We start from the raw sequence: 178828 nt of genomic DNA on the forward strand, positions 1-178828 counted from the left end.
GGCAAAGAGGTTAGACGACGAAACGATTATGTTATGACAGGAAAGCAACTGCGCTGGGCTATACGTGAATACGTGCGCTTGATACATCTGCTCGGGAGGCCTCAATTATGAGGGGATCCCCCAGCGCACTTCTATGTCACTCCAGTTGAACCTGCCCGAGCAAAGCACACAAGTTTTGGTGTGGATGTCTGGTCTGCGAGTGCGTGTATGGCCTGCGTGTTAGGTACTTTTAAACTCTCCCACCTTGCTGGCCCAATGTTGCAAATGAGTTATTAAATGGTTAGTATCTTTCAATCTCAATTAAAGGTACTGGACAAGTACTCGTTTGAACAGGAATAAGGAACCGTGACTGTGAGGGACAGGCCGCACATGATAACCGGGGACGACTTGAAGAACATGCGTCTTCTGGCAGGAAAAACACAACAACAGATGGCTGACTTAGTGGGTATTTCTAGGGACACATATATCAACTATGAGAAAGAAGTCAGTAAAATCCCACTTGAGTACTTTATTGTCTGGAGCAAGGCATGTAAGATTGATTTTACGTCTATTTTTAGACAGTTAACCGATTGCAAATTTAGTGTAGAAGCAAAGGGTATTTTAAGAGCGAGACAGCGCACTAAGGGAATTGATAATGAAGAAAAATCCTAACCTTACTCTCAGAAAACGTAGCCTAAAAAAATTAACTGATGAGCAATCTAAGTCTATTGCTGGTGGTACCGGAACAGCTAAGCCAGGTGGACCGCACTATGCAAAGATAAGCCCTCCGCCTTTAACTACACAATGCAGTCTTTAAGGTAAAGAAATGAACGCATTTAACTTGCTCGTTGTCATTGTAGCAGCTGTCGCATTCACCGCTATACAGTATTTGGGTGCAAGCACCTATGTCTTGTCTATGCTTTGCTTAACGGCAGGCGTAATGATTATTAAGAAAGATAACGTCAATGTGACGCATGTTTGTGGGATAGTTTTTGCAACCGCTCTACTGGAATATGCGCTCGTTTTTATCGCCCCAATGAAAGGGGATATACCTATGGTATACTGGGGCACTTTCATCTTTGGTACACAAATTCTGATCTGCTACATAGCAATCAGAGTATTAGTTTTAAGAATCTACCTTTCCAGAAAATGGCTTACTAAATTCAATGTTAACAAAGTACATGAAGTGCACTTGACTCATGCTGAAGGTATTATCGCGGGCGTCTACCGTGTTATCACCATCGTAATGTGGCTTGCACTGGCCGAAAATATACTCCGGAATTTGGCACAGCTTGGGGTAGACAAAGAAATAGCCGATATTTTTTATAACTGGACCTTCATTTACTACAACTATGAACTATTTATCTATCCATTGAGAGCCATAATCTGCGGTCTTGTGCTTTCCCTGTTAATAGTTTCAAGTATAGACACTGAACGTTTAGAAAAGAATCAAACGTCTTAATACCTCAAGCGAGTATTGCAAAGATCCTTATAACTTATTGTCACAAGTCTCCACACGCTAGCCAAGCCAGACGATCGGGCTTGGTTAGCTCATAAATATTATTTCAGTTTTATCGGAGGTGCTTAAGGACACTCGCTCCGTAAGCGTGCAGTTAACTACACCTAAAAGCTAACATTCCAAGGCAGTAAACTGTCGATGTCGCGCTGTGGCTTAGCTAATTTATTTAAGCAATGCATCACGTTTTCTTGCAGAACACCCACCCTAAAATTCCACCCTAAAATTGTCGTGCAGATGGGGGGTGTCATACCACCCAAGTGAACAACTATTAATCTAGGGACAATTTTTTCTGAACATATCGTGTACTATGGCAGAGTCACACATGGTGTTGTTAGCTAATTAGCTTTTAGCGTAGTAAATTAAAACAATGCCGTACGTGTCCACCACATGACTTTAAATCTAATTTCTGGGGATACCTCAGAGTGAGGCGCAATGCGCCAGGGAAACAACACATTATGGAAAAAACATTATTCATTGTAGGTGCTTCCATTTTTGGCCTTCTGGGGTTGATCCACCTGATTTATACCTTCTTCTCTAAAAAGTTCGACCCCTACAACCTGGCTGTGAAAGAAGCCATGCTTAATACCTCTCCCAGAATCACAAGACAAACCAATATGTGGCAAGCCTGGGTCGGGTTTAACGCGAGTCATAGCCTTGGTGCGTTGTTATTTTCAGCCTTTTACATTCCTTTGTGTATCAGCCACTTCGATATTATCTCAGGCACAATATGGTTTTCAGTTTTGCCATCGTTTGTGAGTATTAGTTACTTACTACTGGCAGTAAAATACTGGTTTAAAGTACCTTTCACAGGTATTTTAATCGCTTCGGCTTGCTTTGTAGTCGCGGCATGGCTAATCAACACGTAACCAAGTAATGCAAAGGAGGAATACTATGTTTAAAGTCGGAATTGTTTTGTTTGACGATTTCACAGATGTGGACTTCTTTCTTATGTATGACTTGCTTGGCCGAGCAACCGATAGCTGGATGGTCAGCATACTTGGTACCAAGCCTGAGCATCACTCTCACCTTGGTATAAAAGTTGAAACGGACGGACACGTTTCAGAGGTGACGGATCAAGATGCCGTACTTATCACAAGTGGCAAGCGCGGTATCCCAGCTGCCTTGTTGGACACTGAATTAATGTCAGCATTGAATCTTGATCCAAATAAGCAACTCATTGGTTCGATTTGTGCGGGATCATTCATTCTACATGAACTTGGTTTACTAAAGGGCAAGCCTTTGACAACAAACCCAGCAGCTAAGACTGCCCTGCAAAGTTTGGGAGGCAATGTTCAGGACACACCACTCGTAATAGAAGGTAATATAGCAACTGCCGGTGGCTGTCTTTCGTTGATGTATTTAATTGGTTGGCTAACCGAGCGGTTGTTTGACTCAAACAAGCGAAAAGCCATACAAAATCAATTTATACCCGCTGGACAGCTAGCCTTGTTTGAAGCGCTGATAGCCACAACGATTCAATCGGCAGAGCTGGCGAATTCACACAATAACCACACCAAGCTTGTAAGTGAGTTTAGAACAGAGAACATGCAATTTAATTGAGAAAAACACTGAGTAATTACTCACTCAGTGTTTTCAATACCTGCCGTGCCCGGCGTTTTTTGGCCTTAAAAACAGGTAACAGGACAGCCACTACCAGCAAGCCTAACAGGCTATTGGGCAAAAATATCGAGCTCATCGCGTACTGAACCAGAATCAAAAACACAAGTGCCAGCGCAAATAGCAAAGTGGCTTTTATGCTTAGATCCCAGCGCCAGAGCTCCTGTCTGAGCAGCTGCTGATGCGCTTCCAGCGACTGTGAGAGCTGCTGATTTTTTAATATGCGTAAACTGGTCAAGCGACTTCTATTCACCAGTGCATACATGCTCGCGCCCCAAACGCAGCCAAAACCAAGCCAAAGTTGAGTGATTAAAGGTCCACTCTCCTGTAGTGCCTGTACAAACCAAGCGCTCACTAACAACATGATAAGTGTTTCAAGAGCGATACCAAAAAAGAGTCGAAGCTGCTGCTTTTTATGACGCTGAATGCACTTTTCCAATGCTGGTGGTGGGGATGCAGGCGTCGACTGCCAAAGCTGCGCCAAATCCGAAAAATCATGATTATCCATTAGTTTTTCTCCATTAATTGCTCTGTGAGTTGCGCTTTGGCACGATGCAGCCGGATCCCGACGTTAGCTTCGCTGATCCCCAGCACATCACTGATCTCAGCCGTATCAATTCCTTCCAGTTTTAGCATCATCACCTGCCTGTGACTCAAAGGCAGCTGCTGAATAGCCCTTTCCAGCCGCTGTTGTTGTTGCTGTTGCTGCATGTTTACTTCTGGTGAATCAGCGCTATGAGCCTGCACCTCAGCCAATTCATCTTCCTTTTGTCTGCTGTACTTGCGAATATGATCAACCGCTACATTGTGGATCACCCGATACACATAAGTGTTTAACTTACATTGCCCATCAAAGTTACCCAGCGCCCGCCAAAGCGCAAAGGCCATATCCTGAGACAACTCCTCACACAACGCCGAGCGCTGCTCATAACCCTTCGCCGCACGCCTGATCTGCGGCCAAAACGTCTCAACAATGTGCGACCTGTCCAGCTCCTTGATGTGCTCAGTCACTGATACTGCTCCACTCACTATAAACTTACCTATACTAGTCGATATGATCTGACATTTATTACAGCCAGCCGGTTTTTAAAAACAGTACCCTGGCAAACATCAACTCCAATCACTTTACTGAACAGGGCCAGATTGCGAACAGATGTTCCCAGCACACAGTCAGATACAAGGCAAAAAACAGCATTTTAAGACTTTTCATAACGATTCCTGATATTGATTATGCTCTGTTAGTCGGCGCAGGTTTACCTTTATTACAGACAATTCGAATTGTTTTCATTCTCAGCCATTAGAAAACTAGAAGAAAAATTAAAACTACTTAAAAATCATAGTAATAAAAAAAAAGTTCCAGAATAGATAAAACATTTGTAAAAACGACCCGCGTGCTGCGACTAACCCCAACGAAACACAAATTCACTCACATAATATTAAGGAGATACTTATGCTGACCATATTAAAAGCAAATAAAAAACGTGCCTTAATCACCATTTGGACAAGCGTTGCTCTGGGCTGGATAGTGATGCTTTCGGTCCTGTTTATCAGTGATGTCCAAGCAGTCAGGCTCGCAGCGGTGACAAGCGTTGCGTTGGCGACAGAGGCGGCTATCTGGCTGAGTGCCTTATTAATGGGTCTGGCTCTGGCACAAGGCAGAAAGGCCATAGTAAGAAATGTGCTACGACTTATTAAAAAACGCTAATCAGTCATCACAGATGACCTATCAACAGGAAAAAACAATGCAAATACCAGAAAGAATAAATAAAAGCCAAACCCAGCTGCTTGCGATTGTGTGGTTAGTTACCGTACTTTGTCTGATCAATATGGCGCTGATCCTCGCATTTACCCCATTTATGATTTTTAAATTCAGTGCAACATTGTTGGCTGTTGGGGCCACTGAGTTGGCCATAGGCATGACCAAACGTTCAGTCACATCAAAGCGCCTTGACGCCTTTTTGGGTATCTGAATATCAGGTGAGTTAAGGTTGCCTGCTAAACAACAAGTTCACCCCAGATACCGCCAGAAATGCCGCGCATGCCCGGTTGAAACGTTTCACCATGTGCGGCTTAGAAAACCATTGCCTCAGATATAAGCCAAACAGGGCATAGATAGAAATAGCGCATAACTCAAGTACCAGGAAAGCGCAGCCTAAAGAGAACAGCTGCTCTCGTACATTTCATGTATTATCAACAAATTGAGGTAAAAATGCGGTAAAAATCAAAATCGCTTTTGGGTTACCCGCCGCCAGCAGGAACTCTTGTCTTGCCAGTCCAAAGCGACTCTTTTCCCGACTCACTTCAGCCAACGGACTGACTTCTGATCGCCAAAGTGCAACGGCAAGCCAGAGCAAATAAGCGGCCCCCGCCACTTTAATGGTAAAGAACAGGGTTTCAGAAGCATACAAAACCACGGCCAGACCAGACGCCACCAGAGCTATCATGATTGCAAAAGCGGCTATCCGTCCACCACCTGCAATAACCGCTGTTCTGAACCCGTAGCAACGCGCATTATTCATACTCAATAAATTATTAGGGCCTGGCGCCATATTGAGGGCAAAACAGGCAGGAATAAAGAATAGTAGCTGCCACAATGTCATGTTATCTCCTTGATTGGATGTACAGATGGGGGAAGTCTCACCTCTGCCTTTTTGCCTCTGATACCTTCTTTTTAACTGCCAGACGTATCCAATACGCAAGCGCTACATTGATTGTCTGTTATCCATTAAGTGAAGATGTTTCACGATTGTATAAACCAACTTGCATTGTCAGATATAGTGATACACGCCCGACTTAATATTAAGCCAATTTGTATGATTGACCCACGGAAGCCGTGTCCACCCAATCTAAAAAGTGCGCAACCTGTGCACTGCCCTCTGCAGGCGCCCACTGGGCAAAATCACTTGTTACTGAAGGCGTGTATGGACCTTCTTTGACTTCAAAAATAACGGCATGGTCAGTTATTGGGTATACCATATGCCATGTATCGGGCTGGACTTCAATTCCGCTGAGGGCATCGTCCGGGCTCAGTACAAACTTTTCCAGTATTACGCCTTCACTATTGAAGACAACAAACATAACACTGCCTCTGAGTGCCAGTAATAGCTCCCACTTATTGCATTGAGGGTGATGATGTGGACGAACGTAAGTGCCTTTTTTCAATGCAATTGCTAATCTTTGCACAGGCTCATCCAAAGCCTGATGTAAATTATAATGACTGCGTTTTCTGGGGCTTTCATTAGCCTTGAGAATTAATTGTTCACAAAACGCATTATCTAATCTTATACTCATATCTAGTTCTATTTAAATCATAATCTTAAAATGAAATTATGGCGCATTTATATGCCCGTTCGACATAATGAACTGACAGCGACTTGGTCCTTACACCTGGTTACTCGCGATACAAAGTAGTGAGCACTTCATCCACCGAGTGTGCAACCACTGGAATATGCTCTTGTTCATACTCAAGGTAAATGAGATCCAGTTGTGAAAAGTTCGCACGTTCAAGCCAGTAGTCGAATTTACGCACATAAACGACATTGCCTACCCTGCCATTAGCGCCAACCAAAATGGTGCGACTCTTTAATGCCTGACCTAACGCCCGCCTGTCATCAACCAGCTGTGAGGTCAACTCGGTATGTGCCCAGAAACTACCATCAAATGACACATGGCGCTGAAAAAATGGCTGCTGAGGATCATCCATCAGCAAAACCAGACCCACGAATAGCCCTGTATAAGAGTGGCCCATAATAGTCCGATCCGATTGGTTGACTGGATATTGGGTTTCTATATATGGCGCGAGTTCTTTACTAATAAAAGCAAAGTAATCTTCTGCCAGAGGCCACTGTGAGTAGCGTTCGCGATGCTGATAGCCTTCATCGACGTAATTTTCTACACCGACCAGTATCACTTCCATCTCGTTTTTATCCAGGCTATCGGCAATTGTTTCAAAACGCCATTCAGCGTCTAACGAGTAAATGACAGGATACGTTTTGTTCGCGGTACGATTTTGCGGCAGGTAAATTTTTAATGGATACGACACCCCTGTATAGGTCGAGGAAATCGCTTCAAGTTGCAGTCGCTCGCCGGGTGCAAAAGGTTGAGTTACCTGATCAGACTGGTCCTGCGGTGTCACGCCAGAATCCGAGCTGCCGCCACAGGCAACCAAAGCCATTGCCAAACTACAAAGGAAAATACGTATAACAATTTTAAAGTGAGAATACATCAAACAAAGTACCCTGTGTCTAGTTTCTTGCCAGAAAGAATATATAGTATCTCAATCGTGACTGAGTTGCTTTCGCAAAGTTGTACTTAGGCGTGCAGTACATTAACGACGAAGTGTCAGTAAGCCATCGCTAAGCAGGCTTACTGGCTTACTGGTTTACTGGTTTACTGGCAGGCTAAAGCAGCTCTAAAGTGACCTGCATACTACCGCGGTTATTCGACTCATAACCAATAGCACCACATACTAAAGTGCCAACGTAATCCTGCGTTTTGTCGCTTTTTGGCTGCTCGCTACTATCAGTACTCTCGGTACTCTCAGTATTTGCTGAAATGTCTTTGTTTTGTGCAGCAATAGTAATTGCTGGTGTTTTTGTTCCTGTTACGGAAACTTCAATTAACTTCAGTGATTGAATATTGAAAAAGTGATTGCTTGTCATAAAGCCATGTAATGCATACTTTGCGATAGCCGTGTTTTGGCCATAAAAGTCAGCTCCCTCCGAGACGGCAACCGTCACATACGCCCGAATGATTGCAGGGGTGTTTTTAAGCAACATGTGGGATAGACGCAATGCTGTCAGCTCTGTACTTACGTCCCCTACAAAACCTTTCGTAAAAGAGTTACGCCCATTTTGAATAATAAAATCTGGCAAGAATTGCTCAGCATTAAAGTAAGGCACATCCTGGATATTGATCACACCCATGTTATCCGAGCGTGCAAGCTGCTTTATTGGAACCCTGCCCTCCCCTTTGTTTGAAATAGCAACGTTAAGCTGGTCAACCGTCATCCCCTCAGCGGGAATGCTACCGCTGCTATCGTCGAGTACAATCAATGCTTCGTCTCTTTCCAAGTTTGGACCCACCTGATCAATATTGATATCCAGGTCAACATTTTCAAACTTGCCACTTGTGCCTGACCCCCTGTAAAACCGAATCGGTCCGTTAAGTTCGCCGATACTCGCTTTGATGGCAATATTGTTCAATTTCGCCGCGACATCAGGATTGTGGCCTCCAGACAGCATGATATTGCCGCTGGATGGCAGGCACATTTGTGCATGTGCCACAATCCTAACCGTGTCTACACCATACAAAAACGCCAGTCTTCTCACTTTATTGACAGAATAAGAGCCTGAGAATCTATCTCCGTTGTAGCCCAGATTTACCCCATAATAGACATTATCTCCGGTACAGCTGCCTATGAATGAAATATCACATGCTCTGGCATTTTCCGGGTTTGACGAGTGACAGGTCAGCAATGACTGGCCTGAAATGACATGGAATGGACCGATATTATAATTATTGGTATGCTTGTTTACATTCTTGATAAATAGCGGAATGACCCCCCGGGATGTCCCTTCGGCTTCATACGATACGTCTTCAAATATATAGTTTAAAAAACTACCTGAGCAATCTAAAAACTCAAATAAAGCCGTCGAGTTCGACTCTGAACTATACTGCATTCGACATTTTAAACCTGCTCCCTGCCAGTCAATGTGTACGTTCTTGCTAAGGACAATATGGCTTGCATTTAAGCTAAGCTCACCAAACCAGTAACAGGCATTTGGCTTGCCATATATACGAGTCCCTTCAGGTAGTGCCTCTAAAGCAGCAATGATGGCTGCCGTATCATCTGTCGGGTTCGGGTTTACTGCTCCATTTTCCAAATAAAAATCCCCGGCAGCGCCAAAGTCTTCAAAGTACCATATTCCTGCGTTGCCACTAGACTCTGGGAGCGCACCAGCAGCCAGTGAAGAATTAGCCAACAGCCCAGTACCAACACACGCCAGAATGCTGCCTGTCAGGAAGCCACGTCTGCTTGTTTGGTTATTACACTGGTTGGTTTCGTTAAGTAGATTGTTCATTTTATTCGTTGTGTCCATAAAGTTGCGTCCTTTTTAAAGTGGATATTTATTGAAGATCTGCACACCGTGCCGAAAGGTGCCTCGTCGAGAGCGTAAAGCAATTATTTTGTTGTACGCAACGTCTTTCAAGCAGCCAATGGGGAAGTCTTTTCACATTGGCATCATTTTGGCTTGTGACTATCGCCTTTTCCCTTGAAAAAATCGCTTTTTCCCGACATCATAATTTACTTTTAAAATTACCTAAAAAAGAACCATGACAACCTCTACTCCCTTTATGTCGAAACTGACGGCACTCGTTGAAGCCCAATGGTTTCAAAACTTTTTGATTGCAGTCATTTTATTTAATGCCATGACCTTAGGTCTGGAGACCACTCAGTTTGGTAAAGACAATGCCACCATCCTGCATAAAATCGATTTTGTCATTCTGATGATTTTTACCATAGAGCTTGTGCTTAAGCTGGTGGTATATCGCCTTAAATTTTTCAAGTCGGGCTGGAACTGGTTTGACCTGATTATTGTGGCCGTTTCCTGGGTACCCTCCAGTGGCCCGCTATCGGTATTGCGTGCTTTCCGTATTCTGCGGGTTTTGCGGTTGTTTTCTATTGTTCCACAAATGCGGCGGGTTATTGGTGCACTGGGCCACTCACTACCGGGTATGGCGTCGGTCATCGGCGTACTGGGTATCGTGTTCTATGTCTCTGCGGTACTAACGACTAAACTATTTGGCCAGCACCCGGATCCCAATATGCAAGAATGGTTTGGCAGCATCGGCGCATCCGCGTATACCCTGTTCCAGGTCATGACTTTAGAGAGCTGGTCTATGGGCATAGTGCGCCCGACGATGGAGCTGTTTCCGCAATCCTGGTTGTTCTTCGTGCCCTTTATCATTATTACCAGCTTTGCAGTACTGAACCTCTTTATCGGTATCATAGTTGACGCTATGCAAGTGATGCATGAAGAAGAAGGTAAACCAGATCAAGTTTTGGCAACCCGCGAAGACATTGAGCGAGTCGAAGCCAAGTTAGACGCGCTGTTAAAACAGCAAAAGGACTAACCATTTAGACAATTTGCCGCTTTGGTGACATCAACCCATAGCGGCAAGCCATTGCCACTTTTATCGATCTTCCACTCTATCCATACCCATAAAAACCTAGTTTCTGCACGGCAGCAGCTTCATTACGCACTTTAATTTATGGTATGCAACTTGCGTTACCTGAACAGGTAGTACAAGTGCCGGAACACTTGTCGTTAACTCAAACTTTATCAAAGGAGCTGAACATGCAAGTTACATCCAACCCGTATCAGGTGAACAACGCATATCAGAAACCCACTAAAGCGACACAAAATACAGATTATGTACAACAGCAATCCGAGCAACAGCCAGAGCAGGTAAATGCACCAAACAATGGCTTCGATGTACGCGGACAGGTCAACCTGGTCTATTTGCTCAAGCCAGAAGACATTACCAAGCTTTCAGATGAACACAATTTTCTGGCCGATTTTAATATCACTCAAAGAAGCCCGGAAGAACTAGAACAGCAATATACCCAAAAGGGCCTGCAACGAGATGTGGGTACCATTATCTTTGTGGAAGGCAAAGCGGTCGCGTCACAAAACTATGACGGCGCCATATACGGTCAGGGTCCTATGGCCGATATTTTCAAACAGGCCGGTCAAGATCCAGAAAAAATAAAACAACTCGTTGCCCAACACTTCCCCGATGCCCGCGTCGAATTTTACGCCGAGGGCAAAGGACCAACCAATGCCGAAGTGTTTGAGCTACGCTATGGCGAAACCTATGAAGACTTTGTGCGTGAGCAGGTGCAAAGCCATCGTGACCAGTATCTGACGGACCAAATTGCAGCCGAAGAACACTATCGCAGAAAGCTGATGTTTGAACAAACGCCACAGACCAGTGTGTTCAGCGTTGATGGCCAGGTTGTGGCAAGCAGAGATGAAAAAGGCTTTGTCGACGCAGGCCAACCCCTGCTAAACGTAGCGGATACAAGAGGTATAGAAAGAGAAGTACTTAAAGAGCTATTCAGGTACTCGCCTGAACGCTCACCTGAAGACTATCAAGCCCTGTTGCACGAAGTATTTGGTGAAGGGGTTGAACTTACAAGCTATAGTACAGCACAGGCCCCTACCAGAGCAGAAGTGTATAAACTGGCTGAAACAGGCTAAATACCTCCGAACACTTCCGGTTATTAATTACACCGATATCGGACATTTATCACACAACAAATCATATTAACTGTTATGCTTCCTCAGATAAACAGTCCAGATAATACTCACTCCCCTTCTGGTCCTTACTCATTCCCGGACAACAAACGTTCGGGAATCGCCAAAAAACCTTCCCCCTATGGTTAACACATACCAAATGCGACTAGATATGAAAACCTCACTGCTAGCTCGACAAATACAGGCAGCATTGATGCCAGCAGATTTGTTATGTTTTCATGACTCGAAAGTCAGGCAGTGACCTTGCAGACCCGTCCCCGGCCTACTTCTCACTTCCTATCTCTATACGGTACCGAGTATAATTCGACGTAACAGTCTTATATTCATAAAACTTGGAAACTCCATGAAAAAGCTCTCTAAAGTCCAGCAAAAACAGCAGGCGTTGGTGCTCAGCGTTGCCGATGCAATCGAAGAACAAGCGCGTACGCAAATCCCCGGAATGGTGCAGTGCTGGTTTGATGTGGAATATCACTTGTTCCCGGGTTCACTGCTGCTGTGCTTTCAGTTTGAAGAGCAAGCCGCACTGGATGCTGCCAAACCAGACTTATTAAAGTGGCAAAAGCGCCTGAGCGCCGCAATGCTGAAAAAAGGAGTGATCCTCAAAGATATGCGTAAACACTTAACCTTTACTTTAGACGGGCCAGAAGACTAAATTTTGAAGTTATAAAAGGCAGGTTGGAATGACAGGAGCAAGGTCAATGCTTGTCCATGCTCCCTTTTTCAAATTTTATTTTTGTTCGCACTGATCTTGATGACCACCAGTATGACATCCGCGCATTGTTCTGCAATAACCCGTTGCACCTGCCACGTGCAAGGTTTGGTTTTTATCTAGCGCACTATCTTGAGAAAGTTTCTTCAATTTTGATTTGTTAAGTGACAACTTCATAATATTTCCTTTAGTTTAGGTTTGTGAACACTCACACCAATAATGACCCCGTATTAGGTAAATGTCAACTTAGTGCGATTTTTCTTTGTCAGGTCGTAACAAATAAGACCCCGTAGAATATACAAACCGAAGCAATATCAATACTCGATGCAACAGCCATAGAAGTGGCCTAAACTTGGAGAACGGTGGTCTTTTGGAATATGTTGATGCGACTTCCAGCCCTATTACTTTGCCTCCTTTGTACTGGCCAAAATCCTGCTCACACTCAACCACTGCTGATCAATAGCCCTGACTGGCGTCCTTATTTTACTTATGATGATACCGCCACAGGTTATGCCAAAGAGTTACTCAAGTACCTATTAGAAGATAATGGTTACGCCTACCATTTTGTTCCGTTACCCATAAAGCGCGGGAATCAATATATTAAAATGGGCAAACTGGATGTGTCGGTATTGTCGTATCGCCCCGAGCGCGCCCAGTTTGTGAGTTATGCTGATTTTCCTTTGTTTAGTGTTTCACTTAGGTTTGTTTCACGACCGGAACACGCTCACATCCAGCATGTAAACGACATTTCTCCATTGCGATTTGAGTTTGTTCGAGGCGTTTCATACACAAAAGAGATCAGAGAAACAGCCAATGCACTTGAAAGGGATGTGTATACCTCAGTGACCCTAGAACATGCCCTGAAAAAGATCATTGCAAACAGAAGTGATATTACCGCAGCTTCAACACATACCTTGATCTCGGAGTTAAAAGCACTTGGATATCCGGATACGCTCACGATAGGCGCTTATGTCATCCAAGAAAAGGCCTATTATATTACTGTGTCGAAGCAATCTAAGGTGCTTCCCGACCCTGCAACCTTTTTTGAAAAGATGCAAGCGTCACTCAATAAAGCCAGACAAGAAGGCGTAATTGATAGGCTATCAGCCAAGTATGAGCTTAATCTGGATAACTTAAGTCACTGAAAATGCAATACCGACATTAACCACCCACACTGGCTGGCACAAAATCGTCCACATGATACAATCGCCTGCCAGATATTTTGGTAGCTACGCTGCCTGTGTTAAGCGTCCCCGGTAGCCTCGCTGCCGTATATTGAGAGTGAAAAGTATGAGTGAATCGTTTGCCGCGATTGGCCTGGTCAACCCTAAGTCGCCAACTAACGTGGGGGGCGTGTTAAGAGCTGCGGGTTGCTATAATGCACAAGCAGTTTATTTTAACGGTAATCGCTACGCAAAGGCCGCCAAGTACCATACTGACACCAAAAATATCGCCGATAATATTCCAATTCAACAGGTTGATGATCTCACTAGCTTAAAAGTACCAGGCCGCGCGCTTATCTGTATCGAGCTGGTGGAAGGTGCAACACCACTGCCGCAATTTACTCACCCCGATAATGCAATATACGTTTTTGGACCCGAAGATGGTAGCCTGCCACAAGAGATTGTGGATGCCGCTGATGCCGTGGTATATGTGCCAACGACCGGCTGCATGAATCTCGCCGCGACGGTTAATGTGCTGCTTTATGACCGTATGGCAAAACGCGCAACTGAATTTGATGCAGGCCAGATCCTATCCAGTAGGGACACCAATAATCGCCTGGTAGTGGGATAAATTTACCGGCTGACAGATGTGATGTAAGCGGTCTGCATGGATTTTATAACTCTGACGAACTTGACACATGCGAGTACGCTTGGTATCGCCATTATGGGCAGAAAATATAGCAGGCGCTTTCTATTTTGCTGCGAGAGTGGTGAATGTGAGTACTAAAGCCGCTCAGGCTGCGGCTTTACTTGCTGTGGCAGGCCGGGCACGTTGTTGCTGTGTGCCCGCTCTTGAGGTTCCTTTATGCGCACCGCTAATCTTTGTGAAAACCAGAACTGAATAACGAATCAGTATAGTGTTGCTCCCACAATTTATTACTGAAGCGATTGTCTGGGTCTATTTTCTTTTTCAAAGCAAAAAATGCGTTTGCTTTTGGGTAAGCGGCATGAAATTGCTCACTGGTTGCGTGTAATTGATATGGCAGATAATAAGTGCCACCTTCAGAAACAACCGCGTCAATCATTTCTCGGCTCCACGCCCTGACAGCTTGCTTGTCTTGTTCCGACGTACCCTGGCGGTAATACACAACAAATGCAAACACTTCCTCTTTGGCCCATGCTAATAAAGAGCCAGTATCAGGTAGTGCATGACGAATGGAGACATTGAGCACATTTACTTCATGCTTTTTAAATATATCTGCCATTTTCTTGGAAAAATGATCAAATCGTTCAACAGGTACAAAATATTCGCGTAGCACGTACGTAGACTCTGTTCTGCTTTTAGGTTCTAATTCTCTGACGCTATAGCTGGCTTCATAATTTCGCCACTGCACAGCATCGGATGAATACAAAATAGGTTCAAACACATGCTGCCTCACCCATTTCCCAAAGTTTGAATCTGCGACAAACTGAGTTGCTTTGGGTTGCCACCAGTACTCTGTACCTTTGGGAATAAGTCTTTCTGTCACGGTGAGTGGCTTATCGGTTTTGACCCAGTTCACACTATTCACATGAGTGTAATGTGGTGGATAAATATCTGCATTATGAAAAACGATATGTGAATTATCCCTGACGGTGTTTTGAAAAAACGCACTGTACTCGTCAATACGCATATAAGCCGTTTCCCGGGCCACTTTAGTGTTTGGTACAAGATCCAACGTCGCCTCCACAATCACACCTAATCCACCATAACCACCTATTACTCCGTAAAAGATTTCTGAATCTTGTACAGGAGAAGCGGTCACAACTCGCCCGTCAGCCAGCACTAGTTTGAGTGACTTAACCGACCGTATAATGGGCCCTTCTCCCATATAACGACCATGTACATTCACACTCAGCGAGCCCCCAACAGTAAAATTTGAATATGACTGCATAATTTTGATCGAGAGATCTTCAGGGTCAATGATGTCCTGAATGTCACGCCAGCGCATACCGCTTTGAACCGTAATTTCTTTTTGTTCAGGGCTAAATGAGACAACCTGATTAAACTGCCTCATATCAAGGTGCAAATGACCATCAAGCGCGACCTGCCCACCCTGGCTGTACCGTCCTCCACCTATAGATATCTTGCCTTTTGTCGTGCTTATCGCTTTTTGAATATCCTCAATTGATGTAGGCGCAACGACTTTTGATACTTCAATTGGGTTAAGCTGAGTTATGTCGTTCACTATATTGGCACGTTCGGGAGTGCTGTCTTGTTGTGGCGAAAAGTCCAGCAGACTATAGGCTACGAATAATAAAATGGTGCTGAACAGCGCAGATAATATAATTGCACCGTATTTCAAGATGTGCTTTCCTGAGACTTGCATGGGTTCCCTTTTATGATTGTTTATCAACAGGAAGGTTACCACTTTGCAGGCAGCGTACAAAAATAAAAATGTAAGCGCAGATGATATAATTCAGGTGAAAGGCGCTAATAATCAAAGTGTTATACTCAGCATGCTGTGTTCTCAACGCTCTAAGGGAAAACATGTTAAGTGCTTGCTTTCATCGGGCTCAGTTTAAAGTAACCTTAAAAAACAAGGGTAAAGACATGACGGACGATTCAAAGCCAAGTCCCTGACCTTTCTTTTTCACTTTGCAATGAAAGGCGAACAGACAAGGAGCAAACAAATCTCAGGATCTGAGTCGTACAGTCCCCTACTCCCTCGCCAGCTCGCAAAATATAACGTAAAATAGCGTATTACATTTCTGTATTTATCCAGATATAGCTTTACGCTTGATAAGTACACATTCCCTACTCAGGCATGCTATTTTGCCGATTGAGTAATTCCTGCTTGAAGGCAACTATGAAGAAAACATTTGAACTAACTCACCCTAAAATCAAACTTGCACGACGCGTTGACGCTGTAAAGCATGAGCTTAAAAAATACCTCAAGCGCGAGCGTAACAAGACGTTGCCCGCAGGTGCCGATTATTGGGACTTTGACTGCCAGTTTGGTAACACAGAAGCAGAAGCTGAACCCGTGCATGTCTCACAACTGAACAAGTTGATCGACAAGACGCAAGAAGAAAACCTCACTTCTTTCTATGTGGAAATTCTGGCAAAACCAGCCGTCAGACAAGCGCATAATTCGTCTGACGATGAATCAGAGGATTACTAAACCTAGTCTCTGGTTTATCTATACTGATCCAAGGTCTGTCTTGCTGACTCTTCAGCAAGACAGTTCAGCATTAAGCCTTTGCACAATCAAAGACAGCGATTGTGACTATGCTACATACCCGGCCTTTGTCGCATATAAAAACCGGATCCAACCCAAAAGCACTGAGAAGCACGCAAGTTGCTTAGTACCATTCAAAGAGTTGTTTTTGCTTATCACCATTCAAAACGTCTTCACAATGATATGAGCGATACGCCTTGTTATAAAAAATAACATTACGGATCTCCTGGGCTATACAATCAGTCTCATACCCCGTTTTATTATAATTACTAAATACCATCACGGCCTGTTTGCGATCCAGCAATCTTGAAAAACTCGTCACCCAGGAATAAGGGTAATTACCTGAATAACTTACGAACTTTTCATATCCTTTCAGTTTCTTCATATCATCAGGTGAAATAGGCGTATCTGGACAGTCCAATTCCTCTGTATAAGTTTTAGGGATGTAATTAACAAACCAGCCGTAGCCAAAATACTCGCACTGAGACACACTATCAGGTTGTGGATCCTGAGGCTCATCGCCATCCTGAGCAGCCTGACACTCCTTGTCATCCTGAGCTTCATTGTCCGCCTTTTGGTAAGGCGTAAACGCGATATCTTGCTGCTTTCGCTTAAGAATTAAACCGTCGCGCAACCCCTTATCCCAGCGATGCATATCCTTAACAGTGGAATACATGCTGCCCGCAGAATACAACACCATTGGGTTGCTATAAGGGCTTTCTAAGATATCTTGATAAGGTTCTGGTCCGTCAGTGACAGGTAAACGGCCAGCAGCGACAGGCAAGAATTGATTGCCTTTATAAACATAGCCAGTCGTCATTTTTTCATAGACGCCAACCGCATTAAATGTGCCGCTGTCGTGCATTTTCAGTTTGTCTAGTATCTTCCGCTTCAAAATGTTGCCAAAGTAATACTTAGAGGGAATGTCACCTTGCTTTTTAGCGTTGAGCTGCTCAATAATATTACCAAGGAGATAATAATTGCAGTTGCTATATTCAAACTTCGAGCCGGGTGTAAAACTGGGGACGCCCCCTTGTTTTTCACAGGTACAAAAACGATTACTGAACGCCTCAGGTCCATTCAAATTTAGGCCAGGCTCTCCCGGGTAAGGCCGAACTCCCCAGTTCAAATAGACTTCCGGATTATCGCTATAGTTATCTATGCCTGACGACATAGTCAATAAATTGTGAAGCGTCACATCCTTGCATGCATTGTTTGGAAACCAAGATAAATAATCACCGATGGTCTTTGTTTTAATCTTTTTCTGAGAAAGTGCTTTTTGCAACAGCGCCGCCGTAAATTCTTTGGTATTTGAGCCAATGCGATATTTGGTGTCTGACGTATTTAAGCCAACTTGATACTTTGCACCCAAAGTGTTTGGATCAATATTATGCAGCTCTGCAATTTTCTTAAATTGCGTATGGCTTGGAATATTTCTTGGCCCACAATTCGCCTCGTACATAACATCATCACCCGAGGTGACATAGACAGTGCCAAAAAACGACGTATCACAGTAATCTGCCAGTATTTGCTTAAACAAATCCACTTTTTTCGGCCCAATTGTATAGTCCTGGGCAACGCTTTCTTTAAAACACGCACTCAGAAACACACATGAGCAACACAACAGTATGACTCTTAATCGAGGTTGATAGCGCTGATACATTTTATTTCCTTAAAGATGTTTAGATAACTTGCCAACCTCTCAACTACTAACAAAATGAATGGGGAATCACAGCTCACGACGCAGCCTGTAAGTGCCTTCACACTTATTTTATAAGGATATTATTGGTTTCATGGAGGGGCAATTACAGCTGGATTACAGGCAGCCTGCCTCAGGTTGAGATATTTAATGTTACTGTATCAACTGCACGCACACCGTCACTAACAACATCACAAGGGCTCATTGAGAACGACCAAAATCTGAAAGAAAAAACTGGCCCATCCAACGCTAAAAAAACTACATCACGGTAGCCAGTTTATTCAATTCATTCTAATCCTCAGCGCTTAAAATTATGAGCAATACATTTATGCTGGTAACGGCCTGGCCTAACCATGTAATCAAAGAGGAGCTCTCCATGAAATCAGAACTTAAGCTGGCGTTTCAATACGAAATGGCTGCCGCCAAAAAGCTTTATCAGCAAGCCGACTACAGCAAGAGCTTTTATCACTTAGAAAGAGCACACATACTGGGACAATCTTTTACGATCCCTCACACTCAGTCGCACTGGTGGATGCTCAAAATAGGCTATCAGAGAAGTAACCTCAGGGAAGTATTAGGGCAAGTTGCCCGGATCTTTGCCTCAATTATCTTCTCCCGAGTTTGGGTGCCAAAAGGTAATACAGGTGGGACCAATGTAAGCCCCGTTAAGCCAATGCCAATACCTGACGATTTAGCAAAATACTTGAAATAGGTCGAATGAAATGACCAACAGACATAATGCACAATGAAGATTTCGATAGAAACTCCATTTAGTCTGTGGGGAAATATGGCAAGATAGAGTAAATGTGTTGCCTCATATTTGCCGTTTAGGGCACAACAAATTGTCAGGCGCTTTAAGCAGTGCGCCACTCGATAAAAGCAGTTAAGACAATCTCAGAGACTATTTCAGTGATAACGCCCAATGTATGGATAAACACAGGCCTTGTGCTCATTTACGGCTCACAAATAGATGCCGACTATCATGAACATGTTGCGATTCAGGTGATTTGGCCATCCAGGGATTCTGTCTGTGAATTAAATGGAGAGCCTGTCCAAAGTTTAACAGTGATCGCTTCCAGGCAAAGGCATTGTCTTAAGATATCCAAAGGATGGATATTATTAGTCGAACCAAATAGCCAGCTGGGAGAGCAGCTGGAAGCAAAATTACAGGGTCAACCCATTGTTTCTTTTGAGCTTAGTGCTGATAATAAAGCGCACAGCCCCGTTGACAAAAAAAGCGCATTTAAACGCCTTAACCCCCTGTTCGAATCGATGTCTATTGCGCAAACATTGTTAAACTTGAATCAAAGCTCTGTCACTGATGAGCGTATTCAGAAATTACTCAAAGATCTGGATGGGTGTTTTGTAGCTGATTGTATTAAACCAGCGCACTGGCGTGCAGCCGACGTCGCCCAAACACTCAACCTGTCAAAAAGTCGATTTCTTCACCTGTTCAGAGATCAGGTTGGCATAGCGTGGCGCCCTTTTTTGTTATGGCGAAGATTGATTTGTGCACTACAAACACTCATTAGTGGAAGGTCAGCAACAGAAGCAGCATATCTTGCAGGGTTTGCAGATAGCGCACACCTTAGCCGTACTTTTCGCAGCACATTTGGTATGAATATCATGCAAGCAAAAAATCTGCTTAAGTGACCACTGCAAATCTGTTGAATGTTACGGCTGTGACGCCTGTTTGAACGTTTTCACGCCCCCAGTCAAAACTTACAAGTCCGTCATAACAGGGGCCAAAAGTACTGGATGTCCTTTATATCAAACCCAGGCAATGTTGAGTACGCCCCTTCAGTTGCCTGTAAAAAATTGACACTCCTGTTGATGGCCTCCCTTGCGAATGAGAAAGACCCACTAAAAGTCAGTGACTTAAATTAAAATCATGACGACTCATAAATTTGGTTTGAAAAATGCATTGGAAAATTAAATGCAAATTTAAGAACGTCACTAATATGAACAAAAGCGCTAATACAGTTTACGTGTTGAGTGGGTACGCCAAATGCTCGACCACTCAACAGGGCAAGTATAAATTAGGCAACAAGCACTCTATCGGTCTGCTTACAACCGATAAAAATTATCAAGAGAACATCGGTCAGCTCAAGACTTTCATTAAAGACTTAGGCTGGGAATCTGTCATGTTTTGCATGGTTGAAGAGGTCGATGATATTAACACTCTATCTAATGATGTTTTGATATCCAGTTTTCTTCGCGCTCAGAAAAATGGCCAGTCATTGGTGGTTAATGATCACCCTATTAGCGTGCATTAAGGTAAAAAGTGCTTGTTTAGACAGAGGTGGATAATCCGTGCACCAGGAAATGCAGATGCCCTGCCCACAGAACTTACATTGCTATAAGTACCAATGATTTATCTGGAATAACTTCATCAGGCTGAAAACTCAACGGTAATGTGCTTTCTCTTGATGTTATATAAGGCTGTGATATCGTTTGTATGCTTAGGGATGGTATCCAAAATAAAGATCCACCCCTATCGCCTATTAACCCACTAAATCATGAGCGCTCTGTAGTACCCTCAGATTGAACATTGTGGCACGCCTGCAGGCTATTAGTCTCATTCGCAACAACACTTGAAGGATAGTGTATAATCCACTTTCTTAAGTTCTTCAAAATAGTATAGTCACAACTACGTGCTATGACATTGCCACGAATAAACCGAGTTCTATTTCCCGATTTTATTTTAATTGTTTGTTGAACAGACATATTTGCATGAGCACCAACAAGATCATCATGCAGACTCTTAATTGCACGATTTAACATAGCAGACAACTTTGATTTTAGTTGCTGTTGGTTGGCTCCCTGACGAATTTGTCGGATCACCTCATCGCTAAACGGTTCCGCGTGAACTTCGATGATATTCTGATACCGCTTGGCGCCTTTTTTGGTTTTACCTGGGGCATCAATCCACGACACCAGCTTAAGTGAAACGTGCGACAAATCGCCACTGACAAAGAAAATGGGTTTAACATTCACTGAGTTAAAATCACCAACGTCACTGCTGACAACTTTCTCCAAATAGTCAGAGCTAAGTAAATTGCCAATACTGACCTCGCCTATTGTGTCCTTGAAGGGCTGTATTTCTTTATTGGCGGCAGTTTGCTGCTGTGAAAGTTTATTTTCTTGCAATGAACTATTAATTGCTGCATGCGCAAAAACCTGTGCTAAAGCAGAGGCAGGCGTCCCCGCAGCGTATAGCATCGACCCTTGCTCTATAGAACGGTTATTAGAATAACGGCCTCGAATATCTGCGCTCATCTCAGGGTTTAGCAGCAATCTCACATCATGCTTGGCTATATAATTGCCTTTGTTGAGCTCTACCGCCGCTACATAGTCGTCTCGTTTTGCTGACTTACAGCCACTAAGGGCTGTAAGTCCTAGTGCTAAAACGATACAAAGTTTCGCACTATTTTTCATCATAAAAAGATGTTACCAAGACTTAATTTTACCTTTTCAACAGCTTGATAGTATGCGTTTGTCACGCCAGGAAACTGCTGCTTAGGTTCGTCCCATTCTCCTTCAACCAGGACCTTTCTATTAAATCGCTGGAACTGAAGATATTGATTCGTTTCAAGGTCAATGGAGTAGATAACACCCGAGACATAGCCCTGCGGATCGGTTACTGGCACATAAGCGGAGTACATTCTGTGTGCACCATGTGCATGAATATTTAGCATCACAAGAACGTCAATATTAAGTTCACTTTTAAGTGATCGGAAGTCTTTTTTCGCAAAACCAAGTTCACCTTTGAACTTTTTCAGTTTGCTCAGTTTGTCTTTAGAAAGCTCTACAAACTCAACATGTTGCGTCTTTGACTTATAACCATCATAAACAACCTGCTTTGCAGACTCGATATCAGATGTCGGCAGGCTTTCTAAATGGCTGCTCAAAGAAGAGTTCGCAGCTACTGCAACGCCGTAACAAAGCAAGCAGTCTGCACCTTGGATACTGGTCGTAGCTGGCTTAATCTCGTTGATATATATACCAACGCGCATATTTTCATTAAGAAGCTCAGGCTTAAGTCTAACTGCAGGTTGAGGAGTAGATTTACACCCTGCTAAAAATACTGTCAGGAGTACAATTAAAATGGAAAGCTGTTTCATTAATTTCAAACCCATAATTTAGAGAGGCGGCAATATACGAGTTTGAAGGCTAAGATTCAACCACAATTGTAAAAATATGTATAATTTCATATACACATTCTTACACTGCAAGGGACTAAAAAGCTCAAGCTATTCAGGCGCTTAATAAAAGTACGCAATTATGATTATAAGCTTCAGATATTTAGGCTAAATGAAGATGTGTTAAATCAGAGTTTATAAGTAGTTTTAAAGAAGAATATTGATGATGTGTTTTAGGTGTGAGGTAAAGCTAATCTTTATATGAAATGGCGGAGTGGACGGGACTCGAACCCGCGACCCCCGGCGTGACAGGCCGGTATTCTAACCAACTGAACTACCACTCCGCAGTGGTATGACTTTTTATGATTATATCAAATGGCGGAGTGGACGGGACTCGAACCCGCGACCCCCGGCGTGACAGGCCGGTATTCTAACCAACTGAACTACCACTCCGCAGAGATATAATGCAATTTCTTACTCGTTAAAATGTTGGCGGAGTGGACGGGACTCGAACCCGCGACCCCCGGCGTGACAGGCCGGTATTCTAACCAACTGAACTACCACTCCACGAGTAAATAACGATGTTAGTGACGTCGTTTTGTCATAAAGTCAGATTACATTAAATCTGAAAATCCAAACTAAACCCTGGCTATATGGCGGAGTGGACGGGACTCGAACCCGCGACCCCCGGCGTGACAGGCCGGTATTCTAACCAACTGAACTACCACTCCACGGTGGTTTAGCTCGGTGCACTTCTTAAAGATGTTGGCGGAGTGGACGGGACTCGAACCCGCGACCCCCGGCGTGACAGGCCGGTATTCTAACCAACTGAACTACCACTCCAAAGAAGTACTGCACAGAATAAGCGATTGGCGGAGTGGACGGGACTCGAACCCGCGACCCCCGGCGTGACAGGCCGGTATTCTAACCAACTGAACTACCACTCCAGCGTGCGCTTATAAGAGAAAAAGTAAGTGGCGGAGTGGACGGGACTCGAACCCGCGACCCCCGGCGTGACAGGCCGGTATTCTAACCAACTGAACTACCACTCCGCAGCATCTTGTTCTCTCGCTGTTCAGGTGTGCTCCCTGACAGCGGCGTGAATAATACGAATGCCCCCCTTAAGAGTCAACACCTTTTTTGAAAAAATCGGGGATTTTTAGTCATCCGACATCGAAAGGTTCAAAATATCAGCTGATTTATCATTTTTTGAACTCTGTTTGCCCGAGTTTTCTTTATCTTGCTCTAACTCTTCTAAATCTAACTGCTTTTTCTTACCCAAAAACGGCAGGCTTATTTTAAACCTGATGGGCTTTTTCTGTACAAAAATGCGCACAACCAGCCAGCCCAGAAGTAAAATCAATACGTTTCCCACCACCACGATGGCTACGATTGCGCCGGTACTAAGTCCGGGTTCAGGCTCGGGTGGGGTAACGACGCGTTGCGTTGGCCGCTCAGACTCAGGCAATTCAGGGACTTTTTCTATCGGACGTTCTATCTCAAAGTTGTAATCTGGCAGGCGAGCCATAAACTCACGGCCATTAATGTTTTCGCCAAAGGCAGACAATTCCACGCTGTAACGACCCCAATCGTAATTCTTGATAGCCAGCTGTCGATATAGGCGCTCTTCACCATTGAGAGTAAACATTTGCTCTTCCCCATTGGGGTATAAGATCTTGCCCTGAAAAATGACAGTCTCGGGCTTAACCACCTCGGAGGCGAGCCGAACGGTCAGTTGATGTTCGAACTCTTCGGGCCCGGCCAGCATTAAATCAAAGGAAAATGGGGGTTCTGCAATAATGATGGGATCTTTAACGACACGGCGTTTAAGAATGGGGGTCTCTATAAAAAACTCAGGTTGCCACTCGCCGGCAGGGAAGTTCAGCCGGAATTCGCCGGTGAAGATGCCATCGAGCGGACGCTCATCGAATTCTCGGCCATCATCTTTAAACTCGGCCACACTTTGGGTGCCCGCACCAAAATTAGCGTACAGATCGTTATTGGTACTGACAAACTCCACATAGAGGGTGACCACATCGCGGAAATAACCAATGTCGACAGGCTGGCCATCATTGGTGACTTGCCCCTGAATTTTAAGCATTTCTCCACGAAAGATCAGTGGGGGTAAGGGATCGACTTGCAATTCAATGTCACCTAGCACCATCACTCGACTATCCTGACGGACCTGGCCCAACACCTGCCAGGGTCCTGGCATGGGATCTGTGACTATTACCAGGTCATAGCTGATCTCGTCATACCATTCGAGCTTTTCGTCACCAATGGCATGTGTGGCGTAATATTTACTGCCGTCGGGTTTAACCAACACCACGGCCGGCGTGCCGGGCGCACGAAAGAACAGCAAGGTGATTTTCTTTACATTGTGGTCAATGCGAAAGCGGTTATCCAGCAGCGGGATTTCATTGATTTTACCATCTCGCTCAAGCAAGGTTATTTGCGGTGTCTCGGCCATCGTCATCGCGCTGAATAACGCGCTACAAAATAACATCAATCCCGCTAAGCCGATCCGCATGCTCGTTTACCCCATAAAAAGTTAATCTTTCTCTTTGACTATCGATGTCATACCTGACAGCCATTATTGCTGCCACAAACTCTGGCCACTGGCTTTGTTAACCAGCGCCATACGTGCTTCATGGGCATCCAGCTCTTCGGCTGTCGCCAGCACCACTTTTAACGGGGCCCTGTCAGCATTCAGGCGACGTATTCCCCCCCCGCTACCTTGTTGTGCCTGCTCATTATGTTGAGCAAGGTTCAACTTCTTCTGTCCCCCGGTCATGGCCAGGTAAACATCCGATAAGATCTCGGAATCCAGCAATGCGCCGTGCAGTGTTCGTTTTGAGTTATCTATATCATAACGACGACACAAGGCATCAAGGCTATTCTTCTGACCTGGATGCAAATCCCGCGCCATCACCAGCGTATCTAAGACTTCACATACATCGTGAGTTTTTGCATACCCCTGGTTCAGCATAGCAAACTCGTGGTCCATAAAGCCGACGTCGAACGGGGCATTGTGGATCACCAGCTCGGCGCCCTGAATATAGTCGTAAAACTCCTGAGCAACCTGATGGAAAAATGGCTTGTCTCGCAGGAACTCATTGGTGATACCGTGAACGTCTATCGCTTCTTCTTCAATACCACGCTGTGGATTGATATAAACATGAAAATTATTGCCGGTCAGGCGACGATTCACTAACTCCACACAGCCGATCTCAATGATCCTGTGACCTTCTTTTGGGTCTATGCCCGTGGTTTCTGTATCCAGTACTATTTGTCTTTTATGCATATCGTCGATTGCCTAACTTTGCTATGGTTAGCGTCTATTGGAGTATTTTACATAAAAACAGGCAAATTCGTGCAAAAATCCGTAGAGATCTATACTGACGGCTCCTGCTTAGGTAACCCCGGGCCTGGTGGCTATGGTGTGTACCTCAGTTACCAAGGTCATGAAAAAACCCTCAACGCCGGATACCGACTCACCACTAATAACCGTATGGAGATGCTCGCTGCCATTGTTGCACTCGAAACGCTAAAGCGTCCCTGCCAGGTAATTCTGTATACAGACAGCCAGTATGTGAAACAGGGCATAGAGTCCTGGCTGGCAAACTGGAAGAAACGTAACTGGAAAACCGCCGCGAAAAAGCCTGTTAAAAATGTCGACTTATGGCAACGCCTGGATACTGCTGTGCAGCGCCATACGATTGAATGGCGCTGGGTTAAGGGCCATGCAGGCAATAAATACAACGAGCTGGTAGATGATTTAGCCCGGGAAGCCGCTGGCGGGAGTGACCTGTTGGAAGATACCGGCTACCAGAGCGAGTAGCTGCCTACCCTTGCTTTTGATTTCGGCTGTGTTTCAGCCGCGCGCCTTTCACCGCTGGCGTCCATTTGGGCCGTGCGTGCCACTTTGGTTTGATCGGCGTTAAAGGAGCAACCCGCTTGCGAGCCACCAGTAGATACACACTGCCCATAGGCTTCATATAATGTCGGCAAAACCGCCGCCAGGGTGCAAAGCGTGAAAGTCGCGAGCCTCTTGCCAATGAGGCATGGACAAAGCGCTCATCAGCAAGGATTTCAAACCCCAATAGATCCAGCCAGTCTTTAACCCGCGATGGCGTAAAAAAGCGCCCCGACCAGGGCAGTTTTTCTTTGCTAAAAGGTAACAGGTGCGCCAAACCACACAAGCTGAATGGGTTAAACCCACTGATCACAATATACCCGCCCGGGATCAGCGTTCGGTGCGCCTCTCGCAAGATATGATGCGGATCGGAATGATATTCCAGACACTGACTCAGAATACACGAGTCGACACTGTGTTCATAAAAAGGCAGCTCATCAATCTCAGCAAAAACTCCCACGTGCTCTCCTTCTGGCGCAACACAGATTTGATGACTGATCGGGCTTTGTGATGTATCCAGCTGACCACTCAGGCAACCTAGCTTAAGCATATGATAGCCAAACATGCGAGGCAGCCAGTGCGCCATCCGCCGCTCGATCCCTGCACGCACATAATCCCCATGCGGAAAATCCTGCCACTGGTAGGGTTTAGGCCCCTGCTGAAAACTTAGAGCTGGTTTCATTATTCGCACTCGCTATACTAGTTACACCTTCACTTTATAGAGCAATGAGTTATGGCGCAAGTCGCGGTGCAGATCCACCCCATCAAGGCCTTTAACGATAATTATATCTGGGCAATATGTCCGTCTGATAGCAATCTGATGTGGGTTGTTGACCCCGGACAAAGCGAACCTGTCATTGAGTTTGCAACGACCCAACAAAAACAGCTGGTAGGTATATTAGTGACGCACCATCACTGGGATCACACCGATGGTATTGCTCCGTTGCGCACGCACTACGGTGAACTGCCGGTATATGGCCCAAAAAATACGCCTTTTAATGGCATCACACACCCTTTGAATGACGGCGATAAAATAAAAATTGCTGGACTCAACTTTACCATTACTCACACACCCGGACACACACTGGACCATATCTGCTACCTGACACCAGAGCTGGCGTTTACTGGCGATACCTTGTTCAGTGCAGGATGTGGCCGTTTATTTGAGGGCAGCCCGCAGCAAATGTGGCACTCTTTGCAAACTCTGGCGCAGCTCCCGCCTCACTGTGAGATTTATTGCACACATGAATACACTCAGGCTAACCTGGCGTTTGCAGCAGCGGTCGAACCAGAGAATGACGACATTACTCAGTGGCAACAATGGGGTGAGCAGCAACGCGCACAAGCACAGCCGACATTGCCCACCACAATCGCGCGCGAGTTGAGTATCAATCCTTTTATAAGGGCAAACCTGCCACACATGCTAAATACTTTGCCCGCTGACATGCAGACAGAATGTAGTGAAGACTGGCAAAGGTTTGCCGTGCTCAGGCGATGGAAGGATAATTTTTAGCCACTGCTTTAATTCTTACAACTAAACAGTTAACATTGACGGGTTTTAGCTGTGGATTTTTCTGCGGCGCCGTACCCTGACAATGGACCAATGACCGAGTTTTATGAAAAAGCCTCTCTTGCTGCTGGTAGTATCAGCACTGCTGAGCGGTTGTCAAACTACGTTCGACAGCCCGACAATTGAACAAGCCGAACAACTGGATCATGCCAGTCCGGCCGAGATCAGCGACACTCTGATGAGTGCCATCCAGGAACCTGTGGAGGCTGATGAGCCACCACCGGTGTTCGACGACGTCTGGGAGCGGATCCGCTATCAGTTGTCTATTGATGTGCCGCAAAATCGCCCCGTAGTGGCAGAGCGTAACTATTATCAGCGCCATCAGGCCTATCTGGATCGTATTTCAAAACGCGCCGAGCCTTACCTTTACTATATCGTAGAGGAAGTCGAGAAGCGCGAAATGCCGATTGAAATCGCACTGTTACCAATTGTGGAAAGTGCCTTCGATCCATTCGGGTATTCTCATCGCAGCGCATCCGGGATTTGGCAGTTTATGCCACAAACCGGCGAGCGCTTCGACCTTAAACAGAACTGGTGGTATGACGGTCGTCGCGACATCGTCCAGTCAACCCGAGCCGCACTGGATTATCTCACTTACCTGCATAAAACCCTGGAAGGAGACTGGCTCAATGCCATTGCGGCCTATAACTCAGGAGAAGGCCGTCTGCTCAAGGCGATCCGTAAAAATCGCAAAAAGCACCTGCCAACCGATTTCTGGTCCTTGGATCTGCCACGCGAAACCACAGCCTATGTACCTAAATTGCTTGCTCTGTCTGACTTGTTAAAACGCCAGGACGAGTTCAATGTTAAATGGAACAAGATCATCAATGCACAGGTCGTTGATACAGTCGAAGTGGGTTCGCAAATCGATTTAGCACTGGCTGCCGAAATGGCCGATATGTCACTCACTGAACTGTATCGTTTGAACCCGGGGTTTAACCGCTGGGCAACCGATCCAAACGGGCCACATACCTTGTTGCTGCCGGCAGATAAAATCGAAGCTTTCCAGACTCGTCTGGCCAATACTCCAATCAAAGACCGCTTGCGCTGGCAATATTATACGGTCGCCCGGGGTGACAGCCTGTCAGTCATAGCCAAGAAATTTTCAACCAGCACCAGTGCGATTCGTTCCCTGAACAAGCTGGATTCACACATGATCCGGGTTGGTCAGAAACTGTTGGTCCCGCTGAGCGACGGCGAGTTACAAAGTGAGCACTTACCAGATGCCGTGCGCAGCGCTGCGAACAAAGCAACGCGTAATAAAAAAACCCACACGGTCACCAGTGGTGATACCTTATGGGACATTAGCCGCGAATATGACGTTACTGTGGCACAGCTTGCTAAGTGGAATAAACTAAAGGCCAATGCAGTCCTCAAGCTTGGCCAAAAGCTCACCATTTATCAGACTCAAACAGCCACTCAGCCCGTTGCGAACACAACTGAGCGCACCATTACCTATAAGGTTCGTAAGGGAGATTCTCTGGCACGGATCGCGGCTAAGTTTAACCTGACTGTCAGTGAAATCGTGAAGTGGAATAAGCTTGCGGGTCAGAAATATCTCTACCCTGGTCAAAAGCTGAAACTGACCGTTGATGTCAAAAGCTCATAACGTAAAAAGCCGCTGACAACAGCGGCTTTTTTGTCGACTTATACCAGGACACTCGAATCAAAAGTGTTGCAGCCACTTCTGTAGCCAAGGTGAAACCGCTTCATAAGGTTCAAAGTGCTCACATGCATCAACATCCAGACGAGGCTCAGCCACAGTCGCATTCAGCTCCTGAATGAGTACATCGATCTGACGTCCGGCGCCACAAAAGGTGTCCCCATAGCTACTATCACCCAGGGCAATAACTCCGACTGTCTTGCCCGTCAGCATAGGAAACTGACTTTGCATTTGCAAAATCAAAGGTAACAGGTTATCCGGAATATCGCCTTGTCCGGTTGTCGAAGAAATAAACAGCAGGTTTTCTGCTGACTGAACTTGTTGCAAAGTGGGTACTTCGGCAATTGTTGCAGTATGACCTAGCTGTTCAATGTCATTTTTAACCTCAACCGCCAGATTTTCTGCATTGCCAAATACTGAACCGACAAAAAGTGTAATGGATGCCATTATAGGTAGTCCTTTTCTGTACTCGGCCAGCCCAGTTGCCTGCATAAATTCAACATTTCCTCTCCCAGACTGGCGCGAATGATGATGGGTTGTTGACTATAAGGATGCAAAAACTTCAGTTCAGTTGCAAATAACATCAGGCGGCGAATGCCAAAATGATCCTGAAAAAAGTGGTTCTGCTTGTTATCCCCGTGATTTACATCGCCAATAATGGGGTGATTAAGATGGTTGAGGTGGCGACGGATCTGATGTTTGCGACCCGTTTTTGGAAAACACTCGACCAGGGAGTAGCGAATACTGGGGTATTTACCCAGCGGAATATCCAGCGTTGCATGATGTAAGCAGTTGAACTGGGTCTGTGCTTCCTGAGGTGCTTTATCCTGATCGGCAAACTTGTCGGCAATTTTATCTAACTGCTCTTTCAGCGGTTTATCGACATACACGTCTTCAGGAGCAAAGCCACGTACTAAAGCCAGATAACGCTTTTGCACTGTGCCATCGATGAATACCTGATTCATATCCCGTGCCGCTTCGGAACTTAACGCAAACAGCAGAACGCCCGAGGTAGGCCGGTCGAGTCTATGAACTGGAAACACATGCTGCCCAAGCTGGTCACGCAGCATCTGCATTGCAAATTGGGTTTCACGTTTGTCGAGAAACGAGCGGTGAACCAGCAATCCTGAAGGCTTGTTGATAGCCACATAGTGCTCATCCTGATAAATGATTTCTAGCATACTGCGACTACTCCGAAACGGCCAAATCTAGTCGTTGCAATACACTCACTAACACTGCCAATTGAGGATGCTGTGCGAGGCTGACTTCTGCCATCGGAGCAATGGCCATATTGGCGGGTAATGCTGATCCGCTTTGCAATAGCGCACGCATCTTGACGACAAAGACAAACTGTAACCATTGTTCGAAACGTAGCGTATCGCAGCAAAATGGTTGAGTAGAGCGTAACGCCTCAACCGGAACAGGCGTTGCCTGCCAAAGTTCAGCCTGACGCAGCGTATGCTCCAATTCGTCCAGCAGGCGCCATACAGGGTGATCCATAGTGCTTCCTCACACAAATATAAAAGCGATATTATACCTCATCAACCCCGAACGTTTGTATCTTTATAGCTGCTCTTATCAGTCACTGAGAATAAAGCTATAATCGCGCTTCAACGCAATTAAGTGAGATGATAATGACAGCGCAAATTACGACTTTAGGTGAACTACTGACTTCAGCTGGCACGCAATGGCGCGCCTATGATATTGGCCGTCGCATAACCAAAATCGATAAAAAGCAGTTTGCGCAGATCGAAACCACTCAGGTTCCTTACCCCTATCCGCTTGCAGGTCATGCATTGCTGGCAATCCAGTTTTGGGATAACCAGGCAACCCAGGACCCTTATGTGTGGTTTTTAAAACTTCCGTTGGATGAACAAAGTAAGCTGGTTGCCGCCAGCCGCGATCACTTTGCCTCTATGGTGATTGATGCAATAGGCACTCAACTGACCGGTGAAGATGCGCAGGGTAAACTGGATAATAATCCGTATGTCTATGCGCCCAACGCAAATAAGCTCGCCGCATTTAATGCGTTATTGAAAACGGAATTAAAGCGGCCTGCATCGCAATACTATGAGTACGCTGAGCTATACTTTGCTCAGAAGCTGGGGTTAGATCAGTGGCAAAACCTGGCGGTACAGGGCCTGGCAGATTTTGCGATGCGTCTGGATCACGGCAGCAATCAGGACAATTTAAAAGCCAGCTGGTCACAACTTCCTCAAACGGTTCAATCACCTTTAGCAGCGATGTTAGAACATGTAGCCATTGGTGTTGAGCTGACAGAACACTTACTCAGTGGCCTGAAAACAGCTGTGGCTAAAAATGATCTGACAGTCTGTGTAAACCATCTTAGAGCTTTGTCCGGCAGCCACAGCCTGGGGCTTATCGCCGAAGCCGTAGATGCTATTCTGGATTCGCCTTTGGCAGCACACGCCGACCTGCAACTGACCATAACCGGACGTTGCTGGGAAACATTGACCGAGACACACAGGTTAATCAACCTGATGGATCAGGCAGCCCACAACACCGATGTAGAGGGGCTATTTGAAAGCATTTTCGCCGACTTGGTTGCAATTCCGGTTTTGCGCCCACATGTCTTAGCTCTACTTAGAACAGAAAATCGCAGTGAAACACTGTCAAAAGCGATAGGCAGGCTATTTAAACGATGATCACTCTTTGGCTTTTTATTCTTATCGGCGCAATCATTGCGTTCTTTTGGTTTGGCCGCCAAATAGCAGAAGCAGCGCAGCAGCATGCAATTGGTCAGGCTGAAAAACTGAACGTACAGCTACTCAGTGTCGCCTGTGTTAAACGCAGGCTCGCAGTGCTGAGCAATGGAAAACTGGGAATAAAAAGTCAATTTGCTTTTGAGTTCAGTTCAGATCAGCAAAGTGCCTACACTGGCACTATGTACCTGGAAAACCTGCGTCTGAAGAAAATGGACATCCCACCTCATCGCATGATGTAGTAGATGCACTGTGAACTGGTAAGTAGTTGATGAGATAGATCTTTCGATTTGGGGAAAACGTACCTGTTCAATCAGGTATCAGGTGATCGTATTAGCTAACTGCGCAGTCAGGCTAACTGACAAGCATAAAAAAACCAAGGCGTAACCCTTGCGCTACGCCCCAATCTGACGAATTTCCTGGGAGGTATCCGATACCTCTGCTTACAACAAACTAGCAAGCCGCCAAGCTTCATCATCCCCTGAACGGGTATACATCCTGACACACCCGATCTTCTTCCCTGACTTCATCCGATAGGTTACGTCCTGTAGATATCCTTACCGCATCCAAGCACATCCTTTGTCTTACAGTATGACTTTGTTCACACCGTTCGACTCTTCTTCCCTATTCCTTTTATAAACAACATCCTGTTGTGTCCTGAGTCATCCTGACTCTGTCCACTTCGCTTATCCTAAGCGCTCCTAACATCCTTTGTTCAACATCGTCCTGATGTTTCCTGAGCCATCCTGACTCTGTCCACTTCGCTTATCCTAAGCGCTCCTAACATCCTTTGTTCAACATCATCCTGATGTTTCCTGAGTCATCCTGACTCTGTCCACTTCGCTTGTCCTAAGCGCTCCTAACATCCTTTGTTCAACATCGTCCTGATGTTTCCTGAGCCATCCTGACTCTGTCCACTTCGCTTATCCTAAGCGCTCCAAACATCCTTTGTTCAACATCGTCCTGATGTTTCCTGAGCTATCCTGACCCTGTCCACTTCGCTTATCCTAAGCGCTCCTAACATCCTTTGTTCAACATCGTCCTGATGTTTTCTGAATCATCCTGGCTCTGTCCACTTCGCTTGTCCTAAGCGCTCCTAACATCCTTTGTTCAACATCGTCCTGATGTTTTCTGAATCATCCTGGCTCTGTCCACTTCGCTTGTCCTAAGCGCTCCTAACATTCTTTGTTAAACATCGTCCTGATGTTTCCTGAGTCATCCTGACTCTGTCCACTTCACCTCTTCCTGACGCTGATGTCCTTCCGTCCTTGAACACGATTAAGTTTACGCAATCCTGGCTGTCAGAAAAGGCGCTTTTTCTGATAGTTTTTTAAGTCATCAAGTTGAAATAAAAATAAAACCAATAAAAATCAATGCTTTAAAGTTAAATAATGGGTTAAATCAGCAGGTCTAAAACGCCTTGACCTACATCCATGTGAGAAAAGTCTCACAGCGTTTTTTCCATAATGGCCGCTCGAGTTTTAAACAGCAATTCACCCTGTACTGATCTGAAAGTTAAAACCTGATGCTTTTCATATCCATGCTCTTGAAAAAACGCATGTTGGTTAGGTTCTGAGACAAACACCCCAATGCCTGTGGCAAGTGGGTTCTCTTTCACCAATTCGTCCAGCGCGCTAAGCAAATGGTGCCCCAGACCTTGCCCCTGATATTGCGGCTCTACCGCAATAAAAGACAGAAAATAGTAATGCCCCTGCTCAGACAGTGCTTCACGAATGGTTTTCTCTTTATCAATCAGCTGCTGCGTTTGAAGATAGCCGGCACTCATCATGAGTCGCAACCGCCAGTCCCAGCGCCGCGACGCTTGCAATTCGGTTTGCGCTTCAAACACGCAGGCAATCGCAAGCAAAGATTGTCCCTGATATAGTCCAATCAGTGGCTGGGCTGATTGGCCAAAGCAAGACAATTCCTCGCGGATCAATGCACGTAAGCGCGATTCATAGCTTTGCTCATCGGATCCACCCAGAACACCTTTAAACAACTTGTCATCATGGTAGGCTCGATACAACAGACTGGCTGCAACAGTGCTGTCTTCCGGGTGTAAGTGTTTAATTGTCAATTGTGTAACGGATGCTGGGTTAGTCATGGAGTGTCCTTGTTTTTTGTTTTGATTATCCGACGATAATTTACTTGGTCGGTGTCGTAAATCTACTATAGTTATAGCGTACTTTTTAAACAAAAAGAGGGGCGTATGGATACTAGTGTACATAATCTGAAAAACTTGTTTGCACAACTCGGGTTGGATAACAGCGATGCTAAAATTGAGGCCTTTTTCAGTCAACACAGTCTACCCAGTGATATGTTGCTAGCCGAAGCCCCATTTTGGAATGAAGGGCAAAAACATTTTATTGAAGAGTCACTTCAAGAAGATGCCGACTGGAGTGAAGTAATAGACGAGCTGGATGCTCGATTGCGCTGAGCGTGCCTGGACAGTATGCAAGTGTTAAATGAACCTGTGTGCGGCCCGGCATAGGTTCGTATGTTAGTCCGGCGGTTTTTGATGACCCATCAAAACAGCTTAATACAGACTGTTTTACTGGTGATGTTCTGCGGGCTAAGATGTTATAATGCGCTCAGTTTTTGTTTCCAGAGGGTACACTATGCATCCCGCCGTTTTAAACGCCATTGCCACACTCGTTGCACAGGGCAAAACCCCCACTGTTGCCACTACTAAAGCCAAACTGGCGGAGCCTGTGGCTATGCCATTGATCATAGCGGGACTGACCACATACAAGAATAACCCAGAAATACTGTCGACATGCGATGACAAACCCAGCCAGCGTGATAAGTCTGAACAACCCGGTTCAGAGACACAACTTGATCGTATTGAAGCTAAGCTGGATAAGCTGATTGCCCTGCTGGAGTCTCGTTAATATGTTTGTGGTTGATCTTACCTTTGACTGTTATCAGGACACCACCCTTGAAAAAGCAGAGCAGGCAATCAACAGGCTCGTCAATGCACTGCGTTTTAATGGCCAGATCATCGGAGATGAATTTCCTACAGTATTAAAAGAAGGGTTCTTTATCACGCGGGTAATGTGCCCGCTCGAAGATTCGTTGCATCCGCTCCACCACAGCCCCTTTGTGAAACATGCCATTGAGCAGCTGCAGCAAGCAGGATTACTGGCACCCAAAGTCAAAGTGATAGGCCAGGATATTCATGCTAATGGTGCCGACCAGTGTCAATCCCCCTCAAGCTATATCCTCTATACCACCTATGTACACACATGTAGTCCGTTATATTGTGGGGATGACTTCCAGCCAATTCCTTTGTATACCATTCCGGCTATTGCGAATGGCGATTATAAGGCTTTGATTAAATGGCAAGAAGACTGGCAGGCCTGTGACCAGATCCAGATAAACGGGGCAACCCGGTGCGAATTTGCCGCACTCAATGAACTGACAAGCCTCGACAGCGATCTTACCCGACGTGGGCTGGACCTGAGTAAACGTATTCGTTACCTCACCAAAAAACCGGTGTATTATTATTTATACCGGGTTGGCGGAGAAAGCCTCGCTCAGGAAAAAGCACGCACCTGTCCGGGCTGTGACGCTGACTGGGCATTAGAAGCGCCCTGGTTTGGTATTTTTGATTTTAAATGTGATGCCTGCGAACTGGTGTCTAATATATCCTGGGACTTTCAGTAGCAGAAAAGGTGACGTCCTTGCGCGTCACCTCAAACGCCAACATCACACGATTAAAACTGTGCCGATAGTTGACTTAAAAATGCTGTCAGGTTGGGCGCAAGTACTTTGTGCGGCGCTTTACCTACCCGCTCAAGACAAACCTCTCCTGTGCCGAGCTGCACCGTAATCAATACATCTTCCTGTGCAGTCAGGCCAATAAAGACCGTATCTTCTTGCTTGAGACGTCGCTTCATCAACACATGACCCGTGATATTTTGTTGCAAACGCTCAAAGTCTTTTTCATTCCAGGCTTGCAGCAACTCTACTTCTTCACCGTCCAGCGCGACCAATATATTGCCCGCGTAAGCCGCGCCATAAAATTCATTCAGCTCAGAGCTAAACTGGGTTTCCAGCGCATTGGCAAGTGCATTGAAGTCACCACATGGCGTTCTGGGCACCGCCTGCCACGCTATCAGACCATCACCTCTGGGTTCTCCAGTTTCACACGGGCTGGGCCATTGTGCGTCATGCTGGATCAATGGCCAGTGGCCCTGTGATTGCTGTACCGAGTTGGCAAATTTATCATGAAGTTCGAGGATCAAAGTGCTCACGCTCATACTGCTATTCTCGCTCATTATTCGCTATAATCGGGGCCATTGTAACTACTAATGGATCAACATGACAGACTACAATAACGCCCCCGAGTTAAAAGCTTCCGTACTGGGCAAGACCACAGAATACGCCAGTCACTATGACCCAAGTCTGCTTCACCCCATTGCGCGCAAGCTCAATCGTGACCAGATAGCCGTAGACGAGCAGGCGTTACCGTTTTTTGGCGAAGACATCTGGCATGGCTATGAACTGTCCTGGCTGAATCACAAAGGTAAACCACAGGTTGCTATTGCCCGATTTGTCTTTCCCTGTCAGAGCAGTCATATTATCGAATCCAAATCATTTAAGCTGTATCTGAATAGTTTCAATCAGAGCAAGTTTGCCAGCTTTGAAGCGGTGCAAGAGGCATTGCAACAAGACTTATCTGCAGCAGCCCAGTGCGATGTCGGCGTCACCCTGTATGGCCCAGACGACCATGACTGTTTACCCTTTTCTGCCCTACCGGGAGAGTGTATCGATGAGCTGGATATTTCGGTAGATGATTACAGTCCCCGCGATGGTTTGCTGGCGCAAGAGAGTGACATTCAAGTCACTGAAACCTTGCACAGCCACCTGCTTAAGTCTAACTGTCTGATCACCTCGCAGCCAGACTGGGCAAGTATCGTGATCCGATATGAAGGGAAGAAGATTTGCCGGGAGTCTCTGCTGCGTTATTTAATCTCATTTCGGGATCATAATGAGTTTCACGAGCAATGTGTTGAGCGTATTTATTGTGATTTGTTGCGTGCATTTGAACCAGACAAACTCGAAGTCTATGCAAGATACACGCGCCGAGGCGGCCTGGATATAAACCCATTCCGTTCCAGCGAGCAAAATAAGACGACCTTTAACGTCCGGATCAATCGTCAATAAATGCCTTCACCGGCACAGTGATCGCGCACACATCGGTATGATTGGCCTGGTGTAAAAACCAGGCTTCCGGGCGGTTCTGCCGCGCCGCGATCAGCGCCAGAAATGCCTCGCTCTGTGTGTTGAATACCATAAAGCGTTGCTTGTCTTGTGTGTCTGTCAGTACCTCTACAGCCACAATAGGGTTGAAAGCCTGCCCAGCGGTTGGCGTTCTGTGTAGCCGCTGAACGTGCTCCATTCCCGCTAATACGCGGCCAAACACAGTAGTATTTAAATCCAGATAACGCTGTGCAGTTAACGTAAAATAGAATTCACTGCCACCACTGTCTGCACTGTTCTGACGCGCCATTGCAAACGTGCCGGGGCAATGTGTTTGCCACGTACGCTTGCCATCTTCACTCTGTGCCACCGCAAACCCATTTAAAAAGCCAGTTCGGGGGGCATAGCCATCATCCAGCCCCAGCTCTGTGATAGTAAGGGCCTCGCTTGTGGTGTAGAAAAACTCCGCAGCAATGCTTTTTTTCCCATCGACAGGCTGTTTCTTGTCATCCTGGTCGCCACCTTGTGCGACAAAACCCTCGACAAAGCGATACATATTGAGGCCCTGATAGAAGCCCTCCCGTGCCAGTGCTTTAATATTGTCGACATGCCCTGGCGCCAGCAGGGGATTCAGCTCAACGTAAACCGGGCCTGTTGGCAGGGTGATCTTAAGCATGTTATCCGCAGCAACTAATCGCCAGTCATCTTTGCCTGCCTGGGCTATGATGTTAGCCGGTGAGCGCTGCTCTTGTGTTATCGTGATGCTGTCAGTCTGTGTTTGCTTGTCTGTCGACTGGCAAGCAGTGAGCATGAGCATAGCTGCCAGGCCCACCGCTTGATTTGTGTTGTGTGTTATTATTGTCATTGTGTTTTCCTGGTTGATACCACAGTTCGCTGCGTGACAAAGGTGTCTTGGCAGACAAGGTAGGGTTGGGCAGGGTCAGCCGCATCCGCCTGGCTAAATCCAGTTGCTCCAGTTTTTTTGCAAAGTGGCTGCGAAACAACCACTCGAAGCAGCCATCAGCAATGGCCTGCTCCAGACCGGACTCTAACAAAGTATGCAACTGGATATTGTTTTTATCGACAAACAGATAGACGGCAGAAGGATAATTTATCAGCAGATGTGGTTGCACCATGACGTCGGTTCGTGCCGAAAAATCTTCGGCTGCCAGTATATCCAGCGGCACCACATCCAGCCGCCTGTTACTCAGCATGGTCATCGCTTTTTCTGTGTCGTGAAATGCCACCACCTGAAATCCATTACGCTCAAACACTGCTCTGTCAGGCCAGTCATGGCGAAGCCCAAACAGCAGTGGCTTGAGCTGCCCCCAATGCTTGATATCCGAAAACTCAGCAGAGCGGTTGGCATCAATAAACAGAATGCGATACCCCAATAGCCCTTTTACCAACGGAATACGTATCGCCAGTGCTTGTTGCTCTCTTTCCTTACTGGTCACAGACCAAAATACATCAATGCCCGATTGCTTACCAAGCAGGCGTACAGCCCGAGTTTGCGTTGGGATACCGGCAACGGTTTTTAAACTAACTGGTCGCGGCTGATAGGACAACGCCAACTCAATCAGCTGAAGCACATACGGATTAGCACCTGATGTCACTCGAATTTCTAGCGGTGCTCTTACAGTGTACGCCGCGCTCGAAAAGGTGGTGCCAAGTATCAGTGCCAACAAAAAACGGTACATTATTCGTCCCAGTCAAATTTGTACAGCAGATCAATACTTTTATACAAACCACTGGTCGCTTCAATATAAAATTTCGAAAAAATCCGGTAGCGCACCGCGACTTCACTCAGCGATGCAAAAACGCCCACCCGATAACTGACCTGGACGCTGGGAGTTAGATAACCCGACACTTCGACTTGAGTATCATCACCACTGCCCTTAGCCGACAGGTTTACATCCTGTATCCCTATGGTTTCGCCCGCTTTAGCAAAATATCCCTTGCTGCGATCTATACTCTGGGACAACAGAAACTGCGCCAGCATGGTATTGTTATTGCTCTGGCCATCGCCTAACGGCTGACCATTGAGCAGGTAAGCCAGTGCCTGAGCCTGGTCCATCGCAGGTTGTGAATAAATCACCAGCTCAGGACTGCGGATACTGCCTTTGACTTCAACTCCGGCCACAACACCATTGGCCGTTGTCTCAGGGTTACGAATTGCGCGCACATTAATATAAGGCTTGTCCAGTGGGCCATTGAAGCCCAGCTGGCCCGTTTCTATGTTCAGGTCCTGTCCAAATGCTTTGTACTGCCCTTCTCGCAAGTTGATCTCTCCACTGGCCAGCAAGGCCGAAGCGAGCTGCTTTTCCAGAGACAGCTCACCCGTCAGATAAGCGTCCAGACCCAAGGCTTTAATTCTGACATCGTCAAGCAAGCGCACGTCCAGATCGAGCCGATAATCCATCATCTGAGCCGACCGGGTGGGGCTGGCCTTATCAACGATGACCTGATCGTCGCTTACCGCGACCACTCCCTGGGGTAACTCTTCAATTTCTACGCGACCATAAGGCACAGTAAGCACCCCGGTTACCTCTGCATACTCACCGTTGTAACGCAATGACAAGTCTGGCGTTACATTCAGGGTGACACCCGGTTGCGGTGTCAAAGTTAACTGTTCACCACTGAGATTTAACTTTGCCCTCAGAGCGTTGTGCCAATCAACTTCACCGCTGAGCGCGACCTGACCTCGCGGCGCTGTGTTAAGCAGCCCAACCAGCTGAGCCTGCTGGCCATTCAATTGCACATCAAGATCTAAGTCGCTAATGGCCAGAGGAAGCTCACTGGCTTTTAGCTGAATGTCTTGGGCGCTAAGCTGTCCGCTTAACTGCGGCAGTGTCAGCGCACCGTCGATGTTGACCTGGCCCGCAATGACTCCCGCCAGTTCCAGATCTGGCCATAATAACCGGCGTAGCAAAGGCCTGAATTTACCCAACTCTATGCCTGCTATGTTGACAAACCCGCGCACAGATTGAGGCTCAGCCTGCAATGGCATCAGCAGCTCTCCATTAAAATGGCCTAACTTTCTAAGCGCCAGTTGCCAATTGGCTTTTGCCTCTCGGGCATCACTGTTCAGTGCCAGAGAAAAGCGGTCTATTTCTAGCGGCAAGGTCGGTGCGGTCCCCTCCTCGCTATCGTCAAGCTGCTCCGGGGTTGCACCAAATATTGTGACCTGAGCGTCGGCCATAGCCAATTGACCATCCAGTACCTCTAACTGGCCCTGTGACCATTTTGCCTTGGCATTGCCAGAAAATATCCCCTTTAGTTCAGCTAAGTTACTCAGCAACGGATTAAAGTGCGTCAGGTCCAGCTGCTGTAACTCAATGCTCGCCTGACCCCGGGACCCATGCTCTGCCGCTAAGCAGAGCTGTCCGGGTGAGAGTGTCCAGCATTGACGCGCCACGATTATCTGATCCGCTTTCACCGTCAATTCCGCTGGTGACATCAACACCAATTCACTGTTGTCCAAGCGCAACATACCTGCATCCAGCTGGCCAACCCAGGCCTGCTTAGCATACTGTCCACTGAATGTCAGATCGCCACTGCTACGTGAGTTTTCTACCTGTATTGTCAGCTGGTGGTGGTTCTGATCTCCTTGACCCGCCACATTGAGAGCTGTGGCAGGTAAATCCCCCGTAGTCACTGCGGACAAAGACACGTTCAGATCGGTCAACCAATCTTTGGCTATATCCAAAGAGAGTGCCAACTTTCCTCCGATTGCCGATGTATCCTGATACACAAGTTTGTCCAGCTGGCTGCGTAATGTGAGGTTTGGCGCATTAACCGGACCGGTTGCAGTAAATTGTCCCGACAGTTGCACATCCACCGGCAACACTGCATTTTTTTGGTGAGCCAGTGACAACTCGCCATGCACATCCAGTTGCTCATTGGCTGTGCCCGACAGGATGATCTGACTGTCTCCATAACTTAGCCGGGCGGCCTGGATCTCGCCATGTAAATCACTATTTACTTTACCTCGGGCAACCAGCTGTAAAGGTAAGGCAGCCAGCTGTCCGCTGAGCGCCAATTCATTAACCTGCGCCCGCCACTGCTGACCATGCCTGGAAAAATCAAGCTGATAAGCCCCTGATAACTGGGTCTCATCCAGCTTCAGCCAGGCACCCAAAGGCAAGGCATGTAACTCACCTTCTATCTGGCTTCGCAACCCATCTTGCCAGCTCACCTGAGCACTGAGCTGGGTATGCGCTTCACCCAATGTGAGTTCGGCCTTTTGTAACGTCAAAGCAGTGAGTCCGCCAGACGCTGCCAGTTGCATATCCAGCTCAGGGTCAGCTAAATCAAGTTGCTCACTCAGTTGCACGCTGGCATGTGCATTGACTAAATAGTCAACCGCAGTCCCTTGCACGTCGAGTGACAGCTTTTGCAGTGTATTGTCTGAACCCAAAGCAAGTTGCTCGGTGTTTACTGTGAGTGAGAAAGGCCAGTTTGGCACTGCCGGACTCACACTCAACGCGATTTTGCCCTGTGCATTACCAGACAGTGTGGCAGACAGGTCTAGTTGATTAAGGTCACCAGTAAATGCAAGTGTGCCCTGGTAATCGGAATGTTCATAGTCTATTCCCCCCGACACAGCCCAGCGGCTTAAGTCTGCCTGCGCTGCCAGAGCCAGTTGATGTGTCTGATAAGACAGTGATAAATGGTGGATCGACAACTCGGACTGCTCAGCACCAGCACTGAGTCGAAGCTGTTTCAGGGCCTGCAACTCTCCCTCGTAAGGACGATAGCTAAGCTCAGCGACTGTAAACTGTTCAACACTGACAGCCATGGGAAGTTGTATGGCGGGAAATGATAATGCGGGGATCGCTGTTGGTATATCAAAAGGAGCTGCAGGAGCTGGCGCGTCAGTTTGCCAGATCTGTGCACGACTCAGGGCAAACTTTTTGACTTGAAAGCCCTGTTCATCAGCTCTGGCTGTCACTGCCAGCTTGCTGAGGTTTACCTTGTGTCCTGCTACCTTTAACTCTGCAGCCCCTAAACGAAATTGCTTGATAGCGACAGAAAATGGTAAGGACAATGGCGCTGCTTCAGTCGCTTGCTCAGACTCACCTGTTACCCCAGACTCGTCGGCAGGCTTAGCCAGATGTAAGGTCACCTTGTCAGCACTGCCTGACAGACACCAGGTAGCGCAGCTAAACCAGTCAAGCGACAGGCTAAACTGACTGGCATGAAAGGTCGCCTGCTCGTTCTGAAATTGCACGTCCAGCACGGCATTAGACAGCAAACGCACCTGAGGAGAGCTTACTTTTAAACCAGTTACACTGTGATTGGCCACCCAGACCAGTAGTTTGTGACCGGGCAATGTAAACAGCAAGCAAAACACCGTCACACAGAGGCCAATGACGGTGTAGCTAATACGGCGCAGCCAAGCTTTTAATCCCATTACATCTCCGGTCCAATGACAATACTTAAACGAGTGCTCTTACTGTCTTTGCTCAGCCCCCAGGCATGGTCCAGACGGATCGGTCCGACCGGCGTCAAATAGCGAATGCCAAATCCGGCACCTAATGCCCACTTTTCCTTAAAGTCATCTGTTGCAGTACCAGTGTCTACAAACAGAGCAACACGCCAGTTGGGCATAAACTGATAGTTATATTCTGCACTCGCAGTTGTAAGATATTTGCCGCCCAGTAGCTTGCCCTCGTCATCCCGTGGTGCCACAGACTGATAAGCAAATCCACGTACGCTCTGATCACCACCGGCAAAAAATCGCATATTAAAGGGCACAGCTTCAATGTCGTCAGTAATGATTGCCCCCGCTTCCAAACGAGTCAGAAAGAAGTGTCGTTGTGCTATGTTACGCAACCAGGCATTTTTCCAGCGCACTTTGACCAGGGAAGTAGAAGAAATCAATGAGTCACTGGCCAGTTCGACGGAAATCAGCCGTTCATTGCCCCAGTACGGCAACATACCTCCCAGGCTCTGTTTTTTTGCATAGCTCACCCCGGGGATCAGCATTTCTGTTTTCAGTGTTTCGCCATCCTGTTCACTGGTTTCATGCTCACGTTTTAAAAACGCAGTGCGCACCCAGTTTCCGGATGTCAACCACTGCCGTTGCACCTGAATATTCCAGGTCTTGGTATCAACTCCTTCAGTCAGGTCGTCCTGTAACTGATATCCCCCCAGAATGCGAAATACATCGTTGTTTGGATCATCCACAGGGATTGTATAGGCACCACTGATATCTTGCTGACGCTGAGAAATATTGAGATCCGATGTCATGGAGTGTCCCCCACTCGTTACCCAGGGTTTGCTCCATTTGAAACGCGCTTTCGCACCTAAATCGGTACTGTACCCCCCGCCAACTTCGTAGCTGTTGGCGGGTTTGTCGGTCAGCTCAACGCGAATTGGGACAGTGCCTTGGTGCCTGAGTTTGAGCAAAGGGTAAACCCGAACACTCTGAAAATACGGCGTTTCATTCAAAGTGAGGTTATATTGAGACAGCTTCTGGGCAGCATAAAACTCACCCGGACTAAATGGGCTTAACGCTTGAGCAAACGCAACCGCTTTTGATTCTGTCGACAGACGTAGTTCCCCAAACTGATATCTGGGCCCCGCCGACAGCGACAAGGTCGCTGAGGCCTGTTTTTGCGAGCGATCCACACTGAGCTGTTTTTTCAGCCACTGAAAATCAAAATAACCCAATTCCAGTAGCACACTTTCTATCTGAGCCTTAGTGGCTTCATAACGGTCATGTCTGACCTGCTCACCGATTTGTATGGCACCATCAAGTAATCGTAAGCGCAATGCGTCGTCTTCAATTCCCTGCAGAGCGATCTCTACCTGGTGCCAGTGCAATGCGACACCAGGGTCCAGAATAAGGACGACACGCCGGGTCTTTGGGTCGAACGATATGGTGAGTGCGTGGTGATAATACCCAAGCGCCTGTAATGCCTTAGTGATGTCTTTATCAATCAGCTTCTTTCTGCGTGGTGTAAACGGCTTACCAACATATGTACTCAGAAAGCGCATGACATTGTCATGTGCTTCATCTGATAACTCAGTGCCATTTGGCGCCTGACTTACAGTAAACTCGCTGATACCAGCTGAATCGCCGGCCCGTACCTGAAATGAAAAAAGAAGAACAACTAGAACGGCAATAAACGCAGATAAACGCACTAAATAACCCTAAAATTTGCAGTGACATTATAATACCACAGCAAGATAACGCTGACATGGAGTGGATGTACTTATCACTGTGTTATTTTTGCGCGCTTACATGCAAATTTTTGCGGTCAGTGCTTTTTATTTTGTGTTGGATAGCGGACAATATCAGCAGCTATATTAACTTGAGTATGATTATGCAATTCCCTGATGATGACAACGGCCAGCTCCTGTCTGAAATTGCTGCAGCCGGTGTAGATCTCACCCAGATGCACAGCATCGATTTTTTTATTTTGTTCGAACAAAAAGCCGACGCCGAGCGTTTTATGAACGCCATCGCAGAAGATGAGTTGGCACCAAAAACCAAATTGGATACCTGTCCGGATACCGGTGTATGGGAAGTCGTCACTTCTGTGGCTATGGTGCCCGAGCACCAGCTGTTAAGTCAGACCGAGCAATACCTTGAGTCTATCGCAAACAGCCACGAGGGCTATGGTGACGGGTGGGGAATACTCGCCGAATAACACTCGGACCAGAAGAATGCAGAGCCCAAAGTGCTCTGCATTAGCTTTTGTCTGCAGTACGATAACTGCCCTGATAATCAAAAATCTTTTCTGTGACCTGCCAGCCATATTTCTTATGTTGCCGGGCAATTACAAAATCTGGCGCCGACAATAATGTGGCATCCACCTGCTCAGCATCAGTCCAGGTACTCACACGCACACCTGTACGACAATGCTTTTCAAATTGGCGCACAAAATATCCTCGACTCGCAGGCTTAGCAAAGTCAAACACTTCGCTCACACTGGCCCCGTCTTCATCGAAATACGTAATTTTCAGCAACTGCGCTCTAACCACTTCCCCGCTCAGGCCGCTGCATCGCAGCACCATGGCGTTTTTCAGGTTCAATGCGGCTCTCAGTTTATCGTCCGGATCCGTCAACATTACCCCGCAACTGTGGCACTGACGTGCAGCGATATCATTTTCTGCGCCACAGCTGTCACACTCTTTAAACTTGAAACGATAATCACATTGCTGCTCATCGCCGTCATCGTCCTGCAACAGCCCCTGACAACGCCGACCAAAGTGCTCAATCACACGTCCCTGTTCGTCGTATTTGCCCCAGAAGACATTGCCAAATCCGCAGCCGGGGCACAACACTTGTACAGGTTCATTGTCCGAATTCGGCTTCTTACTGCCCACTTCAGGGTGAAACAGGTCAAACTCATTGGCAGCGTAATCAATCACCAGACAGTCTTTCTTGCCCTCACTCAGACGCAAGCCTCTCCCCACTATTTGCTGGTACAGACTCACCGACTCTGTGGGCCTTAAGATCGCAATGACATCCACATGTGGCGCATCAAAACCCGTAGTTAATACCGATACATTAACCAGATATTTGATCTCTCGGCGCTTAAAGGCCGCGATGATCTCATCTCGTTCGTGGTTATCTGTATCACCCAGCACCAGTGCTGTTTGTCCATCAGGTAAATACCTTTTAATTTCTTTGGCATGTAAGACGGTTGCAGCAAATATCATGACACCGTGGCGCTGTTCACTGATGGACATTACGTGTTCAATGATGCTCTTGGTTGCCCGGGTATTGCTTTGCAGCAGCTGGTTCATATCCGTTTCGCTATATCGCCCAAACGCATTACTGTCCAACGCTGAAAAATCATAATTCTCAACCGCGGGGTCAAGCTGCTTAGGTGGCGTAAGATAACCGTTTTTAATCATATAGCGCAGAGGTAATTCGTAAATACAGCGTCGAAAAGGGCTAGTATTACTGCCCCGAACAAAACCGTGATAGTGACTGTGATACACCCACCCACTGCCAAGCCGATATGGGGTTGCCGTCAGACCAAGTATCTTTAGCGCCGGGTTAAACTGCCGTAAGCGCGCAATCACTGCCATATACTGGCTGTCGTCTTCACCGCTGACCCTGTGACATTCATCAATAATCAGCAAAGAATAGAAGGTATCAATGGCTTCTAGATTTCGAGCCAATGACTGCACACTGGCAAATGTCACCTGATGATTCAGCTCTTTTTGTTTTAAACCAGCGGAGTAAATGCTCGCAGATAAACCATAACTCTGATATTTCTCGGCATTTTGCTCAACCAACTCTTTGACATGTGTCATGACTAGAATTTTATGTCTGGCCAGTCGAGCCAGCTGTGCAATAACCAGGCTTTTACCAGCCCCGGTTGGCAGAACAATTACCGCACTGTCATCTGACTTTTTAAAATGAGCTACGGTATTTGCAACGGCTTCTTCTTGATAGGGTCTTAGTGTGTAAATAGGGACACCTGACTATATTAACGACAGAGGGTTTTCGATTAAGATATGGACTAACGAGATATGAAATATGAACCCAGAAAAGGTATCTTTAACCACATAAGCCAGCCATTTAAATAATATGACTGGCTTACACGGTGCGGTAATTAGATTTTGTGGTCTTCTAAGTTAACATCAACAAAAGCTTTTGGTGTTTTACCGCGACCAGTCCATTCAAATACTTCACCGTCTTTTTCAATACGGTATTTTGGACGTACTTTGCTGCGCTTATCAGTTGCTGTTTCGGAAGCAAAATCTTCTAAAGACAATCCTTTTTCTTTAATCAGTGCCAAAACTTCTTTTTTGGCTTCTTCCTGTTTTGCCTGCTCATCAATGGCGGCTTGGATAAGCTCCAGCGCTTTATTCAAATCACTGTAACTTGCAGTCTTAATAAAAGATCTTATTTCACGCATTGGATTACTCTCGTAGATTGTTGAATTTAGAATTTTATGAGTTAATTAAGCTCGGTATATAGAGAGTATATTATATTTATCTCTTTTCAAATTAAAAGTAGTTAAATTTATAATATCCATTGATAATTACTCAATATTAGCCATCAATTAAACTCAGAGCTTGTCTCAACACCGAACATTGGCCTCTACTGTCACAACGACTAACGCATCCAAACCTTCACTTCTGCCAAACCATTAGACTGTAACAGCTGCAACTGAGATTCAACATTTTGACTTTGCTCAAATTCAAACGCATCAAGCTGTTCATCAAATATAATGGTGGCTGCACCATCCCCGCCCCGTTGTTTCACTTCGTGTAACGCGATATCAGCGAGGTTAACAGATGCTTCCCAACCAATGACCTGCCCCCCAAGTAACGGCAGAGGATAAAAGGACCAGCCTACCGACACGCTCAGATTCAGAGATTTTCCGTTGGGCAACTTAAAATCAAATTGAGCAATCGCTTTACATAGCTCGCTGACATACCGTTCAACTTCAGAACATTTAAAGTCCCTCAAAAGCAGTAAAAACTCATCACCACTCCAGCGCGCGACATAATCTGATCCCTGAGTACGGGTATTGAGCAAAGTTGCTAGTTGCTGTAAACAGCTGTCACCACCAATTGGGCCATAGGCATCGTTGATTTTACTGAAACTATCAATATTGAGGATCATCAGTACCAGACTTTTATCCTGCTGTCGCAAAGACTGCGCATTACGCTGATAGTGCTCAATATCCTTCGGGAGTTGATCAAACAAAAAGCGGCGACTTCGTAAGCCTGTCAGTTCATCTGAGTGGCTGACCAACTTTAGCTGAGTGTTGACCTGATTGAGTTTATCATTGGCTTTTCTGAGCTCTGTCGTACGTTCAGCAACCAGGGCTTCCAGCGCGGCTTGCTTGCGTCGCTCCTGAGTACGAAATACCCAGAACACAAGATAAAACAAAAACATAAAGCCGCAGGTGATGATTAAGCGGAAAAATACGGTTTCATCAAAACGCTGTGGCAATTGAAGGTTAAGCGACAAGTTATGTGCCTGCTGCCAGTCCTGACCACGCCGCTTTACTTGTAGTAAGAAGGTAAAATCACCAGGCGGCAGGTTGGTATAAATGGCTTCACGCCGGGATTGCGCATCGCGCCACTGGGCATCGTGACCTTCCAGCTTATAGCGAAACTCTATGCTCTGCGGCGCATAAAAATCGATGGCCGTATAGCGAATGGTCAGGTCCCGTTCACTGGTGTCCAGCTCAACCGGGCCTAGCAGCCTGTCTGGTGTCAGATTACGTGTGGCAGTGACAATACTTTCAAACTTAGGAGCCAGCTCTGCGGCGCTGAATAACTGTACTTTTTTAGGGATGCGCACGATGCCCTGCAAGCTGGGATACAAAAGATAATCGTCCTGCTCAACAACGGCATCATGACCTAATCCCGTACAACATTGACTCGGTACACCATCCAATTGTCGATCAAAGGGGTTAATGACCTGCTCTACCTGCAGGTTTTGGACGGGCTCACGGAACTGTGCAATCGGCATGCGATACACGCCTTTCATGGTACTGACCCAAACCAGCTCCTGCGACTTGTCAAAGTGTAACGATAAGATCGGCCCGTAAGGTAACCCGTGGGATGCATCAAGCTGATGCCAGTCCCCATCCTGGCTGCGATAATACAATCCATCGTAAAACGTACCGACCAGGGTTGCACTGCCTTCAACATGCAAGATACTGGTGACATAGGCAGATTCAAGCGATGTCTGTCCACCTATTTTTTCTATGCCACGTTCATTGTATTTATAGGCGCCTTTATCCGTGCCGATAAATCCAAAACGCGGAAAATCTACAACATAGGTAATAAACTGGCTGCCCAGAAAGGCATTGTAAGTAAAAGGTGTCAGACCACTGTAATCTAACCGGTAAAGACCCCGTCCGGTACCCAGCCACAACCCGCCCTGATTGGAAGGTGTCAGAGTAAAGACCTGAGTCTGGCGAAACTCACGATTAGGGATAGCGAGCAGTTTGTCATCTTCATAAATAACCACACCACGGCCGGTCCCCAGAAACAAGCGCTCGCCGATGAACTCCATGTCGTGAATTTCCACCCCATTGAGCTGAGATGCACTGATCACGGGTTCGTAATTATCATTGCTGTCAAGTCGGCCAACCCCCTCTCGGGTAGCAACCCAAACATTCCCTTGCAAATCTTGTGTGATAGCAGAAATCGCCTGCTCCCGCTGTGGGCCGACAGAGAAGCGCTCTACCCGCCCGGCATGCGCCAGCCAGAGACCTTCGTTAATACTGGCCATCCACACATTGCCGTCATCATCAATAAAAATGTCGGTAAACCAAATTCCCTGGTCCAGCTGCGCCAATTCAACATATTGCCATTGACCACCACTTTCTTTGTACAACAGCCGGCCATAGGTAGATACCCACATACCTCCTTGCTGATCGCTCAAAAACTTATAGGTCGCGTTGTTACCTATTTCGTCGTAGCGCCTGAGCACCTCATCAAAGTCGAGAAAATATGCTCCCAACTGAGAAGCGAGAAAAAGCTTACCGTCAATCCATGCCAGATCATGAATATTGGTTTGTGCCAGCTGACGTGGCAGTGATATTTTGCTGGATAGCTCCAGCCGCATGTCATTAGAGCCCATAGACTGGGACTCACTGATCCGCAACAAATGGCGCTCGTTAACCAACCAAATACCCTGCGGGGATGAGGTCATTTTTGTTACAGAGCCGACAATTTGACTGATGTGTGTCAGGGAGAGTTTTTTACTGTCGAGGTTATTTTCAGCTAAGGTCAGGCGTTTAGCTGACACATAATATAAGCCATTTGCTGCAACCCAGATATTACCATGATGATCTTCGAGAATATCTCTGACTTCACCCTGGACTTCGAAACGCTCGGTTGTAAGGGTTTGCGGATTTAATCGGGTTACCCCTCTACGGGTGCCAATCCATAGCATACCAAAGCGGTCAACAAAGAGCTTATTAACCGCATTGCTATCCAGAAACTCACTATTTTGCGTTGTGTAGTTACTGAACTGTAAGCCGTCAAATCGACTTAGTCCAAACTGTGTACCAAGCCAGATATAACCTTGCTGGTCCTGAACCACACTCTTGATACTTTGCGATGGTAGGCCATTTTGCATACTCCACTGTTTAACAACATAATCATTAATTGCCGCATTCACACCTGTGGTGAATATGCATAGCAACAGTAGAAGTATAAATCGCATAGGCTCCCTCTTCGTACCCGTAATTAAATTAGCCGCCCAGGACACCTGTTTTAAACAAAGCTTGCAAACAAATCAATGAAAATATCCCGGCAAGCAGGTCATCTGCCATTATTCCCAGGCCACCATGCAGCTTTCTATCCAGTATTCGAATTGGACCTGGCTTTGCAATATCAAAAAAGCGAAATAATAAAAAACCAACCAGTAGCGACTGCCAGCTAATTGCAGCCCCTATCATAGTGATATAAAACCCGGCGACTTCATCCCATACAATTGCAGGGTGATCATGTACGCCTACATCACGAGCAGTCTTGCCACAGATCCAAAACCCCGCCAGACTGAGCAAAACGGCTAAAGTGATCTGCACCCATAACGGCTGCCCCATTGTCAGCAGAATAAATGGCAGTGCAGCTAAAGTACCAAAAGTACCGGGGGCTTTAGGTGCTAACCCTAAACCAAACCCCAGCGCTAGAAAATGATGTGGGCGTTTGAGGTTGAATGATAACGGCTTATTCAAACCTGCTCCTATTAAAAGTGTTGATAACCGCTACGCGGTAATGGGCATTTTTCCCCCGCCTGCAACAACTCAAGCTTGCCAACCGACGCGGTTACCTGACCGATACAGACAGGGTCCACACCATACTGACGAAGACGCGCCTCGACGGCGCCTTTATTGCTGTCGTTTACGGTAAACAACAGTTCATAGTCATCGCCATACGCCAGCCCCAGTTCATGACGCAAAGATACAGGCTCTAATTGCTGCAGAGTCGGTGACATTGGTACATCTTCAATATTGACCAAAGCGCCGACTCCTGACTTATTCAATATGTGCTGCAAATCAGCTAGCAAGCCATCTGAAATATCGATGCAGGCAGTTGCCATGCCCCGCAACACTTGTCCAGCCGCTACTCTCGGGGTTGGGAAATGTAACTTTTCTTCGAGGCGCTTTAACTGAGTTGCTTCTAGCGGTAGCTGACGCTTACGGGCTTCAATTGCCAAAGCGGCATCACCCAGCTCTCCCGTAACATAAATCCAGTCACCCACTTTAGCGCCAGAGCGCGTCAGTGCTTTGTCATTTGGAATGATCCCTTTGGCACAGATAGTGATGGTCAGCGGGCCCTGAGTTGTGTCCCCACCTATCAGCTGAACATTGTAATACTCTGCAATTTCATGCATACCCTCGGTAAACGCTTCCAGCCAATCCATATCGACCTCAGGCAGAGTTAAGCCAATGGAGATCCACGTTGGCTCTGCGCCCATAGCGGCAAGATCGCTGAGATTAACGGCCAAGGCACGATGACCTAATGCTCTGGGTGGAATGTCTTCGAAAAAGTGTACACCGGCAACCAGGGTGTCTGTGGTAATGGCAAGTTGGTGCTTGTCAGGAACCGTCACTATGGCACAATCATCACCAATGCCAACCTTTACATCACGACGCGCAATGCCGCGCCCCTTGAAGTAATGATTGATTAACTCAAATTCCTTCATACATTAAAAAAGCCGGCCCATGCCGGCTCTCCTCACGGTCTCGATTACTTGCGGATTATCTTAACCGCTTTGTCCAGTACGCCGTTGACAAATTTGTGACTGTCTTCAGCACCAAACATTTTCGCCAGCTCAATCCCTTCGTTAATGGCGACTTTGTAAGGGACGTCTTCGCGGAATTTTAACTCGTAAATGCTGACGCGTAATACAGCTTTTTCAACCATATCCAGGTCATCAAATGGACGAGACAAATGCGGCGTCATCAACTCATCTAGCTGTTTGCAGTTTACTGCAACACCACGTGCCAGATCTTTGAAGTACTCTACATCAACCTTTGAAACGTCGTTTTCGATCAGCATTTGCTGCTCGATATCAGCAATGGGGTTGCCACTTAGCTGCCAAGAATATACTGCCTGAAGGGCAAGGACACGCGCCTTACGTCTAGCTGCTGGTTTCACTGAGATTCCTCTTAAATTTGCTCTAGCACGTTCACCATTTCCAGTGCACCAAGTGCAGCTTCGCCACCCTTGTTACCCATTTTGGTTCCCGCGCGCTCGATGGCCTGCTCAATACTTTCCGTGGTTAACACACCAAAGGCAACCGGGATATCGTAGTCCATAGACACGCTCGCCAGGCCTTTGTTTGACTCATTTGCAACCAGGTCGAAATGAGGTGTACCGCCACGAATGATGACACCTAATGCAATGATGGCATCGTGTTCTTTTTTCATTGCAACACGCTTAGCCGCTAAAGGTAATTCTACTGCACCCGGTACATACACAACAGTGATGTCCTCGTCCTTTACGCCACCTGTACGCTTTAACTCATCAACTGCGCCTTCTAACAGGCTGCTACCAATAAAGTCGTTAAAACGAGAGATGACAATGGCAAATTTCTTGCCCGGTGCGTATTTATTACCTTCGATGATTTTCATTAGATGATTCCTAATCTAGTATAAGCAATTGCCAAATTGAGGCGCATAATAGCATAGAAAAAGACGAAACGCCTACAGGGAAATCCCCGTCAGGCGCTCGTTGTGCTATGAGTAAATTATTGAGGTTCGACGTAATCGACAACTTCCAGGTGGAAGCCAGACAGGGCATGGTATTTTTTCGGCAAGCTCATCAGGCGCATTTTGTTAATCCCCAGATCGGCGAGAATTTGCGAGCCCACTCCCACTGTTCTGGATGTACCCTGAAACTTACGGTAGTTAGGCTTCTCACCGGCATCCTCCGCCGCAAACGCCTTCACCAATTGCTCCAGGTCCTCTGTTTTCTCTTGTTTGCCCAGAATAACCAAGACGCCATTGTTGTCGGCAATGTATTTCATTGCTCCATGTAGCGTCCAGCTGCGGTCTGCACTGCGGTCGGATAACAAGGTATCATTGAACGTGCTTTGCAGGTGAACTCGCACTAAAGTTGCCTCATCGGCACTCACTTCACCTTTTAATAATGCGTAGTGCAGCTGGTTATCTATGGTGTCTTTATATGTCACCAATTTAAACTCACCGTATTCGGTAGGCAGCTTACATTCTGCGACTTTTTCAATCGTCGTTTCATTGAGGTTACGATATTCGATTAAATCGGCGATGGTGCCAATTTTGATATCGTGCTCTTTAGCAAACACTTCCAGTTCGGGACGTCTGGCCATTGTGCCATCCGGGTTAAGGATCTCAACAATCACTGAGGATGGTTCAAGACCCGCCAGGCGCGCTAAGTCACAACCTGCTTCCGTATGGCCAGCGCGGGTTAACACGCCACCGGGCTGTGCCATGATCGGGAAAATATGGCCAGGCTGCACTATGTCTTCCGGTACCGCACCTTTAGCAACAGCCGCCTGCACTGTACGGGCACGATCTGCTGCCGAGATACCTGTGGTCACGCCTTTAGCGGCCTCAATCGACATAGTGAAATTGGTTGAGAACTGGGCGCCGTTATTTTTAACCATCAGGGGCAAGTCTAACTGCTGACAGCGCTCTTGCGTCATCGTCAAACAGATCAGGCCACGGCCATAGGTCGCCATAAAATTAATTGCTTCTGGCGTGATATGCTCTGCCGCAATGATCAGATCGCCTTCATTTTCCCGGTCTTCATCATCCATCAGAATCACCATTTTACCGGCTTTAATGTCATCGATGATTTCTTGTGCGCTGTTTAAACTCATAATCTTCCCGTTAGTAAGTGCGTTATTGGCAAGTTATTTAATAAAGCCAGCTTTGGCCAACAAGCTGGTTGTGAGAGTTGATTGCTCCGTATCGGCCGGTACACCTTGGATCAGCCTTTCGAGATAGCGCGCTATCTGATCTACTTCCAGGTTGAGTAATGTCCCCACCTTAAAGTCAGCGATGGTGGTCTCTTGTGCTGTGTGTGGCACTATTGTCAGTTTGAATTTGTCTTCATCCAACTCATTGACTGTCAGACTGATCCCATCAATCGCCACTGAGCCTTTGTACGGAATGTATTTCATTAATTGCGATGGCGCTTTGAGCCAGTATTCTGTAGCACGCGCATTCGGCTTAACGGCCACCACTTCTGCAATGCCATCAACGTGGCCGGATACTAAGTGGCCACCAAGCCGTGAGATCGGTTGCAAGGCTTTTTCCAGATTAACGAGCTGGCCAACCCGGTACTCACCAAAGCGAGTCAACTTGAGCGTTTCATTTGACACATCGGCACGAAAACCGTCAGCGAATTTTTCAACAACGGTCAGGCACACACCATTGGTGGCGATGCTGTCGCCAAGCTGCACATCATCCATATTCAAGGTGGTACTGGTAACCCGTACACTCAGGTCTCCCTGCTTAAGGGTCAGCTCCGTTAATGTGCCTGTTGCTTCAATGATGCCTGTAAACATAATGCCTTACTTACCTTTTTTATGTGCCGTAATGCGGATATCTGTACCTATCGGTGTCATCTCTGTGAGCGTTAACTCTGTGACCTGGCTCATTGCCTGTAAAGGTGCACTGTTAAACAAGTCTTTGCCGTCTGTACCGATAATTTTAGGTGCCAGATAAATCAAATATTCATCAATCAGACCCTGCTGATGCATGGCCCCCGCTAAGGTCGCGCCGCCCTCGAGCCAGACCTGATTAATGTTTCGCTCGGCCAGAAACGCCAGCGCCGCGTGCAGGTCAATTTTACCAGCACAGGTCTTAATCTTAATTTGCTCTACGAAATGTGGCCAGTTGTGCTGATTATCAAGGTCTGAACGTAAAATAACGACTGGCGCGGTTATTTTAAACAGAGCCAGTTCCGGGTGAAGACGGTTTTGTGAGTCAATAATCACCCGAACGGGTTGACGCCATTGCTCAACAGGTCGCTTGATATCGATCAGCTCTTCTGCGCGGACATTGAGCCGAGCATCATCCACCAGTACTGTATCAGCGCCCGTCAAAATTGCGCAACTTTGCGCCCGCCCCAGCTGCACATCGCGTCGCGCCGCCGGTCCTGTGATCCATTTACTCTCGCCATTACCCAGAGCCGTTTTGCCATCCAGACTCGCAGCCAGCTTACAGATAACATAAGGCAGGCCTTGCTCCATCCGCTTTAAGAAACCTTTGTTAAGTGCCCGCGCCTGTTGTTCAAGTAGTCCCGAAGCTGTTTCTATCCCCGCGTCATTGAGCATCGCAAGTCCTCGTCCCGCAACTTCTGGGTTGGGGTCGACCATCGCAGCGATGACTTTACTGACGCCGGCTTCGATCAGGCCTTTTGCACATGGTGGTGTACGGCCATAGTGACTGCAGGGTTCAAGTGTTACGTAAGCCGTCGCGCCCTGAGCCTGCTCGGCAGCCTCTCGCAGAGCATGCACTTCCGCATGTGGCTCACCGGCACGCAAGTGAAACCCTTCACCGACAATTTCGCCGTTATTAACTATCACACAGCCGACATTGGGGTTAGGTGTGGTCGTAAAACAGCCCTGTTTAGCCAACTCAATGGCGCGTGCCATAAAAGTACGATCGGCTTGTGTAAAACTCATTCATCCCCCAGTCTGGCAATTTCTTCACCAAACTCTTTCACATCTTCAAAGCAACGATACACCGAAGCAAAGCGCACATAGGCCACTTTATCGAGTTTTTTGAGCGCTTCCATAATACATTCACCCACCAATTGACTGGGCACTTCTCGCTCACCGGTAGCACGCAATTGAGATTTTATTTGATGAACGACTTCTTCTATCTGCTCAGTGCTCACCGGGCGCTTTTCAAGCGCTCGATGCAAACCATTTTGCAGTTTATCTTCATTAAATGGTTCTCTGGAGCCATCTTGCTTGATCACTCTGGGCATCACCAACTCGGCCCCTTCAAACGTGGTAAAACGCTCGTGACATAAAATACACTCACGTCGCCTGCGTACCTGGTGACCCGAGCCAACTAACCGTGAATCTATCACTTTGGTTTCTTTTGCCGTACAAAAAGGACAGTGCATAAACACTCACTATGAAAAACTGACAAACGCCCAATCTGCGCTGGCAAGGTTACAACACAGCTTGGGTCAATTGTTGCCAGTATACCAAGATAGTGGCCATAGGTGCACATAAAAAAAGGCTGCCAGAATGGCAGCCCTCTTGTGTATAACGTCGCGCGCTATTGCTTACGCGTATACAGGCAACTTAGCGCATATCGCTTTTACTTTTTCTTTCACCTGTGCCTGAACCGCTTCATCTTCGATGTTGTCCAGTACGTCACAGATCCAGCCAGCCAGTTCACCCGCTTCTGCTTCTTTAAAGCCGCGACGTGTGATAGCTGGTGAACCAATACGCAAACCAGAAGTCACAAACGGAGAACGAGGGTCGTTTGGTACAGAGTTTTTGTTCACAGTGATGTTCGCACGGCCAAGCGCCGCATCCGCGTCTTTACCTGTGATGTCTTTGTCGATCAGATCAAGCAAGAACAAGTGGTTGTCAGTCTTACCTGAAACAACTTTGTAGCCACGCGCCTGAAGTACAGTAACCATTGCCTGTGCATTTTTTACCACTTGTGTCTGGTATGCTTTGAAGTCATCCTGCAAAGCTTCTTTGAATGCAACAGCTTTTGCTGCAATCACGTGACACAATGGACCACCCTGACCGCCCGGGAATACTGCACTGTTCAGTTTTTTATAGATATCCGCATCACCACATGCTGACAGGATCAAACCACCACGAGGGCCTGCCAGTGTTTTGTGTGTCGTTGTCGTAACAACATGCGCATGTTGGATTGGGCTTGGGTAGATACCAGCCGCAACCAGACCCGCAACGTGTGCCATATCAACCAGCAGGTAAGCACCCACTTTGTCTGCGATTTCACGGAATTTAGCCCAGTCAACAATACCTGAGTAGGCAGAGAAACCACCGATGATCATTTTCGGCTTGTGCTCCAGCGCCAGCGCTTCGACCTGTGCGTAGTCGATTTCGCCAGTCTCTTCGTTCAGGCCATACTGAACCGCATTGTAAGTTTTACCAGAGAAGTTCACGTGTGAACCATGTGTCAGGTGACCACCATGTGCCAGACTCATACCCAACACGGTATCATGCGGCTGAAGCAGCGCTTGGAATACCGCGGCATTTGCCTGAGAGCCCGCGTGTGGCTGAACGTTTGCATAATCACAGCCGAACAGCTCACATGCACGGTCAATCGCCAGTTGCTCAACCACGTCAACGTGCTCACAGCCACCGTAATAACGCTTACCCGGATAACCTTCAGCATATTTGTTTGTTAACTGCGACCCCTGAGCCTCTAGTACGCGTGGGCTACAGTAGTTTTCAGACGCGATAAGCTCAATGTGCTCTTCCTGACGAGTCGTTTCCGACTGGATCGCTTGAAATAGTTCAGGGTCAAAATCTGCAATATTCATGTTACGTTCTAACATGGTGTCTCCTAGGTACACGTAAGATTGGTTTTTGAAGGCTTGATTGTACGCAAATTGCGGCCATTTGCCTATGAAATCGGCGTGAGCCTATTTAATCAAGGATTGAATTTATTTCACAGTGTTTGGGGGATGATATTTTTTTATTTAAACATTTATATTTCTTATTAAAAGTCAAACATACATTTTAAATTGAAATCTATGAAAACTCCCCTACAGACGGCTTGACCGCCATCAAATAGGGGAGCTGGGTGTTCATCAACGCGTCAGGCGTGCCAGCACAGCATCTTTTAAAGCGCTATAATCGGCCGACAAAGGCTCTGCCAGGCAGGGCTTCTCAAGGGCGTTTGCCAGTGCTTCAGGCATTTCAATTGCCTGACCCAACACAGCTTCCACCGTCTCCCGAAATTTCGCTGGGTGTGCTGTCGCCAGAAAAATCCCCGTATCACCGGGTTGTCCATCGACAGTGAGCCCTTCGTAAGCGATGGCTGTATGAGGTTCTGTCACATATCCGGCTTTAGCAACCTGACGCATCACTTCCTGCGTTCTCTCCTCAGACACCGAACGTGAATAAAACTCATCTTTAGGAAAGTACCCATGATCTAACATCGATTCTACACGAGGCCAATTATTAGGTTTACTCACATCCATTGCGTTAGAGATGGACTCTAAAGTAGCGTTGGGCTGCCACTGACCTGACGCAATATATCGTGGTACGGTATCATTTTGATTAGTCGTTGCACTCAGGCGCTTGACTGGCAAACCCAAAGCAGCGGCAATCATTGCAGCACACACGTTGCCGAAATTACCGCTGGGCACAGAAACATGAACCTTGTCTCGCTGAGCCGATGTAAGTTGGGCAAATGCTTCAAAGTAGTAGCATACCTGCGCCAGTAAACGGCTAATATTAATTGAATTAGCTGAGTTCAAACCTAAAGCTTGTTTAAGCTCATCATCCAGAAAGGCTTGTTTTACCAATGCCTGACAATCATCAAAACTGCCCTCTACCGCATAACAATGGATATTCTCACCCAAGGTGGTGAACAGCTTTTGCTGTGCCAGAGAAATCTTGCCCTGAGGATAGAGGATCACCACGTCGACATTGGCCATTTGATAAAAAGCGTGCGCTACCGCAGCGCCTGTATCGCCGCTGGTTGCAGTCAAAATTGTCACCCGCTCCCCCTGGCTGAAGGCGCCGATGCACTGTGCCATAAAGCGACCGCCAAAGTCCTTAAACGCCAGCGTCGGGCCGTGAAAGAGCTCCAGACAGTATTTATTTTCTTCAACTTGAACCAAGCGGGCAGGAAAATCAAATGCCTGCTCGCACATACTTTGCAATGAATCCAGCGGTAATTCATCTCCTATCAGGTGCTTCAACAGAGTCGCACTGCGTTGTGCAAACGGCTGCGCCAGCAAGCCATCGATGTCATCCAGGGGCGTCAATTCAGTAGGGAAGAATACCCCCTGATTTCGACCCAGACCCGTTTTAACCGCTTCGATAAAGGATACCACCTGAGTATCGTCTTTTAAGTTTACCAGTTTCATCCTACTCTCCGTCCTTTATTTCTCTTGTACCTTGTGGGTCTATTCGGCAAATATGGCTGAAGCCATGTTCATTCAAATAATGTTGTTGCAACCATAACTGACAGCGTTGCGCGTCCTGCTCATTTGCGCACAAAGCAAACAGGGTAGGCCCGGCTCCAGAAATGCTCACAGTGAGTGCGCCCAGTTCTGGCAAACTCAACTTCGCCTCGGCATACCCCTTAATTAAAGGTGCCCGATAAGGCTCAGCTATATCATCACGCATCAAAGTGAGCGCGGCATCAAATCTGTGCTGTGCCATCAGTAAAGTAAAGGTACTCAAACGCTGGGCAAACTCCACCGCATCATGAGAGGCCAGTTGCGACGGTAAAACGGCTCTGGCCGCAGCAGTATTCAAAGCGAACCCTGGGTAAGCCACCACCAGCCGCCAGCGGTCATCAACAGGCAAACTCAGGGCTCTGTCTGGTACCAGTTCAGCAGTTAACTGCAATCCACCCAGATAACAGGGAGTGATATTGTCGTAATGACGCGCACCGCTGACCTTCCCCTCAAAATCAGCCATCAACTCAATCATCTGCGTTTGAGACAAGCGGGTCTGTGCAAACGCATCCAGAGCTGCAAATGTCGCTACCACAGAGCAGGCACTGGAACCCAAGCCGGACCCTATGGGTAAGCGCTTTTCTAATGTCAGTTTAACACTGGGCATATCTGCAGCGACATGCGCTCTAAAGTGTACCAGGCACTGATAAGCCAGATTCTCCTCAGCTGCCGACGGGAGCTTAGTTGCGTAGGGCCCGACACATTCAAAACAGTCTTGTTCAGCAGCTTCTGCGCTAACCACATCCCCCAGTAAAGTCCCATCAAGCGGCGCAATCGCGGCACCTAAAGAATCAAAACCGACGCAAAAGTTACCAATAGATGCCGGTGCAAAAAATCGTTTCATAACCCTCTCCTAGCGCGTCAGAGTCTTTAAAATATCGGCAAATACGCCAGCAGCTGTGACTTCAGCCCCGGCACCATAACCCCGGATCACAAAAGGTTTTGGCTGATAATACTGGCTCAGTATTGCAAGGGCGTTTTCCCCGTCACGAATGTCTGACAACGCGTGCGCTTTATCGACGGCCTCAATGCCAACCCGGCAGCGCCCCCCCTCAATCGTGCCAACATAACGCAGTACTTTTCCGTCACTGGCAGCACTGTCAATACGATCCGCAAATGCTCCATCCTGCTCATGTAATCTCGTCATAAACTCATCGACCGAGCTACCTGCTGCAAAGTCAACGGGTACCACGGGCTCGACTTCGATATCTGACAACTCCAGCGCCAGTCCGGACTCACGAGCGATAATAAGCAGCTTACGCGCCACGTCCGTACCTGACAGGTCATCTCGCGGATCCGGCTCAGTAAAACCGCTTTGTTTTGCTTTGGCTGTGGCTTCGGACAGACTCAGGCCGTCCTCCAGTTCACCGAAAATGTAGGACAGAGAACCCGACAGAATGCCACTGAAAGACAGCAATTCATCGCCTGCGCCGAAGAGTAGTTGCAGATTGTCCAGAACCGGCAAACCGGCCCCCACATTCGTTTCATATAAAAAGCGTCGGCCCTTCTGCTGCGCCACCTGCTGTAATGCCTGATAATAACTGTAGTCACTGGTGTTGGCTTTTTTGTTCGCCGCCACAACATGGAACCCGGCCGCAAGAAAATCGTGATACTGGTCGGCCAATTGCTGAGACGAACTACAATCTACGATTACAGGGTTGATCAAATGATTACAGCGTACAAACGCTTCCAGGCTGGCCAGCTCAAAGCCCTGCTCGGCATCCGCAAGTGCTTGTTGCCAACTATCAAAAGGAACGCCCTGCTCATTCAGATAACAGTGCTTTGAATTGGCCACGCCGTAGAGATTCAGTTTAATGTTGCGCTCTGCAAGCCAGGTTTGCTGGCGCTGCAGTTGTGCAATGAGTTCAGTGCCCACCAGGCCGCAGCCCAGCAAAAACACATCGATGGACGGAACATGAGTAAAGAAGTTTTCATGGCATACTTTAACCGCATCCTGACACAACTCCCCCTGGATCACGGCTGAAATAGCACTTTCAGTTGAGTCCTGAGCAATTGCCACAATATTCACCTGGGCCTGTGCCAGTGAGGCAAAAAACTTTGCAGCCAACCCTTTATGTGACTTCATGTTATCGCCCACCAGGGTGACAATCGCCAACGATCGGCGTACTTCTATCGGCTCAATCAGTTGCGCCTGCATCTCCAGTTCAAAGGCACTTTGTAGCGCCTGCAACGCCAACGACAAGTCTTGCTCATGAACACAAAAGCTGATGCTAAATTCACAGGAAGACTGAGTGATCAATACAATTGAGACATTGTCTTTGGCCAATGCCGAAAACACCCTGGCAGCCATCCCCACTTTACCTTTCATGCCCGGGCCAGAGACCGTCAACATAGCCAGTTTATCTAAGCTGGATAACGCTTTAACGGGTTCATCGCCGCCACCTTGTGCCGCTATCACTGAGCCTGGTAACTCGGGAGCATGGGTATTTTTAATCTCACAAGGTACGCCTGCCTTAGCACAAGGTAAGATCGTTTTCGGGTGCAAGACTTTGGCGCCAAAATACGACAGTTCCATGGCTTCTTTGTATGATAAGCGATTTACTTTTGTGGCTTTTTTAATCAGTCGAGGGTCTGCGCTGTATACCCCATCTACATCAGTCCAGATTTGGCAGACGCTAGCCTGAATACACGCAGCAGCAATGGCAGCAGAATAGTCTGAGCCGTTGCGCCCCAAAGTCGTTAACTCGCCTGCACCATTGCGGCCAGTAAAACCGGGCATAATATAGAAGTTTGCAGAGTGCGCTTTGAGCTGCGCCGCAAAACACGCGCGGCTATCGTCAAGCAAGGCTTCAGCATCCAGATAAACATCGTTGGTTACAATGCAGTCTGTCGCCTCAAGATAGCAGGCTTTGTCCGTGCCAAGCATAGCCACCATTAACGCAACACTCACCCGTTCACCAAAACTGATCACATAAGCCTGAATCGCATCGGGACACTGTTTGAGCAGCTTAACACCAGCTAGCTTGTCAGCCAGCGCAGCAAAATCTGGCCATTGAGTCACTTGGTTGAATTCAGCTTCAACCTGTACTTTCAATCCATCCAGGCGTTCTGTCAGGGCATCCCATTGTAGGTTGTAATCTAGTCCTTGGCGTGCCAGCTCACACAACTCGACCAACTTATCCGTTACACCACCTGGTGCAGATAGAACCACTAAGGCCTCGTAATTACCCTGAGTCAGGATCAGCTCCCGTACTCGTTGCAGACAGGCGTAGTCGGCCAGGGATGACCCACCAAACTTCAATACTTGCATGTTTATTTTCCTCATTCCAAAAACAAAAAAAAGGCCTGTGCTCGAAGTGAGCACAGGCCTTTTCTAAAACGCACCGACCTATGCCACTATCCCGTTAGGATGGTGGTGGTAATAATGGTCGTGGTGTTAATAATCTTTTTCATAGACTTTAGACTGCCTGAACATTCAATAAACTGTCAAGCACAAAAATCTAATTTGCGGGGTAAAAATCTATGCAAAAAACTCAAGTTGTGAACAGCAATGAGCAAAATCTATGTTGGAATGAGTCGGACACTGATGTAGTAAGCGAACAGACGAGTGTAAACAAATACATTAAATGTTTACAAATAAGCGGAGGTTAGCGGATCCCGAAGCGACTAAGGGTTGCCTGCAAAGCTTCCGGTTTAACCGGCTTTTCTAAAAATTCGAGTGCACCCAGTTTGGCCACCCGCGCCTTCATTTCACCTTGAATATCAGCAGAAATAACCACCACATAGGTTTCTATCACCTGCCGTTTAATGGCCTCCAGCACCGCAATACCATCCATTTCCGGCATGGTCAGGTCAAGACAGACTAAATCGATGTGGCGTGTCGCCAGCACATCGAGTGCTTCGCGCCCGTTAGTGGCCTGACAAATATCGGCATCCAGCATACCGCTTAGACAGCGGATCACTTGTTTGCGGGCAACGACTGAATCGTCACAAACTAATACAGAGTAGCTCATAGGGTGAATTGTCAAATAATCTTTATTGTTCTGATCTGGGATAAAGGTTATTGTTGTGATTAAACTTATAACATAATAATCCTCGTCCAGTAAGTGGCAGAGGAACAAATTCCTTGCGATATCAGATTGAGATTAATATTTATTTTTAGCACTTTATTGGCTAACTTTAAGTGTATTAAACGCGCACAAACCCGTTGTTAGGAGCAAAGAACACTTCATGCTGCAAAAAAGTCTGTCAAAGAAGCTGCTCACAAACGTCTTGTCGGTTTACTTTTTGCTTACCTTCGTCGTTACCTGTGGACAGGTGGTCGCTGAGTATGTCAATACCAAGGACTATATTCGCAACGAGTTAACCATGCTGCAAAAAACCTTTAGTCGCAGTCTGACTCGGGCGATATGGGAGCTCAACACCAAACAAACCGTCACGACCGCTGAAGGTTTATTGGCGATCCCGATGATCGAAGGGATCATAGTGCGTGATGACAGCGGTGAAATAATTTCCCAACTGGGCCGCTCACTGAATATCCATGAGTTATACAGCCAGCAATTAGTGCAAGAAGAAGCATTGATTGAAGACACCCCTTCAGGTTTATTTGGCTACACCTTTCCCCTGATCTTTGAGTTTTCCGGGCGCGCTACACAGGTAGGTGACGTCACCTTGTTTTCGAGTCGGGAAGTGGTATTCAGCCGCATCATGATATCCATTTATTTTCTGATCGGTAATGCCATGGTCAAGACCACCTTTTTGATCATCTTGTTTTTACTTGCATTCAGAAAGTTGCTTACCGAACCCCTGACCGATCTGACTGAGCAAATTGATGACTTTGAAATAGATAATGTTGATGGCCATAAAATTGATATAGATACCACGGAGCGCAACGAGCTCAAGGTCATGGAAGAGGCCTTTAACAAACTCATTGACCGAATTGCTGATTACCGCAAAAAACTGGATCAGGCCCAGAAAGAGCTTTTGATCAGTAACGAAAAACTGGACCAGCACAACATCCAGCTGGAGCAGGAAGTGGCGCGTAAAACGTCAAACTTGTCCCAGGCAATGATGGATCTGCAGCAACAAAAGTATGAGCTGGAAAAACAAAAACTTACGCTCACCGAAGAGATTGATCTGAGACGCCAAACCGAAGAAGAGTTACTCACCAAGCAAAAAGAGCTGGAAAAATATGTTGATGAGCTCAATATGGCACAAGAGCGACTGGTCGGCTCAGAGAAAATGGCTGCGCTGGGTGGCCTCGTGGCTGGTATTACCCACGATATAAATACCCCCGTTGGAATTGGGGTAACCGCAACATCATTCTTACAGGAACGCTTAGAGCGCCTTGAGTCAGCCTATCGGGATAAAACCTTATCGCCCAAAGCGCTGGAAGAATTTATCAATGAAGCCAAGCAAAGCACCAGCCTGCTCACAACTAACCTCGACAGGGCCTCAGAGCTGGTGGCCAGCTTTAAGCAGATTGCAGTTGATCAGGCCAGTGAAGCCGTTCGCACCATTAATTTTAAACAGTATCTGGGCGAGGTGATCCGCTCTTTACATCCCAAACTCAAGAAAACCGCCCACATCGTTAACGTTGATTGTCCGGAAGAGCTTACTCTGCACCTCCCGGCTGGTGCTATCAGTCAGATTTTCACCAACCTGATCATGAATTCACTGATCCATGGTTTCGAAGGTATCGCTCAGGGCACCATCGACATTGAGATCAGAGAAGAAAACAACGACGTGTTTATTGTTTACAAAGACAATGGTAAAGGTGTCAGCAAAGCACAACTGGAGAAACTCTTCGACCCCTTCTTTACTACCAAGCGAGAACAAGGCGGCAGTGGTTTAGGCACTCACATCACTTTCAATCTGGTGAAGCAGACGCTCAATGGAGACATTGAAGTCAATTCCGAAGAAGGCAACGGCCTGACCTACTATATTCGCTTCCCAAAAGAGCTACAAAAGAGCGTCGCGATGTTCAGTTAATACCCACGTAAACCGACACGGCAAATTATCTGCCAAGAGCCTTTGCCCGAGGGCGTGTCGGTTTGCTATGATGCGGGTCGATTTTACTCTTCGGAACCTGTTCTATGTGGTTTAGCAATCTTATCTGTTACCGATTTAAACAAGACGTCTCCTACGCTCAGGAAGACTTTGAAGCGGCACTGGAGCACGACGTATTTCGTCCGTGTGGTAGCCAGGACATGAGCACTTTTGGCTGGACCAAAGCACTGGGCAAACATGGCCAGACATTGAGTCATTTCTCTCAGCACTGTATTTTGGTTTGTGCAAAACGAGAAGAAAAAGTACTGCCGGCTTCCGTCATCAATGAGATGGTCGCTGAGAAAATCGAATCGATCGAGCAAGAAGAGAATCGCCCGGTCAAGAAAAAAGAAAAAGACGAAATAAAAGAAAACATCACTGCGACACTGTTACCTCAGGCATTCAAAAAATCCAGTTTGCAGTTTGCCTTTATTGACCAGAAAAACGGCTGGTTAATCGTCAACAGTGGCAGCTTCAATAAAGCGGAGGAGTTGACGGCCCTGCTACGTAAATCTCTGGGTACTCTGCCCATTGTTCCGGCATTCGCCAATTACGATCTGGATCTGTTCCTGACTGACTGGCTGACTCAGTTTGCAGTACCTGAGGGCTTTGCGATCGGCTCCGACGCCGAGCTTCAAGAGGCCGATGACAATGGCGCACAAGTAAAGCTGAAACAGCATGACCTGGCCAGTGATGAAATTAAACTTCATTTGGAACACGGTAAGCGCGTGACAAAGCTGGGCATGGACTGGCGTGAGCGTGTTCAGTTTACCCTACAAAATGATGGCTCCCTCAAGCGCTTAAGCTTCAGCGATACATTAAAAGAGCAAAATGCGGATATTCCTAAAGAAGATATGGCAGTCAAATTAGACGCCGACTTTATTTTGGTGTCTGAAGAAATCAAAGAGCTGCTGGAAGAGTTGTCCCAGGGCCTGGGTGACCAGGAAGACCTGTAAAAGAAGGCAGGATGCGACAGCCTCCTGCCCTGCTCACTATCGCGGCTATGAAAAGGCCGCCTTGATGTCGTTCAACATATCCTGATATTCATCGTCGTAAAACATGTCGACTGATCCCAGCACACCTTTTTCCTCATAAACATGTAATGCCGCCGCTTTGTCGGATACCTGCAATATCCCCTCAACAATAGCGCCAACTCGGATAAAGTCCACATAGCATACATGTCCAGGTTTATAGTTTGGATTGGCCCAACTTTCAGCCACCTCAACAAACTCTTCAGTAAAGCCCCACTCACGCATAATAGCACCACCAATTCGGCCACCGAGCTTTTGAATTGCATGTGCCAGAAAGCTTGGGTTCGCAAAGACTTCCGGGTGGTGCTCTGCTTCTGTCAGGATAGGCAACACCCCAATGTTAAAGACCAAAGAAGCCAACGTGATGGTGTCTTTGTTTAGCGATGTATGTTTATTTACCCGCAGATAGAAGTCCATTGTGGTGATTGCCTGACAGGCCACTTTCAGGGTTTTTTGCCAGGCTTTGTCCATGTAGGTTTTGATCAGTTTGTTCTGCGACACAAACAACTGCTCCATCGCCATAGCCGTCGCGACATTCTTTACCTGTCGCAAGCCGATGCGAGTGACCGCCTGATTAAGCGTATTCACCTTCACAGTACGACCTAAAAATGCACTGTTCGCGACTTTAATCATACGTGCAGCCAGCGCTGGATCATGGGAGATCACCTCTGCCATTTGCATAAGATTAACTTCCGGGTCATCCGCAGCCTGACGGACCCGAACGGCAATTTCGGGCAGGGTAGGCAAAACCAGGGTATCGTTATTTATTTTATCAATCAAAATCGTCAACAAGGCATTTTCAGTAGACATATTGGTTCAATCCTCGAATTTATTGGCCTCTGGTGCGCAGCATCTGTCTTTTGCGCCAGACAATGTGCTGTTCATGCTATTAGTATTGTCTAACTTAAAGAGTAAGTTAAGAAAAGTATAAAAATTATTCGTGACATGCGACACACATCCAACCATTCACCTGAGATAAAATATTCCCTCACTTTATATTATGAAGGCAGCAAGTTGCGCAGAATTCATGTAATGTATACACCCGACATAATAATACGGACAATCTATGCGCCACTTATGCTCGAGTGTTGTGGCGTCGTAGAAGACAGTCCGACGCACCCTCAATGAAGGAAAAATGATGAAACGCGCAATGTTACCCACAGCCATCATGCTGGCTTGTGGCGTTATGCTCAGTGCATGTTCTGAGCCACAAAAACCATCAAGTACCGAGGCTCAGCCACAGGCAAATAACTCAGACACCGGATATCAGCTGAAAGACTTGTCGCCTGCCCGACTGGATATCTATACTGAAGTTACGCTCAATAGCGATCTCTCGCACCTCACTGATAACCAGAAAAAAATGCTGGGCCTGTTGATCGAAGCCTCGAAAATCATGGACGATCTGTTTTGGCAGCAAGCCTTCGGCATGAACAAAGCCGAGTTTCTGGCAAATATCAAAGATCCGAAAGTGCGCCAGTTCGCCGACATTAACTATGGCCCCTGGGATCGTCTTAATGGCGACAAGGTCTTCCTGGAGGGCTTTGCAGACAAAGCGCCCGGTGCTCAATTCTACCCAAGCGATATCAGCAAAGACGAGTTAAATCAGGCTGATGTGAAAGATAAAGCCGGTTTGTATTCTCTGATCAAACGTGACGCACAGGGTCAGCTTTATAGCGTAGCTTACTCAGAAGCTTATCAGACAGAGCTGGATACTGCGGCTCAGCTACTACGCGATGCCAGTAAGTTAGCAGTCGATAAACAGTTTTCCAAATACCTGAACCTCAGAGCGGATGCACTGGTCAACAACAGTTACCAGAGTTCAGACTTCGCCTGGATGGATATGAAAAATAACCCCATCGACGTGGTGATTGGTCCAATCGAAACTTACGAAGATCAGCTGTTTGGCTATCGCACAGCATTTGAGTCTTATGTCTTGGTCAAAGACATGGCCTGGAGCGAACGTCTGGCAAAATTTGCTGCATTCCTGCCCGAACTGCAACAAGGGCTACCGGTTGATGCGAAATATAAGCAAGAGGTGCCTGGCTCAGATGCCGATCTTAATGCGTACGATGTGATTTACTACGCCGGCCACTCTAATGCGGGCAGCAAAACCATTGCTATCAATTTGCCAAACGATGAAGAAGTACAGTTGCAAAAAGGCACGCGTCGCCTGCAGCTGAAAAATGCCATGCAAGCCAAATTCGACAAAATCCTGGTGCCTATTGCAGACCAGCTGATAGTGCCGGAGCAGCGTAAACACATTACCTTCGATGCATTCTTTGCAAATACGATGTTCCATGAAGTTGCCCATGGTCTGGGTATCAAAAACACCATTACTGGTAAAGGGACTGTTCGTCAGTCACTTCAGGAACATGCCAGTGCACTGGAAGAAGGCAAAGCCGATATTCTGGGCCTCTACATGGTTGAGCAGCTATTGAAAAAAGGCGAAATCAGCGAAGGAACACTGGAAGATTATTATGTGACCTTTATGGCGGGTATTTTCCGCTCTGTCCGCTTTGGTGCCTCCAGCGCCCATGGTAAAGCGAACATGATCCGCTTTAACTTCTTTAAGCAGGAAGGGGCATTTTCGAAAAACGCCGATGGTCTGTATCAGGTCGATATGGCCAAAATGGGTGCTGCAATGGAAAAACTATCTAATTTGATCCTGACCCTGCAGGGTGATGGTGATTATCAGAAGGTCGATCAATTGCTGGCCACTCATGGTGACATTAAGGCTGAACTGCAAGCGGATCTCGATAAGCTGGCAGCTGCCAATATTCCGGTCGATGTGACTTTTAAGCAAGGCAAAGCAGTGTTAGGACTGTAGTCCTAACACCACACATCTACCGGATCAGGCGCTCACTTCGAGCGCCTTTTTTATTTCGCTAATCTGTTGTTCGCTGTATGGCACCGCGGGCAACACACCCCATACCGGTTTTGGCCAGGCAGCATCGTGCTCAAAACGCGCAATATGATGCACGTGCAGCTGAGGCACCATATTGCCCAGTGCAGCTACATTCAATTTATGCGGGTTAAACACATCTTTAATTAAGCGGCTTAGTTTGGCTGATTCCTGCCAAAACTGCAGTTGCTGCTCTGTCGTCAGGTCAATGATCTCTCGCATGCCCGATACTCGCGGTACCAGTACAAACCAAGGGTATTGACTATCATTCAATAACAATAGCTTACATAAAGGCCAGTCTGCTAATTCTATGCAGTCACGTTGAAGTTCCGGCGCCAGTTGAAAAATGCTCATCGTATTCTATCGGGTCTGTGATCTGTGGCCTCACTGTAGCGAACTTCCACAGCAAAATCGACCAGATAAAAGGGATTCGCTTCACTATACCTCGTCTGTCGGATTTTATTGCCATCCAGAAACACAGTCTTTACCATCAACGCTCTTAAACCAAATCAACACAACTAAAAAGGTGACTCTGTGCGCAATCTGTTATCTTACGCAGCGTTAGCCGCTGGCTTGCTAGCCACCAGCCAGTTGGCTGTGGCTCAACCACTGACGCTGGAACGTATCTTTGATGACCCAACGTTAGCGGGAAAGGCGCCCGTTAAACTGAAGTTTTCACCCGATGGTACGCGGGTGACTTACCTGCAGGGAAAAGTAGACGACTACAACCGGTATGATCTGTGGGAATACAATATTAAAGCTGACACCAATCGACTACTGGTGGATTCTCAGGCACTTTTCTCGGGCCCAGAAACATTGTCTGATGAAGAAAAAGCACGCCGTGAACGACAGCGCATCTTTGGTCGCGGGATCCTGGAATACAAATGGTCAAAAGATGGTAAAGCACTGCTTTTCCCACTCAATGGGGATCTTTACTATTACGAACTAAGCACAGGTAAGAGCCGTAAGCTTACCAATACCGAGGCCTTTGAAACCGATGCCCGTTTTTCACCTAAGGGCAACTATGTTTCCTTTATTCGTGAACAAGACTTGTATGCACTGGAGCTGGCAACCGGTCAAGAGATCCGTCTAAGCAAAGATGGGGGCGGCGTCATCAAAAACGGCATGGCTGAGTTTGTCGCACAGGAAGAAATGGGACGGATGACGGGCTACTGGTGGGCCGGCGATGAAAGCAAGATTGCCTTTACCCGCATTGATGAAAGCCCGGTACAAGAAGCCATTCGCAATGAGATTTATGCGGACGAAGTTAAGCTTTTTAACCAGCGCTATCCTTTCACCGGCACAGATAATGTTCGCATCGATCTGGGTGTGGTGACACTGAACAACCAAAAAATTGATTGGGTCGACCTTGGTAAAGACAAAGACATCTACATCGCACGCGCAAAATGGTTGGAAGATGACACAACCTTATCTTATCAATGGCAAAATCGTTCTCAACAAAAGTTGGAACTCAGATTCTATAACGCCAGCAACAAACAGCAGCGCGTTGCCCTGACAGAAACCAGTGATACCTGGCTGAACCTGCATTTTGACCTGCACTTTCTTAAAGATAAAAAGCACTTTGTCTGGGCGTCGGAGCGTGATGGCTACAAGCACCTCTATTTGTATCGCACCAGTGGCCAGCTGGTTCGTCAGCTGACCAAAGGAGAATGGGTCATCGATAAGCTACAGGGCATCGATGAAAAAAAAGGCCTGGTGTATTTCTCAGGCCGTAAAGACACCCCATTAGAAAGCCATTTATATTCAGTCCCTCTATTCAAGAAGGGCAATATCAAGCGGATCACTGAAGCCGGCGCCTACCATAAAGTAGTGATGGCCGAGGATAACCGCACCTTCATCGACAGTAAGTCCTCTGTGAATCAGCCTGCGTCTGTATCGCTGCGTAAATCCAATGGTGAGTTCATTACCTGGCTGGAGCAGAACAAACTGGATGACCTGCACCCACTGACGCCTTTCCTGAACGATCTGGCGACGCCCGAGTACGGTACTCTCAAAGCTGAAGACGGCCAGGTGATGCATTACCGCCTGTTTAAACCAAAGCACCTGGAAAAAGACAAAAAGTACCCAGTGATCGTTAATGTCTACGGGGGCCCACATGCCCAGCGTGTTACCAACAGTTGGCGCAGTAAAAATCTGTATTTCCAGTACATGGTGCAGCAAGGTTACATTGTCTTCCAGTTAGACAACCGAGGCTCGTATAACCGGGGTAAGCGCTTTGAAGACCCTATCTATAAACACTTAGGGGAAGTGGAAGTCGCCGACCAGATCCGTGGTGTAGAGTTTTTACGTACACTAGATTATGTCGACCCTGCTCGAATTGGTATTTATGGACACAGCTACGGTGGTTATATGGCGCTGATGACTATGTTCAAAGCTGGCGACTACTTCGCAGCCGGCGTATCTGGTGCACCGGTAACCGACTGGGCTCTGTACGATACACATTACACAGAGCGTTACCTTGGGCACCCTGAAACCAATGCTAAAGGTTATGAGCAAAGTGCCGTCTTCCCGTATGCTGACGGCCTCAAGGGACCTTTGATGATCTACCACGGTATGGCAGATGACAATGTACTGTTTACACACGCCACCAAACTGTTCAAACAGTTACAGGATGAAGCCAAGCCATTTGAGATGATGACTTACCCGGGCTCCAAGCACAGTCTGCGCGGTAAGAAAGTGCAAACCCATTTACATCAGACGATTACCAATTTCTTTAATCGTCACTTTGAGGTGAAATAATTCAACATGCGGGCCTGTGTTGGCTCGCACGCCACCCTCCTGCATCCAGCTGTGGTATTCGACAAATAGCTAATTGCCTAAATCTTTCCTCGCTAAATATATTATTCACTTGATTTAGAACAAATTTCACCTGCACTTTTATTGCAATATAGACAATTAAAGTCCGTTCAGCGCACAATCTTGTGCCTTCAAGAGGAGCCACAGATATGGCATTTCTGAGACAGTTCACCATTTTTGGCCGCCTTGCAATGCTGGTGGGAGTCGTCATTCTGGGTTTGGCTGCACTGGGTGTGATGAATCTGCAACAGCAATATCAGGCACTGAGCGAACAGCAATATGAAAAAACTAAAAACCTGGTGGAAACCGCGCACAGCCTGGTTACCCATTATCATCAGGCCATGCGCCAGGGCATACTCAGCGAAGATGACGCCAAAGCCGCTGCACTGGATGCGTTGAAAAACCTAAGATACGATGAAAACAATTATTTCTGGGTCAATGATCATTTCCCTCGCATGGTGATGCACCCTTTTAAGCCGCAGCTCAACGGACAGTCGGTCAGAGACAGTAAAGATCCCGACGGTGTGGCATTATTTCAGGAAATGGTGGCGGTTGTAGACGCTCAAGAAGCTGGCTTTGTTCCCTATAAATGGCCTAAGCCAGGTAAATCCGACCCGGTCGATAAGATCTCCTATGTAAAAGGCTTTGCGCCCTGGCAATGGATCATCGGCTCCGGCGTTTATCTGGATAGTATTGACGTGCAATTTGCGCAGCTGCGCAATCAAATGCTTTTCAATATTCTTGCTCTCCTGGTCGTGCTCATTGCACTTAACTTCTTTATCAGCAATAGCATTTTACAACCCATTCGCACCGCCTCTGACATGATGCGTGATATTTCTCAGGGGGAAGGGGATTTGACACAGCAACTTGATGAACATGGCCGAGACGAAATCTCCCACCTGTCGCGTTTTTTCAATGCCTATACCGAAAAAATGCGCAGCTCGATTGCCTCTGTTGCCAATAATGCAACCGAAGTAGAAGCCCTTGCTAACCGGGTCGACAATACAGGCGAAGTCAACCTGGAGTATATAGAAAGGCAGAATGACAGTAGCCGTCAGGTTGCCACAGCTGTCGAGCAAATGAGTGCTCAGATACAAGAGATAAGCCAGCATGCCGAAGCCGCTGAACAGGCTGCAGGAGAAGCGATGCATACCAGTGAAACGGGCAAAGCCACGATTGCTACAACCATTGATGCCATAGGTACGCTCTCTGATACCATTGAGGAAGTCAGCGTTGTGACACAGGCGCTGGCCGAAGAAAGCCAGCATATTGGCTCAGTACTGGACGTGATCCGAGGTATTTCAGAGCAAACTAATCTGCTGGCGCTCAATGCTGCAATTGAGGCCGCACGTGCCGGGGAGCAAGGTCGCGGGTTTGCGGTAGTCGCCGATGAAGTGCGTACACTGGCGAGTCGTACCGGACAGAGTACCGATGAAATTCAGGCCATGATAGAGAAGCTACAAAAAGGTGCTCAGGCAGCCGTGGATGCAGTACAAAACAGCCAGCGCCTGTCAAACAATACGGTCAGCCAGGTACATGATGCCGAACAGGCACTGAATGAAATTGAGCGGCTGATCACCGTGATCCTGGACATGAATGGCCTGATAGCCCGAGCAACGGAGGAGCAAAGCAGTGCAGCAGCCGACGTCAATGTGCGCATTGGCGATTTGTCGGACGCCACCCACCACTCACTGGACACTACACAGCACTTGTCTGAGGCCAGCAAGGAGCTGAAGCAGGCAAGCCATCAGCTTGCCCTGATTGTGGAACGCTTTAAGGTTTAGCGGCAGTAACGCGCAAACAAACTACTCACGGTTGCGGCTGTCGGCTTACCATGCTGCCAGTCACCGCCTTCAACACCACTGCCGGCAATGTCCATGTGAACATACGGCAGAGGTAGCTCAGCATCACAGCCATGTTTGTCCAGACCGCCAACAATTGCCAAAAAGGCCATTGGAAACTGGTGACCACGGGCAGTAACTGCTGACGGTGCGTTGTTACTCGACAGTACGTCATCTGCCAGAGTGCGAGGCTGAACAAAGTCGTAGTCCTCGCGGCGACTACGCGACACTTCAGCGCAGTCAGCCCACAAATCACCTAAATCGGCAAGCTGGCGAGATACCTGTTGGGCGCGTGCCGGACCATTTTCAACATAGGCGCTATATGGACCCATTGCGCGTGCTGCGTGGCCAGTAAGTGTTGCTACGGTAAAGAGTTCCGGGTTCACCTCATGCTTGGCCAAATCTTTTAGCTCGCTCAGCAGATCACCCATTGCCAGACGCCCTTCAGCATCGGTATTGCCAATCCGTACTTTAACCCCTTCACGGCAGGTGATTATCTCATCCGGAACAAAACAGTCAGAGCCAATTGAGTTACGTACCACTGCCAGGTAGGCAATCACTTTAACGCCTTTAGGCTGGAAGTCTGCCACAGACTTCATAAAGCCCGCCACAGAAGCCGCACCACCTTTATCTCGGCTCATCCCGGCCATAAAGCCACCGACTTTGAGATCAGCACCACCCGTATCATACACCAGGCCCTTGCCTACAAACATCAGCGTACGCTCTACCTCTCCTTCTGGTGTGTATACCAACTTCACCACTCGCGGGTGATGACGCTCTACCGCATACGATGCGCGGGCAACGGTACCCAGCATAGGATAGTCCTGATCGATAGTCGCAGGATCTGCCACAACTTCAACACTAACACTTGTGCCCTTGAACAGCTCAACACAGTAATCTGCAAACTTAGGGGGAGCCATACGCTCAGGCTCTGTACCACACAAATCACGGGCCGCATACTGACCCGCTGCAATGGCATTAAGCTGTCGACACTGTTCTTCACTTGCTCCCAGCAGCGCGATTGATTCGACGGGCTCAATGGAAGGGCCACGGTATTCACGTGCCTCAAGAGGCTGCCACAGTGCCTGACAGGCTCCCAGGTAGGTCACTTCAAGCGCATTCTGATATCGAGCTTCACCGGGTACTCCTGCAACAACCAGAACAGGTTTAACAGCACCTGAGGCCTTAGCTTCCTGGATACCCGCTTTGCCCGCCTCAAAAAAGCGACGTACATCGTCATAATCACGGTTAAGAGGGCCTGTCGGTGACACAATAAGGCGCTTGCCAGGCACACCTTCAGCCAGTAGTACACTCGCTTTGGTGCGTAGTCGTGCATCAACAGCCAGGTAAGGTGCCGCGGCGCTATTTAGCTCAGAAAAAGCGAGTTCAGACACATCGGAAGTGACGACGATGACGGCATCGGCGTCCTGAATTTGCCAGTCATTGACCGACAGAGCAAGAGGGAAAGACATATAATCAGCCCTTGGTTATTTTAATCCTGAGCTGATTATCGGTTATTTACTGGCAAGAACCAAGACTATCAAGGTGAATAGGTGCTTAAGCACAGGATAATGCGCTATCACGTTGAATAGCGCTGACACTCAGCACCTTTCCACCCTGCTCCTGTCATTCAGTCGGGCTGCGATGTCGTCTCAGTGTCTTTTTGTAACTTGAGTTTACTGACCACAGACCAGGCTTCAAGCATGACCAGTACACTGACAACAAGTACCACAATATCGAGGCCAACCAATAGCCAGTTACCCTGTTCATAGTATTCACCCAGCTTGATCACCCCGGCGAAGAAAGCCATCAGAATCACAAAAGTCATGGGGATCAGGGTAAACTTGGCAGGGCGACCCAGTTTAATCAGATACACAGAAATTACCAGTAAAGTCAGACTTGCGAGGATCTGGTTGGTGGAGCCAAACAGTGGCCAGATAATCATACCGCCGCTACCCGATGCCCCACCGGCACCAAATGCCAGCAACAAGCAACACCCGACAGCAACCAAAGTTGCAAGTACGCCATTTTTCAGAGCATTCAGTTGGTAGATCTCTCCCCATTCCTGAATAATATAACGCTGTAGGCGTACACCAGAGTCCATCGTGGTACCCGCAAATAACACCACCATCACCGCCAGCAGGGTCGAAGCGATTTCCACCGATAATCCCCAGCCATTGCTGATCAGATTCGCGCCCCCCTGAATAAAAGCGCCCACACTACCAGCGCCAAGGTGACTGTATATTTCATGCCACTCTTCAGGCGATACCGCCAGCATAACACCACTTACGGCCACCAAAGTGATCAGAGCCAGCGACCCCTCACCCACAGCCCCCAGATAACCAACAAAACGGCCATCCGTCTCTTTGTCTAGCTGTTTGGAACTGGTGCCAGAGGATACAATTCCATGAAATCCGGATACGGCTCCACAAGCGATAGTGACAAACAACAAAGGAATAATACTCGGTGTATCCACTGCCGTCTGAGTATTAAATGCCGGCGCCGTAATATCAGGCATCACCACAAACACCGCACCATACAACAGCACCAGACCGACCAGCAGTTGCATGCCATTAATGAAGTCTCTCGGCTGCAGCAACATCCAGACAGGTAATAAAGATGCAACGGCGGCATAAATAAACAAGATAATGATCCAGTTTGCTTTGTCGGCCAGACCAAACAACTCACTGGGCAGTGCCAGCGGCATACCCGACCCCACATAAATACTAGCATACAAGATGGCGACCCCGATCACACACAAGGGCACCAACGGCACCTGGCGTTTGAGCAACTGGCCAATGACCAGTGCTACTAAAATCGCAGCCCACGCGGGGAATACCGCACTGGGGTTGGCAACAAAAGAGTTGGCAATCACCACCCCGAATACCGCATTGACCATCAACAGGACCAAAAAGACCACAATCATAAATAATGACCGGGTGCGTTTTCCTATCACAGTTTCAGACAGGGCACCCATAGACTTGCCTTTGTGACGGGCACTGGCCCAAAGGGCACCCATATCGTGCACACCAGCAAAAAAGATGGTGCCAAACACCACCCACAAAACGGCTGGCACCCAGCCCCAATATACTGCTATGGCTGGGCCAACAATAGGCGCCGCCCCGGCTACAGATGTGAAATGGTGTCCCCAGAGTACGACTTTGTTGGTTGGTACATAGTCGACTCCGTCGTTTAACTCATGCGCCGGTGTCACGAACTTATCGTCCATTTTAAATATTTTTTCGGCGATGAACTTTGAATAGACAAACCAGCCAAACAGCATACCCAGTATGCCAAACAGCACGATCATGATTGACTGCATTGTATTCCCCCTGTTGTTGTCCTGTTGTTGTTATTTATAGTCTCTTTATATCTGTTCGTTATTGCTCAGCACACAACCCGCTCAGTCATACAACAGACAAAAGTCACTAAAGCACAGTTATACCAATTTGTTTAATTAAGTGTTCTATTTTGAGGCGAGAAAATATCGTTAATAACACCGCTCTCGCGTCCTGCTATCGCTGAGGCAACTACATCCATATAGGCGAGGCAAAAATTTCGCTATTTAGTTGTTCTAAATGAGAAATTTTTAACACCGTTAGCGGCATGTTTGCTCCTTCAAATTGAACAGGTATTAAGTGAAATTGGTATTATTATCGTCTCACCATCAGGTTTAGCCTCGCCAGTGAGATTAAACACATCTGGCAACGGGCCATAACCCACGAAACGACGTTTCTGTTAAATCGGTTTGCTAATACCCTAGCACACAGGCGTATAATCGCAGAGTAGTGACACAGTTATCTTTTAGTCTAAGGTCGGAACGTCAAACAGGCCTAATTGGGCCTGGCCGGATGAACTCTCACCTAGACCCAACTGAATGCCGATCAGCCTGACCGGTTTACTGCCAAAGCGTTCTACAGCCTGCTCCAGCAAGGTGAATAGCACGCCCTCATCAATCTCATGATACTGGCATTCTTTGGTGGTTTGCGAAAAGTCATAAAACTTTACTTTAACGCCCAGCTTATTAAAGGTTCTCGTCCCGCGATAGGGCTCAGAACGCCGGTGTAGTTCAGGTAATAAACGCTGGCGAAGAATCTCTTTTAGCGCATCCAGGCTTTGAATGTCTTTTTCAAACGTGGTCTCAACCCCTACTGATTTACGAACACGCTCAGTTTCTACTTTGCGCTCGTCTATCCCCTGACAACGCCGCCACAGTACATCACCAAATTTGCCGAAGCGATCCGTCATCTGTGCGCGACTCATGGCTTTAACATCCCGGCCATATTGCAGCCCCATAGCCAGCAGTTTTTCATGGGTGACTTTACCCACACCCGGAATTTTTTTCAGTGGCAGTGTATCGATAAACGCAGCCACGTCATTGGGAGTGATCACATACTGGCCATTGGGTTTGTTTTCATCACTGGCAATTTTGGCCAGGAATTTAATGGGAGCAATCCCGGCAGAGGCGGTTAAGCCTGTTTCGTGAAAAATGTCACTGCGGATCCGCTGAGCAATTAATGTGGCGCTTCCCTGATACAAAGCGCATTCCGTTACATCCAGGTAGGCTTCATCCAGGGACAATGGTTCAATCAACTCGGTATAGCGGGCAAAAATTGCTCGTATTTGCGCCGACACCGCTTTGTAAACTGACATCCGGCCCGGCACAATCACCAGCTCAGGGCACAACTGTTTGGCCTTATAGTTAGACATAGCTGAGCGCACCCCATATTGGCGGGCAATATAATTGGCTGTCGACAGCACACCACGATGGCTGTTCCCTCCAATCGCAATGGGAACATCCGCAAGCGCAGGGTTGTCTCGCATTTCTACGGCGGCATAAAAGCAGTCCATATCAACATGGATAAACTTACGCATGATCTCGAAGACTGGTTATTTATACAGTTATTATGTGCAAAGAATCTCACTATGGCAATACGATTGAATATTTTTTGTCACCACATACGATCTGTATTTTATTTGGAAATACTCTAAACTGGTCAGACAATGCCTGCGTATCTATCGCTTACTAAGCCGATACGCCAGACCTATTCAACACAAGGAGCATTTATGAAGTACAGCCGCCTGGGTCATTCCAATTTAGAGGTGTCACGTGTCTGTCTGGGCAGCATGACATGGGGTGTGCAGAACAATCAGCACGACGCCGATGAGCAAATTAACTATGCACTTGCACAGGGTATCAATTTTATCGATACCGCAGAGATGTATGCCGTTCCTCCCTCGCCTGATACCTATGGTAAAACCGAGGAAATTATCGGAGACTGGTTGCGTCGTCACCCGGAAAAACGCCAGGATATCGTCATCGCAACCAAAATTGCGGGCTCGGGATTAGTCTGGATCCGCGGTGGTGCGCCTATCTCGGCAGAGGCCATAGTGCAGGCTGTGGATGCCTCACTAAAGCGCTTACAAACCGACTACATAGATGTTTACCAGTTGCATTGGCCAAACAGAACATCCCCACACTTTTCCAAACACTGGCCGGGGATGATCACTTTCAGTGATGTGTCTACAGAGCAGCACAAAGCAGACATGCTTGAGATCTTGAAGGCCCTAAAACAGTGCATCGATGCAGGTAAAATTCGCCACTGGGGACTGTCTAACGACACACCATGGGGGATCAACACTTACCTGCAGTTGGCACAACAGCACCAACTACCACGGCCCGTTTCCATTCAAAACGAATTCAACCTGCTACATGCCAAAGACTGGCCATATATTATTGAGAACTGCGTGCATGAAGACATTGCTTACCTGCCCTGGTCACCTATTGCAGGCGGTGCATTGTCAGGCAAGTATCTGGGCGGCGCAAGGCCGGAGGGCTCACGTTGGACCTTGATCCAGCGCAATGGCCTCTTCCGTGATACCCAGTTTGCCCAGGAAGCCACTGCCGCCTACCTGGAGATTGCCAAAGAGCATCAAATTAGCGCCGCACAACTCGCACTTGCCTGGTGTAATCAAGTCGATGGCGTCACGTCGACTATCATAGGCGCAACCACCATGGCGCAGCTAAAAGAAAATATCAAAGCATTCGATATGAGCCTGCCGCCAGAGGCATTAGCTGAGATTGATACGGTACTTAAGACTTACCCGCTGCCCTATTAACACGTACCCGAACAAACACATGCCCGGCTGAGCCTGCTGGGCATGTTTGCCTTCTCTAAATGTGCTAGAATCGGCGCTTTTTGTGGACTTAAAAATGCGCGTTCTTAATCCAACCCCTGCGACGCCTTTGCCGGGCAGTTGCTTTATCCGCCCGGCAACACGAGCAATCATCACCAGTCAGTCGCGAATATTGCTACTCTATACACAAAGATATGACGACTACTCTTTGCCTGGTGGTGGTGTTGATGAAGGTGAATCTCTGACCGATGCGCTAGTACGTGAAGTCAAAGAGGAAACGGGTGCCCGTACCGTCACTAACGTGGTTCCTTTTGGTGTTTACGAAGAGTATCAACGCTGGCACAAACCGGACTATGATACTGTCCATATTATTTCTCATTGCTACGTATGTGATATTTGCGGTGAATTTGATGAGCCCGAGATGGAGCACTATGAAGTAAGTAATGGTATGCAACCACAATGGGTTGAGATTGCTCAGGCAATTGCGCACAACGAACGTGTGCTGGCCAGCAGCGATAAACAAGGACAATCATTACTGCGTGAAACGCGGCTACTGCGGATGATTGCAACTGAGCTGATGCAACTGAACTTTTAACAAAGGACAAGGTCATATCTGTGTTTTGAATATAAACCAGAATCATAAAAATAATACACTAAGGAAAAGTGATGCGTTCGTGGGTCGTTGCAATTGTTGTGTCTGTTGCCAGCCATCTGGGCTTGTTGTGGCTACTTGCTCAGCACACTGCGTTTGTCCCCACTATCCCCCCTACCAAAAGTATTAAAACGTATCTGGTGGTCGAACAACCAAAAAAAAGCACGCCAATGGTTGCTTCAGACCCTGATACTAAAGAACCGGAACCCGCACATGACGCAGAGGAGTCTGCAGAGCAATTAGTGGCACCGAAAGAGCCATCCTCTACTGTCAAAGCAGTGGCTGTAAGCCCGATCAAATCAGTCGCTGAGAACAAAGCCACAGAGACGGCGCAATCGCTGCAACAGAGCGAGGCGTCGGGCAATACAAACAAAGACCAACCGTACAAACACATCGACCCCGCACTTGGGCTGTCTCGCCTGCGTTTGCAACAGCAGCAGCTCAACCAGCAAATAGCAGGAGACGCGCCCACAGGACAGCCTCAACCTCATCGCCTGGGTGTGCCCAAATCACACCATCTCAGAAATCAAACACTGCGCCAAGTCGAATCTCAAAACCAAATTTTTACAGAATATCGCGAGAGAGACCGGTGCTACAAAGAAGTTCAGGGCGATCCCAATAACCCACCCCCCGAGGGGTTTGCCAAGAACTGGCTCACGATGAGCAGCACCTGCGACAAAAATGCCATCACGGATGCCTATGATGCAGCGATGGGGAAATGGTTGGACAAAAACCGCTAACCCTGATGGCACTTGTTTCGTCATTTTAGGTTGGCGAGTGCACTCAGATCAAAACAATGCCTGCTTTAACTCGCAACCTGTCCATAAAGCGATTAATATTTAGCAGATAACCCGCCATCATTAGGCAAGTCAAGGAGTTAGTATGAGCATTAAGCGGATAAATCAGTTCTTTAACCCCCGCTCGGTGGCTGTGATTGGCGCTTCCAGCAACCCTGATAGAGCAGGTAACGTCGTGATGCGCAACTTGCTGCATGGCGGCTTCAAAGGCCCCATCATGCCCGTCACGCCAAAGTACTCAGCCGTTCAGGGAGTGCTCGCCTACCCGACGATCGCCGACTTGCCACAGGTACCGGATCTGGCTGTTATCTGTACCAATAAATCCACTCTTATACAGGTACTGACAGACCTCGCAGAACGGGGGTGTAAAAATGTCATCATTGTCGCAGCCGGGCTGGATAGCGACCAAAAGGCACGAGTACAGGCACTGGCAAGAGAAAAACAGATCACCCTGCTTGGCTCTAACAGCCTGGGAATGCTGGTTCCCCACCTGGGGCTGAATGCCAGCTTTTCTCACACCACCGCTGATGCAGGTAAACTGGCCTTTATCTCCCAATCTGCTGCGGTGTGCTCAACCATACTGGACTGGGCAAAAAGCAAACACATCGGGTTTTCTTATTTTATCTCTTTGGGCGACAGTCTGGATATTGACTTTGACGAATTGCTCGATTTGTTTGGGCGGGACGCAAAAACCAAAGCCATCTTACTGTACATAGACAACATCAAAGACGTCCGCCGCTTTATCTCTGCTGCACGGGCTGCAGCCTTCAGTAAACCCGTGATCGCAACCAAGACTGGCCGTACTCAGGCAGGTGCGCAAGCTGCAATGATCCATACTGGCGGGTCAACCTCGGACGACGCGGTGTACGACGCGATGTTTCAGCGCGCGGGCATGCTCAGGGTCACCGATCTGAGGGAGTTGTTTGCCGCCACGCAAACTTTGGCGCTGCATCCTAAACTGTTGCAAATCGAGCATCTGACCATTCTCACCAACGGTGGCGGCCCGGGTATCATGGCTGTGGATACCTTATTACAGCGCAGTGGCAAGCTCGCGGAGCTCAGTGACAAAACCATCGCGGCGCTCAATGCCGTGATCCCTCAGTCCAACCACACCGCGAATCCCATCGATATTTTCGGTGATTCTGCTCCCCACCGCTACAAGCAGGCACTTGAAATTTTACTCAAGGCCGATGAGGTTAAAAACCTTTTGATCATTCACACACCGTCAGCGCTCGCCCCCAGTGAAGCTTACGCAGAGATCATTGCCCAAACCCTCAGTACCTTGCCCAAAATGGCCCGTCCTTTTGTCATGACCAACTTTATGGGTGAAGAGGCAGCGTATGAAGCCCGTGACGTCTGTGTCCGACACGGTATCCCAACCTACCGCACACCGGAAGGGGCGGTTGGTGCGTTTATGCACTTAATCAGCTATCGTCGCAACCAAAAGCACCTCACTCAGACACCGGAATCAGTCAGCCAGGATGAACTGATCAACAGCGCCCATGCCAAAGCACAGACAGATGCCTTCCTGAAACAAGATCTCACTCAGCTCTCCACTCACCAGGCCGGTAAAATCCTCTGCCACTACGGGATGGAGTGCATAGATACAGACATTGCGTTAACACCCAGTGAAGCAAAAGAACAAGCACAAATACTCGGCTTCCCGGTTGCACTCAAGCTAATTAGTCCAAGCATCCCGTCTAAATCTGAAGTAGGTGGCGTGGTCCTGAACCTTAATGATGCAGATGAGGTAGAACAAAGTGCATTTGCTATTCTGCTGCGTATCAAGCAAGCCTATCCAGATGCCATCATCGAAGGTTTCTCGTTGCAAAAAATGGCGCCCCGGGCTGGTAGTCAGGAACTGCGCATCGCCGTCAAAACCGAACCGGATGTCGGCCCTGTTATTTTGCTGGGCGAAGCGGGTACCGGGTTCAATTTTAATCAGGCTGCCGTCGCTCTGCCCCCACTGAATATGAATCTGGCCAAATATTTGATAGCCGCGGCCTATGACAAAGGCGTATTGAAAGAGCGCCTGCTACCAGAGAAAGTCGACAAATATCGTCTCTGTGCACTGCTTACCCGCGTCTCACAGCTGGTCGTTGATCAGCCGGATATTCAGGCAGTGGAACTCAACCCAATCCTGGCCACGGATGGACACTTTTTAATTCTGGATGCCAGCATTGACTTGCAACGATATGAGCCCCTTCCCGGTCGCAAGCGACTGGCCATCAAACCTTATCCCAAAGAGTGGGAACGCGCGGTTACTCTGAAGAACGGGGTTGAAGCACACCTGAGGCCGATTCGCCCGGAGGACGAACGCAACCACCAAGAGTTCGATCAATCCCTCAGTAAAGAAGACAGATATCGTCGATTTTTTGGTGAGCTTCCCCAGTTTACCCACGAACAATTGGCTAAAATGACACAGATAGATTATGACCGTGAAATGGCGTTTATCATTACCGAGCCATACAAAAGTGCCCAGCGCACTCTGGGCGTTTCCCGGGTGCTCATGGACCCAGACAACTTACTTGCAGAGTTTGCTGTAGTGGTGCGCTCCGATTGCCAGGGCCTTGGCCTGGGTAAGTTACTGATGGAAGCTGCTATTGCCTATTGCAAGCGTCAACGGGTGGGATGTATTGAAGGGATCACTCTACCGGAAAATACCGGTATGATCGGACTGGCTAAAAAGCTGGGATTCGCTGTCAGCAGGGATTTTGAAGAAGGGACTGTTGTTATGAAAATGCCACTGACAGTTCAGTAACACAAGACAACCTACTATCACAAGGTGAACAGTACATTTATGGATCTGACACTCAGACAAAAAACCGCAGGACTACTGGAAGCCAGTGGTCGATTCAGAAAAGCCGGACATACAATTGATGTATTCCTGATCACCTTGATCATTGCCAACGTGATAGCCATTGTACTTGAATCCGTGCCTGCTCTGGCCACTCGCTATCACAGTTTATTTTTCTACATCGAAGTGATCTCAGTCGCCATTTTTACCATTGAATACCTGCTGAGGTTATGGTGTTGTGTGGATAAGCTCGAATTTAAACACATCTCAGGCAGCAATATTAGAAAACGCCTGCGTTATGTGTTCTCTCCTTTAGCCATTATCGATCTGCTGGCAATTCTTCCTACCCTGCTAATGGTGTTCTTCTCTTTTGATCTGCGCTTTTTACGGGTATTCCGGTTGCTACGTATCTTTAAACTTACCCGTTACTCCCGCGCAATGCAGTTACTGCTGGCTGCATTCAGAGAAGAAAGCAGTTCACTCCTTGCCGCTTTTTTTATTATGTCACTGGTGCTGGTTGTGGCCTCGTGTGGTATTTATCTGATCGAGCACGATGTACAGCCCGACAAGTTTGGATCTATCCCTGCCGCTATGTGGTGGGCTATGGCCACCCTCACAACTGTAGGTTATGGTGACGTCGTACCCATTACGCCATTAGGGCGCTTTTTCGGTGGTGTGATCACTTTGCTGAGTATGGGGATGGTCGCTATTCCCACAGGTCTGCTGGCATCAAGTTTTGCGGATCAACTCAGAAAGCGTCGGGATGCATTCAACGAAGCGGTTCTGCACTCTCTGAGCGACGGTAAGGTCGATGAACAAGAAAAAGAGCACCTGGAAGCCCTGCGAATTGAGCTGGGGCTCAGTGCCGTAGAAGCAAATCAGGCCATTAAAATAATGACCAGCCAGCGTGTGCACGACCACTATTGCCGCCATTGTGGTGGCAAGTTATAGACGCAATCTGGCCCGCTTTATACGGGCTACTGCATATCACTAATATGGTTAACTGGCCCGGGTAAAGACCTGGTGCCAGTTACGCATTAATAATTCGCCGGCCTCCGGTGCCGGTAATGCCTTACTGAATAAATAGCCCTGAAAACGCTCACACCCCAACATCCGCAGGAAAGATAACTGTTCCATATGTTCTACCCCTTCGGCAACACAGTACTTACCCAGGCTATGCGCCAGTGACAGGGTCGAGTGAATAATCACTTCATGCTCTTTATCCCGGCCAATGTCGCTGACAAAACTACGGTCAATTTTAAGTGCATCGACTGGATATTGTTTGAGATAGGTCAGTGATGAATAGCCTGTGCCAAAATCATCCATATAGAGACGGCACCCCAGAGCTCTGAGTTCATGCATCCGCGAAATGGCCTGCTGAGCGTCTGCCATCATCACGGATTCCGTAATTTCAAATACCAGATAACGGCCATCAACCTGATTGCGTATCAGGATTTCCTTGATCCGCACCAGTAAGTCATCATACTGAAAATCCAACGCCGACAAATTGACCGAAATATACAGTTCAGGATGAGATGCATGCCATTGTTTCAGATCAGCAAGTGCACGCTCCAGAGTCTGAAGCATAACCCGGGTAATAATCCCTGTCTGTTCAGCAGTATGAGCAAGCTCTTCAATACTGTAGCTGGGATCTTGTGGCCAGCGCAACAGCACTTCAAAGCCTTCTACTGACATATTGCTGGCGTTAATGATAGGCTGGTAATGATTGCGAAACGCTTCTTCCTGATAGGCCTTTAACAAAGCTTGCTCTATCGCCAGGGCACGCTGCACTTGTTCATTTATTTCGCGATGGTAAAACTGATAGTCAGTCATCAGAGACTGCCTTGCATGGTTCAGGGCCGTTTCGGCAGCCTGATTCAGGTCAAACGCATCGCAGGCATCTTCCGGGAACATCGCAATACCCAATTTCGCTTTAACATGTACCTGTTGCTGTTCAATCTCAAAGCCTTTTTCGAAGCGCTCAAGCAAACAGTGGATATAGCGCATTACCTGCTCCACGCCCGTAAGCTGCTCCATTAATATATAGAAGTCTCTTTCATTACCAATTGCCAGGCTATCGACTTCGCGAAAACAACACTGAAGATTGGTCGCCAGTTTCTGAGTCACTAACGCTAGAAAGTCATTGCCGTAGGTGTCAGCAAAACGCTGCAATCGACTAAATTTAATCGCGATGATGGCCAAGGGCTGCCGTGACAAACGCGCTTGCTCAATCGCGTGCTGCACACGGTCCATAAATAGCACCTTGTTTGGCAGCTTTGTCAGGGCATCATAATTTGCCAGCTGGTAAAGTTCTTTCTCTGTGCGTTTTTGCTTGCTGATATCAGTCAGCACCAAAATGTAGTGTTTGTCTTCTGTGGCACTGATTTTAAGCAGTACTTGCCGCTTTTCACCACTTGGCAATCGCAGTGTCTCTTCTGCAACATACAACTCACCTACCTTCAGTTTGCTGATCTCACGTAAATACTTCATTCTGACATGACGTTCAAGGCCCAGTGTCACACTGGTACTTGAGGACGGCGCCTCACTGACAGAAAAAGCACTTTGCAAAGCTTTATTGCAGGCCAGGATCCGCAAATGCTTGTCAAAAATCATTACCCAGTCTCGCGTCTGTTCAAACGCCGCACCAAATAGAGTTGCACGTTCCTCAAATACCCGCTCTCGCGTCAGGTTAGTGTAGGTTCCGGCAACCTGTACCGGCACCCCATCCTGCCAGGACATCACTTTTCCGTAGTCTTTATACCAGCGCCATTGCCCGTTGATGTGCCGTAGGCGATAGGTACAGTCAATAAAGCCTTTTTCTGTCGACACAAATTCAAGCCATTCAATACGAAACAAAGCGCGATCCTGAGGGTGGATCAGCTCAAGATACTCATCTAATACAATACTATCGTTGCTATAACCCAGGTCGCTAACCAATCGCGGCTGATAAACAAGGTGGCTGCCGGACTGCCAGTCCCACACTCCTGAATTGCTCCCTTCCAGGGCCATCTTAAGACGGGTTTCACTGTTTTGTGTTTCACGGTGAGCAGCCAGGATCATGCCTGCGACTTTGTTCTTCCTGTGAACCCAAAATGCAAATAATGCTGCGCCCAGTAGCACATAACAAAATAGCGCCCATGGTGCGCGCCACACAGGATAATGCACGGCGATTTCTAACTGCGCAGGCGGGGTATAATCGCCCGTCAATGGATCTTTCGCCCACACCTTCAGGCGGTAATTACCCGGGCTAAGCTTAGGAAACACCACTCGATTACTGTTGCGACTGAGAATACGCTGCTCACCTGAAAGTTGATACTCATAGACTATGCGCTCCTGTAACGTGAACGCCATGGCTGAAAACGAGACTTCCAGACCAATGTCATCGTGGTTGAGTTCAATATAGGAAAACGATTTAAGACCGGAAGGCAGAATATCCCGAGACATCAAGTCCACATCTGTGATATTAACCTTGCTTAACAAAGATTTAGTTGGGCGATGCACTTCGGGATCAAACAAAGTAAAGCCCTGTAATGAACCGTAGCCAATACGACCATCCGCAAGCTTTACAGAGGCTCCACCGTTAAATTCATTGCTCATCAACCCATCAGCCGTTGTAAAACCCTGAAGGTGAAAGTTATCCGGGTCCAGCCGCCAGATCCCCTGATGTGACGACATCCAGATCATACCCACATCATCCTGGACCATTTCGTACAGAATATTATTGGTCACAGTGTGCTGCTCATTTGGCATGGGCAACAACTCATATCCATCAGCAGTTAGTCGTACCAGGCCATGCCTGGCGAAAGACAACCATAAAACATTGTGCTTATCTATGGTGTAGCTTAGCAGGTCGACTGCACTTTGTTTGTGCGCCTTGGGTACCTGATAAATCTCAACCAGTCTGTGTGCCTGGGTGTCATAGCGAAATAACCGACCTTCACTGTAAAAGACCGGATCCTGCGGGTGCGTGCTGAGAGGCTTATAAAAGCCGTAACTCAGGAAAGGGTCAAACCGATCAAACTCCTCTCCCAGCTTGGTCAACCTGGCTGTATTAATATCAAACACATAAAAACCGGTTTTCTCATCCACCAGATACAGCTGCCCGTCACCTACAATCACAGCCCCTTTGACAAATCCCGACAATACCGACGTGGCCGCTTCATCCTGAGCCTGAGGCCGATAAATCTCTTCAGAGTGTGGTTCAAACACAAACAAGCCACGGTTACTGCTAAGCCAGAGCTTGTCCTGATAGTTCAGCAACCCAAAAATAGTGAACTCGGGATAAAAGCCGTCCCCCAGAAAACCGGCCAAATACTGTTCTGACTCACGGGACTGAGGATCGTAACGGGTTAAGCCATCTCGAGTCCCTGCCCAGATATAGCCATCGTACTCGACCAGCCCCCAGACAGTACCTTTAGAAAAGCGGCCCTGAACATTACCCGGGTGGACGTTGTCAAACCCCTGGGATTCAGCGGGCAAATAAAAAGCACCGTCTTTTTTCGTTGCAATCCAGATCCCTCCAAAGTCATCCCGGATAAAATAGATCACACTGCTATCTGAAACGGCATAACGACTGTCGGTCAGGCGCATATCACGCTGTACTTGACCACTGGCGATATCATAGTGCATTAACCCCAGATCTGTCCCAAGTAAGAGCTGTGTACCATTACGTTCTATTTGCCAGATATTGAGCTCTTCGATAAGGGTTTTATACGGAACCTCAGCATCAAAATCGCGGCGCAAAGCGGCTATATCTAATTGATACATGCCTATGACGGCACCCAATATCAGGGTGTTGTCATCCAGTAAATGCAGAGATTTGGTATTGGTTTGAAAAGGGTGCGTGATCTGATCTCTGTGCTTAAGCGTACGCAGTTCATCCGTTTGAATGTTATATACAAACAAACGTTCTGCAGATGCAATAAAGAGTAAATTCTCATGTTTAAGCAGGCCGCGTACCGCCAATTGTGGATCTTCTACCGGCAACCTTATTTCTTTAGTGATTTCACCGGTCCGAGTATCCATTACAGCAACATTTTGTGCTCGTCCCAACCAAAGTTCATGTTTACTCTTACTGAGCATCTGGAATACGCTATTCTCAAAGTAGTCTTCTTCTGACTCAGGAGCAGAGGTATAACGACGATAGCTATCTTGGTCAGGATCGTAGCTAAACAGTCCAGCTCGCCCTGAGGCAATCCAGATAAGGCCACTTTCATCCTGATATATGCGGTCTATCTGCATTTTATTCAGGTCCTGATTAGGCCCTCCGACCTCCAATACCTGATAACCGTCATACCGATTCAGTCCACCTTCCGTTGCCAGCCAAAGGTAACCGTTATCATCTATCAGTAAGGTATTGACATAGCTTTGAGACAGCCCTTCTGCGGGAGACAAGCGTGCTACCTGTGCCTGAGGCACAGACGCAAATATAAGAAGGATAAAACTGAGGATTATTCGCAACATAGTCAATTCTTATCGGGTTTTATATATTGCATTGCCTGGAGTTTACGGCCTTGCGCAACATATGTGTGGTATTTCTCTGCCAGCGCCTGAGGCAACTCCTCAGGCTCAATTTCTTCAAAACCTAACCCTGCATAAAAAGTAGCAAGATGACGATAAGCAAAAGTAAATAAAGGGGTGTGCTGCTGAGCCAGCACCGCCACTAATAACTGCCGGGCCAGCCCTTTGCCTCTGTGCTCGGGGACAACCAAAACCGTGGATAACAAATCACTGCCTGCAACGCATTGCACTCTGCATGCCGCAATAATTTCTGTGCTCTTTAGCACCCAGTTTTGGTCCTGTCGGGTCGCCTTTCCCCTCGCCTTATGGGCTTGGTAAAACTTATTCACCAGTGGCGTCTGAATAGCAGGTAAAATCCCAGCAATGATCTCCATGGCTATGCCAGCATCAACCCCAGGTAAAACTCAAACTTTTCCTTCAATACCGTCTGCTCAGAGATAGGACGTTGATTAATGGCGTCATAAATGGCCTCTCGGCTATTTTTACCGCGTTTTATTTGATAGGCCCAGAATGACGCCTCGTACTCTAACTGAATTTGATATTTATCTTGTCGTGATAAATTACACAGGTTATAGCTCATAGTAAATTTGGTTACAGCAATCTCTGTAAAAAGTGTATCATAATTACGCTAAGGTGTATCCGATCATGCAAAATGTGCCGCCATCGAGTAAGCAAAATTGCTTCGTCTCGAAGGCAAATAGCGTGACAGGATGGTTCGATTTTCAATAAGGAGATCCATTGCGAATTTTCAGCTTGATATTGCTTTACTGTCTGAGTTTGAAAAGTATGGCATCAGATAACCGGACACTCTACTTCAACCGTCCGGCCGATACCCCCCAGGCCAGGTACGTTATCGAATTACTGCAAACCGCTTATCAACAGTTGGGGTACCAACTTGAGCTGGTCGATTTCAACCGGCAAAGTGCATTAATTGCAGCCAATGATGGCGCTTTGGATGGCCAGCTTGGTCGGATCCATGGTGTAACTCAGGCTTACCCGAACCTACTTAAAGTTCGTTTTCCTCTATACACGTTTAATCTACAGTTGCTAAGCCGTTGCCTGAGTTGCACATTCCAGCAACTTGACTCTTTGGTCATACAGAGTGGTTATCTGGTTGCCAATCAGTACCTGGAGACGACTCCGTTTAATGGCCAGCTAATAGAAGTAAAAAACAACATTACTCAGCTTAATCTGGTTACTCAGGGCAAAGTACAGGCTGCACTGGTCGTTGACTTTCACTTGCGTGAGTACCTTGCAGACATTGATTTAGAGTCTTTTAAAATAGAAACCCTGTTGACCATCGAGACTTTTCACTACTTGCATCAAAAACATAAAACGCTGATCCCACAACTAGAACAAGCATTGAATCAACTGGCTAAGAAAGGAACGGTAACCATGTTAAAAGCTAAGTATCAGATTTAAAGAAATCGTCTTGCTCTGCCGCTTGTTCTGCGCCTTTTGATGGCATGTCACTATGGCGTTTTTTCGCTGCCATCACACGTTTTTGTCGCTGCGCACACAGCTCGATCACTTTGCGTTTTTGTTGCTCAGTTAGGGCATGCCAGTGAAAGCGCTCTTCACGACTGCGAAAGCACCCTTTACAGTAACCCCGGTTGTTCACTTCACAGATCCCGCGGCAAGGGCTGGGGATCTCAAAAATCTCAATCTGTTCCATATGGACTCAAAAACGTGCGCTTAATTCGGCCTGCAGCCAAATTGACGCCCGGTTAATGCCTAGCCGAATTCATTTTTGATTATAATACATACCGTAAACCGCATTGTATAATTAGGATAAAGCGACTCATGAAAAATGGCTTGCCTTTTTCTGCTTTTTGCCTTGTATTGCTTGAGCAGATTTTCACAGTGGCAATATTGAAATGATAGCAATGAGATATAATGACTAAACAATCTCTATTGGCCTTGAAGGGGCAGCACAAACAGACGGTAAACAGGTTTCTGCCTTGATCGAAGCAGGGCCTCATTCAGTGAAGAGTTTTCGTTACTTCTGTCGGCCAAAGCCCAAGGGAAAGCCGGAGCACCTCAAATGGACGAAACCACCTGTGTTGTCAATGCGATGAATGAAAGGTAAGTAAAGCAGAAAGTAAAAAGCCCCGCTAATGCGAGGCTTTTTAATAATGGTGCCCAGAGGCGGAATCGAACCACCGACACGAGGATTTTCAATCCTCTGCTCTACCGACTGAGCTATCTGGGCTTAAATGGTGCCGACTATCCGAGTCGAACGGATGACCTACTGATTACAAGTCAGTTGCTCTACCAACTGAGCTAAGTCGGCGCACCTTTTAAAAATGGTGCCCAGAGGCGGAATCGAACCACCGACACGAGGATTTTCAATCCTCTGCTCTACCGACTGAGCTATCTGGGCTTAAATTGGTTATATTGTGCTGCTTTAAAGCAAGAATCTGAATTTCAGACTCAAAATATAATGGTGCCCAGAGGCGGAATCGAACCACCGACACGAGGATTTTCAATCCTCTGCTCTACCGACTGAGCTATCTGGGCTTAAATGGTGCCGACTATCCGAGTCGAACGGATGACCTACTGATTACAAGTCAGTTGCTCTACCAACTGAGCTAAGTCGGCGCACCTTTTAAAAATGGTGCCCAGAGGCGGAATCGAACCACCGACACGAGGATTTTCAATCCTCTGCTCTACCGACTGAGCTATCTGGGCGTGCGGCGTATTAAACGGGTTTTGCCTTGTTAAGTCAACTTTTTTTTTAAACTCCGTGTTTGACTGAACACTATTCCGACAAAACACGTTTAATCGATTAAATTTCCCGCTTTATTTGGCAATTTAAAGCCCTTTGTAACCTGGTTTTATCACTTACCTTAGGTAAAAACGGGGAGAATTCATCCACTATAGGTGGTAGGATTGCACCAACAAAGAAACATAGCACAAAAGTTGGGTTCGGAATCACATAATGGAAAACTCGTCTCATACGAATATAAAGGGGTTTGTGCCTCTATTTATCGTCGTTACTATCATTATTGCAGCTATCTCGGCGGCCGCTGCCTTCACATGGCCAAGTAAGAACCAGGATAAAGCAGATTCCACCCCGCGGCCCGACCTTGTTTTGTTAGCCAAGGACATCTCAACGCCATTGTCACACGCGATGATGAAACTTGGGTACAATTATGCCAAACAGATACTCTCGGCATTTGAAGCCAGCAATCCGGACATAGAACTTTATCTATATAGTGACAGTGGCATAGGGCAACCTAGTCTGGTGTACCAAAGTAATGAGCAAAGTATTGCACCAATAAAACGACAGGCCAAAGTAGACCAGGGTGGGGAGCTCGTTGTACATCAACCTCTGGTATTGGATGACTTACCCGTTGGAGAACTGATTTTAAGATACGCCCCACAGCAGAGCGTCTCGAACGCAACGCCTGTAACCAGCATGTTGTTAGCCGTTTGTGCTTTGATCCTGACCATCGCCTTTGGCCTGTTTCTGAAACGCCAGATCATTGGCCGCCTGAGTAAAGACCTGACCGAGCTCAACGAAGAACTACAGCACCTGCTGGACCAAAAGTCTTACGATATTCATGTCACAGAGAAACTAAGCTTTGGATTGTCAAAAACAGCGATTGGCATCAATCAGCTGATCAATCAGATCCGTGATATTATTCAAGGTAATCAGGCTGCGCAAAGAGAGTTAAAGCAGCTACAAACCAGTTTAGAGTCTGAAGTTCAGGCCAGAACGCTGGCGCTGGAAAAAGCCACATTAAATGCCGAACGCGCCAGTGAAGCGAAAACAACTTTCCTCGCGACCATGAGCCACGAGATAAGAACCCCCATGAATGGTGTTATTGGCACCATTGACTTGTTGCGTCAGACTGAATTGGACGGCGCGCAACATCGCCTGACCACTATTATTCGTGATTCCGCTTTCTCGTTACTGGGAATACTCGACGACATACTCGATTTCTCTAAAATTGAAGCCGGTAAGCTTCAGATGGACAATAGCGCGTTTTCTGTGGCGGAGACCATAGAAGAAGTGGCACGAGTCCTCTCATCCGTGGCCAGAAAACGTAAGCTGGATCTGCAATTGTCTGTTGCACCAGATATCCCCAACAATCTGGTAGGTGATGCAGTGCGCGTTCGTCAGGTACTATACAATCTGTGTAGTAACGCGATTAAGTTCACGACCTCAGACGACGCAAGACGCGGCTTTGTAAAAATTGCGGTAGAAGTAGCGCAAAACACCTCTGAACACTACACCTTGCGCTTTACCGTCACCGATAACGGCAAAGGCATGACCCAGGCGCAGCTTAGGGAGATTTTTAACCCCTTCATTCAAGCCGAAGGCTCTATTACCCGAGAGTATGGCGGTACGGGACTGGGCTTATCAATCTGTAAAAGTCTGGTTGAACTGATGCTGGGATCCATTCACGTGAGTTCTGACATCGGTATGGGCAGTGAATTTGTAGTAGAACTGCCATTTAGCGTCAAAGGTAAAATCGCCTATGCAAATAAAGCGGTACTAAACAATCAAAGGGTTGTGGTACTGACCCATGCCCAGGCTCGCCGCAACATTGTTGGCCGTTACTTGTCATTTATGGGCGCAGATACTGTAGTGCTAAAAGAGGCCGACGAGCTCAGCGAATATCAATACGACAGCGATGTGATCTGGATACTGGACGGCCTGGATGGCATGGACAAAGTAAATGGCCAGCTGCGCGATTTACTCTACTCAATCGAACACAACAATCAACAAGTCATTGTGCTTAGCACTATGGATGAGCCTGCGCTCAACCATGACCGTATCTTCTATCTCAACGCTGCGCCTTTGTGCAAATCGAGCTTTATGACAGCCGTACTGGTCGCTGCGGGTCTTCATCAGCCTAAGAAACTCAAGCCTTCACGCTCATTGAACAAATACCTGAATGTCGAAGATGCCAGAGCTGCTAATAAGCTGGTGTTGCTGGTAGAAGACAATGTACTGAATCAGCAGGTACTGACCGATCAGTTACATTTACTAGGCTATGGCGTAGAAGTCGCTGAAAACGGTGAAGAAGGCCTGGCTCGCTGGCAACAGTCCCATTACCCCATTATTCTTACCGATCTGCACATGCCAAAAATGTCAGGCTACGACATGGTTGCTAAGATCCGTGAAGAAGCGGAACAAGCAGAAGACATCAATGCTCAGCCTTATATCATTGCCATCACGGCCAATGCCCTGAAAGGTGAGCGTGATCGCTGCCTGGCAGCCGGTATGAATGATTACATCACTAAGCCGGTCGAGCTCAATGTACTGGAGGCAACACTGGACACCTGGCAACAATCAACAGGTGCAGCACAAAAACAACCTCACACAGAACAAGCAGAGGTGAGAAGATCCAAAGCTGCGGCCACTGAGCCGGCAAGTCCACCTCTTCAGCAAGCACAGGAACCAAAGGTTCCAGAGAAAAAGCAGGAATCACAGCCGCAAAATACAGAGTCGGAGACTGTCGAGCAGCAGCGCGTTGACCCAGTAGATGAGAGCACAGTGGCGGAGGAGCCTGACGACAGTGCAGGACCTGCTCAATCAGCGCCAGAGGAGCCAATTGATTTGGCGCAACTGGATAAGTATGTCAACCATGACGCCAATAAACGATTGCGGTTTTTCCGGATGTATCTCGAGCAAAGTAGTGAACTGGCCAGAGATATCAATGGCGCCGTCATTTCTATGAGTCAGGAAGAAATAGTCGAAGCCTGCCATCAGCTCAAATCCATATCAAAAACCATTGGTGCACACCGTGTTGCTGATATGGCCACCCAGTTTGAACATCGCTGTAAAAATGAAGAGCTGACCAGTGATGAGCTGATCCACTTGCGTGACGCACTTGAAACAGAGTACCAGCAAGCAACGGAATTTATTCAGCGTTACTTGCAATCACAAGTCGATTAATCATACTAAGTGCACTCAGCAGCTTGCTACTGAGTGCACACCATTAGCCCTGCACCATCCCGTATATCAGACGAATCACGATAGAAATCATCACCAGGGGTAAAATATACTTCCCGTATTTCTGCATTTTATCGAGCCCAACTCGACTTTGGTACTTTTCGAGTAATGGGATCAGGATCAGCAAGGCGACAATCAAGCTTGCCAGAATTATCAGAACATTCAAAACTACGCGCTCCTTTTATTAATGGTGTTACCATGCCATAGCAGTGGCCAGTTTGCCAAGTGTCGGGCGGTGTCTAATTTGAGGGTCCAGAGCACGGAAGAAAAAAGCGCGAAGCATAACTTCGCGCAACAGGTTGGAGAGTGTTAACCGACAAGTGCAAGCAAAATGCCTGCGGCAACGGCGCTTCCAAGTACGCCTGCCACATTGGGACCCATTGCATGCATTAATAAAAAGTTGTGTGGATTGCTTTCCAGACCAACCTTATTTACAACCCGGGCAGCCATAGGTACTGCGGATACGCCAGCAGCCCCAACAAGCGGGTTAATCGGGCTGTCACCAGCAAAGCGATTCATCATCTTCGCCATATAGACGCCAGAGGCTGTACCTATGCTAAAGGCCACCGCACCCAGCACCAGGATCCCTATGGTCTCTACGGTCAGAAACTGATCTGCAGCCAATTTAGAGCCCACTGCTAATCCAAGGAAAATGGTTGTAATATTAATAATTTCGTTCTGGGCAGAATTGCTCAGACGATCAACCACCCCAGACTCTTTCATCAGGTTACCCAGGCAAAACATGCCAACCAGTGGGGTTGCAGCAGGCAGGAATAACAGTGTCAGTGTCAGAACGCCCAGAGGAAACAGGATCTTCTCCTGCTTTGAGACAGCTCTCAACTGTGGCATCGTAATATTGCGCTCCTCTTCTGTGGTCAACAGACGCATAATGGGTGGCTGAATAATCGGCACCAGCGCCATATAAGAATAAGCAGCAACCGCAATGGCCCCTAGCAATTCCGGAGATAAGCGCGATGCAAGGAAAATTGCAGTCGGGCCATCAGCCCCTCCGATAATGGCAATCGCGGAAGCATCTTGCAGGGTAAACTCGAAGCCAGGTACATAGTTCAGTAAGATGGCCCCAAATAAAGTCGCAAAAATACCAAACTGAGCAGCCGCCCCCAACAGCAACATCCTCGGGTTGGCAATTAAGGCACTAAAATCCGTCAATGCGCCGACGCCCATAAAGATCAGTAACGGAAACACACCACTGTCTATACCTATATAGTAAACGTAGTAGAGCAGCCCACCAGGATCTGCCAGACCCGCGACGGGTATATTGGTCAGAATGGCACCAAAGCCAATTGGCACCAGCAATAAAGGCTCAAATCCTTTTGCAATTGCCAGATATAGTAGCCCACAGCCGACCGCAATCATTGCCAACGCTGGTAAAGTCAGGTTGGCCAGCCCAGTCGCTGACCACAGGTTAAATAGTCCATCCATCAAACATCTCCTAGGCCAGCTCTACAATGGCATCGCCAGCCGACACTGAGTCACCTTCGTTAACCAGGATATCGGCAATCTTACCGCTGTGGGTCGCCCGCACTTCGGTCTCCATCTTCATCGCCTCCATAATCAATACCAGATCGCCCTGCTCTACTACATCCCCTCGTCGAGCATGCAATTTAAAAATATTACCCGCCAAAGGTGCGTTTAGCGTTTCACCACTGCTGACCGATGCCGATTGTGGCATTAGCTCACTGTCCTTCACCGCGACTTCCTGTAATTCCCCACCAGGTGCTACCAACACGTTATACACTTTTCCATCCACCTGGACGCTATAACGCTCCTGCGCTGATTTCGAGCGTGTCGGTTTAGGTGCCGCAGAGTCACTCTGTACCAGCTCAGGTTTAGGCTCGAATGCCTCTGGGTTATTTCGGTTTTGTAGAAATTTCAGGCCAATTTGCGGAAACAAGGCATAAGTAAGCACATCATCAACCACGGCTTCACTAAGACTCAACTGCAGACTGCTCGCCTTCTCCAGTAAGTCAGATTCAAGCTGTGCCAGCTCTGGCTCGATTAGGTCTGCCGGGCGGCAGGTGATCGCTTCAGCTCCATCGAGTACACGCTGCTGCAAAGCTTGGTCGACCGGTGCGGGTGTTTTCCCGTATTCGCCTTTGAGGACACCCGCGGTTTCTTTGGTGATGGTTTTGTAGCGCTCTCCTGTCAGGACATTCAGTACCGCCTGAGTTCCGACGATTTGAGAGGTCGGTGTCACCAACGGCAAAAAGCCCAAATCTTGACGTACAGATGGGATTTCCTTGAGCACCTCATCAAGACGGTCTCCAGCTCCTTGCTCTTTGAGCTGATTTTCCATATTGGTCAGCATACCTCCCGGAACTTGCGCCGATAAAATACGCCCATCAACCCCTTTTAGACTGCCCTCAAAAGCTGCGTACTTTTTACGGACATCACGGAAGTAAGCGGCAATTTCTTCAAGTTGCAATAAGTCCAGTCCGGTATCCCGTTCAGTGCCCTCAACGATCGACACCAAAGTCTCTGTGGCACTGTGACCATAAGTCATACTCATGGACGAGATGGCGGTATCCAGCATATCGATGCCTGCATCCACCGCTTTTTGGTACGTTGCGGTACTCAGGCCCGTAGTAGCATGACATTGCATGGCGATTGGAACAGACACCGTGTTTTTCAGTTCACGGATCAACACTTCAGCATCATAAGGTTTTAGTAAACCTGCCATGTCTTTAATACAGATTGAATGGCACCCCATTTGCTCCAACTGCTTCGCCTGCGCCAGCCACATATCCAGGGTATGTACCGGGCTGACCGTATATGAGATGGTACCCTGCGCATGTGCCCCCACTTTAATGGCTGCACGTATAGCGGTTTCCAGGTTGCGTACATCGTTCATAGCATCGAAAATTCGGAATACATCGACACCATTGTGGTGAGCACGCTCAACAAACTTTTCAACGACATCGTCAGCATAATGCCGATATCCCAACAAGTTCTGGCCACGCAACAACATCTGTTGCTTAGTGTTGGGCATAGCCTCTTTTAGAGCGCGGATCCGATACCAGGGATCTTCACCCAAATACCGTATACAGGCATCAAAAGTGGCTCCTCCCCAGGATTCGACTGACCAGTAACCAATCTGATCCAGTTTCTCAGCAATTGGCAGCATATCTTCCAGGCGCATACGAGTGGCTAATAGCGATTGATGTGCATCGCGCAGTACCAGTTCAGTAAGTTTGAGCTGTGGCATAAAGGACCCCTTGATTATTTTTCTGATTGGAAGTGCTGATTGCGGTATTGTGAAATCGCAGCGCTAATAGCTGCCAGATGCTCACCGGGTACCTGTTCTTCACTCGTCGGCTTTGATTTAGTTCTCCGCGAACTTGGTGGTGTCTGTTCTGCCGGAGCAGCAAACCTGGATAACCCTTTCACTGCGATGATCAAAATAGACAAAAATACGAACACCCCGACCATGCCGGTAAGCATTAAGTTGGCGGCCTGAGCCAGTAAGGCTGTAATGTCCATCTCTGCTCTCCCCTTGTTGTTAACATTTTTTACGTGACATCATGCAGATACAATAGATAGCCACAATTTATAGATATTTATGCAATCATCATAGCAAAACAGGTCGCTTTGTAAACTCACGTGTAAATTGGTATTACCAATTAAAATAAACACATAAATTCAACCTGTTACAATATTCCAAATGAATATTTAATGAAAACAGCCAAATAAATATGAAAAATAGTCAAGATACCTGACAAAAATAGAGAGGTGGCATAAAAAATATTCACTGAGGCAGCGACCCAGAACAGAAACATACAATTGGTATGACCAAGGAAGGCATTTCTTTAGACTGTTAACAATTACCAAGCGAGGTAATCCGCAGTTTACGTAAGTCGCTCACGCAGGCGAATTAGAGGTATAATGGGAGGATGAGATAACTGGAGTTGTGTTTGTGTTTCACTGCGAATTTACACTGGATAAAAATTACTTTCGTGAATGTTTCGATCAATCATTGCCTTACAGCAACGTAAGCAAGCCCAAGTACGCTCTGGTCGCGTTCTTGTTCATTCTTGGCTGCGTTTCAATTTATGGCCTCAACAACGCATATTTAGGTAACTTTTTGATTTTGCTAGCCGTTTTAGAGTGCATTGCACACTATTATCGACGCCCCTGGTGGGTAGCAAGGCAAATGGTTACCCGTGCCAGTGGCAGTAAAATAACACTGGAAATTGATGAGCAGGGGATCACAGCAACCAACCCTTATAAGTCATATCAGATACGTTGGGCGGATGTGAATGAGATCGCGGAAACGGAATTAGGTGTGGTTCTAGTACGAGCAGGTACAAATCAATACATCTCAAAAAAAGCCCTGTCCAGCGACGCACTAAATTTTATTCTGAGCAAAAAAAATAGCCACGAATGAGTGGCTACTTTCTCGAATTCTACCGGGCATGGACGCCGGGAGTGGCCGTGTCTTACATATTACCCGTTGTTGGGTTAGACTTTTCAGCCTGAATACGCATGTAGATCTCTTCACGGTGTACAGAAACATCTTTAGGGGCGTTAACGCCAATACGAACTTGATTTCCTTTAACACCTAATACGGTTACAGTTACTTCATCACCTATCATTAGAGTTTCGCCTACACGGCGAGTTAGAATTAGCATTCTCTTGCTCCTGTTATTCCAAAATTTAAAAGATTCCGCGTCTTGTTCATTTTAATGAAAAGTTTCCGTAAAAGTAAGCAAAATTATTGCTTAATCGTCACTTTCCAGCTTAAAAGCGTCATGCAGAGCACGCACTGCTAACTCAAGATATCGCTCATCGATTAATACTGAAATCTTTATTTCTGAGGTTGCAACTAACAAGGGTGAAATATTCTCTGCCGCCAGCGCAGAAAAGAATGTTCCGACATTCGCTGAATGCGATTTTAACCCCATCCCTACCGCTGATATTTTTGCAACCGCTGAGTTACTGACGATTTCAACTGCCCCAAACGTATGCTGATGCGTCTTGAGCACATCCAGCGCCTGCAGATGATCATTGCTATGCACAGTTAAAGCATAGTCTATTTTGCCAGTCTGTTGATTCATTTGACTGATCATGTCTACTTCTATGGCATATTCACCAAAGAGTGACAAGATTGCAGCCAAGGTTGCAGGGCTCTCAGGTACCTGTCTGACTATCAGTAGACACTCATCTTTCTGATGGGCAATCCCTGATACCACCTTATTATTCATGGGGTTGTCCTCGTAGTTTATCAAGGTCCCGGCATCTGGCTTAAAGGTAGATAAAACCCGCAATGGTAATTTATAACGCCCCGCGGCCTCAACTGAGCGTATCTGCAACACCTTAGCACCTAAACTCGCCAACTCCAGCATCTCCTCAAAAGTGACCTGAGTCATACGGCGAGCTTTGGGTTCGATACGGGGATCACAGGTGTAGACACCATCCACATCAGTGTAGATCTGACACTCATCTGCACCAAGTGCGGCTGCTACTTCGACCGCACTGGTATCCGTTCCGCCCCGGCCCAGGGTGGTAATATTACCTTCCTGATCACGCCCCTGAAAACCAGCAATGATACTGATATGATGCTGCTCCAGCTCTTGACGCAGGCGAGCCGTTTCAATATGTGTGATACGCGCCCGGCCAAACATGTTGTCAGTGTAGATACCGACCTGTTCAGCCAGCATACTGATCGCGGAGTGGCCACGTTTGATAATGGCCATCGCCAGCAAAGCAATGGACACCTGCTCACCCGTAGTAAGCAGAACGTCGAGCTCTCTGGGATTGGGCTGTGTATCTATCTGTTTGGCAAGCTCAATCAAACGATTGGTTTCACCAGACATCGCCGACAGCACCACCACAACTTGATGGCCAGCCTGTCGGGTTCTGACGACCAAGTCGGCGACCGCTTCGATGCGGTCAATAGACCCCACCGAAGTGCCACCAAATTTTTGAACAATGAGCGCCACGTGTTATTGCGTTTTCTCAGTCAACCACGCAGAGACACTGGCCAGAGCCGCATCCAGGTTGTGCGGTTCAGACCCTCCCGCCTGAGCCATATCAGGACGACCACCGCCTTTACCACCAACCTGAGCAGCCATATGATTAACCAGCTCACCCGCTTTTACACGGCCGACTAAGTCTTTGGTCACGCCCGCAATCAAGCTGACTTTATCACCATTGGCTACGCCCAGCGCAATAACCCCTGAGCCCATCTTGTTTTTCAGGTCGTCAACCATGCCACGCAGTGCTTTTGACTCAGTACCAGCCACATTAGCGATCAACACTTTGATACCATTGATTTCAATTGCAGATTCAAGCAAAGATGCACCCGCAGCACTGGCCAGCTTGTCATTTAGCTGAGACACCTGCTTCTCCAGGCCCTTGGCTTTCTCGATCAGAGCTGAGACTTTATCCAGTGCGCTGCTATTATCGCCTTTCACTAACGCCGCAATCTCTGCCAGGGTTTGTTCCTGATTGGCCACATAATTAATGGCTTCAGCACCTGTTACCGCTTCGATACGGCGTACACCGGCAGCAATACCGCCTTCAGACACAATTTTGAACAAGCCAATGTCACCGGCGCGTGATACGTGTGTACCACCACACAGTTCGATAGAGTAATCGCCAATCGATACTACGCGCACTTCGTCGTCGTATTTTTCGCCAAACAGTGCCATGGCACCCTTTTCTTTGGCCGCATCTATGTCCATTAACTCAGTATTGAGTGCGAAGTTGGTACGGATCTGGGCATTGACGGTATCTTCAATCTCACGCAGTTGGGCTTTGCTCACCCCTTCGAAGTGAGAAAAGTCAAAACGCAGCTTGTCTGCCATGACCAAAGAGCCTTTTTGAGCAACATGCTCGCCCAGCGCCTGACGCAGCGCTTCGTGTAAAATATGTGTCGCAGTGTGGTTTTTCTTAATGTCTTCACGACGCGCGGCATCCACCTGCGCATCCGCTTTGTCATTGACGCCGATGCGACCTGTCACCTGACCATGGTGCGCAATGGCATTACCCAGCTTTTGCGTGTCTGTAACAACAAACTCACCCGCTGCAACTTTCAGGTTACCTGTATCACCAACCTGACCACCTGATTCGGCGTAAAACGGCGTGCGGTCCAGTACCACAATACCCGTTTCACCGTCTTCAAGTACTGAAACAGGCTGACCTTCTTTGAACAACTCCACCACAGTACCGGTGTAGTGAGTGGCATCATAGCCCTTAAAGTCTGACGATTTTTCAGATTTCAGCTGCTCGTTGTAGTCGGCACCAAATTTACCGGCCTGCTGAGCCATTTTACGCTGAGTTTCCATGCAGTCTTTAAAGCCGCGCTCATCGATAGTCATAAAGCGCTCACGGGCTACATCGGCGGTCAAATCCGCCGGGAAACCATAGGTATCATAGAGCTTAAACACCACATCACCCGGGATCACGTCACCTTCCAGAGACGCCAGGTGCTCTTCCAGGATAGCCAGACCACGGTCTAATGTCTTGCCAAACTGCTCTTCTTCAATACGCAGGACTTTTTCAATAATGGCACCTTGCTTGACCAGCTCAGGGTAAGCGTCACCCATCTGCTCACTCAGTGCACTGACCAACTGATAGAAGAATGCGCCTTTGGCACCCAGCTTGTTACCGTGACGTACTGCACGGCGAATAATACGACGCAATACATAACCGCGCCCTTCATTAGATGGCATCACACCGTCTGCAATCAAAAAGGCACAAGAGCGAATATGGTCAGCAATCACTCGCAGCGACTTATCTTCAAGGTCCTGTGCACCTGTGACCTTGGCAGCGGCAGCAATCAATGCCTGGAACAGGTCAATTTCATAGTTGGAGTGCACGCCCTGCATGATTGCAGAAATACGCTCAAGGCCCATGCCTGTGTCAACCGATTGCTTAGGCAGTGGCTCCATCGTGCCATCGGCATGACGGTTATACTGCATAAATACCAGGTTCCAGATCTCAATAAAGCGGTCGCCGTCTTCTTCCGGTGAGCCCGGAGGTCCGCCCCAGATCTCTTCGCCATGGTCAAAAAAGATTTCAGAACAAGGACCACAAGGGCCTGTGTCACCCATCGACCAGAAGTTGTCCGATGTCGCGATACGAATGATCTTATCTTCCGGAACCCCCATCTCTTTCGCCCAGATGTCGTACGCTTCCTGGTCTTCATGATAAACAGTCACCAGCAGCTTTTCTTTGGGAAGCTTGATTTCTTCTGTCAAAAACTCCCAGGCAAAACGAATGGCGTCTTTTTTAAAGTAATCACCGAAGCTAAAATTACCCAGCATTTCGAAAAAGGTATGGTGACGCGCGGTATAACCCACATTTTCCAGGTCGTTATGTTTACCACCTGCACGCACACAGCGCTGTGAGCTGGTCGCTCGGTTATAAGGACGTTTTTCACCGCCTAAAAACACATCTTTAAACTGCACCATTCCGGCATTGGTAAATAACAACGTGGCGTCATTACCCGGGATCAGTGAACTTGAAGGCACCACCTGGTGTTGTTGTTTGGCAAAGTAGTCGAGAAAGCTCTGCCTTATCTGTGCGGTCGTCATCTGCTGCATGTGCTCATTACCCTTTTTTGCTGCTCTAGTGACAGACACTACTCACTCTGTGAGTGTGTCTCAATAGCATAATCTATTTCGTCATAACGGAATCCGCGCGACATCATGTAGCGAATTCGTTTTGACTTTTCTTTGTAATCCAATTGATTTGTCGACCGGCTATATTTTTTTTCGTAGGCGCGTAATGCCACACTAAACCAGTCGACTTCTTGTTCTTCTATTAAGTGTTGTAAATAGGATTTATCGACACCTTTACGCTGTGCATCCATCATAACACGTTTTTCGCCCAACCCTTTGGCAACTTGCTGTGACAAAAAGCTGGCACTGTAGCGTTTATCATCGAGATAGCCCAACGACTCCAGCCAATCAAGCAGACGCGTAATATACGTCTCTTCAGCGTCTTTTGCCCGTAACTTTTGGGCCAGTAACTGACGTGAGTATTCCTGTCGGGATAACAACCAAAGTGCGTAATTCTTTAGCTTCTTTTCATGTTCCTGCTTTTCATCCATCAGGCATCAAACCGGCCACTTTGTGTTTGTGACTGTGACGATGCATCATCAGTGGGAGCGGGTGGTTCCGAAGTGGAGACAATCGCCTGAAATGACACAAAAAAGCCAATGTAAGCAATCGGCATCACGACAATCAGCGGCACTAAAGACATGGGAATGCACAATAGCATGAGCATGGCAACCAAAGCACCAAACACCGTCAGTGGCGCCATATTACGATAAAACACGGTTAATGACTGCTTCATGGCCTGAATAATGCTCACTTCTCCCCGGAAGAAAACAAGAGGCAACGCATAGGCAAACGCCATCATAGCAACCGATTGCACCACGACGAAAATAGCCACATCCGCAAATGTTATCTGAGCAAGTACTTGCGCAAACACATCAGCCTGCTCGCTCTGTTCATCAACGCTTTGTAGCATTTCCAGTGCAGGGCCAAATAATACACTCAGTAAGGCGCTCAAAAGCAGTGCCATGCCCATTTGGTACAAGCCGAATCGAAACAGATTCAGTCGCCGGCCTTTCGTAGAAAACGGAGCCAATATATCGGCCAGCGTAATGACCTGACCCTGCTGTTTTTTCACCACGGCCAGATAAAAGCCGGCAGTGAGAAACGGCGATGCTAAGACTGCAACCAGTTGCAACGGTGGAAAGACAAATGGCACCAGGCTCACAACAACCATGAGCAGGTGCATCATTACAAAAGTAACAGGTTGGGATTTGAAAATAATCCATCCGGCTTTAAGCCATTGCAAACCAAACCCTGCGGTAAACGTTTTAAATTCTGTTGGCATATTCATCAATTCGTTGTGAAACAAGTCGATTATACTGGGTCATAGAGGGACTTAAAAGCTCAGACTGGGGAAATTTCAACTCCTTGCCGACAGGCGAGTGAGCCGACACTGGTCAAACGGACAATTCGACCGGCCAGTGTCATAGCACAGACCTACATTTCATCCTGTTTCTTGATCTTTTTTATATCAAGCATGTGCGACCCATGTTTAACCTTAGTTTCCAGATAGTTGCGATTCCCGGCAACACCCACTTTGACATGGGCATGGGTGCCCACAACTTCTTCAACCTGGATCCCTGCCTCTCTTAGCGCATTGAGCTTACGGGGGTTATTTGTCATCAGACGAACATGATCCAAACCCAAAGCCTGTAGCATCAGAACTGCATCCGAAAAGTCCCGTAAATCATCAGCAAATCCAAGGTGGTTGTTAGCTTCATAGGTATTCATGCCCTGTGACTGCAAAACATAGGCATCAATCTTGTTATACAGACCAATCCCTCTGCCTTCCTGGCGCAAGTACAGCAAAACACCTCCCTGCTGGTGCATAGCTTCAATACTCTCGTTTAGCTGCTCGCCACAATCACATCGTGATGAATGAAATACATCACCAGTCAGACACTCAGAGTGCATTCTGATCAGCGGTACTGGCTGCTCGCTGTCGGCACGATTAAACACCAGGGCAACATGCTCCTGGCCATCTTTTAACCCTTCAAATGAGACGATTTCTGCGGGGATATGACTACGCTGCCCAACATTCAGCTCAACTCTTGCTCTTACTTGTGCCACGACTACAAAATACCTAATTGCAAAGATGTGATAATATCACAAAAAATACTATAACTGACTATATGGTGGCAAAGCCACCCACTTACAAGTCCTCAGACTAAATACTGGCAAATACACCGAACAACGCTAGGCTATTAAGAACTGCTCAGTGTCGCTCGCACTAGTGCATTTCTACTGAAATAATATCTTAATGGTAACTGATGCGCTCGAAAATTGTGATGTTTTTATACTTGGTCTGGGGCCTCTCAATACCGGCTCTGGCTAATGACGTCAAAGTGGATGGTTTTGCCACCCTGGATATCAACATCAGCAACTCTCAAACTGCGGGGATCAGACACGTGATCTCTCAACCAGACGCTAGTTATCTGGGCGAACCCAGCTTGGCGAACTCTTCTATTGGGGTACAACTCGAATGGCAATCTTCTTCGCAACTACAATGGGTTGCACAGACTGTATTAAAAGAGCGTAAAGAGTACAAACTTGATTACCTCATTCAAATGGCCTTTGCTCGTTATACCTTGACGCCTAACTGGCAGCTGCGTATTGGCCGGACAGGCCTTGAGCTGTATATGATGACGGAATTTCGGGATATTGGTTATGCCTTCAATTACGGCCACCCTCCGACCGAGTTTTATGCGGTGGTTCCGCACCAAAACATGGACGGCATAGACATTACCTACACTTACCCTCTTGAGGAAAGTGTCCTGTCTTACAAGTTCTTTAGCGGAAAATCGAGCGCACCGATAATCAGCGACGATGACTTTATGTGGGATGTAGAATTAGACTCTATTTATGGCTTAAGCCTGTCTGCGCAAACTGAAAATTGGTTGTTGCGCACCAACTACACCACAACCAAAGCCGGTAATACCAATGAACAACAGAAGCTATTGCTAAATGCGTTACAGCAAATACCACAAGCGATCTGGCCAACACGACAGGCATTAATTGACTCTCTCCAGATTAAAGGGAAGCGATTTAATTACTTTACACTCGGTGCCAAGTACGACGATAGCCATTGGATAATGCAAAGTGAGATCTCTTATATCGATTCAGACTCTGAGGTACTCAACCACCTGAAAGCCGGCTATATCAGCGTCGGTATGCACATCGATGACGACACCTGGCTGATGACATTAAGCGCAGCAAAATCAAATAATCGCATTGATCCTGGGCCTTTGCTCACCACGCCTCAACTCACCAGCTTGTATCAAGGCGTGATCAGGCATACCAACTTCTATTTGATAGACCAGCATACCTGGTCTGTCAGTTGGCGCCGTAGTTTAACGTCGACGCTGGCTGCGAAAATTCAGCTGGACCATACCCAAGTAGAGCAACTGCCATCCGCATTCTATCTTCATAAAGAGTTATCTTCTGTAAACCATGACAACGACTTTCAGTCTCTGGGACTGAGTCTGAATTGGGTGTTCTGATGCAGCTCTGGACACTCGTGCGTTTTGCTTTATGCGTGTTGTTGATTACCTGTACAGCAAAAGCCGCCGACTCGCTGGTAGTCATTGTACATCGTGATAATCCCAATCAACAGCTGTCTGACTATCAGTTAATTGACCTATATATGGGTAAATACACCGCTTTCCCGGATGGCACATTAGCCACCGTACTGGATTATGATCAGGGCCATCCGTTACGTGCAAAATTTCTCACTACACTAACGGGCCGCCCGATGAGCCAAATCAACGCATATTGGTCACAGGTAAAATTTAGTGGTAAAGCCTCTTTTCCACAGGCGTATCAGTCAATCGAGGCTATACTTGAAGAGGTCGCATCTACACCAGATGCAATAGGTTATGTGCCCGAGGCGGCACTAACAGAGGACGTTAAAGTGGTGTATCGTTTTGTTCAATAAACACAGTTTGATCACACGGCTGACCCTTTTACTGAGTCTGATGACACTGCTCTTCAGTGTGATCTATGCCAAGCTGTATTATCGACATGTCTTTGAAGAAGAACTAGCCCGATCGAGTGGCATTGTTTTGCAGATTGGCAAAACAGTGTCTTCCACCGCATCTATCGCCGCCTATCTGGAAGACAAAGATTTAGCCACTGAAGTCGTTAATGGTTTGGTCAGCAACGATATTATTTTATCTGCAGCTCTGGTCAGTAAAGACACCTTGCTGGCTAAGAGTATATTGCACAGTGGTCCTGGTAGTATCCAGATTAACCTCGTTAATCCCTTCTTCTTGTCTGAAAACATTGGCACCATACATATTGCTCCTAACACACAGATCATTGAGCAAAATGCTCGCAACATTGCATTAGGAGGCGTCAGAACCATGCTCGTGGTGATCTTGCCTATCATCCTCTTACTAACAGCCCTGGTATACTGGCAGGTCACCCGACCTCTGAATCACCTTGGCAAGCAACTGGCAAGGATCCTGCCCGGTAGCGCACAGCGCCTGCAGGTCGATAAACACGCTTGTCACAATGAGATTGGCCGTATTGAACTAGGCATTAATGCCCTGCTGGATAAAGCAGAAACCCTGTTTGAGCAGGAGCGAAGTCTGAGGGCAGAAGTCGTCGAGCTAGAGAAACGCTTCAGACTGATGTTTGAACAGTCTTCCTCTCCCACCTTGTTAGTCAAAGATGAGGGGGATATTTTGTTAATTAACGACGCAGCCAAAGATTTACTGGTGGGCATGGGTGTCGATGTAGACGAGCGTTTTCCGGAAAATCTGGGCCTGTATTGTAAAACACCAGATATCCTGTATACCTTCACCGAAAACAGTATCAAGCAAAAACAGGTAATGCAGTCTGAATTTGAGTTTATTAATCCACTCACTCAGTCCACTGTCTGGCTAAGCATTATTATGCTCAATACCCTTAGCGACGGTAAGTGGTATTTTCAGGTATTTCTTGCCGACATTACCTTGCGTAAAACCATGCTGAACCAGCTCAACAAGCGTGCTCAGCGGGATAGTCTGACGGGGCTTTATAACCGTTACGGCGCAGAGCTCTTGCTACTGGACTGGATAGACAATCAGTACACCTTTAGCCTGATGTTGATCGACCTGGATAAGTTTAAGCCCATCAACGACGTTTACGGTCATAATGCTGGAGACGCACTGCTCAAGCACATAGCCAGCCAGCTATCTGGCACTATGGATTCAACCGACCTGGTATGCCGCTGGGGAGGCGATGAATTTTTGGTAGCTCGGTTGGACATTACGCAGCAAGAGCTCACTCGTTTGGCCCAGACCCTGCTCGAATCAATTAATCAGCCTATGTCCTTTGAATACCGCGATGGGCAAACAGAACTGGCTGTGGGTGCCAGTATCGGCATAGCGCATTTTCCTCAGCATGCGGAAAATCTGAAAGGCCTGGTGGAGTGTGCCGATGTCGCCATGTACAGCATCAAAAAAACCTCAAGGAACAACTTCACTTTCTATTCCAGCTAAAGACCTTGTGTCATACTTGCGCCGCTAAAATGCTTTTCTGCCTGCCCTCATATAGGCTAGAACTTTTCCAACAAAGAGGCGTCATATTGAGCCAGATCCAGCGTCACCTGATACTGTTTAGTCAGCGCATCAAGCTCCGCCTGCCAAATGCCCAGTTCTTCCATAGTCAACGTATTGTCGTCCAGCTGCCACAACTGACGTGAACCACTGTAACTAAACTGCATTGCTAGCATTGCATCTACATCACCTTGTTGCGCTGCTGTTTTTACCTTAGCCATTTTCCGGGTGACTTTATTGAGCGCCTGTTTGAGTTGCCAGACATAATTCACCTCATACATAAACGGGTGATACTGCACCTGTTTGAGCACCACAGCGATTATCGCACACGTCAGCACCACCCCAGTCAGGTTCCAGTGAAAGTGACTGCCATCCGGATCCGGAAAGGCAACTATCAAAATCCGGGCAAACCCTAAGCTGCCCGCAACCAGAGCTACAATGCATACTGCAATCACTATGTTCAGGTGCTTTCTGTAACGTGTTTTATCTATATCCAGTAGTTGCATTTTTTCTCCCACATGCCGTAAAACTATCATGCCGGCCAAGCCATAAAGCCTTTTGTGATGACCAGATAGTCAGGTAAATCTGTTTCGCTATTTTGCGCATTCTAACGTAATCGGAAAAAAAAACGCTAACTAGTTCACCCCTTTTTGACCTCAGCACCGTTTTATAGATAAATCATCAAGGAGTATGCCTATGAACGGTCAATTTTTAGCAGAACAGTCACCCCGCCCTTATCAAACACTGAATAAAGTTTTACTGTCGTTTATAGGTGCCTGTGGTGTCACCTTTGCTGCGTTTGCCTTTATGCAGCATCTGATCAGTCAGGAACTGGAGTTTAAACAAAATCCGATCACCTATACCCCGGTTTCTTTACCTACGCTGAAAAAAGATAGCCCGGTCGAAGTCAGAGACAAGCTGCCACCTCCACCAAAGCCTGTGGCCAAGGCCCCACCAAAGCCGACACTGAGCGCTGAAGAGCCGCTCATTGGTCTGGCCGGGTTGGGATCCGCGCCCACCATAGAAACAGGTCCGATACAAATGAGTACCCTGATGACACCGACAGACAATCAGGCTACGCCGATCGTTCGGGTTGAACCACGCTATCCAGTCACCGCTGCGCGAGATGGCACACAAGGCTGGGTTGAGCTGCATTTTACAATTTCAGAAACAGGAACCGTCATCGATGCCCGGGTTGCCAATGCAGAGCCTAAGCGCGTGTTCAACCGTGAAGCGCTTAAAGCGTTAAAACGCTGGAAATATAGACCCCAAATCATCAATGGTCAGCCTCAACCACAGCCTGGACAAAAAGTCGTGCTGGAGTTCAAGCTCAACCAGAATTAATATCAAGGCTGTGCACCAGTGTAAATCTGCCTGGTGCACTTGTTGGGCGCACACATAACAATAAGGAAACGCCTATGCTACTTGCTCTAAAAAACTGGCTGACGGCAACCGAACCGGAGCCAGCAGATCCTTTACATGCGTTTAAACTGAGCGGAGAGAATAAGTATCTTGAACTGGCTATAGACAAATACAACCATGATTTATATCACTTTTTACTTACCCAAAGTGACAGTGAACTGGCTAAAGATGTGTGTCAGAAAACCTGGCTGACCGTTGTTGAGAAACGCCAGGCATATCATACCAGTCAGGCGCCCAAGGCCTTTTTGTTCAAAGTGGCCAGAAACGCGTTGATCGATGAGCTACGTCGACAAAACAAGTTAGCTTATATGGAGAGCCCAGAACAGCATATACCTGCTCTGGCAGAACACGAAACACGCTCACATCAGCCCTTGTACAACGCAATTCTGTCGCTGCCTTTAGCGCAAAGAGAAGCAATAAGCCTGCAACTGGAAGGATTTTCCCTGCAACAGATTGCCAGTATTACGGACTCTGCACAGGAAACCATCAAAACCCGACTACGCTATGCGCGAGCCGCGCTGAAAAACGAATTAGGAGCAGATGATGAATAACCAGTCACCAACAGAACAGCTCAAACAGGCTTATCAGCAAGCCAAGAAACAAAGCAAACCGTCTGCATTTGATCAGCGACACCTAAAACACATTTGTCGCGCTGCGAACTCCGGCCCTAAGCAGATCAGCTGGTGGCAAAGAAGCCAGTGGATCCTGGCATGCGGCGCACTCATAGTGTTGGCTACGGTCATGATAACTCAGGAGCAATCTCAACATGCAGCATTGCCCGTGTACGCTCTGAGCTTTGATGACTATGAGCAGGTCGAAACCCACAGTGTTGAGCAGGGCCATTATGTCACGCATATCCGGGAACAAAAACAAGCGCTTGATAAGCACTTTGACCAACAGCATCAGCAGCTCAACGAGCAACGCTTTTATGGTCGGCTGGTTCACAGTGATAATGATACCTGGTTTGTCGCTGACTGCCGTAGTAAGACCCTGTTAGAAATTAAGCAGTCGGTGCTGAATGCACTGCAAGATGTAACCGAATTTTCAGAGCTGTCACAGGGTCAGATGTTAGCATTGGACAAAAACACAGAGGGTCATCTAACGACCATAATTCCTGCACCAGGTAATGTGTATGCTTGTCCTTAACGTCGCCAGCCTGACTCGGCTGGCGAATGGCCAACTTAAATCATCACCACGCTGGCAATAAAGAAGCAGATCAATGCCAGCGCTCCGCCCACCATAGCGTAAGGAAGTTGAGTTTTAACATGGGTCAGTAAATCACACCCAGAAGCCAGAGCAGAAACCGCGCTGGTGTCTGAAATAGGAGAACAATGATCACCAAAAATTCCCCCACTGAGTATCGCACCAACAACCAACGACGGTGGTAGCCCCAGAGTCTGGATCAATGGTACACCGATGGGGATCAAAATCGCGAAGGTTCCCCAGGAAGTACCTGTGGTGAAAGACATCACCGCACCAGTTAAGAACAGCACAGGCACAATAAAGTACACAGGTAAGTAATCACCTACTAATGATGCCACAAACACTCCGGTACCCAACTCTTTTAGGCTTGCACCCAAAGTCAGAGACAGCAAAACAATACTGACCAAAGGCAGTAGTTCACCCATGCCTTTAAAGCCCACATCAACCAGTTGTTGATGCGTAAAATGACGTGCCTTGAGTAGCAGTAAGTAAGCCACTGCTGTTGCCAGGACCGTGGCATACAAGACAGACTTCGAGCCGCTGCCCTGAGCCAGTTCACCACCACCTGTCCACAACATAAAGCCAAGCATACTGATGATGAGCGTAGCCAGTGGCACTAACATAAAGCGCGCCTTACTGGCGGCCGGGCCTTTGTCAATTTCCTGGTCCTGCTTTGCCAGTGCTTGTTCCGCCACTTTCATCGGACCATGGACTTTATCGAAAACAATGGTGTAAAAGACGATAAGCAAAGCGATAATGGCGTAAAAATTAAAAGCCACACTGCCCCACAAAATACTGACCGCAGACTGCTCCAGCTCATAGTTGCTCAGCAGCCCCAGTACATAAGCCCCCCAGCCATTGAGTAGAATAAGAATACACACAGGGGCACTGGTACTGTCGATGATATAAGCAAGTCGTGCGCGGCTCATTTTAAACTTGTCGAACAGCCCCCGGGACACGATCCCTGAAGTCAGCACACTCATGTTCGACTCTATGAATACAGCCATACCAGTGAACATAGTCAACAGACCAACCTGGCGCTTGCTCTTTGCCACTCCGATATTGAGCAACCTGTTAACCGTTGCTCCGACTCCACCAGACTCTCTGATGTATGCCAGCAGCGCACCAATAGCGATACTAAACAACAGGATCCGGCTGTTTCCTGGGGAAGTTGCCACACTCACGATGCGCTCAATACTATTAATAAAGGTGGTAAAAAGCGCATTACCCTCGCCATTGAGGGCAAGCAGAAATTCTGAAGAGATCAACGCCAGGATCAGCGCCACAATGACCTCTTTACGCCAGAACACCACGGCAATGGCTATCAAAGGCGGTAAAATCGAATACCAGGACATAGGTTCCCTATTACTAATTATTAGATCAAGCTGTAAACCCGTTAGCTTAAATAGTTGCGTGGAAAAATCCAAGCTTTTCCCAGCTGAATTTACAAACGCAACAAAAAGAACTTATTTAGGTACCAACCAGATTAAAAAGCGCAATAATATATCTTTCCGATCTATCACATTGTCATCTTTGAACCTATAATATGGACATCTCTGTTAATACAGGTTACCAAGTGAAGCGCATGTCTACTTTTATTAAAATAAAGGCATTAAGGCCAACTCTCTCACAAAGTGAGGCAAAACTCGCCGACTTTACCCTTAGTTCGGGGACTCAGATACGTACCTTGTCGTCAATTGAGCTGGCCAAAGCAGCCGGCGTCAGTCAGTCAAGTGTCGTAAAGTTTGCACAAAAATTAGGTTACCGGGGTTTCCCGGCGTTCAAACTCGCTGTTGTGGATGCCCTGAATGAGCAGGCTTCTGCTCAGGAGTCTCGCTCTACACAGTTTGAGCAGAATGACTCTTTGGCTGATATCAGCGAAAAACTCATTGCCAATCAGCACAAAACCCTGACCGCAACGCAAAAGCTCAATAACGGTTCAGAGTTTGAACGCACGGTACAGATTCTGAAAAGCGCACGTAAGGTACTGATCTGTGCAAAAGGGGCGTCAGGGTCTGTCGCCCAAGACTTTTCATTTAAACTGCAAAAGGTGGGGATTTCAGCAGTCTGTCATAGTGATGAATACAGTGCTGCCAGCTATATAGCCTCACTGGGCAAAGAAGATTTACTGATAGTTATCAGCAATTCCGGTCAGACCAAGGCACTGCTTAAATTGGCCGAACAAGCGAAACTGAATGAGTGCCGTTTATTTGCAATTACTCGCTTTGGCGACTCTCAACTGAGCGAACTCGCCGATCATGTACTCTACACCGTTCAGGAAACGGAGCCAGTTAGCCACAGTGCGATACTCACACGTGCATCGCAGTGCTACCTGATAGATACGCTTTTTGTCTCTCTGGCACAGTCCAACCTACACTGGCAACGCCGCATTGATCGGGCCAATGATAATATGCGTGCTATTTTTCACGACTAAACTCATATTATCGTTTATAAAGCAGGTAAGGCAGACGGCGTGTCTTAAACGTCTGTACTTCCTGCTGCCAGATAGCTTCTATCTGATGTGCTTTTAGACCTTGTGCCAGTGCCTGACGGACCACATCGGTTCCTGCCAACTTGTCAAAGAAGCCGGGAGAGTTAATCAGTACTTCATTGTGCTGCGTAAAAGCAGCTTGTGCCTGCACTAACCAGTTTAACGAGAATCCACGTTGTTCAGAATGCCGCAGATCCGTGGCGAATACAGCCTTTCCCTGTAACTTAGGATGAGCTGCGACACCAGGTATCGCACGCGGTGTAAAGGCCAATGAGCCAAGTCTGATTTGGTCGTGGCCAAAGACCTGGAATGGAAAATCACTCCCCCTTCCCACAGATACACGCGTAGCCTCAAATAGACACAAAGACGGGTAAAGGTGTATTGCCTGTTGATTGGGTAAATTGGGACTCGGCGCGATAGGCAGCACATACTCATGCTGAGCACTGTAATCGGCAACGGGGACCACTGTCAGACTAAGAGCGCCATCACCGGCCAGCCATCTTTCACCCACTATCATACGTGCCAGCTCACCCAGTGTCATCCCATGTAAAATCGGCACCGGGACCATGCCGACAAAGGAACGAAAGTGATTATCCAGAACAGGACCCTCAACGTAGGCAATATTGGGGTTTGGTCGGTCTAACACCAGGTAACTGAGACCATTTTGCTGAGCCGCTTCCATGGTCAGAAACATCGTACTGAGATATGTATAAAAACGCACGCCTACATCCTGGATATCGAATACCAGAATATCAATGTCTGTGAGTTGTTCAGGTTTTGGTTTTTTATTGGCGCCATATAAAGAGACTATGGGTATCCCTGTTTTCGTATCCTTACCATCAGTAATGTAAACTCCTGCCCCCCTGTCTCCCCTAAAACCATGTTCAGGAGCAAAGATCCGAGCCACATCGACCTGATGGTCTATCAGGTAATCCAGCAAGTGCTGGCCATGCGCTCGCGCACTTTGGTTAACCACCAGACCCACCCGTTTGCCTTTTAGTAACGGCAGATACTTGTCACCGCGCTCGGCGCCGACCTGAATGGCGTCGACCTGCCATGAAAAAGCCAGTGTGATGATGCTGATAGCAAGTATCAGGAAAGAATATATAGGCTGGCGCACAAAATGCCTGCTGAGAAAAACGAAGGGTACGAGAATTGTGTGTCGCCACCCCCTCATTTGCAACTATTTAAGATAGGGCGACGCAGACCGACGATTAATTATCGTCGCAGCTTGCTGAACGCGAGACATGGATGTCGATAACACGCGTTACGCGCTGGTAGCCCTTCATATGGACGTGTGTCCACTCGTACCAAACTACCCAAATTTCAGACACAAAAAAACCGACTTTCGTCGGTTGATTGCTCACTTCCTGAAGTGGAAGTGGCGGGCTCGGGACGTCTTTTGTGGAGAGTGAACCTCCGACCGCCTGGTTCGTAGCCAGGTACTCTATCCAGCTGAAGTAACTCACACCAAATTTCAGACACAAAAAAACCGACTCTCGTCGGTTGATTGCTCACTTCCTGAAGTGGAAGTGGCGGGCTCGGGACGTCTTTTGTGGAGAGTGAACCTCCGACCGCCTGGTTCGTAGCCAGACACTCTATCCAGCTGAAGTAACTCACACCAAATTTCAGATACAAAAAAACCGACTCTCGTCGGTTGATTGCTCACTTCCTGAAGTGGAAGTGGCGGACGCGGGAGGATTCGAACCTCCGACCGCCTGGTTCGTAGCCAGGTACTCTATCCAGCTGAGCTACGCGTCCGTTTCTTAAGTTTATACTCTTCAGCACTTCATGTTTAACCACTTGAAGAAAGTGGCGGACGCGGGAGGATTCGAACCTCCGACCGCCTGGTTCGTAGCCAGGTACTCTATCCAGCTGAGCTACGCGTCCGTTTCTTAAGTTTTTACTCTTCAGTACTTCATGTTTAACCACTTGAAGGAAGTGGCGGACGCGGGAGGATTCGAACCTCCGACCGCCTGGTTCGTAGCCAGGTACTCTATCCAGCTGAGCTACGCGTCCGTCGTTCAATTCTATTTTACTACCTGAATTGCTGTAGTCTTTTTATTTAACCACTCAAGAGAAGTGGCGGACCGGGACGTACTTTATGGAGAGTGAACCTCCAACTTCCTGAATCCGATTCCTTTTATTTAACCACTTAAGAGAAGTGGCGGACGCGGGAGGATTCGAACCTCCGACCGCCTGGTTCGTAGCCAGGTACTCTATCCAGCTGAGCTACGCGTCCGTTTTACTACAAAGATACCATTTAAATAAATGGCGGAGAAGGAGGGATTCGAACCCTCGATAGGGCTACAAACCCTATACTCCCTTAGCAGGGGAGCGCCTTCAGCCACTCGGCCACCTCTCCGTCTTTGTGGGGCGTATAATATAGAACCGTGAAAATATGTCAAATACTTTTCTTGTAAAAAAGCACTGTATGGTGATAGATTGTTCAGCTTGGTGTGTTTTACAGCGCTTTGCCGATTAATTTGTCATAAATTAGTCACTTTTAGGATCTGACTGTATATTAAAGTGGTCCAAAAGGGATTGCTTGCGGGAGGTTTCTTCCGAAATAAAGGCATCTACATAGCCTAAACGCTGAAATTCACTGATACAGCTACGGCAGTAATTCATCCTTGCCTGGTCGTGCTGTGCTTTTGACTTTTGTTGCGACATGGTCAGAGGTCTTTTTGCATCCTTTCATAATCACAGCAGTATAGGCAAAAGCGCTGGATATGCCAGCTGTTCTCAACGAACCCAAGTTTGGCCTACAGGGTTACCTGCTAAACTAATACCTGATTTTACTGTGCTTTTATAAATATCTTGAGACTTAAACGGGCTCATAGCAGAGATCTCTTACATACATAAAAGAAAAGCGCCAAAGGCGCTTTTCTAATTCGTTTGTTCTGAATGACTGGCTTAGTCAGCCTGAGGTCGCATATGCGGGAACAGGATAACGTCTTTGATAGTCGGAGAGTCAGTAAATAGCATCACCAGACGGTCAATACCAATCCCCTCACCTGCCGTTGGCGGCAAGCCGTATTCAAGTGCACGGATGTAGTCATCATCGAAGTGCATTGCTTCGTCATCACCTGCATCTTTTTCTTCAACCTGACGGGCAAAACGCGCAGCCTGATCTTCGGCATCGTTCAGCTCCGAGAAACCATTTGCCAGCTCACGACCACCTACGAAGAACTCAAAGCGATCAGTGATAAACGGGTTTTCGTCATTGCGACGTGCCAGCGGCGACACTTCCCACGGATATTCTGTGATGAAAGTCGGCTGGATCAGTTTATGCTCCGCGGTTTCTTCAAAGATTTCACACAGGAACTTACCAGCACCCCAAACGCATTTCTCAGGGATCTTCACGTGTACTTTCTTCGCGTATGCGACTAGTTCATCAAAGTGGTTTTCTGGATCTTTAAAGATGTGCGCTGAGGCTTCAGCGTCCGGACCATACTTGATGATCGCATCCGCCATAGACAAACGCTCAAACGCTTTACCGAAATCATACTCGATGGTTTCAAGCACTTCGCCTTCCGCGTTCTTCACCGTGTTAACCACAGTAGTAGTACCCAGTACGTCCTGTGCCACAGTACGCAACATGTCTTCTGTCAGGTTCATCAGATCGTTGTAATCTGCGTACGCCTGATAGAATTCAATCATAGTGAATTCCGGATTGTGACGAGTCGACAGACCTTCGTTACGGAAGTTACGGTTGATCTCGAAAACGCGATCAAAGCCGCCCACAACCAGGCGCTTAAGATAAAGCTCTGGCGCGATACGCAGATACATGTCGATGTCCAGCGCATTGTGGTGAGTCACGAACGGACGTGCTGTTGCACCACCCGGGATCACCTGCAGCATTGGCGTTTCAACCTCCATAAAGTCACGCTCAGCCAGGAAGCGACGAATGCCTTCAATCACTTTAGAGCGAATACGGAAGGTCTCACGGGTTTCCATGTTGGTGATCAGATCAACATAACGCTGACGATACTTAGCTTCCTGATCCGTTAAGCCGTGGAATTTCTCTGGCAGTGGACGCAGTGACTTGGTCAGTAGCTCGTACTGCACCATATCCACATACAAGTCGCCTTTACCAGATTTGTGTAGCGGACCAGACACACCAATGATGTCGCCGATGTCCAGCTGACCATATTTGGCTTTCAGCTCTTTTTGTACGTCTTTAGACGCATATGCCTGAATACGACCTTTCATGTCTTGTAAAACAAGGAAAGGACCACGTTTGGCAAGGATACGGCCAGCCACAGAGACCTGATGATCTAACTCAACCAGCTCTTCTTTTGACTTATCACCAAACTTAGCCTGTAGATCAGCCGTATAGTCTTCACGGCGGAAGGTGTTCGGATGGCCATTGGCGCTGCAATTATCACGAATTGCATCCAATTTAGCACGACGCTCAGCAATGAGTTTATTCTCGTCTTGGATTTGCTCTGTCATTTTTTAGCTCTTAGTTTAGCTTGTTGATTATAGGCCTGATTTCAGGCTGGCTTCGATAAATTTGTCAAGGTCACCGTCCAGGACTGCCTGGGTATTACGGTTCTCAACACCGGTGCGCAGGTCTTTAATACGAGAGTCATCTAGTACATAAGAACGGATCTGGCTGCCCCAACCAATGTCTGACTTAGCATCTTCCTGGGCCTGCTTTTCAGCGTTTTGCTTTTGCAGCTCCAACTCAAACAGTTTTGCTTTTAACTGTTTCATAGCCTGATCTTTGTTTTTATGCTGTGAACGATCGTTCTGACACTGCACCACGGTATTGGTTGGCAAGTGGGTAATACGTACCGCCGATTCTGTTCGGTTAACGTGCTGACCACCGGCACCCGATGCGCGATATACGTCGATGCGTAAGTCTGCCGGGTTGATGTCGATCTCAATGTTGTCGTCGATTTCCGGATACACAAATGCTGAAGCAAATGATGTATGACGACGGCCTCCTGAGTCGAACGGGCTCTTACGAACCAAACGGTGTACACCGGTTTCTGTGCGCAGCCAACCGTAAGCATATTCACCGCTGACACGCAGTGTTGCCCCTTTGATCCCCGCTACGTCACCATCTGTTGCTTCAACGATTTCGGTTTTAAAGCCTTTCGCTTCCGCCCAACGCAGATACATACGCAACAACATGTTGCACCAGTCCTGGGCCTCTGTACCACCGGAACCAGCTTGCAGATCGAGATAGGCATCGTTGCTGTCTTGTGCGCCGGAGAACATACGACGGAACTCCAGCTTTTCAAGCTGGGCATTCAGGCCCTGTACTTCCTGCTCAGCTTCGGCAAAGGTTTCTTCGTCTTCAGCTTCAACAGCCAGCTCAACCAGGCCTTCGGCATCATCTGCACCGCTTACCAGATTGTCTATGGTTTCGACTATGGTTTCCAGGCTCGACTTTTCTCGGCCCAGCGCTTGTGCCTTTTCAGGCTCATTCCAGACGGCTGGATCTTCTAGTTCCGCATTAACTTCTTCTAACCGCTCTTGTTTCAGAGCATAGTCAAAGATACCCCCGAAGAAGTTCAGTACGTTCGCGAATTTCCTTGATTTGATTAATCACAGGATTCACTTCAAACATTCACATTACTCCAATTTACGTGATGGTGACGTAGCCAATGACAAAAATTGTGTGCCACTGGACTGAAAATAGTGTGACCGCTGTGTCTAAAGATTATATAAGCGGTCTAAACGGCCAATACTAACAAATAATAGGCATAGATATCAGCCCCAGATAAGAACATTTTGTGCCTTTATCGCAATTGTTAGCAGGCACGGATCTCTCTGACGATTAATTGCAGCGTAAACTTACCACGAAACTCGTTGATATCCAGCTGATAAGCCAGCTCTGCCGCCTGTGCAGCCGTGTTAGGCCAGGCACGCACATCGACGTTAAATGCAATGGCATCTACCAGTTTACCGCTTGCGTGTTTAAGCACCAGCTTAAGGTGCTTATCGCCCACAATACGCTGCTGCACCAGCTCAAACACGCCACTAAACACCGGCTCAGGAAAATGCTGTCCCCAGGGGCCTGCCTGTTGCAGTAACATGGCAAAGTCCATATTAAAACACTCAGCCGGCAGTTCACCGTCGGTTAGTAATACCGACTGCTTATGCTCTTCGCTGAGGGTTTCGCTGACCAGGGTTTCAAAGGAGTGTTTAAAGTCGCTAAAGTCTGCCTCTCTGATAGTCAATCCGGCCGCCATTGCATGACCGCCAAATTTAACGATTAAGTCCGGGTTACGGGTGTTGATCTGCTCCAGCAAATCGCGCATGTGTAATCCTTCAATCGAGCGGCACGACCCCTTGATTTCGTCGTTATCGCCCTGGGCAAAAATAATCGCAGGACGGTGATACTTTTCTTTCAATCTGCCCGCGAGGATCCCAATAACCCCCTGATGCCAGTCGTCCTGATATAAACACACCGCATCGGGAATGCTTTGCTGGGCAGCGACCAGACGCTCTAGTACCGCCTGCGCTTCTTGCTGCATCCCCTGCTCAATCTCGCGTCTTTCCTGGTTGAGGCTATCCAGCTGAGCGGCGATGCGCCGTGCCTGATGCTCTTCTTTGGATAACAGGCAAGCAATCCCCAGGCTCATGTCATCCAGCCTGCCTGCGGCATTCAGTCTTGGCGCCAGTGCAAAACCAAAATCGCTGGCATTGAGCCTGGTCGCCGTGCGGTTCGCCACTTCAATCAATGCTCTGATCCCGGGCCGGGTCTGACCTTTGCGAATACGTGCCAGGCCCTGATGTACCAAAGTCCGGTTATTAGCATCCAGCGCAACCACATCCGCCACAGTGCCCAGAGCAACAATGTCCAGCAAGGACGCAAGGTTCGGCTGAGTGAGTCCCTGGCGCTCAAAATAGCCCGACTCACGCAAATGATGACGAAAAGCCACCAGCAGATAAAACGCCACGCCAACTCCGGCAATGGATTTTGAAGGAAACTGGCAATCATGGCGGTTCGGGTTAACAATGGCATCGGCATTGGGTAGTTGTTCGCCCTGTAAGTGATGATCAGTAACCAGTACCGAAATACCGGCCTGCTTAACGATATCTATGCCCGCGAGACAGGAAATTCCATTGTCGACCGTGATCACCAGTTGTGGTGCCAACTGAACAATTTGCTCTGCCAATGCAGGACTCAATCCATACCCCAGGCTGAAACGATCTGGCACCAGATAGTCAACCCGTTGCAACCCAAACAAGCGTAGCCCTTCCATTAACACCGCGGTGCTGGTTGCACCATCGGCATCGAAATCCCCGACAATTAGCACGCTTTGCTGCTGATGCAGCGCCGTTTCAAGCAAGGCACAGGCCTTGTCCATGTCACGAAACAACCGAAAATCCAGCAAAGTAGCCGCACTGTTATCAAGTTCTACGGCGTCTTTCACACCCCTTGCAGCATAAATCTGTTTAATAACCGGGTGAAGATGGGCGGGTAAATGACTGTCATCGACGCGTAATCTGGGCCGGATCTCTGTTTGCATAACACTCTCTGAACTACCTGATAATGTGAAGGACAACTCCACAAAGCAAAAAAGGCCCGCAGGCCTTTTTAGAAATGCTGAGAGTATACCTCAGATTTAGGATTTTTTACTTCCCTGATTTAATATTTTTGCCAACGCGTCAGCCGGCTGATAGCCAGGGATCATGCTACCATCTTCCAACACGATAGCCGGAGTACCAGAAATACCAAAGCTCTGACCTAGCTGGTAATGCTCAGCAACCGGAGCCTGACAATTTTTAATGTCCGGTACCTCATTACCCGCCTTCGCTTCAGTCATAGCTGATGCCGCATCCTCAGCGCACCAGACGTTCATCAGACTCTTGTAACCATTACCACTGAGGCCGCCACGTGGAAATGCCAGGTACTTAACAGTAATACCGGCCGCCAGATAGTCTTCCAGCTCACGGTGTAGTTTACGGCAGTAGCCGCAGGTAATGTCAGTGAAAACGGTGATCTGGTGTTTTTCGTTCTCGGCTTTGTACACTATCATTGAATCCTGATATTGTGCGACACCACTCTTACGTACGTCGCTCAACGCATCCTCAGTGATGTTACGGCGATTCGCTACATCAATCATAGTGCCCTGCACCAGATATTGACCATTTGGACTGGCGTAGAATACGCCTTTGTCGGTGATCACAGTTTTAAGGCCCGTGATTGGACTGTCCGATACGCTCTTTACAGATAAACCCAGCTCAGCAAACTGAGACGCGATAGGGCTCACCGCCATCGGAGAGACTTCTTGTGTTGTGTCGGCAAAAGCACCCACACTGAAAGCAAGCGACGCTGCTAAAAGTAACTTTTTCATGTTTTTCTCGTAAAATTGCTCTGGTTAATCACTAGGACCGGATTACTGCAAATAAATTCCATCACGCCCTAGGATGATGTTGCTGATGAAGCGTTTTCAGTCGCTCACTGGCAACATGCGTATAAATCTGGGTTGTCGACAAATCGCTATGGCCTAACATCATTTGTACAACTCGAAGATCCGCCCCATGATTTAGCAAATGTGTTGCAAACGCATGACGCAGCGTGTGTGGCGATAACGGTGACTTAACGTCTGCCAACATAGCATAGTGTTTGATGCGATGCCAAAAAGTTTGCCGCGTCATGCCAATCCCCCGTTTAGATGGGAAAACAAAGTCATTAGCGTGTTTGACCATCTGAGCACGACCAACCTTTAAAAATTGTTCGACCCAGCGCAATGCTTCTTCTCCCATCGGGACCAGCCTTTCTTTGCCGCCTTTACCTCGAACCAATAATACTGCTTGTCTCAGGTTTATTTGTTCCATCCGCAGGCCAACCAATTCAGTGACTCGCAATCCCGTTGCGTACAACAACTCCAGCATAGCTTTATCTCTGAGACCCATTGGGTCTTCAACATCGGGGGCACTGAGTAAGGCCTCGACTTCCTCTTCACTGAGCGTTTTTGGCAGAGATTGCGATAATTTAGGCTGGGCAATGTGGGTCAGAGGGCTCGCTGCGATTGCCTGCTTAGTCACCCAGTAGGCATAAAAACGCTTGAGTGCACTCATTGCACGAGCCGTACTGCGTGGTTTGAGCCCTTCGTCTACCCGGTAGGCCAGATAGGCCTCTACATCCGCACCACTGATAGTTAACAGAGGTTTGTTATCATGATGCGCACTAACGTAACGTACAAACTTATCCAGGTCTGCACGGTAGGCAGCCAGGGTGTTGTCGCTGAGCCCCTGCTCCAGAAAGAGCATATCAAGGAAAGATTCTATCAGTTCACTATTGTTGTGCATGCTTGGGTCAGATATTTCTAAATCGGTCACGGGCCGCCTGTATCAATTCATTACACCATAAGGTAGACTTCGCGCCATATAATAACAGCCAATTGAGCGAAGACTACTATGCAGATCGGGTTATTTTACGGTTCAACTACCTGCTACACAGAAATGGCAGCAGAAAAAATGCAGGAGATCATAGGTAAAGACATTCTGTCGCTCCACAATATCAAAGATGAGCCGTTAAAAAACGCAGAGCAATTCGACTTTGTGATTTTTGGTATCTCAACCTGGGATTTCGGCGAGTTGCAGGAAGACTGGGAATCGCATTGGGATGATATCGACGAGGTTGATCTCGCAGGCATAACCATCGCACTGTTTGGTATGGGTGACCAGCAAGGCTATGGACAGTGGTTTCAAGATGCACTGGGTATGTTGCACGATAAAATTGCCCCACAAGGTGTTAACTTTATAGGCTACTGGCCCAATACTGCCGATTATGAGTTTGAAGCATCTAAAGCACTTACGGAAGATAAAAGCCAGTTTGTAGGCCTTGCCCTGGACGAAGACAGCCAGTACGAAAAGAGTGACGAACGCATCGCTGTCTGGATTGAGCAAATCCTGACAGAATATAGCGAGTCGCTGTAACGCGTATCTCCTGATCTGCCAATCCCCTCCTTGGCAGATCAAAAACAATTCATTTACACTGATTAACATTCAACCTATACAACGAGCCATTTATAGTTCAGTATAAATTTTGCACAGCTCTGCAAACTAATTGTAGAGGCTGGCATATAATCAACTCAATTATAAAAGGACTAATCATGAAGTTAACTCTGACCAAGAAGAACTACAAAAACCTGTCTCAGCAATCTCACACAATCAACAATAAGATGACGCCGCAAGTTGGTGGTGGTAACGGTGCATGCTCAGGTGGTGCGGGCTGTCATATGGACCAGCAGCCAGAACCTGGTACTGGCGGTGGCTCTGTGTGTATTACCTGGTAATACCAATTTCACTTAATACTTCGGACAACGGGGCTAAAAATGCCCCATAGCCTGAGGCGGGCTTCAATTCTGTGGTTTATTACCACTGTGTTTTCTGAATGCCCCCGGTGAACACCCATACCAGCGCTTAAAGGCTTTGTTAAACGCAGCCTGTTCGTTAAACCCTAACTCCCTTGCCAATTCAGCCAGTGGCATAGTACCCAGCAAATCTTGAGTACGTCTGAGCCGCTCTTCAGTCAACAGCTGAGAATAACTGGTATCACATTGTTTTAACTGCCTTTGTATCTGACGTCCCGATTTATTCAGGGCTGCTGCTATCTCGCTCAACTGACACTGACCCAGATCGACGCTGGCAGCCAGCATAATGCGGATCTGCATCGCAAGCGACTGGTGCTGTTGCAATTGTATCAGCGCCTTATCAGACAGCCGCAGCAGCTCCTCGCGCATCACTTGATTAGCACGCCTGAAAGGCAGCAACAGATAAACGTGCGGAAATGCTATCTGGTTACGAGGCTGATTGCCAAATACCTTACAGCCAAACCAGCCAGCCAGTAGCGACAGTTCTGCTTCACTTAATGTGCAGGTTAAATTGATATACTCGGGTGAAACAGGCTTAGGGACCAGAGTACGTACCATAGCTACCCAACCGGTCAGATTACGCAGAATGACATGGCGAGAAGCCTGTGAATTTGGCAGCCAGTCAATCACTGCCAGTGCGCCCTCGCGATGAAAAACAGCCTGCGCTATATTGGCCACCAGCTGATCGTAGCGCAGCAGCGCCGACAGTGCCTGGTTTAAGTTTTCACAGCTTTCCACCAAGTAACCCAATACCCCATAATCAGCAGACTGTATATATTGACCAAGGTGAAAGCCAAACAGAGGGTCGCCGGTTCGCTCAGCCCCTAACTGCAAAACCTGTTCGTAATCAGCTAACGGGACTCGGGTACCTAATTCAGACTCGATAGTCTTAGACTGAACTAAAGTACTGTCCAGAGTCACCCCCTGATGCTCCAGATAAAGCAGCACACCATTAAAGTAATTTTTGTCTAAAGTATTTTCCATGTCGTATTTGGACAAATTTACGTCGCCTATTCGCAAGATTGCCAGATAAACCTTACTTACACTAGACAAAACGATGCGTAAGGAACTATCTATGGTCAACATTCTTTGTCAAAAAGTGATCCCTGCTGAGCCCCATACAGTGCTCGAAACCCTGCTGGACCACCAACAGTTGGGTCGCTTTTTTAACGCGCGATTTAAAGTCGTTCAGAGTGCTGTCCACCCAGCTATCCGGGGCGGCAGTGGCTGTATCCGGGAAGTCAGCATGCTCGGGATCCGATTTTATGAGCAGATCCTGCACGCCGACGAACATGCGATTCGCTATCAGATCGTTGGCGACTTCCCGGTTAAGCAACATCATGGCGAGATCCGTCTGCGTCGCAGTACTGACAAGCAATCCACCCGGGTTGATTACCATGTACGCTTTGCGGCGCCCAGGTATTTACCAGGCTTTGTGCTTCGCCGTGTTGTTACACGAGACATCAACCTTGCATTGACCCGACTGGAGGCCCTGTATGCTCCCTGTTGAACTCATTTTACTGCTTCTCAGCCCGGTTTTTATTGTTGCCATTGCAGCAGAGTACCGCGTTGCCCGGCGGCATTATCGCCTCAGGGATAGCTTGCACAACGTAGCACTTGCTTTACTGCACCAGGGCAGTGATATGCTGGCCTTAATCCTGTTGATGCCGCTGTTCTATTGGCTCCATACTTTTGCCTTGTTTGACGTGCCGCTGACACCTCTAAACCTGATTGGCGCATTTTTACTCCAGGACTTTTTATATTACTGGTTTCATCGTACATCCCATAAAGTACACTGGCTGTGGCTGGCGCATGTGGTCCATCACAGTTCAAAGCATATGAACTTCTCGACCGCCTTTCGCCAAAGCTTATTGTACCCGGTTGTTGGAATGTGGCTTTTCTGGACCCCGATGATTCTGTTGGGCTTTTCACCCGAGTCAGTGCTGGCTATCGTTGCCATTAACCTCGCCTATCAGTTTTTTGTTCATACGCAGCTTGTCGGTCAGCTTGGCTGGCTCGAATGGGTATTTAATACTCCAACGCATCATCGTATTCACCATGCCAGCAACCCGTGTTATCTGGATAAAAATTTTGCTGGCGTATTGATCATCTGGGACAAATTGTTTGGCACCTATATAGATATACAGCCTGAAGAAAAGATCCGCTACGGGATCGTCGGCAGTGCACCAAAAGAGACTCTCCTGTCTATCAATTTCCATGAATGTCGGGTGTTACTCCACAAGCTGAAAAAAGCCAGGGGACTCAAAAATAAACTCAGGCAACTATTTTCAGCACCACGACATAATGATTAAGTTTTATCAGTCAGCCACTTAAAGACCGAACCATAAAAATTTATACTTTTTAGTTTACTTTTGCGCCAAAATAAAAGTAAACTGCACAGTGTAGTTTACTTTTAGGTAGCACAATGAAGAAGTGGTTTGTTATTTTTGCCGTTGTTTTAGGCAGCATTACAGGGGGCTGTTCCATGATCTCTAATCTCAATGCACACGTACCGTCTCAGAATTATCAGTCTGAGCATTTTCAAGGCGGCCGGTTTAAAAACCTGCACCCAACCATGCCGACCAGTCTGAGCAAAACGCTAGCGATCACCTGGCGCTTTTTTACCGAAACCAAAATCGCCGCTGAGCCCAAGCAAGCCTTACCGGTAGAAACGATTACACGTGCTAACCTGGATGCTTTGTCAGACTCAGGAATTCATATCATCAAGCTGGGCCATTCCTCAGTGCTGCTAAAAGTGAATGGCGCTTATTGGTTGCTGGACCCCGTTTTCTCTGAGCGCGCTTCGCCTTTTTCATTTATCGGGCCAAGCCGCTTTCATCAGCCACCAATTTCGCTTGATGCTCTGCCACCGATAGAAAAAGTGCTGATCTCGCATAACCATTATGACCACCTCGACAAAGACGCTGTGAAACAACTCAACGCAAAAACACGTCAGTTTTTGGTACCACTGGGTGTGGAGGGTGATTTGATTCGCTGGGGTATAGAAGCAGAAAAAATTCACTCATTTGATTGGTGGCAGGAGCAACATGAGCAGGATATCATGCTGGCCTTTACGCCGACCCAACACTTTTCCGGACGCGGCCTGAATGATGCGAATCGTACCCTATGGGGTTCCTGGGTTATAAAAACGGCTCATGAGAGCCTGTATTTCAGCGGTGATTCAGGCTATTTTCCGGGCTTTAAAACTATTGGTGAACGCTATGGTCCCTTTGACTATACCCTGATAGAAACAGGCGCCTATGATAGCGACTGGGCAGATATTCATATGACCCCAGAACAAAGTGTGCAGGCGCATCTGGATCTGCGTGGCAAAATCATGGCCCCCATTCATAACGGGACTTTTGATCTGGCCTTCCACAGCTGGTACGACCCTCTGGAGCGAGTGCTCAAAGCCGCTCAGCAACAAGGGGTGGTTATCAACACCCCGACCCCTGGCGAAGTGATCACCATTAACCAGGCCTACATAAATCGACTCTGGTGGCAGTCTTTGATGGCACAAGCCAGTCTCTAAAACAGCCGTATGAGAGCCTTGTCGACAGCCTCTATGTCGTCCGGGGCATGCCCAGTTGTGGCAAGGTTTTCACCTTTTCGCCTCTACTGTGGCTATAAATCTGTCGCGCTGGCTGACACTGCGTAGTAGAAGCAATGTCCAGCCTGCGCAAGTGGCTAAACAGTGTTAATTTTAGCCACTTTTATACATGCAGTGCGCTTAACGCTCGGCTGAATAGGGGTCTTCCGCCATTAGGTAGGCTCTCAGATCTGCTTTCTGAGGATGGTTAATCAGCCAGTCTCGGGCCTCGCGCAATCGCTGATAGGTATCGTCGCCAAACTTATCTTTATAGATATCAGCAAAGTTTTGCTGGCTGGTGTCTTCGCGAATTTGCTGCTGCCACTGCTGGGTTACCAGCTGGTTTAACGCGCCAGCCAGGCCCTCTGCTTTGAGTAATTGCCACTCCCCCTTATCCAGCCAGAGGCCACCAGTTGCGACGCTGTAATCAACCCGGTGCGCACTCGTTGCACTGATCCTGAATTTTCTCATCAAAGTGCCCGATACCGGACAAAGCAATGCACGTTTACTGTCCTGCGCATCTTCGCCGAACTCAATGTGCTCAGCAAAATGATAGTCCGGATTGCGCTCTTTCCACGCCACATAATCTTCTATGAGGATCCAATCACCCTGGCAGTGGTCACAGCTATGTGCCCGAAATAAGCCTTCAATAAACCCGGGGCGCAATTGGCCCTCACCACAACTTGTACATTTCATAGGATCTCCCAATGCATTATCCATGTGATACACGTGAGCCAGTGTAAAGCAATTAGCCGTTAGCCTCAATTTGTGGACTATGCCAAGTGCGCAAACATTATCAATCGCCTCTGGTATACGCTAAATTCCGTCGCCAGCAGCAATATGTAGCAACTGAGTGCTAGACTGATTCACCAATAACTCAAGCGAGAAAAACAACATGACTACACGTGCCTCCACACTCAACCACTATCAGCAACGGCTGTTGCGTGTGATTGACTATATGTATGATCATGTTGAGCAGGATCTGGACGTGAATACACTGGCCGACGTGGCCTGTATGTCTTGCTATCACTTCCATCGCATTTTTCGCGAGTTTATGGGTGAACCGGTAAACGCCACTGTCAGGCGTATGCGCATGTTGAAGGCGGCATCCTATTTAGTACGCAGCACGCTGACACAGCAGCAGATAGCCAGACGGGTAAACTATGGCAGCGTTGAAGCCTTTAACCGGGCATTCAGCCGCCATTATGGCATGACACCCAATCAATTTCGTCAGCAACAGCAAGGCTATCCACTGCACAGCGCTGCGTTTTATCCGGCTCAACCACAGGAGTACAACACTATGTATCAGGTAGAACAAACGCAACAAAATGCCTTAACCCTTATTGGCCTGGCGCACCAGGGGGACTATATGCAGATAGGTAAAACCTTCGAAAAGCTCGGTATGATGGCAGGCAGCACAGGCCTTATCAACGAGCAGACTCGTTACTTTGGTATTTATTATGACGATCCGCAAACGGTAGATCAGGACAACCTCAGGGCCATGGCATGTATCACTCTGGCCTCTGGCACTGAGTTCAATAAAGAGACCTTTGAAGCCGTGACCATTCCGGCAGGTAAGCTGGTCTCGCTGACCTTCAAGGGTGATTACAGCGAACTCGAACAACCTTATAATTGGTTGTTTGGCCAATGGCTGCCGCAGAGCGGTCTGGAACTGATGGACTTCCCTCCGTTTGAGGAATACCTGAATGACACCCGGGACACCGCACCGCAGGACTTGCTCACCCGGATTAACTGCCTGGTGCAGGATTAGAGAAGCACCGCACCAACGCACTTAACAGTATTTCAACCAGTTCATTCGCCTGTTGCTGCGATGGCGCCTCGACATAGCATCGCAGCTCGGGCTCGTTGCCCGATTGCCTTAGATTAACCATGTAACCTGCGTACAGAGCAATACTCACAGCTTCACTCTGCATTCACCCTGATGGGCTACACTCTCTTATCGCGATACTTTCCCCCAGATTGATAATCCGGTATATGATATGATCTTAAACTGCCATTACTGGTCAAGCCGCTACTGGCAACCAAGGATATTCTCAGTACTCACCTGCACCCTACGCAGACCCAAGGAGCTTTAGCATGTCGGGCAAACCCCCTTTCAATCCCATAGCCGTGTTCTTTCTCTTTTTTATTTTGTTGCTGCAAAACGCGATTCAGGCGCAGGCCAAAGTGATGCAACAACCTAAGCTGGCCATTGTTGGTTCGGGACCTCTGGTCGCCAAAGGAAGCGGCCAGTCCATTCCAATCACCTACCAGCATATAGACGCAGTCGATGTAGAATTGCTGCGCCTCACCAGCGCACATGACTTCCTCAGCCGCTATTATCTGACAGATAAGCTATATCCGAGTTCACTGGATCGACTGCAATATACCTATGACAGCGTTTTTGCCGATAGATTTACCCTACCCAAAAACACTCAGCCTGGTATTCAGTCGGCCCGACTACCGATTCCAAAGTCGCTGTCCAGTGGCTGGTATATCGTCGTGCTCAAAGCCCCTGGTATGTTTAATGAATTACAGGCAAAGCATCTGTTACTGACCGATCTGGGCATTCAGGCAAAAGTGTTTAAGCAACACGCCAGCATACAGATCAACCGCCTGTCTACAGGACGTCCGATAAAAGGCGCCAAAGTTAAGGCCTTTCGCAAGCATGAATTACTGAGAGAGACGAAAACCGATCAGCATGGTGCTGTGCACTTTGATATCCAGCTGCATCGAGACGACATCGTAGTCGCTGAATATACCAATAATGGGGGCGAGCCTGAGTATGCCCTGTTGCCGATTAAAGAGGTACCGCTGGATTTATCGGATTACCAGGTTGGCGGCCGCCCCTACCAGGATATGGAGGCATATATTTACAGTAACCGGGATCTGGTTAAACCCGGCGAGACGCTGCCGATTAATATTTTACTGCGCGATGCCGATGGTGTTGCCATCACAGAACAGCCTGTCACTTTGACTGTAACTAACCCCTTGCAGGAGGAGATACTGCGCGCACAGCTGACACCGGGTGCCGCGGGCTTTTTCAATAAACATTTATATACCGACCAAGGCTGGCCAACCGGACGCTATAAAATCTCGGTGATGCTTGACCCAACCGCTCGCTCTGCCATTGGTCACTTTGAATTTCAGCTGGAAGAGTTCGTGCCAGAGCGCATGGACCTGACTTTCAGTGGACAAGAGGCATTTGTTACAGCAGGTAAATCCATGCCACTAACGGTGCAGGGGCGCTATTTATTCGGCAGCCCCGCAGCAGGAAACGCCTTAAAAGCCAGCCTGGTGCATCGAGCGGTACGTCATTACCCGGGGCCATTTGCCGACTTCTTCGTTGGTGAAGATTTTTATCTCAGCAATCGATTTCAAACACTACCTGATCAGCGCTTATCTGAACAGGGCAAGCTGGCCCTATCCCTGCCCACAGTGCGTGCCGATATGCTCAAAAGCCCGGTAGAAACTCAGGTGAACCTCAGCCTGCTGGAATCTGGCGGCGCCGCAGTGCAACGACAACTTAGCTATACCAGCTGGAAATCCAGCCCAATACCCGCGATTAAGCCTGCCCAGGCTGAGTTCAAATATGCCTCAGACGCGCAGTTTGAACTGGCGCTGCTCAGCCCAGATGGCCAACACTTAACAAGTGGAGAGCTGGACGTCGAACTCAGTTACGATCAGGGTCGTTATTTCTGGTTTTATGAAGAAGGCATAGGCTGGCGCCGTCAGTCTCAGCCACAGTGGCGCAGTGAAGCCAAACAATCCGTGGTGCTTAATCAGGACACCCACACGGTGCAATTCCCCGTCGACTGGGGGAACTACCGCCTGACGATTACAGACAAGCAGAGCAAAGTCAAAACAGTTTATGACTTTTATGCTGGCTGGCACCGGGGGTATCAGCAGCTCAAAGCCAAACCACAGCACCTGTCAATGCAGCTGGATAAACGCCATTATCAGGCAGGTGACATATTGGTCGTTGACCTGGATGCACCGGCCGATGGACAGCTACAGCTGGCACTCGAAGCCGACAGTGTACTTTGGACGCAAAGCCAGTCGGTTAGTAAAGGTAACACGACGCTACGCATCCCACTCGATAAATCGCTGGCTCGCCACGACCTCTACCTCAGTGCCACCTTGCTAAGCGGGCAGTCCAGCACACTGCAACGCCACTTTGGTATTGTTCCTGTCAGGCTGTCACGCGAGGACCGGGAACTGAAACTGGACCTGACTTTACCGGATAAAATTGAACCGCTTAAGCCACTAACCGTGGCAATTCAAACTTCTGATATCGCTGGCTCACAGGCTGAGCAAAGCTGGGTCACACTGTCGGTTGTCGACAAAGGGATCCTGAATCTGAGCCGTTATTATCCGGTCGACCCGCATCACTATCTGTTCAATCAGCGTCGCTATGGTGGCGATGTGATTGACTTGTATTCACGTCGTTACGATAACCGTCCCGATCCGTTTGCTCAGTCTCGCTTTGGCAGTGATAGTAATGAACGCAGTGACAACCGCAATGACAACCTGGTCGAGAGCAAAACCGTGATCCTGATGACCCAGCCGGTCCAACTGATTGACGGTAAAGCCAGCATTACTGTCGATATGCCTGATTACAATGGTGAAGTACAAATCGTCGCAACCGCTTTCAATCACGCTCAGGTAGGCCATAAGGTCGAAGCTCGCCCGGTCAGTGCGGCGGTGATCGCAGAACTGAGCGTGCCGCGGTTTTTGGTGCCCAAAGATGAGACTTCTGTCACGCTGGACCTGCATAACGTCAGTGGCCGTGAACAGACTCTGTCAGTCACGGTCCAGCCCTCAGGCCCGGTGCAATTTGTTGATGAACACACATTTACGGTAACCCTGGACGACCAGGCCCATTGGAGTCGCTCCATGCGCGTACTTGTTGGCGCCACTCCCTGGTCGCATACTGCAACGATGCAAATTGAGTTGCAGGGCGCAGAGATTTCGCAAACACGCAGCTGGTCTGTGCCCATCAAAGCGATTGAACCTCAGCTGGTGCAGGCGACCACGCTCATGTTAACGCCAGGACAAACTTATCAGGTCGGTCCAAAGCTTTGGCAGGGGCTGCACGTCGATGAGACAGACCCTGGCACCTTATATGCCAGCCATACGCCCAGACTCCCCATCAGAGAATATGCATCTGCGCTGCGTGCCTACCCTTATGGATGCGCGGAGCAAACCACCAGTAAAGCCTGGCCCTTTTTACTTAAGCACCCTCAGCTTGACGGCTTGCTACAGCAAGCTTTGGACAGTGAGCAGGCAAAGGCCGGGCAACTTGATGATCCGCGTACACTGATCAGCCAATCCGTACAACGACTGAAGACCATGCAAAAACCCAGCGGCGGGTTCGCACTGTGGGATGCCCAGGGAAATGAACAGCCCTGGTTAAGTGCCTATATCACCGAGTTTTTGACTCAGGCACACGCGGCTTTTCCGGGCACAGTGCCGCCAAGCATGCTCAATCGGGCCCACTATCGCATGCTCAGATACACCCGGGATAGCACAGTCGATGACCTGAGTCAGGACGCATTTGAGGCAACCGCCGCAAAGAGCTTTGCAGCTTACCTTGCCAGCCAGCGTGGCCAATTAAGTTACAGTGATCTGGAATCAATGCGTATCACTGAATATCCCTCCAGGTTAAGTCTGCTGCATATGGCGTCTGCATTGGCCGACGTGGGAGCAATCCAGCAAGCCGCAGCTTTGCTCAGACAAGCACGCACTTTTCATCGCACGGCCGATTATTTTGCAGATTATGGGTCAACCTTACGTGACGATGCCCAGTCAGCTCTGGTACTGACCAGACTGACAAGACATACTGCGCTGCGTTCTCAGTCTCGCACATTACAAACTCAGTTACTTGAACAGCTCCCCGATCAGGCTCTGAAAACCTGGCTCAGCACACAGGAGCGCGCGGCTTTACTGCGCACCGCCGTGCATATCAGTGAAACAAACGCTCATCACCCTGTGCGACTAGAGATTGATGGTGAACAGACACAGGCGCCCGAAGTGGTGAGTCACACACTGTCGCAAACAATGACACTCAGTAACCCGAATGACGCCCCGCTTTACCTGCAATTAATGGCCAAAGGCCGACTGCAACTGGACTCCAGTATTGCCAATGAAATCAGTCCCTTTAATACGCTGGATACCAAACGTATGGTCAGACGCCTGTTTGACCTGAACGGACAACCGCTGGACACAACACGCTTCAAAGTGGGTGAGCGACTGATGGTCGTTCTCGATATTCAAACCAAAGAACCGGTTCCGGATGCCCTGCTGATTGAACGCATTCCAGCCGGATTTGTATTGGAAAACCCGGCCCTGATGCAAGGCCCGCCGATATCCCAGCTATTACCGGAACACGTCAAGCTGGCCACCACAGACCACACAGAATATCGCAACGACCGCTTTGTGGCCGCGCTCAAGCTCACAACCAGCAAATACCAGTTTGCCTATATACTGCGCGCTGAAGTGCCCGGCCTGTATCAGGTACCTCCTAGTTATCTTGAGTCCATGTACCGACCTCATAAGCATGTGATTTACTGGCAATACCCCTATCAAATGGAGGTCGTTCGCTAAGATGCCATTTGAGCACAATAATAATGGCCATTAGAGCAGCGCAACGGCCGCGCATTTTTCGGTTTGCACTGTGCGCTGGGGTGCTATGCCTGCTTCTGCTACTGAAGTGGCTGGATTGGTATTACCCCATGCCAGTGCCTTACCCGGATGGACCGGCAACCGTTGTCACAGCCCGTGATGGACAACAGTTGCGGTCGTTCAGTGATGCCCGAGGTGTGCATCGCTATCAGGTCACTGTCTCAGACGTCGACCCTTTTTATCTGACAGCCTTACTGGATTACGAAGATCGTTGGTTTTATTATCATCCTGGTGTGAATCCGTTCGCCCTTTGTCGAGCATTGTGGCAATGGCTGGCACATGGTCGAATCATCTCAGGTGGCTCCACACTGACTATGCAGGTTGCCAGACTGCTGGACCCACACGAGCGGTCTGTTGCAGGAAAATTGAAGCAAATCGCCAGAGCACTGCAACTGGAATGGCACTACAGCAAGTCCGAAATCCTGACTTTGTATCTCAATCTGGCACCCTTTGGCGGCAATATAGAAGGCGTCGAAGCTGCCTCGCGGCGTTATTTTAACAAGCCCGCTCGCTCACTTTCGATTAATCAGTCTGCTTTACTCGTCGTGTTGCCACAAAAGCCTTCATACAATCGTCCGGATCGGTACCCTGAACGTGCCAAAGCAATGAGAAACAAAGTACTCAGGCGCCTGGCTGGCAGTCAGTTACTCTCACCCGAACAACTCACTTTGCTTAGCCAGGAAGCGGTGCGTTTGGAGCACACTGTACAGGCCCCGTTGGCGCCCTTGTTAAGCCGCAGACTAAAGCATCAAAACCCCCGCCAGCATGTGATCCGCACAACGCTGGACTACGATTTACAACAACGCCTGAGTCAACTGCTGGCAAATACCAAACCCAGATTAACCGGTAAGAGCTCGGCAGCCGTACTAATCGTGCACAATCAGCGCGCCGAAGTGCTGGCCTATCAGGGCTCCGTTGATTTTAACGACGATAGTCGTTTTGCCCATGTCGATATGATCCGTGCAGTACGCTCTCCCGGCTCAACACTCAAACCTTTTATCTATGGGCTGGGCCTGGACCTTGGCCTGATCCACAGCCAAAGTTTGATGAGCGATATTCCCAGTAATTTCGATGGCTATAAACCACAAAACTTAACAGGACGTTTTAGTGGTGCCGTCAGTGCTACCAAGGCGCTGCAACACTCTCTCAATGTCCCAGCTATTCAGCTATTACACCGGATGGGTGCCGAGCGCTTTGAACACCAGTTGCGCAATGCGCAAGTTCAATTGCATCATCAGGATGCTAATCTGGCTGTCGGACTCGGTGGCACGGGCATGGAGTTAATGGAGCTGGCGCGTTTATACCGGGCGCTGGCAAGCCAGGGCAAAGTGCAAGACTTGTCGCTTGTTTCGGACAACCCTGGTTATCCTCGCCCGGAATTTTCGCTGCTCTCGCCTGCAGCAAGCTGGATCACCTTTGATATGATAAGCCAACTTTCTGCACCGGATCGGGTTGTCCCCAGCAACCGACGTAAAATAGCCTGGAAAACCGGGACAAGTTACGGCTATCGGGATTTCTGGTCAGTCGGTGTCAGCCCGGACTATACCGTGGCAGTTTGGGTGGGCCGGCCGGATGCCAGCCCGGTAGTTGGATATCTGGGTGCAACGCGCGCCGCGCCGCTGATGTTTGATGTGTTCGACCTATTGCCCCAAGACACCCAAAGACTTACAAAGCCAGAGCAGGTCATATCAATGCAGATCTGCTGGCCAGGCGGCCTTGCAAGTAACAATACACCTGCTGATGTATGTCACAAACAGCTGCAGGCATATACGCTAAATGGCATGACACCACCAACTATGCACAGTGAAGGAGATTTCGTCACTGAGTCCCGCTGGCCAACAGAGCTTGCTACCTGGCTGGCGTCCAATAACGCACCTCTTTTACAAGACAGGGAAACCCAGATCCGCATCACTCAGCCACGTAGTGGTCAGCATTATTACAGGGAACAAGTATCAGAATTAAGGTTAGCAGTAACGGGGGCAGAGAGTGCACCCTCAGATGCTGTGCGTTGGTACATCAATCATGTACCACATGCCGATGCGACTTTGTCGTTGTCAGATTATCTGGGAGATGTGGTTATCACGGCTTGTCTGGCAGAACACTGTGATCAGCAGCATATTGTGATACACCCCTGATGTTTGCCGGTCATGTCATCGCGGTTTTTAGATAATTTACGACCGTATTTAAATCAACCAGACGCTGCTGCGCCTCTTCTTTGCTGATCCCCTGAATGGCTTCATAATCGTCAAGAAAAATGGCACTGTCATAATCGCCCGTAGAGGCATTTCTGACGTACACCAGCACATAGCAATACCGTAAAATAGAATCCAGATAACGGAAGAACTCGATGTCATCAGCACTGAGGTCGGGTTTTACCCCACCGCCAAGTCGATTGATAAACACCTGTTTAACATAAACACTCTGCTCACCCAGTGTATATTTAACAACACCGTAACAGCCATTGTTATTGATTGATTCAGAGCAAATATCTGCGGCTGGTAGTAAGCCAGTCTGGTGCATAATTTCATTCCTGATAACATTAGTTTCATATAATGTTAGAACAAAATTACAAAATAACTATAAATTGACATGAATAACCCCCAAAAGAGTACCTGTGAACTCTTTTGGGGAAATTTTATCGATTTTCGGTATGGTGCCAGATCTCTCCAGGGGTATCAGACACTGCGCGTTGCCAATGCCGGAGAGACTCTCGCAGCCATCCAGGCCGGTTGACATACAGCCAGCTGCCCCACAATCAGGATGACACCCGCCACCTGAAACAGATAGACTACCGGCACCGGCGCCATATCAAAGTGGTTGACTAACTGTACATTTGCAAGCAATGCACAGATGACACCGACCACAATGCCCACTGATGTCACAATGGCGTTTTCTGCCATGCAATAACGCAATATGTCTGTCCGGCTGGCCCCCAATGCTCTGCGGGTGCCAATTTGCTTGCGACGTTTAACCACAGTAAACCGAGCCTGGCCGAATATACCCAGCAAGGTCAAAAGTACCAGCCCGACAATCACCCAGTACAGCGTCTTAATTGCAGCCGTTTCCGATTTAAACTTGTCCGCGCGGATCTGCTGATAGTCCATCATTTTATCCAAATGACGGCCCGGTGTTTTCATCAGCGCTTTGGCCACCTGTTGTTTTGCCTGTTCCAGCTCTCCAGGTCTTGAGCGAATCAACATTTTATAGTTGCTACTAATGTGCCGTAATGGGACCAATACTGTATTGGCATGGGAATACCAGCCAGGCCAGACAGACTTCAGATCTTTGACGACTCCTTTGACAATAAAAGGCTCATAATTGAGATAAACGGTAGTCCCCAGGATCGCACGCCAGTCATCCGGATAATACAATTCAGCAAATCCCTTGGATACCACTGTTTGCGTCGCGTCAGCGCTAAAGTCTATCGAATCCTGGACTTCTCCCTCGCTTGGTCCTTCTCCGGCTATCAGCTCTAACCCCATAGTCGCAATGGCATGTTCATCTCCGGTGAAATAACCCGTATAGATATTCATATCTTCTTCGCTGGGCCCTAATCCCGTCGGTGCATAACTTCCCCAGTCGCTAAGTGGAAATGAATTCATCACCGTAACATTTTCAACACTTGGAAGAGCACGAACATCACGTAAGTCCTGCTTAACCAGTGCGATCATTTCCTCAGCTTCACTACTTTGTACGTTAGTGTGTAGTGTAAAAATCACCTCTTCATCCAGGCCACTTGGCTCAATCAGCAGCGCTTCCTTCTGAATGATCAGGTACACAGCATTAACCAAAATAGTAAAGGTCACGGCTATTTGTAAAATCAGTAACAATGGTGCTGATTTAGAACGCCAGATCGTACTCAAAATCGGTTTTAAATCTTTCATGTGACGACTCCTATAGACTCTTTAATTGAGCCGAAGGCTGGATCTGAGCGGCCCGATAGATAGGCCATAATCCAAACACCGTGCTGCTTACCACCGCCAGCACCACGGTCATAATCACCAATGGAAGAGTCATCTGCATCAAGCCCTCTGGTAAATGAGCAAAAATATCGGCTGTTAAGCGCAAGCCGAGCTGAGCCAATGCCAGGCCCAGAAAACCTCCTATGGTACCGATAAGCACCGTCTCACAACCAAATTGGATGGCAATGTGTTGCTTGCTGGCGCCGACCGCTCTGCGCAGTCCCACTTCAGCCCCTTTACCATAGAACTTGATGAGCATCAGACCCATACAATTGAGTAAGCAAGCCACCAAAAATGCAAAGGCCAGCCAAACAGCAATAAAGTCGTCTTCTTCTACGATCTTATCTTCTTTAAGCGATTCCTTGATGTTAAAAACCTTGCTGAGGTTTTCACGAGCAAAGCGCCCTGACCCTTTTTGTTGCTCTACATACGCGTTAATGTGATCCATGTAATCGCTGCGTTGTGCCGCTGACGACAACTCCACCCAGTAACGGATCCAGACACACTCAGAGGCCAGGAATGTCTCCAGTGAACTGTCATCCAGTGGCGCCCAGCATTGCCAGCTCATTTCGCCCTTTGACAATAAGTTATTGTTTATCTGAAACTGGAATGGGGTGAATATGGGAAAGGGCAGGCTGTGTGCGTGTTGGCGTCCGTGAAATACCTGAGGAAGCGGCGACCAGCTGTCAAGCACCCCCACGATCCGAGCCAGATGTTTACCGATTAAGATATGCTGGCCCACGGAGTTAGCCCCGGAAAATAGTCGATCGTTTGTTTGCTTATCTAACACCACCAGCGCAGCCCCTTCTTTGTCTTCGAGATCAGACCAGGGGGAGCCATACAAGAAAGGGACATTGAACATATCAAAAAAGTCATTGTTGACTGAATTGACGCGCAACATTTTAGCTTCTTTATCTGTCTGAGACTCACTGCGTACCATATTCTTATACATAACAACAGCGGTTTGACGTTGCCCTTTCGCTTCCTCCAGCAGATTCATCGTATCCATGTAAGTCAGCATAGGCGGGATCACTTCTTCCCCCCGGGATATCTGGTAGGCTTTATCCGGACTCCAACTACTTAAACGCACTGAGAAGGTGCGTTCACTTTTCTCGGGTAACGGGTCCTTTGCCATCATGATACTAACAGTAGAGGTGATCATGGTAGCCGCAATGCCCATCGCAATGGTACCGATCATAAGAGCGCTTAACAGAGGCGTCTTTTTAAGACTTATCCAGGCCAGTTTGAAATAGTATCCAATCAACATATCCACCCCCTGCAGATATGCCGACGAGACCCCGTGCAGAGAACACACAACTCCCGTTGCAAACAATGAAGTAACATACTTATTCCTTTTTTATTATTTAGTATTTCCTTTGATCAGAGGCCACATCATGCGGCCGCTGATTTAAACGCTACGTGTTGCCAGTGCAGGCGATACACGTGCAGCCTGCCAGGCTGGCTGGATCACGGCAAGCTGTCCTGCGGATAGCATAATCACTGCGCCAATCAGCAGATAATATGCCGGAACAGGGACTAAGCCAAAATAGCTCACCAACTGGGTGTTAACTAATACCGCACAGATCACACCAATGGCCACCCCGACAAGTGTAACAATGAGATTTTCCATTAGATAATAACGTAATACCTGTACCCGGTTAGCGCCCAACGCACGACGAGTGCCAATTTGTTTGCGTCGCTTCAGGATAGCAAAGCGCGCCTGACCAAATATCGCCAGCATAGTCAGTACTAACAGTCCCACCAATACCAGCTTCAGAGTTTTCAGCTCCGCAACATCAGTGCGATAGCTCTCTTCGCGCGTCTGGCTAAAAGGCTTGAGCTTGTCAATTTGCCTGCCTGGCGTCGCCAGCAGCAAGGCTTTCACATCAGACATTGCCTGCTCAAGCACACCTGGTTGTGCTTTCACCATAATGCCAACCTTGTCATGAACTTCGAACGTTGGTGACAACACCACGTGATCGAACAGTCGCCAAAAACTCCATACAGCTTTAAGATTGTCTACCACCCCAATCACCTGCTGCGGCTCATTCTGAACATACAAAGTCTTGCCCAGGACATCTAGCCAGTTATCAGGGTGCAATGTTTGCGCAAGTGCTCTGGAAACCACCACTTTTCCGCCAGATTGTGCGCCAAAATAGGAATGCGAAACATCGCTTTGTTCAAACCATTGTCCCGCAATGAGCTCCAGACCCAGTGTGTCGCGACTGTCGAAGTTACTGCCATAATAACCGCTTGCGGTGAGCTTATCCTCATCTGCAGGCCCGTAACCAATATCAACAGACCGTCCAAACCCGCTCATAGGGACTGATGTCACAGGAATGGCATTGTCTACCGTTCCCAGACCCTTGATATCTCTTACAACCTGCTCAAACTCCGCCACCCGGGCATCGCCCTTTTCCTGCAGATTAATAAACAACGAAAACACCTGAGACTCATTGAGGCCACTGGGGGCCGTCACTTTATCGTGCTTTTGTGAGACCATATAAACGGCGTTGACAAATATTGTAAAGGTCACAGCTATTTGCAATATCAACAGTAAAGGAGAGGTCTTGCTGCGCCATATCGTTTTAAGAATCACGGTAAAATCTTTCATGATCCGCTCCTACAGACTCTTAAGTTGACTAGAGGGCTGGATCTGAGCGGCTCGGTAGATCGGCCACAGCCCAAAGAGAATACTGGCCACAATAGACAACCCAAGTGTCATGATCATAATCCGCAAATCCATTTGCATGATGGTGGCATTAAGGTAAGTGAATATTTGCTGTACCAGGTGCAGTCCCAGCTGTGCAAACAGCAGACCCAGCACACCACCAAACAAACCAATCAGGAAAGCTTCACACAAAAATTGCCAGCAAATATCGTGGCGACTGGCACCAACCGCTCGCCTGAGCCCTATTTCACTCCCTTTACCATAAAACTTAGTCATCATCAGACTCATACAATTAAGTAAGCAGGCCAGTAAAAATGCAAATGCCAACCACACAGCCATATCATTTTCGTTACTGAGGACTTTTGCCCAGCGCAGATACTCGTCTATGGTAAATAATCGGCTGAGGTTCTCTCTGGCAAAACGACCCGCCTGTTTTTGCTGTTCAACATAGGCGTTAATAAAGTCCATATACTGAGCTCTGTCTGCGCCCGATTCCAGCTCAACCCAATAAAACAACCAAATACAATCTGACGCCATAAAGTCGCTGAACGAAACATCTTCAATATCCTGCCAGCACGCCCAGGTCACGTCATTGCGAGAGAAAATCTCCTGATTTATCTGGTATTCAAGTGGAGTAAAAATTGACTCAGGATCGCGATAGGCGTGAGAAGATAAGTAGTAGAATTTCGGGATAGGGAACCAGTCGTCCATTACCCCAACGACTTGCATCAGGGAGTCACCCAAAACGATGTGGCGCCCTACAGAATTAGCACCACCAAACAGCTCTTCATTCAATGCTTTCGTGATAACAACAACCTGATTCCCTGCACTATCATCCTGCTCAGACCAAGCGCCACCATATAAAAAGGGCACATCGAACATCGCAAAGAAGTCGTTGTGGGTAGTACGTATCATCCGCATCTGCGCATCGCGTTGAGCTTGTTCTTCAGCACGACTCATCATTTTAAACAAGCCAAGTGCCGACTCACGATGCGCTTTACCAGCTGCTTTGAGGTTTTTAGCATCCCGGTAGGAAACCATTTCCGGAATCTCTTCCTGACCATCGGCCGTACGGTAAGGCTGATCAGGACCCCAGACACTTAACTGTACGGTGAAAACACGGTCACTTTTATCAGGCAAAGGGTCTTTGGTTTTCATATAACTGACGGTGTAGGTTACCATCGCTGCAGCAATACCTAATGCGATCGTGCTTACCATAAGTACACTCAATAAGGGTGTCTTACGTAAGCTGAGCCAAGCCAGCTTAAAGTAATAAGTTAGCATATTTAGTCCTAAGCAATTGCTTGCTCTGGGGCACGACGTTCGCTCAATACACCATCTTTAATCTCAATGATCCGCTGTGCCTGACTGGCCTGTTCAGTGTCGTGCGTCACCATTAAAATACTGGTCCCTTTAGCATTAATGTCTTTGAGCAAAGACATGATGCCATCCGCCATTTTAGAATCCAGGTTACCTGTTGGTTCATCCGCTAATAAAAATGCGGGGCTGCCGGCAAGTGCACGCGCAATAGCAACACGCTGCTGCTGTCCACCGGATAGTTGCTGGGGGTAATGGTCTTTGCGACTCGCCAGGCCGACCTGCTGAAGCGCATCCATCACGCGCTGCTTACGCTCACTGGCGTTAAAGCTACGATAACGTAGTGGCATTTCTACGTTGTCGAACAAGTTGAGTTCAGGGATTAGATTAAACCCTTGAAAAATAAAGCCTATCTTTTCATTTCGTAAGCGCGATTTTTGCTTATCTGACAGACCCGTTACATCTTTACCGTCCAGTGTGTACTGGCCTTCACAATAGTCTTCCAGTAGCCCCGCAATATTTAGAAAAGTGGTTTTTCCTGAACCGGATGGGCCTATCACAGCAACAAACTCGCCTTGCTGTACTTCCAGGTCAAATGGTTGCAGCGCCTGAGTTTTTACCGTATCCGTGTAATAAGCTTTCGCCAGCTTTGACATTTTAAGCATAAAATTTCCTTATGGTTTGTCTTTATTCTTATTGGTGAGAAGCAAGAATGCACCTCACTTCAACAGACACGCACAGGGAATGCCTGCCCCCCTGTGTACCGTGCTGGCAGCTTTGCGGGCTAATGTCTAAAATAAAGTCCGGACACAGCTGACCAACGAACTCAAGAAGGTACACAAAAAACCATTTAAAGTCACGTTTTTTAACGTTCCATTAAACTAATAACTCAACTGAATTTATCTACTACATTTGTTCTAGGTATTTGAAAATAATAATTAAGCAATAATCTGGGCATGCTGTTTTGTTAACAAAAAAAGAGAAATTATCGGCCGACTAGAAAGTTTCTTTAACCTGTATTTTTATTTGTCTAAGCGAGGGAAACATGAGCAATAATATTGAGCCTTTTTTACATTATCTGAACCAGCTGCAAGCCATTATGCAACGTGAGGACATGACCGACGACTTACTGGCTCAGCGACTGTGCCCAGATATGTTCCCACTGCATCAACAGATATCCACGGCTGCAGCCTTATCACTGCGCTGCTGCTGTCCACTGTTCAATAAAGAAGTGATCAGCTTTAAGCGTCCGACGATCAGCGTGAGTAATCTAGTAGAGGAACTGAATGACACCATAGAGTATCTGACTAATTTGCGCAGCGATCCCTGGGAGTCAATGCCCGCCAGCATCACATTCGTGGCTGGGTTTGCGACGCATACACTAGAGCCTGACAAATATTTTCAATTCTACGCCTGGCCTAATTTTCTTTTCCATTTTTCAATGGCCTACGCAATCCTCCGCGCGGCGGGGTTGCCATTGAGCAAAGGAGATTTTGACGGCTTTCATCATTACCCACCGGGGTTTTCGTTCCCATCTTAAAGTTCTGGTGCAATCGGCCGATAACCGTTTAACTTTAAGTAACAAGGATAAGGTTATTTATGAAGTTTCACTTTCACAGCGACGCAGGCAAAACTGCGATTGCCGGGCACAACCGTATCGCTGAAAACTCGCAGGCACTTTCTGAACGTATACAGAGTCAGGCACGCTCAGCCAGCGCCCCGGATGATATCCCGCTTAACGACGCTCAATTCACGATACTGCAACCACAGCATGGGAACGACTTCGCCGCAGCATTTACCTATCCAAGGCCAAGTGCACAACTGCCGGACTATATCGGTTTCAAACGCTTTCATATTACCAGTCAGGAAATGACTAAGAATGAGCATGGCCAGCTGAGTACTCAATATGCCTATGGCGACCTGACTGATAAAGACGATATCAATGCCTTTTTAGCCCAGCTTGATCGCCTGCCGCCCGAGCAAAGAAATAAGCTCGAACATATCAAGCCCAGTAAATCGCTTTTATCCCTGGCTGAGCGTCTGGACGATGATGCGCTTTCCCAGCTTGCAGATATTTTGATAGACGCAGGTAATACCTCGATATTTGCGCAAGAGAAGCGAAACCACGTACCCGACGAGCTAGTTGAGGCCCTCTCAAGCCTGCCCGATGATATTCTTCACGATACCATGCAGACATTCGCCAGCCTGACTGAACAGGGTGACACCTATCAGACACCCACCTCGCCAGTGGGTGTGGATGAAAAAGGCCGTGAACGCATTCTGATGACCTCATCTGACCGGGATAAGTACTGGCAACATAAGCTGGCTCAGCCCCCGGAAGATCTGCAATTGTTACACAGCTATACAGACTTACTTATTAGTGGGAAATTTAAAGGGGACGACCTGAGCACCCTAAACACGCACTTGCAGGAAAGTACCTTCTCTCAGAGTCGTGGCATACTGGATATGGCAAACGCTATAAAACCTTTTGAGAAACACAGTATGCTGGCCATGCTGAACGAAGCAGACAAAGATAGTGAGCACAATGTTTTCGCTTATTTAAGTCAACAAGTTGACCTGTCTGCACACCGCCAATACTATCAAACGGAAAAGAATGATGTGGTTGTGCAACAGGACCTGCCCCCCGGCGAATCCGACCGTGGACGTCTTTACTCCGATATTCTCACCGCATACGACGAATATGGGCTGGGATGGATCAATGATGCACTGGAACATACAGCAGGCACACCACCGCAAATACAACAACAGCTCTGGGGACAGTTACTTGATGACGCAGAGCACTTTAACGAGCAGTTCGTGCGTTCCGATGCGTTGGAAAGTTGGGCCAGCCTTACAATCCCCCCTTTGTTACAGGCATTTCATGACAGGCAAATTGACGACATTCGCGATTACAATAGTGAACGAATACTACCCGATTACCTTGGAAACCTAACCTTTTTAGGTGGAATGAAGCATGCCACAGCTCAGCCCGGCTCCAGTCAGGTTGACGTTCAAGTAATGCCCGAAAACTAATCTGCGAGCCTGCCGGCAGATAACGCCGGCTCCCCCAGGCTTACTCTTCCCTCACGGTCTAATAGTTGCAGTCAAATCTGATTAGGATATGATACCGGCACTTTAGCTGCGCTCATCAAACTTATAATTCAAAGAGCACCTTATATGAACAAAGCATTTTTCACATTGGTACTGCTACTTTCGGCCCTGACTTCTCAGGCATGGGCTTCAACCTTTAAACTGGACAGGCACCGGGTGGTTCTTGACCAGGAAACTCGCCGCGGCGAGTTACGCATCTACAATACCTCAGACAGCCTGCAGAGTTACCGTGTGTCACTGATAGATATGAAAATGGATGCAACGGGCTCCCTGAAAATTGCCGATCAATATCAGTTCTCTGCCAAGCCTTACCTTCGTGTAGGTCCCAGGGTTGCCAAAGACGTATTACCCAAACAATTTCAAAAAATCCGCCTAATGAAAAAAGGCAAAATCCCTGACGGTGAGTTTCGTGCCCACCTGATGGTTGAAGCGCTCAGCACCAGTTCATCACAACCGCAAAATGGTGCCGTTACAGTACGAGCCAATTACAAAGTGATTATTCCTGTTTTTATCAAGAATACGTCATCCAGTACAGAACTGACTTTCGGTGCCGTGGCCTTCAGCAAAGACACCAAAAATATGCTCGTCAGCTTGCATAAACAGGGTCCGGGTCATACCAGCGCAAATTTGGTTGTGATGGAAGGCGAAGAGGAGCTTTTTCGTATCAACCAATTCAGCTTGTATCCCGAATTAAGCCAGCGTGATATGTCTCTTCCGCTTGAATATCAGTCCCTGATCGACAAAAAACTGACATTACGTCTGGAAGATGTTGAATCTAAAGAACTCCTGAAGGAGCAAACCGTCACTATTTCTGAGCAAATGCTGAAATAATGATAGCCAGTTTGTTGACCAGTTTTGCTCTGTTATCGACGACCGCCGAGGAAGTCGATACTTTGACATATCTGAAGCAACAACAGCAAAATCAAACCCTTTCCACCGGGATCAGCATCAATTTATTGACACCTCTAACCTTCCCACCTCTTAAACAGACCCCCGCAACCTGGGAAGGCGCCACCTGTAAGGCGAATGGGCGAAAAAATAATAAAACGGTTAAAAAGTCACTTTGCCCGGGTTTAAGAGGCTATAAAGCTGAATTCGAAATCACTGGCCAGCCCAGGAGTTACGTGGACATAGAAGTATATGGAAACGAAACAAAGCAGGGTTTAACCTTTACAGTACAAAACAAATCAGGAGGCTTTAATAAGCGCGTAAGAATAAAAAAATCAGGAGTTGGCACGTTTAGTGCAGGAGGTATTGTAACGCTCAGTAACGCCTATGAAACAGGCAGCGGGGAGTACGCTTTCAGCTACACAGTTACTGCGGTATACCAATAATAATTAAGGAAATAAACAATGCTAAAAAAAACCTCCAGCGCAATCGCACTATTAGCTATGAGTTTTGGTTCTGTGGCAGCAACTTATCAGGTTGATGTTAATCTGGTCGTGGAACGTGCACCAATCCAAATCGAGCAAACAACGCCAATGAGTTTCCCGGAACTACTGGTAAACGAAGCATCTAAAAATGGTGACGGCTGTTATGCGGTAGAAACGCCCTATTCTAACCCTACTGCTTCAGCGTTATGTAACGATCCTAATGTAGGTGGTAAGCAAGGTGTCTTCACCGTACGCGGTACACCTCGTGCGTATGTGAACTACTCATATTCTGCGCCGGATCAAACTCAGGACGGGCTGAGATTTGCTCTGACCCCCGTCAGTTCAGCAGTTCAGCTGAGTGCAGGTGGCGAGGCGTCAGTCTCACTGGCAGCAGTGGTTATGCTTGAAGACAAAGATATTGCCATCAACGCACCTGGTACCAAAACATTTACTTATGATTTTGTTGCGGCTTACCAGTAAGATCCCCATCATTTTCTAAAGGTCCGGCCCTGCCGGGCCTTTTGCATGCAGTATCTTTATCTCTTTTTCTTATTGTGCTTTTCCTCCTTGGTTTACACTCGGGAAGTAGGCGATGTCGCCGATTTTATCTTTGCTGATCTGTATATTGATAAGCAAATCTTTCCTGAGGGCACAGAACTCATTACCCCAGATTATGATCATTACTTTGTATCACAGGCCAATCTGAACACCTTGCTGGCCAGTGAATTAACCATCGATTTTGTCGGTAAAAAAGTGTCAGGTCAGTTGTGGGGGGAAACCGTGAACTTCTCCGTCGATGAGGAGAGCTTAGTCACTCTGGATGGTGAGCCCCATATAAGGACAGATCAGCTAAGCCAGCTCAACATAGCGTCAACCTTCAATGCCCGAACTCAGGTACTCATTGTTGACACACAACAACGACACCCTAAGTCCCTGGAAAAAAAGCGCGAAGAGCGCAAACTCATCCTGACGGCCATGAATAAAAAACGTGCCAACCAGGTGGTGTTAAAAGACCAGTACCAGTGGTACACAGCACCCTATGTCGATGTACAGCTGTCTGCTTCACAAAGTAAGCACAATACAAACTCAACCGCCTATGTGACAATAAATCAGGACTTAGCACATCACCAGGCGAACATTGTCCTGACCGAATCCAATCAGGATCAGCTCAACGGCAAATTACTGCTCACACGAGAACTTTCCGATAAGATTGAATACCAGGTTGGTGACTTGCAGGGAATTTCAGGTGTGTTACTTGATAGCAGTGGCGGCGGCCTGGGTATTCAATACGGGACACAGCACAGTGCAGCTGGCAAGCCGCTGATTATTGAAGGTCATGCAGAACCCGGCAGTGATGTCGAATTATACCGTAATGACGCATTATTTGATTTAGTACGTGTTAATGACAGTGGCCAGTATCGCTTTCGCCCGCTGCAGATTTATAACTCAGAGCATAGCTATCATCTGATGATCCAGCATCCCGACGGAAGGCGTGAACGTCGAGAGGTCATGACACAAGCTAAGTCAGGTTATAACGCCGGACAGTGGTATCCAACCATGACCGCCTATACAACAAAGGCCTCTGTACTGAGAAAAACACGCTTTAATCCCGAAGAGAAGTACATTAACCCGCAGTTTAACTATGTCCTGACCGATCAGGATGAGATCAATTTTGGCAAAGAGTGGCTGTACAACCTGCGACAAAAAAAGTCATTGTATTATCTCGGCTGGGAGCGTATTGGGCAGCCGGGTAAGGCAAAATGGCATGTCAAAGCAGGTAAAGACGAACACTGGTATTATGACTTTAAGTGGCTCAAGCCGCTTAGTGAAGTACACAACGTCAGCCTGTCCGCACAACAAGGAATTGGCCTCTTTGGCTCAGAAAAGATCAATACATTAAGCTATGAACTCAATCTCTCCGACTGGCAGGCCAGCTCCTCGTTTGGCCTCAGCCGGATAAACAAAGTACAGTTCAAATCTTTGGATACTTATCTCAGCTATCGTTCAGGGTCCGGGAGCCTCGCAGGCAGCTTCGGCCACATTGAAGGCGGCGACTCCAGGGAACAAAGCTATTCACTGATAGGCAGTTTGAGCGGTAACTGGGGAAGAGCCAGACTCAACTGGAATAAAACCCAGGGGCTGTTTGAGCTGAACACGCTCGCTTTAAGTTATGCCCATCAGTTTGCCGGGTACTACGGTACCTTGCAGCTGAGACGGTCACTGTCTGAGCGCCGTAATGTCTCATCGCTGACCCTGTCAAAAACCTTTGATAGTCTGGCTATCAGCGCCAATGCCGCCTATCACGAAGCCAGTGGCTGGCAATTTGGTCTGTCGTGCTCATTTTCATTCTATGGTCCCAGCCCATTGAACACCATGACCAGCCAGAGTGCCAGACACAACAGCGCACTGAAAATTCGTGCTTTTTATGACAGAAACAGCAACCAACGCTTTGACGCCTCCGAGCCCTATCTGCCTCATGTCACCATTATGCATAATGGCAATGAGGCCGACATGCTGGAACAGGGAGATGAAAAAACCTTGTTATATCTGCCAGGCAACCGCCCGGCAACCTTAGAGATAGAACACAACGAAATGGATGCACTCTACCTGCAACCTGAGTTTGGCCTGATTGAAGCCAACCTGCACCCTGGGGCAAACCAGACACTCGACATCCCCTTTCACCTGCAGTTTGAGGCCGAGGGTCTGATCATACTGACGAATAAAAATGGCGAAGAGGCCGATATCAGTGGCCGGATCCCGATTGCACTGACCCGCCTGACAAGTGGCGAAAAAACCGTGCTTTACACAGAGCCAGACGGTTTTTTCTTTTTTGATAAGCTCAAACAAGGGGCGTACCATCTGGAAATCTCTCCAGACTATATCGAGGATAAAGCACTTACCTGCGATCCTTGCCAGTTATCATTTACATTGAACGAACAGAGTGAGCAACTAGTGGTGCTGGATGACTTGAGGCTTATTCCGAATGACATTGCTGACGCAGTCCACTAGCGCTTTCGCCAACTAAACTGACGGCGATATGCGGTGGGCGTCATGCCCGTCTGAGTTTTAAAAAACTGATTGAAATACGCCGCACTACTAAACCCACACTGCTGTGCCACCACGCTAATAGGACGACGCTCTGTCGCCAGCAAATGCTGAGCTCGCTGACGTCGCTGTAACGCACAATACTGTGAAAACGAGCAGCCAAGCTCATTTTGAAACCAGCGTTTTAAGGTTGCTCTGCTGACATTAACATGGCTCGCACATTCAGCCAGGCTTGGTTGCTCAGCGACTCGGTTGGCGATAAATGCCTGCACACTGGCCAGACGCTCACTGTTACGCGAATAGCCAGATTGGAACCCGATTGCCGGGCTGGCCTGCAGTTCATCCAGTATCTCACACAACAAAGTTATCCGACGCAGCGGACTTGCAACGTGAAGCGCCAGACAAGATTCACGGACACGCTCTGCAGTCTCTCGATTAAACACCAGGCCACTTTCAATGCCATCCAGCCAATGCTGTATTGCTGCCAACTCAGGTATCCGGCCTCCCAGTAAAGCCTTTGGCCACAACACCACGACTACCAGTTCTGCTGTCTCATAGGGTACCTGGCAATCCCAGGTATGAGATACGCCCGGTGCGATCAGGGCCAGATCTATGTCAGCAAACTCATGGATCGCCTCGCCAATAAATCCACGACCTCGGGCACCCAGTGTGAGGATCAACTCGAAGCAGTCATGCTGATGCCACTCAAACAAGACACCCTGCTCAGCAATATGTTTCACCCGTACGGACTGATTCAGTGCAAATCGCACCGGGGCAGGTTTACCAGTATTCAATGTCAAATTTAAGCCGATATTTAAGTATTTTGAGCCAATAACTAAAATACTAAGTTGTCAGTTTGGCAAAGTAAACACTCGATTTTGTACCCGGAAGTAACTATGAATTTTGTTTTTGATTTGGATGGCACCACCGTATTCCATGCCCAGCGCATGCAAGACGACATTAAACATGCCCTGCTAGCGCTGGAGCGCAGTGGTAGCAATCTGTATTTTGCCACGGCCCGGCCACTCAGAGATACCTTGCCGGTGTTGCCTGAATGCTTCTGGCATCACCCCATCATTGGTTGTAATGGCGCCATGTTCAGTCAGAACAAAGCCGTGATCAACGCCCATAGCTTCGACCCCGCTCAGGTGCAAATCCTGCTCTGCTGGCTGGATAATCACGAGATAGCGTACTTATTTGACGGCCTCTGGCAGTATGCCATCTCCGATAAGCCTCACCATTTTCATCAACATGTGGCCGAACTTGGCATCCCACCGGGCAGCAATCAGACACTAAGACAAGAGCCCATCGTGAAATTGCTGGTGTTAGAGGATGAGCATCATGATCAGGTTAAGCAAGTGTGTGAACAGACACTAAACAACTTTGAAATCTATCATCACAATGGCCATCATTGCTTTGATCTGGTGCCCGCACACAGCAACAAGCTCACGGCACTGCTGGAGCTTGGCCTGAATATGCAGCAAACCGTGTGTTTTGGTAACGATGTCAATGACATTGCAATGCTCGAAGCAGCCCGGCAGGCCTATGTTGTCGGCGAACAAATAGCGCCAAATTGTGATTTCATCCGCCTGACAGAAGACAGTGTGGCTGATACACTGCGCCAGCTGGCAGACGAATTTAGAGAATAAGAATGAACAAAGAACCTTATACTTCGCCCATCACGGAATACACAGATGAAGACGATAGGCAGCAAGGTTTAGCCAATACACTGGGAATTGGTTTGCTGATGATTATACTGAGCCTGTTTCTGTTGGACCTGCCCGATAAAACATCATTAAGAGAGGTGTCAGGTCAGTTGGGAGAACCCTATTTGTCCAGTACCGCCTGTGGTAAAGCTAAGTGCTATTTCATCAAGATAAACACCGGCAGTACCCAAATGGTGTTGCACAAAAAAACCAATGCGCCTCTAAAGCCGGGCGACAATGTGCAATTACTGGTCAAGTATCGCGCTGATATTTCGGCATATACCGTGTATGAAGTAAGCAGAGGTGAGGTTACACTCAAAAGCTATTCGCGGTTTGTTTTGGAAAACAATCTCTGGAGATTATTCCTGTTTATTGCTGGCCTGGGTTTGTGCGCAATCGCGTTTGCACTTCGCAAAAAGCCTGATTACTGACTGCCGGCCTGTGTAAAGCCATATCAGGTTATACTGCAATAACCTTCCCCCCCAGCCGCGATTTAATGCTAAAATCGCGGCAATTGAATCTAATGAGCACCCCTTATGCTGTCTTGTAACAACATCACCATGCAGTTTGGCGCCAAGCCGCTGTTTGAAAATATCTCGGTCAAATTTGGCGACGGTAATCGCTACGGTCTGATCGGCGCCAATGGCTGTGGTAAATCGACCTTTATGAAGATCCTCAGCAAAGAACTGGAGGCCAGCGCAGGCAACGTCTCTTATGATCCGAATGAGCGCATTGCTAAGCTAAATCAGGATCAGTTTGCCTACGAGGAATTCTCGGTGGTCGATACGGTGATCATGGGTCACAAAGAGCTATGGGAAGTGAAACAGGAGCGTGACCGCATTTATGCTTTGCCGGAAATGAGTGAAGAAGACGGCATGAAAGTGGCCGATCTTGAAACTCAATTCGCAGAGATGGATGGGTATGCCGCCGAAGCCAAAGCCGGTGAGCTGCTGCTGGGCGTGGGCATCCCAACAGAGCAACACTACGGACCTATGTCAGAAGTGGCACCTGGCTGGAAACTGCGGGTGTTGCTGGCACAGGTACTGTTTGCCGAGCCAGATATCATGCTGCTCGACGAACCGACCAACAACCTGGACATTTATACCATCAAGTGGTTGGAAGACGTACTCAATCAACGTGACTGCACCATGATCATCATCTCGCACGATCGTCACTTTTTGAACTCGGTGTGTACCCACATGGCCGATATCGACTATGGTGAGCTGCGTATTTATCCGGGCAACTATGACGAATACATGCTGGCAGCCACTCAGGCGCGGGAGCGTCTGCTTGCTGACAACGCCAAGAAGAAAGCCCAGATCACTGAACTTCAGCAATTTGTTTCTCGCTTCTCAGCGAATGCTTCTAAAGCGAAGCAAGCCACTTCACGTGCCAAACAGATTGATAAGATCCAGCTAGAAGAAGTTAAGGCTTCAAGCCGTCAAAATCCGTTTATTCGCTTCGAGCAGTCCAAACAATTGTTCCGCAATGCGCTGGAGCTGGAAACCCTGTCTCAAGGCTATGAAGACGTGCTGTTCAGTGGCCTCAATGGCTTGGTTGAAGTAGGTGAAAAAGTCGCCATCATTGGTGAAAACGGCGTAGGTAAAACGACTCTGCTTAACACCCTGGCTGGGCGTATGGCGCCTAAGTCGGGCGCGTTTAAGTGGTCTGAGAACGCCAACATTGGTTACTATGCCCAGGATCACGCGGACGAATTCGAAAAAGACCTGGACCTGTTCCAGTGGATGGAACAATGGCAGCAGGAAGGTGACGACGAGCAGGTCGTACGGGGTTTCCTGGGTCGTATGCTGTTCTCACAAAACGACATTAAAAAGTCAGTTAAGGTGATTTCCGGGGGTGAGCAAGGTCGCATGCTGTTTGGTAAGCTGATGATGCACAAGCCTAACATTCTGTTGATGGATGAACCGACCAACCACATGGACATGGAATCCATTGAATCATTGAATATGGCACTGGAACAGTACGAAGGCACCTTGTTCTTCGTGTCACACGACCGCCAGTTCGTATCGTCTTTGGCCACCCGTATCTGGGAAATCAAAGACGGTCAGATCATTGACTTCCAGGGGACTTATGACGAGTACCTGGCAAAACAGGCTGCTGAACAGTAAGCCTGTTTATCTGGCCGTACCCTGCGGCCAGAATTTCTTCCAAAGTGTTTCATTTGCCTTCCCTGCATTTTCACGCTGACTTAAATTTCGCAGCGCCTCAAAAAATTAAATAAACAATTATATCAATACGTTAGTTAGCCATTTCTATTTAACCCAATCTAAAATATTTCTATTTTTCTCACTTTGTAAAAAATCGCTAGGATTTCACCCTTGCTGGTTAGGCATGGTGAAAGCGTCTTTTTTACAGGAAAAATAATCATGAAAATCACACTCCCCTGTTCAACACTGATATTGCTGACAATCTGTTCACCGACACTAGCCGGGAATTCTCCCTCCCCCATTGAACCCATTATGGTCACACTTCCGGCTGGCAGTTTCGCAATGGGCAGCTCTGACAATGAAAACAGCCAGCCCGTTCATTCGGTCACACTGCCCGAGTTCAGTCTGGGCAAATATGAAGTGACGGTCAGAGAGTACCGACGCTTCGTCGAAGCCACCGGTTTTGTGGCGCCCCAGGAATGCTATCACCAGCTTGATGGATGGTTTATTGGCAACACACCGGGCAGCTGGGATAACAACAGCCTGACGGACAACGATTTCCAGCCTGCTATCTGCGTAAGCTGGACTGGCGCTAAAGCTTATGTAGACTGGCTGGCAAAAACGACGGGGAAGCCCTATCGACTCCCCAGTGAAGCCGAATGGGAGTATGCAGCACATGGGGGGACAACAAGCGGCTTTTACTTTGGCGATGATCCCAAGCATCCTTCAGTGTGTCAGTATGAGAATACAGCAGATCTCAGTGGTGAAAACGAGTTACAACGCACTACCAACAGTACTTATGTGAACTTTGTTGACGGGTTTGCCGATTGCGTTGATCACGCGACCTATGCCAGTGTCGTCGGCATGTACCAGCCAAATCCCTACGGCTTGCACGATATGCTCAGCAATGTCGCTGAAATACTGGGTGATTGCTACCAGGACAATTATCAGCAAGCCAGCGAAAATGGCCGCGCCTTTCAATCAGGTCAATGCGAACGCCGCTCGGTAAGAGGCAGTAGCTGGCACTGGAATATCTGGCCGGTTACCCGTCGTGGAAGCATGCCCGAAGACTTTGCTGGTGCCGCCGAAGGGTTTCGTGTCGCACTGGACGGTCCTGCGCCGAAGCAAAGCAAAGCCTCCCGTCGATTCCAGCAGCAGCTCATCATGGTACAAAAACAGGAGCAGCGACGCCGGGATCAGCAGTTTGCCTACCCTCAGCCGGTGACGAACTTAACCCTGTCACAGAACAATGGGTACGCCACACTGAGCTGGGACCGCAGTACACAAAAGGATATCTCAGGTTATCGAATCTATCGCAATCACAGCGCAGGCTCGATGTTTGAACTGATTGCCGACAATGTCATTGATACTCAGTTTACCGATGCCAATGCCTCTCCCAATGTATACGAATATACGGTAGTTGCAGTGCGTCGCAACCTGCAAAGTAATTACAGCAACCTGGTCAAAACCAGCGGCAAAGCGCTGTCGGTGCCAGGTCGCATCGAGGCAGAGTATGCTTACGCCGTGACTGGTGCTAATACCGCCCGCACTTCAGACACAGATGGACGCTTAAATCTGACCGGTGGCGATGGCATTGCTGAGGATGCTCAGCTTGATTATCAGATCAACGTTAGCAAAAGTGGCTACTATCGTCTTAGTTATCGTATCGCCGGACCCCGCAACGGCAAAGGGTTTACCGTTAAAATCGATGGTAAACCAATCTCTGCGCACACGGTCCGTGGTACAGGCGGATACAATGACTGGCAAACACAACAAGGAGAACGTATTTATCTGGCTGCGGGTAAACATACACTAAAACTCCACTCTCACGACACCAACTGGAAGCTCAACTGGCTAGCACTACATCAAGAATAACGATGAATTTGGGGAAACTCGCTTTCCCCACCTTGCCTAATTCGCATAAAACTGACTATTTTTATTAAGAATTGCGGATTTGACTGTCACTCAGATAGTCCACAATACGGAATGTATCGCCACATGTTCAAAAAGACCCTATGTTCGCTTTTACTAACCTGCTGCGCCGCCTCTGTCCATGCGCGTTCGTTATGTGACAGCCCTCAGTATCATGCCTTTGATTTCTGGGTAGGGGAATGGCGGGTCATGTCCAAGGGGCAATTTGCAGGCAACAGCAAAATCACTAAGATACTTAATGGGTGTGTGATTTTAGAAGAATATCAGGCTGTTTCCGGCTATCAGGGTAAAAGTCTGAATATCTTCGACAAGCAACAACAACAGTGGCACCAGAGCTGGACTGACAACGCGGGGTTACTGCTGCAGCTCAATGGCAACAGGGACAATAACGGCATGGTATTGCAAGGTCCCGGGCAGGACAGTGAGGGAAAGCCCGTTTTACATCGCATTACCTGGCAACCAAAAAAGAACGATACGGTTCACCAGCACTGGCAGTCTTCCAGTAATAACGGCAAGTCCTGGCAAACCCTGTTTTATGGTATTTATCATAAGATCCAATAAGCGTTATAAACTCTGCTTAACAGCTCATCATAACAATTGTGCTCATTAGCTGCTCTGTACGAAGCGCACCGATAAGTCTGTGCGCTTCGCGTTTACCCGTTACTGTGGAGGTATCGCAGGCCAGTAACCCAATACAAAGTTGTCCATTTCACCTTTAATACTGACGTTACCATAAGCACGCACTCTAACCAGAATCCGGTACAATGCTTTTGTGGAGTCAACCGGGAATACATCATGCAACGCGAAGCTGCCAACGCCCAGAATACGCTCTTCACAGTTGCTGTCTTTACTACCTCCCATGTAATAGACATCTGTACAGACTCTGACAGGGGTGTCTTTCTCAGCTTCTTGCAGCTGCACAGCAAGCTGAGTATAGACTTTGTCTGCATAATACTGATTGCCCCAACCAAAGTAATGAGTAAAACCCGCCTGACGCCAGGGGCTCATCTCAAAACCCAGGCTTTGCTCACCGCTGATCACCTGTTGACTCTGATTAACCAGGGTGACGTCTTGTGGTGTACTGGTTTCAAAGCCGCCCGCGTCGGCTTCGAAACCAGACGTCGCAATGGTCACCAGGCCATCTGATAAGCTGGTCCCAGAATGCAGTCTGAGACTATTTAATAATACCACTCCATCAGACTCAATACGCAGTTCGGTAGATGTAATATCGGTTGTCAGACCGTCCTTTCCTAAATCAACGATAACGGGTACCAAGGCAGTACTATTCGGCGCAATATAATAACTGGGCGCAAACGCAGCGCTGTGCTCGCCACCGCGGAACTGCTTTTGATAGCTGGCACTGGCATATAGCTGTGCACTCACTGGCTGGGACCCTGGGTTAGTAATACTCGCCTGATAAATAACATACTCAGGGTAAGTGTGAGAAAATTCTGGTTCTGGTAACACGAAGCGCGTTTTGTAGCTGCCATTGCTGGTTTGGGCCAAACGCAAACTTGCAGTGCCATTCATCTGCTCTAAAATCGGTGCATTGCTAAAATAGGTAGAGATCTGTTCATCCGTCCAGGCCGAAAACTCTCGCCCTTCTCTGAATAACTCCACTGCTGCATTTTGCTGATGGGTTCCCTCAAACAATTTGAGTTCCAGGTTATCCAGATACACAGTTTCACCCGGTGCTGCATAGCTTTCGAGGAACCAGGTAACTTTAAACACAGACTTCCCTTCGGGCACAGTCATATGACAATCGTGTGAATAGACGCTGTCTTTGTAGGTCGGAATATCATCGTTACGTGACACATATGACTGGTAAGTATTGCCATCTGCATATTCAATCTCAAATACGCACTGTGCCAGTGCATACGGCGTTTTCTGAGCTTCATCTGTAAATGGCGTGCTGAGATCAAAAGAAACGCTGAGTGTACTGGTCTGTGAAAAAGTACGCATCAACAGCATTTCTGTACCTACGCGATAATGGCCCTCGCTGGTCATTGCCAGGCTTTGTTGCCCACTGATCGGATTCAACGCTGAGGTTTCAAACTGGCTCAATGTGCCATCGGCTACAAATAGCCCGACATAACCGTTATCAAAGTTCTGACTGACAACTTTTGTTGGCGTATCAGCGGCCTGTACACCCATGGCTGACGCCACCAAACTTAATAACGGTAATATATGCTTTTTCATTGTTTTCATTTCCTTTTTTATATCCCACAGGCTGTATCGGCATGATTAAGCAAAGGTTGAGTAAATACTCAACTTTTATTCCTACATAACAATCAGAACAAAAAATTTATTCTAAATCCATTTTTTGTTCACATTCAGAAAACACAATATTAACCAAACATTTCGATTTTAAAATAGGATGGATACAAAGGTTCAGCGACAAGATACAGGCCAATGTAATGTGGCGTAACACAAAAAACGTGAAATAAAAGATAATTTAATGTTAACATTGATATAAATATTTTACCTCACTACCACAACTAGATGCTTACAACACATCCATTGTGGCGATATGGGTGAGATATGCGCACTTACCTGCCTTTGCATGGTAAGCCGTACACTTATTCAGACGACACACTAAGGGATTAACATGGATCTCAACTTTACCGAAGAAGTAATGTATACCCTGCCCTTCTATTTGGGGCCGCTATTTATTCTGGCAACCATCAACTTTTTGCGTAAGCAAAAAAACTATCGCCTTAACGATACACTCACAAATGCCACCATTGCGCTTGGCAATCTGGGTTTATCATTTATTTTTCTGCTCGCTGTCGTGGCACTTTATACCCTGGTTTATAATGAGTATCGCCTGTTTAACCTGGATCAGAGCAACCCCCTGATCTACGTATTGGCATTCTTTGTCTATGACTTTTTATACTACTGGAATCATCGCTTTCACCACATGATAGGGCTGTTTTGGGCCGATCACCTGGTGCATCATACCGCGGAAAACTTTAATTTTGGCGTGTCCATTCGGATCAGCTATTTCACTGAGCTGACCATGTGGATGACTTTTATCCCGATGGCGTTTATGGGTATTTCGCTGGAAGTATTCCTGGCTGCCAGCTATACGCAAATCATCTGGGCATTTTGCATTCATACCAAGTATCTGAAAAAGACGCCCCGCGCCGATAAAATCTTCAATACGCCTTCGCTGCACCGTGTCCACCATGCTCGCAATCGCGCCTATATAGACAAAAACTATGGCGGTATTTTGATCATCTGGGACCGCTTGTTTGGCACGTACCAACGAGAGCTGGACGACGATCCAGTGGTATATGGCGTGCGCGAGTCATATCCCAGTTTTAGTCCTCTGGTGATCAACTCCTATTATTTAAAAACCATCTGGCAAAAGATCAAATGTTCCAGCTCAGTCTTTGAAGTGTTCTGCTCTATTTTTGCACCACCAGCCTGGCTACCTAAAAAGGCCAATAAAGCCGACTTTTACTCACTCAGCGCCAAAGTACGCTCTAAAGATTTTAAACCCAAAGACCCGTATATTTGCAAACGCACTAAATGGACTGCATTTGTACGCTTTAGCAGCATAGTGGTGTTGTTTACCTACCTGATGAGTTACTTTGGAGATCTGCCAACCTTACCTTTGGTGAGTATGTCTCTGTTGTTTTTCTGGCTGTGTCATTTCAACGGTCTGGTCTTTGACGGCGCCAAGCTGGGCCTGCATATGGAAGCGGTCACTCAGCTGCTGTACGGGTTAATTTTGTATTGGGCTATCGATACTAATCAAGCAGACTGGATAACTTTGGGCACCGCCACGCTGGCACTGCTCTCTTTGTGCAACTACATGCTCTACCGCACCCGTCCAGTGCAACCTGTTGAACTGACTGCTGAGCCCCAGTAGCAACCAACATCTAATTCTAAGTTAATTTGATTGAAGGAAAAAACATGGAAACAGTAAATCAGACCCCGGACAGTCAAAACGCCGGAGGTGGGGTCAACCGCGAACACGGCCGCACGCTGGCGCAAAGATGGACTTTTGTCGGTCTGCACTTTGGCCTGGTCCTTTTCTGTGCCTGGCTGGCAATGGCCGATGGCTGGACTCACATTGGTCAACTATTCTCTCAACAGTGGGTATTGGTTGATCAGGACAGAGCCCTGATCATGCTTGGCTGTGTATTTGTCTACTGGATACGCCATGCCATTACTGTGCTATATCTGTTACAGCGCAGAATTGACTGGGGCGAAGCCCTGGGTCTGCTGTGTTTTATGGCCCTGTTTGAAATCGGTCTGTTACTGGTGGGCGGCGGCGCATTCAGAAGTGAGGTTATCCCGTTCGGTACACTGGATATCGTTGCGCTGGTTTTGCTGGCGGTTGGCTCTTACCTCAATAGTGGCTCAGAGATCCAGCGAAAATGGTGGAAACAGGACCCGGCCAACAAAGGTCAGTGCTACACCGAAGGACTGTTTAAACATTCAATGCACATTAACTACTTCGGTGATGTGGTGCTGTTCACGGGCTGGTGTTTGCTGAGCTACAACTACTGGACGCTGCTGCTGCCTTTCTTTATGGCTTATTCTTTCATCAGCTTCCATATCCCGGCACTTGATAGCTACCTATCAGAGCGATATGGCGAGAAGTTTGACAGGTACGCGGCAAAAACCAAAAAACTGATCCCTTTCGTTTACTAACCTCTTAATCAGCCAGACTCAGGGCCCTGATAGCCGCTGAGTCTGGCACGTCATTCAACACCCACTGAATTCAGATTGAGTGCCAGTAACTGTGCTTCATGTTGAGTTCGCCAGTCTGGTGTCGCGTGCTCGCTGATATAGTGCGCATAGAAATCGCTATTTACACCCGATTCTACCGGCATCTGGCACAGCAACAAGGCCACATCGAGACCAATCCGACGATCTCCCGATAACTGCGCCAGCTCAAAGGCACGCAGCGCAAGGGGCAGAAGCTCGGCCTGAGTTTGCGCAGCCGCAGCGTACATCACCGCCAGGTAGGCATTTTCTGCATTGTCCTGGCTCACACTGTCAATCAGAGATTTGGCCTCGTCATAGCGTCCTTCACTCAGATAGTAACGAACCAACGATTTACGACTGGACTGAGCCACCCAATGGTTCGGCGTTAACGCAGTATATTCCAGTACTCGCCGATAGTGAGGCTCTTTGTCGGCCGGCTTGTTTGCAAAAATAGCATAGTGGAAAGGCACTTTAGCAAAGTGGTAAATCGGCAATGCATAGTGCCGCATTTTCTCCTCCGCCTGCCGCAGGTAAAGATATTTGTCATTATCCTGCTGGTTTTTACTCGCCATAATCGACAAATAAGTCAGTGCATCCAGCTCTCTGGCAATGTCCTGCGACTGCTGTGCCAACTGTGCCGAGTGCAGCAAACTGGCTTTGACCTGCTCATAATCCCGCTGTAAATGATGTAGCCAGGAACGACTGTGCCAGACATCAGCCTGTGCCCTTAAGTCCTGGCTTATTGCCAGTGCATCCAGTGCAGCGTCTAACCTCACCAGGCTTAGATCGACCAGGTTTTTACGCGACAAAATTTCGCCCTGATAGGCCAGTGCACGGCCCAGCTGCTGTGAATTAGTTTGCGCTTTGGCCAGTACAGCCAGTTTCTCAGCCATTGCCATCGCTTTTTCCAGCTCCCGCACATCGAGATAAGCATTCACCAAGGCGCCCAACAGGATCAGATCTTGTGGTGCCCCCTGATGAGCCTGAGTCAGCATAGCCAGCTTCAGGTCTGGCGAATGAGGGTTTTGCAGTAAAGACCGGACCACAGGCTGGGTGAGATGATGATAGAGCTGCTGCTGAACCGCTTCAGGTGTTTCACCATGTAATACACCCTGCCATTGCCCCGCAGGGCCTTTTAGCCAAAAAGTCAGATACCAAAGAGCATCAACATAGCGCACGCTGGCAGTGAGGATAAACGGATGCTGCGCCGCAACCTCGGGATAAACCAGTTCCTGTGATGTTCTGAAGTGCGCAGCAGAAAGCGTGGAAAGAGCAGTAAAGTCCAGCCGGGCTGTATCTCGTAATTGCCACTTTTCAAGCTCGGCGCCTTCAAAAGGCAGGTAAGTCAGCGTAAAGGATGCTTGCTCTGGCTCGTCGCTTTGGCTGATAAAAACCACAGCAACCAAGACCAATAAACAGCACAATGATATACCTAGCCACTTGATCTCTGAGCGATGCATCCAAGTAGCCGCTGCAACGGATGTAGCGACCGGTTTTCCCTGAACATCACTAAGCTCTGATTTTGGACCTGTTACCGGATCATTTACCGGACGCTGCCACTGATAACCTCGCTTTGCATAGGTTTTGATAGCATCGTTGCCGAATAAGGCCCGTAAATGGCTGATATTTTGGAATACAGCCTGATCAGAGACTACTTTCCCCTGCCAAACCTCATTCAGTATCTCTTCTTTGCTGAGCACGCGATGCGTATTTTCCAGCAACAAAGCCAGTAATTTCGCTTCATTGTGACGAATTGCCAGCGCTTCACCTGCGCGATGCAAAATCAAATCAGTGCTGTCGAACTCAAAGTTATCAAACTGGTAACGCATAGTGCCATGTAATTGTTATTATCCTATTCGCCAACAAGAATAACCCAATTACGTATAAAAAACTAAAGATGCACCATGATGGCCTCACGTTGCTTTTTGGTCATTTTTTGCACCACCAGCAAAAATGAGTTATCTATCATGCGTTCTATTTCTCCACGGGGCACAGAGCCATCCAGGATCACCGTATTCCACAACCGTTTATTCATATGGTAACCGGGAATAACCGCATCAAAAATGTCCCGTAAAGCATGCGCCTCATCCGGGTCACATTTCAGATTCAACCACCAGTGACGGATCTCTCCTTCGTCATATTTGCCCGGTGCCAGTGTCGCAAACATCTTGTCTTTCACTTTAAACACATCAACACCGGGCCCAAAAGGCTGACCAACGGAAGAAAAGGGTTTATTGAGCAGATAAGTATGAGCTTGTGTATGGTCCATATTGATACTCCTTTGCAGACGTTGTTGTAGCACCATACACCTTCATCTGGAGTATGCCAATGGCCTAAGCAACAGACTCACACTCGTCATATTTAGCAAAAATATGCTCATAAAAATGCGCCCTGTGTCCCATCAGTAGTGCGGCACGTTTATGGGGAAAGTCAAACTCAAACTGTTTGTGATAGCCCAGCCCTGCCATATGCTTCATCAGACGAGCGTTATCGGCTCTGGGTTCAAGCACAATGCGCCGGGTCTTAGGCTGGCTTTGATAGATTAAATGGCTGAGGCAGGTCATCCAGCAGCGAAAGTTATCCGGTCCCCGGCAACTTTGTTCTCCCACCAGCAGATGTATCCCCCGATCATAGGGCGCCGCATCATAATAACCTGCCAGCTTGTCTCTGGCTGCCCAGTAAACTTCCAGATAAGCAAAGGGCTGGTCGTCCAGATAACCAATCAGGGGTAAAGTATGGGCATCAGCAAGTTTATCACTCAGATACTGCCACTGTTTTTCTTCACTCCAGGCCTGTTGCCAGAACTGCGCAACTCTGGGGTCATTCATCCAACGACAAAAACGTGCTAAGTCATTGCGACCAATCAGCTTTAGAGAAAAACGTTTATTAAAATAAGGGTGAAAATACTCACCTAGCAGGGCACCGCGCTCGCGGGGCTTATCCTGTGTCAGTCCAGAGGACCATAAGTTCACGATATGCATAGATAAAAAATGATGACAAATAACAGCACAAAGACGAAAGCTATGAGAATAAATTTACCGATTAAAGGGCCAACGTAACTCTTTTAATTTGCTGCCATCAGATTCTTAATAACAAACCCGTTTTCGACATCCGATTTAAATCCAACTTTTACGTATAGCGTATGGGCACTGGTGCGTGTTGCACCAAAGAACAGTCCCACCTTATAGCAATGCTGCTCCCGGGCAAGCGACAGTGCTTGTTCAATTACCTGTTGACTTAAACCACGAGGACGAAAGCGCTCAAACAACTGCCAATTCACTGATCTGTCAGCCACTTTAACGTTTTTAAACCAGGTACTAAGCGTTGAGAGGGCTTTTGCTATCGACACTTTTTCCTACCAATAGGGGCTAATAACAGCAATAAAAAAGGGCTCAGCTGAGCCCTTTTTTCAGTTCACTATCATCAATGGCCGCTTAGATCTGCGGCAGTGACTGGCCGGGTACCCAGGGGGCACCTTTGGCCTGCAACTGCTGCTCAAATGCCGGAATGGTGTCGCTCAGCATGATCTGCAATTCGTTGCGGATCGCTCTGAGTTCTTCCGTTGCCAGGTCTAAACTGGTTCGAATAGAAGGCGTAGGTCCGTAGGTGGACAGGCCAGTTCCCAGTAGCGCATGGAACAGACGGTCACCGACAGTGGGCGTATCATTCCAGGCACCCACCTGGTTTTTCGCCGGATTACCATTCAGGCGGCTATCCAGTGCCAACAGCTGGTTGCGGATGTTTGCAAACTGACTGTCAAACTCACCCGGAGCCACTGAGGTGCGATCCAGCGACTGCTCCAGCATATCCAGACGTTTCACGGCTTTACCCAGTGCCTGACCTGTGGCACTGGCCACACGCTGTACTTCTGCCACTTCTTTCCAGAAGGCTGCTACTTTTTCGCCATCAATTTCCTTCAGCGCGTTACGCTGATTCAGCTGTACCACCTCAAAAGTTTGCGGTGCCTGCAACTGAGTTACCTGACCGTCCACTTCTTTGCTCATGCTGACACTGTAAGTGCCTGGCGTAACCAGTGGGCCTTGCGGATTCGGCGAGAAATAATTGCCCTGCATGCCAATGGCCTGATGTGCCGGCCAGCGCAGATCCCAGCTGATACGGTGCAGACCTTTTTTGGCCTTGCCCTGTAACTTGCGGATCACATTGCCTTGCGCATCACGCACAGTAAACCACACTGTCGGCTGTTGCTGACGTTTTTCTGCTTCCAGCGATTCCCACGAAGGGACACCAAATGACTTTTTGTCTTCTTTTAGCGCTTTTTCTTTTGCCTGACGCTGTACCTTCAGGCTTTTAATGTCGTCTTTGAGGTAGTAGGTGAAGGTGGCACCAAAGTCCGGGTTAGGTGCACGGTACTTATTACCGCCCTGAGTGCCCACTTCTCCACCGCCCAGCGGGGTGCGCTGGATGTACCAAAGTGCATCTCGGGTCGGGAATAACAGAGACTCCTGCGCCAGCTTATCTTCCGACAGATTTCGTAGTGCCCGATAGTCATCCAGTACAAAGAAGCCGCGGCCAAAGCTGGCACCCACTAAGTCGTTTTCACGACGCTGAATGGCCAGGTCGCGGAACGAAATAGTCGGTACGTTGCCCGTCAGCTCTACCCAACGCTTACCGCCATCAATGGTGAAAAACAGGCCGAATTCAGTACCGGCAAACAACAGATCCGGATCAACATGATCCTGTACCACACGCCACACTAAGTGCTTATCAGGCAGATTGCTGGCAATCGACTTCCAGGATTTACCGCGGTTGGTACTTTTCAGTAAGTAAGGCTTATAGTCGCCAAATTTGTGGTTATCCAGCGCAATATAGACCGTATCCGGGTCGAACAGATCGGCTTTAATGTCGTTGATAAATGCCGTACCTGGCACCTTAGGCAGGCGTTTTACATCCACCTTACGCCAGGATTTGCCACCATTTTCGGTGATCTGAATATGGCCATCATCAGTACCTGCATATAACAGACCTTCGACCAATGGCGACTCCGACAAAGAGGTAATGGTGCTGTACTGCGACATCGCAAACATGTCCCAGGCGCCGTCCCAGCCTTGCTTACCCCCCATAATAGGCTGATGAATACGCTCACGATTTTTGGTCAGATCGCCCGAGATTGGCGTCCAGCTGTCACCGCGGTCTTCAGATTGCCACACCCGGTGTGAGGCAAAATATAAACGCGATGGCTTGTGTGGGCTGACCAGAATAGGGGCATCCCAGTTAAAGCGCTCGGGCTTTTCACCTTTGCCAGGCTGCGGCTTGATATACACCATCTCACCCGTAGTGCGGTCATAACGGGTCAGGTTACCTTGCTGCCATTGGGCATACACAATATCCGGATTCCCAGGTTCGGTTGCTGGCTGGTGGCCATCACCAAATAACACCACTTTCCAGTCAGTGTTCAGAATACCATGACTGTTGAGTGTACGAGACGGGCCACCCTGAGTATTGTTATCCTGTGTTCCACCATAAATATTATAAAACGGCTTATCGTCATCCAGTGCCAGTTTGTAGTACTGAGTCACAGGCAGATTTTCGTGGTAACGCCAGTGGGTGCCGCTGTCAAAGCTTTCATATAAACCACCATCTGACCCCACCATCATGTAATTTTTGTCACCCGCGATAAATTCCATTGCATGGTTATCGCCATGCTTGTCTTTTTCTTCCATTCTTTTGAAAGACTTACCACCATCTTTAGACTCGTGTAAACGCACACCAGCAAGATAGATATGGTCGAAGTAATGGGGGCTGGCATAGAGCTCCTGATAGTAGTGCGGTCCGGTGCCGCCTGCTACCGCATCGGCACCTTTAACCCAGGACGCACCACGATCAGCAGAACGATATACCGCCCCGGTACGGCGGTCTAGTTCAATGGCGGCATATACCACATCCGGATTGATGGGCGAGACTTCCAGGCCGATTTTACCCATTTCCCCTTTAGGCAATCCCTGAGATAGTTTTTGCCAGGTTTTACCACCGTCGGTTGATTTATGTAGCCCGGAACCCGGGCCGCCGCCATAATATGCAGCCACAGTGCGGTGGCGCTGCCAGGTGGCGGCATACAGTACATTCGGATCGCGCGGGTCGATAGCGACATCGGTTACACCGGTCCAGTCGTTGTCACCCAGTACTTTATCCCAGGTTTTCCCGCCATCGATGGTTTTATACAAACCACGCTGACCCCCTTTGCTCCAAAGCGGCCCCTGAGCGGCCACCCAGACGACATTTGAATCCGTTGGATGCACGATAATTTCTGAAATATGGCCAGAGTTTTTCAGGCCCATATTGGTCCAGCTTGCGCCGCCGTCATGACTCACATAGATACCGTCACCAAAGCTGACATGACGACCCCCAACATTCTCTCCTGTGCCGACCCAAACGGTATTGCTGTTATTTGGATCCAGCACCACTGCACCAATCGAATACACCGGTTGGTCGTCAAAAACAGGCTGCCAGGTCACACCGGCATTATTGGTTTTCCATACCCCGCCGGAGCCCACACCCACATACCAGACACTGGAATCTTTAGGGTCGATGGCAATATCCGCAATACGACCCGACATAAAGCCCGGCCCGATATTTCTGAGTTCCAGCCCCTTGAATGTGGCAGCTGATAACACCCCTTCATCACTTTTGGCGGCCAGGCCAGGCAGGCTGCACAGTGTCGTGGCTGCACCCAGCAAGGCAATGCGCATCGCGCGGCCAAGTTTTAGTTGTTGCATACATTTTCCCTATTATTATTGTGTCGATTACCCAAAGCGTTACAACATAACACTTTAAAAAACTTATTAACCGTATGTTACTTCCAGAGTCAGTGCAATAAGTGTGCGTTGGCGCTCAAATAAAATGCGACAAAAAGCCGAAGCAGGTGAACATGACGCCACAAAAATACAAGACAAAAACATTTAGAGGCATGATTTATTTGAAAAAGCCTGATATTAAGAAGATCTAATTCTGATGGCGTTTGCAGCCAGGTCCAGAGTTTGTTTCGCAACATTCAACAAAGCCTCAGCAGGCACTAATCCATCAGGTACACTCTTTTTCGTGAATGACTGTTAACCAGCGCCCACTGCAGCTGTGCAGATGACTGCCCCTGTCAATGAGGTGAGCCCACACCTGATCTGCCACACAACCAGAAGCGCTAATCTGGCATCTGTTACATGACCGCAGGGTACTCCATCAAAATGCCGCATCAATTGACTACCGTAGAGTGAGATAAACAAAAGAGACTATTTAGGTCCGCACTTGCAAATGATAGTGGATATCATTTGTATTTTTAGAATAATCAAGTATCATTCCCGAAAAAATGATTTAACTCTCTCTAAACTCTCTGGAAGCTTAACATATGAAATTGAATATTCTGGCTAAATCTGTTGGTTTAGCACTGGTTTCTGTCGCTACTGCATCAACCGCTATTGCAGATGAAACAAAAGAACTGGATGTAATTGTTGTACAAGGTCAAAAGATAGACCGGACTTTGCAAGACACCCCAAGCAGTGTTGCAGTCGTTACCAGCAAGGACATGGAACAAAACAACCTACAGAATATCAATGACGCCTTTTCGATGATGCCAAACGTATCTGGCGACTTTAATGATGGCTTCAGAATACGAGGCGTTGACTCGTTCTCAGTATCAGGCGGCGGTAATAGCTTCTTAACCAGTATGTACCTCGATGGCGCACCGCTGCCATTTCGTATGGTTAAAAGTGGCGGATTGTCTGTCTGGGATCTGGCGCAGGTTGAAGTGTTCCGGGGTCCTCAGTCGACTCTGCAAGGGCGCAACGCGCTGGCGGGTGCCATTATGATCCGCTCGCAAGACCCAACCTATGAGCCATCCGCTAAATTTAAAGCCACCGTTGGCCAACACGGTCAGCAGGAATTTGCGTTCGCCGGTGGTATGGGACTGATAGACGATATGCTGGCATTCAGAGTCAGCTATGAAGACAAAGAAACCGACGGTGACATTAACAACATTACTCGCGGTGATACGTCTAATTTCGAAGAAAGCCAGACCCTGCGCACCAAAGTGCTGTTTGAACCAAATGACGACATCGATGTGCTACTGACTTACACCAGCAATGACAATCGCTTTGGTGTTTTCTGGAGTCTTTACGACTTTGGTGAGTCTCCGTTTGACCGTACCGTAGATTTCAACTCCCCAATCTGGGAAGAAACCAAAACCGATATCTATAACCTGGAAGTTACCTGGGATGTGAATGAGACAACGTCATTCCACTCCATTACCACATACAACGAATCTGACTATGGCTATAACTGGGATGGCGATATGCAACCTACCCAGATAGTTAAAGACAATGCCAATCGTCGTACGGATGAAACCTTTAGTCAGGAACTCAGATTAACCTATGAATCTGACGATGTTCAGGCCGCGTTTGGCTTGTATGCATCACAGGTTGATGTTGATGACCGGGCTGAGGGACAACGTATCCTGACCCTGCAACAAGCGGTGGGTGTATCGGACTTTACAACGGCTGTTACCGGATTACTCATGCAACAAGGGCTACCTGTCGAAGTTGCTGCGCAAACGGCAGCGATGGCTGCGCCTTTGTATCCTAATATCGACCCCGTTGTCCTTAATATGAACTACGGTTTAACACAAAAAATTAAGACGGCAGCAATTTATGGTGATGTAACCTGGTCAGTCACAGATCAAATCGATTTACTGGCTGGCCTGCGATACGACATAGAAGAGCAAACCAATAGCGCAGATAACGCTTACACTATAGATAACCACCTACCTGATCCAACTCAGGTACCAGCGCAACTAAGCCCACTTGTAACTGGGATCAATGCTTATCTGAATGGCTTTGCTGCCTCAGCCTCTGGCGTAGAACCTGAGTCAACTGAAGACTTTAATGCCTGGTTGCCTAAACTGGGCGCGACCTATCACTTTAATCAGGATATGTCGACCAGCTTTATTTACCAAAAAGGTTACCGCTCAGGTGGGGTTGGCTTTAACATGGCCCGCTCTCGTATCTTTAGTTACGAGCCGGAGTACACCGACAACTATGAGTTATCGTTCCGCTCCGTATGGCTAGATGGCAAGCTGGTGGTTAATGCCAATGCATTTATGCTGAAATGGAAAGATCAGCAGGTAAAACAGCGCCTTTCTGGTGCACTGTACGACACAGAAACCGTCAACGCCGGTGAATCTGAGGTAAAAGGCTGGGAGGCAGAAGTATTCTATTACCCAAGCAAAAATTGGTCTGTTACCGCGGGGGCAGGCCTGGCAAAAACCAAGTTCACCGAGTTTGGCCCACAGACAGGTCGTCCGTTCGCCGATGCTCCTGAATGGACAGCTAATGTGGCATCCAACTATACCTTTGACAATGGCCTGTACGTCAACGTTAACGCCAAATACACAGGATCAAGCTTAGCTTACATGAACCCTAAAGTGTCATTGGAAGCGGATAAGTACGCCCTTAATAATGAACCGGTGAATGACGATCGCTTAATCGTTAACTCGCAAGTGGGTTATAAGTGGGATAACTACAGCGTGCGTCTGGATGTCAGGAACTTATTCGACAAAGATTATATCCGCAGTTACTTCAAAGAAGCCGACAACGAAGGCAAGACGTTCACCAGCTATGGGCAGCAATACATTGGTAAGTCTCGTCAGGTCTCTTTGACTTTTCAGATGGAATTTTAAGCTCTGTTGAGCAAACTTATCGGTGAAATAGCCAAATAGCCGCCGCAGGGCGGCTATTTACTTTACAACTGATTTCTACCATCAAACTCAGTAATTACAAGCGCCCTTGGATCAAGTTCATCGACACAACCCAGATTGACCCGGTAACAGCCCGGCTCATAGCTGGTATCATGAAAGGGGTAGATACCACACACCTTACAAAAATAGTGATTAACATCACAATCACCCCAGTGATAGGTACTTAAACTGTCTTTACCCGACAACAGCGTGAAGGCATGCTCCGCGAAGCTTTGCTTCGACATTATGGCGTTTTTTCTTATGCAAACAGAGCAATTGCATTGTAACGCTTCTGTGAGCTTCTCACTTTCAAATTCAAACTGCACCGTTTTACAGTGACAACTTCCCATATACTTCATTATTTTTCCTGTTTTGTTAACAAACACACTGCATATACACAACTGTATATAAAAACAGTTAAAAATTGAAACGAATTATTTGCTCAGTACCGATAATGTTTCAAAGTTAGCTAGTAATATGTTGAAATATAAGAAATTCCTCAGTAATAAAAATAATAATGAAAATCCTCGTTGCGGATGACCATCATATCGTCAGACAGGGACTGCTGGCGTTGATCCAGGCAGCTAACGTTGGCACCATCATTGCTGATGTCGATTCCGGTGAACAAGCCTGGCGATATATTCAAAGCCATCAACCGGATATTGCCATCCTCGATATCACTATGGGCGAAGTAAGCGGGCTCAGCGTGTGTCATCGCATCAAAGCACATAGTCTTAAAACCCGGGTGATTTTACTGACAATGCACAGTGACATTAAAGTAATTGATTCCGCACTGGAAGCCGGCGCCCATGGCTATTTACTTAAAAGCGATGCGTTTAATTCGCTAACCAAAGCAATCCAGTCTGTACAAGCTGGCAGACGGTATCTCAGTGCAGATAATCAATCTGAACTACAAAGCTATCGCAACAACAAAACTGACTTCGACTTAACCATCCGGGAAAAAGAAATCATTCACCATATTTCCCTGGGCCAAACCAACAAGGAAATTGGCAAAGCCCTGTTTATCTCCGCCAAAACAGTAGATGCACACCGTACCCGGGTTATGAAAAAGCTGGGATTTAAAAAAACCGCTCAGCTGGTGCGTTTTGCGATTGAGCAAGGCTTATCGCTGTAATTTAACCGACACAGCACGAGCATTTGAGCCGATATAGGGGAAATACCCTATATCTTTTCTGCTGGTCTCACATTACCTTTGCTCCTGTATACAAAACACAAGCGGTAAAGATCACAACTCAGCTTCAATGAGACTCAATTCAAGGAATGATATGATTACATGTCAAAGCATCACGTGACGCACACGCTTCAACGTACTTTCTTCATTTTTCAGTCGCAGCCTGATTTCACTTGGCGTGCTCAGCTTACCCTACATGGCGCAGGCACAATTACCCGATAAAATAGGAGAACCAGAAGTTGTAAACTCTTATTTTCCAGGTCAGCAGAGTAACCCAGTGATAAGTTCACTCACAAATGGGAATTATGTTATCACCTGGCAAAGCCATGAACAGACCAATAATACAGCAAGCATTTTCGCTCAAATGTACCACCAGTATGGCCAACCATTAGGCAGTGAGTTTATGGTCAGCTCACCAGCGCATATCCACCCTCAGGTAATACCGGCAATTAGCCGCTTGAACGACGGTGGGTTTGTCATTATTTGGCTTAGTAAAGATGCAAATGCGTCTACCTACAGCATGCACGGCCAACTTTTCAAAGCGGATGGTATAAAATCCGGTTCAGAGCTTTTACTGAAGGGAAAAATTGTCGAAGATGTCGACTTTCCAAAAGTCAGTCACCTGGGAGATGGTGGGTTTGTTGTCACCTGGCGTCGGCATAGTTCTTTATCGGGAGAAGTATCTGCAATTGTGGCTCAAAGGTATACCGTATCAGGGGAACCCAACGGCACACTGATTGAGGTAGACACATCGAAAACAGGTGATGCACTCTCCCCCGTCGTGACAACTCTAGTGAATGGCCAGTTTGTTATCGCCTGGGACGGACCTGTTATCGATATCAACTATGATATTTTTGCCCAGCGTTTTAACCCTGATGGTACCAAGGTAGGAAGCGAGACCGCGCTGCACGACAGAGACAGCTTTTTCCAGGTTAGTGCGTCTATTAGTGCTTTAAAAGATGGTGGCTACCTGGTTACCTGGTTACCTGGGAAGGAAAAGACGCACAAACCTATATTCAAGATATTTTTGCCCGGCGTTATGCATCTGATGGTACTCCATCCAGCGATGTGTTTAAGGTCAATACACTCTCAGCTTATGGTCATACCAATTCAAATGTGAGCAGTCTTGATAATAGCGGCTATGTGATTGTCTGGCGAAGTTTAGGACCAGATCAGGATAATCAGAGCTTTTACGCTCGAGTATACTCACCTGATAATCAAGCAACCAGTGATGAATTTTCAGTCGAAGGTCCCTTTGACCCCCTGCATTCACCGCCAAAGGTGACGGGGTTGAAAAATGATGGGTTCGTAGTTAGCTGGAGCTACTTAGGTAACGATGGGATCGACATGGACGTCTTTGTACAGAGGTACCGATTCGACTCTGCACCGCGTAATAGCATACAGCTCTCATTGCCACAAGCTCCGGTACTGAAAGGCGATATTGTCACGCTGCCCCTGCAAATATCAGGCACTGATATTTATGGCCTGGATGCCGTGATGAGCCTGAGTGACACCAGCAAAGCCCGTATTTCTGGTGGTAAATATGGTGAGTTCCTGCCGTCGGATGAGCGTTTGTCCGTACCTATGGGTATCAGCGACAACCAGTGGGATGGCGCACTGGCACTGATGGCCCCGGCCACCGCCAAGTCGGGCGAAGGCGATTTTGCCGCTGTTACTCTGATTGCCGAGCAGGCGAGTAACGTCAACCTTACCCTGCAAGCGCAAATGACCGACCAGCAAGGCAATTACCTGCTTCAAAACAGTACCGACTACGCCTTCACCATTGCGGAGTCCGTCACCTTAACGGGTAATATTTCCAGCCTGAGCACCGCTGGCGACTACGCCTTTGTGACGCTCTTAATCAACGGCCAGCCCGTCACCATTAACCCGGATGGCAGCTTCTCTGTTCGCGTTGGCCTGGGTGACGTCACCATGGCGTTAAGTGCGCCTGGGTATCTCACGGCCGAAAAACAGGTCAACCTGGCTACGGGTCAGGCTGATATCAACTTTGGTCAGATCAACCTGGTTGGCGGTGACAGCAATGGCGATAACCAAATCGACATTGCCGACCTGACCCTGCTGCTGGGCGCTTATCGCTCAATAGAAGGTCAACAAAATGGCTACGTCATGGCTGTCGACTTTAACCGCGACGGCGCCATCAACCTGCGAGATTTAACCCTGCTGGGTGCCAACTTTGGTAAACAAGGACCACAAAGCTGGTAGCAAAAGCGCGGGGTGATTGAATTAGATCTCCACGATATTCATAAACGCCAGGCACACAACAAAATAGGGGAAATACCCTATTTATCTCTACAAGCTGTCTTTGTAATTTATGCAGGCATTTCGATGAAGTGTAATTTCAATATTTTATACCCAATGTATTCAAGGAACTGACAATGAAAATGGTATCTAAAAAAGTAACAGAAAAACGGGCTGCTTCAGCCCACCTTCTCTCTCTGGGCGCACGTATTGTTCGTGCAACGTTACCCGTTTTTTTATGTAGTTTACCCTTTCTCAGCCAAGCGCACACCCCCCTCAAAACCGACAACGAGTTTATGGTTAATAGCTATACACAAGGAAGCCAAAGTTCACCTGTGCTAAGCCGACTCAACGATGGCAAATTCGCTGCAGTTTGGCAAAGTGCTGGGCAGGACGGCAGTGGCAGTGGTATTTACGCTCAGCTTTACGACACAGCAGGCACTCCTATTGGCGTAGAGTTCCGTGTTAATACAACTACCTTCGATTCTCAGACATCACCTAGCCTGGCCACACTCAATGATGGTAGCTTCGTGGTTGTATGGAGAAACAGTTCAGATGGCGGCCCTGGAGGCGAAACTATTTCTGCACAACGTTTTGACGAAAACGGGAGCAAATTAGGCAGTGAAATACGTGTGCAATCTAGCCCCGCAGAGTATATTGAAAACGTGTCAATCGCCCCGCTAGACAATGGCGGCTTTGTTGTTGGCTGGGGACAAATGCAGTTTGGCTATCGCACCTACGCACAGGTTTATAATGCTGATGGCTCCACCGCAGGCTCAAAAATCACGGGTAAATCGGACTCCCGTGACGCCCAAGTTGTCGCTACCCAAGGTGGTTTTATGCTAATAGCGCATGAATCCAATCGCTTGTTTGGTCAGCGCTACCTGGTAAGTGGAGAAACCAATGGCACTGAGTTTTTCATCAGTGAGAACAGTGGCTATTCACAGTCAGGCGCCACAATCAGTCGCTTGAGCAACAATGATTTGCTCATTGCCTGGGAAAGTTTGAACCAAGATGGCAGCAGTTTTGGCGTCTATGCAAGACGATTCAATGCGGATGCGACAACCCAAGGTGCTGAATTCAGAGTCAATACAGTTACTCAGAATGGGCAGTTTAATCCTACAAGCACTCCTCTGGAAAATGGTGGTTATGTTATTAGCTGGCAAAGCTCAGAGCAAGATGGTAGCCAGGAAGGCATTTATGCGCAGGCTTTTAACAGCGATGACAGTCGCAATGGTAGTGAGTTTTTAGTCAATTCAACGACCGAAAACCGTCAGATTGTCCCCGCCATAAGTGCAATCAGTAACAATGATTTTGTTGTCAGCTGGAGCGGTAGACTGGCATCAGGTGACTACAACATTTACGCACAGAGGTTCCAACTTGAAGCAGTACAAGCCAATACCATGACACTCTCCATGCCTCAGTCCACAGTGCTGCAAGGCGATGTTGTCACACTGCCCCTACAAGTATCAGGTACTGATATTTATGGCGTAGATGCCGTCGTCAGCCTAAGTGACACCACCAAAGCCCGTATCTCTGGCGGGGAATATGGCGAGTTTCTGCCGTCGGATGAACGTTTGTCCGTGCCTATGGGTATCAGCGACAACCAATGGGATGGCGCACTGGCACTGATGGCCCCGGCCACCGCCAAGTCGGGCGAAGGCGACTTTGCCGCTGTCACTCTGATTGCCGAGCAAGCGGGTAACGTTAACCTGACACTGCAAGCGCAAATGACCGACCAGCAAGGCAATTACCTGCTACAAAGCAGTACCGACTACACATTCACCATCGCAGAATCCGTCACCTTAACGGGTAATATTTCCAACCTGAGCACGGCTGGCGACTTCGTCTTTGTCACGCTCTTAATCAACGGACAGCGCGTCACCATCAACCCGGATGGCAGCTTCTCTGTGCGCGTTGGCCTGGGTGACGTCACTATGACGTTGAGTGCTCCGGGATATCTCGCGGCCGAAAAGCAAGTCAACCTGACTACGGGTCAGGCCGATATCGACTTTGGTCAGATCAACCTGGTGGGTGGTGACAGCAATGGTGACAACCAAATCGACATTGCCGACCTGACCTTACTGCTGGGGGCTTATCGCTCTGTTGAAGGCCACCAAAATGGCTATGTGATGGCCGCCGACTTTAACCGCGACGGCGCTATCAACCTGCGGGATTTAACCCTGCTGGGTGCCAATTTTGGTAAACAAGGACCACAAAGCTGGTAACTAATAAATGGGGTTAGGGTTCAACGCTAACCCCTTTACATCAATTTTAAGGAGCAACAAGATGAAATATATGATGTGTATTGCCGCGTTACTGGTGAGTCTGAGTGCATTTGCAGAGCAAGGACGTATTTACCTCAATACCTCTGATCCGCACATTAAAACCGGCAGCGAGTTTTATGTGGATGTGATGGTTGAGAGCCTGCCAGAAGTGTATGGCGTACAGCTAACCCTAAACTACGACGCCAGATCCATGACCTTGATTGATCAGGACACTAAAGCAAAAGGCGCTCAGCTTGAACAGGGCCACTTTCTCAATGAAAAGCACCTGTATACCCTGCGTAACCAGGCAGACTCTCAAAAAGGTCAGATCCAGTATATCGTAAGTCAGGTCGCTCCGGCAAAAAGCGCGGTTGGTAGTGGGCGCCTCGCCCGGCTCTATTTTACTGCACCAGACAACGCCACCAACACTGAGATCTCAATTCAGAATGCTGAATTTGGTACCCGCAACGGCGAAAAATATGTGTACGTACCCCTGGCCCCTCTGGCCTTGAGTTTCGATGCCAGCTATCAGGTACAAGATAAGCCTGCCTCAGGAAATCAGGTCTGGGCATTTGGCTTAGCTGCTGTGGTACTGTTAATTTTATTGGGTGGACTCTTGATGCGCAGACGACCTGCTGCCTCACACGCTAATCAGCCAGCTTAGATTAAAGCGGCTGATTAACGCTGCTTATACTGTGTCGGGCAATAGCCCCTGGTAACCTCAGCAGGACGTAACTTACAGTGCTTGGTTGTCCGACCACTCACCCGCTTGCGCCACAATCGAAAACTGGCAGGCTTAAGCTGAGTACGCATCAGCCGGATCAGTGCCGATTCGTTTAATCCAAATTGCTGCTCAATGGCTTCAAACGGCGTTCTGTCTTCCCACGCCATCTCGATGACTCTTGATTGCTCATCATTCGTTAACTGCATTATGTGCTCTCAGGACTTGTCCAGCTTTATTAGTTAGTGACATTACGAGCCAAAAGGCTCTGTGGTTTAGAAAGTTTATGATCTTTTTTATGGGCTGGAGAATTTCGCGGGTTTGCGATATTGAAGTAGCAATTCAGTTCAGTACTGTGAAAACAGTGAGTGTGAAGTGCTTCCGGCGCGTAACGCGTGTCATCAACATCCATGTCTCGCGTTCGCAAAAAAAGAGATACTTAATCTTAGGTACGAGTGGAAACACCTCCCTGTGGAGGGTTTCCGGCTCACCCATCCATGGCTGAGCGTTCAGCAAGCTGCGAAGCTTTGCTTCGGTCTATATTAAGCTGCGAGTGGGCACACTTCTTTGTGAAGGGCTTCCGGCGCGTAACGCGTGTCATCAACATCCATGTCTCGCGTTCGCAAAAAAAGAGATACTTAATCTTAGGTACGAGTGGAGACACTTCCTTGTGAAGGGCTTCCGGCTCGACATCCATGTCTCGCGTTCGCAAAAAAAGAGATACTTAATC

At 47.8% G+C, this 178828-nt stretch carries 157 protein-coding genes and 18 tRNA genes; 73 read left to right on the plus strand and 102 right to left on the minus strand.

Going from position 1 to position 178828, the window contains the following annotated elements:
* The first annotated feature begins 396 nt into the window (after nucleotides 1-396).
* The 5 genes from NH568_RS14535 to NH568_RS14550 all read left to right on the plus strand — a co-directional run bounded on the left by NH568_RS14535 (nucleotide 397) and on the right by NH568_RS14550 (nucleotide 3058).
* Nucleotides 397-651, plus strand: coding sequence for a helix-turn-helix transcriptional regulator (locus NH568_RS14535; protein WP_253048612.1), 255 nt, complete (start codon nucleotides 397-399; stop codon nucleotides 649-651).
* Nucleotides 635-796 carry a class I lanthipeptide gene (locus NH568_RS24210; protein WP_366041403.1) on the plus strand — a complete coding sequence of 54 codons (162 nt, stop codon included), beginning with the start codon at nucleotides 635-637 and terminating at the stop codon, nucleotides 794-796. Before NH568_RS14535 ends, NH568_RS24210 begins: the two co-directional genes overlap by 17 nt.
* 9 nt (nucleotides 797-805) lie before the next feature.
* Nucleotides 806-1441: a hypothetical protein gene (locus tag NH568_RS14540; protein WP_253048382.1), complete on the plus strand. Its 636-nt coding sequence runs from the start codon at nucleotides 806-808 to the stop codon at nucleotides 1439-1441.
* 512 nt (nucleotides 1442-1953) lie between these two features.
* Nucleotides 1954-2364, plus strand: a complete 411-nt coding sequence (locus tag NH568_RS14545; RefSeq protein WP_253048383.1) for a hypothetical protein — start codon at nucleotides 1954-1956, stop codon at nucleotides 2362-2364.
* 25 nt (nucleotides 2365-2389) lie between these two features.
* Nucleotides 2390-3058 (plus strand): DJ-1/PfpI family protein, encoded by a 669-nt coding sequence (locus NH568_RS14550; RefSeq protein WP_253048384.1) that lies wholly within the window; start codon nucleotides 2390-2392, stop codon nucleotides 3056-3058.
* Between the two features lie 16 nt (nucleotides 3059-3074).
* Here NH568_RS14550 and NH568_RS14555 read toward each other — a convergent pair whose 3' ends face one another.
* Entirely contained in the window at nucleotides 3075-3623 is a 549-nt protein-coding gene (locus NH568_RS14555) for a hypothetical protein (RefSeq protein WP_253048385.1), read from the minus strand.
* The gene (locus NH568_RS14560) at nucleotides 3623-4144 is read right to left on the minus strand and encodes a sigma-70 family RNA polymerase sigma factor (RefSeq protein ID WP_253048386.1); all 522 of its coding nucleotides are present in this window, start codon (nucleotides 4142-4144) and stop codon (nucleotides 3623-3625) included. Before NH568_RS14560 ends, NH568_RS14555 begins: the two co-directional genes overlap by 1 nt.
* Before the next feature lie 421 nt (nucleotides 4145-4565).
* Between NH568_RS14560 and NH568_RS14565 the strand changes: the two genes are divergently transcribed.
* Both NH568_RS14565 and NH568_RS14570 read left to right on the plus strand, forming a co-directional pair.
* Complete coding sequence (locus NH568_RS14565) at nucleotides 4566-4820, plus strand: hypothetical protein (RefSeq protein WP_253048387.1); 255 nt, start codon at nucleotides 4566-4568, stop codon at nucleotides 4818-4820.
* A gap of 37 nt (nucleotides 4821-4857) precedes the next feature.
* Nucleotides 4858-5085: a hypothetical protein gene (locus tag NH568_RS14570; RefSeq protein WP_253048388.1), complete on the plus strand. Its 228-nt coding sequence runs from the start codon at nucleotides 4858-4860 to the stop codon at nucleotides 5083-5085.
* 210 nt (nucleotides 5086-5295) lie between these two features.
* Here the strand turns inward: NH568_RS14570 and NH568_RS14575 are convergent, their stop codons facing one another.
* The 4 genes from NH568_RS14575 to NH568_RS14590 all read right to left on the minus strand — a co-directional run bounded on the left by NH568_RS14575 (nucleotide 5296) and on the right by NH568_RS14590 (nucleotide 9216).
* Complete coding sequence (locus NH568_RS14575) at nucleotides 5296-5715, minus strand: LysE family translocator (RefSeq protein WP_253048389.1); 420 nt, start codon at nucleotides 5713-5715, stop codon at nucleotides 5296-5298.
* A 199-nt stretch (nucleotides 5716-5914) separates the two neighbouring features.
* Complete coding sequence (locus tag NH568_RS14580; RefSeq protein WP_253048390.1) at nucleotides 5915-6406, minus strand: WbuC family cupin fold metalloprotein; 492 nt, start codon at nucleotides 6404-6406, stop codon at nucleotides 5915-5917.
* 100 nt (nucleotides 6407-6506) lie between these two features.
* Nucleotides 6507-7289 carry an alpha/beta hydrolase-fold protein gene (locus NH568_RS14585; RefSeq protein ID WP_253048391.1) on the minus strand — a complete coding sequence of 261 codons (783 nt, stop codon included), beginning with the start codon at nucleotides 7287-7289 and terminating at the stop codon, nucleotides 6507-6509.
* A 226-nt stretch (nucleotides 7290-7515) separates the two neighbouring features.
* The gene (locus NH568_RS14590) at nucleotides 7516-9216 is read right to left on the minus strand and encodes a hypothetical protein (RefSeq protein ID WP_253048392.1); all 1701 of its coding nucleotides are present in this window, start codon (nucleotides 9214-9216) and stop codon (nucleotides 7516-7518) included.
* A gap of 235 nt (nucleotides 9217-9451) precedes the next feature.
* On the opposite strand from NH568_RS14590, the gene NH568_RS14595 reads away from it, so the two are divergent.
* The 3 genes from NH568_RS14595 to NH568_RS14605 all read left to right on the plus strand — a co-directional run bounded on the left by NH568_RS14595 (nucleotide 9452) and on the right by NH568_RS14605 (nucleotide 12091).
* A complete protein-coding gene (locus tag NH568_RS14595; RefSeq protein WP_253048393.1) occupies nucleotides 9452-10252 on the plus strand; it encodes an ion transporter in 801 nt (266 codons plus the stop codon).
* 224 nt (nucleotides 10253-10476) lie between these two features.
* A complete protein-coding gene (locus NH568_RS14600) occupies nucleotides 10477-11382 on the plus strand; it encodes a hypothetical protein (protein ID WP_253048394.1) in 906 nt (301 codons plus the stop codon).
* A 400-nt stretch (nucleotides 11383-11782) separates the two neighbouring features.
* Nucleotides 11783-12091, plus strand: coding sequence for a hypothetical protein (locus NH568_RS14605; RefSeq protein ID WP_253048395.1), 309 nt, complete (start codon nucleotides 11783-11785; stop codon nucleotides 12089-12091).
* Nucleotides 12092-12166: 75 nt separating this feature from the next.
* On the opposite strand, the gene NH568_RS14610 is transcribed toward NH568_RS14605, so the two are convergent.
* Entirely contained in the window at nucleotides 12167-12325 is a 159-nt protein-coding gene (locus tag NH568_RS14610) for a hypothetical protein (RefSeq protein ID WP_253048396.1), read from the minus strand.
* 206 nt (nucleotides 12326-12531) lie between these two features.
* Between NH568_RS14610 and NH568_RS14615 the strand changes: the two genes are divergently transcribed.
* Nucleotides 12532-13293 carry a transporter substrate-binding domain-containing protein gene (locus tag NH568_RS14615; protein WP_253048397.1) on the plus strand — a complete coding sequence of 254 codons (762 nt, stop codon included), beginning with the start codon at nucleotides 12532-12534 and terminating at the stop codon, nucleotides 13291-13293.
* 145 nt (nucleotides 13294-13438) lie between these two features.
* Nucleotides 13439-13942, plus strand: a complete 504-nt coding sequence (locus NH568_RS14620) for an RNA methyltransferase (RefSeq protein ID WP_253048398.1) — start codon at nucleotides 13439-13441, stop codon at nucleotides 13940-13942.
* Between the two features lie 244 nt (nucleotides 13943-14186).
* Here the strand turns inward: NH568_RS14620 and NH568_RS14625 are convergent, their stop codons facing one another.
* A complete protein-coding gene (locus NH568_RS14625) occupies nucleotides 14187-15656 on the minus strand; it encodes an FAD-binding oxidoreductase (RefSeq protein ID WP_253048399.1) in 1470 nt (489 codons plus the stop codon).
* 504 nt (nucleotides 15657-16160) lie between these two features.
* On the opposite strand from NH568_RS14625, the gene NH568_RS14630 reads away from it, so the two are divergent.
* Nucleotides 16161-16475, plus strand: coding sequence for a DUF6172 family protein (locus NH568_RS14630; RefSeq protein WP_054015421.1), 315 nt, complete (start codon nucleotides 16161-16163; stop codon nucleotides 16473-16475).
* Nucleotides 16476-16656: 181 nt separating this feature from the next.
* Here the strand turns inward: NH568_RS14630 and NH568_RS14635 are convergent, their stop codons facing one another.
* Complete coding sequence (locus NH568_RS14635; protein ID WP_253048400.1) at nucleotides 16657-18141, minus strand: serine hydrolase domain-containing protein; 1485 nt, start codon at nucleotides 18139-18141, stop codon at nucleotides 16657-16659.
* A 466-nt stretch (nucleotides 18142-18607) separates the two neighbouring features.
* On the opposite strand from NH568_RS14635, the gene NH568_RS14640 reads away from it, so the two are divergent.
* From NH568_RS14640 to NH568_RS14650, 3 genes are all read left to right on the plus strand, one after another.
* Complete coding sequence (locus NH568_RS14640) at nucleotides 18608-18943, plus strand: DUF3703 domain-containing protein (RefSeq protein ID WP_253048401.1); 336 nt, start codon at nucleotides 18608-18610, stop codon at nucleotides 18941-18943.
* 149 nt (nucleotides 18944-19092) lie between these two features.
* On the plus strand, nucleotides 19093-19884 hold the full coding sequence (locus NH568_RS24215; protein ID WP_253048402.1) for a helix-turn-helix domain-containing protein: 792 nt from the start codon (nucleotides 19093-19095) through the stop codon (nucleotides 19882-19884).
* 308 nt (nucleotides 19885-20192) lie between these two features.
* Entirely contained in the window at nucleotides 20193-20507 is a 315-nt protein-coding gene (locus NH568_RS14650) for a hypothetical protein (RefSeq protein ID WP_253048403.1), read from the plus strand.
* Nucleotides 20508-20748: 241 nt separating this feature from the next.
* On the opposite strand, the gene NH568_RS14655 is transcribed toward NH568_RS14650, so the two are convergent.
* The 11 genes from NH568_RS14655 to dnaQ all read right to left on the minus strand — a co-directional run bounded on the left by NH568_RS14655 (nucleotide 20749) and on the right by dnaQ (nucleotide 25677).
* Nucleotides 20749-21672 carry a hypothetical protein gene (locus NH568_RS14655; protein WP_253048404.1) on the minus strand — a complete coding sequence of 308 codons (924 nt, stop codon included), beginning with the start codon at nucleotides 21670-21672 and terminating at the stop codon, nucleotides 20749-20751.
* Nucleotides 21669-22355, minus strand: coding sequence for a hypothetical protein (locus tag NH568_RS14660; protein ID WP_253048405.1), 687 nt, complete (start codon nucleotides 22353-22355; stop codon nucleotides 21669-21671). Before NH568_RS14660 ends, NH568_RS14655 begins: the two co-directional genes overlap by 4 nt.
* A 285-nt stretch (nucleotides 22356-22640) precedes the next feature.
* A tRNA-Asp gene (locus NH568_RS14665) sits at nucleotides 22641-22717 on the minus strand.
* Nucleotides 22718-22749: 32 nt separating this feature from the next.
* Nucleotides 22750-22826 (minus strand) — tRNA-Asp (locus NH568_RS14670).
* Nucleotides 22827-22863: 37 nt separating this feature from the next.
* Nucleotides 22864-22940: transfer RNA gene (locus tag NH568_RS14675), tRNA-Asp, on the minus strand.
* An 87-nt stretch (nucleotides 22941-23027) separates the two neighbouring features.
* Nucleotides 23028-23104 (minus strand) — tRNA-Asp (locus NH568_RS14680).
* Between the two features lie 35 nt (nucleotides 23105-23139).
* Nucleotides 23140-23216, minus strand: a tRNA-Asp gene (locus NH568_RS14685).
* A gap of 27 nt (nucleotides 23217-23243) precedes the next feature.
* Nucleotides 23244-23320, minus strand: a tRNA-Asp gene (locus tag NH568_RS14690).
* A 28-nt stretch (nucleotides 23321-23348) separates the two neighbouring features.
* Nucleotides 23349-23425: transfer RNA gene (locus NH568_RS14695), tRNA-Asp, on the minus strand.
* Between the two features lie 107 nt (nucleotides 23426-23532).
* Nucleotides 23533-24879 carry a TIGR03503 family protein gene (locus NH568_RS14700; RefSeq protein WP_253048614.1) on the minus strand — a complete coding sequence of 449 codons (1347 nt, stop codon included), beginning with the start codon at nucleotides 24877-24879 and terminating at the stop codon, nucleotides 23533-23535.
* A gap of 87 nt (nucleotides 24880-24966) precedes the next feature.
* Entirely contained in the window at nucleotides 24967-25677 is a 711-nt protein-coding gene (gene dnaQ, locus NH568_RS14705; protein WP_253048406.1) for a DNA polymerase III subunit epsilon, read from the minus strand.
* Nucleotides 25678-25746: 69 nt separating this feature from the next.
* On the opposite strand from dnaQ, the gene rnhA reads away from it, so the two are divergent.
* The gene (gene rnhA, locus NH568_RS14710; RefSeq protein ID WP_253048407.1) at nucleotides 25747-26214 is read left to right on the plus strand and encodes a ribonuclease HI; all 468 of its coding nucleotides are present in this window, start codon (nucleotides 25747-25749) and stop codon (nucleotides 26212-26214) included.
* 4 nt (nucleotides 26215-26218) lie between these two features.
* Here rnhA and NH568_RS14715 read toward each other — a convergent pair whose 3' ends face one another.
* Nucleotides 26219-26971: a methyltransferase domain-containing protein gene (locus NH568_RS14715; RefSeq protein ID WP_138553535.1), complete on the minus strand. Its 753-nt coding sequence runs from the start codon at nucleotides 26969-26971 to the stop codon at nucleotides 26219-26221.
* Between the two features lie 51 nt (nucleotides 26972-27022).
* Here NH568_RS14715 and gloB point away from each other — a divergent pair, with 51 nt between their 5' ends.
* Together gloB and NH568_RS14725 are read left to right on the plus strand one after the other, a co-directional pair.
* Nucleotides 27023-27802, plus strand: coding sequence for a hydroxyacylglutathione hydrolase (gene gloB / locus NH568_RS14720; protein ID WP_253048408.1), 780 nt, complete (start codon nucleotides 27023-27025; stop codon nucleotides 27800-27802).
* A gap of 103 nt (nucleotides 27803-27905) precedes the next feature.
* Nucleotides 27906-29468 carry a LysM peptidoglycan-binding domain-containing protein gene (locus tag NH568_RS14725; protein WP_253048409.1) on the plus strand — a complete coding sequence of 521 codons (1563 nt, stop codon included), beginning with the start codon at nucleotides 27906-27908 and terminating at the stop codon, nucleotides 29466-29468.
* Nucleotides 29469-29525: 57 nt separating this feature from the next.
* Here the strand turns inward: NH568_RS14725 and NH568_RS14730 are convergent, their stop codons facing one another.
* From NH568_RS14730 to NH568_RS14740, 3 genes are read right to left on the minus strand one after another with little or no spacing between them, the layout of a single operon-like run.
* Nucleotides 29526-29969 (minus strand): flavodoxin domain-containing protein, encoded by a 444-nt coding sequence (locus tag NH568_RS14730; RefSeq protein ID WP_253048410.1) that lies wholly within the window; start codon nucleotides 29967-29969, stop codon nucleotides 29526-29528.
* Nucleotides 29969-30703, minus strand: a complete 735-nt coding sequence (truC, locus tag NH568_RS14735; protein WP_253048411.1) for a tRNA pseudouridine(65) synthase TruC — start codon at nucleotides 30701-30703, stop codon at nucleotides 29969-29971. Before truC ends, NH568_RS14730 begins: the two co-directional genes overlap by 1 nt.
* Nucleotides 30704-30710: 7 nt before the next feature.
* Nucleotides 30711-31022 (minus strand): YqcC family protein, encoded by a 312-nt coding sequence (locus tag NH568_RS14740; protein WP_253048412.1) that lies wholly within the window; start codon nucleotides 31020-31022, stop codon nucleotides 30711-30713.
* A 134-nt stretch (nucleotides 31023-31156) separates the two neighbouring features.
* Between NH568_RS14740 and NH568_RS14745 the strand changes: the two genes are divergently transcribed.
* Both NH568_RS14745 and NH568_RS14750 read left to right on the plus strand, forming a co-directional pair.
* Entirely contained in the window at nucleotides 31157-32188 is a 1032-nt protein-coding gene (locus NH568_RS14745; protein ID WP_253048413.1) for a DUF3549 family protein, read from the plus strand.
* A complete protein-coding gene (locus tag NH568_RS14750) occupies nucleotides 32185-32487 on the plus strand; it encodes a DUF3301 domain-containing protein (RefSeq protein ID WP_054015437.1) in 303 nt (100 codons plus the stop codon). The genes NH568_RS14745 and NH568_RS14750 overlap by 4 nt, the downstream gene beginning before the upstream one ends.
* Nucleotides 32488-33692: 1205 nt before the next feature.
* Here NH568_RS14750 and NH568_RS14755 read toward each other — a convergent pair.
* Nucleotides 33693-34349, minus strand: coding sequence for a GNAT family N-acetyltransferase (locus NH568_RS14755; RefSeq protein WP_253048414.1), 657 nt, complete (start codon nucleotides 34347-34349; stop codon nucleotides 33693-33695).
* A 105-nt stretch (nucleotides 34350-34454) separates the two neighbouring features.
* Here NH568_RS14755 and NH568_RS14760 point away from each other — a divergent pair, with 105 nt between their 5' ends.
* The 3 genes from NH568_RS14760 (at nucleotide 34455) to NH568_RS14770 (ending at nucleotide 35911) form a co-directional block, all read left to right on the plus strand.
* Nucleotides 34455-34682, plus strand: coding sequence for a DUF2789 domain-containing protein (locus NH568_RS14760; protein WP_253048415.1), 228 nt, complete (start codon nucleotides 34455-34457; stop codon nucleotides 34680-34682).
* A 181-nt stretch (nucleotides 34683-34863) separates the two neighbouring features.
* A complete protein-coding gene (locus NH568_RS14765; protein WP_253048616.1) occupies nucleotides 34864-35136 on the plus strand; it encodes a hypothetical protein in 273 nt (90 codons plus the stop codon).
* 1 nt (nucleotide 35137) lies between these two features.
* Nucleotides 35138-35911 carry a Zn-ribbon-containing protein gene (locus NH568_RS14770; protein WP_253048416.1) on the plus strand — a complete coding sequence of 258 codons (774 nt, stop codon included), beginning with the start codon at nucleotides 35138-35140 and terminating at the stop codon, nucleotides 35909-35911.
* A 50-nt stretch (nucleotides 35912-35961) separates the two neighbouring features.
* Here NH568_RS14770 and syd read toward each other — a convergent pair whose 3' ends face one another.
* Nucleotides 35962-36507, minus strand: a complete 546-nt coding sequence (gene syd, locus NH568_RS14775) for a SecY-interacting protein (RefSeq protein ID WP_253048417.1) — start codon at nucleotides 36505-36507, stop codon at nucleotides 35962-35964.
* A 61-nt stretch (nucleotides 36508-36568) separates the two neighbouring features.
* On the opposite strand from syd, the gene queF reads away from it, so the two are divergent.
* A complete protein-coding gene (gene queF, locus NH568_RS14780; RefSeq protein ID WP_253048418.1) occupies nucleotides 36569-37414 on the plus strand; it encodes an NADPH-dependent 7-cyano-7-deazaguanine reductase QueF in 846 nt (281 codons plus the stop codon).
* Here the strand turns inward: queF and NH568_RS14785 are convergent.
* The 4 genes from NH568_RS14785 to NH568_RS14800 form a co-directional block, all read right to left on the minus strand.
* A complete protein-coding gene (locus tag NH568_RS14785; protein ID WP_253048419.1) occupies nucleotides 37401-38315 on the minus strand; it encodes a peptidylprolyl isomerase in 915 nt (304 codons plus the stop codon). The genes queF and NH568_RS14785 overlap by 14 nt on opposite strands.
* Nucleotides 38218-39066, minus strand: a complete 849-nt coding sequence (locus tag NH568_RS14790) for a transporter substrate-binding domain-containing protein (protein WP_253048420.1) — start codon at nucleotides 39064-39066, stop codon at nucleotides 38218-38220. The genes NH568_RS14785 and NH568_RS14790 overlap by 98 nt, the downstream gene beginning before the upstream one ends.
* A gap of 83 nt (nucleotides 39067-39149) precedes the next feature.
* Nucleotides 39150-42866, minus strand: a complete 3717-nt coding sequence (locus NH568_RS14795) for a translocation/assembly module TamB domain-containing protein (protein ID WP_253048421.1) — start codon at nucleotides 42864-42866, stop codon at nucleotides 39150-39152.
* Entirely contained in the window at nucleotides 42866-44602 is a 1737-nt protein-coding gene (locus NH568_RS14800; protein ID WP_253048422.1) for an autotransporter assembly complex family protein, read from the minus strand. Before NH568_RS14800 ends, NH568_RS14795 begins: the two co-directional genes overlap by 1 nt.
* Before the next feature lie 182 nt (nucleotides 44603-44784).
* Between NH568_RS14800 and NH568_RS14805 the strand changes: the two genes are divergently transcribed.
* Nucleotides 44785-45111: a ribonuclease E inhibitor RraB gene (locus NH568_RS14805; protein ID WP_253048423.1), complete on the plus strand. Its 327-nt coding sequence runs from the start codon at nucleotides 44785-44787 to the stop codon at nucleotides 45109-45111.
* A gap of 40 nt (nucleotides 45112-45151) precedes the next feature.
* On the opposite strand, the gene NH568_RS14810 is transcribed toward NH568_RS14805, so the two are convergent.
* The 16 genes from NH568_RS14810 to NH568_RS14885 form a co-directional block, all read right to left on the minus strand.
* Nucleotides 45152-46888 carry a DEAD/DEAH box helicase gene (locus NH568_RS14810; RefSeq protein ID WP_253048618.1) on the minus strand — a complete coding sequence of 579 codons (1737 nt, stop codon included), beginning with the start codon at nucleotides 46886-46888 and terminating at the stop codon, nucleotides 45152-45154.
* Nucleotides 46889-47031: 143 nt separating this feature from the next.
* Nucleotides 47032-47337: an H-NS histone family protein gene (locus NH568_RS14815; protein ID WP_253048424.1), complete on the minus strand. Its 306-nt coding sequence runs from the start codon at nucleotides 47335-47337 to the stop codon at nucleotides 47032-47034.
* Between the two features lie 200 nt (nucleotides 47338-47537).
* Nucleotides 47538-50615, minus strand: a complete 3078-nt coding sequence (locus NH568_RS14820; protein ID WP_253048425.1) for a ligand-binding sensor domain-containing diguanylate cyclase — start codon at nucleotides 50613-50615, stop codon at nucleotides 47538-47540.
* 28 nt (nucleotides 50616-50643) lie between these two features.
* Nucleotides 50644-51129, minus strand: a complete 486-nt coding sequence (locus NH568_RS14825; protein WP_253048426.1) for a phosphatidylglycerophosphatase A — start codon at nucleotides 51127-51129, stop codon at nucleotides 50644-50646.
* A gap of 11 nt (nucleotides 51130-51140) precedes the next feature.
* The gene (gene thiL, locus NH568_RS14830) at nucleotides 51141-52100 is read right to left on the minus strand and encodes a thiamine-phosphate kinase (protein ID WP_253048427.1); all 960 of its coding nucleotides are present in this window, start codon (nucleotides 52098-52100) and stop codon (nucleotides 51141-51143) included.
* 44 nt (nucleotides 52101-52144) lie between these two features.
* On the minus strand, nucleotides 52145-52555 hold the full coding sequence (gene nusB, locus NH568_RS14835) for a transcription antitermination factor NusB (protein ID WP_010382792.1): 411 nt from the start codon (nucleotides 52553-52555) through the stop codon (nucleotides 52145-52147).
* 11 nt (nucleotides 52556-52566) lie between these two features.
* Complete coding sequence (gene ribE / locus NH568_RS14840) at nucleotides 52567-53031, minus strand: 6,7-dimethyl-8-ribityllumazine synthase (protein WP_054015454.1); 465 nt, start codon at nucleotides 53029-53031, stop codon at nucleotides 52567-52569.
* 116 nt (nucleotides 53032-53147) lie between these two features.
* Nucleotides 53148-54260: a bifunctional 3,4-dihydroxy-2-butanone-4-phosphate synthase/GTP cyclohydrolase II gene (gene ribBA, locus NH568_RS14845; RefSeq protein WP_253048428.1), complete on the minus strand. Its 1113-nt coding sequence runs from the start codon at nucleotides 54258-54260 to the stop codon at nucleotides 53148-53150.
* Nucleotides 54261-54293: 33 nt separating this feature from the next.
* Nucleotides 54294-54950 carry a riboflavin synthase gene (locus NH568_RS14850; protein ID WP_253048429.1) on the minus strand — a complete coding sequence of 219 codons (657 nt, stop codon included), beginning with the start codon at nucleotides 54948-54950 and terminating at the stop codon, nucleotides 54294-54296.
* A gap of 6 nt (nucleotides 54951-54956) precedes the next feature.
* The gene (ribD, locus tag NH568_RS14855) at nucleotides 54957-56072 is read right to left on the minus strand and encodes a bifunctional diaminohydroxyphosphoribosylaminopyrimidine deaminase/5-amino-6-(5-phosphoribosylamino)uracil reductase RibD (protein WP_253048430.1); all 1116 of its coding nucleotides are present in this window, start codon (nucleotides 56070-56072) and stop codon (nucleotides 54957-54959) included.
* A complete protein-coding gene (nrdR, locus tag NH568_RS14860; RefSeq protein WP_010382799.1) occupies nucleotides 56069-56521 on the minus strand; it encodes a transcriptional regulator NrdR in 453 nt (150 codons plus the stop codon). The genes ribD and nrdR overlap by 4 nt, the downstream gene beginning before the upstream one ends.
* 165 nt (nucleotides 56522-56686) lie before the next feature.
* Nucleotides 56687-57943, minus strand: coding sequence for a serine hydroxymethyltransferase (gene glyA / locus NH568_RS14865; RefSeq protein ID WP_253048431.1), 1257 nt, complete (start codon nucleotides 57941-57943; stop codon nucleotides 56687-56689).
* Nucleotides 57944-58198: 255 nt separating this feature from the next.
* Nucleotides 58199-59485 (minus strand): threonine synthase, encoded by a 1287-nt coding sequence (gene thrC, locus NH568_RS14870; RefSeq protein ID WP_253048432.1) that lies wholly within the window; start codon nucleotides 59483-59485, stop codon nucleotides 58199-58201.
* Between the two features lies 1 nt (nucleotide 59486).
* Nucleotides 59487-60425: a homoserine kinase gene (gene thrB / locus NH568_RS14875; protein ID WP_253048433.1), complete on the minus strand. Its 939-nt coding sequence runs from the start codon at nucleotides 60423-60425 to the stop codon at nucleotides 59487-59489.
* A gap of 9 nt (nucleotides 60426-60434) precedes the next feature.
* Nucleotides 60435-62852 carry a bifunctional aspartate kinase/homoserine dehydrogenase I gene (gene thrA, locus NH568_RS14880; RefSeq protein ID WP_253048434.1) on the minus strand — a complete coding sequence of 806 codons (2418 nt, stop codon included), beginning with the start codon at nucleotides 62850-62852 and terminating at the stop codon, nucleotides 60435-60437.
* A gap of 337 nt (nucleotides 62853-63189) precedes the next feature.
* On the minus strand, nucleotides 63190-63555 hold the full coding sequence (locus tag NH568_RS14885; RefSeq protein ID WP_138546445.1) for a response regulator: 366 nt from the start codon (nucleotides 63553-63555) through the stop codon (nucleotides 63190-63192).
* A gap of 217 nt (nucleotides 63556-63772) precedes the next feature.
* Between NH568_RS14885 and NH568_RS14890 the strand changes: the two genes are divergently transcribed.
* Both NH568_RS14890 and rdgC read left to right on the plus strand, forming a co-directional pair.
* A complete protein-coding gene (locus tag NH568_RS14890) occupies nucleotides 63773-65533 on the plus strand; it encodes a HAMP domain-containing sensor histidine kinase (RefSeq protein ID WP_138550092.1) in 1761 nt (586 codons plus the stop codon).
* A 104-nt stretch (nucleotides 65534-65637) separates the two neighbouring features.
* On the plus strand, nucleotides 65638-66546 hold the full coding sequence (rdgC, locus tag NH568_RS14895) for a recombination-associated protein RdgC (RefSeq protein WP_253048436.1): 909 nt from the start codon (nucleotides 65638-65640) through the stop codon (nucleotides 66544-66546).
* A gap of 45 nt (nucleotides 66547-66591) precedes the next feature.
* Here the strand turns inward: rdgC and NH568_RS14900 are convergent, their stop codons facing one another.
* Nucleotides 66592-67431: an HDOD domain-containing protein gene (locus NH568_RS14900; RefSeq protein ID WP_054015464.1), complete on the minus strand. Its 840-nt coding sequence runs from the start codon at nucleotides 67429-67431 to the stop codon at nucleotides 66592-66594.
* A 328-nt stretch (nucleotides 67432-67759) separates the two neighbouring features.
* Here NH568_RS14900 and NH568_RS14905 point away from each other — a divergent pair, with 328 nt between their 5' ends.
* Nucleotides 67760-69448: a Zn-dependent hydrolase gene (locus tag NH568_RS14905; RefSeq protein ID WP_253048619.1), complete on the plus strand. Its 1689-nt coding sequence runs from the start codon at nucleotides 67760-67762 to the stop codon at nucleotides 69446-69448.
* A gap of 24 nt (nucleotides 69449-69472) precedes the next feature.
* On the opposite strand, the gene NH568_RS14910 is transcribed toward NH568_RS14905, so the two are convergent.
* A complete protein-coding gene (locus tag NH568_RS14910; protein ID WP_253048438.1) occupies nucleotides 69473-69877 on the minus strand; it encodes an HIT family protein in 405 nt (134 codons plus the stop codon).
* A gap of 189 nt (nucleotides 69878-70066) precedes the next feature.
* Between NH568_RS14910 and NH568_RS14915 the strand changes: the two genes are divergently transcribed.
* Complete coding sequence (locus NH568_RS14915) at nucleotides 70067-72283, plus strand: DPP IV N-terminal domain-containing protein (RefSeq protein WP_253048632.1); 2217 nt, start codon at nucleotides 70067-70069, stop codon at nucleotides 72281-72283.
* Nucleotides 72284-72489: 206 nt separating this feature from the next.
* The gene (locus tag NH568_RS14920) at nucleotides 72490-74124 is read left to right on the plus strand and encodes a methyl-accepting chemotaxis protein (RefSeq protein ID WP_253048439.1); all 1635 of its coding nucleotides are present in this window, start codon (nucleotides 72490-72492) and stop codon (nucleotides 74122-74124) included.
* Here NH568_RS14920 and NH568_RS14925 read toward each other — a convergent pair.
* The 3 genes from NH568_RS14925 to dinB form a co-directional block, all read right to left on the minus strand.
* A complete protein-coding gene (locus tag NH568_RS14925; protein WP_253048441.1) occupies nucleotides 74121-75653 on the minus strand; it encodes a leucyl aminopeptidase family protein in 1533 nt (510 codons plus the stop codon). The two genes, NH568_RS14920 and NH568_RS14925, sit on opposite strands and share 4 nt — an antisense overlap.
* Nucleotides 75654-75811: 158 nt before the next feature.
* Nucleotides 75812-77503 carry a carbon starvation protein A gene (locus NH568_RS14930; RefSeq protein WP_138550099.1) on the minus strand — a complete coding sequence of 564 codons (1692 nt, stop codon included), beginning with the start codon at nucleotides 77501-77503 and terminating at the stop codon, nucleotides 75812-75814.
* Nucleotides 77504-77985: 482 nt separating this feature from the next.
* On the minus strand, nucleotides 77986-79056 hold the full coding sequence (gene dinB, locus NH568_RS14935) for a DNA polymerase IV (protein ID WP_253048443.1): 1071 nt from the start codon (nucleotides 79054-79056) through the stop codon (nucleotides 77986-77988).
* A 192-nt stretch (nucleotides 79057-79248) separates the two neighbouring features.
* Between dinB and NH568_RS14940 the strand changes: the two genes are divergently transcribed.
* From NH568_RS14940 to NH568_RS14960, 5 genes are all read left to right on the plus strand, one after another.
* Entirely contained in the window at nucleotides 79249-80301 is a 1053-nt protein-coding gene (locus NH568_RS14940; protein WP_253048445.1) for an aldo/keto reductase, read from the plus strand.
* A 94-nt stretch (nucleotides 80302-80395) separates the two neighbouring features.
* Nucleotides 80396-80914, plus strand: coding sequence for an NUDIX domain-containing protein (locus NH568_RS14945; protein ID WP_253048447.1), 519 nt, complete (start codon nucleotides 80396-80398; stop codon nucleotides 80912-80914).
* Between the two features lie 71 nt (nucleotides 80915-80985).
* Nucleotides 80986-81711, plus strand: a complete 726-nt coding sequence (locus NH568_RS14950; protein ID WP_253048449.1) for a hypothetical protein — start codon at nucleotides 80986-80988, stop codon at nucleotides 81709-81711.
* Nucleotides 81712-81853: 142 nt separating this feature from the next.
* A complete protein-coding gene (locus NH568_RS14955) occupies nucleotides 81854-84529 on the plus strand; it encodes a bifunctional acetate--CoA ligase family protein/GNAT family N-acetyltransferase (protein ID WP_253048451.1) in 2676 nt (891 codons plus the stop codon).
* Nucleotides 84530-84568: 39 nt separating this feature from the next.
* Nucleotides 84569-85516 (plus strand): ion transporter, encoded by a 948-nt coding sequence (locus tag NH568_RS14960; protein WP_253048453.1) that lies wholly within the window; start codon nucleotides 84569-84571, stop codon nucleotides 85514-85516.
* 48 nt (nucleotides 85517-85564) lie between these two features.
* On the opposite strand, the gene NH568_RS14965 is transcribed toward NH568_RS14960, so the two are convergent.
* Genes NH568_RS14965 through NH568_RS14975 form a run of 3 tightly spaced genes read right to left on the minus strand, consistent with a single transcriptional unit; the run spans nucleotide 85565 to nucleotide 90665 of the window.
* Complete coding sequence (locus tag NH568_RS14965) at nucleotides 85565-90028, minus strand: EAL domain-containing protein (protein WP_253048455.1); 4464 nt, start codon at nucleotides 90026-90028, stop codon at nucleotides 85565-85567.
* A 2-nt stretch (nucleotides 90029-90030) separates the two neighbouring features.
* The gene (locus NH568_RS14970) at nucleotides 90031-90459 is read right to left on the minus strand and encodes a GNAT family N-acetyltransferase (protein WP_253048457.1); all 429 of its coding nucleotides are present in this window, start codon (nucleotides 90457-90459) and stop codon (nucleotides 90031-90033) included.
* A gap of 2 nt (nucleotides 90460-90461) precedes the next feature.
* Complete coding sequence (locus NH568_RS14975; RefSeq protein WP_253048463.1) at nucleotides 90462-90665, minus strand: DUF3283 family protein; 204 nt, start codon at nucleotides 90663-90665, stop codon at nucleotides 90462-90464.
* A gap of 206 nt (nucleotides 90666-90871) precedes the next feature.
* Between NH568_RS14975 and NH568_RS14980 the strand changes: the two genes are divergently transcribed.
* On the plus strand, nucleotides 90872-91507 hold the full coding sequence (locus tag NH568_RS14980) for a transporter substrate-binding domain-containing protein (protein ID WP_253048465.1): 636 nt from the start codon (nucleotides 90872-90874) through the stop codon (nucleotides 91505-91507).
* Here the strand turns inward: NH568_RS14980 and NH568_RS14985 are convergent.
* The 7 genes from NH568_RS14985 to NH568_RS15015 form a co-directional block, all read right to left on the minus strand.
* Entirely contained in the window at nucleotides 91491-91760 is a 270-nt protein-coding gene (locus NH568_RS14985) for a DUF1289 domain-containing protein (protein ID WP_253048467.1), read from the minus strand. The two genes, NH568_RS14980 and NH568_RS14985, sit on opposite strands and share 17 nt — an antisense overlap.
* Nucleotides 91761-92221: 461 nt before the next feature.
* Nucleotides 92222-92297, minus strand: a tRNA-Phe gene (locus NH568_RS14990).
* A gap of 5 nt (nucleotides 92298-92302) precedes the next feature.
* Nucleotides 92303-92378: transfer RNA gene (locus tag NH568_RS14995), tRNA-Thr, on the minus strand.
* A 14-nt stretch (nucleotides 92379-92392) separates the two neighbouring features.
* A tRNA-Phe gene (locus tag NH568_RS15000) sits at nucleotides 92393-92468 on the minus strand.
* Between the two features lie 61 nt (nucleotides 92469-92529).
* A tRNA-Phe gene (locus tag NH568_RS15005) sits at nucleotides 92530-92605 on the minus strand.
* Nucleotides 92606-92610: 5 nt separating this feature from the next.
* Nucleotides 92611-92686, minus strand: a tRNA-Thr gene (locus NH568_RS15010).
* A gap of 14 nt (nucleotides 92687-92700) precedes the next feature.
* Nucleotides 92701-92776 (minus strand) — tRNA-Phe (locus NH568_RS15015).
* 250 nt (nucleotides 92777-93026) lie between these two features.
* Between NH568_RS15015 and NH568_RS15020 the strand changes: the two genes are divergently transcribed.
* Nucleotides 93027-95996: an ATP-binding protein gene (locus NH568_RS15020; RefSeq protein ID WP_253048472.1), complete on the plus strand. Its 2970-nt coding sequence runs from the start codon at nucleotides 93027-93029 to the stop codon at nucleotides 95994-95996.
* A gap of 43 nt (nucleotides 95997-96039) precedes the next feature.
* Here the strand turns inward: NH568_RS15020 and NH568_RS15025 are convergent, their stop codons facing one another.
* From NH568_RS15025 to NH568_RS15040, 4 genes are all read right to left on the minus strand, one after another.
* Nucleotides 96040-96219, minus strand: coding sequence for a hypothetical protein (locus tag NH568_RS15025; RefSeq protein WP_253048474.1), 180 nt, complete (start codon nucleotides 96217-96219; stop codon nucleotides 96040-96042).
* Nucleotides 96220-96362: 143 nt separating this feature from the next.
* Nucleotides 96363-97496 carry a sodium ion-translocating decarboxylase subunit beta gene (locus NH568_RS15030; RefSeq protein WP_253048483.1) on the minus strand — a complete coding sequence of 378 codons (1134 nt, stop codon included), beginning with the start codon at nucleotides 97494-97496 and terminating at the stop codon, nucleotides 96363-96365.
* 10 nt (nucleotides 97497-97506) lie between these two features.
* Nucleotides 97507-99279 carry a sodium-extruding oxaloacetate decarboxylase subunit alpha gene (gene oadA / locus NH568_RS15035; protein WP_253048485.1) on the minus strand — a complete coding sequence of 591 codons (1773 nt, stop codon included), beginning with the start codon at nucleotides 99277-99279 and terminating at the stop codon, nucleotides 97507-97509.
* A 14-nt stretch (nucleotides 99280-99293) separates the two neighbouring features.
* Entirely contained in the window at nucleotides 99294-99554 is a 261-nt protein-coding gene (locus NH568_RS15040; RefSeq protein ID WP_253048487.1) for an OadG family transporter subunit, read from the minus strand.
* A 427-nt stretch (nucleotides 99555-99981) separates the two neighbouring features.
* Between NH568_RS15040 and NH568_RS15045 the strand changes: the two genes are divergently transcribed.
* Nucleotides 99982-100458 (plus strand): YcxB family protein, encoded by a 477-nt coding sequence (locus tag NH568_RS15045; RefSeq protein WP_253048489.1) that lies wholly within the window; start codon nucleotides 99982-99984, stop codon nucleotides 100456-100458.
* Between the two features lie 52 nt (nucleotides 100459-100510).
* Here NH568_RS15045 and csrA read toward each other — a convergent pair whose 3' ends face one another.
* The 6 genes from csrA to ribA all read right to left on the minus strand — a co-directional run bounded on the left by csrA (nucleotide 100511) and on the right by ribA (nucleotide 106708).
* Nucleotides 100511-100702 (minus strand): carbon storage regulator CsrA, encoded by a 192-nt coding sequence (gene csrA, locus NH568_RS15050; RefSeq protein WP_010386837.1) that lies wholly within the window; start codon nucleotides 100700-100702, stop codon nucleotides 100511-100513.
* 90 nt (nucleotides 100703-100792) lie between these two features.
* Nucleotides 100793-102013 (minus strand): aspartate kinase, encoded by a 1221-nt coding sequence (locus NH568_RS15055; protein ID WP_253048491.1) that lies wholly within the window; start codon nucleotides 102011-102013, stop codon nucleotides 100793-100795.
* Between the two features lie 3 nt (nucleotides 102014-102016).
* Nucleotides 102017-104620: an alanine--tRNA ligase gene (gene alaS / locus NH568_RS15060; protein ID WP_253048493.1), complete on the minus strand. Its 2604-nt coding sequence runs from the start codon at nucleotides 104618-104620 to the stop codon at nucleotides 102017-102019.
* A gap of 38 nt (nucleotides 104621-104658) precedes the next feature.
* Nucleotides 104659-105129 carry a regulatory protein RecX gene (locus NH568_RS15065; protein ID WP_253048495.1) on the minus strand — a complete coding sequence of 157 codons (471 nt, stop codon included), beginning with the start codon at nucleotides 105127-105129 and terminating at the stop codon, nucleotides 104659-104661.
* Nucleotides 105129-105923 (minus strand): BPSS1780 family membrane protein, encoded by a 795-nt coding sequence (locus tag NH568_RS15070; RefSeq protein ID WP_253048497.1) that lies wholly within the window; start codon nucleotides 105921-105923, stop codon nucleotides 105129-105131. Before NH568_RS15070 ends, NH568_RS15065 begins: the two co-directional genes overlap by 1 nt.
* A 152-nt stretch (nucleotides 105924-106075) precedes the next feature.
* Nucleotides 106076-106708 (minus strand): GTP cyclohydrolase II, encoded by a 633-nt coding sequence (gene ribA / locus NH568_RS15075; RefSeq protein ID WP_253048499.1) that lies wholly within the window; start codon nucleotides 106706-106708, stop codon nucleotides 106076-106078.
* Nucleotides 106709-106908: 200 nt separating this feature from the next.
* Here ribA and NH568_RS15080 point away from each other — a divergent pair, with 200 nt between their 5' ends.
* Genes NH568_RS15080 through NH568_RS15090 form a run of 3 tightly spaced genes read left to right on the plus strand, consistent with a single transcriptional unit; the run spans nucleotide 106909 to nucleotide 110121 of the window.
* Entirely contained in the window at nucleotides 106909-108138 is a 1230-nt protein-coding gene (locus NH568_RS15080; RefSeq protein WP_253048501.1) for a hypothetical protein, read from the plus strand.
* Nucleotides 108138-108572 carry a hypothetical protein gene (locus NH568_RS15085; RefSeq protein ID WP_253048503.1) on the plus strand — a complete coding sequence of 145 codons (435 nt, stop codon included), beginning with the start codon at nucleotides 108138-108140 and terminating at the stop codon, nucleotides 108570-108572. Before NH568_RS15080 ends, NH568_RS15085 begins: the two co-directional genes overlap by 1 nt.
* A 40-nt stretch (nucleotides 108573-108612) precedes the next feature.
* Nucleotides 108613-110121, plus strand: coding sequence for a sensor domain-containing diguanylate cyclase (locus NH568_RS15090; RefSeq protein ID WP_253048505.1), 1509 nt, complete (start codon nucleotides 108613-108615; stop codon nucleotides 110119-110121).
* Nucleotides 110122-110177: 56 nt separating this feature from the next.
* On the opposite strand, the gene NH568_RS15095 is transcribed toward NH568_RS15090, so the two are convergent.
* Nucleotides 110178-110684: a DUF3087 domain-containing protein gene (locus tag NH568_RS15095; protein WP_253048507.1), complete on the minus strand. Its 507-nt coding sequence runs from the start codon at nucleotides 110682-110684 to the stop codon at nucleotides 110178-110180.
* 190 nt (nucleotides 110685-110874) lie between these two features.
* On the opposite strand from NH568_RS15095, the gene NH568_RS15100 reads away from it, so the two are divergent.
* From NH568_RS15100 to NH568_RS15110, 3 genes are all read left to right on the plus strand, one after another.
* Nucleotides 110875-111522, plus strand: coding sequence for an energy transducer TonB (locus NH568_RS15100; RefSeq protein WP_253048510.1), 648 nt, complete (start codon nucleotides 110875-110877; stop codon nucleotides 111520-111522).
* 74 nt (nucleotides 111523-111596) lie between these two features.
* Entirely contained in the window at nucleotides 111597-112151 is a 555-nt protein-coding gene (locus NH568_RS15105) for a sigma-70 family RNA polymerase sigma factor (protein WP_253048512.1), read from the plus strand.
* Nucleotides 112144-112746, plus strand: a complete 603-nt coding sequence (locus NH568_RS15110; protein ID WP_253048514.1) for a hypothetical protein — start codon at nucleotides 112144-112146, stop codon at nucleotides 112744-112746. Before NH568_RS15105 ends, NH568_RS15110 begins: the two co-directional genes overlap by 8 nt.
* A 35-nt stretch (nucleotides 112747-112781) precedes the next feature.
* Here the strand turns inward: NH568_RS15110 and NH568_RS15115 are convergent, their stop codons facing one another.
* Nucleotides 112782-114158 (minus strand): Na+/H+ antiporter NhaC family protein, encoded by a 1377-nt coding sequence (locus NH568_RS15115; protein ID WP_253048516.1) that lies wholly within the window; start codon nucleotides 114156-114158, stop codon nucleotides 112782-112784.
* A gap of 230 nt (nucleotides 114159-114388) precedes the next feature.
* On the opposite strand from NH568_RS15115, the gene NH568_RS15120 reads away from it, so the two are divergent.
* Nucleotides 114389-115237 carry a MurR/RpiR family transcriptional regulator gene (locus tag NH568_RS15120; RefSeq protein ID WP_253048518.1) on the plus strand — a complete coding sequence of 283 codons (849 nt, stop codon included), beginning with the start codon at nucleotides 114389-114391 and terminating at the stop codon, nucleotides 115235-115237.
* Between the two features lie 7 nt (nucleotides 115238-115244).
* Here NH568_RS15120 and NH568_RS15125 read toward each other — a convergent pair whose 3' ends face one another.
* The 11 genes from NH568_RS15125 to xerD form a co-directional block, all read right to left on the minus strand.
* Nucleotides 115245-116414: a DUF1343 domain-containing protein gene (locus NH568_RS15125; protein ID WP_253048520.1), complete on the minus strand. Its 1170-nt coding sequence runs from the start codon at nucleotides 116412-116414 to the stop codon at nucleotides 115245-115247.
* A 564-nt stretch (nucleotides 116415-116978) separates the two neighbouring features.
* Nucleotides 116979-117055: transfer RNA gene (locus NH568_RS15130), tRNA-Arg, on the minus strand.
* A 52-nt stretch (nucleotides 117056-117107) separates the two neighbouring features.
* Nucleotides 117108-117184, minus strand: a tRNA-Arg gene (locus NH568_RS15135).
* A 52-nt stretch (nucleotides 117185-117236) separates the two neighbouring features.
* Nucleotides 117237-117313 (minus strand) — tRNA-Arg (locus NH568_RS15140).
* Nucleotides 117314-117459: 146 nt separating this feature from the next.
* Nucleotides 117460-117536, minus strand: a tRNA-Arg gene (locus NH568_RS15145).
* A gap of 30 nt (nucleotides 117537-117566) precedes the next feature.
* Nucleotides 117567-117659 (minus strand) — tRNA-Ser (locus tag NH568_RS15150).
* A gap of 551 nt (nucleotides 117660-118210) precedes the next feature.
* On the minus strand, nucleotides 118211-119752 hold the full coding sequence (lysS, locus tag NH568_RS15155; RefSeq protein ID WP_253048522.1) for a lysine--tRNA ligase: 1542 nt from the start codon (nucleotides 119750-119752) through the stop codon (nucleotides 118211-118213).
* A gap of 27 nt (nucleotides 119753-119779) precedes the next feature.
* A protein-coding gene (prfB, locus tag NH568_RS15160) for a peptide chain release factor 2 (protein ID WP_125562743.1) occupies nucleotides 119780-120878 on the minus strand; the annotation gives its coding sequence in 2 pieces (ribosomal slippage) (nucleotides 119780-120802 and nucleotides 120804-120878; 1098 coding nt in all).
* Between the two features lie 184 nt (nucleotides 120879-121062).
* Nucleotides 121063-122787, minus strand: coding sequence for a single-stranded-DNA-specific exonuclease RecJ (recJ, locus tag NH568_RS15165; RefSeq protein ID WP_253048524.1), 1725 nt, complete (start codon nucleotides 122785-122787; stop codon nucleotides 121063-121065).
* A gap of 96 nt (nucleotides 122788-122883) precedes the next feature.
* Nucleotides 122884-123615 carry a bifunctional protein-disulfide isomerase/oxidoreductase DsbC gene (dsbC, locus tag NH568_RS15170; protein WP_253048526.1) on the minus strand — a complete coding sequence of 244 codons (732 nt, stop codon included), beginning with the start codon at nucleotides 123613-123615 and terminating at the stop codon, nucleotides 122884-122886.
* Nucleotides 123616-123676: 61 nt separating this feature from the next.
* Nucleotides 123677-124573 carry a site-specific tyrosine recombinase XerD gene (gene xerD, locus NH568_RS15175; RefSeq protein ID WP_253048634.1) on the minus strand — a complete coding sequence of 299 codons (897 nt, stop codon included), beginning with the start codon at nucleotides 124571-124573 and terminating at the stop codon, nucleotides 123677-123679.
* 108 nt (nucleotides 124574-124681) lie between these two features.
* On the opposite strand from xerD, the gene fldB reads away from it, so the two are divergent.
* Both fldB and NH568_RS15185 read left to right on the plus strand, forming a co-directional pair.
* Entirely contained in the window at nucleotides 124682-125203 is a 522-nt protein-coding gene (gene fldB / locus NH568_RS15180) for a flavodoxin FldB (protein ID WP_253048528.1), read from the plus strand.
* Nucleotides 125204-125379: 176 nt separating this feature from the next.
* Nucleotides 125380-125562, plus strand: a complete 183-nt coding sequence (locus NH568_RS15185) for a hypothetical protein (RefSeq protein WP_253048531.1) — start codon at nucleotides 125380-125382, stop codon at nucleotides 125560-125562.
* A gap of 63 nt (nucleotides 125563-125625) precedes the next feature.
* Here the strand turns inward: NH568_RS15185 and NH568_RS15190 are convergent, their stop codons facing one another.
* Nucleotides 125626-126639, minus strand: a complete 1014-nt coding sequence (locus tag NH568_RS15190; protein WP_253048533.1) for an AraC family transcriptional regulator — start codon at nucleotides 126637-126639, stop codon at nucleotides 125626-125628.
* 76 nt (nucleotides 126640-126715) lie between these two features.
* On the opposite strand from NH568_RS15190, the gene NH568_RS15195 reads away from it, so the two are divergent.
* The 3 genes from NH568_RS15195 (at nucleotide 126716) to NH568_RS15205 (ending at nucleotide 129172) form a co-directional block, all read left to right on the plus strand.
* Nucleotides 126716-127150 carry an SRPBCC family protein gene (locus NH568_RS15195; protein WP_253048535.1) on the plus strand — a complete coding sequence of 145 codons (435 nt, stop codon included), beginning with the start codon at nucleotides 126716-126718 and terminating at the stop codon, nucleotides 127148-127150.
* Nucleotides 127137-127952, plus strand: coding sequence for a sterol desaturase family protein (locus tag NH568_RS15200; RefSeq protein WP_253048537.1), 816 nt, complete (start codon nucleotides 127137-127139; stop codon nucleotides 127950-127952). The genes NH568_RS15195 and NH568_RS15200 overlap by 14 nt, the downstream gene beginning before the upstream one ends.
* A 173-nt stretch (nucleotides 127953-128125) precedes the next feature.
* Nucleotides 128126-129172 carry an MBL fold metallo-hydrolase gene (locus NH568_RS15205; RefSeq protein ID WP_253048636.1) on the plus strand — a complete coding sequence of 349 codons (1047 nt, stop codon included), beginning with the start codon at nucleotides 128126-128128 and terminating at the stop codon, nucleotides 129170-129172.
* Nucleotides 129173-129370: 198 nt separating this feature from the next.
* Here the strand turns inward: NH568_RS15205 and NH568_RS15210 are convergent, their stop codons facing one another.
* The gene (locus tag NH568_RS15210) at nucleotides 129371-129925 is read right to left on the minus strand and encodes a zf-TFIIB domain-containing protein (RefSeq protein ID WP_253048539.1); all 555 of its coding nucleotides are present in this window, start codon (nucleotides 129923-129925) and stop codon (nucleotides 129371-129373) included.
* Between the two features lie 199 nt (nucleotides 129926-130124).
* Here NH568_RS15210 and NH568_RS15215 point away from each other — a divergent pair, with 199 nt between their 5' ends.
* Nucleotides 130125-131000 carry an AraC family transcriptional regulator gene (locus tag NH568_RS15215; protein ID WP_253048541.1) on the plus strand — a complete coding sequence of 292 codons (876 nt, stop codon included), beginning with the start codon at nucleotides 130125-130127 and terminating at the stop codon, nucleotides 130998-131000.
* On the opposite strand, the gene NH568_RS15220 is transcribed toward NH568_RS15215, so the two are convergent.
* Entirely contained in the window at nucleotides 130978-131163 is a 186-nt protein-coding gene (locus NH568_RS15220) for a hypothetical protein (RefSeq protein WP_253048543.1), read from the minus strand. The genes NH568_RS15215 and NH568_RS15220 overlap by 23 nt on opposite strands.
* Before the next feature lie 163 nt (nucleotides 131164-131326).
* Here NH568_RS15220 and NH568_RS15225 point away from each other — a divergent pair, with 163 nt between their 5' ends.
* Together NH568_RS15225 and pbpC are read left to right on the plus strand one after the other, a co-directional pair.
* A complete protein-coding gene (locus NH568_RS15225) occupies nucleotides 131327-135835 on the plus strand; it encodes an MG2 domain-containing protein (protein ID WP_253048545.1) in 4509 nt (1502 codons plus the stop codon).
* An 8-nt stretch (nucleotides 135836-135843) separates the two neighbouring features.
* Nucleotides 135844-138048, plus strand: a complete 2205-nt coding sequence (gene pbpC, locus NH568_RS15230; protein WP_253048547.1) for a penicillin-binding protein 1C — start codon at nucleotides 135844-135846, stop codon at nucleotides 138046-138048.
* A gap of 10 nt (nucleotides 138049-138058) precedes the next feature.
* On the opposite strand, the gene NH568_RS15235 is transcribed toward pbpC, so the two are convergent.
* From NH568_RS15235 to NH568_RS15260, 6 genes are all read right to left on the minus strand, one after another.
* The gene (locus NH568_RS15235) at nucleotides 138059-138433 is read right to left on the minus strand and encodes a hypothetical protein (protein ID WP_253048549.1); all 375 of its coding nucleotides are present in this window, start codon (nucleotides 138431-138433) and stop codon (nucleotides 138059-138061) included.
* Between the two features lie 155 nt (nucleotides 138434-138588).
* Entirely contained in the window at nucleotides 138589-139797 is a 1209-nt protein-coding gene (locus NH568_RS15240) for an FtsX-like permease family protein (RefSeq protein WP_253048551.1), read from the minus strand.
* A gap of 10 nt (nucleotides 139798-139807) precedes the next feature.
* Complete coding sequence (locus tag NH568_RS15245) at nucleotides 139808-141142, minus strand: ABC transporter permease (RefSeq protein ID WP_253048552.1); 1335 nt, start codon at nucleotides 141140-141142, stop codon at nucleotides 139808-139810.
* A gap of 141 nt (nucleotides 141143-141283) precedes the next feature.
* Nucleotides 141284-142489, minus strand: coding sequence for an FtsX-like permease family protein (locus NH568_RS15250; RefSeq protein WP_253048556.1), 1206 nt, complete (start codon nucleotides 142487-142489; stop codon nucleotides 141284-141286).
* Between the two features lie 9 nt (nucleotides 142490-142498).
* The gene (locus NH568_RS15255; RefSeq protein ID WP_253048557.1) at nucleotides 142499-143764 is read right to left on the minus strand and encodes an FtsX-like permease family protein; all 1266 of its coding nucleotides are present in this window, start codon (nucleotides 143762-143764) and stop codon (nucleotides 142499-142501) included.
* Between the two features lie 74 nt (nucleotides 143765-143838).
* Nucleotides 143839-144528, minus strand: a complete 690-nt coding sequence (locus tag NH568_RS15260) for an ABC transporter ATP-binding protein (RefSeq protein ID WP_253048558.1) — start codon at nucleotides 144526-144528, stop codon at nucleotides 143839-143841.
* Nucleotides 144529-144908: 380 nt separating this feature from the next.
* Between NH568_RS15260 and NH568_RS15265 the strand changes: the two genes are divergently transcribed.
* The 6 genes from NH568_RS15265 (at nucleotide 144909) to NH568_RS15290 (ending at nucleotide 151356) form a co-directional block, all read left to right on the plus strand.
* Nucleotides 144909-145403 carry a DUF1993 family protein gene (locus tag NH568_RS15265; protein WP_253048559.1) on the plus strand — a complete coding sequence of 165 codons (495 nt, stop codon included), beginning with the start codon at nucleotides 144909-144911 and terminating at the stop codon, nucleotides 145401-145403.
* Between the two features lie 59 nt (nucleotides 145404-145462).
* A complete protein-coding gene (locus NH568_RS15270) occupies nucleotides 145463-146896 on the plus strand; it encodes a hypothetical protein (RefSeq protein ID WP_253048560.1) in 1434 nt (477 codons plus the stop codon).
* A gap of 144 nt (nucleotides 146897-147040) precedes the next feature.
* On the plus strand, nucleotides 147041-147805 hold the full coding sequence (locus NH568_RS15275; RefSeq protein ID WP_253048562.1) for a hypothetical protein: 765 nt from the start codon (nucleotides 147041-147043) through the stop codon (nucleotides 147803-147805).
* A gap of 62 nt (nucleotides 147806-147867) precedes the next feature.
* On the plus strand, nucleotides 147868-148308 hold the full coding sequence (locus tag NH568_RS15280; protein WP_253048565.1) for a DUF4402 domain-containing protein: 441 nt from the start codon (nucleotides 147868-147870) through the stop codon (nucleotides 148306-148308).
* Between the two features lie 18 nt (nucleotides 148309-148326).
* Entirely contained in the window at nucleotides 148327-148827 is a 501-nt protein-coding gene (locus NH568_RS15285; RefSeq protein WP_253048567.1) for a hypothetical protein, read from the plus strand.
* Between the two features lie 45 nt (nucleotides 148828-148872).
* A complete protein-coding gene (locus tag NH568_RS15290) occupies nucleotides 148873-151356 on the plus strand; it encodes a hypothetical protein (protein WP_253048569.1) in 2484 nt (827 codons plus the stop codon).
* Here the strand turns inward: NH568_RS15290 and NH568_RS15295 are convergent.
* Complete coding sequence (locus tag NH568_RS15295; RefSeq protein WP_253048571.1) at nucleotides 151353-152192, minus strand: helix-turn-helix domain-containing protein; 840 nt, start codon at nucleotides 152190-152192, stop codon at nucleotides 151353-151355. The two genes, NH568_RS15290 and NH568_RS15295, sit on opposite strands and share 4 nt — an antisense overlap.
* Nucleotides 152193-152288: 96 nt before the next feature.
* On the opposite strand from NH568_RS15295, the gene NH568_RS15300 reads away from it, so the two are divergent.
* The 5 genes from NH568_RS15300 (at nucleotide 152289) to NH568_RS15320 (ending at nucleotide 157759) form a co-directional block, all read left to right on the plus strand.
* Nucleotides 152289-153041, plus strand: coding sequence for an HAD-IIB family hydrolase (locus tag NH568_RS15300; protein ID WP_253048573.1), 753 nt, complete (start codon nucleotides 152289-152291; stop codon nucleotides 153039-153041).
* A 2-nt stretch (nucleotides 153042-153043) separates the two neighbouring features.
* Nucleotides 153044-153529 (plus strand): hypothetical protein, encoded by a 486-nt coding sequence (locus tag NH568_RS15305; protein ID WP_253048575.1) that lies wholly within the window; start codon nucleotides 153044-153046, stop codon nucleotides 153527-153529.
* 105 nt (nucleotides 153530-153634) lie between these two features.
* Entirely contained in the window at nucleotides 153635-155227 is a 1593-nt protein-coding gene (locus NH568_RS15310) for an ABC-F family ATPase (RefSeq protein WP_054015528.1), read from the plus strand.
* Between the two features lie 258 nt (nucleotides 155228-155485).
* Complete coding sequence (locus tag NH568_RS15315) at nucleotides 155486-157141, plus strand: SUMF1/EgtB/PvdO family nonheme iron enzyme (RefSeq protein ID WP_253048577.1); 1656 nt, start codon at nucleotides 155486-155488, stop codon at nucleotides 157139-157141.
* Between the two features lie 123 nt (nucleotides 157142-157264).
* Entirely contained in the window at nucleotides 157265-157759 is a 495-nt protein-coding gene (locus NH568_RS15320; protein WP_253048579.1) for a hypothetical protein, read from the plus strand.
* A 99-nt stretch (nucleotides 157760-157858) separates the two neighbouring features.
* Here the strand turns inward: NH568_RS15320 and NH568_RS15325 are convergent, their stop codons facing one another.
* Nucleotides 157859-159397, minus strand: coding sequence for a hypothetical protein (locus NH568_RS15325; RefSeq protein ID WP_253048580.1), 1539 nt, complete (start codon nucleotides 159395-159397; stop codon nucleotides 157859-157861).
* 409 nt (nucleotides 159398-159806) lie between these two features.
* On the opposite strand from NH568_RS15325, the gene NH568_RS15330 reads away from it, so the two are divergent.
* Both NH568_RS15330 and NH568_RS15335 read left to right on the plus strand, forming a co-directional pair.
* The gene (locus NH568_RS15330) at nucleotides 159807-161075 is read left to right on the plus strand and encodes a sterol desaturase family protein (protein ID WP_253048581.1); all 1269 of its coding nucleotides are present in this window, start codon (nucleotides 159807-159809) and stop codon (nucleotides 161073-161075) included.
* Nucleotides 161076-161119: 44 nt separating this feature from the next.
* Complete coding sequence (locus NH568_RS15335) at nucleotides 161120-161863, plus strand: DUF1295 domain-containing protein (RefSeq protein WP_253048583.1); 744 nt, start codon at nucleotides 161120-161122, stop codon at nucleotides 161861-161863.
* 50 nt (nucleotides 161864-161913) lie between these two features.
* Here NH568_RS15335 and NH568_RS15340 read toward each other — a convergent pair whose 3' ends face one another.
* The 5 genes from NH568_RS15340 to NH568_RS15360 all read right to left on the minus strand — a co-directional run bounded on the left by NH568_RS15340 (nucleotide 161914) and on the right by NH568_RS15360 (nucleotide 168654).
* On the minus strand, nucleotides 161914-163749 hold the full coding sequence (locus tag NH568_RS15340) for a winged helix-turn-helix domain-containing protein (protein WP_253048586.1): 1836 nt from the start codon (nucleotides 163747-163749) through the stop codon (nucleotides 161914-161916).
* 62 nt (nucleotides 163750-163811) lie between these two features.
* On the minus strand, nucleotides 163812-164189 hold the full coding sequence (locus NH568_RS15345; protein WP_253048588.1) for an MmcQ/YjbR family DNA-binding protein: 378 nt from the start codon (nucleotides 164187-164189) through the stop codon (nucleotides 163812-163814).
* A gap of 64 nt (nucleotides 164190-164253) precedes the next feature.
* Complete coding sequence (locus tag NH568_RS15350) at nucleotides 164254-164892, minus strand: GNAT family N-acetyltransferase (protein ID WP_253048590.1); 639 nt, start codon at nucleotides 164890-164892, stop codon at nucleotides 164254-164256.
* Between the two features lie 92 nt (nucleotides 164893-164984).
* On the minus strand, nucleotides 164985-165269 hold the full coding sequence (locus NH568_RS15355) for a GNAT family N-acetyltransferase (RefSeq protein WP_253048592.1): 285 nt from the start codon (nucleotides 165267-165269) through the stop codon (nucleotides 164985-164987).
* An 85-nt stretch (nucleotides 165270-165354) separates the two neighbouring features.
* Nucleotides 165355-168654, minus strand: coding sequence for a glycosyl hydrolase (locus NH568_RS15360; protein ID WP_253048594.1), 3300 nt, complete (start codon nucleotides 168652-168654; stop codon nucleotides 165355-165357).
* A 623-nt stretch (nucleotides 168655-169277) separates the two neighbouring features.
* On the opposite strand from NH568_RS15360, the gene NH568_RS15365 reads away from it, so the two are divergent.
* Entirely contained in the window at nucleotides 169278-171602 is a 2325-nt protein-coding gene (locus tag NH568_RS15365; protein ID WP_253048596.1) for a TonB-dependent receptor, read from the plus strand.
* A 62-nt stretch (nucleotides 171603-171664) separates the two neighbouring features.
* Here NH568_RS15365 and NH568_RS15370 read toward each other — a convergent pair whose 3' ends face one another.
* Nucleotides 171665-172018, minus strand: coding sequence for a GFA family protein (locus NH568_RS15370; RefSeq protein ID WP_366041452.1), 354 nt, complete (start codon nucleotides 172016-172018; stop codon nucleotides 171665-171667).
* A 158-nt stretch (nucleotides 172019-172176) separates the two neighbouring features.
* Here NH568_RS15370 and NH568_RS15375 point away from each other — a divergent pair, with 158 nt between their 5' ends.
* The 5 genes from NH568_RS15375 (at nucleotide 172177) to NH568_RS15395 (ending at nucleotide 178041) form a co-directional block, all read left to right on the plus strand.
* Nucleotides 172177-172794 (plus strand): response regulator transcription factor, encoded by a 618-nt coding sequence (locus NH568_RS15375; protein ID WP_253048600.1) that lies wholly within the window; start codon nucleotides 172177-172179, stop codon nucleotides 172792-172794.
* 253 nt (nucleotides 172795-173047) lie between these two features.
* Nucleotides 173048-173971, plus strand: coding sequence for a hypothetical protein (locus NH568_RS15380; RefSeq protein ID WP_253048602.1), 924 nt, complete (start codon nucleotides 173048-173050; stop codon nucleotides 173969-173971).
* Complete coding sequence (locus NH568_RS24220) at nucleotides 173968-175074, plus strand: dockerin type I domain-containing protein (RefSeq protein ID WP_253048604.1); 1107 nt, start codon at nucleotides 173968-173970, stop codon at nucleotides 175072-175074. The genes NH568_RS15380 and NH568_RS24220 overlap by 4 nt, the downstream gene beginning before the upstream one ends.
* A gap of 173 nt (nucleotides 175075-175247) precedes the next feature.
* Nucleotides 175248-177338 (plus strand): dockerin type I domain-containing protein, encoded by a 2091-nt coding sequence (locus NH568_RS15390; RefSeq protein WP_253048606.1) that lies wholly within the window; start codon nucleotides 175248-175250, stop codon nucleotides 177336-177338.
* A gap of 61 nt (nucleotides 177339-177399) precedes the next feature.
* On the plus strand, nucleotides 177400-178041 hold the full coding sequence (locus NH568_RS15395) for a cohesin domain-containing protein (protein WP_253048608.1): 642 nt from the start codon (nucleotides 177400-177402) through the stop codon (nucleotides 178039-178041).
* A gap of 14 nt (nucleotides 178042-178055) precedes the next feature.
* Here NH568_RS15395 and NH568_RS15400 read toward each other — a convergent pair whose 3' ends face one another.
* Nucleotides 178056-178307 carry a TIGR03643 family protein gene (locus tag NH568_RS15400; protein WP_253048610.1) on the minus strand — a complete coding sequence of 84 codons (252 nt, stop codon included), beginning with the start codon at nucleotides 178305-178307 and terminating at the stop codon, nucleotides 178056-178058.
* Between the last annotated feature and the right edge of the window lie 521 nt (nucleotides 178308-178828).

The sequence above is a fragment of the Pseudoalteromonas sp. XMcav2-N genome, assembly GCF_024124545.1.
GTDB lineage: Bacteria > Pseudomonadota > Gammaproteobacteria > Enterobacterales > Alteromonadaceae > Pseudoalteromonas.

What these genes read in the sequence shown, in the direction of transcription:
- NH568_RS14535 (WP_253048612.1), top strand. Translation starts at nt 397, where the DNA reads ATGCGTCTTCTGGCAGGAAAAACACAACAACAGATGGCTGACTTAGTG.
- NH568_RS24210 (WP_366041403.1), top strand. Translation starts at nt 635, where the DNA reads ATGAAGAAAAATCCTAACCTTACTCTCAGAAAACGTAGCCTAAAAAAA.
- NH568_RS14540 (WP_253048382.1), top strand. Translation starts at nt 806, where the DNA reads ATGAACGCATTTAACTTGCTCGTTGTCATTGTAGCAGCTGTCGCATTC.
- NH568_RS14545 (WP_253048383.1), top strand. Translation starts at nt 1,954, where the DNA reads ATGGAAAAAACATTATTCATTGTAGGTGCTTCCATTTTTGGCCTTCTG.
- NH568_RS14550 (WP_253048384.1), top strand. Translation starts at nt 2,390, where the DNA reads ATGTTTAAAGTCGGAATTGTTTTGTTTGACGATTTCACAGATGTGGAC.
- NH568_RS14555 (WP_253048385.1), bottom strand. Translation starts at nt 3,623, where the DNA reads ATGGATAATCATGATTTTTCGGATTTGGCGCAGCTTTGGCAGTCGACG.
- NH568_RS14565 (WP_253048387.1), top strand. Translation starts at nt 4,566, where the DNA reads ATGCTGACCATATTAAAAGCAAATAAAAAACGTGCCTTAATCACCATT.
- NH568_RS14570 (WP_253048388.1), top strand. Translation starts at nt 4,858, where the DNA reads ATGCAAATACCAGAAAGAATAAATAAAAGCCAAACCCAGCTGCTTGCG.
- NH568_RS14575 (WP_253048389.1), bottom strand. Translation starts at nt 5,715, where the DNA reads ATGACATTGTGGCAGCTACTATTCTTTATTCCTGCCTGTTTTGCCCTC.
- NH568_RS14580 (WP_253048390.1), bottom strand. Translation starts at nt 6,406, where the DNA reads ATGAGTATAAGATTAGATAATGCGTTTTGTGAACAATTAATTCTCAAG.
- NH568_RS14585 (WP_253048391.1), bottom strand. Translation starts at nt 7,289, where the DNA reads ATGGCTTTGGTTGCCTGTGGCGGCAGCTCGGATTCTGGCGTGACACCG.
- NH568_RS14590 (WP_253048392.1), bottom strand. Translation starts at nt 9,216, where the DNA reads ATGGACACAACGAATAAAATGAACAATCTACTTAACGAAACCAACCAG.
- NH568_RS14595 (WP_253048393.1), top strand. Translation starts at nt 9,452, where the DNA reads ATGACAACCTCTACTCCCTTTATGTCGAAACTGACGGCACTCGTTGAA.
- NH568_RS14600 (WP_253048394.1), top strand. Translation starts at nt 10,477, where the DNA reads ATGCAAGTTACATCCAACCCGTATCAGGTGAACAACGCATATCAGAAA.
- NH568_RS14605 (WP_253048395.1), top strand. Translation starts at nt 11,783, where the DNA reads ATGAAAAAGCTCTCTAAAGTCCAGCAAAAACAGCAGGCGTTGGTGCTC.
- NH568_RS14610 (WP_253048396.1), bottom strand. Translation starts at nt 12,325, where the DNA reads ATGAAGTTGTCACTTAACAAATCAAAATTGAAGAAACTTTCTCAAGAT.
- NH568_RS14615 (WP_253048397.1), top strand. Translation starts at nt 12,532, where the DNA reads ATGCGACTTCCAGCCCTATTACTTTGCCTCCTTTGTACTGGCCAAAAT.
- NH568_RS14620 (WP_253048398.1), top strand. Translation starts at nt 13,439, where the DNA reads ATGAGTGAATCGTTTGCCGCGATTGGCCTGGTCAACCCTAAGTCGCCA.
- NH568_RS14630 (WP_054015421.1), top strand. Translation starts at nt 16,161, where the DNA reads ATGAAGAAAACATTTGAACTAACTCACCCTAAAATCAAACTTGCACGA.
- NH568_RS14640 (WP_253048401.1), top strand. Translation starts at nt 18,608, where the DNA reads ATGAAATCAGAACTTAAGCTGGCGTTTCAATACGAAATGGCTGCCGCC.
- NH568_RS14650 (WP_253048403.1), top strand. Translation starts at nt 20,193, where the DNA reads ATGAACAAAAGCGCTAATACAGTTTACGTGTTGAGTGGGTACGCCAAA.
- NH568_RS14655 (WP_253048404.1), bottom strand. Translation starts at nt 21,672, where the DNA reads ATGATGAAAAATAGTGCGAAACTTTGTATCGTTTTAGCACTAGGACTT.
- NH568_RS14660 (WP_253048405.1), bottom strand. Translation starts at nt 22,355, where the DNA reads ATGAAACAGCTTTCCATTTTAATTGTACTCCTGACAGTATTTTTAGCA.
- NH568_RS14700 (WP_253048614.1), bottom strand. Translation starts at nt 24,879, where the DNA reads ATGTTATTTTGTAGCGCGTTATTCAGCGCGATGACGATGGCCGAGACA.
- dnaQ (WP_253048406.1), bottom strand. Translation starts at nt 25,677, where the DNA reads ATGCATAAAAGACAAATAGTACTGGATACAGAAACCACGGGCATAGAC.
- NH568_RS14715 (WP_138553535.1), bottom strand. Translation starts at nt 26,971, where the DNA reads ATGAAACCAGCTCTAAGTTTTCAGCAGGGGCCTAAACCCTACCAGTGG.
- gloB (WP_253048408.1), top strand. Translation starts at nt 27,023, where the DNA reads ATGGCGCAAGTCGCGGTGCAGATCCACCCCATCAAGGCCTTTAACGAT.
- NH568_RS14725 (WP_253048409.1), top strand. Translation starts at nt 27,906, where the DNA reads ATGAAAAAGCCTCTCTTGCTGCTGGTAGTATCAGCACTGCTGAGCGGT.
- NH568_RS14730 (WP_253048410.1), bottom strand. Translation starts at nt 29,969, where the DNA reads ATGGCATCCATTACACTTTTTGTCGGTTCAGTATTTGGCAATGCAGAA.
- truC (WP_253048411.1), bottom strand. Translation starts at nt 30,703, where the DNA reads ATGCTAGAAATCATTTATCAGGATGAGCACTATGTGGCTATCAACAAG.
- NH568_RS14740 (WP_253048412.1), bottom strand. Translation starts at nt 31,022, where the DNA reads ATGGATCACCCTGTATGGCGCCTGCTGGACGAATTGGAGCATACGCTG.
- NH568_RS14745 (WP_253048413.1), top strand. Translation starts at nt 31,157, where the DNA reads ATGACAGCGCAAATTACGACTTTAGGTGAACTACTGACTTCAGCTGGC.
- NH568_RS14750 (WP_054015437.1), top strand. Translation starts at nt 32,185, where the DNA reads ATGATCACTCTTTGGCTTTTTATTCTTATCGGCGCAATCATTGCGTTC.
- NH568_RS14755 (WP_253048414.1), bottom strand. Translation starts at nt 34,349, where the DNA reads ATGACTAACCCAGCATCCGTTACACAATTGACAATTAAACACTTACAC.
- NH568_RS14760 (WP_253048415.1), top strand. Translation starts at nt 34,455, where the DNA reads ATGGATACTAGTGTACATAATCTGAAAAACTTGTTTGCACAACTCGGG.
- NH568_RS14765 (WP_253048616.1), top strand. Translation starts at nt 34,864, where the DNA reads ATGCATCCCGCCGTTTTAAACGCCATTGCCACACTCGTTGCACAGGGC.
- NH568_RS14770 (WP_253048416.1), top strand. Translation starts at nt 35,138, where the DNA reads ATGTTTGTGGTTGATCTTACCTTTGACTGTTATCAGGACACCACCCTT.
- syd (WP_253048417.1), bottom strand. Translation starts at nt 36,507, where the DNA reads ATGAGCGTGAGCACTTTGATCCTCGAACTTCATGATAAATTTGCCAAC.
- queF (WP_253048418.1), top strand. Translation starts at nt 36,569, where the DNA reads ATGACAGACTACAATAACGCCCCCGAGTTAAAAGCTTCCGTACTGGGC.
- NH568_RS14785 (WP_253048419.1), bottom strand. Translation starts at nt 38,315, where the DNA reads ATGACAATAATAACACACAACACAAATCAAGCGGTGGGCCTGGCAGCT.
- NH568_RS14795 (WP_253048421.1), bottom strand. Translation starts at nt 42,866, where the DNA reads ATGGGATTAAAAGCTTGGCTGCGCCGTATTAGCTACACCGTCATTGGC.
- NH568_RS14805 (WP_253048423.1), top strand. Translation starts at nt 44,785, where the DNA reads ATGCAATTCCCTGATGATGACAACGGCCAGCTCCTGTCTGAAATTGCT.
- NH568_RS14815 (WP_253048424.1), bottom strand. Translation starts at nt 47,337, where the DNA reads ATGCGTGAAATAAGATCTTTTATTAAGACTGCAAGTTACAGTGATTTG.
- NH568_RS14820 (WP_253048425.1), bottom strand. Translation starts at nt 50,615, where the DNA reads ATGCGATTTATACTTCTACTGTTGCTATGCATATTCACCACAGGTGTG.
- thiL (WP_253048427.1), bottom strand. Translation starts at nt 52,100, where the DNA reads ATGAAGGAATTTGAGTTAATCAATCATTACTTCAAGGGGCGCGGCATT.
- ribE (WP_054015454.1), bottom strand. Translation starts at nt 53,031, where the DNA reads ATGAAAATCATCGAAGGTAATAAATACGCACCGGGCAAGAAATTTGCC.
- ribBA (WP_253048428.1), bottom strand. Translation starts at nt 54,260, where the DNA reads ATGAGTTTAAACAGCGCACAAGAAATCATCGATGACATTAAAGCCGGT.
- NH568_RS14850 (WP_253048429.1), bottom strand. Translation starts at nt 54,950, where the DNA reads ATGTTTACAGGCATCATTGAAGCAACAGGCACATTAACGGAGCTGACC.
- ribD (WP_253048430.1), bottom strand. Translation starts at nt 56,072, where the DNA reads ATGAGTTTTACACAAGCCGATCGTACTTTTATGGCACGCGCCATTGAG.
- nrdR (WP_010382799.1), bottom strand. Translation starts at nt 56,521, where the DNA reads ATGCACTGTCCTTTTTGTACGGCAAAAGAAACCAAAGTGATAGATTCA.
- glyA (WP_253048431.1), bottom strand. Translation starts at nt 57,943, where the DNA reads ATGTTAGAACGTAACATGAATATTGCAGATTTTGACCCTGAACTATTT.
- thrC (WP_253048432.1), bottom strand. Translation starts at nt 59,485, where the DNA reads ATGAAACTGGTAAACTTAAAAGACGATACTCAGGTGGTATCCTTTATC.
- thrB (WP_253048433.1), bottom strand. Translation starts at nt 60,425, where the DNA reads ATGAAACGATTTTTTGCACCGGCATCTATTGGTAACTTTTGCGTCGGT.
- thrA (WP_253048434.1), bottom strand. Translation starts at nt 62,852, where the DNA reads ATGCAAGTATTGAAGTTTGGTGGGTCATCCCTGGCCGACTACGCCTGT.
- NH568_RS14885 (WP_138546445.1), bottom strand. Translation starts at nt 63,555, where the DNA reads ATGAGCTACTCTGTATTAGTTTGTGACGATTCAGTCGTTGCCCGCAAA.
- NH568_RS14890 (WP_138550092.1), top strand. Translation starts at nt 63,773, where the DNA reads ATGCTGCAAAAAAGTCTGTCAAAGAAGCTGCTCACAAACGTCTTGTCG.
- rdgC (WP_253048436.1), top strand. Translation starts at nt 65,638, where the DNA reads ATGTGGTTTAGCAATCTTATCTGTTACCGATTTAAACAAGACGTCTCC.
- NH568_RS14900 (WP_054015464.1), bottom strand. Translation starts at nt 67,431, where the DNA reads ATGTCTACTGAAAATGCCTTGTTGACGATTTTGATTGATAAAATAAAT.
- NH568_RS14905 (WP_253048619.1), top strand. Translation starts at nt 67,760, where the DNA reads ATGAAACGCGCAATGTTACCCACAGCCATCATGCTGGCTTGTGGCGTT.
- NH568_RS14910 (WP_253048438.1), bottom strand. Translation starts at nt 69,877, where the DNA reads ATGAGCATTTTTCAACTGGCGCCGGAACTTCAACGTGACTGCATAGAA.
- NH568_RS14920 (WP_253048439.1), top strand. Translation starts at nt 72,490, where the DNA reads ATGGCATTTCTGAGACAGTTCACCATTTTTGGCCGCCTTGCAATGCTG.
- NH568_RS14925 (WP_253048441.1), bottom strand. Translation starts at nt 75,653, where the DNA reads ATGTCTTTCCCTCTTGCTCTGTCGGTCAATGACTGGCAAATTCAGGAC.
- NH568_RS14930 (WP_138550099.1), bottom strand. Translation starts at nt 77,503, where the DNA reads ATGCAGTCAATCATGATCGTGCTGTTTGGCATACTGGGTATGCTGTTT.
- dinB (WP_253048443.1), bottom strand. Translation starts at nt 79,056, where the DNA reads ATGCGTAAGTTTATCCATGTTGATATGGACTGCTTTTATGCCGCCGTA.
- NH568_RS14940 (WP_253048445.1), top strand. Translation starts at nt 79,249, where the DNA reads ATGAAGTACAGCCGCCTGGGTCATTCCAATTTAGAGGTGTCACGTGTC.
- NH568_RS14945 (WP_253048447.1), top strand. Translation starts at nt 80,396, where the DNA reads ATGCGCGTTCTTAATCCAACCCCTGCGACGCCTTTGCCGGGCAGTTGC.
- NH568_RS14950 (WP_253048449.1), top strand. Translation starts at nt 80,986, where the DNA reads ATGCGTTCGTGGGTCGTTGCAATTGTTGTGTCTGTTGCCAGCCATCTG.
- NH568_RS14955 (WP_253048451.1), top strand. Translation starts at nt 81,854, where the DNA reads ATGAGCATTAAGCGGATAAATCAGTTCTTTAACCCCCGCTCGGTGGCT.
- NH568_RS14960 (WP_253048453.1), top strand. Translation starts at nt 84,569, where the DNA reads ATGGATCTGACACTCAGACAAAAAACCGCAGGACTACTGGAAGCCAGT.
- NH568_RS14965 (WP_253048455.1), bottom strand. Translation starts at nt 90,028, where the DNA reads ATGTTGCGAATAATCCTCAGTTTTATCCTTCTTATATTTGCGTCTGTG.
- NH568_RS14970 (WP_253048457.1), bottom strand. Translation starts at nt 90,459, where the DNA reads ATGGAGATCATTGCTGGGATTTTACCTGCTATTCAGACGCCACTGGTG.
- NH568_RS14975 (WP_253048463.1), bottom strand. Translation starts at nt 90,665, where the DNA reads ATGAGCTATAACCTGTGTAATTTATCACGACAAGATAAATATCAAATT.
- NH568_RS14980 (WP_253048465.1), top strand. Translation starts at nt 90,872, where the DNA reads ATGGCATCAGATAACCGGACACTCTACTTCAACCGTCCGGCCGATACC.
- NH568_RS14985 (WP_253048467.1), bottom strand. Translation starts at nt 91,760, where the DNA reads ATGGAACAGATTGAGATTTTTGAGATCCCCAGCCCTTGCCGCGGGATC.
- NH568_RS15020 (WP_253048472.1), top strand. Translation starts at nt 93,027, where the DNA reads ATGGAAAACTCGTCTCATACGAATATAAAGGGGTTTGTGCCTCTATTT.
- NH568_RS15030 (WP_253048483.1), bottom strand. Translation starts at nt 97,496, where the DNA reads ATGGATGGACTATTTAACCTGTGGTCAGCGACTGGGCTGGCCAACCTG.
- oadA (WP_253048485.1), bottom strand. Translation starts at nt 99,279, where the DNA reads ATGCCACAGCTCAAACTTACTGAACTGGTACTGCGCGATGCACATCAA.
- NH568_RS15040 (WP_253048487.1), bottom strand. Translation starts at nt 99,554, where the DNA reads ATGGACATTACAGCCTTACTGGCTCAGGCCGCCAACTTAATGCTTACC.
- csrA (WP_010386837.1), bottom strand. Translation starts at nt 100,702, where the DNA reads ATGCTAATTCTAACTCGCCGTGTAGGCGAAACTCTAATGATAGGTGAT.
- alaS (WP_253048493.1), bottom strand. Translation starts at nt 104,620, where the DNA reads ATGCAGCAGATGACGACCGCACAGATAAGGCAGAGCTTTCTCGACTAC.
- NH568_RS15065 (WP_253048495.1), bottom strand. Translation starts at nt 105,129, where the DNA reads ATGGATGAAAAGCAGGAACATGAAAAGAAGCTAAAGAATTACGCACTT.
- NH568_RS15070 (WP_253048497.1), bottom strand. Translation starts at nt 105,923, where the DNA reads ATGCCAACAGAATTTAAAACGTTTACCGCAGGGTTTGGTTTGCAATGG.
- NH568_RS15080 (WP_253048501.1), top strand. Translation starts at nt 106,909, where the DNA reads ATGCGCTCGAAAATTGTGATGTTTTTATACTTGGTCTGGGGCCTCTCA.
- NH568_RS15085 (WP_253048503.1), top strand. Translation starts at nt 108,138, where the DNA reads ATGCAGCTCTGGACACTCGTGCGTTTTGCTTTATGCGTGTTGTTGATT.
- NH568_RS15090 (WP_253048505.1), top strand. Translation starts at nt 108,613, where the DNA reads ATGACACTGCTCTTCAGTGTGATCTATGCCAAGCTGTATTATCGACAT.
- NH568_RS15095 (WP_253048507.1), bottom strand. Translation starts at nt 110,684, where the DNA reads ATGCAACTACTGGATATAGATAAAACACGTTACAGAAAGCACCTGAAC.
- NH568_RS15100 (WP_253048510.1), top strand. Translation starts at nt 110,875, where the DNA reads ATGAACGGTCAATTTTTAGCAGAACAGTCACCCCGCCCTTATCAAACA.
- NH568_RS15105 (WP_253048512.1), top strand. Translation starts at nt 111,597, where the DNA reads ATGCTACTTGCTCTAAAAAACTGGCTGACGGCAACCGAACCGGAGCCA.
- NH568_RS15110 (WP_253048514.1), top strand. Translation starts at nt 112,144, where the DNA reads ATGAATAACCAGTCACCAACAGAACAGCTCAAACAGGCTTATCAGCAA.
- NH568_RS15115 (WP_253048516.1), bottom strand. Translation starts at nt 114,158, where the DNA reads ATGTCCTGGTATTCGATTTTACCGCCTTTGATAGCCATTGCCGTGGTG.
- NH568_RS15120 (WP_253048518.1), top strand. Translation starts at nt 114,389, where the DNA reads ATGTCTACTTTTATTAAAATAAAGGCATTAAGGCCAACTCTCTCACAA.
- lysS (WP_253048522.1), bottom strand. Translation starts at nt 119,752, where the DNA reads ATGACAGAGCAAATCCAAGACGAGAATAAACTCATTGCTGAGCGTCGT.
- recJ (WP_253048524.1), bottom strand. Translation starts at nt 122,787, where the DNA reads ATGCAAACAGAGATCCGGCCCAGATTACGCGTCGATGACAGTCATTTA.
- dsbC (WP_253048526.1), bottom strand. Translation starts at nt 123,615, where the DNA reads ATGAAAAAGTTACTTTTAGCAGCGTCGCTTGCTTTCAGTGTGGGTGCT.
- xerD (WP_253048634.1), bottom strand. Translation starts at nt 124,573, where the DNA reads ATGCACAACAATAGTGAACTGATAGAATCTTTCCTTGATATGCTCTTT.
- fldB (WP_253048528.1), top strand. Translation starts at nt 124,682, where the DNA reads ATGCAGATCGGGTTATTTTACGGTTCAACTACCTGCTACACAGAAATG.
- NH568_RS15185 (WP_253048531.1), top strand. Translation starts at nt 125,380, where the DNA reads ATGAAGTTAACTCTGACCAAGAAGAACTACAAAAACCTGTCTCAGCAA.
- NH568_RS15195 (WP_253048535.1), top strand. Translation starts at nt 126,716, where the DNA reads ATGGTCAACATTCTTTGTCAAAAAGTGATCCCTGCTGAGCCCCATACA.
- NH568_RS15200 (WP_253048537.1), top strand. Translation starts at nt 127,137, where the DNA reads ATGCTCCCTGTTGAACTCATTTTACTGCTTCTCAGCCCGGTTTTTATT.
- NH568_RS15205 (WP_253048636.1), top strand. Translation starts at nt 128,126, where the DNA reads ATGATCTCTAATCTCAATGCACACGTACCGTCTCAGAATTATCAGTCT.
- NH568_RS15210 (WP_253048539.1), bottom strand. Translation starts at nt 129,925, where the DNA reads ATGAAATGTACAAGTTGTGGTGAGGGCCAATTGCGCCCCGGGTTTATT.
- NH568_RS15215 (WP_253048541.1), top strand. Translation starts at nt 130,125, where the DNA reads ATGACTACACGTGCCTCCACACTCAACCACTATCAGCAACGGCTGTTG.
- NH568_RS15220 (WP_253048543.1), bottom strand. Translation starts at nt 131,163, where the DNA reads ATGCAGAGTGAAGCTGTGAGTATTGCTCTGTACGCAGGTTACATGGTT.
- NH568_RS15225 (WP_253048545.1), top strand. Translation starts at nt 131,327, where the DNA reads ATGTCGGGCAAACCCCCTTTCAATCCCATAGCCGTGTTCTTTCTCTTT.
- NH568_RS15235 (WP_253048549.1), bottom strand. Translation starts at nt 138,433, where the DNA reads ATGCACCAGACTGGCTTACTACCAGCCGCAGATATTTGCTCTGAATCA.
- NH568_RS15240 (WP_253048551.1), bottom strand. Translation starts at nt 139,797, where the DNA reads ATGAAAGATTTAAAACCGATTTTGAGTACGATCTGGCGTTCTAAATCA.
- NH568_RS15245 (WP_253048552.1), bottom strand. Translation starts at nt 141,142, where the DNA reads ATGTTGATTGGATACTATTTCAAACTGGCCTGGATAAGTCTTAAAAAG.
- NH568_RS15250 (WP_253048556.1), bottom strand. Translation starts at nt 142,489, where the DNA reads ATGAAAGATTTTACCGTGATTCTTAAAACGATATGGCGCAGCAAGACC.
- NH568_RS15255 (WP_253048557.1), bottom strand. Translation starts at nt 143,764, where the DNA reads ATGGTAAGCACGATCGCATTAGGTATTGCTGCAGCGATGGTAACCTAC.
- NH568_RS15260 (WP_253048558.1), bottom strand. Translation starts at nt 144,528, where the DNA reads ATGCTTAAAATGTCAAAGCTGGCGAAAGCTTATTACACGGATACGGTA.
- NH568_RS15265 (WP_253048559.1), top strand. Translation starts at nt 144,909, where the DNA reads ATGAGCAATAATATTGAGCCTTTTTTACATTATCTGAACCAGCTGCAA.
- NH568_RS15270 (WP_253048560.1), top strand. Translation starts at nt 145,463, where the DNA reads ATGAAGTTTCACTTTCACAGCGACGCAGGCAAAACTGCGATTGCCGGG.
- NH568_RS15275 (WP_253048562.1), top strand. Translation starts at nt 147,041, where the DNA reads ATGAACAAAGCATTTTTCACATTGGTACTGCTACTTTCGGCCCTGACT.
- NH568_RS15285 (WP_253048567.1), top strand. Translation starts at nt 148,327, where the DNA reads ATGCTAAAAAAAACCTCCAGCGCAATCGCACTATTAGCTATGAGTTTT.
- NH568_RS15290 (WP_253048569.1), top strand. Translation starts at nt 148,873, where the DNA reads ATGCAGTATCTTTATCTCTTTTTCTTATTGTGCTTTTCCTCCTTGGTT.
- NH568_RS15300 (WP_253048573.1), top strand. Translation starts at nt 152,289, where the DNA reads ATGAATTTTGTTTTTGATTTGGATGGCACCACCGTATTCCATGCCCAG.
- NH568_RS15305 (WP_253048575.1), top strand. Translation starts at nt 153,044, where the DNA reads ATGAACAAAGAACCTTATACTTCGCCCATCACGGAATACACAGATGAA.
- NH568_RS15310 (WP_054015528.1), top strand. Translation starts at nt 153,635, where the DNA reads ATGCTGTCTTGTAACAACATCACCATGCAGTTTGGCGCCAAGCCGCTG.
- NH568_RS15315 (WP_253048577.1), top strand. Translation starts at nt 155,486, where the DNA reads ATGAAAATCACACTCCCCTGTTCAACACTGATATTGCTGACAATCTGT.
- NH568_RS15320 (WP_253048579.1), top strand. Translation starts at nt 157,265, where the DNA reads ATGTTCAAAAAGACCCTATGTTCGCTTTTACTAACCTGCTGCGCCGCC.
- NH568_RS15325 (WP_253048580.1), bottom strand. Translation starts at nt 159,397, where the DNA reads ATGAAAAAGCATATATTACCGTTATTAAGTTTGGTGGCGTCAGCCATG.
- NH568_RS15330 (WP_253048581.1), top strand. Translation starts at nt 159,807, where the DNA reads ATGGATCTCAACTTTACCGAAGAAGTAATGTATACCCTGCCCTTCTAT.
- NH568_RS15335 (WP_253048583.1), top strand. Translation starts at nt 161,120, where the DNA reads ATGGAAACAGTAAATCAGACCCCGGACAGTCAAAACGCCGGAGGTGGG.
- NH568_RS15340 (WP_253048586.1), bottom strand. Translation starts at nt 163,749, where the DNA reads ATGCGTTACCAGTTTGATAACTTTGAGTTCGACAGCACTGATTTGATT.
- NH568_RS15345 (WP_253048588.1), bottom strand. Translation starts at nt 164,189, where the DNA reads ATGGACCATACACAAGCTCATACTTATCTGCTCAATAAACCCTTTTCT.
- NH568_RS15360 (WP_253048594.1), bottom strand. Translation starts at nt 168,654, where the DNA reads ATGCAACAACTAAAACTTGGCCGCGCGATGCGCATTGCCTTGCTGGGT.
- NH568_RS15365 (WP_253048596.1), top strand. Translation starts at nt 169,278, where the DNA reads ATGAAATTGAATATTCTGGCTAAATCTGTTGGTTTAGCACTGGTTTCT.
- NH568_RS15370 (WP_366041452.1), bottom strand. Translation starts at nt 172,018, where the DNA reads ATGAAGTATATGGGAAGTTGTCACTGTAAAACGGTGCAGTTTGAATTT.
- NH568_RS15375 (WP_253048600.1), top strand. Translation starts at nt 172,177, where the DNA reads ATGAAAATCCTCGTTGCGGATGACCATCATATCGTCAGACAGGGACTG.
- NH568_RS15380 (WP_253048602.1), top strand. Translation starts at nt 173,048, where the DNA reads ATGGCGCAGGCACAATTACCCGATAAAATAGGAGAACCAGAAGTTGTA.
- NH568_RS15390 (WP_253048606.1), top strand. Translation starts at nt 175,248, where the DNA reads ATGAAAATGGTATCTAAAAAAGTAACAGAAAAACGGGCTGCTTCAGCC.
- NH568_RS15395 (WP_253048608.1), top strand. Translation starts at nt 177,400, where the DNA reads ATGAAATATATGATGTGTATTGCCGCGTTACTGGTGAGTCTGAGTGCA.
- NH568_RS15400 (WP_253048610.1), bottom strand. Translation starts at nt 178,307, where the DNA reads ATGCAGTTAACGAATGATGAGCAATCAAGAGTCATCGAGATGGCGTGG.